This window comes from uncultured Kriegella sp. (assembly GCF_963975415.1).
In the GTDB taxonomy this organism is placed as follows: Bacteria; Bacteroidota; Bacteroidia; order Flavobacteriales; family Flavobacteriaceae; genus Kriegella.
In genome coordinates, this window is sequence record NZ_CAXBGN010000006.1 from 1 (window position 1) to 230,686 (window position 230,686).

154 protein-coding genes, 2 tRNA genes, 2 pseudogenes and 1 riboswitch are annotated in these 230,686 nt (G+C 40.7%); of the genes and pseudogenes, 92 read left to right on the plus strand and 66 right to left on the minus strand.

Annotated elements, in window-relative coordinates:
* Nucleotides 1-287 precede the first annotated feature (287 nt).
* The 5 genes from AACZ88_RS14135 to AACZ88_RS14155 are packed head-to-tail and all read left to right on the plus strand — an operon-like array spanning nt 288 to nt 5,516.
* Nucleotides 288-1,670, plus strand: a complete 1,383-nt coding sequence (locus tag AACZ88_RS14135; protein WP_339711512.1) for a hypothetical protein — start codon at nt 288-290, stop codon at nt 1,668-1,670.
* Nucleotides 1,671-3,119: an NADH:flavin oxidoreductase gene (locus AACZ88_RS14140; RefSeq protein ID WP_339711514.1), complete on the plus strand. Its 1,449-nt coding sequence runs from the start codon at nt 1,671-1,673 to the stop codon at nt 3,117-3,119.
* Complete coding sequence (locus AACZ88_RS14145; protein WP_339711516.1) at nt 3,116-3,886, plus strand: 3-ketoacyl-ACP reductase; 771 nt, start codon at nt 3,116-3,118, stop codon at nt 3,884-3,886. The genes AACZ88_RS14140 and AACZ88_RS14145 overlap by 4 nt, the downstream gene beginning before the upstream one ends.
* A gap of 9 nt (nt 3,887-3,895) precedes the next feature.
* Nucleotides 3,896-4,117 carry a hypothetical protein gene (locus AACZ88_RS14150; RefSeq protein WP_339711518.1) on the plus strand — a complete coding sequence of 74 codons (222 nt, stop codon included), beginning with the start codon at nt 3,896-3,898 and terminating at the stop codon, nt 4,115-4,117.
* Entirely contained in the window at nt 4,107-5,516 is a 1,410-nt protein-coding gene (locus AACZ88_RS14155) for a hypothetical protein (protein WP_339711520.1), read from the plus strand. Before AACZ88_RS14150 ends, AACZ88_RS14155 begins: the two co-directional genes overlap by 11 nt.
* Nucleotides 5,517-5,639: 123 nt before the next feature.
* Here AACZ88_RS14155 and AACZ88_RS14160 read toward each other — a convergent pair whose 3' ends face one another.
* The 10 genes from AACZ88_RS14160 to AACZ88_RS14205 form a co-directional block, all read right to left on the minus strand.
* On the minus strand, nt 5,640-7,148 hold the full coding sequence (locus tag AACZ88_RS14160; protein WP_339711522.1) for a RagB/SusD family nutrient uptake outer membrane protein: 1,509 nt from the start codon (nt 7,146-7,148) through the stop codon (nt 5,640-5,642).
* Between the two features lie 19 nt (nt 7,149-7,167).
* Complete coding sequence (locus tag AACZ88_RS14165) at nt 7,168-10,329, minus strand: TonB-dependent receptor (protein WP_339711523.1); 3,162 nt, start codon at nt 10,327-10,329, stop codon at nt 7,168-7,170.
* Between the two features lie 377 nt (nt 10,330-10,706).
* On the minus strand, nt 10,707-13,859 hold the full coding sequence (locus AACZ88_RS14170; RefSeq protein ID WP_339711525.1) for a PVC-type heme-binding CxxCH protein: 3,153 nt from the start codon (nt 13,857-13,859) through the stop codon (nt 10,707-10,709).
* A 41-nt stretch (nt 13,860-13,900) separates the two neighbouring features.
* Nucleotides 13,901-14,872 carry a Gfo/Idh/MocA family oxidoreductase gene (locus AACZ88_RS14175; RefSeq protein ID WP_339711527.1) on the minus strand — a complete coding sequence of 324 codons (972 nt, stop codon included), beginning with the start codon at nt 14,870-14,872 and terminating at the stop codon, nt 13,901-13,903.
* Nucleotides 14,869-15,888, minus strand: a complete 1,020-nt coding sequence (locus AACZ88_RS14180) for an NAD(P)-dependent oxidoreductase (protein WP_339711529.1) — start codon at nt 15,886-15,888, stop codon at nt 14,869-14,871. Before AACZ88_RS14180 ends, AACZ88_RS14175 begins: the two co-directional genes overlap by 4 nt.
* Before the next feature lie 24 nt (nt 15,889-15,912).
* Nucleotides 15,913-16,152: a DUF1059 domain-containing protein gene (locus tag AACZ88_RS14185; protein ID WP_339711530.1), complete on the minus strand. Its 240-nt coding sequence runs from the start codon at nt 16,150-16,152 to the stop codon at nt 15,913-15,915.
* 54 nt (nt 16,153-16,206) lie between these two features.
* Complete coding sequence (locus tag AACZ88_RS14190) at nt 16,207-17,319, minus strand: alcohol dehydrogenase catalytic domain-containing protein (protein ID WP_339711532.1); 1,113 nt, start codon at nt 17,317-17,319, stop codon at nt 16,207-16,209.
* A 64-nt stretch (nt 17,320-17,383) separates the two neighbouring features.
* Complete coding sequence (locus AACZ88_RS14195; RefSeq protein WP_339711533.1) at nt 17,384-18,538, minus strand: Gfo/Idh/MocA family oxidoreductase; 1,155 nt, start codon at nt 18,536-18,538, stop codon at nt 17,384-17,386.
* A gap of 63 nt (nt 18,539-18,601) precedes the next feature.
* Nucleotides 18,602-19,651 carry a TIM barrel protein gene (locus AACZ88_RS14200; protein WP_339711534.1) on the minus strand — a complete coding sequence of 350 codons (1,050 nt, stop codon included), beginning with the start codon at nt 19,649-19,651 and terminating at the stop codon, nt 18,602-18,604.
* A 26-nt stretch (nt 19,652-19,677) separates the two neighbouring features.
* Entirely contained in the window at nt 19,678-20,736 is a 1,059-nt protein-coding gene (locus AACZ88_RS14205) for a ThuA domain-containing protein (protein WP_339711536.1), read from the minus strand.
* Nucleotides 20,737-21,163: 427 nt separating this feature from the next.
* On the opposite strand from AACZ88_RS14205, the gene AACZ88_RS14210 reads away from it, so the two are divergent.
* From AACZ88_RS14210 to AACZ88_RS14240, 7 genes are all read left to right on the plus strand, one after another.
* On the plus strand, nt 21,164-22,048 hold the full coding sequence (locus AACZ88_RS14210; protein ID WP_339711538.1) for an AraC family transcriptional regulator: 885 nt from the start codon (nt 21,164-21,166) through the stop codon (nt 22,046-22,048).
* A gap of 261 nt (nt 22,049-22,309) precedes the next feature.
* Entirely contained in the window at nt 22,310-23,578 is a 1,269-nt protein-coding gene (locus AACZ88_RS14215; protein WP_339711540.1) for an MFS transporter, read from the plus strand.
* A 20-nt stretch (nt 23,579-23,598) separates the two neighbouring features.
* Nucleotides 23,599-24,441, plus strand: a complete 843-nt coding sequence (locus AACZ88_RS14220; RefSeq protein WP_339711542.1) for a sugar phosphate isomerase/epimerase — start codon at nt 23,599-23,601, stop codon at nt 24,439-24,441.
* Between the two features lie 129 nt (nt 24,442-24,570).
* Nucleotides 24,571-25,692, plus strand: coding sequence for a hypothetical protein (locus tag AACZ88_RS14225; protein WP_339711543.1), 1,122 nt, complete (start codon nt 24,571-24,573; stop codon nt 25,690-25,692).
* A gap of 239 nt (nt 25,693-25,931) precedes the next feature.
* Nucleotides 25,932-28,934, plus strand: a complete 3,003-nt coding sequence (locus tag AACZ88_RS14230; protein ID WP_339711545.1) for a TonB-dependent receptor — start codon at nt 25,932-25,934, stop codon at nt 28,932-28,934.
* A 10-nt stretch (nt 28,935-28,944) separates the two neighbouring features.
* Nucleotides 28,945-30,420 carry a RagB/SusD family nutrient uptake outer membrane protein gene (locus AACZ88_RS14235; protein ID WP_339711546.1) on the plus strand — a complete coding sequence of 492 codons (1,476 nt, stop codon included), beginning with the start codon at nt 28,945-28,947 and terminating at the stop codon, nt 30,418-30,420.
* Between the two features lie 129 nt (nt 30,421-30,549).
* Nucleotides 30,550-32,145 (plus strand): sulfatase, encoded by a 1,596-nt coding sequence (locus AACZ88_RS14240; RefSeq protein WP_339711548.1) that lies wholly within the window; start codon nt 30,550-30,552, stop codon nt 32,143-32,145.
* A 43-nt stretch (nt 32,146-32,188) separates the two neighbouring features.
* On the opposite strand, the gene AACZ88_RS14245 is transcribed toward AACZ88_RS14240, so the two are convergent.
* Nucleotides 32,189-32,734: a sigma-70 family RNA polymerase sigma factor gene (locus AACZ88_RS14245; RefSeq protein WP_339711550.1), complete on the minus strand. Its 546-nt coding sequence runs from the start codon at nt 32,732-32,734 to the stop codon at nt 32,189-32,191.
* A 183-nt stretch (nt 32,735-32,917) separates the two neighbouring features.
* Here AACZ88_RS14245 and AACZ88_RS14250 point away from each other — a divergent pair, with 183 nt between their 5' ends.
* From AACZ88_RS14250 to AACZ88_RS14275, 6 genes are all read left to right on the plus strand, one after another.
* Entirely contained in the window at nt 32,918-34,057 is a 1,140-nt protein-coding gene (locus AACZ88_RS14250) for a FecR domain-containing protein (RefSeq protein WP_339711552.1), read from the plus strand.
* Nucleotides 34,058-34,216: 159 nt separating this feature from the next.
* A complete protein-coding gene (locus AACZ88_RS14255; RefSeq protein ID WP_339711554.1) occupies nt 34,217-37,831 on the plus strand; it encodes a SusC/RagA family TonB-linked outer membrane protein in 3,615 nt (1,204 codons plus the stop codon).
* A gap of 10 nt (nt 37,832-37,841) precedes the next feature.
* On the plus strand, nt 37,842-39,530 hold the full coding sequence (locus AACZ88_RS14260; RefSeq protein ID WP_339711556.1) for a SusD/RagB family nutrient-binding outer membrane lipoprotein: 1,689 nt from the start codon (nt 37,842-37,844) through the stop codon (nt 39,528-39,530).
* Nucleotides 39,531-39,869: 339 nt separating this feature from the next.
* A complete protein-coding gene (locus AACZ88_RS14265) occupies nt 39,870-41,318 on the plus strand; it encodes a sulfatase-like hydrolase/transferase (protein ID WP_339711558.1) in 1,449 nt (482 codons plus the stop codon).
* 102 nt (nt 41,319-41,420) lie between these two features.
* Nucleotides 41,421-42,962 (plus strand): sulfatase-like hydrolase/transferase, encoded by a 1,542-nt coding sequence (locus AACZ88_RS14270; RefSeq protein ID WP_339711560.1) that lies wholly within the window; start codon nt 41,421-41,423, stop codon nt 42,960-42,962.
* 9 nt (nt 42,963-42,971) lie between these two features.
* Nucleotides 42,972-44,426, plus strand: a complete 1,455-nt coding sequence (locus tag AACZ88_RS14275) for a sulfatase-like hydrolase/transferase (protein ID WP_339711561.1) — start codon at nt 42,972-42,974, stop codon at nt 44,424-44,426.
* A 34-nt stretch (nt 44,427-44,460) separates the two neighbouring features.
* Here the strand turns inward: AACZ88_RS14275 and AACZ88_RS14280 are convergent, their stop codons facing one another.
* The 4 genes from AACZ88_RS14280 to AACZ88_RS14295 all read right to left on the minus strand — a co-directional run bounded on the left by AACZ88_RS14280 (nt 44,461) and on the right by AACZ88_RS14295 (nt 52,871).
* The gene (locus AACZ88_RS14280; protein WP_339711563.1) at nt 44,461-45,306 is read right to left on the minus strand and encodes a DMT family transporter; all 846 of its coding nucleotides are present in this window, start codon (nt 45,304-45,306) and stop codon (nt 44,461-44,463) included.
* 111 nt (nt 45,307-45,417) lie between these two features.
* Entirely contained in the window at nt 45,418-46,884 is a 1,467-nt protein-coding gene (locus AACZ88_RS14285; protein ID WP_339711564.1) for a glutamate synthase subunit beta, read from the minus strand.
* Nucleotides 46,885-46,892: 8 nt separating this feature from the next.
* Nucleotides 46,893-51,401, minus strand: a complete 4,509-nt coding sequence (gene gltB, locus AACZ88_RS14290) for a glutamate synthase large subunit (protein ID WP_339711566.1) — start codon at nt 51,399-51,401, stop codon at nt 46,893-46,895.
* A 327-nt stretch (nt 51,402-51,728) separates the two neighbouring features.
* A complete protein-coding gene (locus AACZ88_RS14295; protein ID WP_339711567.1) occupies nt 51,729-52,871 on the minus strand; it encodes an acyl-CoA dehydrogenase in 1,143 nt (380 codons plus the stop codon).
* 272 nt (nt 52,872-53,143) lie between these two features.
* Here AACZ88_RS14295 and AACZ88_RS14300 point away from each other — a divergent pair, with 272 nt between their 5' ends.
* From AACZ88_RS14300 to AACZ88_RS14325, 6 genes are all read left to right on the plus strand, one after another.
* Complete coding sequence (locus AACZ88_RS14300; RefSeq protein ID WP_339711568.1) at nt 53,144-54,376, plus strand: Glu/Leu/Phe/Val dehydrogenase dimerization domain-containing protein; 1,233 nt, start codon at nt 53,144-53,146, stop codon at nt 54,374-54,376.
* 16 nt (nt 54,377-54,392) lie between these two features.
* On the plus strand, nt 54,393-55,769 hold the full coding sequence (gene nhaD / locus AACZ88_RS14305; RefSeq protein ID WP_339711570.1) for a sodium:proton antiporter NhaD: 1,377 nt from the start codon (nt 54,393-54,395) through the stop codon (nt 55,767-55,769).
* A 50-nt stretch (nt 55,770-55,819) separates the two neighbouring features.
* A complete protein-coding gene (locus AACZ88_RS14310) occupies nt 55,820-56,500 on the plus strand; it encodes a MotA/TolQ/ExbB proton channel family protein (protein WP_339711571.1) in 681 nt (226 codons plus the stop codon).
* Nucleotides 56,501-56,504: 4 nt separating this feature from the next.
* A complete protein-coding gene (locus AACZ88_RS14315) occupies nt 56,505-56,891 on the plus strand; it encodes a biopolymer transporter ExbD (RefSeq protein WP_339711573.1) in 387 nt (128 codons plus the stop codon).
* Nucleotides 56,892-57,034: 143 nt separating this feature from the next.
* A complete protein-coding gene (locus AACZ88_RS14320) occupies nt 57,035-57,976 on the plus strand; it encodes an energy transducer TonB (RefSeq protein WP_339711574.1) in 942 nt (313 codons plus the stop codon).
* Nucleotides 57,973-59,184 carry a folylpolyglutamate synthase/dihydrofolate synthase family protein gene (locus AACZ88_RS14325; RefSeq protein ID WP_339711576.1) on the plus strand — a complete coding sequence of 404 codons (1,212 nt, stop codon included), beginning with the start codon at nt 57,973-57,975 and terminating at the stop codon, nt 59,182-59,184. Before AACZ88_RS14320 ends, AACZ88_RS14325 begins: the two co-directional genes overlap by 4 nt.
* On the opposite strand, the gene AACZ88_RS14330 is transcribed toward AACZ88_RS14325, so the two are convergent.
* From AACZ88_RS14330 to cobA, 13 genes are all read right to left on the minus strand, one after another.
* Nucleotides 59,162-60,622, minus strand: a complete 1,461-nt coding sequence (locus AACZ88_RS14330; protein WP_339711577.1) for a rubredoxin — start codon at nt 60,620-60,622, stop codon at nt 59,162-59,164. The two genes, AACZ88_RS14325 and AACZ88_RS14330, sit on opposite strands and share 23 nt — an antisense overlap.
* Nucleotides 60,623-60,632: 10 nt before the next feature.
* Nucleotides 60,633-64,166, minus strand: a complete 3,534-nt coding sequence (locus AACZ88_RS14335) for a molybdopterin-dependent oxidoreductase (protein WP_339711579.1) — start codon at nt 64,164-64,166, stop codon at nt 60,633-60,635.
* A gap of 408 nt (nt 64,167-64,574) precedes the next feature.
* A complete protein-coding gene (locus AACZ88_RS14340; protein ID WP_339711580.1) occupies nt 64,575-65,114 on the minus strand; it encodes a cupin domain-containing protein in 540 nt (179 codons plus the stop codon).
* Between the two features lie 83 nt (nt 65,115-65,197).
* The gene (locus AACZ88_RS14345) at nt 65,198-65,782 is read right to left on the minus strand and encodes an AraC family transcriptional regulator (protein WP_339711582.1); all 585 of its coding nucleotides are present in this window, start codon (nt 65,780-65,782) and stop codon (nt 65,198-65,200) included.
* 59 nt (nt 65,783-65,841) lie between these two features.
* A complete protein-coding gene (locus AACZ88_RS14350; RefSeq protein ID WP_339711583.1) occupies nt 65,842-66,000 on the minus strand; it encodes a hypothetical protein in 159 nt (52 codons plus the stop codon).
* Nucleotides 66,001-66,222: 222 nt separating this feature from the next.
* Complete coding sequence (locus tag AACZ88_RS14355; protein WP_339711585.1) at nt 66,223-66,618, minus strand: DoxX family protein; 396 nt, start codon at nt 66,616-66,618, stop codon at nt 66,223-66,225.
* Nucleotides 66,619-66,677: 59 nt separating this feature from the next.
* Nucleotides 66,678-67,412 (minus strand): SDR family oxidoreductase, encoded by a 735-nt coding sequence (locus AACZ88_RS14360; RefSeq protein WP_339711586.1) that lies wholly within the window; start codon nt 67,410-67,412, stop codon nt 66,678-66,680.
* Between the two features lie 475 nt (nt 67,413-67,887).
* A complete protein-coding gene (locus AACZ88_RS14365; RefSeq protein WP_339711588.1) occupies nt 67,888-68,490 on the minus strand; it encodes a TetR/AcrR family transcriptional regulator in 603 nt (200 codons plus the stop codon).
* A gap of 290 nt (nt 68,491-68,780) precedes the next feature.
* A complete protein-coding gene (locus AACZ88_RS14370; protein WP_339711590.1) occupies nt 68,781-69,452 on the minus strand; it encodes a response regulator transcription factor in 672 nt (223 codons plus the stop codon).
* 211 nt (nt 69,453-69,663) lie between these two features.
* Nucleotides 69,664-70,947, minus strand: a complete 1,284-nt coding sequence (locus AACZ88_RS14375) for an alginate export family protein (RefSeq protein ID WP_339711591.1) — start codon at nt 70,945-70,947, stop codon at nt 69,664-69,666.
* A gap of 188 nt (nt 70,948-71,135) precedes the next feature.
* Nucleotides 71,136-72,554 (minus strand): MFS transporter, encoded by a 1,419-nt coding sequence (locus AACZ88_RS14380; protein WP_339711592.1) that lies wholly within the window; start codon nt 72,552-72,554, stop codon nt 71,136-71,138.
* Between the two features lie 391 nt (nt 72,555-72,945).
* A complete protein-coding gene (locus AACZ88_RS14385; RefSeq protein WP_339711593.1) occupies nt 72,946-73,308 on the minus strand; it encodes a group 1 truncated hemoglobin in 363 nt (120 codons plus the stop codon).
* 262 nt (nt 73,309-73,570) lie between these two features.
* Nucleotides 73,571-74,344, minus strand: coding sequence for a uroporphyrinogen-III C-methyltransferase (cobA, locus tag AACZ88_RS14390; RefSeq protein ID WP_339711595.1), 774 nt, complete (start codon nt 74,342-74,344; stop codon nt 73,571-73,573).
* Between the two features lie 126 nt (nt 74,345-74,470).
* Between cobA and nirB the strand changes: the two genes are divergently transcribed.
* The 5 genes from nirB to AACZ88_RS14415 are packed head-to-tail and all read left to right on the plus strand — an operon-like array spanning nt 74,471 to nt 80,313.
* The gene (gene nirB, locus AACZ88_RS14395) at nt 74,471-76,987 is read left to right on the plus strand and encodes a nitrite reductase large subunit NirB (RefSeq protein WP_339711597.1); all 2,517 of its coding nucleotides are present in this window, start codon (nt 74,471-74,473) and stop codon (nt 76,985-76,987) included.
* 56 nt (nt 76,988-77,043) lie between these two features.
* On the plus strand, nt 77,044-77,421 hold the full coding sequence (nirD, locus tag AACZ88_RS14400; protein ID WP_339711599.1) for a nitrite reductase small subunit NirD: 378 nt from the start codon (nt 77,044-77,046) through the stop codon (nt 77,419-77,421).
* Between the two features lie 24 nt (nt 77,422-77,445).
* Nucleotides 77,446-78,036: a DUF4202 domain-containing protein gene (locus tag AACZ88_RS14405; protein WP_339711601.1), complete on the plus strand. Its 591-nt coding sequence runs from the start codon at nt 77,446-77,448 to the stop codon at nt 78,034-78,036.
* A gap of 31 nt (nt 78,037-78,067) precedes the next feature.
* A complete protein-coding gene (locus tag AACZ88_RS14410) occupies nt 78,068-79,933 on the plus strand; it encodes an ATP-binding protein (protein ID WP_339711603.1) in 1,866 nt (621 codons plus the stop codon).
* A gap of 8 nt (nt 79,934-79,941) precedes the next feature.
* Entirely contained in the window at nt 79,942-80,313 is a 372-nt protein-coding gene (locus AACZ88_RS14415; protein ID WP_339711604.1) for a hypothetical protein, read from the plus strand.
* 59 nt (nt 80,314-80,372) lie between these two features.
* On the opposite strand, the gene AACZ88_RS14420 is transcribed toward AACZ88_RS14415, so the two are convergent.
* Nucleotides 80,373-82,667 carry an FdhF/YdeP family oxidoreductase gene (locus AACZ88_RS14420; protein ID WP_339711605.1) on the minus strand — a complete coding sequence of 765 codons (2,295 nt, stop codon included), beginning with the start codon at nt 82,665-82,667 and terminating at the stop codon, nt 80,373-80,375.
* Between the two features lie 107 nt (nt 82,668-82,774).
* Nucleotides 82,775-83,791, minus strand: coding sequence for a LacI family DNA-binding transcriptional regulator (locus AACZ88_RS14425; RefSeq protein WP_339711607.1), 1,017 nt, complete (start codon nt 83,789-83,791; stop codon nt 82,775-82,777).
* 226 nt (nt 83,792-84,017) lie between these two features.
* Between AACZ88_RS14425 and kduI the strand changes: the two genes are divergently transcribed.
* Genes kduI through AACZ88_RS14440 form a run of 3 tightly spaced genes read left to right on the plus strand, consistent with a single transcriptional unit; the run spans nt 84,018 to nt 86,842 of the window.
* The gene (gene kduI, locus AACZ88_RS14430; protein WP_339711609.1) at nt 84,018-84,857 is read left to right on the plus strand and encodes a 5-dehydro-4-deoxy-D-glucuronate isomerase; all 840 of its coding nucleotides are present in this window, start codon (nt 84,018-84,020) and stop codon (nt 84,855-84,857) included.
* A gap of 3 nt (nt 84,858-84,860) precedes the next feature.
* Nucleotides 84,861-85,655, plus strand: coding sequence for a gluconate 5-dehydrogenase (locus AACZ88_RS14435; protein WP_339711611.1), 795 nt, complete (start codon nt 84,861-84,863; stop codon nt 85,653-85,655).
* 2 nt (nt 85,656-85,657) lie between these two features.
* Nucleotides 85,658-86,842 (plus strand): DUF4861 domain-containing protein, encoded by a 1,185-nt coding sequence (locus AACZ88_RS14440; RefSeq protein WP_339711613.1) that lies wholly within the window; start codon nt 85,658-85,660, stop codon nt 86,840-86,842.
* 171 nt (nt 86,843-87,013) lie between these two features.
* Here the strand turns inward: AACZ88_RS14440 and AACZ88_RS14445 are convergent, their stop codons facing one another.
* From AACZ88_RS14445 to AACZ88_RS14455, 3 genes are read right to left on the minus strand one after another with little or no spacing between them, the layout of a single operon-like run.
* Entirely contained in the window at nt 87,014-88,435 is a 1,422-nt protein-coding gene (locus AACZ88_RS14445) for a GH1 family beta-glucosidase (protein WP_339711615.1), read from the minus strand.
* Between the two features lie 8 nt (nt 88,436-88,443).
* Entirely contained in the window at nt 88,444-89,448 is a 1,005-nt protein-coding gene (locus AACZ88_RS14450; RefSeq protein WP_339711616.1) for a glycosyltransferase family protein, read from the minus strand.
* Nucleotides 89,449-90,321 (minus strand): UDP-2,3-diacylglucosamine diphosphatase, encoded by an 873-nt coding sequence (locus tag AACZ88_RS14455; protein WP_339711617.1) that lies wholly within the window; start codon nt 90,319-90,321, stop codon nt 89,449-89,451.
* 621 nt (nt 90,322-90,942) lie between these two features.
* Here AACZ88_RS14455 and AACZ88_RS14460 point away from each other — a divergent pair.
* The 27 genes from AACZ88_RS14460 to AACZ88_RS14590 all read left to right on the plus strand — a co-directional run bounded on the left by AACZ88_RS14460 (nt 90,943) and on the right by AACZ88_RS14590 (nt 132,669).
* Nucleotides 90,943-98,469 (plus strand): PKD domain-containing protein, encoded by a 7,527-nt coding sequence (locus AACZ88_RS14460; protein ID WP_339711619.1) that lies wholly within the window; start codon nt 90,943-90,945, stop codon nt 98,467-98,469.
* Nucleotides 98,469-99,470 (plus strand): PorP/SprF family type IX secretion system membrane protein, encoded by a 1,002-nt coding sequence (locus AACZ88_RS14465; RefSeq protein WP_339711620.1) that lies wholly within the window; start codon nt 98,469-98,471, stop codon nt 99,468-99,470. Before AACZ88_RS14460 ends, AACZ88_RS14465 begins: the two co-directional genes overlap by 1 nt.
* A 263-nt stretch (nt 99,471-99,733) precedes the next feature.
* Nucleotides 99,734-100,720, plus strand: coding sequence for a hypothetical protein (locus AACZ88_RS14470; protein ID WP_339711621.1), 987 nt, complete (start codon nt 99,734-99,736; stop codon nt 100,718-100,720).
* A 165-nt stretch (nt 100,721-100,885) separates the two neighbouring features.
* The gene (locus AACZ88_RS14475; protein WP_339711623.1) at nt 100,886-101,350 is read left to right on the plus strand and encodes a hypothetical protein; all 465 of its coding nucleotides are present in this window, start codon (nt 100,886-100,888) and stop codon (nt 101,348-101,350) included.
* Nucleotides 101,351-101,530: 180 nt separating this feature from the next.
* Entirely contained in the window at nt 101,531-102,115 is a 585-nt protein-coding gene (locus AACZ88_RS14480) for a GrpB family protein (protein WP_339711625.1), read from the plus strand.
* Nucleotides 102,116-102,283: 168 nt separating this feature from the next.
* On the plus strand, nt 102,284-102,427 hold the full coding sequence (locus AACZ88_RS14485; protein WP_339711627.1) for a hypothetical protein: 144 nt from the start codon (nt 102,284-102,286) through the stop codon (nt 102,425-102,427).
* Between the two features lie 235 nt (nt 102,428-102,662).
* A complete protein-coding gene (locus AACZ88_RS14490) occupies nt 102,663-103,199 on the plus strand; it encodes a dihydrofolate reductase family protein (protein ID WP_339711628.1) in 537 nt (178 codons plus the stop codon).
* Between the two features lie 223 nt (nt 103,200-103,422).
* Nucleotides 103,423-104,343 carry an NAD(P)-dependent alcohol dehydrogenase gene (locus AACZ88_RS14495; RefSeq protein WP_339711629.1) on the plus strand — a complete coding sequence of 307 codons (921 nt, stop codon included), beginning with the start codon at nt 103,423-103,425 and terminating at the stop codon, nt 104,341-104,343.
* 104 nt (nt 104,344-104,447) lie between these two features.
* A complete protein-coding gene (locus AACZ88_RS14500; RefSeq protein ID WP_339711630.1) occupies nt 104,448-104,933 on the plus strand; it encodes a phage tail protein in 486 nt (161 codons plus the stop codon).
* Between the two features lie 101 nt (nt 104,934-105,034).
* A complete protein-coding gene (locus AACZ88_RS14505; protein WP_339711632.1) occupies nt 105,035-105,814 on the plus strand; it encodes a HipA family kinase in 780 nt (259 codons plus the stop codon).
* Complete coding sequence (locus tag AACZ88_RS14510) at nt 105,804-106,187, plus strand: DUF3037 domain-containing protein (protein ID WP_339711634.1); 384 nt, start codon at nt 105,804-105,806, stop codon at nt 106,185-106,187. The genes AACZ88_RS14505 and AACZ88_RS14510 overlap by 11 nt, the downstream gene beginning before the upstream one ends.
* Nucleotides 106,188-106,299: 112 nt before the next feature.
* Nucleotides 106,300-106,626: a multidrug efflux SMR transporter gene (locus tag AACZ88_RS14515; RefSeq protein ID WP_339711636.1), complete on the plus strand. Its 327-nt coding sequence runs from the start codon at nt 106,300-106,302 to the stop codon at nt 106,624-106,626.
* Between the two features lie 84 nt (nt 106,627-106,710).
* Complete coding sequence (locus AACZ88_RS14520; RefSeq protein WP_339711638.1) at nt 106,711-110,874, plus strand: two-component regulator propeller domain-containing protein; 4,164 nt, start codon at nt 106,711-106,713, stop codon at nt 110,872-110,874.
* A 333-nt stretch (nt 110,875-111,207) separates the two neighbouring features.
* Nucleotides 111,208-112,545, plus strand: a complete 1,338-nt coding sequence (locus tag AACZ88_RS14525; RefSeq protein WP_339711639.1) for an acetylxylan esterase — start codon at nt 111,208-111,210, stop codon at nt 112,543-112,545.
* Nucleotides 112,546-112,576: 31 nt separating this feature from the next.
* Nucleotides 112,577-114,388, plus strand: coding sequence for an alpha-L-fucosidase (locus AACZ88_RS14530; protein ID WP_339711641.1), 1,812 nt, complete (start codon nt 112,577-112,579; stop codon nt 114,386-114,388).
* 186 nt (nt 114,389-114,574) lie between these two features.
* Complete coding sequence (locus tag AACZ88_RS14535; RefSeq protein ID WP_339711642.1) at nt 114,575-116,110, plus strand: hypothetical protein; 1,536 nt, start codon at nt 114,575-114,577, stop codon at nt 116,108-116,110.
* A 118-nt stretch (nt 116,111-116,228) separates the two neighbouring features.
* On the plus strand, nt 116,229-117,728 hold the full coding sequence (locus AACZ88_RS14540; protein WP_339711644.1) for an alpha-L-fucosidase: 1,500 nt from the start codon (nt 116,229-116,231) through the stop codon (nt 117,726-117,728).
* 27 nt (nt 117,729-117,755) lie between these two features.
* Nucleotides 117,756-119,351, plus strand: coding sequence for an arylsulfatase (locus AACZ88_RS14545; RefSeq protein WP_339711646.1), 1,596 nt, complete (start codon nt 117,756-117,758; stop codon nt 119,349-119,351).
* Nucleotides 119,352-119,554: 203 nt separating this feature from the next.
* Entirely contained in the window at nt 119,555-120,958 is a 1,404-nt protein-coding gene (locus AACZ88_RS14550) for a sulfatase-like hydrolase/transferase (protein WP_339711647.1), read from the plus strand.
* Between the two features lie 137 nt (nt 120,959-121,095).
* The gene (locus tag AACZ88_RS14555) at nt 121,096-121,344 is read left to right on the plus strand and encodes a hypothetical protein (RefSeq protein ID WP_339711649.1); all 249 of its coding nucleotides are present in this window, start codon (nt 121,096-121,098) and stop codon (nt 121,342-121,344) included.
* A gap of 240 nt (nt 121,345-121,584) precedes the next feature.
* Nucleotides 121,585-124,728 carry a TonB-dependent receptor gene (locus AACZ88_RS14560; protein ID WP_339711650.1) on the plus strand — a complete coding sequence of 1,048 codons (3,144 nt, stop codon included), beginning with the start codon at nt 121,585-121,587 and terminating at the stop codon, nt 124,726-124,728.
* A 17-nt stretch (nt 124,729-124,745) separates the two neighbouring features.
* On the plus strand, nt 124,746-126,251 hold the full coding sequence (locus AACZ88_RS14565; protein WP_339711652.1) for a RagB/SusD family nutrient uptake outer membrane protein: 1,506 nt from the start codon (nt 124,746-124,748) through the stop codon (nt 126,249-126,251).
* A gap of 104 nt (nt 126,252-126,355) precedes the next feature.
* A complete protein-coding gene (locus tag AACZ88_RS14570) occupies nt 126,356-128,197 on the plus strand; it encodes an arylsulfatase (protein WP_339711654.1) in 1,842 nt (613 codons plus the stop codon).
* Nucleotides 128,198-128,470: 273 nt separating this feature from the next.
* Nucleotides 128,471-129,796: an L-fuconate dehydratase gene (locus AACZ88_RS14575; RefSeq protein WP_339711656.1), complete on the plus strand. Its 1,326-nt coding sequence runs from the start codon at nt 128,471-128,473 to the stop codon at nt 129,794-129,796.
* A gap of 7 nt (nt 129,797-129,803) precedes the next feature.
* The gene (locus tag AACZ88_RS14580; RefSeq protein ID WP_339711658.1) at nt 129,804-130,577 is read left to right on the plus strand and encodes an SDR family oxidoreductase; all 774 of its coding nucleotides are present in this window, start codon (nt 129,804-129,806) and stop codon (nt 130,575-130,577) included.
* Between the two features lie 10 nt (nt 130,578-130,587).
* The gene (locus tag AACZ88_RS14585) at nt 130,588-131,445 is read left to right on the plus strand and encodes a fumarylacetoacetate hydrolase family protein (RefSeq protein WP_339711660.1); all 858 of its coding nucleotides are present in this window, start codon (nt 130,588-130,590) and stop codon (nt 131,443-131,445) included.
* Between the two features lie 78 nt (nt 131,446-131,523).
* On the plus strand, nt 131,524-132,669 hold the full coding sequence (locus AACZ88_RS14590) for an alpha-hydroxy acid oxidase (RefSeq protein WP_339711662.1): 1,146 nt from the start codon (nt 131,524-131,526) through the stop codon (nt 132,667-132,669).
* Nucleotides 132,670-132,752: 83 nt separating this feature from the next.
* On the opposite strand, the gene AACZ88_RS14595 is transcribed toward AACZ88_RS14590, so the two are convergent.
* Complete coding sequence (locus tag AACZ88_RS14595; RefSeq protein ID WP_339711664.1) at nt 132,753-145,073, minus strand: T9SS type B sorting domain-containing protein; 12,321 nt, start codon at nt 145,071-145,073, stop codon at nt 132,753-132,755.
* Between the two features lie 793 nt (nt 145,074-145,866).
* On the minus strand, nt 145,867-148,116 hold the full coding sequence (locus AACZ88_RS14600; RefSeq protein WP_339711665.1) for a hypothetical protein: 2,250 nt from the start codon (nt 148,114-148,116) through the stop codon (nt 145,867-145,869).
* Between the two features lie 421 nt (nt 148,117-148,537).
* On the opposite strand from AACZ88_RS14600, the gene AACZ88_RS14605 reads away from it, so the two are divergent.
* Entirely contained in the window at nt 148,538-148,915 is a 378-nt protein-coding gene (locus AACZ88_RS14605) for a PH domain-containing protein (protein WP_339711667.1), read from the plus strand.
* Nucleotides 148,916-149,093: 178 nt separating this feature from the next.
* Here AACZ88_RS14605 and AACZ88_RS14610 read toward each other — a convergent pair.
* The 6 genes from AACZ88_RS14610 to AACZ88_RS14635 all read right to left on the minus strand — a co-directional run bounded on the left by AACZ88_RS14610 (nt 149,094) and on the right by AACZ88_RS14635 (nt 160,326).
* Nucleotides 149,094-149,168: transfer RNA gene (locus tag AACZ88_RS14610), tRNA-Val, on the minus strand.
* 124 nt (nt 149,169-149,292) lie between these two features.
* Entirely contained in the window at nt 149,293-150,276 is a 984-nt protein-coding gene (locus AACZ88_RS14615) for a carbohydrate kinase family protein (RefSeq protein ID WP_339711668.1), read from the minus strand.
* A 369-nt stretch (nt 150,277-150,645) separates the two neighbouring features.
* The gene (locus AACZ88_RS14620; protein WP_339711670.1) at nt 150,646-152,016 is read right to left on the minus strand and encodes a c-type cytochrome domain-containing protein; all 1,371 of its coding nucleotides are present in this window, start codon (nt 152,014-152,016) and stop codon (nt 150,646-150,648) included.
* Nucleotides 152,017-152,258: 242 nt separating this feature from the next.
* Nucleotides 152,259-153,722, minus strand: a complete 1,464-nt coding sequence (locus AACZ88_RS14625) for a DUF1501 domain-containing protein (protein WP_339711672.1) — start codon at nt 153,720-153,722, stop codon at nt 152,259-152,261.
* Between the two features lie 102 nt (nt 153,723-153,824).
* Nucleotides 153,825-157,034, minus strand: a complete 3,210-nt coding sequence (locus tag AACZ88_RS14630) for a DUF1553 domain-containing protein (RefSeq protein WP_339711673.1) — start codon at nt 157,032-157,034, stop codon at nt 153,825-153,827.
* A gap of 73 nt (nt 157,035-157,107) precedes the next feature.
* A complete protein-coding gene (locus AACZ88_RS14635) occupies nt 157,108-160,326 on the minus strand; it encodes a DUF1553 domain-containing protein (protein ID WP_339711675.1) in 3,219 nt (1,072 codons plus the stop codon).
* A gap of 207 nt (nt 160,327-160,533) precedes the next feature.
* Here AACZ88_RS14635 and AACZ88_RS14640 point away from each other — a divergent pair.
* The 3 genes from AACZ88_RS14640 to AACZ88_RS14650 all read left to right on the plus strand — a co-directional run bounded on the left by AACZ88_RS14640 (nt 160,534) and on the right by AACZ88_RS14650 (nt 166,253).
* Nucleotides 160,534-160,608, plus strand: a tRNA-Val gene (locus AACZ88_RS14640).
* Between the two features lie 234 nt (nt 160,609-160,842).
* Nucleotides 160,843-164,538 carry an efflux RND transporter permease subunit gene (locus AACZ88_RS14645; protein ID WP_339711676.1) on the plus strand — a complete coding sequence of 1,232 codons (3,696 nt, stop codon included), beginning with the start codon at nt 160,843-160,845 and terminating at the stop codon, nt 164,536-164,538.
* Nucleotides 164,539-164,540: 2 nt separating this feature from the next.
* On the plus strand, nt 164,541-166,253 hold the full coding sequence (locus AACZ88_RS14650; protein WP_339711677.1) for an efflux RND transporter periplasmic adaptor subunit: 1,713 nt from the start codon (nt 164,541-164,543) through the stop codon (nt 166,251-166,253).
* Here the strand turns inward: AACZ88_RS14650 and murF are convergent, their stop codons facing one another.
* Together murF and gldJ are read right to left on the minus strand one after the other, a co-directional pair.
* Entirely contained in the window at nt 166,254-167,531 is a 1,278-nt protein-coding gene (gene murF / locus AACZ88_RS14655; protein ID WP_339711679.1) for a UDP-N-acetylmuramoyl-tripeptide--D-alanyl-D-alanine ligase, read from the minus strand.
* Nucleotides 167,532-167,815: 284 nt separating this feature from the next.
* Complete coding sequence (gene gldJ / locus AACZ88_RS14660; protein WP_339711681.1) at nt 167,816-169,489, minus strand: gliding motility lipoprotein GldJ; 1,674 nt, start codon at nt 169,487-169,489, stop codon at nt 167,816-167,818.
* Nucleotides 169,490-169,928: 439 nt separating this feature from the next.
* Between gldJ and porV the strand changes: the two genes are divergently transcribed.
* The 6 genes from porV to AACZ88_RS14690 all read left to right on the plus strand — a co-directional run bounded on the left by porV (nt 169,929) and on the right by AACZ88_RS14690 (nt 176,586).
* Entirely contained in the window at nt 169,929-171,077 is a 1,149-nt protein-coding gene (porV, locus tag AACZ88_RS14665) for a type IX secretion system outer membrane channel protein PorV (protein ID WP_339711683.1), read from the plus strand.
* Nucleotides 171,078-171,265: 188 nt separating this feature from the next.
* The gene (gene cdd, locus AACZ88_RS14670; protein WP_339711685.1) at nt 171,266-171,751 is read left to right on the plus strand and encodes a cytidine deaminase; all 486 of its coding nucleotides are present in this window, start codon (nt 171,266-171,268) and stop codon (nt 171,749-171,751) included.
* A gap of 197 nt (nt 171,752-171,948) precedes the next feature.
* Nucleotides 171,949-172,947 carry a pyruvate dehydrogenase (acetyl-transferring) E1 component subunit alpha gene (pdhA, locus tag AACZ88_RS14675; RefSeq protein WP_339711687.1) on the plus strand — a complete coding sequence of 333 codons (999 nt, stop codon included), beginning with the start codon at nt 171,949-171,951 and terminating at the stop codon, nt 172,945-172,947.
* A gap of 4 nt (nt 172,948-172,951) precedes the next feature.
* On the plus strand, nt 172,952-174,610 hold the full coding sequence (locus tag AACZ88_RS14680; protein WP_339711689.1) for a pyruvate dehydrogenase complex dihydrolipoamide acetyltransferase: 1,659 nt from the start codon (nt 172,952-172,954) through the stop codon (nt 174,608-174,610).
* A gap of 226 nt (nt 174,611-174,836) precedes the next feature.
* Complete coding sequence (locus AACZ88_RS14685) at nt 174,837-175,904, plus strand: M28 family peptidase (RefSeq protein ID WP_339711691.1); 1,068 nt, start codon at nt 174,837-174,839, stop codon at nt 175,902-175,904.
* A 1-nt stretch (nt 175,905) separates the two neighbouring features.
* Entirely contained in the window at nt 175,906-176,586 is a 681-nt protein-coding gene (locus AACZ88_RS14690) for an SDR family oxidoreductase (RefSeq protein ID WP_339711692.1), read from the plus strand.
* Between the two features lie 32 nt (nt 176,587-176,618).
* On the opposite strand, the gene AACZ88_RS14695 is transcribed toward AACZ88_RS14690, so the two are convergent.
* Together AACZ88_RS14695 and AACZ88_RS14700 are read right to left on the minus strand one after the other, a co-directional pair.
* Nucleotides 176,619-177,656: an AI-2E family transporter gene (locus AACZ88_RS14695; protein ID WP_339711694.1), complete on the minus strand. Its 1,038-nt coding sequence runs from the start codon at nt 177,654-177,656 to the stop codon at nt 176,619-176,621.
* A 190-nt stretch (nt 177,657-177,846) separates the two neighbouring features.
* Nucleotides 177,847-178,218 carry a VOC family protein gene (locus AACZ88_RS14700; protein WP_339711696.1) on the minus strand — a complete coding sequence of 124 codons (372 nt, stop codon included), beginning with the start codon at nt 178,216-178,218 and terminating at the stop codon, nt 177,847-177,849.
* A gap of 144 nt (nt 178,219-178,362) precedes the next feature.
* Here AACZ88_RS14700 and AACZ88_RS14705 point away from each other — a divergent pair, with 144 nt between their 5' ends.
* From AACZ88_RS14705 to AACZ88_RS14715, 3 genes are all read left to right on the plus strand, one after another.
* A complete protein-coding gene (locus tag AACZ88_RS14705) occupies nt 178,363-178,965 on the plus strand; it encodes a SprT-like domain-containing protein (RefSeq protein WP_339711698.1) in 603 nt (200 codons plus the stop codon).
* Between the two features lie 80 nt (nt 178,966-179,045).
* Complete coding sequence (locus tag AACZ88_RS14710; protein ID WP_339711700.1) at nt 179,046-180,128, plus strand: mannose-1-phosphate guanylyltransferase; 1,083 nt, start codon at nt 179,046-179,048, stop codon at nt 180,126-180,128.
* 2 nt (nt 180,129-180,130) lie between these two features.
* Nucleotides 180,131-181,621, plus strand: a complete 1,491-nt coding sequence (locus AACZ88_RS14715) for a DUF389 domain-containing protein (RefSeq protein WP_339711702.1) — start codon at nt 180,131-180,133, stop codon at nt 181,619-181,621.
* 18 nt (nt 181,622-181,639) lie between these two features.
* Here AACZ88_RS14715 and AACZ88_RS14720 read toward each other — a convergent pair whose 3' ends face one another.
* Both AACZ88_RS14720 and AACZ88_RS14725 read right to left on the minus strand, forming a co-directional pair.
* Entirely contained in the window at nt 181,640-182,407 is a 768-nt protein-coding gene (locus tag AACZ88_RS14720; RefSeq protein WP_339711704.1) for an ATP-binding cassette domain-containing protein, read from the minus strand.
* Nucleotides 182,407-183,144, minus strand: coding sequence for an ABC transporter permease (locus AACZ88_RS14725; protein WP_339711706.1), 738 nt, complete (start codon nt 183,142-183,144; stop codon nt 182,407-182,409). The genes AACZ88_RS14720 and AACZ88_RS14725 overlap by 1 nt, the downstream gene beginning before the upstream one ends.
* A 230-nt stretch (nt 183,145-183,374) precedes the next feature.
* On the opposite strand from AACZ88_RS14725, the gene pafA reads away from it, so the two are divergent.
* From pafA to AACZ88_RS14740, 3 genes are read left to right on the plus strand one after another with little or no spacing between them, the layout of a single operon-like run.
* On the plus strand, nt 183,375-185,075 hold the full coding sequence (gene pafA, locus AACZ88_RS14730) for an alkaline phosphatase PafA (protein WP_339711708.1): 1,701 nt from the start codon (nt 183,375-183,377) through the stop codon (nt 185,073-185,075).
* A gap of 11 nt (nt 185,076-185,086) precedes the next feature.
* Nucleotides 185,087-185,875 carry a glutamate racemase gene (gene murI / locus AACZ88_RS14735; protein ID WP_339711710.1) on the plus strand — a complete coding sequence of 263 codons (789 nt, stop codon included), beginning with the start codon at nt 185,087-185,089 and terminating at the stop codon, nt 185,873-185,875.
* A 58-nt stretch (nt 185,876-185,933) separates the two neighbouring features.
* Nucleotides 185,934-186,110, plus strand: coding sequence for a hypothetical protein (locus tag AACZ88_RS14740; protein ID WP_339711712.1), 177 nt, complete (start codon nt 185,934-185,936; stop codon nt 186,108-186,110).
* A gap of 46 nt (nt 186,111-186,156) precedes the next feature.
* Here AACZ88_RS14740 and AACZ88_RS14745 read toward each other — a convergent pair whose 3' ends face one another.
* The 3 genes from AACZ88_RS14745 to AACZ88_RS14755 all read right to left on the minus strand — a co-directional run bounded on the left by AACZ88_RS14745 (nt 186,157) and on the right by AACZ88_RS14755 (nt 190,025).
* Nucleotides 186,157-188,844 carry a hypothetical protein gene (locus tag AACZ88_RS14745; RefSeq protein ID WP_339711714.1) on the minus strand — a complete coding sequence of 896 codons (2,688 nt, stop codon included), beginning with the start codon at nt 188,842-188,844 and terminating at the stop codon, nt 186,157-186,159.
* Between the two features lie 294 nt (nt 188,845-189,138).
* On the minus strand, nt 189,139-189,621 hold the full coding sequence (locus tag AACZ88_RS14750) for a dihydrofolate reductase (RefSeq protein WP_339712018.1): 483 nt from the start codon (nt 189,619-189,621) through the stop codon (nt 189,139-189,141).
* 14 nt (nt 189,622-189,635) lie between these two features.
* On the minus strand, nt 189,636-190,025 hold the full coding sequence (locus AACZ88_RS14755) for a 2TM domain-containing protein (protein WP_339711716.1): 390 nt from the start codon (nt 190,023-190,025) through the stop codon (nt 189,636-189,638).
* 64 nt (nt 190,026-190,089) lie between these two features.
* Here AACZ88_RS14755 and AACZ88_RS14760 point away from each other — a divergent pair, with 64 nt between their 5' ends.
* The gene (locus tag AACZ88_RS14760; protein WP_339711718.1) at nt 190,090-191,178 is read left to right on the plus strand and encodes an aminotransferase class V-fold PLP-dependent enzyme; all 1,089 of its coding nucleotides are present in this window, start codon (nt 190,090-190,092) and stop codon (nt 191,176-191,178) included.
* Between the two features lie 151 nt (nt 191,179-191,329).
* On the plus strand, nt 191,330-191,629 hold the full coding sequence (locus AACZ88_RS14765) for an isoamylase early set domain-containing protein (protein ID WP_339711719.1): 300 nt from the start codon (nt 191,330-191,332) through the stop codon (nt 191,627-191,629).
* A 119-nt stretch (nt 191,630-191,748) separates the two neighbouring features.
* Here the strand turns inward: AACZ88_RS14765 and AACZ88_RS14770 are convergent.
* The 3 genes and pseudogenes from AACZ88_RS14770 to egtB form a co-directional block, all read right to left on the minus strand.
* Nucleotides 191,749-191,826 (minus strand): annotated as a pseudogene (locus AACZ88_RS14770) (hypothetical protein); the annotation flags it as partial.
* A gap of 137 nt (nt 191,827-191,963) precedes the next feature.
* The gene (locus AACZ88_RS14775; RefSeq protein WP_339711721.1) at nt 191,964-192,941 is read right to left on the minus strand and encodes an L-histidine N(alpha)-methyltransferase; all 978 of its coding nucleotides are present in this window, start codon (nt 192,939-192,941) and stop codon (nt 191,964-191,966) included.
* Between the two features lie 16 nt (nt 192,942-192,957).
* Nucleotides 192,958-194,118 carry an ergothioneine biosynthesis protein EgtB gene (egtB, locus tag AACZ88_RS14780; protein WP_339711723.1) on the minus strand — a complete coding sequence of 387 codons (1,161 nt, stop codon included), beginning with the start codon at nt 194,116-194,118 and terminating at the stop codon, nt 192,958-192,960.
* Between the two features lie 155 nt (nt 194,119-194,273).
* Between egtB and AACZ88_RS14785 the strand changes: the two genes are divergently transcribed.
* Both AACZ88_RS14785 and AACZ88_RS14790 read left to right on the plus strand, forming a co-directional pair.
* Nucleotides 194,274-194,873 carry a DUF1080 domain-containing protein gene (locus AACZ88_RS14785; RefSeq protein ID WP_339711725.1) on the plus strand — a complete coding sequence of 200 codons (600 nt, stop codon included), beginning with the start codon at nt 194,274-194,276 and terminating at the stop codon, nt 194,871-194,873.
* 73 nt (nt 194,874-194,946) lie between these two features.
* Complete coding sequence (locus tag AACZ88_RS14790) at nt 194,947-196,044, plus strand: PmoA family protein (protein WP_339711726.1); 1,098 nt, start codon at nt 194,947-194,949, stop codon at nt 196,042-196,044.
* A gap of 934 nt (nt 196,045-196,978) precedes the next feature.
* On the opposite strand, the gene AACZ88_RS14795 is transcribed toward AACZ88_RS14790, so the two are convergent.
* The 10 genes and pseudogenes from AACZ88_RS14795 to AACZ88_RS14840 all read right to left on the minus strand — a co-directional run bounded on the left by AACZ88_RS14795 (nt 196,979) and on the right by AACZ88_RS14840 (nt 205,759).
* Nucleotides 196,979-197,803: a thymidylate synthase gene (locus AACZ88_RS14795; protein WP_339711727.1), complete on the minus strand. Its 825-nt coding sequence runs from the start codon at nt 197,801-197,803 to the stop codon at nt 196,979-196,981.
* Entirely contained in the window at nt 197,800-198,333 is a 534-nt protein-coding gene (locus tag AACZ88_RS14800; RefSeq protein ID WP_339711728.1) for a GNAT family N-acetyltransferase, read from the minus strand. Before AACZ88_RS14800 ends, AACZ88_RS14795 begins: the two co-directional genes overlap by 4 nt.
* Nucleotides 198,334-198,428: 95 nt before the next feature.
* Nucleotides 198,429-199,433, minus strand: coding sequence for an alpha/beta hydrolase (locus AACZ88_RS14805; protein WP_339711730.1), 1,005 nt, complete (start codon nt 199,431-199,433; stop codon nt 198,429-198,431).
* A gap of 132 nt (nt 199,434-199,565) precedes the next feature.
* A complete protein-coding gene (locus AACZ88_RS14810) occupies nt 199,566-200,114 on the minus strand; it encodes a hypothetical protein (RefSeq protein WP_339711731.1) in 549 nt (182 codons plus the stop codon).
* A 198-nt stretch (nt 200,115-200,312) separates the two neighbouring features.
* Nucleotides 200,313-200,786, minus strand: a complete 474-nt coding sequence (locus AACZ88_RS14815; RefSeq protein WP_339711732.1) for a GNAT family N-acetyltransferase — start codon at nt 200,784-200,786, stop codon at nt 200,313-200,315.
* A gap of 427 nt (nt 200,787-201,213) precedes the next feature.
* Nucleotides 201,214-201,528 (minus strand): annotated as a pseudogene (locus AACZ88_RS14820) (four helix bundle protein); the annotation flags it as partial.
* A gap of 90 nt (nt 201,529-201,618) precedes the next feature.
* The gene (locus AACZ88_RS14825) at nt 201,619-203,073 is read right to left on the minus strand and encodes a nucleoside transporter C-terminal domain-containing protein (RefSeq protein ID WP_339711733.1); all 1,455 of its coding nucleotides are present in this window, start codon (nt 203,071-203,073) and stop codon (nt 201,619-201,621) included.
* A gap of 166 nt (nt 203,074-203,239) precedes the next feature.
* Nucleotides 203,240-203,875 carry a bifunctional nuclease family protein gene (locus tag AACZ88_RS14830; protein ID WP_339711734.1) on the minus strand — a complete coding sequence of 212 codons (636 nt, stop codon included), beginning with the start codon at nt 203,873-203,875 and terminating at the stop codon, nt 203,240-203,242.
* Between the two features lie 86 nt (nt 203,876-203,961).
* A complete protein-coding gene (locus tag AACZ88_RS14835; protein ID WP_339711735.1) occupies nt 203,962-204,930 on the minus strand; it encodes an electron transfer flavoprotein subunit alpha/FixB family protein in 969 nt (322 codons plus the stop codon).
* A gap of 82 nt (nt 204,931-205,012) precedes the next feature.
* Complete coding sequence (locus AACZ88_RS14840; RefSeq protein WP_339711736.1) at nt 205,013-205,759, minus strand: electron transfer flavoprotein subunit beta/FixA family protein; 747 nt, start codon at nt 205,757-205,759, stop codon at nt 205,013-205,015.
* A 181-nt stretch (nt 205,760-205,940) separates the two neighbouring features.
* Between AACZ88_RS14840 and AACZ88_RS14845 the strand changes: the two genes are divergently transcribed.
* From AACZ88_RS14845 to AACZ88_RS14865, 5 genes are all read left to right on the plus strand, one after another.
* Nucleotides 205,941-206,918 carry a pyruvate dehydrogenase complex E1 component subunit beta gene (locus AACZ88_RS14845; protein ID WP_339711737.1) on the plus strand — a complete coding sequence of 326 codons (978 nt, stop codon included), beginning with the start codon at nt 205,941-205,943 and terminating at the stop codon, nt 206,916-206,918.
* Between the two features lie 104 nt (nt 206,919-207,022).
* On the plus strand, nt 207,023-209,524 hold the full coding sequence (locus tag AACZ88_RS14850) for a DUF5686 family protein (protein ID WP_339711738.1): 2,502 nt from the start codon (nt 207,023-207,025) through the stop codon (nt 209,522-209,524).
* 84 nt (nt 209,525-209,608) lie between these two features.
* Nucleotides 209,609-210,136, plus strand: coding sequence for an inorganic diphosphatase (locus AACZ88_RS14855; protein WP_339711740.1), 528 nt, complete (start codon nt 209,609-209,611; stop codon nt 210,134-210,136).
* A 115-nt stretch (nt 210,137-210,251) separates the two neighbouring features.
* Nucleotides 210,252-212,627, plus strand: coding sequence for a sodium-translocating pyrophosphatase (locus AACZ88_RS14860; protein ID WP_339711742.1), 2,376 nt, complete (start codon nt 210,252-210,254; stop codon nt 212,625-212,627).
* A 100-nt stretch (nt 212,628-212,727) separates the two neighbouring features.
* Nucleotides 212,728-213,993 carry an MgtC/SapB family protein gene (locus AACZ88_RS14865; protein WP_339711744.1) on the plus strand — a complete coding sequence of 422 codons (1,266 nt, stop codon included), beginning with the start codon at nt 212,728-212,730 and terminating at the stop codon, nt 213,991-213,993.
* Nucleotides 213,994-214,026: 33 nt separating this feature from the next.
* Here AACZ88_RS14865 and AACZ88_RS14870 read toward each other — a convergent pair whose 3' ends face one another.
* Nucleotides 214,027-214,743 (minus strand): energy transducer TonB, encoded by a 717-nt coding sequence (locus tag AACZ88_RS14870; RefSeq protein ID WP_339711746.1) that lies wholly within the window; start codon nt 214,741-214,743, stop codon nt 214,027-214,029.
* A 240-nt stretch (nt 214,744-214,983) separates the two neighbouring features.
* On the opposite strand from AACZ88_RS14870, the gene AACZ88_RS14875 reads away from it, so the two are divergent.
* A complete protein-coding gene (locus AACZ88_RS14875) occupies nt 214,984-215,988 on the plus strand; it encodes a phosphatase domain-containing protein (RefSeq protein ID WP_339711747.1) in 1,005 nt (334 codons plus the stop codon).
* Between the two features lie 37 nt (nt 215,989-216,025).
* Here AACZ88_RS14875 and AACZ88_RS14880 read toward each other — a convergent pair whose 3' ends face one another.
* Nucleotides 216,026-216,640: a deoxynucleoside kinase gene (locus tag AACZ88_RS14880; protein ID WP_089888536.1), complete on the minus strand. Its 615-nt coding sequence runs from the start codon at nt 216,638-216,640 to the stop codon at nt 216,026-216,028.
* Nucleotides 216,641-216,917: 277 nt separating this feature from the next.
* Here AACZ88_RS14880 and AACZ88_RS14885 point away from each other — a divergent pair, with 277 nt between their 5' ends.
* From AACZ88_RS14885 to AACZ88_RS14910, 6 genes are all read left to right on the plus strand, one after another.
* Complete coding sequence (locus AACZ88_RS14885) at nt 216,918-217,775, plus strand: GLPGLI family protein (protein WP_339711755.1); 858 nt, start codon at nt 216,918-216,920, stop codon at nt 217,773-217,775.
* 51 nt (nt 217,776-217,826) lie between these two features.
* Nucleotides 217,827-220,505, plus strand: a complete 2,679-nt coding sequence (locus AACZ88_RS14890) for a carboxypeptidase-like regulatory domain-containing protein (protein ID WP_339711757.1) — start codon at nt 217,827-217,829, stop codon at nt 220,503-220,505.
* Between the two features lie 301 nt (nt 220,506-220,806).
* Complete coding sequence (gene metK, locus AACZ88_RS14895; RefSeq protein WP_339711759.1) at nt 220,807-222,063, plus strand: methionine adenosyltransferase; 1,257 nt, start codon at nt 220,807-220,809, stop codon at nt 222,061-222,063.
* Nucleotides 222,064-222,196: 133 nt separating this feature from the next.
* Nucleotides 222,197-222,342, plus strand: a riboswitch (SAM riboswitch).
* 192 nt (nt 222,343-222,534) lie between these two features.
* Nucleotides 222,535-223,809, plus strand: coding sequence for an O-acetylhomoserine aminocarboxypropyltransferase/cysteine synthase family protein (locus tag AACZ88_RS14900; RefSeq protein ID WP_339711760.1), 1,275 nt, complete (start codon nt 222,535-222,537; stop codon nt 223,807-223,809).
* 51 nt (nt 223,810-223,860) lie between these two features.
* Nucleotides 223,861-227,247 (plus strand): bifunctional aspartate kinase/homoserine dehydrogenase I, encoded by a 3,387-nt coding sequence (gene thrA, locus AACZ88_RS14905; RefSeq protein WP_339711762.1) that lies wholly within the window; start codon nt 223,861-223,863, stop codon nt 227,245-227,247.
* 133 nt (nt 227,248-227,380) lie between these two features.
* The gene (locus tag AACZ88_RS14910; RefSeq protein WP_339711763.1) at nt 227,381-228,547 is read left to right on the plus strand and encodes an aminotransferase class I/II-fold pyridoxal phosphate-dependent enzyme; all 1,167 of its coding nucleotides are present in this window, start codon (nt 227,381-227,383) and stop codon (nt 228,545-228,547) included.
* Between the two features lie 107 nt (nt 228,548-228,654).
* On the opposite strand, the gene AACZ88_RS14915 is transcribed toward AACZ88_RS14910, so the two are convergent.
* Nucleotides 228,655-229,296 (minus strand): outer membrane beta-barrel protein, encoded by a 642-nt coding sequence (locus tag AACZ88_RS14915; protein WP_339711765.1) that lies wholly within the window; start codon nt 229,294-229,296, stop codon nt 228,655-228,657.
* Between the two features lie 202 nt (nt 229,297-229,498).
* On the opposite strand from AACZ88_RS14915, the gene AACZ88_RS14920 reads away from it, so the two are divergent.
* Entirely contained in the window at nt 229,499-230,530 is a 1,032-nt protein-coding gene (locus AACZ88_RS14920; protein WP_339711767.1) for a metallophosphoesterase, read from the plus strand.
* The last annotated feature ends 156 nt before the right edge of the window (nt 230,531-230,686 follow it).

Genomic DNA, 230,686 nt, shown 5'->3' on the forward strand with positions numbered 1-230,686 from the left:
CCGCCGCCTTCCTCGAAGGGCCCTTCACATACGTGGAGGGCCCTTTTTTTATGCCGTCTCCCCAAAGGATGAAGTGAATCGCACTCGACTCAAATTAGCGCGAACTACTTTGCATAGTCATGGCCAGATTGGCCAAAAGTACTCCTCGAAAGCAAAAAAAATCTACTTTTTATTTCATTCGAAAAAAAATAACGACTTCTATTCGTATATTTAAAAAATCGATGAGTTACTTGCGAATAACGCAACGTAATTTTATAATAATTGAATACTTACAACCCTTGTAATTTATGCACATAGACACAGCACTCAAACCTGAAGATTTGTTAAATAAGATTAATGGATTTTGGTCGTTTTCGGGAGAAAAAATAAAGAACATGACCAACCACTTAAAAGGAACTTCCGGTTCGCCTGTAGTAACTGTAAATGGTAAATATGAACCACGTAGTTGGACCGATTGGACACAGGGGTTTCAATACGGCTCTGAATTATTGCAATTTGAGGCCACCCAAGACTCCTATTATTTAGATTTGGGTATTGAGAACATCAAAAATAAAATGACTCCGCATGTCAGTCATTTTGGGGTACATGACCACGGGTTTAATAACTTAAGTACCTATGGGGCGTTACTGAGATTGTACAATAAGGGGATGATTTCGAGGAATGATTGGACCAAGGAATACTGCGTTCTAGCCCTTAAATTATCGGCTTCGGTACAAGCGCAGCGTTGGACCAAAATACAGGGAGGTGGATTTATATATTCTTTCAACGGTCCTCACTCCTTATTTGTAGACACCATTCGTACAATTAGAATTTTAGTTGCAGGTCACCAACTAAGGCACTACTCCTCAGGGGAAAATGACAATAAGATCAACTTGCTAAAAAGAGCGTATGAGCATGCTCTTGCCACAGCCAAATATTCGGTTTATTATGGGGAAGGCAGAGATACATACGATATGTGGGGTCGTACTGCCCACGAGGCCGTTTTTAATACCAATGATGGCAACTTTCGATGTCCCTCTACACAACAGGGTTATAGCGGCTATTCTACATGGACGCGGGGTTTGAGCTGGGCCATGTTGGGTTTTGCCGAACAATTGGAATTTTTGCAAAATCAGGATGCCTTACCTGAACTGGCTGAACTTGGCGGAAAGGATTATATAGAAGAAACTTTTTTGAAAGCAGCACGGGCAACCTGCGATTTTTATATTGCCAATAGTGCCTTAGATGGAATACCCTATTGGGATACGGGTGCCCCCGGACTTTTTAATTTACCGGATTGGCGAAAGGAGAAGTCGGATCCATTTAATGACTATGAACCGATAGACAGCTCTGCTGCCGCCATTGGTGCCCAAGGCCTTCTACGTCTAGGGAATTACCTAAGACTTAAAAATTCTAAGGATGCCGATACCTATTGGTCCGCTGGCTTGACTATTGCCAATACCCTTTTCGACGAACCTTACCTCAGTTCAAAAGCTGGGCATCAAGGACTTATCTTACATAGTATTTATCATCGTCCTAACGGTTGGGACCATATACCTGAGGGGAGTAAGATTCCTAATGGGGAAGCCTGTATGTGGGGAGATTATCACGCACGGGAGTTGGCATTTTACTTAAAAACTATTTGCACAGGGACAGATTATTATACATTTTTTAAAAATATCATACTTTAAATGGCCAAATCAAAACCTAGATTTACTAGAGTGGCCCAATTGAAATCTCCTCAAGATTTTGTTGACCACCTTTCGACCATTGGAACTACATTACCTTTTCATGAATATTTGAATCAACCTGCAGAATCTGTATTGGGGCGGTCTTTCACTTTAAAATCTGGCCAAGAAATTGGCAATCGATTTTGTATTCTTCCTATGGAAGGATGGGATGGTACTGTCGAAGGGCTTCCTACGCAACATACGAAGAGAAGATGGTATAATTTTGCAATCAGTGGTGCCAAATTATTGTGGGGCTGCGAAGCGGTGGCTGTACATCCTGAAGGTCGGGCGAATCCGAATCAACTTATGATTAATAGCGGGAACCTTGATGCCTTTAAGGAGTTATATAATGACGTGGTTTCTGCCCATGAAGAGAAATTTGGAACATCCGATGATTTGTTTGTGGGGCTGCAATTGACCCATTCAGGCAGATTTGCAATACCCGATATTGACAGAACGAGAAAACCCAAAATACTTTATCGGCATTCGGTTCTTGATGAGAAATTTAATCTTCCTAAAGATTATCCGGTATTAACGGACGAGGAAATAGATGATTTGGTGGAAGATTTTGTAAAGGCTGCAGGTCTTGCCAAAGAGGCTGGGTTTCAATTTGTCGATGTTAAACATTGCCATGGATATCTAGGACATGAATTTTTAAGTGCAAAAAATCGGGAAGGCAAGTATGGCGGTTCTTTAAAAAACAGGATGCGTTTTTTAACTTCTATAGTTGAAGGTATTAAAGCCACCAGCAACATTCCGGTTGCGGTGCGACTGAGTGCATTCGATTTTGTCCCTTACAAGAAGAATGAAAACAATATTGGTGTTCCTGAGCGCACCGAGGGAAATTATGAAGAAGCTTTTGGCGGTGATACCACGGGAACGGGTATTGATCTTACCGAGGTTTTCGAACTTCTGACTTGTTTTGAACAATTGGGTATTGAAATGGTATGTATTACGGCTGGAAGTCCATATTACGTGCCTCATATTCAGCGACCAGCCATATTTCCTCCATCTGACGGATATCTTCCTCCCGAAGACCCCTTGATTGGTGTGGCAAGACAAATACACATGACCCATAAAATAAAAAAGAGGTTTCCGAATCTTGTTATCGTAGGATCGGCCTATTCTTATTTGCAAGAATGGCTGCCAAATGTAGCCGAAGCCGTAATCGAGAAAGATATGGCTGATTTTGTTGGTTTAGGAAGAATGGTGCTTAGTTATCCCGAAATGCCTGAAGATATATTGAAAGGAAAGACATTGGTAAGAGGTAAAATATGTCGCACTTTTTCAGATTGTACGACCGCTCCCAGAATAGGTATGATTTCTGGCTGTTTTCCTCTGGATTCCTATTATAAAAAGATGCCCGAAGGAGCCCTTTTAAAAGAGTACAAAAAAGGAATCGAGCTATGACCAAAAATGTTTTAATTACCGGTGGTTCGCGCGGAATTGGTCTGGGAATAGCAAAGGAATTAGCTAGAATGGGCCATAATTTGGCAATTAATGGTATGAGATCACCGGAAAGGGTAGACGATGTGATTCAGGACCTAAAAAGACTCGGTGCTGAAGTTGTTTACTGTCAAGGTGACGTATCGTCGGCCGAAGATCGTAAAATGATTCTAGAGACCGTTTTGAATGTGTATGGTAGATTGGATGTATTGGTAAATAATGCCGGGGTGGGTCCTGCGACGAGAGTCGACCTTCTTGAGACGACCGAACAAAGCTATAACCGGGTTATGGGTATCAACCTCCAAGGCCCTTTCTTTCTGACTCAAACGGTTGCCAATCATATTGTGGAAAATAAATTGGTAAATGGGGAAGTTGAGGCGTGTATTATAAATATATCATCTATGAGCGCTACGCATGCATCGATAAACCGGGGGGAATATTGTCTTTCTAAAGCTGGAATGAGTATGATGACCAAGTTGTTTGCAACTAGGTTGGGAGAATATCAAATTCCTGTTTATGAAGTACGTCCAGGAATCATTGAAACGGATATGACTTCGGGAGTACTTGAGAAATACCAGAAATTAGTAGATGAGGGACTTACCGTTGAACCTCGTCTCGGACGTCCTGAAGATGTAGGTAGGGCAGTCTCTGCATTGATTAAAGGTGATTTTCCTTATGCTACAGGCCAAATTGTTATGGTCGATGGCGGTCTGACCATTCCAAGATTATAAAATAGAATTATGAAAATAAAACGAACCACTTTGTTATGGGTATTGGATTGTCTCGCCTTGCTCACTTTTATCGCAACATTTACCCCTTTGGTAATTCCTGAAAATGAGACAGCTCCGTTTTTTATGGGACTGCCTTATACCATGTGGATGGGTTTATTGGTCAGCATCATTTTTGTTGTATTGGCCTATTTTGTTTCAATCGTTAATAAAGAGGGAAAAAATGCTGATTAAATTTATTATCGCCAGTATAGTTTACCTGGGAATACTCATTTTTTTGGTCAGACGAACACGTTTAAAGGAAAAGACTACATCAAATTATTTGCTTGGAGGGGGTAATATTGGCTTTGTCATCGGTTTGTTTACAACTGCGGCTACCTTGTTTAGTGCCTTTACAGTAGTGGGTATGCCTGACTTTTTCAGAACACATGGTGTTGGAGCTTGGATTTTTCTTGCGGTTTCCGATACCATGATGGTCTATGCGCTGCTACGGGTGGGCGAAATATTAAGAAGAAAGGCACGAAAACTTGATTTTAAAGGAATGTCTGGCCTTATGACCATGACCTACAAAACGAAATTAGCGGGTTATGTAGCCTTTGGCGGCGCTGTCGTTTTTTTGATTCCATATATTGCCGTTCAGATAAGCGGAATTTCGATTTTTCTTAATGCCGCTTTTCCCGATGCTATTCCGGTGTGGGCATGGAGTTTAATTATTGTCGGAATAATGATTATTTATAGTGAAACGGGCGGTCTTAGGGCGATTATGTACAACGATACATTACAAGGTATTCTTCTTTTTGTGACGATATGGATTATAGGCTGGAATTGCATCGACCACTTCGGAAGTATTCCCGCTATGTTTGAAAAAGTGGCGTCGGTCAAAGAGGAATTATTGTCCACCCCTGGTCCGAACGGTCTTTTTACTGCCCAATTTTTTATTATTTCGGCCATTGCAATTATCTCGTTGCCATTTACGCAACCCCAGATTTCAACTCGAGTAGTAATTATGAAAAGCAGTAAGGCCCTGCGCAAAATGGCAATCGGCCTAGGGGTTGTTGCCATATTAGTGATTCTACCTACTATGTTCATGGGCATGTACGGGGCAGTGCTTTACCCTGATGCGACAACACAGGAATTTATTGGTCAGGTTTTGTTGTACGATCAGGCCTCTGGCGTTGCTGCCTTGGGTTTGATCGGTTTGATTGCAGCTGCTATTTCTACCTCAGATTCGCAAATATTCGCTTTGGGCTCTGAATTAAGATCTTTGCTCAACGTAGATGATAAAAAGGCCATTTCTATTACCCGCACTTTTATTATGGTCTTTGGTTTGCTCGCCTTAATCTTTTCTATTGTGAGCACAGAGCATTTGGTGCTTTTGGCACGAACTAGTTTTACGGGAACGGCGATGATGGGTCCCATGATTTTGGTAGGAATTCTTAGCGGAAAGAAATTGTCTAAATTGATGCCGCTGGCAACACTTTTTGTGCTGGTTGTTTTTATCCTCTCTAAATTGGGGATTGTTCCAGGTAAAATTTGGATCTTACAAACAGAAATTGTGCTATTCTCGGTTTTGGCGCTAGCCGTAGTTTTTGAAATACTAGTGATTCGTTCAACAAAGGCAATGAACAGTTAAATCTCTTTTTCTTTACCCATATCTACATAAAAAAATACCCCCCGATTATTTTCGGAGGGTATTATCACTATAAACTAACTCAACTCAAAATAATATATTTCTAAGCTATCTTTAATAGTACGCCTAGTATCCCGTATTTTGTACTAGATTGGGATTGTTTTGCATTTCAGCTGTTGGAATAGGAAATAGTAGTTCTCTTTCCGTTAGTGCTTTGTTGGGAAGGTAAGAGTAGTTGTGACCAACAAAATCTTCTAATAGGTTGGTCTCTGGGTTGTAGGCTTTTCGCCATCGTGCCATATCAAACCAGGTTTTGTTTTCAAAGCTCAACTCATGAATTCTTTCAATACGTACCGCATCTCTAAAGGTATCTTGTGTCAATCCGGATAAATCGGCGAGCTCGGCACGTTGCCTTATTTGGTTTACCGCAGCATAGGCTTCAGTTGTTGGTGCGCTATTGGCTTCGTTTAAAGCCTCTGCATACATTAACAGTACATCGGCATACCTGTAGATGGGCCAATTTAAATCTGATTGGGCACTTTCTTCGTGGGCCGCTACATCAAAAAGCTTAAAGATGTAAGGTGCCCCTAAATTGATACTGTCATTTCTGTCGGCCTCTAATGAATAACTGGTAAAATAAAATTCTTTTTCGTCGGCTCTTTTATCGCCTTCTTCGTATGAATCTGCAAACTCATGTGTCGAAAAAATACCTCCGGTTTGAGCGGAATAGGCTGAAATACCGAGGTTGTAAGGTAAAATGCCCGGTTGCCAATTGCCTGATTGGATATTGGCTGCAAATTGCGTCATAAAAATAAATTCACCGGTGTTTTTAGTGGCGGGATCGTGCAGTTCATAGTAGGTGTCGAATAATCTAAACGCTCCAGAATCGATAACCTCTTTGGCTTTGGCTGCTGCAAGAGAATAATTTTCCGTCTTTTGTAAGGGATAACCTGCCATAGTCAAATAAACATCGGCCAATAGTGTTTTCACTGCTCCCATAGAAACTCTACCAGCTGGGTCGTTCCATGGCAAAGTAGAGTTCTCCGCCTCGATAAGGTCGCTGACAATTAAGTCATAAACTGCTTCCGCAGGAGCTTGTTCGGGGTACAGTTGCTCTGAGGTCAGGTCTACCGAACTTGTGATAATGGGTATGTTTCCGAACATACGTACCAAACCGAAATAATAATATGCCCTAAAGAATCTGGCTTCAGCCAAATAATTTTGCTTTTCGGTCTCATCCATGTTTATTTCCGGTATTTTTTCAATTGCCAAATTGGCCCTTGAGATACCCGTATAGTATTCATTCCAAAAACTATTGCCATATCCATTGTCGGAATTGTTGATCAAATCTTTTACCAAGTAAATATTGGTAGCTTGACCCAAGGCCGTATTGGCGAGACCTGTGGCAAATTCTAGCATCATCCAAGTGCCACCTCCAAATCCACTGTTGGTAATTGGAACCAAAGGTTCATATATTCCGTTGACCGCACTTTCAGCATGTTCGGCCTTGGTGAAGTAGGTGTCGGTCGTAAAGTTAGACTCGTCTTCTTCGTTTAAAAAGTCACTGCATGAGGTTATGGTAGAAACTGCCGTAATAACCGCTATACTTCTTATAAAGTTTTTATAGATTTTCATTCTTTTATCTTTTATATAATTATAGTCCAATATTTAATCCTAGCATAAAGGTGCGAGGTCTCGGATAATCGTAAAGGGAAAATCCTTGGTCAAAAGTTCCGCCGCCATTTGAACTCTCTGGATCGTAGCCTGGAAATTTAGTTACCACAAAAAAGTTCTGTACCGAAGTATATACTCTTAATCGATTAAGGTGCAGACGCTTGACCAATTCTGGTTCGAACACGTAGGATAGCATTAGGTTCCTTCCCCTTAAAAAGGAAGCATCCTTTAATTTTCCCGAATCGTTATTGGTGTCGTAACCTGCGGCAATTGGTCTTATTTGAGCGATATCGGTATCTTGGTTGTCGGGTGTCCAAGCATTTAAAACGGTCTTAAAGCTGTTGGCAATGGTTTGCCTATCTTCGGCCGAATGCTCGTCACGATACATAATGCTGTTGCCATATTGAAACTGTAGATCGACCAAAAGCTCCAGGTTTCCATATCGAAGGGTGTTGGAGAAGGTTCCGAAACCATCGGGAATACCTTTTCCGATAATGGCGCGGTCGTCGCTATTGATAGCTCCATCATCGTTCAGGTCGCGATACTTGATATCACCGGGCAATCTGTCATAAATGGCTGCCTGATCAGCTTCATCAGTGTTCCATGTGCCCTCGTCGATATACCCAAAGAAGGTACCGACAGGTTCGCCAACGCGAATCAGTGTCGATCCCAAGAATATATCGGAACCTCCCGATAGGGCTACAACTTCGTTTTTATTTATTGAGATATTAAAATTACTGCTCCATCCGAAAAGTTCGTTGTCTATATTGATGGTGTTCAAATTAATTTCTATACCCTTGTTTTCCATACTGCCCACATTTCTAAATACGTTGCTGAAACCACTTGTAGAGGGTACGGGAGCATTTAAAAGCATATCTGTCGTCAATTTCCGATACACATCGAGCTCTAGCGCAATACGATTATTGAATAAGCCCAATTCAAGTCCGGCATCGACCTGTTCGGTCTTTTCCCATTTTAGGTCGGGATTGGCCATTCGCCCCGGAATAGTATATGCCGCGCGATCGCCATTAAAAATTACGGTTCCGTTTGACAGGCCTGCCAATGCGCGGTATGCGGGTATTTCAGAGTTGCCCGTGGCTCCGTAGCTAGCTCTGACTTTTAGATTAGAAATCGTTTCGTTTTGCGAAAGGAAATCTTCATTGGATACGCGCCATGCAAGTGCTGCCGATGGAAAGAAAGCAAATTGGTTTTCTGGACCGAATTTCGACGATCCATCCGCTCTACCCGTCAGAGTCAAGAGATATTTATTTTTATAACTATAGTTGACGCGCCCAAAATATGAGTTGAGGCCATAAGCAATTTTACTCGAGGTTGGCGTCTGGGGGTTTGAGCCAGCACCTAAGTTGTTAAAACCATAGAAGTCATCGGCAAAACCACGAGTCGATGCCCTGGATCCAAATTCATCGATATGTTGCCAAGAAAGTCCTAACATGGCAGTTAACGAGTTATCGGCATCAAACTCTTTATTGTAGGTCAGGTAATTTTCAAATTGCCATGAATTATAACGGCTATTGTCTACATAGGCAGCACCATCGGGCCTGGCTATATACCTTAAATCACGACCACCGTAATAATCGTTTCGCTGGTTGATGATGTTGGTACCGACGGTTGTTCTTAATTGGAGGTTGTCGTTAAATGAAATGTTACTGTAAAAATTTCCTAAAACCGTTTGTGTTTTTAAAAAATACCTGCGATCGTTGGCAACGGCAACCGGACTCCCTCCACCTTCCATACCTGGATAGTCGATATTCGACCCCCAACTGCCATCTTCATAACGTACAGGTATTATTGGGAGCGCTTCAAATACCTGGCGCATTGTGGTAATACCTCCGCCACCAAGTTGGTCAACTTGCTTTTCATTTTGATCGTTGTAGCTAAGACTACCTCCCACTTTAAGCCAATCGGTAACTTCGGTGTCTAAGGTAAATCTCCCTGAATAGCGCTTTAACCACGATTCTACGATCAAGCCTTCTTCGTCACGGAAGCCCATAAACAAACCGAAATTCGACTGTTGGTTTCCACCGGTAAAAGAAAGTTGGTGGTTTTGCGTAAATGATGCCCTAATGGCTTCGTCTTGCCAGTCAGTGTCATATAAGGGATTACCGTCCGAATCAAAAAGTCTGGGGTCGGTTCGCTTAGTGGTAGGGTCGGTGTAGGCACCACCTGCCCAACCCGCGGGGTCGTATTTTTCCGCATTGGCATAAGCTATCTCCTCTACCAGGAGAAATTCTTCTGAATTTAAGAGATTTAGCTTTTTAGGTAAAGTTCCCAAGCTAAAATCGACGTCATAATTTAAACGGGTACCGCCCGAGGTGGTTCCTTTTTTGGTTGACACCAGTATGACACCGTTAGCACCTCTTGCCCCATAAATGGCAGTTGCTGATGCATCCTTTAATACTTCGATCGATTCGATATCGTTGGGGTTCATATAATCAATGGGTGTACTGCCGTTAGGTAGGCTAGTGGCATTTAGAATAACACCGTCAATAACGTAAAGCGGGGTGTTGGCAATACTTACCGAAGTATTACCACGAATTCGTACCACGGTTCTTCCGCCGGGTCGACCCGAACCGGATGTTACGTTTACACCCGATACTTTTCCTGCCATCGCTTGATTCAGCGATGCTGCGGGCCTTTCGGCCAGTTCTTCTGCCTTAACAGATCCAACGGCTCCTGTTAAGTCACTTTTTTTCTGTGTACCATAACCGATTAAGACTACTTCGTCAAGAGCAGCGGCACTTTCCTCAAGAGTAACGATGACACTGTTTTGACCACCCACCGGAACTTCCTTGGTCGTATACCCGATATAGGAGATTTCGAGAACGGCGTTTTGACTACTGACTTCCAAGGAGAAATTGCCATCAAAATCAGTAGTGATTCCATTTGTGGTTCCCTTTTCAACAATACTAGCCCCTGCTAGTGGTTGTCCGTTTTGATCATTGACCGTTCCGGTAATTACATGGTCTTGCTTGTCGGGCAAGAGGTATCTTATATCGTTGCCCTCGTTTATATACCTGTCGACTGACGAATTTGCGCCAAAGGAAGTCTGAAGGAATACAATTTGAAGACCTAATAAGAAATAGCGTTTTTTAATCTTAAAAGATAATAACATTGAGTTCATAATTTTAATATTTGAGTTACGTGTAGAGCTTTGTAAGATACATTTCAAATGTAGCCTTATGCCCACAGCAAGTACACCTATAATTTATCAAATCATGAGTTTTTTTTGTCATATATAGCTTATTTCATAGAATTGATAGGTATAATTCGAGAACTACTTAAAATGGGTGATTTTTTCGACTATTTAGATAGTAGTCAAATCAGAGTGGGAAAGTTGTTAGGGAATGGGACTCTCTAGTGACTTTAATACAATGAGGAGAAAAAGAAAGGGTCCGGACTTTCTAAGTCCGAACCCTTTTTATTTTTGTGATTGATCTTTAATAATGCTAAACCAATAAGGTATTATTGTGTTAGGTTCTCATTGACAGAGCATCATTGTTACTTACCCATCGGATGTTCTAATAATAGCTCTTCAGGAGAATAGAAACCGCTCTTGTCCTTAATCTGCTCACGAACTTCTTTTACTTTTTCCGGAGAAATCGGACCGGCTTTATTTCCAAAAGTATTTCTTACATAAGTTAGTACCGCGGCGGTTTCTTCGACATTGAGTAGTTTGCCAAACGGAGTCATGGGCACTTGCCCGGGATATTTTTTTCCATTCACCACTATTGGTCCCATAAGGCCATTGGTAGTTAGTTTAATAAGTCTTTCTTCACTTCCGGTGACCCATTCCGAACCTGCAAGTGGAGGGAAACCTGAAGCTTCGAGACCTTTTCCATCTGGTTGATGGCATGTGACGCAATACCCATCTCTTTCATACACCTCTTGCCCTGCAACCAAAAGCTCTAAGTCTTTTCCTTTTAAATCGCTTTCTATTACTTCTTTTGGCTTTTCGCCAACATTATGATCATTCAAATGGGCAATGGCCGCTTCGTAAGGTTTTTCCATCCATTTATCCAAACCTTTTTTTCCCGCTTCTGTCACAATAGGAATACCGATATCTTTACCCAACCAAGAGGCGGCGACTAACGCTTCCAAGCGTACTCTGGGGTTGTCATCTTTAGCCGCTTGCATAAGCAATTCTGCCTGATCGGGAATTTGGTTTCCGGCGAAGCGAAGTACACCGACAGCCGCCGTACGGGCCCTGAAATCTTTTGCGGTTAGCACTTGTTTGAGTAAATCTTCATCAATTTCATTTAATCCCCAAGATACCCATAAGGCCTCTAGGAGATTGTGCTCATACCCAGGGTCATTTTTATCTAGATCTTTAACCCAAGTTTTAAGTTTTGATAGTACTTCGGAAGCATCTCGTGCCCGTAGTTCCCTTTTTGTACGGTATCTCGTTCGGTATTCAGGAAGTTTTAAATTGTCTAATAATTCGTCGATACTTGCATCAACGATTTTCGCGGGTTCCACCAACGGTTTGGAGGGATAGGTGATGCGATATACCCTGCCATGTACATGATCACGAAGCGGGTCACGTGCATTGTGCTGCATGTGCCCAATGAGTACATTGCTCCAATCAATAAGATACAAAGAACCGTCAGGGGCAAACTCCATGTCTACTGGTCTAAAGTTTTTGTCGCTTGAAAAAACAAGGTCTTGACGATGTTTGCTAAGATATCCGGCGGAGTTGGGGTCATCTACCATGGTATGCTCTTTTGTTCCCAAGAACCCGATGGTATTGTTGATTAATAAATCTCCTTGAATATTATCGGGAAAATGTCGGCTCGACACAAATTCAAGTCCTGAAGTAGGCCTTACACGATGTTTGGCTTCAATTAAATTTTCAGGACGAGGGGAGGCCTGTCCATAGCGAGGTTTAATAGTGCCTGGCATCATCCATGTCATATCAGGCCCCGATGTATGTGCGAAAAAGTTTTGGCCCCAATCATCAAAAGCGATTCCCCAAGGGTTCGGAATGGACAGTTGTGCAGTACGTTCTAAGTGATGCTTTTGCGGACTGTAGCGGTAAAATCCACCATTAGTGCCCCGTACAGGGCCATAAGCTGTCTCGACGTTGGTGTGTAAAAAGACCCCTTCGCCCATATAAATAGCCCCGGAAGGGTCAGCAGTAAATGCACTGATCGCATGATGCGTATCATGGTCGTCAAAGCCACTTAGTATGACCTCTTTTTCATCGGCTTTATCGTCACCATCGGTATCTTTTAAAAGAACAAGGTTGGTGCCTTGAGAGACATAGACGCCTTCTGGTGCAAATTCAAAACCAATGGTCAAATGAAGTCCGTCTGCAAAAATAGTCTGCTTGTCCGCTTTATTATCGCCATCGGTATCTTCAAGAATAAGTAGTTTGTCGTTAGGTTTGCTATCGCCCGGTTTATAATGGGGGTAGCTGGGCATCACACCTACCCATAATCTACCCTTGTTGTCGAACGAAACTTGTACGGGGTTCGCCAAATCTGGGAATTCTTCTTCAGAAGCAAAGAGTTCAATTTTATAGCCTGGAGCCACTTTGATTTCATCTAAGGCTTCTTGGCCATATAGATATTCCGGTGTGCCATTTTTATTACTTGGCTTATAGTTCGTTTTTACGGGAGGCAGCTTTCTGGTTTTTGCATCTGCGGCCACCAGATCCATTTTTTGCCCCTGTAATGCTTCCCAAATGGCTGAATCCCTAATTTCGGTCATCTGACGAATTTTTTCGATTTCATAAGGGTAATTGTCAGGACCAAAAGGGTCATAACGCCTTCCGTAGGCATGAACCCCGTTTGGTATTTTGAAATCGTTATGCCAAAACCAGTTTTTCTCATTTACTGCGTCAAGTACCAATTGACGATTTTTTTCAGCATGTGCATCCTCTTCACCAAAAACTTTGTCAGCCAGTAATTTCGCAAATTTCTGATAACCTTGATCGGTCAATTGAAAGCCGTCTTGGGTCAAATCGGTATTCTCTGTTTCGAACCATTCTTTAGTGGGCTCAAAGGCATCGACGATAAGTACACCTTCTTCGGCGGCAACTTCTTTCATGGCTTCGGTGTAGAGGGCGAGATTTTTGTTTTCCTCTATTCCGTTGGGTAAATCCATTTTCTCCGAAAGATCTTCGAAAGCGATAGGAGAGACGAGTGCCAGCTGTGGCGCTGTAGAATCATTGTACTTTTGGCTCAACGTATGTTTAATGAACGCACGTAATTCTCCCTTGTAGTCATCTAGTCCCTCTGGACCTTCGAAAGATTCGGAATATCCAAAAAATGCGATAATAATATCGGCTTTAAGCTCGCTCAGCCATTCATCTTCGGTAGGGAAATGCCCGACACTCCCCGATTTATTTGAAAGTTCATTCTGATGGAATTTTTCTGCACCTGGAAACGCCCAGGGCGATTTTCTCGAAGAATGGGGTCTAAACCCTGGGGTATTGCCACCGTCACCCATATTTCGTATGTATAACGAATCATCGGGGTAACGAAGCTGCATTTCAGTTTCAAAATGCCCAAAGTTTATCATTCGTGATGCCAAATTATTGCCAATCAGAACGATATGTGAGTTGTTGCCTATTTTTAAGGTATTGTCTTCCTCCTTACTACAGCTGTAGATTCCGAGCCCTAGGAAAAGTACTAGGAAGATCTTTCCCACACTAATTTTTTTAATGCTATTCATAATTTAATTGTATATAATTAACTGAAATTCACGTGAATTCCTTCTTTTACAGATTTTTCGCAAGCTTCGATAATACGTTGACATGTTATGGCATCTTCAATGCTGGATAAGGGTTCTTCATCTTGACGAAGCACATTGTTTATAAAATGGGTTGCCGTATTCTTAATCGATTCAGGATAACACTGATAGGTTTGCGAATGCGCCCCATTGCGATCATTAATGACCCAATCACGATAACTATAGCGCGTACTGCCTTTGGTGCCAATAACCTTAATGATACAGGTCCAAGGGTCGCCCGCGTGATCATCATTGGCGAAACTGGCACAAAGATGACTTAAAGTTCCGTTCTGCATTTGTATGTTTGCCATGGCTACATTCTCTTGGGGTGCCAGAGTAGGGTCTACCGTATGCTTTAGGCAAGAAATGGTTTTAGGTTGGCCTGCTAAATAGAGCATGGTGTAACTATGGTGCGTCAATATCTGGCTAATCACTCCGGGATAACGTGCCCGAATGTCGTCGGCGTGATGAATATTATACATCATGTAGAATTGTACAACATCACCAATTTTACCACTTTCTATCATAGATTTTGCCCGTTTGATACCTGTTTCATAGATGTAGTTGTGTACGGGCATGCACTTGACATTTGCCTTAGTGATGGCTTCTTGCATCTTTTCCAGTTCAGCGATATTCGAAGCCGCCGGTTTTTCGACTAGAATATGTTTCCCGGCTTTGGCGACCTGTATGGTATAGTCGCAATGTGTTTCCATATTCGTTAATATAAAAACAGCATCTATTTCTGCATCACTGAGCAAATCGTCAACTGTGGTGTACGTTTTACAACCGAACTTTTCAGCTTTTTTTACCCCTTTTTCAAAGGTTCTGTTCCAAAGGCCAACCAGTTTTGCCCCGGGCAGTCCATTAATGGCTTCGGCATGCAAATCGGCAATATCACCTGCACCTATAAATCCTATTCCTATGGTTTTCATGAGGCAGGGGTTGAATATTTCAATGTGTCTTTTTCCGCCATTCCTTTAAACTCAAGTAATGAATTTTTTATTCCTTCGGATATTTCGGTCAAAGGCAAATCTTTGAAAGTGTTTGCTATTTTTTCGTGATTCAGGTCACATACAAAAAGGTTCGGCGGGGCACCCTCGGCCACAGATAAAGATACGTAGTCACCCAATCCCAAAGCAGTTGCCTGTTCTTTAATGATTTCTAAAAATGACGTAATAGGAATCGTTTCTCCTTGTATATTAAATGCACCAAAGCCTTCGTAGTCTTGTAACGTGCATGCCGCAAATTGGGCGCCCACATCTTCAACAAAATGATAATTTTCACGACCCTGATAAGGCATTTCAAATGGAATTAATTCTCCAGCTGCAGCGCCCAATACAATGGCTTTTAAGGCATTGGTCGGAGCAGAAGTTTTTCCTTTATCGCGTCCTTTGCCATAAGTAGTGTTCAATCTTAGACAAACGGTAGGTACTTTGGTATTGTCATAAAATAGACGGGCCAGGTGTTCACCGGCCAATTTCCAAATGCCATAATGATTGGGTGGTGCCAAAGGCACGTTTTCCGGAATACTGTCTTCGGAATACATCGAACGCATACCGTAGACCGCAGCTGAACTTGCAAATACAAATCGCTGGAGGTTCGATAATTTTTCCGCGGCGTCGAAAAGGGCCATAGTGCCTCCGGTGTTTATTTCCATTCCACCGATGTGATCGCGTGAACAATCAGGGCTTTGATACGCGCCTAAATGAATAATATGGGTAGGATTCACCTCTAATAAAACCCTTTCTATTTCTTTGTAATTAGATACGTCTAGGGTAACAAATTCTAGACGTGTGTCTAGTGCTTCCCCGAGCCATAATTTTAGAGGGTCGACATTATTCGACCTTGTGGCGATTACTATTTTCTCTACCTCTTTCGATTGCAAAAGTTTGTAGATGGTTACCGAGCCGATACAGCCTGTGCCACCGGTAATAAATATTTTGTGCATATTTTTTTGTTTCTAAAGTATTCCTTATTCGTTTTCGGCAAGTTCTTCAAATGCCTGTTTTCTATTTTCAAACCAAGCACTCATACTTACTGGTGATTTCATGAGTTCTTGCATCTCATGAATGGCCTTTAGATGTGGTTCGTCTCCTTTTTGGAACATTTCCATACCATGTTTTTTGCTCATTTCAGCAATTTCTTCAAAAGTGTTTGCATGAAATTGCATATCGCATGCACCTCCCAATTGTTTACAGGTCATTGTTTTCATAAGCTACATTTTTAAAACTTCATGCCCACTGGGACGGCGTGTGCACTGAACGGTTCAATTCATTTTCACGACTGCCTTCATATTATTGGCTTTAATGGAATCTTCAAAAGCCTGATTGATATCTTTAAAGTCGTAATAATCTGTGTAATGTTCAGAAGGAAAAATACCGGTAACCATAAGTTTTTGGGCCGCCATATAATCAGCTCTGCAAGACCCCATTGAACCCCTCATATTTAAAGACGTTCTTGTAAGATGGGTTGCGTTTATCTGCACGTCGGTACCGTATGTAGCGATTACGCAAATGTCACCTTCAGGTTTGACGACACCGATCGCTTCAGTGAGTACAGGTGGAACACCTGAGCATTCTATGAGTAAATCTACTTTTCCGTTCGAACCGAATGGAATACCATTGTCATCACTAATTCCGTTTTGCAATTGTGTGCTCAATGAGTTTTCGGGTGAAACCTCTATCGTAATGAAACCTCTTTCCTTTGCTCTTTTTAAACGAATATTCCGATCATGGGCAATACCGGTGACGGCAACTCTTGCCCCAGCCGCTCGGGCAACTTCTGCAGACATCATTCCTATGATGCCACAGCCGGTCACAACTACATCTTGACCGGGCTTGATGTCACATTTATTATAAAGAGCGTTAGTGATGATCGATAAAGGTTCGACCAATGCGCCTTGGGCCGGCGTAAGGCCGTCCATCAACGGAACCACGCGATCTGACTCTAATACTACGTGTTGACCGAAACCACCGTTTCTGTGAAAACCGATGATTTGCTTTTTCGGACACAAATTCCATTTAGATACGCTGCAGGCAGGGCAATCTTCCTCTCTACACCCTAGCATCGCCAAAGGTGTGAAAATATCCCCTACTTTAAGGTCGCCATGGTCACCTGGGCCTAACTCCAATACTTCGGCACTGAATTCGTGCCCGATTACACGAGGACGTTGTACCCAATCAAAATTGGCTTTTCCTATGGTCGCGCTATTATCGGAACCACAGATGCCTGTATATAGGGTTTTTGCTAAAATTTCTCCCTCTTTTAATGCCGGTATTTCCATTTCGACCACAGCCGAGTTGCTGAGTACGGATGTGGCTTTATTGGGATAAATTTTTTCGTTTGTATGAAGGCAAAAGCCCTTTATCGATTCACTCATTATGTTGTCTTCTGTTAAATTAAATTGTTGTTTTTTATGGTCAATACGACCAATGAAAACAAATTTACCAATTTACTCCCGTATCTTTCCAACTTTTGTCCTTGGCCGAATTTAAAACAGCCTCGCAAACTTTCTGGGTTTCTTGTGCCTCCTTAAAGGTAGGGGAACAAGGTTTGCCTTCTTCCAACGCCTTAAGGAAGTCAGCTATTTGATGGACAAAACTATGTTCGTATCCTATGGAAAGACCTGGTACCCACCATTTGTCCATATAAGGATGGTCGCCGTCAGTAACATGAATGGATCGCCATCCTCTTTCTTGTGATTCGTCCCTATGGTCGAAATATTCTAAACGGGCAAGGTCATGCAAGTTCCATTTAATAGAAGCATGCTCGCCATTTATTTCAAAGGTATATAAAGCTTTGTGTCCTCTGGCATAACGGGTAGATTCGAAAAGACCGAGGGAGCCATTATCAAAATGACAATGAAACATACAGGCATCGTCAATAGTCACTTCTTGTTTTTCTCCGGTACCCGTATGAACTCGTTCTTTGATAAAGGTTTCGGTCATAGCCGAAACATCTTTTATTCCGCCATTTAACCACATTGCGGTATCTATACAGTGAGCCAGCAAATCACCGGTTACGCCAGAACCTGCTGCGTCATTGTCTAATCGCCATAGTCCTTCGCCTCCTTGGGGAAGCTCAGGGCTGATAGTCCAATCTTGCAAGAAATTAGCACGATAATGGAATATTTTTCCCAATTTACCGGAATCAATAAGTTGCTTGGCAAGGGTTACCGATGGTAACCTTCTATAATTAAAATAAACGGTATTTGGTACACCGGCTTTTTCGATAGCATCAACCATAGGTTGTGCTTCGGCAACCGTGCGAGCCAAAGGTTTTTCGCATAACACCATCTTTCCGGCTTCCGCTGCGGCAATAGCAATTTCTGCATGCATATTGTTCGGGGTACAGATGTCTACGGCATCAATGTCATCGCGGGCAATCAACTTCTTCCAGTCGGTTTCTACCGATTCATAACCCCATTGGTCTGCAAACGCCTGTGTGCGTTCTTGGTTACGACCGCAAATTGCTTTTAATACGGGTTGATATTCCAGTTCAGGAAAAAAATTGCCGACTCTACTATAGGCGTTGGAATGGGTTCTTCCCATAAATCCATATCCTACCATTCCTATTCGTAATTCTTTCTTACTTGACATGTATACTTGATTTTTATTATAAGTTGAAGTTAAATGAGGGCCGATCTAGAGATCGGTATTGTCTTAAGGTGCCTCGTACCATCCGTGTTGTTGTCGAACTTTTATCATAGCACCCAAAATATCGTTCCATGTTTTTGGCTGCATCATAACATCATTCGGGAACATACATCCGTCCCAGCAGATATGTCTTATTTTTTTGGTAATATTTCCGTTTTCATCACGTAACCAATGACCTGCATCTACGGCAATATCTAATTTTCCGTTAGGATCGGAGGCTTGACAATGTCTTCCTGTTTTATCATGTGATCCAGAGCCGAATACGGTACCGTCATTCTGTGCTACATGAAAATCGATTGTCCAAGGGCGAAGGGCGGCTGTAACCGTTTTTAAACCTTCGGTCAAAGTGGCACGGTCGTTCCAATCAAAGTCTTTGGGCAGTATTCTTTCATCTTCTTTGTTGTACCCCAATAGATATAATAAGGTATGTGCCATATCTGCTTGGAATCCGATGTTGGGACGATCCACTGCTTCAAGCGTATTTACCATTGTTTTCCAGCCGTGCATTCCACCCCAGCAAATCTCGCCTTCGGCAGCAAGTGACTCGCCATAATCGGCTGCCACATCACAAGCCTCCCTAAAGGTTTGTGCTATCAATTTTGTATTGGCCGTCGGGTCTGCCGCCCAGCTTGAAGGGTCGACCGATGAATCTATGCGTATGACTCCATTGGGTCGTATGCCAAGATCACGCAGCTTCTTGCCTATTACGCAGGCTTTGCGTACTTGGGTTACAAATTGATTGCGTTCATCTCGAGAGCCCATAGCTGATCCTCCTCCGGTACCGGCCCAAACCGGGGCTACCAAACTTCCAATTTCCAAGTTCTTGGCCCTGGCCTTGTCTACCAATTGTTTGATGCCGTCATCATTGGAGTCGATATCTAAATGAGGGTCTGCAGCAAAAAGATCGAATCCGTCGAACTTGACTCCGTCAACTTCGGCATTCGCAGTCATTTCAATCATGGTGTCGATGGAAATTGGTGGTTCTGAATCTGGTCCTTTCCCTACCACACCGGGCCACGAAGCGTTGTGGAGTTTAGGATAGTTGTTTTCTGGCATAACTGTTGTTTTTAATCGTTTCTTAATTATTTTCTGGGCATTATTACAGAATTCCAATCCGCCAAGTCAGACGGTTTGACATTTTTCTGAAAGCCCTTAAAGTTAAAAGTAGTTGGTTTATATTCTCCAACAAAATCAATACTATTATTGGGTTTAATTTCATTTTCCATTTTAAGTCCCCAGAAGCAGGCATTAATAAGCATCCTTCTAAAGCCTTCACTGAGAATATCTTCGGAAGCACCGTGTGTAGTTGTAAATGCACGTCCAGGTTTGCCTGATGCTATTTGGTAGGTGCGAACCCATGCAACTGGAAGCTCTTCTTTGGTATCGTCTGCCGGTGAATCGGGGGTCATTCCGTTCAAGACCCTGCCACGGGCCAATATTTTTAAATCTTTTCCTTGGGGGTAAGCGTTGTAACCTCCGCATTGGGCCCAAGCATTTTCTACCCCGCGCATAATCGGATGCAATTTATTTGTGTCTTCCGTGATTAATTTAGAAGCCTGCTGATGGTTTTTGCCGTAATGCCCTACCCAGGTTTCACCTAAAACCACCTCTCCGAAACCTCCATGCCAAGCTTCTTTTTCGCCCTCATATTTATAATCGTAATGGCCCCAATTGGGGTTATCGGAATTTTTAAAAGCATGCGTAGACGTTCTGAGGCCGATCACCGGGCGCCCTTTACGCAGGTAATCGTCTATAAACTGCATTTGTTTGTTTTCGAAATTCGCGAACCGTGTAAAGATTACCATGAGGTCGGCTGTTTCAAGCGCATCAAGGCCTTTAAGGTTCGAACTGCCCGGGAATATGTTGCCTTGGTCATCTAAAGCCCAGACAACGGTACAGGTGAAGCCGTATCTCTTGGCAAGGATTTTTGCTAACGCAGGAAGTGTTTCTTCTCCTCTGTATTCGTGGTCTGTTGCAATAAAAACAATGTTTCTGTTTTTTCCTGGTCCTTTTTTTCCTTTGTAGGTTACACGATACTTGTCAATATTCGCTTCGCTCTGTATCGGCAGGCTTTTTTCAAGGGCTATATTGAAATTTTCCGATAGGCTGTCTTGTGAAATACTAGCTGTGTGCACAGCCATATTCTTTTTCATGTGATCCCCGCAAGAACAAAGAAGTACTATCACAAAAAAATACCACATGATAATTTTTGCGTTTTTGGTATAAAAAGAATAGCGATAAAATAATGATTTTGACATAATAATACAAAGCTATAACACTTGTTGGTCAATTAATTTTGCAAGTAAATTTACTAGTGTTATAAGAAATCAAAGTTCGCATAAAGGTTAAAATACCAGAGACCTTCCTAAAATCATTCTGTGTGTCAATATCTAAATTTATTATCATATTTTATGCACTATTGACAAAAATTGTTAGGATATAATTTGACAATTAAAATTTAGCTGTACAAAGCTAAAATACTATCGGTTTTGATATTTCCTGTATCTTACTAAAAGATGACACTTTTTTGTCTTATATTTGGTTAAATTTCGATTTTAGAGAAAATTTATGAGTACCCCAAATATAGAAAAAACACTTACTTCTAAAGAGACTTTTGTCTTTAAAGATCTTGTGGGGCCGTACTTTAACCCCAATTGGCATTTTCATCCTGAGTTCCAAATTTCGTTTATAGTCAAAGGAAAGGGAACCCGGTTTGTCGGTGATCATGTGCATAGTTTCGAAGAAGGGGATCTTGTTTTTACTGGCCCCAATCTACCTCATTTATGGCGTAGTGATGATGCTTATTTTGAAAAGGATAGCAAACTGACAACAAGAGGGTTGGTCATTTATTTTGATCATGAGCTTTTAAGTGAATCGTTGTTGGATCGAGAGGAGTTTTATAACTTGAACAAACTTGTCGAGAACGCTTCAAGAGGTATGGAGTTTTATGGTGAAACTAGAGATGAAATCAATGGATTGTTTTTGCAAATTGCCGATGAAAAAGGATTTCGGCGTATAATTAAATTGCTTGAAATATTGGATATTTTGGCCAGTAGTGAAGATTATAATTTACTATCGAGTCCTGGTTATGTGAACGTGTTTAAAGGCGATGACGCAGAAAAAATGCGCATGGTCTATGAATACGTAATGACTAATTTCAAGACCAAAATCTCCTTGGAAGAGGCTGCCCTGATGTTGAACATGACCACAACTTCATTCTGTCGCTATTTTAAACCAAGGGCGAATAAAACCTTCACGCGTTTTGTAAACGAAATAAGAATTGGTCATGCCCGTAAACTGTTGCTCGAAGATAACTTCAACATCTCGCAAATCAGTTATGAATGTGGCTTCAATGCCCTGTCTAATTTTAATAGGCAATTTAAGGCGATTACCGATATGAGTCCCCATGAGTATCGCAAGTTGTTTTTAAATATTAAGACCAGTATCTCCTGATAAGACAAAAAAGTGTCACCTTTTAACAAAATATAGGAATCTTGAAGTTTCCTTTTGCTTTAGATTTGTTTGATTTCGAAAGTTGTAAGACTAAACTGTTGTTATTTTTAAAATAAAGGCTTGTAAATCAGTAATTTGACAAGTGTATTCGTAAAAAATTATGAATATCATAAAAAAAAATGGTAAACTTACAGGTTCATAAAGCATTGACCAATTCTTGATAATAAAAACAATAATCTAAATTTTAAAACTATTTAACCAATGGAATCTACAGGTAATCGAGCAGGCTTAAACGCCAATAGACTTTTTTATGGTAGCTGTTTTGCGTTGATCACTACCGCCTTTTCTTTTAGTATAAGGGCCGGAATATTGCCTCAACTAGGAGAAGAGCTAAGTTTAACGGCAGAACAGTTGGGCTTTATTAACTCAATGTGGTTTTTAGGATTTCCATTGTCGATGGTCGTTGGAGGTTTAATTTATCATAAGGTAGGTGGTAAAGCGATTATGCAGTTTGCTTTTTTTGCCCATGCCCTTGGTATAATTCTTACTATATATTCGGGTAGTTATACAGGCCTGTTGATTTCGACTTTGCTGATAGGTTTGGGCAACGGGTGTACAGAGGCTGCCTGTAATCCGATGATTGCCGATGCCTACCAAGGCAATAGAATGAGTAAGATGATGAACCGCTTTCATATGTGGTTCCCAGGAGGTATAATGCTCGGAAGTCTTATTTCTGAATTTATGACATCTTCATCTATAAGTTGGGAAACCCAAATATGGATAATTATGATTCCAACATTGATTTATGCCTATTTGTTTTTTGGCCAGCCTTGGCCTAAAGCCAAAGTAGACGAGGCAGCAACACTTTCGGGCAATTTTAAGGCCATGATTTCGCCTTTGTTCCTTTTTATGGTTATATGTATGTCTTTAACGGCAATTTCAGAGTTCGGTCCGCAGCAATGGGTAGGCCTCATTCTTGCGAAGAGTGGAGCCAAACCTATGATTATTTTGGCTTTGACTACGGGGCTTATGGCCGTTGCCCGGTATTTTGGTGGTGATGTAGTAAAGAAGTTCGATCAGACGGGGGTTCTTTTGGGCTCGGCAGTTTTAGCCACTATAGGTATATTTCTTTTTAGCACTCAAACGGGAACAATGGCCTATGTAGCGGCAATATTTTTTGCATTGGGAATCGCTTATTTTTGGCCGAACATGTTGGGATTCATTGCCGATAAAATTCCAAAAAGTGGTGCATTAGGTTTGTCGGTTCTTGGTGCAGTCGGAATGTTTTCCTCTTCTATTTTTCAACCCATAATTGGAGGCTGGATCGATGCTGATAAAGCTGAAGCTGCCGCACAAGGACTTACAGGAGATGAACTTGAATTGGTGGCTGGTCAAGATACTTTGGGCACAATGGTCTCGTTTCCGGCAATTTTAATTGTTTTGTTCGCCATACTTTGGTTTTGGGTCAAAAATAGAAAAAGTACCGACCCCGCTGAAGCTAGTAGTGACCAACCAGTTACAGATCTCTAGATAATCCATAAAATTTAAGCATGAAAATTGGAATGAATATGTTGCTCTGGACAAACCATGTCACAGAGCAACATTTTAGTATTGTCGATACCTTAAAAAAAACAGGGTATGACGGCGTTGAATTATTTTTAGGAGAAGGTGATGAAAAGCACTATTCAAAATTAGGAAACCATTTTTCCAGTATTGATATGGGAGTCACGGCAGTAGGTGCCTTATCACCTGATCAGAATATTGCGAGTCCTGACAAGAAAGTTAGGGCGGCAGGTTTAGAACAATTGAAATGGACTATCGATATGGCAGCCGCCGCTAATGTAGAGGTGATATGTGGGCCTTTTCATTCCACTTTTGCCTATTTTACCCGTCAACCACCCACAATTGAGGAAAAACAGTGGAGTAATGAAATGCTTTGGCATGCAGCAGAATATGCAAAGCAAGCCAACATTATACTTACCCCTGAGGCAGTTAATAGATTTGAGTGTTACCTTTATAACACCATGGCCGATTTAGGCGCCATGGTAGAAGCGGTCAATCACCCCAACTTGGGGGCTATGTTCGACACGCACCATGCGAATATTGAAGAGAAAAGTCAGTCTTCGGCGATAAAGACTATTGCACCTCATTTAAAACATGTGCATATTAGTGAGAATGATCGTGGAACACCGGGTAGTGGTCAGATAAATTTCAATGATGCTTTTTCAGCTCTGAAAGAAATAAACTATGACGGCTGGTTGACCATTGAGGCCTTTAGTACCATTATTCCAGAGTTTGCGAATGCCATTAACGTATGGCGTGACTATTCGCCCTCAGAGGAAATTTATACCGAGGGTTTGAAGTTGATTAAGAACGGAATGGGTATTGATTAGCGCATTCCATTAAAAGAGCTCATGGCAATGTCGATTGGTTAAATTGGGCATTCATGAATTTTTCTTGAGAGTAATTAAGTACAGATGAAACTATGATATCTGTTTTGTTAAATAAAAAAATATCCCCAGATGAAAAATCTACTACCTTTTATTATTTGTTTTTTGATGTTCGCCTGTAAAGAACAAAAAGAAACCAAAGCTGAAGAAACCACAAAAGTTGAGGCGACCGAAACACCCAAGCAATGGTTGACTTTCGAAGGTTCGGATGAAAATGGAAAGCATGTTGTTTTGATTTCGGGGGATGAAGAATATCGTTCGGAGGAGTCTATGCCGCAATTGGCTAAAATTTTGTCGGCCCACCACGGTTTCAACTGTACGGTATTGTTTGCCCAAGATCCTGAGCATCCTGGAATAATAGATGCCAATTATGTCAATAATATTCCTGGGTTGGAAGCCCTAGACAATGCTGACCTGATGATTATTTCTACTCGTTTTAGAGCTTTGCCAGACGACCAAATGAAACATATCGATGATTATTTAAAATTGGGTAAACCCGTTATCGGATTGCGAACAGCTACGCATGCCTTTAATTTTAAGAAGGAGGATGTTTCTGCTTATAAACATTACGGAAACTCTTATAAAGGTGATATGACCGGATGGACTGATGGTTTTGGCCGAGTCGTTCTGGGTGAGCATTGGATCAACCATCATGGCCGTCACAAACATCAAAGTACCAAAGGGATGGTAGCCGAGGCCGGAAAGCGTAACGGACTTGCCAACGGCATTGAAGATGGCGATGTATGGGCCTCCGCCGATGTATATGGTGTTCGCTTACCTTTGCCTGGAGATGCCGAACCCATTATTTATGGTAAAGTGATGGATAGGGCCGGGGAGTTCGATGAGAACGATATGTTCTATGGAATGAGACCTACCGACGATAAAGAGGCCGATACGAACAAGAAAGGTGTGAAATTCAACGATCCGATAATGCCTGTAGCTTGGACAAGAACCTATCAAATACCTGGAGGGGAAAAAGGAAAGGCATTTACCTCTACTGCTTTTTCCGCTGTAGATTTCACAATAGAAGGTACGCGAAGACTGATTGTAAATGCGGTGTATTGGACCCTTGACTTGCCTGTACCCTCAAAAACTAACGTAAACTTGGTGGGTTCCTATAACCCAACCGCTTTCGAGTTTAGAAGTGACGAATATTGGGATCAAAAACAATTGAAGGTGGAGAGTTTTCAGTGAGAATATTTCTTTTTTTCCTGAAGGCATTTCAATGATATTGTTTAAAGTTTATAGATTTAGGTGAGTGCAATACTGCTAAATGAGTGTTTACTTAAGTAAGAGTAAATGACAGATACATACTTTATTCGTTTTTGAAAACCTTAATTGGGCGCTCTTCTTTTAAATAGCTACAATATCTTTTTGATAGATGTTGAGAATGTCGATATTCTATAGTATAACCAGTTAAAAATCAATCAAGGATGAACGAAAAAAGAATCTATTTCTACTTTATGGTAATGCTACTATGTACGCAAGTAGCTATGGCTCAAAACCAAATTACTGGTGTGGTATCCGACGAAAGTGGATTGCCGTTACCAGGGGCGAATATTGTGGAAAAGGGAACTACAAATGGTGTAACAGCCGATTTTGATGGCAATTACGCTATTGTTGTAGCTGGTTCTTCTGCAGTTCTACAAGTGTCATACGTTGGATATATAACGAAGGAAGTAGCTGTTGGTTCGCAATCATCGATTGCTATCACCCTTTCTGAAGATGCCGCCCAGTTAGACGAAGTCGTAGTAGTGGCCTATGGTACGGTAAAAAAATCGGATTTGACCGGAGCAGTTGCCTCAATTAAAACAGATGAAATCAATGCCACACCATCGGTACGTTTAGATGATGCTTTAAGGGGAAAGGTTTCAGGGGTACAAATAACACCTACATCTTCCCAGCCGGGTGCAGCCGCGTCGATACGTATTCGGGGTACGAACTCTATTTCAGGAAATAGTTCGCCCCTCTTTGTTATCGATGGGTTGATCGGAGCAGGAAATTCGTCCGACATTAATGTACTCGATATTGAGTCGGTCGAGGTTTTAAAAGATGCTTCGGCCACCGCCCTATATGGATCAAGGGGCTCTGCCGGAGTTGTACTTATCACCACAAAAAGGGGTAAAGCCGGGCAGTCAAAATTTACATATGACGCTTTTACGACTTTTCAATCACCGTCACGTTTTTTGGATGTTCTTAATGGTGCAGAATTTGCCGATTGGCAAAACGAAGTTCAGGGTACGGAAGCTTATCCTAACCCAGCATCTTTTGGTGAGGGAACTAATTGGCAAGAAGAGGTGTATCGAAATGGTGCGCCAATGACAAGTCACACCCTGTCGGCTTCCGGCGGAAATGAAAAAGCACAATATTTTGTTTCAGGAAACTATTTTAATCAAGATGGTATTTTTAGAGGTGGTAATCTAGAAAGGTATCAACTTAGAATGAACGGCGATTATCGACTGAATAAAATACTTAAAGTAGGCAATTCGGTAACGATTTCGAGAAGTACGCAGGTGCCAAGAAGCAGTAACATCATCAATATTGCGGGCTGGTTTCCAACATTGCCGGTATTCGATGAAAATGGGGAATATACTATTCAAACAGCCAGTGCCGAACTCAATGCGGAGAACCCGGTCGGAAATGCCGCTAAAAACATTAACTTAGACACTAGAACAAGAATATTGGGTACGCTCTATGCCGAATTGGAGCCAGTTAAACACTTGAAATACAAATTCAATTTCGGCACCGACCTTTCTCTCGACAAAAGTGAAGATTATGCGCCATCTACACTATTCAGTCAAAGAAATGATGGAGGTACTGCAACCATTGGGAATTCTGAATACTTAAGTGTTCTGGTTGAACAAACCCTGAGCTATAATACCTCTTTCGGTGACCATGATGTAGACGGCCTTTTAGGATATACCAGACAACGGATTTTTAATTCAGGAAGTTCCGTGCAGACGAGAGGGTTTACTACCGACTTTTTTGAGTACAATAACATTGATGCGGGATCAGATAGGTCGAACGCCAGTTCATTTGCAAATGAATTCGGAGTGGAGTCTTTTCTGTTCCGTTTAAATTACGGTTATAAAGGCAAGTATAGGGTAACCTTAAACGGTAGGGTCGATGGGTCTTCAAACTTTGCTAAAGATAGCAAATGGGGTACTTTTCCCTCTGTGGCAATTGCGTGGAATGCTGGAAGGGAAGAATTTGTTGAAAATTTAAAGATTTTCGATGATTTGAAATTTAGGGCAAGTTATGGTAGATTGGGCAATCCTGCCTCAGGTGGTACTTCATTAGCCCGATTAGGAGCAGGGTTTACCTACCTTTTTGGAAATAGTGGGGATATTACCAACGGCATTGGATTGAATAGATTGGGTAATGACCAATTAAAGTTCGAAACCACTGATCAATTAGATTTGGGTATTGATACTTCCTTTTTTAATAATCGCTTACAGGTTACTTTAGATTATTATCATAAAGAAACGAACGACCTTTTTACTGACCAAGAAATTTTATGGTTGGCCGGGGTTCCCGATGCGATCATTCCAACGAATTTTGGTACTATTGAGAACTCAGGGTTTGAACTTTTTATAAATTCCATTAATGTCGACAAAGGCGACTTTAGGTGGGACACTAGTTTTAATATATCAACGAATAAGAATAGGGTGGTGTCCATTCCCGATGAAGATGGTGAGCTTTTGATAAATCGTTTTGGAGGGGTCTTGAATCAACCGTCCGCGGTTATAAAAGAGGGAGAGCCTCTTGGTGCATTTTATGGGTATATTCGAAATGGAATTTGGAATAGCCAAGCGGAAATCGATGCCGCTGGAGTAGAAGGTAGGGGTGTATTTCCAGGCGGAAAACGCTTTGAAGATATTAGCGGACCAGATGGTGTGCCAGATGGTATAATAGATGCCGATGATCAAACCATCATCGGGAACCCACACCCTAAGTTGTTCGGCGGCATGAATAATACGTTTACCTATAAGGGACTAGAATTCGCTATGTATTGGTCTTTTGTTTTAGGCAATGATATTTTTAATGAGACAGACTCTAGAATAAATACGGCTTTTGACAATAACGTGAGCGGTATGTTCGCCAATAGGTGGACACCAGAGAACACTGATACCGACGTGCCTTCGGTGAGAGGTGTTTTTAGAACAGAAGTGGTGCCCGAAACTGGAATCGTCGAAGATGGTTCGTTTTTACGTTTGCGTAATATAAGTTTGGGTTACAATATTCCTACGCAGTACGTGCCGGTATTTCAAAATGCCAAGGTATATGTAAGTGGCACTAATTTATTATTGTTCGATAATTATAGTGGTTACGATCCTGAAATTAATAGAGGAAACGAAAACGCCCGAAGAGGATACGATCAGGCCCAAGATCCTGCGGTCCGTTCGTTTACCCTTGGTTTAAGTTTGACCTTTTAAAAATAAAGCGATGAAAAAAATAATAGTTATAATTCTGGTAATTTTTGCGGGGCTTACATCTTGTGATGACATCATTACTGAAAAGCCAGTAGATTTTTTGGTTCCTGGAAGTTTCCCCGCTAACGAACAAGATGCGGTGGCAGCAACAACAGCTGCCTATACCCGTTTGCATAGTAGCATTATATCGTTTTACTACGGTTTTACCCCGAGTGATATTGCCTTTCAAGGGCAGCACAATATGCGGCCGGTGTCGTGGTTTTTAGATCTTAACCCTAATAACGGTGATGCGACGGCTATGTGGCAACAGAATTTTCAGGGTATCGCCTTGGCCAATACCGTGATACAATTTGTACCTGATGTTGAGATGAACGATAAAGCGTTGCAACAACGATTGATTGCGGAAGCTAAGTTTTTAAGGGCATTCTATTATTTTGAACTGGTAAGGGTATATGGTGATGTTCCTATAATTAACGAGGTTGTTATCAATACAGAAGATTTGATCGGAATTACGCGAAACACAGTCGAAGAAGTGTACACACTTATCGAACAGGATCTGACCGAGGCATTGGCTGTATTGCCCAATGATTATGTCGGTGAAGACCTCGGCAGGGCGACAAAATGGTCGGCTACAGCTTTGTTGGCAAAAGTCCATTTGACTCAAGGGGAATGGGAAGCAGCAGCAACTAGGGCGCACCAAGTGATTGCCTCGGGTATGTTCGGGTTAGTGGCCGACTATAACAGCTTGTGGAGCCAAAATGCGGAATATGTGCCCATGCCCGACAAGAATGGTAACTTGGTAAACGAAATAGTCTTTGATATACAATTCGAACAAAATGAACGCAACGACTTCAAACAGAGTTGGACGGCCTCTCGAGATACTGAAATTGTGGGTGCTACGAATGCTGTTGGTGGTGGATGGGAAAATATGCTTCCGACGACCGATTATTTGGCCATGTTTGAAGCGGGGGATCTGAGAAAGGATATTAGCTATGTTACAGAGTTAAATGGGAACATTTTAGAATCACCGAGAACACCGGGTGCAGGGCCTATCTCAGGAAAATATCTTAATGCCGACGGTGATCCTCCTAAGAGTAACAATGGAAGTCAGAATACCTATGTAATTAGGTATTCAGATGTTCTATTGATGCGTGCAGAGGCTGAAAATGAATTGAATGGCCCTGCTGCCGCTTATCAATTTATAAATTTGGTCAGAGATCGTGCAGGGCTATCACCCTTAGCTGGGCTTAATCAAGAATCCTTTAGACAGGCCATTCGAAAAGAGCGCGCAACGGAGCTTGGTTTTGAAGGGCATCGGAAATTTGATTTATTGCGATGGGGTATTTTTGTTGAAACCATACGCAATGTAAATGATTCCCATATGGAAACACCTGCGGCGAACATCCAGGAGCATCATGTTTTGTTGCCGGTACCTGCTCGAGAACGTGAAATTTCAGAGGGAAGTTTGACGCAGAACCCGGGTTATTAAACGGTGCAAATACGAGGCGTATGCCAAATAAGCTTAAAGGGAAATAGTGAAAAAGACAACCCAATAAGCGTTGAATACAATTTCAAATGGTTGATTGACCACAATGTGAAGGGTTTAAAGAGAATGAATATGAATTATTTAAGGGATGCAATTTTAGTACTGTGTACGCTTACTTTATTTGGATGCCGGAATAACAATTCCGCGGCGAAGGAAGCGGAAAAGAAACCGAATATTGTCTTTATATTGGTCGATGATTTGGGGCTTAAAGACCTTAGCGTTACGGGCAGTACGTTCTATGAGACTCCGAATGTAGATCAGATTGCCAAAGAGGGCATGGTCTTTACACAAGGGTATGCGGCAAGTAGGGTCTGTAGTCCTTCGAGAGCCAGTCTTATGACTGGCAAGTTCACGGCACGCCATGGTATTACCGATTGGATCGGTGCGGCTTCAGGTACGGCATGGCGCAAACATAATCGACATGATAAATTGCTTCCTGCCGAGTATGTGCATAGTCTGCCAGCCAACGATATTAGTTTGGCCGAGGCCATGAAAGCGGCAGGCTACAAAACTTTTTTCTCTGGAAAATGGCATTTAGGAGCTGAAGGCTCCTACCCTGAAAATCATGGTTTTGAAATTAATAAAGGAGGTTGGGACAAGGGTAGTCCTATGGGCGGTTATTTTTCTCCTTGGGACAATCCTAAATTACCCAATAAAGAGAACGGGGAAAACCTGACCATGCGCCTGGCCAACGAAACCGCTGATTTTATCAAACAGCATAAAGATTCTACTTTTTTTGCTTTTCTTTCCTTCTATGCGGTACACGGACCGATACAGACGACCGAACAAAAATGGCAAAAGTACAGAGACAAGGCTGAAGATCAGGGTATAGCCGATACTGGCTATAAAATGGAACGCGTATTGCCCATTCGTCAGGTGCAAGACAATCCTATTTATGCAGGGCTGGTCGAAAGTATGGATGATGCCGTAGGTGTGGTGCTAAAGGCGTTAAAGAGTTCAGGGCTGGAAGAAAATACTATTGTGGTTTTTACTTCCGATAACGGAGGCGTGGCCTCAGGTGATGCATTCTCTACTTCAAACCTTCCGTTACGGGGCGGTAAGGGGTATCAATGGGAAGGGGGCATTCGAGAACCTTATTTTATAAAAGTACCATGGTTGAAGAACGGGGGGGCACAAAGTGATTTTCCGGTTATTGGTACCGATTTCTATCCGACACTTCTTGATCTTGCAGGCGTCGCTATGTTGCCAGAACAACATATAGACGGTGTCAGTCTTAAACCTATCTTGGAAGGAAAGCAAATGGATATTGACAGACCTTTGTTTTGGCATTATCCACATTATGGAAACCAAGGGGGAAACCCTTCTTCGGTTATTCGTGAAAAGGACTGGAAACTTATCCATTATTGGGAAGATGATAGCGAAGAACTCTATAACTTGGCTTCAGATGGTAGCGAGCAATCAAACGTGATTGATGCACATCCTGAAATTGCAAAGAACCTAAGTAAAAAGCTATTGGATTGGCTTCAGGAGGTCGGAGCCAATATGCCGACAGAAGACCCGGATTTTGATGCGAAACTCGCAGAAGAAAGGCATAGCAAAATCATTAAAGAGAAATGGCCCGCTTTGGAAGCGGAACGGCTCAATTTTTTATCTGAGGATTTCAGGCCGAATGAAGATTGGTGGGGGAGTAAGGTGACCAAAGATTGAATTAGATTAAAACGAGATATCAGTGCGATTTAACTTTAAGATCTTAATTTGCAAAAACAAGAATCGACCAAATAAGAATGTGCAAAAGATTCTCGGCGGTTTCAGTTCTGAGAAAGGCGTAGGCCCGCTTCATTTGGGTTTTAACAGTGTTGATAGATATGCCTTGATTCTCGGCTATTTCGGCATAACTCTGTCCGTTAAGAATAGCTGAAATGAATATTTCCCTTCTACTTTCGGGTAATTCATTTAGTAACGCTAGAACTTTACTATTAGAATGGGGTAGGGCAAAAACTTTAGGCTCTTCGTAATCGGTAATGTTTAAATTTTGTAATAACAATTTTTCTTTTTTCTCCTTCTCTAAGGAAAGCAAGCTTAAATTCTTTACGGCACGAATTGCATACGCTTTAAAAGAAGTTGTGATCGATACCGATGTTCTTCGTTGCCAATAGGAGATAAAAAAATCTTGTACCACATCTTTTGCCGCATCTTTATCCTTCGTAATTCCGAAGGAAATCAAACACAGTAAGGGATAATGCTCTTTAAAGAGCTGTCCCATTTCATCAGTGTGGTCTTTTTTGTTTGGTAACATGGTGATTCTCCCAATATTGAACTAACTATTTTAGAATGGGTAATTGTGCTCTGGTTCAATTTAAGGCTTCAATTATAATAATTTAATTTCATTTAATGGGAAAATTTATCGAATTCTTAAAAAAGTTAATCTTTTTGTCACCCTATTTTGTTTTTTTGGTAACATATAAGAAACAACCTTAAAATGTCGGGCCTAGATAAGTTAAAATCCGTTTTGAAAAGTATTCAAGATGCTCCAGAATTGGAAAATGATGCGCTTGAAGGTCTGACGGAAAGTGAACGCGAAATGGTCGATACCCTTTATCGTGAAAATTTACTTTCGGAAGCATTGGATTTTTTGGAAGATATGGATACCGAAGAAGAATGGAATCAACTTTTGCAGAAAATGACGGTATCTAAAAAACGAAGATTCCCCTTTTTGAAACCACTTCTAAAGTATGCCGCCATTTTTGTTGGCTTACTGGCCATTGGGTACATTGCCTATCAAAGTCAAAATATTAAACCCGAAATTCCCATTTCGGAAACTGCCATCAAATTAAGAATGGGAGGCGATGAGGTTAAAGTTATCGAAGAGGGAGAGCGTCAACAAATAATTTCTACTTCCGGAAAAGTGCTAGGTGTGCAGAATGGCAATAAAATAAGTTATAGGTCAGATTCGGAAATGAACGAACTGGTATATAACGAATTGGAAATTCCTTTTGGGAAAATTTTTGATGTTGAGTTGTCCGACGGCACGTTGGTTCATCTTAATTCAGGAACCAAGATGAGATACCCCGTCAAATTTATGAACAATGGGAAAAGGGAAGTTTTTATCGAAGGGGAAGCATATTTTAAGGTGACGAAAGATAAGGCCCACCCTTTTGTCGTGCATGCCGAAGAAGTGGCGGTTGAAGTACTGGGTACCGAGTTTAATATATCTTCCTATAAAGAAGATGCCGAGATTAAAACTGTCTTGGTCGAGGGTTCGGTAAGCATGTCGAACTCATTGATACCATCAGATAATATAGTGCTTGTTCCTGGTAAAAAGGGAGCTTGGAATAAAGCGTCGTACGCCACCACTTCCGAAGATGTAGATGTTACGCAGTATACAGGATGGATTAAGGGAGAGCTGGTTTTTAAGAACACCTCGTTTTCGGCAATGGCAAAAAAACTAGAGCGTAGTTACAATGTTACCATTAAGAATAATAATAGCCTACTAGGTGATAAAATACTGAACGCTCATTTTCATGTAAACATTGAGAGTATAGAAGATGTTATGAGGTCGATTGGAGAAATTTATGCTTTTGAGTATACCATAAAAGAGGGAAACATCACAATAGATTAAATATTATCATGAACTCAAATAATTCGATTGCCTATGCTTTGACCTTTATAAAGAAGTAAAGAAAGTTCAAAAAAAACCGGAAAATGCTTGAGACCATTTCCCGATTTAAGAATAATCAATTAAACGACCTTTTCAAAATCATTTAATCAAACCAAAATTATGAAAAAAATATTTATGGGGGTGTTGCTAGATCGGCATTTCCCTAAATTAGACTTGAAAATGAAACTGACCACCTTTCTGCTTATAGTTTCGTTATTCGAAATTCAGGCAAACTCCTACGCCCAGGGTACGAAATTGACTTTGGATCTGGAAAATGCCAGTATTGCTCAGATTTTTAATGAAATAGAGACCATTTCCGAATTTCGTTTTTTATACGAAAGTTCTCAGATAGACCTAGATAGAAAAGTAAGCCTTCACATTAAGGAAAGGAAAATTACAGAAGTATTGGCTTTGCTTTTTGATCGTACGAACATTACCTATAAAACCCGCAATCGGCAAGTCATACTTACCAAAAAAAACCTTCCACGAGTAGCGCCCGTTAAGAAGGGTAAGGCGGTTATAGATGAAGATGAAAGTGACGTGCAAAGTCAAATTTCTGGGGTGGTATCAGATGCAGATGGAGCTCCGTTGCCCGGAGCCAATATTTTGGAGAAGGGTACGACCAACGGTACCCAAACCGATTTTGATGGAAAATTTGTTTTGGACATTACTGATGAAAATGCAGTTTTAGTGATTTCCTATATTGGTTTCGCGACCAAAGAAGTCAGTGTAAATGGGCAGTCGAATATTGCTGTAAGTTTGGCCGAAGATGCTGCAGGTTTGGATGAGGTCGTTATCACTGCACTAGGAATATCAAGGGAGAAAAAATCATTGGGGTATTCCATATCTGAAGTTGATGGTGAGGCTGTTAATCTTACGCCCCAAGAAAATGTTCTTAATTCACTTGCGGGAAAAGTTACCGGGGTAAGTATTTCCCAAATGGACGGATTGGCTGGTTCCTCGGTAAATATGGTCATAAGGGGGGCGACTTCTTTAAGTAGTGACAATCAACCTTTATTCGTAGTTGATGGTATTCCCATTGTCAACAGTCTCAATAATTTTTATGAAGGAGCAGATATGGGCAACGCCATATCTGATTTGGATCCCAGCAATATAGCAAATGTGTCCGTTTTAAAAGGTCCTAGTGCTGCGGCTTTATACGGGTCAAGAGCAGGGAACGGCGTCGTGTTGATCACTACCCGCACCGGGGGGGGTGTAAAAAAAGGAATAGGTGTGAGTATAAGTTCGGCGGTCACCTTTGATCATCCATATAGATATATAGATTACCAAACTCAATTTGGTCCAGGTAAGGCTGGTGTTCACATGTTCGAAGAAGAAGAAAATGAGAGTTGGGGTTCTAGATTGGATACTGGAGAAGAATGGGTGCAATGGAATACCAACGGTTCTAAAGCTCCCTTAACTTCGTATGACAACAGACTTACCGATTTTTTTCAAACAGGCATTACATACACGAATAATGTATCGGTAGGAGGTAATTATGATAAGGGAGATTTCAGGTTGTCGGTGGGGAAAATGGACAATACTGGTATTGTGCCGAATACAGATTTTGGCAGGCAATCGTTCAATCTAAATGGTTCTTACAAGGTTGCACCAAACTTAAGGGTTCAAGGAAACATAGGAATATCTGAAACAGGCTCAGACAACAGACCTGTGGTCGATGGAGGGCGTAATACCGTGGTAAGAAGTGTATATGAAATGTCGGCCCACGTAAATATCAATGATCTGAAGGATTATTGGTTGCCGGGATTGGAGAACGTCGAACAATTGAAATATAAAACCAAACAAAATAATCCTTGGTTTCTAGTCAACGAAAACACGATTTCTTTTAAGCGGGATAGAACAGTGGCCAAGTTTCAGTTTGATTGGGATATTATTAAAGACTTAACCTTGACCGGTAGGTACTCTAGAGATAGTTATACCGAGGGGAGGCAATCAAAAAAAGCCTTTAGTACGTATGGGCAGTTAGAAGGTGGTTATAATGTAGAATCGGTATACAGAAAAGAAGCCAATTTTGACCTTATTCTGGCGTATAACAAAAAAATTAACGAGTCTTGGGATGTTAATTCCCTTATTGGTGTGAGTGATTTAAATATCAATGGAAACTCGTTGGGTACCGTTGCCGATGCATTGGTTGTTCCAGATTTGTATACCATTTCCAATGCGGTTCCTGGTACCGTTCGCTACAATAGTGAATACAACGAAAAGAGAATCAAGGGAGTTTATGGTATGGTTTCGGTAGGCTATAAGAATATGATGTTCTTAGACGTCACCGGCAGAAACGACTGGTCGAGTACTTTGCCGGCTGAAAATAATTCTTATTTCTATCCGTCGGCTTCGGTAAGCTTTTTGGTGTCAAATATGATGAGCATGCCTTCTTGGATGCCTTATGCAAAGCTTAGGGCTGGTTGGGCAGAGGTGGGTAATGATTTGGCGCCCTATCAGTTGGAGCAGTATTTTTCAACAACGGGAGATTGGGGTGATGCAAAGCGCATGTATCAAGATGGAATACTTCGAAATAGCCGATTGAAACCTGAAATAGCTACATCGAAAGAAGTAGGTTTCGATATCAAACTATTTGATTATAGACTGGGGTTGGAAGCAACATATTATGAAGTAGAGAATAGGAACCAAGTGCTGAATATTTCTGTTCCAGTCGAATCCGGAGCAACCAATAAATTGATCAATGCCGGATTGATTGCTAGTAATGGTTGGGAGATCGGATTAAACTCTACCCCCATTATAGCCGGTGATTTTAGAATGGACCTAGGTATAAATGTTTCTAGAAATAGAACCAAGATAGTTGAACTGGCCGATGGTATGGAATTCTTCAATTTTGGGCAAGAGGGCGATGCTATTGTGAGAACCTATGTTGGGGAAACCATAGGGGATATTTATGCGAGGCCCGTACTAACTGTAAAAGATGAAAGTTCACCCTATTTCGGATATCCTATAATTTCCAATGGAGGCTTACTACAGAAAGATAATGACCCTGCAAATCTGAAGAAGATAGGTAATTTTAATAATGATTTTACAATGGGAATTCAACCGAGATTCGCCTATAAATCATTGTCATTATCCGCCAATATTGATTGGAGGCAGGGAGGGGAATTCTTTTCAGGGTCCATGCGATTTTTTAGAAACAATGGTCAACTAGAGAATACGTTTTCGGGAACGCCTTATGATCAAAGCCAAGATATTGTAGAACAGATTAAAGAAGATCCCGATAAGTACTTCGGGTATTGGGTAGGGGGAAGAACTGCGGAGCTCGGCGGATTTGATTGGGGAGATCCCTCGCTTGATAGGGAGCAAGATGCCAGTTTTCATCCTGGGGTTAGAGAAGTGATTGTCGATGGCGAGAAAGTTTTTGTGGAAAACTTGGGAGGCGCTGAGACTATTTGGAAAACTCCATTCGATGCCAATAAGAATTCGGCAAGAGAGTTTGCTGAACATAATATATACAGTGCCACTTATGTGAAAGTAAGGGAACTGGCGCTAACTTATGATATTCCCAAGAGGTTGATTCAGACCGCGGGATTACAAAGAGTTTCAGTATCGGTAATAGCAAAAAATCTTTTTGAATGGACAGAAGCGGGAATAAATTTTGATCCAGAACGGGCTTTTAAAGGTGGCAGTAATTGGGTGCAGGGGATAGAGTATTACAACACCCTACCTTGGGTTGCGTCCTATGGATTTAAATTAAATGTTGATTTTTAAATAAAAAAAGATGAAAAAATTATATAGAATTATATTCGTGTGGTCCTCCTGTTTCTTTATGATGTCGTCATGTGATCATATTGAAGATATAAATGTCAGCCCGAACAATGCGGAGGAAGTATCTTCAAATTATATTTTGACCTATGTGCTTACCGAAACGTCCAAGGCTTACTATAACCTTGGTAAAGAAGGGGGTAACATTTTTTCGGCTATGCAGTATGGCCAAAGAGGAGATGACTTTAATGCTTTAAGGGTGAATAGCTATGATTGGAGCCCTGAGCCTTGGAGCAATTATTATGAAATATTGAGGAATAATGAAATCATTTATAGAAAATCGGTTGAAGATGAACATGATTTTTTCCAGGGAATAGCGTTGGTGATGAGGTCTTTTACTTTTGGCATTATAACCGATTTGTATGGCGATTGTCCATATTCAGAAAGTTTGGGGGCTATCGATGAGGTCTATTTTCCGAAGTATGATGAGCAAAAATTTATTTATAAAGGTATTCTGGAAGATTTACGAAAGGCTAATGAACTATTGAAGAATGTTGATGCTGCAGTGCATCCGATTTCTCCATCTGCAGACGTAATCTATCAGGGCGATCCCGGCAAATGGCGAAAATTCGCGAATTCATTACGGCTTAGATATAGCATGAGGCTTGATAATAAACGCGCTGAAATGAATGCTATAGGAATCGATGTCACAGAAGAATTTAAAGATGCCAGTACCTTTGTGTTTGAGAGCGGTGGTGATTCCGCTATCATGGAATTCTTGGGAGTGGCTGATTACAACTCTGCCCCGGGCGGAGCTTTGAACTCGGCAAGTCAGGGATTGGGGAACAAGCCTTGCGCCACTATTGTCGATAAACTGGTCGCCTTAGAAGACCCACGATTAGACCGATGGGTACTTCCCGTGCTTCGGCAGTGGGATGATTCGGTAACCGAAGATACCCCTGCGAACGTAGTTAATATATATGGGGAACCGCAAGACGTTACACTTGTTCCGCCAATAGCTGGCAATGAACAACCAATAGATTATTCGCTTTATGTCGGTTTGCCTCCAGGGTTGGCCGGTAGTGATGCGCTTATTTATAATAGGGGTGGCGATACAAACCCATTTGAAGATGAGAGGAGTCCTTATATATCGATTTTTCATGATAGGTACAGGGAAGATGCCAATGAATACGTAAATGTTAAGCTGATGACGTTTGGTGAAGTTGAATTTATTTTGGCGGAAGCTGCGTTAAAAGGTGATTTTGGTGTTGTGGGTAGTGCTGAAGAACATTTTCAGAACGGTATTCAAGCGTCTTGGGATGATTATGGGGTAGAATTAGCGACTGAAAACAATGATTTTGCAACCTATTATGCCAATCCAGAAGTGAATTTAAGCAGTGCCGTTGATAAGCTAGAGCGAATAATGTCTCAAAAATGGATATCCCACTGGTTGAGTATAGAATCATGGTTCGACTGGAGAAGAACAGGGTATCCCGATTTACAAACGGGCCCCGTAACGCTATATGGAGACGAACTTCCGATTCGATTTATGTACCCTTCACCGAATTTGGATCCAAAGTATTTAGACAATTATTCGGCGGCTGTCAATAGACTAGAGAAGACACCATATGTTCCTACGGGTCAGAGTGGTGATCACTCCTATTCAAAAATGTGGTTGCTTCAGGGTTCTGAGAATCCTTGGTAAGCGATTAGACCTCGGTTTATAGTTAAGAGAGTTAGTAGTTAGTTTAGTTTAGTTTTTTATTGCTAATGGGAACAAGTTCATAGTCTTGTTCCCATTTTTTATTGGAATAAAGCTTCTGGTTTTTCAATATTTTATCTAGGTTTTTAGAATACTAAGAATTGACGAACGAAGTAGTCGGGTATATTTTAGTCTCAAGCTAGACCTAAAATCCAGAATGGTGAGTAATACTCGAATATTTTGGTAAATTGCAATTGAATCGGGGTTTCTTGTTTTTGGCTGTGGAAATTATTCGAAACCCCTGTTTCTAAGATTAGAATAATAACCGAAGTAATTGCGGATATGGAGGCATTTCGAAGACTATTTTTTGTGGCGGTTTTACTAGGAATTTTTATAGTTGGCTGCGCCGAAAAATCTAAAAGAGCGGAAAATCATGTCACCAATCAAGAAACACCGAACATTATTTTATTAATGGCCGATGATCAAGGCTGGGGCGACACTGGCTACAACGGACACCCTCATCTCAAAACCCCGAATTTAGATGCGATGGCCGCCAACGGAGCGGTTTTCGAACGTTTCTATTCGGCGTCGGCAGTATGTTCTCCTACTAGAGGTAGTGTGATGACTGGAAGACACCCCCTTCGTTATGGTATATGCACAGCTAATTGCGGCCATATAAAACCCCAAGAAATTACACTGGGTGAGATGGTCAAAGAATTAGGGTACACCACGGGCCACTTTGGTAAATGGCACTTAGGTACGCTTACGCGCGATACAGTGGAGGCAAATCGGGGAGGTCGTCCTAAATTTGATGGTGATTATGCACCGCCCTGGGATCATGGTTTTGATACTAGCTTTGTAACCGAATCGAAGGTGCCCACCTGGAACCCTATGATAACACCCCCGCGATCATCCGGTGATGTGAATGGTACATTGGAAGAAGGCAAGCCCTTTAATACGGCGTATTGGATCGGGCCTGGCCAAATGGAAACAGATAATTTAGAGGGAGATGACTCTCGCGTGATTATGGATCGGGCCATCCCTTTTATCGAGACGGCAGTGAAAAGCAAAACGCCATTTTTGAGTATCATTTGGTTTCATACGCCACATCTCCCTGTCTTGGCAGGAGACGATGATCGAAAGTCGTATGCCGATCTTTCCGAAGACCAACAGCATTATTATGGGGTTATTTCGGCCATGGATGAACAGGTTGGGCGTTTACGCAATAAATTGAAGGCCTTGGGGGTGGCCGAGAATACAGTGTTGTTTTATACTAGCGATAACGGACCTGAAGGAAAATCGACGATTGGCAGAACCCAAGGAGTCACTAAGGGCTTGACTGGTAGAAAAAGAAGTCTTCACGAAGGAGGAATCCGGGTTCCGGGTATTATGGAATGGGAAGGTAAGATACAGCCAGGTACAAATGTGGCAACACCTTGTTTTACGTCAGATTATTTTCCTACTATAGCGAATATACTAGGTGTCGATTTGAAGAAAAACGAGCGTCCGTACGATGGTGTAGACATGCTTCCCATTGTACAGGGAAAGGTAAAACAAAGGTCTTCCCCTTTAGCTTTTGAGTTTCAAAAGCAGGCGGCACTGATGGATAATGAATATAAGATTTATAGTAATGACAACGGGCAACACTTCGAGCTTTACAATATCTTGAATGATCCTGGGGAACAAAATAACTTGGGCGATGATGAACCTGAAAGACTAAGCGAAATGGTTTCCGTATGGCGTAAATGGAAAACCTCTCAAGAGAACAGCGCTCAGGAAAATGATTATTAACAAAGAGACAATCAAATAAGCGATTTCATTCGCCGACACTTGTTCTAAATTGGCGATTTTTTAAAAATTATTCAGACACCTTTAATTACAAAAAGAAACTTTATGAGAATAACACATTTATTTCCCATGCTTTTGATACTGCTCGTTTCATCTTGTAAGACCTCCGGTCCAGAGAAAGATGGTGAAGTAGCGGAAAAACCGAATTTTGTTTTTTTGTTCGCCGATGACCAGACTTTTGAAAGTATAAGGGCACTTGGTTTTGATGAGGTTCATACCCCGAATTTAGACCGATTGGTAAACGGTGGAACTACATTTACCCATGCCTACAATATGGGAGGGTGGAATGGAGCTATCTGTGTAGCATCACGTGCCATGATAATTTCCGGTTCCTATATTTGGAATGCCCAGGAGAAAAGTGAAAAATGGGCTAAAGGAGATACAATGGCCTTAAATCAAACATGGAGCAGATTGTTGGAGAAGCAGGGTTATGATACCTATATGACGGGAAAATGGCATGTGAGGGCTCCGGCCGATACTATTTTTAACGAGGCACAGCATATCCGTCCGGGAATGCCTAGGGACCATGCAAATAAATTGGGTGCTGGCATAAAAAAGTGGAAAGAAGAATCTAGTGATATGAAAGATTGGAACGATTACATGCCTGTCGGTTATGGTCGGCCAACCGGCCCGGATGATACAGAATGGTCGCCTACCGATACGTTGCAGGGTGGTTTTTGGGAAGGTGGAACCCATTGGAGTGAAGTAGTACGCAACGATGCGCTATCCTTTATAGAAACAGCCAAGCAAAAAGAGGATCCGTTCTTTATGTATTTGGCCTTTAACGCCACCCATGACCCGAGACAGGCTCCGCAAAGGTTTTTAGATATGTATCCTTTGGAAGACATCAAAGTTCCTGAAAACTTCCTTCCCGAGTACCCTTATAAAGATGATATGGGAAATCCTCCCGGTTTAAGGGATGAAGCTTTGGCACCTTTTCCGAGAACCGAATATGCCGTGAAGGTCCATCGTCAAGAGTATTATGCGCTTTTGAGTCATATGGATGAGCAAATAGGAAAAATACTCGACGCTTTGGAAGCGAGTGGCAAAATAGACAATACCTATATCTTTTTTGGTGCTGATCACGGACTTTCCGTAGGTCATCACGGACTGATAGGCAAACAAAGTATGTTCGACCATAGCGTACGTATACCTATGATGGTGGTCGGCCCGGGAATACCAAAGGGTAAACTTTTAGATCAAGATGTCTATTTACAGGATATTATGGCAACTACTTTAGAGTTGGCAGAAGTTGACAAACCCGATTATGTGCAGTTCAATAGCTTTATGGATATTATCAAAGGTGACCGAAAAGAAAGTCATTACGATGGTATATATGGAGCTTATATCAATGTGCAACGAATGATTCGTAAAGATGGGTTTAAGCTTTTGGTCTATCCGAAAATAGAGAAAGTGCTGTTGTTCGATATGGAAAATGATCCTAATGAAATGAACGATTTGGCCGCTAATCCTGAGTACGCTGAAAAGGTCGAAACCTTATTTGCCGATCTTTTGGAGCTGCAGAAAACAATGGACGATGAATTGTCTTTGCACGAGATTTATGAGAAAGTAAAAAACAAGTCTTAATCAATTTTTATGTATAGAATATTTTTGTTCTTTTTCGCCGTGTTTTTTATGGGCTGCAACGAAACTGTTAAGACTAAAGTGGTTAATGACAGCCAGCCCAATATCTTATTTATTCTTGTCGACGATTTGGGTAAGGAGTGGATAAGTGCTTATGGTGCGGAAGATATTGTTACCCCCAATATCGATAAACTTGCCAAATCGGGTATGCGGTTCAACAATGTATATTCAATGCCTCAATGTACACCTTCTAGGGTAACGCTATTGACTGGCCAGTATCCATTTAGGCATGGTTGGGTAAATCACTGGGATGTTCCGCGTTGGGGTGGTGGCGCCCATTTTGATGAAACAGTGAATCCTTCCTTGGTTCAAGAAATGAGAAGGGCCGGCTATAAAACTTGTATTACAGGCAAATGGCAGATCGATGATTTTCGTGTTGAACCCGATGCATTGACCAAGGCCGGTTTTGATGAATTTTGTATGTGGACAGGCTATGAGGCCGGGGTAGCAGCCAGTGCCGAGCGGTATTGGAATCCTTATATTTTTACAAAAGAGGGCAGTAAAACCTATGCGAATGCTTTTGGCCCCGATATTTTCCGTGATTTTATTATTCGGTTTATGAAGGAGAATAAAGAAGAACCCATGTTCATATATTATCCCATGGCTCTGACCCATACTCCTTTAGTGAATACACCAGATGAGTCGGCTAGCGATAATTTAGGCAAGCATAAGGCCATGGTGCGGTATACCGATAAAATTGTTGGCGAGTTGGTAGAGGCGCTAAAACAAAACCAGTTGTTAGATAATACCATGGTGGTTTTTACTACGGATAACGGTAGCACAAAATCAATTACCGGGGGCTATAATGGACGGAAGATCGCTGGTGCGAAAGCCAGCACTGTGGAAGCCGGAATTTGTGAGCCTTTTATCGTAAGTTGGCCTGCAAAGGTAAAAGCGAATCAAGTATCTGATGCACTTATAGACTTTACCGATATGCTTCCGACTTTTATTGATATTGCGGGGGCGGCATCGCCGAATAAATGGACACAGCACAATGCATCACAAATAATTGATGGGAAGTCTTTTAAAAATGTGCTGCTCGATAGTACCGACTCTGTCCGTGAGTGGATTTTGGGAATGGGTGGTGGCAACAATGCACGTCTTACGGAAAATGGTGTTGAGAACCAATACAATTTTAGAGATCGGGTACTGCGAAACAAGAAATATAAATTATACATCGGTTCCGATCGACAGCCCGAAAAATTCTTCGATTTAATAGTTGATCCCTATGAAGAACACAATATCATTGATAGCTTGAATACAAAAGCGCGCACAACCAATTTTGAACGTTTAAAGAAAGTCTTTGAGTCATTTCCCCTAAAAGATAATGATCCAAAGTATCAGGCAAACCCAGATCAAGAATGGGATGTTGAAATAACGGCTGAAAGTGAGCGTTGGAAAATATAATCGGGAGGCCGTTTTACTTTTAGATGGGATGGTGCTATTTGTTTCGATGTGATTTGTAAATCACATTTGATACCAATCCAAGAATAATTAAAATAATCCCTAAGAGACTCCATTTTGTATATACCTCGCCCAACCACATAAAACCAATAAGTCCGGTAAAAAGTACTTCGAGGTATTTGAATGGCGCTACGAGATTGTTGGCAGCTATTTGAAAGGCCTTGGTCATATAAAGTTGTCCGATAAAGCCAAAAATACCGAGACCTATGAAGAGGAGCCAATCGGTTCCAATTGGATTTTTCCAATACGGTATTGCGAGTAATCCGCCGAATACGGTCGCAGTAAACATAAAATAATTAATAATTACTACAGGGTGGTCACTGTTTCCTATTTTACTAATTGTAATGTAGACCAGACCGCTCAACAAAGCTGCTCCCAGAATAAGTAAAAGACCGATAGTACTGACATTGGTGTCTAACCCTTTTAGTACTAAGACGCCGGCAAAAGAGATTAGAAAAAATAACCATTGGGGGGCTCTTATTCTTTCTTTTAGCAAGAGGATGGCAAAAATAGCTGAAAATATAGGAGCTAGATAGCGCAACGAAACGGCAGTACCTGCCGAAAGGTATTTCAAAGACATAAAAAAAAGAGTCATTGAGCTGGTGCCGATTAATGCTCGAAGCACCAATAGTTTTCTTTTGTTACCGAGTATGGGGATTTGTAACCGGTGTAATATACCCATCGTCAATAAAAGCGAACCAAATCCGCGAAAAAATACAATTTCATAAACATTGTATTGTGCCAGCTGCTTTACCGAAATATTCATTAAGGTAAATGCCAAGGCGCTTACAATCATGTATTTCAGAACTTTTCTGATGATCATTGGCTGAGATTAAGGTAAGGTGTCCGAATAGTCTAGAAGGACAAAAAAAATCCAACCCAATTTTCATGGGTTGGATTATATTATTTTCCAAATATGAAAAAGTTATCGACGTTAGACCCTTGGCAAATCACCCTCGCCCTTAAGCGGTAATTCAGAGGCTCCCATTAAATATTTGTCTACATGATGGGCTGCTTGACGGCCTTCTGAAATGGCCCAAACAATTAATGATTGCCCTCTTCTTTGGTCACCTGCGGCAAATACACCCGGAACGTTTGTCATATAGTTTTCTATAGATGCCTTGATATTGGTTCTTGGATCCTTTTCAAGCCCCAATTGGTCAGCAATGGTCATTTCAGATCCCGTGAACCCTAAAGCTAAAAGGGCCAATTCACATTCCCATTCTTTTTCCGTACCATCGATTTCCTTCAGCATCATAGGTTTGCCGGGCTCTTTTATCCACTCTACTTCCGATGTAATCAACCCTTTTAAATTTCCATTTTCATCTCCAACAAATTCTTTTGTCGAAATACTGAAAAAGCGTTCGGCACCTTCCTTGTGTGAAGAGCTGGTTCGCAGGCGCATGGGCCAAAAGGGCCAAGGTTGGCCTTCTGGGCGCTCGGTGGTAGGTTTTCCTAAAATCTCGAAATTGGAAACAGATTTAGCACCATGCCGGAAGGATGTTCCTATACAATCTGATCCCGTATCTCCACCACCGATTACAATTACGTTTTTATCAGTGGCCTTGATTTCTTCTCCAAGGTCTTTTATACCGTCAACACGTCTGTTGTTCTGTGCAAGAAAATCCATGGCTTGAACTACACCTTTTAAGTCAGCTCCTTTAATAGGAAGATTCCTTCGTACGGTGGCACCACCACTCAAAACAACGGCGTCAAAGTCTGATGTAAGCTGCTCACCGGTGATATCTTTTCCAACATGAACACCACATTTGAATTTGATGCCTTCCTCTTCCAATACCGCCAATCTACGATCGATGATATGCTTTTCCATCTTGAAATCGGGGATACCATATCGTAGCAAGCCACCTGGTTTTTCATCTCGCTCAAAAACGGTTACCCAATGCCCCGCACGATTTAGCTGCTGTGCGGCCGCAAGACCGGCCGGACCGGAACCGACGACGGCTATCTTTTTTTCGGTTCTTTCAGCGGGAGGGTTTGGTGTAATCCATCCATTTTTAAAGGCCGTTTCAACAATATTCTTTTCAATGTTTTCAATGGTAACCGGGTCTTCGTTTATGCCCAAAACACAGGCTTCTTCACAAGGTGCAGGGCATAATCGCCCAGTGAACTCTGGAAAGTTGTTGGTCGCATGCAAAATTTTTGCGGCTTTATCCCATTTGCCCTTGTAAACGGCGTCATTAAAATCAGGAATTAAATTGCCAAGTGGGCAACCACTATGACAAAACGGGATGCCACAATCCATACAACGGGCCCCTTGGTCTTTTAACGCTGTTTCTTTCATCGGAAGGGTGAATTCCTTGTAATTTTTTACCCTTTCCTCTACTGGAGCGTATTCTTCTACTTTTCTATCGAATTCCAAAAATCCTGTAATCTTTCCCATTTCTCGATTTATATAGTTTCCATTTTTTCTTTTTCCAAACGAATCAGTGCCTGTTTGTATTCTTCAGGGAAGACCTTGATGAACTTGGGCAGGCATTCCTCCCAATTTTCGAGTATGCGCTGTGCCAACGGACTAAGGGTGGCATTGTAGTGATTCTCGATCAGTTGTCTTAATTCGACAATGTCATTATCTTCATCTACCGGTAACAGGTTCAGACTTTCGGTATTGCATTTCCTTGTGAACGTTTTTTGCTCATCGAATACATAGGCTATTCCACCGCTCATACCGGCCCCGAAATTACGTCCTACTTCTCCCAAAATAACAGCAATACCACCAGTCATATATTCGCAACCGTGATCACCGATACCTTCAACCACTGCTTTAGCACCTGAATTACGCACGCAGAAACGCTCACCGGCCTTTCCGTTAATATAGGCTTCACCCGAGGTTGCTCCGTATAGGGTTACGTTGCCAGTGATTACATTTTCTTCCGGTTTTAAGGTCGATTTGTAGGGTACCTTGATAACTAATTTTGCACCCGAAAGTCCTTTGCCAAGGTAGTCGTTGGTATTTCCGTTGACAATCATGGTAAGTCCTTTTGTGGCAAAAGCCCCAAAGCTTTGACCGGCAGAACCCGTAAAATTAAGTTTTAAGGTGTTTTCGGGCAACCCTTCGGCTCCATAAATCTTTGAAATCTCGTTGCTCATTATGGCACCTACGGCCCGATCTGTGTTTTTAATCGGGAAATCTAAAGCGATTTTTTCCTTTCTAAACAACGCAGGATGCGCTTTTTCGATGATGTCGAATTCAATGGATCCGTGTACATCGTGTTGTTGTTTTTGAGTGTTGTAAAACTTGGTTCCGGCCGGTACATCTACTTGGTATAAAATCGGAGTAAGGTCGATACCTGCTGCTTTATAATGCTCAATAGCTTTTTTGCGATCTAGTTTTTGTACTTGACCGACCATTTCATTGACTGTTCTAAAGCCTAACTGCGCCATAATGCTTCGAAGTTCTTGGGCGACGAAATACATATAGTTGACTACGTGTTCAGGCTTACCTTCGAATTTTTTGCGCAATTCTGGGTTCTGGGTGGCAATACCAACTGGGCACGTATTCAAATGGCATACGCGCATCATGATACAGCCTGATGCAACCAATGGGGCAGTTGCAAAACCAAACTCCTCTGCACCTAAAAGACAAGCTATCGCAACATCACGACCAGTTTTTAACTGACCATCACATTCCAATACGATTCTATTTCTAAGATCGTTCAGTACCAAAGTTTGCTGTGCCTCGGCAACCCCAAGTTCCCATGGTAAACCGGCATGTTTCAACGATGTGAGTGGCGATGCTCCCGTTCCTCCGTCAAAACCAGAGATAAGTACTACATCGGCTTTGGCTTTAGAAACACCCGCTGCAACGGTACCTACGCCAACCTCAGAAACCAATTTGACATTGATACGAGCTTCGCGATTGGCTGACTTTAAGTCAAAAATTAATTGTGACAAGTCTTCAATCGAATAAATGTCGTGATGGGGTGGAGGGGAAATCAAGCCAACGTAGGGTGTTGAGTTTCTAGTTTTGGCAATTGCAGGATTTACTTTAGGTCCTGGCAATTGACCCCCTTCTCCAGGTTTTGCACCCTGGGCCATCTTTATTTGAATTTCTTTGGCACTGGTGAGGTAATTCGAAGTTACACCGAACCTACCAGAGGCAACTTGTTTAATGGCGCTATTTCGCCAATCACCACTGGCATTTTTATAAAAACGATCAGCATCTTCACCGCCTTCACCCGAATTACTTTTACCGCCGATACGGTTCATGGCGATTGCTAGATTCTCGTGAGCTTCTTTGCTAATGGACCCATATGACATGGCGCCAGTTTTAAACCGCTTTACAATTTCTGTCCACGGTTCTACTTCTTCAAGAGGAATAGGGTCATAGTTTGAAAACTCGAAGAGGCCCCTAATGGTCATTAGGTTCTTAGATTGTTCGTTCACCATTTCCGAGAACTCCTTGTAGGTATCAGGTTCATTGCTACGAACTGCTTTTTGGAGCTTTGCGATACTCAGCGGGTTGAACATGTGTTTTTCGCCTTCTCTTCTCCAGCGATACTCGCCTCCTATTTCAAGGTCGAGGTTGGCAGCTATTTCTTTTTTGGAAAAAGCTTTGGCATGCCGCTTGGCAATTTCCTTTTCAATTTCATACAATCCGATACCCTCAATTCTGGTAGGGGTATTGGGGAAGTATTTTTCTACGGCCTTTGTGTTTATACCGATGCACTCGAACAACTGCGATCCGCGGTACGAATTCAAGGTAGAAATGCCAATTTTGTTCATCACCTTTAAAATACCCTTGCCAATTGCCTTGTTGTAATTCTTTACAGCTTCATCGAAAGTGTATTCGGTTATATCATGTTCTTCTATCTGCTCACCGATAATTTCATTAACCAGATAAGGGTTGATAGCACTTGCACCAAATCCGAATAATAAACAGAAATGGTGGACTTCACGTGGCTCTGCAGATTCGATAATGATACTAAGCTTCGATCTTTTGCCTAATCTTTGAAGTCCGCTGTTTACATAAGAACAAGCAAGAAGCGCTGGTATCGGTGCCATTTCCTTGCTGACGTTTCTATCTGACAATATAATGATATTGGTGCCTTCATCTATAGACCTCGATGCTTGGTCGAGTATACGGTCTAAGGCTTCCTCTAACCCGTTATTCCCTTTGTTTATTTCATAAAGAACGGGAATGGAGACTACTTTGTAGTCAGGACTTGCATCGTAATTTTTTATTTTATCGAGATCCTCTTTTGAGATAACCGGGTTCTGTATTTTTAGTTTTCGGCAATGTAGCTCGGTAGATTCAAAAATATTGGTGTCGCTACCCAGAGTCAGGCTGATATCGGTAATCATTTCTTCCCGAATACCGTCTAGTGGTGGGTTGGTTACCTGCGCAAAAAGTTGCTTGAAGTAATTGTAGATGAGCTGCGGGCGATCCGAAAGTACCGCAATCGGTGTATCCGACCCCATTGAGCCAATAGGTTCTTTGGCAGTTTTTCCCATGGGAAGGATAATTGTGTTGATATCTTCCAAGGTGTAGCCAAAAACAGATTTTCTTCGCTCAAGGGAAGCCTCTCCTAAAAATAAAGGACAATCATTATATGGAATGTCTTTGAGATGCACCAGATTATTATCAAGCCATTCTTTGTACGGGTGACGTTGTGCAATTTCTTCCTTGATCTCCTCGTCATTGATAATGCGCCCTTCTTCCATATTCACCAAGAACATTTTTCCTGGTTCGAGTCTTCCGTGCAGATCAATATTTTCTGGAGCTAAATCTAAAACGCCGGTCTCCGATGACATAACAACGTAGCCATCTTTGGTTACGGAATATCTTGAAGGTCGTAGACCGTTTCGGTCTAAAACTGCACCAATATAGTTGCCATCTGTAAATGGTATGGAGGCAGGTCCGTCCCAAGGTTCCATTAAACAGGAGTGGTATTCATAAAAGGCTTTTTTTGCCTCTGACATTTCGGGGTTTTTCTCCCAGGCCTCGGGTACAAGTATCATCATGACTTCGGGTAATGAGCGCCCGGTCATCAACAACAGCTCCACTACCATGTCCATTGTGGCAGAATCCGATTTTCCTGGTAGAATTATAGGGAGGATATTCTTTATTTCATCACCGAACCAATCGCTCTTTAAAAGCTCTTCCCGAGAACGCATGCGCGATACATTGCCCCGTAAGGTATTTATTTCTCCGTTATGGCACATGTATCTAAAGGGTTGTGCCAAATCCCATGTTGGAAATGTGTTGGTGGAAAAGCGTTGATGTACTAAGGCCAAACGTGTAACCACGCGGGGGTCCATCAAATCTTTATAGTAAAGGCTGATATCTTTTGGCATCAAAAGCCCCTTGAATATGATAATCTTTGTTGAAAGACTGGGGAAATAGAAATATTTGCTTTCAGAAAGTTTCGAGGCGATAACCGTATGCTCCGATACTTTTCTTGCGATGAACAGCTTTAGGTTGAATTGTGTACTATCTTGTTCGGCGTTCTCTTTTCCGACGAAAACCTGTCTTACGTAGGGTTCGGTCTCCATGGCGACTCTTCCAGGGATAGATTTGTTCACCGGTACATCTCGCCAACCTAAAAGTTGAAGCCCTTGTTTTTTGATATTCTCTTCCAACACCTCACAGCAGTAGTTGCGTTGGTTTTCTTTTTGTGGTAAAAAGACATTCGCAACGGCATATTCACCAGGTTCCGGTAATTTGAAATCACAAACGTCATTAAAAAAGGCATGCGGAATATCCACTAAAATTCCGGCGCCATCACCTGTTTTTCCATCTGAGCTTACAGCACCTCGATGCTCGAGCTTGTCTAATATTTCGAGTGCCTTGTGAATAATATCGTTAGACTTTTTTCCTTTAAGGCTACAGATGAACCCTGCACCACAATTATCATGTTCAAATTCCGGGAGATATAATCCTTGTTTTTCCAGCTTCATAAATTAGGGTATTTCCTCAAAAATAGCATTCTTTCTGAATTATTTACCTTGATTCGGGTTAAATGAAATAAAAAATTCAACGAATGGAATTCAATGTTAAATAATATTCAAAAATGGATTTTTGAGGGTGTTAATTTGTCATAATGACAAAAGTAAGGTAAATCAATGTTCTATAAAATGTTTTTAGGGGGTAGGAGGTTAAAAATAACATATTTCATAACTTTGCACCCCTTATTTTTTATAATTTCTTTTGTTTTTTATCCAAAATCGAGGTTATACCCCTATTTATCTTTGGGTTGTTTTGTCCGTTGGATCGAACTAACTGTGTCAATCCCTTAGAATACTTCTCGAAATTACGATTTTTTGAATTTCAGAAGTACCCTCGTATATCTGGGTTATTTTGGCGTCGCGCATCAACCGTTCAACATGGTAGTCTTTTACAAAACCGTTACCGCCATGAACCTGAACCGCTTCTATGGTTGTGTCCATGGCAACTTGAGAGGCGTAAAGTTTAGCCATGGCTCCTGAAAGGTCGTAATTGTTCCCATTATCTTTATCCCATGCGGCTTTGTAGACAAGATGACGTGCTGCTTCTATTTGGGTGTGCATATCTGCCAATTTAAAGGCTACGGCCTGGTGGTTGGCTATTTCGGTTCCGAACGCTTTTCTTTGCTTGGCGTATTTTTTTGCCAGTTCGTAGGCGCCAGCGGCAATACCCAAAGCTTGGGCAGCTATTCCGATACGGCCACCAGCAAGTGTCTTCATGGCAAACTTGAATCCGAAACCGTCATCACCGATCCTATTTTTCTTAGGTACTTTGACGTCGTTAAAGTTAAGGGAGTGTGTGTCGCTACCACGTATCCCCAACTTATTTTCTTTAGGGCCTACTTCAAAACCTTCCATGCCTTTTTCGATGATCAGGGCATTGATGCCCTTGTGTCCTTTCTCCCTGTCGGTTTGTGCAATGACCAGGTATACCGATGCTGTGGCGCCATTGGTAATCCAGTTTTTAGTGCCGTTCAATATATAGTGGTCGCCCATATCAATAGCCGTGGTCTTTTGAGAGGTCGCATCGCTACCTGCTTCAGGCTCCGATAGGCAAAAAGCTCCGATGATCTCCCCAGAGGCCAAGCGGGTCAAATATTTTTTTTTCTGTTCTTCGTTTCCGTAGGCTTCCAGTCCCCAACAGACCAAAGAGTTGTTTACCGAAACGATTACCGAGGCGGAAGCGTCGATTTTTGAGAGTTCCTCCATTGTAACGACGTACGATAGGGTGTCTAGACCACTACCTCCATAATCGGGGTGTACCATCATGCCTAGGAAACCCAATTCGCCCATTTTTTTGACTTGTTCGGTAGGGAATTTTTGTGCATCGTCTCTTTCTATTACACCGGGTAGTAGTTCGTTTTGGGCAAAATCCTTCGCCGCCTGTTGTATCATCAATTGCTCTTCTGATAAGGTGAAGTCCATAACTTGGTATATTTGCGTCTATACAAATATAAGGGTATGTCTGAAAAATTGACCGCCTTTTTGGGCATAGTTTTTACGATAATTTGACATGACCAATAGAAATGCTTTCAAACCGAATCTATATTTTTATATTTGCTCAGATTCAATCTTTCAGATCGATTTAAATTCAAAATTATGAGGCAACATTAACTGTAAAACGGGCGCATTGAATAAAGATGTTTAAGGCAAGTAGGCAATAATGGTGTTTTTACAATTTTAATAGCAATTATCAAATGAAAGAGTTACTGAGTGCCTATGAGAATAAACCGCCTGAAATCGTTTTTAATTGGAGAGATCCCGAAACGGAAGCAGAAGGTTGGACGGTCATAAATTCCTTGAGGGGAGGGGCCGCGGGCGGAGGTACACGAATGCGCGAAGGTTTAGATATGAATGAAGTGCTGTCGTTGGCAAAGACTATGGAGGTAAAATTTACGGTTTCAGGGCCGCCAATTGGCGGGGCTAAATCGGGCATTAATTTTAATCCTAGCGACCCGAGAAAAGAAGGGGTGCTTGAACGATGGTACCATGCGGTGTCTCCTTTGTTGAAAAGCTATTATGGTACGGGGGGCGATTTAAATGTCGATGAGATTCATGAAGTTATCCCTATAACCGAAGATGCTGGAGTGTGGCATCCTCAAGAAGGTGTTTTTAACGGGCATTTTAGGCCGACAGAGGCTGATAAAATAAATAGGATTGGTCAACTTCGACTAGGGGTGATAAAACCATTGGAACGACATAGGTACTCTCCCGACGTTTCGCGAAAATATACCGTCGCCGATATGATCACAGGTTTTGGAGTAGCGGAAGCCGTGAGACATTATTACGATATTTTCGGGGGAGATGTCTTTGGAAAAAGGGTGGTTGTGCAAGGTTTTGGTAACGTTGGCGGTGCGGCCTCATTTTATTTGTCCCAAATGGGCGCAAAAATCGTAGGTATATTGGATAGGGTCGGTGGAGTTATTAATGAAGATGGTTTTTCTTTTGAGGAGATACGTTCTTTTTTCTTGAATAAATCGGGAAACAATCTTATGGCCCCCGCAGATCAAATGATTCCCTTTGAAGAAATTAATGAACGGATATGGACACTGCCTGCGGAGATATTTGTACCATGTGCAGCTTCTCGATTAGTTACTAGAGAGCAGATCGGAAAAATGATAGATACCGAACTTGAAATGATTTCTTGCGGAGCCAATGTTCCTTTCGCCGATAAGGAAATTTTCTTTGGCCCCATAATGGAGTATACGGATCAGAGAACCAGCCTTATTCCCGATTTTATATCTAATTGTGGAATGGCAAGGGTTTTTTCCTACTTTATGGAGAAAAGGGTCGGCATGGATGAAGAGTTGATATTTAAAGATAATTCAGAGACTATTAGAAAGGCAATTTTGAATATCTTTAAACAAAATCAATCAAAAATAAATTTGAGTAAAACAGGATTTGAAATAGCGTTAAAACAATTAATTTAAATTAATAGAATTGAATATGGAGACCATAATCATTATTGTGTTTGTAGTAGGTTATTTGGCCATAACCATGGAGCATAACCTTAAAATTGATAAACTTATTCCGGCCTTGGCCATGATGGCCATTTTATGGGCTATCATCGCTTTGGCACATTTGCCGGTTTTTGAGGTGAATACCGATTTAAAAGAGTTGGAACCTTCACATATTGATGAAATGTTGCTCCATCATTTGGGTAAAACAGCAGAAATACTGGTCTTTTTATTGGGGGCCATGACCATTGTGGAAATCATCGATTATTTTGATGGTTTTGCAACGATCAAGGGCTATATAAAAACCAAAAGCAAGCGTAAATTGCTTTGGCTGTTTTCCATTTTGGCTTTTATACTTTCTGCCATCATCGATAACCTTACGGCAACTATCGTATTGGTTACGATACTCCAAAAAGTGATTATCGATAGAAATACGCGATTGTGGTTTGCGGGTATGGTTATTATTGCTGCAAATGCCGGCGGGGCATGGTCTCCGATAGGTGATGTAACGACAACCATGCTGTGGATCGGAAATAAAGTATCTGCCGCTCAATTGATAGAGCATGTCTTGGTACCTTCAATTGTTTGCATGGTGGTTCCTGTATTGTTTGCTAGCAGGTACAAGGCCTTTAAGGGTAATATCGAAGCTTCGGTAGAAGACATAAACGATGGTCCCAAATCAAAATTCGGTTCGACGATGTTGTACTTGGGCTTGGGAGCGATTGTATTTGTTCCATTTTTTAAAACAATAACACATTTGCCTCCTTATGTTGGTATGATGCTGTCGTTGGCCGTAGTAGCCACTTTTGCTGAAATTTATAGCAGTTCTAAGTTTACCATTTCAGACCCTGTAGACGTAGCTGGAGAGAGTGATTCGGTTGGTCACCATAGTCCGGTACATCACTCCCTGTCAAAAATCGAGATGCCGAGTATATTGTTTTTCCTAGGTATTTTGCTGGCCGTAGCGGCCTTGGAGTCATTGGGTATGCTCTTTCATTTTGCCGAGAGTTTAGATAAAACGATGCCGATGTTGGGTACCGAATCCATAGGGGAACATGTTTCCGATTTGGTAGTCTTATTTTTGGGCGTTGGTTCGGCCGTTATTGATAACGTACCCTTGGTGGCAGCAAGTATGGGAATGTTCTCGGTGCCTATCGATGACCCTGTTTGGCATTTTATAGCGTATTCCGCTGGTACGGGAGGTAGTATGTTGATTATTGGCTCTGCGGCGGGTGTTGTTGCTATGGGTATGGAGAAAATCGATTTCTTCTGGTATTTGAAGAAAATAGCCTGGTTGGCGTTCGTAGGATTTATTTCAGGAGCGGTAACTTTTATTTTAATTCGAAATTTAATTCTCAACGCATAATTTAATCGACAAAATGCCGTTATAATGGCAAATTAATAACCCAGAATACTATGCTATTGATTCAAGACCCTGCTGTGGGGGAAGTTGTATCGGAAGAAAAGACCCTTTCGGTAATTGATCTTATTATTAATGGGGGTACAGGAAGTGTTCTTATTATCTCTGTACTTTTTATAATGTTATTCGTTGCCCTCTATATATACTTTGAGCGCATTTTTGCCATCAAGGCGGCTTCAAAGATTGATAGTAATTTTATGAATCAGATTCGCGATCATGTGACCAATGGCAAATTAGAGGCCGCAAAACTTCTTTGTGCCCAAACAGATTCCCCTGTGGCAAGATTGACTGAAAAAGGGGTTTCTCGAATAGGAAAGCCTTTAGACGATATTAATACGGCAATCGAAAACGCAGGAACGCTAGAGGTGTATAAATTGGAAAAAAATGTCAGTGTCTTGGCTACGGTGGCGGGTGCCGCACCAATGATTGGTTTTTTAGGAACCGTTATTGGTATGATTTTGGCATTCCATGAGATGGCCAGCAGTGGAGGTCAAGCCGAAATGGGGTCTTTGGCCTCGGGAATTTATACAGCGATGACAACTACCGTTGCAGGGCTTATAGTCGGTATTATTGCGTACATAGGATACAATCACTTGGTGAACAGAACCGATAAAGTGGTACATAAAATGGAGGCGAATGCTGTAGAGTTTCTTGATTTGTTGAACGAACCGTTATAGGTATATGAAACTGAAAGGAAGAAATAAGGTAAGTCCAGACTTTAGCATGTCTTCAATGACAGATATTGTATTTCTGCTCTTGATTTTCTTTATGCTTACAGCCAACTCTCCCAATGCATTGGACCTTTTGTTGCCAAAGGCTAAGGGGAAATCGACTAATACTCAAAATGTTTCTGTAAGTATCGACAAGAATTTACAGTATTTTGTGAATAATGAAAGAATTAACGGTGAATATATTGAAATTGAATTAAAGAAGGCACTAGAGGGGCAAGAAAAGCCTACCATTATTTTAAGAACCGAAGAAAGTGTAGCCATTAAAGAGGCGGTTCACGTTATGGATATTGCCAATAGAAACAATTATAAGGTTATCTTGGCAGTGCGCCCCAATTGAAACTGGTGCGTTTGAGAATCATAAAGACACGTAGGGTGTAATTCTTCCAAGAAATAACAACCGTTGCTAAGTTGTCGAGATTTAGTAGTTGTTTGATTTGATCAACGATATTATTCAACGATATTTTAAATTCAATTGAGGTAATGTCATTCTTAGATACGAGACACAAGAAAAAATCCTTTACACTTACCACGGCGCTGTTAAGTGCCTTGCTGCTTTTGCTTTTTTATATAGGTTTGACCTATATGGACCCACCGGATGAGAACGGAATTTCTGTGAATTTTGGCACAATGGATTTTGGCAGCGGTAACAAACAACCTAAAGAAAAAATACGATCAGAACCCTTGGAGACGCCCCCCGTCGAACCCAGTAAACAAGAAGAGGTCGTAGAGGAAGTTGAGGAAATGGCCGAAGATGTTCCAGAAGAAACTGTAGCGGAAGAAGCGCCTGCTGAAAAGATACTGACACAAGAGAACGAAGAATCTATCAAAATTAAAAAAGCTGAAGAGGCGAAGCGAAAGGCTGAAGCAGCGGAGAAAGCAGCTAAGAAAAGGGCCGAAGACGCCGAGAAAAAAGCAAAGGCTGAGGCAGCTAAAATAGCACAACAGAAAAAGGATGCCGCGGAGAAGGCCCGTAAAGAACAAGAAGCCAAAAAGAAAAAATTGGATGCGTTGATGGGAGGTCTGAATAAATCTGATGGTACGGCCACAGGTTCAGAGGGTGACGACAATAGAACGGGGGACAAGGGCCAACCTGACGGTGACCCCTATGCTACCAGTTATTACGGTAGCCCTGGATCTGGTAGTGGAACTGGTGGTTACGGTCTTAATGGTAGATCCCTGGTTAGTAAAGGCCAAGTAAAGCAAGATTGTAACCAAGAGGGTAGGGTAGTCGTAAAGATTGTGGTCGATAGAAATGGTAACGTAATTAGTGCTACTCCTGGAGTAAAGGGTACGACCAATAACGATCCGTGTCTATTAGATCCCGCCAAAAAAACGGCTTTTAAGCACAAATGGAATTTAGATTCCAATGCGCCAAGTCAACAAGTCGGGTTTGTAGTTGTCAATTTTAAATTGGGAGAGTGACCTACAAACAAACCGTAGATTGGATGTTCGCTCAACTTCCGATGTACCAGCGAAGTGGAAAGATGGCCTTTACAGGAAAGCTGGATAACATCTTGGCATTTTCGGCCCATTTAAATCATCCTGAGAAAAAATTCAAGAGTATACATGTTGCCGGAACCAATGGAAAAGGTTCTAGCAGTCATATGCTTGCCTCCATACTACAAGAGGCCGGTTATAGGGTCGGACTCTACACCTCCCCTCATTTAAAGGATTTTAGGGAACGTATAAGAATCAATGGCAAACAAGTTTCTAAAAAATTTGTAGTTGATTTTGTCGAAATCAACCGTTCCTTCTTTGAAACATTCAATTTATCGTTTTTTGAAATGAGCGTAGGCATGGCATTTGCTTATTTTGCCGAAGAGCATGTAGATGTGGCCATTATAGAAGTAGGTTTGGGCGGTAGATTGGATTCTACCAATATTATTACCCCCGAGGTTTCTTTGATTACGAATATCGGAATGGATCATGTTGATATGTTGGGAGATACCTTGGTTAAAATAGCTGTTGAAAAAGCAGGTATTATAAAAGAAGGTGTTCCAGTGGTAATTAGCGAATCTCAACCCGAAATTACCGATACCTTTAAAATGATAGCCCAACAACGGAATAGCAGCATTGTTTTCGCTGATAAGTTTGTACAAGATGTTTATAAAACCGCCCTTCTGGGGAGCTATCAAGCAAAGAATGTAAAAGGAGTTGTGGCTACTATTCGGGAATTAAAGGGCTTTAAAATTTCTGAAAAAAATATTAAAGAGGGACTTTCAAAGGTGACTGCAAACACTGGATTAATGGGACGGTGGCAAGTACTGAAGAAGTCGCCTACTGTGGTTTGTGATACGGCACACAATAGTGAAGGACTTTCTATGGTGTTAGAGCAGGTGACCCGCCAGAAATTCGATACCCTCCACATTGTGCTTGGTTTTGTCAAGGAGAAAGACTTGAACAGTATACTGCCTTTATTTCCTCAAAAGGCAATCTATTATTTCTGCTCACCAAATGTCTCTAGAGGTTTGGATGTCGAGACGCTAAAGAATAAAGGCGCCGATTTCGGATTGAAGGGAGAAAGCTATCCTTCGGTGAAAGTAGCATACTCCGAGGCACTTCGAAATACTTCAAAAACTGATTTTATATTTATTGGAGGTAGCACTTTTACCGTTGCCGAGGTTGTTTGACTTCGCTGATCGATATTTCGGTTTTTACAAAGCTAGATTTCGGGGCTTCGCAAACCGGGCATTCATAGGTTGCCGGAAGCGCGTCGAAAAGTGTACCAATTGAGATGTTGGCCTTGGCATCTCCATATGTCGCATCGTAAACCGTAAAACAAGCTTCACATTGATGTATTTCACGCGTGGTTGCAACTACTTTTTTCTTGGTCGGTTCTATTTTCTTTTCAGTTTTGCCCAGCTGTTCGAAGTAATATTTGCTTAGCTCCATTAGTAACCCGGGCAACTCTATTTTATCGACATCTTGAGCATAGGCCTTGTATATTTGCGTATTGGGGTCGAAATTTTTAAAATGAAGTACGTTATAGGTCGGTCGCACGTCAAAATCTTTGACAATAGTAGGCAGTGTATTTTTTTCGATAATTACTGACGAAAAATGCGTTCTTTTTCCAGACTCATTGCTAATACCAAATGTGAGTCCGTAGGTGCTAATATCATTTTGATCAAAACTACGGACCAAGAAGTTTTTTAGCTCCATTGCTTCATTGTCATCAACTGGTAAATGCCAGTTCATTTCTAATTGTGAATGACGTATATTAATTCCTTTTTGACCTAGAAAACGTTCAAGTTCTGGGCGCGAACCACTTTTGATGCCTTTTATTACAAATGATTTCCAAGGCGTGATGCATATTTTTCCGATACTATTGTCTAAGCAAAATCCACATAGTTCCTTTAAAAAATCGAGGTCGTATCGATTATTTCGCCAGTAGAGGCCCAGCCAGTATTGGTCGAGGCCCATACGGTTCATGCCTTCGTAGTATGGAAATTTCAAATAAGGAATTTCCAATTCCTTTTCTATTGTTCTGTTGTTTGTGTCTAGTTTTTTGTTGAGAATAAAAAATAGTTCTTCCACGTTGGCTACATCTTCATAAATGTCTTCAATGGCCTTGGCCAGAATAGTGATGTCCCAGCTGTAGACGAGTACAGGGTAGAAGGCCGATTCTTTCCAATCAGGCAGTTTGATGTTCAAGTACCAGTAATCTTCATTTTCAGAAGCGATAAAATTGAGATTGCCATTAAATACGGGGACGAGTCGCTGTTTTGGGTCAGTAATATTTATTTTTAATTTTGGAAGAAAGTCAAAACCTTCCAGTATATAGAGATAGGTAGAGCCTTTGAGCCAGTGCGTCATGTCAAAGATATCGGCTGACACGTAAGAGGAAACAATATTTTGGTAGCTGCGCTCAGAAACAATATCGGTATTGAACTTTGATATTTTCTCTAACTGTTCTTCAGCAGCGTTCTGTAGGGGAAATAATAAATCTTGTCTTGATCCGAAGAATACTTCTTTCAGTCCGCCTGCTTCCAACATGGCAATGATATCTTTCAGCTCTCCGGGGGAGGTTACCCCTCCTTTGATCAATATGCGGTGTAAATCATCATTCATAGCCTTTTTGTTAAGAGGTAGCGGTCTGTAACTGCTGGTTGAGTATTTCCTGTATTTCTGGTTTGCAACTTCCGCAGCCGAGACCAGCTCCGGTTTCTGAACAAAGCTTGGCAAACTCTCCGCATCCATTGCGAATGGTATCGATGATATTGCCCTCACCCACTTGACTGCATGAGCAGACCAGTTTTCCTTTCATGGGTACCGAACTAGCGTTACCGCGTAAAAGTTCATTTCGCTTTTCCGAGAGTTCGATTTCTTCCTCGATAAGTCTTTTGAATTCGGCAAATTCATTCTTATCTCCCATCAATATAGCACCAAGAAGTGTATCGTCTTTTACGATACACTTTTTATAATATCGTTTACTGACATCCATAAAAATGATTTCTTCATAGCTGGTATCGTTAACCGGAGCGTTTACCATGCCTAGACTGCAGAGGTCAAGGTTTTCAAATTTTAGGATATTCATAAGAACCGAACCGTTATAGATACTTCCGAAATCACCCATAATATATTTTGCTGCGATATCGGCCTGTTGTTCGGCGGCAGAGGTTATTCCGAAAAGACCATTTTTGAACTCTGCGATTTCACCAAGTGCAAAAATATTGGGTTCACTACTTTGTAAATATTCATTGACCTGAACCCCTCTGCCTGTTTTTAGGTTGGCTTGTTTTGCAAGTTCAATGTTTGGACGTGTACCAATGGCAAAAACGATGGCATTACATTTAATGGTTCTACCTGTTTTTAAGGTAACGGTCAAGGAGTTTTTTATGCCTTTTTCTTCAAACACGGTGCTAACCTCATTGTCGAAATAGGTTTTTATGCCTCTTTCGGCTACGTCTTCGGCCAATAATCTACTGGCTATGCTATCTAATTGTCGCTCCATTAGGCGAGGAGCCCGTTGAATAATACTAATGTTGACATTCTTCCTTTTGAGTGCGGCCGCCAGCTCAAGCCCTAATAGCCCCCCTCCGACAACAACCACGTGCTGTTCTGATTCAGGAAGTCCGGTTTCTTGCAAGTATGTACGAAGTTTGTCGGCATCGCCACGTTCACGCATAGTGAAGCGTCCTGGCATTTTTATTTGCACATCACTGGGTACAAAGGCTCGGCTTCCTGTTGCCATGATCAATATATCGTAAGAGTGTTCTATATTGAGGTCATCGATAATCGTTTTGGTTTTTGCCTCGACTTTAGCTACTCCTACGCCTGCATGAAGATGTACTTTGAGTTTTTCAAGTTCTCCTTTTTTGAGTTTTTCAAGGGCTTTCCAAGAAAGCTCTTCGCTGATGTATTCGGGTAATAGCACGCGATTATAGAAGGGGTCGTCTTCTCTTGAAAATACATGCAGTTCATCAATTTCATTTTTCTCCCGATACGTTTGTATAAACCGATAAGCGGCGGCACCGGCACCGATTATCAAAATTTTCTGCTTTGGTTTTATGTATTTCTCGACAGCAACAGCGCAATACTTAAAGTCGGGTTCTTTTGAAACGGGGTCTACAAGGTCGTTGGTGATGTTATTGGCTCTTCCAAAATCATTGTTGAGTAGTTTTCCCCAGTGCATTGGCAAGAAGACCACACCCTCACGAATGTCAAAATTCACCTTGACCTTGACCTGTACTTGGCCCCTTCTACTCTTTACGACGGCAATATCGCCATTTTTGAGTTTACGAAGATAGGCATCTACTTTGTTCATTTCGAGGTACGGTTCTGGAATATGGGTCAGCAATCGTTTTACTTTTCCCGTTTTAGTTCGCGTGTGCCATTGGTCACGTACCCTGCCCGTATTCAGTATTAAGGGATATTCGTTAGTAGTCGTTTCAGAACTATTATATATTTTTTGAGGAGCATTGAAGTGTGATTTGCCGTCGTTTGTAAAAAAGCGGCCGTCGGTAAACAATCTAGGTGTTCCTTTATGGGAGGGGTGTGGTACGGGCCACTGAAAACTGCCCTCGTTTTTCAATCGCTCGTACGATAAACCGGAAATATCGATTTCCGTGCCCTTTGTCAACAGACAATGTTCGTCGTATACCTCGGATGCATTTTGATAATCAAAACCTGAATAGCCCATTTTTTGTGCGAACCGCCATAAAATTTCGGCGTCGGGCATAGCTTCTCCGGGAGCGTCAATAGCTTTGGGGAGGTAACTAATGCGACGTTCCGAATTGGTCATTGTACCTTCTTTTTCCAACCAGGCTGCAGCCGGTAAAAGTAAATCGGCAAATTTCGTGGTTTCCGAATTATGGGAAATGTCTTGAACTACCACGAAATTAGCGTTTTTCAGGGCTCTTTCTACTTTATGCACGTTAGGCATGCTTACGGCAGGGTTGGTACAGATAATCCAAACCGCTTTCATTTTTCCACTTTCGAGGGCATCGAACATCTCGGTAGCAGTATACCCTGGCTCTGATTGTATTTCTTTTCCACCCCAGAACTGGCTTACTTCTTGGCGATGCTTCGGATTGCTCAATTCTCGGTGTGCCGCTAAGAGGTTCGCCATGCCGCCTACCTCCCGGCCTCCCATGGCATTAGGTTGCCCGGTAAGGGAGAAGGGGCCTGCGCCGGGCTTTCCTATTTGTCCAGTAAGTAATGAAAGGTTCATCAGGGCCACATTCTTGGAAACTCCAATGACACTTTGATTGAGCCCCATCGTCCACATACTGATAAAAGCCTTGGCATTGCCGATATACTGGGCCGCTTTGCGAATATCCTCTACATCGATTCCGCAAAGATCGGCAGCTTTCCGCAGTGAGAGCTGAAAAGCACTTTCTTTGCATGCTTCGAAATTTACCGTATGCTTTTTAATAAAGCTTTTGTCTATTTTTTTCTTCTCGATCAACCAGCGTGCAATGGCATTGAATAAAATCACATCGGTGCCCGGTAATATCTGTAAATGTAAATCGGCCGATGCGCAGGTCTGTGTTTTTCGTGGGTCTACCACAATAATTTTTACGTTCGGGTTTTCTTCTTTGTGTTTTTCAATTCTTCTAAAAAGTATCGGGTGGCACCATGCAGGATTAGCTCCCGCAATCAAAAAGCAATCGGAAAGTTCTATGTCATCATATGAGATGGGTACCGAATCTTCTCCCACCAATTTTTTATACCCTACAACCGCAGAACTCATACAGAGCCTAGAGTTGGTATCAATATTATTAGTGCCTATAAAGCCTTTCGTTAGCTTATTTACTAAATAATACTCTTCAGTGAGACATTGTCCGGAAACGTAAAAACCGACACTGTCGGGCCCGTGTTTTTCTATGATACTCTTAAAGACAGAAACAGCTCTATCAAATGCCGTATCCCAGCTAATGCGTTCCATCGGATGGTTTCTGCTCCACCGCATTTCGGGGTAAAGAATTCGATCGCTTATATCTTGGGCTACGTAGTTTAGGTTTTTTCCTTTCGAACAAAGCATTCCTTTATTTACTGGATAATCAGGGTCGCCTTCAACACTAATATTTCCTTTGGCATCTTGGTCTACCAAGATGCCACAGCCGACACCACAGTAGGAGCAGATGGTCTTATGTACGTTTTTTTTTAGCATGAGGTTCTATATTCAAGAGTCTACCAACGATTCGATATACAAAAATACGTAATTAAGTATAAATACGTAGTTTTTAATCGGTAATTGTGAGGGTAGAATATTATTAATATGACAATTTTGGGGTTTGAGAAAATGGCTGTTGCTAAACTAGAAGGTGGGTAATACCGCCTAAATTCAGGGCACTAAAGTAAGAACCGATCAGACGGTCTGAGGACTGCAAGAACTTTTGAAAAATAAAACATTTTCTGTTTTTTAGAAGAAAGTGGGCGACTATCAAGTGTCTGCCGAGCTCGAAATTTGAGATTTTTACGGAAACTTGTCAGCAAAAAAACCGCTCTACTGAACGGTCAAATTATTAATTTTTATGAGTTGATGTATCGATTAGATACCCTTGAGCGATTTTTTGATTTACACAAACCTTATACCATGTCTTCCACATATTTCCGCCACTTTTTCAAAATTTGGTGGCCCTGGGGGTAAATCGCTTAATTCGGCGAACATATATTCGATGCCTGCTGGAAATGCACTGGTTATCATTTTTGCTTTCTCCGTTCCAACTACTTTCCATGAGTGAGCGATGTTTTTAGGTGCAAATGCTATATCTCCTTCTTCGAGAACGATTGTTTGAGAGCCTATTAAAATTTCAACTTGCCCCTTGATTACCCGAAATATTTCATCTTCTTTGGTATGGATATGCGGCGGGATTCCCACACCGGGTTCAACATCGTCTACCCATTCTACTATCTGGTTGCCTGTATCGCTCCCAACCAGCTTATGTGTTTGAATATCTCCGATAACATTGTAGACCTTTCCTTCACTATTTTCTACGATTTTGGGGTTTGCTTGTGTGGTTTCATTGGAAATTGCTTGGTTGGCGCAAGAAACTGTAGGAATAATTGTCAGGCCTATCCCAAGGCTGGTAGTTTTGATGAATGTTTTTCTGTCCATAATATAACTTTTAGGCAAGTTACTATCTGAATGGCTATCCATTTATGTGAAAACCACGGTAAAAACATTGATTTTCAGAACTATTAACTCTTTCTAATAGCTGAAGGAGTATTTCCTGTATGGCTTTTGATGAAGTAATTGAAATAATCGGGAGAGGAAAAACCAAGCTCAAAACTGATTTCCTTGATGGCTTTGCCAGAAAACTTTAATGCATGTCTAGACCGCATGAGCAGTTGTTCGGTTATAATGTCTTTGGCACTTACGTGAAGTGTTTCCTTAACACATTCATTGAGATATTTCGATGAAATATTTAAAAGCTGGGAATAATCGTTTACTTGATGCAATTCCGATAAGTTTTTGTCGACCAACTTTTTAAATTTGTAAACGATATTCGATTTATTGCTGTTCGATGTGATGATTGATTTTACGTTACACTGTCCGTCACAATACACGAAAAATGTATTTAAAAGGGAAAGTATGGCATCATGTCTATTATTGAGCGAAGATGCAATGAGCTCGTCTAACATTTCAAGGATAGATTGCGTTCTTTTTGCAATACCAGGACTTAAATTTATCTTAGGAATCTGGCCAGAATTAAAAAGCCGTACTTCATTGATGTGCAACTTGCTTAAAATGGGTTCATTTAAAATTTCTTTGGATAGATACATAATGTACCCTGAGCTGAAACTGGTGTCTTTACTGAAAATCTTCCATTCATTTTTAGGGTCTAGAAAAAAATCGCATTGGAAACATTCTTATAGGTAATTCTATCTATTTCTATACCTTTTATCTCATCTTGGATCCAACAGACCGTATAAAAACTCCCTTTGGGTTTGGCCGTATTTTTTTTGACGATTCTAGATATGTTTACTGGGTCGGTTTTCATTTTACACGAATTCCAGAATATATGAAGCGTTGCAAGAATAAACTAGTATGCTCCATATTTCTTTGGATTCTTTACCATAATCTTAAAGATATAGATTCGTTCTGAAACCGCCATAAAGAGTTTTCGGAAAATGATCGAGAATATAAAAAAACCGATGCGAGAATATTTAAGATAATAGAATAATTTACATTTCAAGATACCTATAAAATAGGTGCAAACCCTTTATTTTTTCAATAAATGGTCGACCGCAAACCTATTGTTGGTGCTGTTTTGTATGAGGTAGGCGAAAAGAGCTAGATGTACGAATTGAGGTGTGAGTGCACTCCAATTTTCAATTAAAGTGGTGCCAAAAATGAGTATAATCATTAAGGTCGATGCCACAATAGCTGATATTCTGGTGAACAGCCCCGCGATAAGTAATATGCCCAAGACAAACTCTGTAATAGGCAAAACATAGCTGAAGGGCAATACAAGCATTTCGGGAAGCATTGCTTTTTCGAATGATTTGAGCATCCAATCACTAAATAGCTGCAGTTTGGGAAGACGGACCAATCCGTGGCCGAACATGCTTACCCCGACTCCCGTTCTTAATATTAGATAAGTAATTTGTGTATTCATAGATAGTTTTATTTGAAAATTTAATGAGACAATTTTTTCTACGGTCCGATTATAACAATTTAAATCAAAGCACCATTTGCACCAATCACTTGACCGGAAACCCATTTAGAATCATTGCTTGCTAAAAATATAACAACTTTTGCTATGTCTTCCGGTTTTGCAAGTCGATTAAAGGCATTCATCGCTTTTAATCTATCAATAAATTCTTGAGATTTGCCATTCAAGAACATTTCAGTTTCGGTCGCCCCAGGGGCAATAGCATTTACTGAAATTCCCCTGCCAATTTCTTTCGAAAACACCCGGGTCATTTGCTCAACGGCTGCCTTAGATGCTGAATAAAGAGCGTAATTGGGAAACATTAATTTAACGGTACTTGATGATAGATTAACTATATTTCCATTGTCGGCCAGTTTACTATGTGCTTCCTGTAGTGTGTTGAAAACACCCCTAACATTGATTTCAAACTGCCGTGTGAAATCTTCTTGAGAATTGTCCTTTAACAACTTGGTGACAAGTATGCCAGCATTGTTGATTAGAACATCTATTTTTCCATAGCGTTCTATGGTGCTATCGAACAAGTGAGTGACTTCCTCCCTTTTGCTTACATCAGCCTTAATAGCGTAGGCAGTTCCTCCATTATTAATAATAGTGTCAATAGTGGCTTTTGCTTCAATTTTACTTTTTGAATAGTTTACAATTACTTTAGCGCCATTTTTAGCTAATTGAATGGCAATTTCTTTTCCAATGCCTTTTGATGAGCCTGTTACTATTACTGCTTTATCTTGTAAAGTCATATCGTCTTTTATTTAGTGGATTAGTTAATTTTTTTAATCGGTTAATCGATAGAAATGTTAATACCAAGGCCATTGGTAAAAGATTTATTTTAGGTTCTGGTCTACTGAAGAACTATACGTTCTACACTCAATCGTTCTTCAAATAAATTGATTAATCCGACATTTTTAAATGGTGTTTCGACACTTTTATTGGAGAAGTTCATAAAAGATGCTGTTTTGTATCCCGCAATTTTTAACTGTTTTTACGTTGACTGCGGCCGCACCAATAATGCTGACCGTTATATCGTCTTCCTGCCGTAGATACAATGGTTACTGCGGCATTGTTGTAAACCATAAAGGCAATAGCTCACTTCTGTTTTCAAGTGCTTCTCCTATGTCGATTTTGTGATAAAATCCCATCTTTTGTTTTTTGAAATTGTCATACTAAACAGGGCATTGTTAAACATACTATATGGTATGTTTTTGGATTAAAAAATTATGTTCTGATTTGATTTAAATATAAAGAAAGGCCAGATATGTATTCATCAAGAATGAAATCATTATCATATAATTTACGAATTCCACGAATACCTTCAAAAGCACTTATAAGGTAAATGGCCACCGCTTTGCTGGAAATATTTTTGGCAATCGTATTTTCGACTTTTCCCCTATCTATCAGATATATCAATGCTGACTTCCACTCTTCAATTATTCTTTTCAATGCTATTTGATAGGCCACTTCATAATCGGATATTTCATTTATCAAATTATTCATAGGGCAGCCGTGTTTTTTTTCATATACTGAAAATGATTTCAAACGGTCTATAAAAGTTGCTTCAAGTATGGCCAAGGCATCGCCTGAATTATATAAAGGCGCCATCATTCCTTCATACAATCTTTGTTGCAATTTTAAACTAATTACGGCAATACCTAGTTCTTTTTTATTCTTGTAATGATGATAGAATGCACCTTTTGTGAGCTTGGTAGTTTTCATTATTTTATCAACACTTGTCGTTTTAAAACCATTTTCGTAGAATAGTTTAAATGACTCGTTGAGAATCAACTGCTTGGTAAGTTCAGACTTTAGTTTCTGTTCCATGCAACAAAGGTATTAAAAAACATACTATGTAGTATGTTTTTTGGTGTAGTTCCTGCTATTAAATTAGTAAGCCGTAGTATAAACTGGAAATACATGGGGTATTATTTGAATAGGGAGTTTACTTTTTCTACCATTCAGTAAGTGTACGTTTTTTTCACTAGTTGCTAGAATTGCCCAGTTTATTACATTCTTCTTGGAATAGAAGGTATATCAAAGAAACATTCGTGACTAAGTCTCGCTCGTTTAATGGTTTTTAAAGACCAATAGCGAATATGTAAGGTATTTTTTAACTAGACCAGTCCCGATGCTTGGGCTTTTTTAGAAAGATCCATTAAATTTTTGACTTCCATTTTACGCATTAGATTAAATCGGTGTGTTTCAATGGTGCGTTTACTTTTTTGTAGCTTTTCGGAAATCTGTTTGTTCGTTAGTCCTGAGAGAACCAATTGCAATATTTGCAGTTCTTTACTGGTCAGGTCAAAAGGAGTTTCTGTATTCTTGTCTTCGGGAACCTTCTCTACCTGTACTTTCTTCGAGTGCAATAAGTTGTTGACCAAAACATTTGATATGTCACCACTAAAATATTTACCACCTTGGCGCACGGTATGTATGGCCTTTAGAAATTCTGTTTTTCCGGTATCCTTTAATAAATAGCCACTAGCGCCGGCACTTACCGATTTTAAAATGTACTCTTCCGAATCGTGCATCGAAAGAATAATACATTTGGTGGCAGGCGACTTTGTCTTTAACTCGGTAACGGCATCGATGCCGTTCATTACGGGCATTCGAATATCTATAATAAGCAAATCGGGATTTTTATCCAAAACCATGGAGATGGCCTCTTCGCCGTTGGATACTTCACCAACAACTTTTAAATCTCCTTCTTCTTCGAGCAGGGCTCGAATACCATCACGGACTAGCGAGTGGTCATCAGCTAATACGATACTTGTTACGTTGCTCAAAATAATTATTTCTTAGTTGGCAAATATATAAAAAACTACGTATTCGTACGGTGCAGTCTGATAATGTCCCATTTTAATTGTTCTACGGGTCAATCGTGTATGCGTTACTTTAGGTTTTCCTTTTCATTGGTTCTTTAGGAATGAAAAAAAGCTACCACAACCAAAAAAAATGATGGTCATGATAGCTCTCACGAAGCAATCGTTTTTGAAATTACTTCTTTGAAGTGTTTAAAAATTTTGGTTTGATGACCAGCATGGCCCATGCCCAATTTTGCGAACTTGCGGCAGCATCTTCCGATACGCCTTTCAGGAGATTCATTCCGTCATTTGCAAATAACTGGGAGTAACCAATCTTGAGGGCATAGCCATTAAAAGCTTGTGAAAATACGAGGTCTAATTCGGTGCCCAATGATTTGCTTCCATCTGATAATTCTTGTTCAGCACTGAAATTCAATACATTAACCAAGATACTTGACTTTTCGCCCAATTTGAAATTAGCATTTATATGTACATCGAATAGGCCCACGGAATTGGCATGATTACCTACATAGAAATAATCCATAAGACCATTGAATTTATGATTGGTGCCATATAATGGAAAAAAGGCTTCCGTTTTACTGGCAGTGTCCGCTTTGTTTCCACTGATCAATTCTGTTCCGATGCCCAGACCTATTTTGTCAGATAATTTGTAACTAAAGTCAAGGCCTAGGAGATGGGCACTGCCAACATCGACATTATTTTGCCGTTCCCCGGTTTGTAAGTATGCGTTCAGGGCTATTCCGAAATTATCTTTTTTGTAGTCCCAATGGGTGCCGAATGTTTGTAGGTTGCTTGTTCCATCCCCAAGGATGCCGTTGGTCTGAAAATTCTGAAAGCCATTGTTAAGTAACAATAAACTTCCTGAAAGACCAGCCCATGTTTGTTTCAGGTAGAGATATTGCATGGTTTTATACGAGAAAAAACCAGTAGTTGCATAAGTTGTTCCTTCCGATTGAAACCCTGCAGGATTATTGAAATCTTGATTAAATGCCAAGCCTAGATCTGCCTGAAATTTTGTATTCTTATATTTCAAAAGTAAGGCATCATGATTCCGCGCTTGTTGCGTCCAGTCTACACCCCCGAAAATACGTTGATCGTCGTAAACCAATTGTTGCCTACCAATTTTGGTCGAAAAGTTGCTGCCAAGATTGATATTGGCCCAAGCTTGAAAAATTGCAAATGAATTATTGCTGTCCTCGGGCTTTAATTGCCTGTTCTCACCCCAGACCATAACGTCTTGCAGGCTTACATAAAAAGAATAGGTATCTGCAGCATATCCTGCATTGAGTCTTAATCTGGTTGAAAGGGCGTAGCCGGCATCGGTACTGTCGGCAATTAGAGATCCGAAGCCATGACGGTATTCGGTTCGAGGGCGAAATTCGCCGTCTAAGGTGAATTGGGCCGAGGCAAATTGAATTGTCGCGAACAGCAGGGGTACGAGGGTTTTTATTTTCATAGGTTTGTTTTAAAGTGATGTCAACACTTGCAAGTGCCGCCTGGTTTTATTTATTTTAAGCTTATGTTAAAAAAGGGGCACCGTATTTTATGCCCCTTTTTTTATTATAAAACTCATTTATTTTTTAGATGTTCTTGATTAAAGCAATGCCCCGGAGGAAGCATCTTTTTGGTTTCAAGGGCCCAAGATTATTTATCTCCTCCACTTAAGACAAGATCACCTTTGATTTCTTCGAGTGCGGTTTTCTCATCCGCTGTGGCAAACTTAATGGCCAAGGAAAGTAATGCGGCCCCTACGATAAATCCACCGATGACGAAGTAGCCACTTGATACTGCGGTTGCTGCCGCGGTTGTTTGAGCTGCCTTAACAGCCTCTTCGCCTAAGGTGCTATTTGCGGCAATAGCCGCACTTTCGGCAACCGCCGATTTCGATTTCAACAACATTGCGGCCAAAAATGCGCCAACGTTACCGCCAGCACCTACAATTCCCGAAATTGAGCCAATGGCTTTACGGTTGATAAAAGGAACAACCGAGAAAGTTGCCCCTTCGGCCATCTGAACACTAAGGCTAAAGGCGATTAAAAAAATCATACCGACTACCAAACTTGTGGTTGTCGAAAATATGGAAAGTATTATGCCCTCGGTAGCAAGAATTAGGGCTAAGAAAAGTACCCGCCCGCGGAGTCCCCGAAGTTTTCCAAACATATCGCCGAAATATCCGCCTAGGGTTCTGGCAAAAAGATTCATTAAAGCAAAAGATAATACGAGATTTCCGGCCGTTGAACGATCTAGGCCGAAGCGGTTTTGCAAATAATCGTCCATGGTGCCATATACTGTAAGTTCTATTCCGAAACAGGCGGCATAAACCAAGAATAAAATCCACACCCTGTAATCTTTTAGGGTACTTGCAAAGGAAACCTCATCCTTTTTCAGTTGGGGCATTTTTCCCGCTTCTTTTAATTCTTTAAAATTTCCTTCGGGAGTATCTTGTGTAAAGAAATAATATACGACACCCATGGTAAAACAAATAATTCCGGCAATAACCATGGAGTAGCGCCATGCAATTTCATCGGCAACCCCAAAACTAACTACGGCTGCGGCAATCAATGGCATACCCAGTCTATTTGCACCTCCACCTAAGTTGCCCCAACCGGCAGATGTGGCATTGGCCGTGCCCACTATATTCGGAGCAAACATAATCGAAGTATGAAATTGCGTAATCACAAATGAGGCCCCAATAAAACCTATGAATAATCTACATATCAAGAATTGAAGCGGTGTCTGTACGAAGCCCAGGAGAATAACCGGAATGGCGCCGATTACTAATAAATAGGTATAGCATAATCGAGGGCCGTACTTATCACATAGCTTACCGATAAGTAAACGGGCGAAAACAGTTCCTGAAACGGCTAGAATAACAGAATTCCACTTTTGTGTAGGTGTAAGCCCTAGATCTTTGACTACGTCGGGCATAAAGGGAACGATTCCAAACCATGCGAAAAAGCACACGAAAAACGCAATGGAGGTTATCCAAAAAGTGCGCATGGGCATACTTTTAAAGTTCAAGAGCTCTAATTTTGTTGCTTTGGTGGCGATTGCTTTTTTCATAACTACGTAAATTTAATGGGTTATCGAAATAATTTGCAAGACAAAAATACGTATAACTAAGTATATGTACGTATTTTATTGTTTTAATTTTGATGATTTTATACTCTTTTTGCTGGACTTGTAAAAAGTGTTGGAATAAATTGGGATATTGAAAAAAAGGGAAGGTTGAAATTATGATATTATAGAAATGCAGTAATGCAGGTACGTATTTTTTATAGATAATGAGGCGGATAAGGACTGAAAATGTCACTTAATAGGGAGGCCAATACGTAAATTATTCGGCGATAAATCTATAGTGGGGGCAGGAGCCTTAATTGGGGGCTCAAAGGATGGTGCGCCAAGTTGGTTATTGCATTTGAAATGTCAATCTAAAGGCTATGGGGAACTTCATTTAGTCTGCCGACAACTCTTTATTAGTGTTATTGGCGATCATTAACACCTCGTCTATTAAATCTTTAGGAACGTTTAATTCCCGAAGTGTATCAATTAAATATCCAGTAACAAGATTAAAATGATTTTCAGTCAGCTTTAAAAGTTTGAAGGCATATTTTTTGTTCTTGATTTTTTTTTCTGGAACTCCGAATACATGTGACACAAAGGCTTTTTGTTTTTTACGTTGGGTTTCTATATTCGAATCTGCGAACAAATGTTCCATGCTGTTGTCGGTTATTACCTTTCTGTAAAAGATTTTGGCAGCTGCGTTGACAATATCGGTGCCCCCAATTCTCTCGAATAAGTCGTTAGTTTCGCTCATGTTCCTATTTTTAAATTTTCAGTTTCTCGTGTAGGCAGAAGCCCTCGGTAAGGAGTATAAATTTAAATATAATAGGGTACTACTACGTAATCAAAGGGCTTTAAAGGTTCTTTTTGGATGCATTTTTACGTAGCTGATTAAAATGAGGAAAAAAATCCCGCGTATTGAGAATATTGGATAGGTTTTATTTAGTCATTCATAAATAATTACAGGGACAATGGTCTTATTTAGGGTGAATTCAGGCGCGTTATGTAAGTAAAGCCTACATATGGGAGTGCAGAACACGTTGAACTTCTTCTGCAAAAAAGGAGGGATGGTTGGCTACAACATCCCCAATAACAATAATTCCGGGGCTATTTAGGTCTATTTTTTTATTCATTGATGAGGTGGTACCCAGTGTGGCCGTATGACAGATTTCATTTTCCATTGTCCCATTTTGAATTAAGGCTACGGGGGTCAATTTGTTTCGGTGTCTTTTGACCATATTAACTATCTGGTCAAATTTACGTATGCCCATTAAAATTATGATAGTGGCCGATGATTGGGCGGCCAATTCCAGATCTTTTGAAAAAGAGCCGTCTCGTTTAGTTGCGGTAAGTACCCAAAAACTACTGCTGATCCCTCTTTGGGTAACGGGTATGCCTTGGCTACCGGGAACGGCAATGGCACTGGAAACACCTGGAACGACGGTTATAGGGATTCCGAAAGACTCAACATGTTCAATTTCCTCGGAAGCTCTTCCGAATACAAAAGGGTCTCCGCCTTTTAATCGCACTACATGCCCGTATCTGTAAGCGTTTTCAATAATTAGGGCATTGATGTCCTCTTGATTGAATTCGTGTCTTCCGCAACGTTTTCCTACGTATATCTGAGGTGCATCTCCTCCAATTTGATTTAGTAGTTCTTTACTAATTAGGGCGTCATATAGTATAACGTCTGCTTCCTGAAGTGCTTTGAATCCTCTTAAGGTTATAAGATCTCCACTTCCGGGCCCTGCCCCTACCAAGGTTACTTTTGCAATTTGTTTTGATTTCATTTTTTCAATGCTTAAGGTGGACTTTTGCTAAATCCTCAACAAAACTACGTATTTATTTTGATAAAAACACAAGATGTATACGTAAAAATACTTAGTTTTGTATGGTAATTATAAAACACACTACGTATGAAAACTGTTGTTGTTGTTGGAAATGGAATGGTAGGTTATAAGTTTTGCGAAAAATTTGTGGCCCAAGCGGACAAAGAATTGTTTCAGCTGATTGTTTTTGGGGAAGAGCCTCGGGTAGCCTATGACCGGGTACACTTGAGCGAATTTTTTGAGAACAATGATGCCGAACGATTGGCTATGGCTCCTCGGGAGTGGTATGAAGAAAACAATATTTCCTTGTTCACGAATGAGCGGGTCACCGACATCCACAGAAATTCAAAGACGATAACTACACTTAGTGAAAAAACATTCAGTTATGATTATCTCGTATTGGCGACCGGATCTTCGGCGTTTGTACCGCAAATTAATGGGGTTGATAAAGACGGAGTGTTTGTTTATAGAACTATCGAAGACCTTGAGCACACTTTGGCCTACGCCGATAAAATCAAGAAAAGAGTTCAGAAGCCTAAAGCTGCAATCTTAGGTGGAGGATTATTAGGGCTTGAAGCGGCAAAAGCCGTAATGGATATGGGCATGGAGCCACATGTTGTGGAGTTCGCGCCTAAATTGATGCCAAGACAGCTAGATACACGAAGCAGTAAAGTCTTGCAAGTGAAATTGGAGTCTATGGGTATTAATATTCATCTCAGTAAGGCGACAAATCAAATCTTGGGCAATGGTCACATCATAGGAATGGAGTTTAACGAAGATGATATCCTTAATGTTGATATGCTCATTATTTCGGCAGGTATTCGACCAAGGGATGAACTCGGGAAAAGCTGTGGATTAAAAATGGGAACCCGAGGAGGCATCGTGGTCAATAATAAGATGCAGACTTCCGATCCAGATATCTATGCTATTGGTGAAATTGCATTGTATAATAAAATGATATATGGTTTGGTGGCACCGGGATATGAAATGGCCGGCGTGGCGGTTGACCAGATTCTAGGAGATGAGGCCACCTTAATGGCCGAGGAGATAGATATGTCTACTAAACTGAAATTGATCGGGGTTGACGTTGCCAGTTTTGGAACACCTTTTATGCCTGCAGAAAAAGGACATTCCATCATATTTGAAAACAAAACCGAAAGTTTATATAAAAGGATAAATGTTACCCACGATGGTAAGAAATTGTTGGGAGGGATATTGGTTGGTGATGCATCTGATTACAACATGTTACTGCAGATGTATCTAAATGAGATGCCCTTGCCAAAAAACCCTGAAAATCTTATTCTAGGAAGTAGGGGAGGTGAAGCAGTTTCTTTTGGCAGTGCTATGGATTTGCCCGATACTGCTGTTATTTGTTCTTGTGAAGCGGTTACGAAGGGCCAGTTGTGCTGTTCGGTAAAAGATGATGGTAACGAGTCGGTTAAGGCCATTGCCAAAGCGACTAAGGCCACAACAGGTTGTGGCGGCTGTAAGCCTATGGTCGAAGACTTGGTAAAAGAAACCTTAAAGTCGTTGGGGAAAGTAGTTAAAGAATCGATTTGTGAACATTTTGCCTATTCAAGACAAGAACTTTATGATATCGTCAAGCTTAGAAATATTGTAGATTATGATGATCTTCTCGATGAAGTGGGTACAGGGCACGGTTGTGAGATCTGTAAACCTGCGGTCGCCGCAATCTTTGCAAGTATTTATAATGAAACCGCAAACCGGCAAGAAACAATACAGGATACCAACGACAGGTATTTGGCCAATATTCAAAGAAACGGCACCTATTCGGTAGTGCCACGGGTCGCTGCGGGAGAGATTACACCGAAACAGCTTTTGGCTATGGGGAGAATAGCCCAAAAATATGATCTATATACCAAGATTACAGGGGGTCAGCGTATTGATATGTTTGGCGCCAAATTACATGAGCTCCCCTTGATTTGGGAAGAATTGATCAACGAAGGTTTTGAGACTGGTCAAGCCTATGGAAAGTCGCTTCGAACAGTCAAAAGTTGTGTTGGTTCTACTTGGTGTCGTTATGGTATGGACGAAAGTGTCACTTTCGCTATTGATATTGAAAATAGGTATAAGGGAATCCGTTCTCCGCATAAAATAAAGGGTGGTGTTTCTGGCTGTATTCGAGAATGTGCCGAAGCAAGAAGTAAAGATTTCGGTTTTATTGCCGTTGAAGGGGGGTGGAACGTTTATATCTGTGGTAATGGAGGGGCCAACCCCAAACATGCTCAGTTGTTGGTCGAAAAAGTTGATAAGGCCACAGCTACAAAATACGTAGACCGATTTTTGATGTATTACATACAAACAGCGCCACCGCTGACCAGAACGGCCGCATGGCTAGAAAAATTAGATGGAGGAATCGATTATGTGAGAGATGTGGTCGTCAATGATTGTCTCGGTATTGCCGAGCAATTGGATGCCGATATGCAGCATTTGGTCGATACCTATGTATGTGAATGGAAAGAGGCGGTCGAAAACCCTGAGATACGATCGCGATATACCCATTTCGTAAATACGGAAGAGGAAGATGAGAGTATCGAATTTGTGTCACTTCGAGACCAGAAAATGCCCAAGGCATGGGCTTAGTCGAACAAAGACAGGTATAAGTAACTTGCTATATCAACTTTAAAAAGTAAAAAACTATGGAATTAGGTTTAAATATACAACAAGCAATAAAACCGGAAGATATCAAGGTATGGTTCAAGGCCGCAGAGATTTTTAAATTCCCAAAAAATGGAGGGGCCTGCATAAAATATAAGGATAAACAAATCGCTGTTTTTAACTTTACAAGGGAAGGTACCTGGTACGCCTGTCAAAATCTTTGTCCACATAAAATGGAAATGGTGTTGTCACGTGGTATGATCGGGGAAGATCATGGTGAACCCAAAATAGCGTGTCCCTTACATAAGAACACATGGTCTCTTAAAACTGGGGAGCACCTTAACGGTAATTTGAGCACGCTTAAAACTTATCCAGTAAAATTAGACAATGGTTTTGTGTATATCGGGTTTTCTGAATAGCTTTGGAAGAAACCCAGAGATATTATGGCATCATCGGAAAAATTACAAAAAGCCTTTACGCTTTTTGATGAAGCAAATAAGCAAGATCCCAATGTGGAGGAGTGGCAGGGCAATGAATACGCCAAAGAGCTATTGTATGCCATGCGGATGACCGATAAGCTAAACGAATTTGCACCTGATGCTTCCGAGGCATTGCAGCTTACCGCTCGCTGTCAACATATTTGTCGGTGGGAAATTCCTCGTGAATCATATGAGATGAACCGTACCGGGTATTTGAAATGGCGACAGGATCTTAAAAAATTTCATGCTAAGAAGGCTAGCGAAATTCTTCAAAAGGTAGGTTATGAACAAGATATCATTGCACAAGTCTCATTTTTACTAGAGAAAAAACAGCTAAAGAAAAATGAGGAGACCCAGACTTTGGAAGATGTTATCTGCCTGGTGTTTCTTGAATATTACTTCGATAGTTTCGCACAAAAATATACAGAGGTCAAATTGATAGATATTCTTCAGAAAACATGGCGTAAAATGTCTGAAGAAGGGCATTCGGCAGCCCATCGATTGCCCTTGTCTCAGTCTACTCAGGCCTTGGTTGCCAAGGCCCTTCAAGGCTAATCGATTATCTTTACAGTCACAATCTGGTACAATGAGCAAAAACAAGTATACCCTGCCATTAGATGCGGCTACTTTTAAAAGGGTCAGAAAATGGTATTTGCTTGCGCTGGCAGCCATCGCCTTAACCATAATCTTCGCACAGATACTCATTCAAAGGCATTTGAATCTGCAATTAGACGATTCGCGTGTTATCAATGTTGCAGGAATGCAGCGGGCCTATAGCCAGAAATTAGTCAAAGAAGTTTTATTGCTTAAGGCTGGTGGTAATTCAGAGGAACAACAACATATTATATCGGAAATACATGAAGATTTATTGGCTTGGAAAAAGGCACATCGTGCCCTGCAGTTTGGCGATGAGGTAGCGGGCCTTCCAAAAGAGGGGAATGATGAAATTTTGGATCTCTTTCATAAAATAGGCCCACATCAACTGGCCATAGCAGATAATATAACTTGGCTGTTACAACACTCGAAAGATAGTAGTTCAGGAGTCGAAAAGATCCGTGAGACAAAGGTGGCTTCGATTCTTGGGAACGAAAGAATTTTCTTGAATATGATGGACGGTATCGTTAATGAATATGACGAGCGAAGTAAAAATCAACTCCAGAACCTTAAGAAGAAAGAGTATTTTTTGCTAGCTTTTTCCCTAACGATCTTGTTGTTGGAAATCGGTTTTATCTTCAGGCCCCTTTCCATTCAAATTAGAAAAACTATCAAGAATTTGATGGATAGCCAAAAAAACTCGGATGAAAACTCTCAAAAAATAGAAAAGTTATATCAAGAGAAGGAGAAGTCACTTCAAAAATTACAAGAACTCAATTTTGTAATCGACAATGCAGCATTGTTTGCTAGTGCCAAAAATGACGGTCAAGTCGTATTCATCAGTAGGAAATTTTTGGAACTTTTGGGTTGCGATGAACAAGACTTAACGCGACCTTTATCTGAAATATTGACCAGTGATGAGGGCCAACAGCAATACTTGAAAGAGATTTTTAAAAGCAATCGAAAGAACATTCGAGCCGAAGAAATAAAGATCAAGACGGAAGAAGGTCATGAACTATGGTTAGATATGTCTATTATACCGATGCACCAAACAAGCTTGGAGCAAAGTATTTTAATCTTGTGTTCCGATATAACCGAGCGTAAGCACAATCAATTAAAAATTGAACAGCTTACCAAACAGAACTATGATGAAATCATGCGTCAAAAACAATTGCAAGCCAGTCAAATTGTCGAAGGGCAAGAAGAAGAGCGTAAGCGTATTGCCAAAGATATTCATGATGGTATCGGCCAAATGTTGACGGCTTTGAAGTTTAATATCGAATCGATAAATCTTAAGAATAAGGATAAAACTGCAGAGAAAATCGCATACTTAAAAGAGCTTGCCTCTGATTTGATAAAGGGAGTGCGAACAGCGACCTTTAATCTCACCCCGCCAGAGCTTAGTGATCATGGAATAGTTCCTGCGCTGCATAAAATGACGATGGAGCTTTCGAAATTGACGGGAAAGAATATTTTGTTCGAGAATAAAACACGTCGAAATTTACGGTTTGATTCGTTGGCCGAGACCAATATTTATAGGGTGGTGCAAGAAGCCATAAACAATGCCATAAAATATGCCGATGCCAATTATATTCTTTTGACCTTAAATCACAGTGATGGTATTTTAAGTGTGGTTATAGACGATGATGGAAAAGGGTTTGATCCAGAAGCCTTGGAAAAGCGCCCTAAGAATAGTAGTGAGGGAGGGATGGGCCTCTTCTTTATGAAAGAAAGAATTGGTTATATTAATGGACGCTTGTTTATAAATTCAATACTTGGGAGTGGAACTCGCGTCACTATTAATTATAGAACTGAAAACGAAAATGAGAAAGTGGGCCAAGGAATTTTGCCCCAATAAAACTTTTGATGATGAAGATTAGAATAAAAGGAAACGCTGTTAGATATAGGTTGACTAAGACAGACGTAAAGATTTTTTGCGAAACGGGTCATTTTGAGGAGAAAACGCAGTTCAGGAATAAGACCTTTATTTATGAATTAAAGGCAAAAGCCGGGTTGGATCATCTTGATGCCAACTTTAACGGAGATACAATAACGTTATATCTTCCTGAAAAAGAAAGGGAAAGATGGGGCAGCAGTGACCAAGTCGGGTTTCAGTATACGATACCTTCGGATTCGGGCGCAGAACTTTCGTTGCTTTTGGAAAAAGATTTTACCTGCTTGGATGAAACTATTGAAGATCAGTCCGATAATTATCCTAACCCTTTAGCGAACAAATAACCCTGGCCCTGCTTGGTGAAACTTTGTCGAAGTACAATCGGTTCATACACTTTTTACCGTCATATTTTTTTGATTTTTACGATTACCGACTTGCTGATGGGGGTATGGCTCTTGTCAGCAAAGTGGTTGTAGGGTATCAGTACGTTGGTTTCAGGATAATAGGCCGCCAAATTCCCAACGGGAATGGTGTAGGGAACAATCTTGAATTTTTTTGCAGTCCTTTGCTTGTTGTCGTAAAGACTGGTCATGTCTACGACCTCCAATTCTTTCAAGCCTAATTTTTTTATATCCTCAGGATTCATGAAAACTACCCTTCTTTCATTATAAACGCCTCGGTAGCGATCATCTAAACCATAAATCGTGGTATTGAACTGATCATGAGATCGAATTGTCATTAAAACAAACTCATCGTCTTTCACATGAAGCTCTGGAAGATGGTTTATCGTTAACTGGGCTTTACCATCTGGTAGCATGCTGAAGTCAAGATTTCTTACATTGTTGGGCAAATAATATCCAGAATTCTTAAGACGTTCCTCGGTGCTATCAAAACCTTTGGCGACCTTATCGATCTTATCACGTATCAGTGAATAATCATCACCCATGCCGATCCAATCTACTGGGTGCTCTCCTTTAAAATAGGCATTTGCCAAATTAGCAATGATTTCGGGTTCGCTCATTATGGTATGCGATGCAGGTTTAAGTAATCCTCTTGATTTTTTAACCTTTCCCATACTGTTCTCGACGGTAATATAACGCAATTTACCTTCTTTCTCATCTTTTTCCGAGCGACCAAAAGTGGGCAAAATCAGTGCGGTTTCACCAGTTACAAGATGGCTTCTGTTTAATTTTGTGCTCACCTGAACCGTTAGACTGCAACGCCTTAGTGCTTCTGCCGTATATTCGGTATCTGACGCCGCCATTAAAAAATTTCCACCAAGGGCCATAAATATTTTAGCCTTTCTGTCATACATGGCCTGCATGGCTTTTACCACATCAAAACCTGTTTTTTCAGGAGCCTTGAACCCTAAATGTTCCGCAATTCGCTGATTCAATCCCTTGTCGACAAAGTGCATGATGCCCACACTCCGATCACCTTGTACATTGCTATGTCCTCGAACAGGGCAGGTGCCCGCGCCAGGCTTCCCGAGTGCCCCTTTGAGTAAAATTAGGTTAATATATTCCCTGATATTGGCTACACCATTTTTATGTTGAGTCAATCCCATCGCCCAGCAAACGATTATTTTTGATTTTTTGGATAACAGGCTAACAGTTTGGTTGATTAATGCCTCATCTACGCCACATTTGGTCAATAAATCGGTTTCTTCATAAGCTGCCAAATCGGTCATTAATTTGCTATAACCTTGTGTGTATTTTTCAATGAAAGCATGATCGAAGACCTGCCCCGAATTTTGATCTAAAAGCGCTAGTTTCTTGGTAATAAGTTTTATCAGCGGAATGTCTTGATTGATTCTAACCGGTAAATGTATGTCGGCAATCTCTTCCCCGGCGCCAAGCATGCCCTTAATGGTCTGCGGATTTTTGAAGCGTACAAGTCCTGATTCTTCTAAAGGGTTTATGCTAATCACACGCCCCCCATTCTCTTTGCATTTTTCAAGTGCCGAAAGCATTCTTGGGTGATTTGTACCCGGGTTTTGTCCAGCCACAATAATAACTTCCGCTTCATAAAGATCTTCTAGTTTTACAGATCCTTTACCTATTCCCAAAGTTTCTGAGAGGGCTACCCCACTTGACTCATGGCACATGTTCGAGCAGTCGGGCATGTTGTTGGTTCCGAAGGCGCGTGCGAACATGCCATATAAAAAAGCCGCTTCATTACTAGACCGCCCAGAGGTGTAGAATATGGCTTCATCGGGGTTCGAAAGTTTGTGAAGTTCACCGGCCATAAGTTCAAAAGCTTCGGTCCAAGAAATAGACTCATAATGTATATTTCCTGGGCGAAGTACCAAAGGCTCGGTAATTCTGCCGAACTTGTTGAGTTCATAGTCGGTTAAACGGGCGAGGTCTTCTACGGAATTGTTTTTAAAAAAGGTGGCTCCAATATGTGAATTGGTGGCCTCATCGGCCAAGGCTTTTGCACCGTTTTCGCAATACTCTCCCAATTTTGATGGGCGTTCAGGATCACCCCAAGCACAGCTGGGGCAGTCGAACCCATCATTTTGATTCATGCGGGAAAGAGCCCGAAACGATTTGACGACGCCCATTTCCATAAAACCATGTTGAAGCGTTTTTGCGACCGCCAATTTGCCGGCGGCGTAGTTCATTGGTTTACCTAACTTAATATCACTGAATTTTTCTGGTAAACCTGCAGGAACATCGCGTTTTGGGTAATTCATAATTTTTATTTCACACTTTTTATTATACTGAATTAAGGTAGCCAAATTAGAAGTGATACCCAAAGGTCAAAAGTTCTACCCACGACTTTCAAAATATCGTGATGAACTTATCTTTGGCTTGAACCACGCTCTATAAGTTTTGGGTTTAGGATCACCGTTTCGTTGGCTATTAGGGTGTTGCCACTGGCAATGTTTTCGAGCAAAAGGCTACAGGCTGCCTTTCCGATTTCTTCTCCTGATTGATCGATGGTCGTTAATGAAGGTTCGGTAAGAGCCGAGAAAGGCTCGTTGCTAAAGCCGACAATAGCGATGTCTTTTGGAACTCTTTTGTCGATGGTTTTGAAATAATCAAAGGCACCAACAGCTGCGGTGTCGTTGGCACAGAACAAGCCATCAAGATCACTGTGCGCTTCTAATATCTTTTTTGCCATCTCTAAACCATCTTTTTTCATCAATTTGGAGGTGAGTACATAACTTTCATCATAGGGGATGTGATAGTTTTTTAGGGCCATCTTATAGCCTTCAAGTCGATTTCTGTAAATCTGAAGACTTTTAGGACCTGAGAAATGGCCTATTTTTTTACATCCTTTTTGAATTAGGTGTTCGGTCGCACGATAGGCTCCCAGTTGATCATCTATTAAGACTTTGCCCATATCCGGAAATCCTTCCAAATGTCTGTCGAAGAACACTACGGGAATTCTGTTATTTAGGCAGTTGGCCAAGTGCATTCCTTTTTTGGTACCCATGGAAACTGAAATGAGAATACCATCGACCCTATTGGCGATTAGATTTTCAATGATCAGCTCTTCTTTTTCAAGCTCTTCCAATGACTGGCAGATAATAACGTTAAACCCCAATTTATAGGCGGTCTCTTCGATACCTGCAATGGTCGATGAAAAAAAATGTCTTGAAATCCGTGGTACGACTACACCTATGGTATTGCTTCTTTTTCGGCGTAGATTGGAAGCTAACATATTACGTTGGTAGCCCATTTCTTTAGCTTTGTCCAAAACTTTACGTTTTGTCTTTGAAGTAACCCGGTCACTATCGTTCAGGGCTCTTGAGACCGTTGAGCTATTAATATTTAGGGCCTTGGCAATTTCATGAATGGTCACATTTTTCATAACTGATTTTTTGCAATTGGGGGGAAATCAACGGAAGTTTTTAACGGTTGATTCCATTGCCTAATTTTTGTAAATTTAAAGATTTTGAGGATAATTAATACAATCGATTGTATTAATTGTGTACATTTGAAAATTCATCATTTTTGAATTGATGAGGGCTCATACGGGTTTGAGTCGACGAATTACGATTATATCTTATTATTAATTTCATTAACATACACAAGCAATGACAACTATTTACGAAACAAGATACGCTTCCAGTCCTGAAGCCGTAAAACAATACGATACGGCTCAGTTACGGGGTGAATTTTTAATCGACAATCTTATGCAAGAAGGAAAGGTAGTTCTTACCTATTCCCATTATGATCGGTATATCGCTGGATCAGTGGTGCCTAAGCAACCCTTAACCCTAGAAAGTATTGATCCACTAAAATCGGAGTATTTTTTAGAACGTCGCGAATTGGGTATAATCAATGTGGGAGATAACGGTTCTGTTATGGTCGATGGCACTTCATATACCTTAGGCCACAAAGATGCGCTATACATCGGAATGGGTGCAAAAGAAGTAGTTTTTACAAGTGATTCGGAAGCCAAACCTGCCAAGTTTTATTTGAATTCTGCCCCGGCCCATACCACTTATCCTACCAAAAAAGTTAGTTTGGAAGATGCCAATAAACTTGAATTGGGTTCTCTGGAAACTGCCAACCACCGTACCGTAAACCAAATGATTATTGGTGGTGTTGTTACCACCTGTCAATTGCAAATGGGAATGACAACTCTGAAAACGGGTAGTGTCTGGAATACCATGCCGGCACATGTACATGACCGTCGTATGGAGGTTTATTTCTATATGGATGTGCCTGAAGAACAAGCGGTATGCCATTTTATGGGGCAGCCAAATGAAACTAGACATATCTGGATGCATAACCACCAAGCTGTGATTTCACCGCCATGGTCGATACACTGTGGATCCGGAACTTCAAATTACACGTTTATCTGGGGAATGGCGGGAGAAAATCTCGATTATACAGATATGGATGTTGCTAAAATAACCGAATTAAGATAGATTATGGATAATTCATTATTTGATTTGACAGACAAAATCGCTTTAGTGACAGGTAGCACGCACGGTCTCGGTATGGCGATGGCAAAAGGATTGGGTAACGCTGGTGCGACCCTGATTGTTAACGGCAATTCGTCACAACAAAAAATAGACGATGCCGTAAAATATTATGAGTCAGAGGGTATTAAGGCTTTTGGCTATAAATTCAATGTTGCCGATGAGGCTGAGGTAATCGAAGCCGTACAAAAGATTCAAAGCGAAGTGGGTGCCATCGATATTTTAATCAATAATGCCGGCATTATCAAGAGAACGCCTCTTGAGGAAATGGAAGTGGCCGACTTTAAGCAGGTCATTGATATTGATTTGGTCAGTCCTTTTATAGTTTCAAAGCATGTGGTAAAAAGTATGATTGCCAGAAAAAAAGGCAAGATTATCAATATCTGTTCGATGATGAGCGAATTGGGCCGTAATACGGTAGGAGCTTATGCTGCGGCAAAGGGCGGTTTGAAAATGTTGACCCAGAATATGGCAACCGAATGGGCCAAACACAATATTCAAGTGAACGGAATAGGCCCGGGTTATTTTGCTACTTCCCAAACAGCACCGATACGGGTCGACGGACATCCGTTTAACGATTTTATTGTCAATCGAACTCCGGCTGCAAAGTGGGGTGATCCAGATGATTTAGGTGGTGCTGCGGTATTTCTTGCTTCTAAGGCGAGTAATTTTGTCAATGGTCATATATTATATGTAGATGGGGGTATTTTGGCAACCATCGGTAAACCTTCAAATGAAAATTAATTATGCGTGTGAACCCGGTTTTTCTTTCTTTAATTGTTCTTTCGTTATGTTTTGGATGTGCCGAGAAATCGGAAAAAAGCAAACAAATTCTTGTTAAGAACACTTTGAATATTGACCGTTCTGCTGAGACGGTGTCATTAGACTTGAACAGTTTAGATTTAATGGGCGAGACGGTAAATCTCGATGCTTTAGGCATTGTAGACGCCGAAACTCAAAAATCGCTGGTTGTGCAAGTTGTTGATTCCGATAGCGATGGAACTTTAGATGCACTGCTTTTTCAACCGGAGGTAAAAGCGCTATCCGAAAAAACCTTTAAAGTTGTACAGCGCGATTCGATGTCCTTAGAGATTGAAGATCGTTGTTATTCTAGATTTGTGCCGGAAAGAACGGATGACTATGCTTGGGAAAACGACCGCGTAGCATTTAGAACTTATGGCCCAACGGCCCAGAAAATGGTAGAAGATGGGGTTAAGGGGGGTACTCTGTCAAGTGGTATCGATGCTTGGCTCAAAAGAGTTGATTATCCTATTATCAATAAATGGTACAAAAAAGAATTGGAAACTGATGGTTCTTACCACAAAGATACGGGTGAGGGACTTGATAACTTTCATGTAGGACCTAGCCGAGGGGTAGGAGGTACGGCCGTTAAGGTTGATACCACCTATTACACTTCTAGAAACTATGTTTCTTGGAAGACCCTTTACAATGGACCTATTCGTACAAGTTTTATACTGAACTACGCTACATGGGATGCTGCAGGAAATCAAATTTCGGAAGAAAAGCATATTTCATTGGATTATGGAAGCAACCTTTCAAGGTTCGAAATAAAAGTCAATGGTATCGATACGCTTTCTGCGGGCTTGACCCTGCACGAGAACGATGGGGAAGTCGCTATTAATGAAGAAAAAAGTTGGCTGAGTTATTGGGAACCGCATGAAGATTCAGAATTGGGGACAGGAATTGTAGTTCCAAAAGGAACTATGATTGGTCACGAACATTATGTGACCGATAAAGCAGATGAGAGCAACCTTTTCGCCCATTTAAAAGTTGCTGATCAAAAGGTGGTATACTACGCAGGTTTCTCATGGAAAAAAAGCGGACAGTTCGAAACCAAAAAAGCTTGGGAAGATTATTTAGGCGATTTCGCAGAGAAAATTAATAGTCCGTTAGAGGTTGTTGTAAAATAGTGGGGTATAGCTTTCTAAGCGAAAGTATTTTGAGGTTGCGTTATCCGAATGGTTCAATTTAAAAGTTAATCAATTGCTTAAACTTTAATTACATTCAAAAAATGCTGTCATGTTATTTTTGAATGACCTTTAGAAAAGAAGACGTTTTTTAGATGAAGCATTTGAATTGGTTTAGTCAAAACCGGTGGAGACATCGGTTTTTTCTTTTTTCTCGTTTGAAGCTTGGTCGAACAACGGCCTTAAGAATTCACTATACCATTTACCTGATGATTTCACAATCCTTTTTTGATTCTTAAAATCGACATACACCAATCCGAATCTAGGGCGGTAACCTTCTGCCCATTCAAAATTATCGGTGAAGGTCCATGCAAAATAGCCTGAAATTTTAAACCCTTCGTTCTTGGCCCTATGCACTTCTTTTAAATAATGTTGAAGATAAGCTAAGCGTTGTGGGTCGTGTACTTTACCTTCGACGATTGAATCTTGAAAAGCGCTACCATTTTCCGTTATGATAATTTTTTTAACATTTTTGTAGGTGTTGAACTTTGCGATCATGGCATAAATGCTAGGGGGATATACTTCCCAATCCATCAAAGTAGTTTGTACGTTTCGGTTGGTGGCCTTTACGATTTTCGCCCGTAGATAAGGAGTAGTATAGCTATGCCTTACGACTTCTCGAGTGTAGTTTTGAATTCCTATAAAATCAAAATCGAAAACAAGGTCTTTTGCATCTTCCGGCCTTTGAAATTTTTCTATGCGTTGTAAAATTTTGATGTCTTTTGGATAACCTAAACCCAAAGATGGTTCGATAAAAAGGCGGTTGAGTAAAGCATCTGCTTTTCGTGCCGCATGTATATCCTTCTTCGTCTTTGTACGAGGTGTTATTTGAGAACAAGAGAAAGTGGTGCCAATGATTGCGTCGGTCACTTCCACACGCAATATTCTGCCTCCGGCACTTTGACATAGGGCGGCATGATGTACTGCAGGGAGAAAATTTTTTAACCCTTTGCGGCCCGGGGCATGAACACCCAAAAAATGGCCAGCTCCGGTGAACACCATGGGTTCGTTCAGCACCATCCAATGCTTTACGCGATCGCCGAAATGTCTTGCACAAAGACGGACATAGCCCTCGAACCAGCCGATTATATCCCTATTGGTCCAACCTCCTTTATCCTCCAAATTCTGTGGCAGGTCCCAATGATAGATGGTGATCCATGGGGTAATGCCGCATTTAAGGCAATAGTCGATGACCCTATTATAAAAATCAATACCGGCTTGACTCGATGCACCATCCCCTTGAGGCATTAGTCGAGACCATGATAATGAAAATCTAAAGTTGGGAATGTTCATTGCCTTCATCAATTCAATATCAGATTCATAGCGATGGTAAAAGTCACATGCTATCTCTCCATGCTGCTCTCGAAAGATGCTTCCTTTTTGGGAAACGAAACGATCCCATATCGATTCTCCTTTGTCATGAATGGTGTGCCCCCCTTCAATTTGATAGGCGGCAGTCGATACTCCCCAAATAAAATCATTTTCGAAGTCGTTGGTATGCAATTCAAAATGTGGGGGAATTGTTTCGTTGGTCATAAACTCTGTTAGTAGGTTTGGCCAATGACCACTTCTTGAAGCAAGCGATCAATTATACTTTCAGTAATATTAGGATAGTATACATCGATTTTTTTGTTGCTTTCGACCCAATTTTTTACCTTGTCTAGGTGCTTGGTTTTTAGTGATTTTATTACGGGCACTCCCATTTCGTTCAAGGCAGCGGCATTACATTGTTGTTCATATTGACTTTTCATTGGTATGACCATAAGTTTTTTTCCCATGTGCAGCGCCTCAGCGGGTGTCTCAAAGCCTGCGCCACACAGTACTCCTTTGCTTGCTGCCATGCTCTTGATAAAAGATTCATTGTTGATTCTGCGAATGGCTATATTGCGCCAGAAAAAATCATTTTCGGTGTGTTTCGAAAAAACTTCCCATTCAACATTTTTTATTTTGGAAAGAAAGTTCAGAATTTTTTCATCACTATACGAGGGTAAATAGACGGTATAATGACTGCCGATTGTACGCGTAATGTTTCGAATGTCTTGACGTATGATGGGAGTGAAAATATTTTCATCATAATTTTTAAAGTGCAAACCATATTGTTTTGTCGTGGGGGCATATTTGCGGAGAATAAATTTCCCCAAGCGATCATTTTTTTTTGGTTCCGGTGCTTTGGGCGATAACACGGCGGCCTGATGACTAAGACTGATACATTCTTTGTTTTTCTGTTTACAGGCCCAAGCCGAAACAGGTTCAAAATCGTTTATAACCAAATCATAATCGGAAACAGGAATACTTTTGATTTCCTTTTGAAGTCTGAGAGAATTTGTTTTTGCATACGTTCGCCACATGTCGACACCACCCTTCTTACCAAAAATAAAACTCCAACCATTTAGTTGATATTTGACGGGATAGGGAATTTTGATATCCGCCTGCGTTCCACTTACGAGAATATCGAGGTCTACCTTATTTTTATGTAATACAGGAATCACATCACGTGCTCTACTCAGGTGACCATTACCAGTTCCTTGTATGGCGTAAAGTACTTTCATTTATACGGCTTTTTTTTCACTTGTAGGCTTGGAAATTGTATTGAATTCTTTGATTAGGCGTTCAAAAAGTTCGTTTTTTTCAAGTATTTCGACAGAATCCTTAGTTTCCTGATCTTGGGCTTTAGCTATAATATCTTGTTCATATTGATATAGCGACCATCGCCCTTTATGATATTCCAAAGCAGTTAAGTTTTCAACCCAATCTCCTGAATTAAGATATACTACGGCTCCCTTTTCGGTTACGATACTTTTTATCTCTGGTTGGTGTATATGTCCACATACCACATAATCGAACTCTTTTTCAATGGCAATGTCTGCCGCTATCCGCTCAAAATCACTAATGAATTTAATAGCCGATTTCACTCCGTTCTTAATTCGTTTTGACATCGAAACAGGACCTTTACCCATTTTTTTACTGATAAAGTTGACCGCTCGATTCAAAAGAATTAGAAAATCATAGCCCATGGCACCAAGCTTGGCAATCCACTTTGAATGCTGCATGGTTACATCGAAAACATCACCATGAAACATCCAGGCCTTTTTACCGTCCAGGGGCAATACAATTTTATTTGAAATGCTCAATGACCCCATCTGAAAGCCGACGAATTTTCGTAACAGTTCGTCATGGTTACCAGTTATGTAATGCACTTCGGTTCCTTTGGCCACCCAATCCATCAATAACTTGATTATTTTCATGTGTGATTTTGGCCAGTATCGTTTGCTAAACTGCCAAATATCTATAATGTCGCCATTCAGCACGACCTGTTTTGGTTTTATCGACTTTAAATAATTCAATAATTCTTTCGCATGGCAACCATAAGTGCCTAAATGCACATCGGAAATAACGACAAGGTCAACGGGTCTTTTTTTCATTTGTATGGCTGGGTATTGGTTCTCTTAAGTTTTAAGGGCAAATAAGTCGTGCCCATATAGGCTATAGGCAAGTTGAATGATAAGGACGAAAAGGAAACCGAAACAATTTTCATGTACTGAATATCAGCATATTCAAAGGTTATAAATAAAATGCATTGTTTCGGTAAAGCCGATTTTAAGGTATGGTTAAGCAATGTTTATTAAAAAACTTTTTATAGGTAATGGATAACCATAGGTTAATATGAAACTTTATATAAGGGCAATTACTCTTCCCCTTTTTTCTGATGTTTCTTAGTGCAAGTTGACTATGGATTAAGGTGCAGGTATTTTTCTGGAGGCGATACTTTTTAAAGTATTTAACGGAATCGAAAACGACATTAAAACGGCTTTTAGAACCGAGGGTTTGGTTCTGAAATGTTTCACAGTGCAAATAACCCCAAACAAATAACAATTGCCGCTATTGACCACGTTAAAATGTAGTTTCACATCAAATCAAAAAGGATGTTAAGAATATTGGAAAAGCCTGCAATATATTGAACTTCTAGGTCGTTATAAGTTCTTTCCTACAAATGGTAAAAGTAGTGCTAGTTCACTACGATTTTAAAACAAGGACCAAATATCATGATAACATCAACCAAAAACCTAGTGCTATTATTCTTGTTGTTTAGTTTCCATAGTTGGTATGGTACGGCGCAAATCACCACTAACCTGCAGAATTCGAATTTCGATACCTGTGGTGCAGACTTGCCACAATCTGAACTCAATCTTGGAAATCTAACATTGACCGAGTCTTTGGCAACAGATTTTTCAATAGGCACTTTTACATTTTATATTCAAGCACCGACAAACTTTGAGATTAATGCCACGGCAATTTCTGAAACAGGTACCGATATTACGGCTGCAACTGTAACACAAGATGCTGGTAATCCCTCGCGACTCGAAATAACCCTAACTGCAAACGCCCAAGGCTCATTAGATGTAGTTACCATAGAAAATGTTCGGATACTTCTTGTTCCAGGTGAAACTACGACCGATGGAAGTTTGAAATATGTTCTAGATGGAAACGCCAATAATAGCAATGCATTGACCGATAATCAGGTGCTCGCCAATATATCTTTTAATCCACTTGTAGGAGGCACCGGTGTCGATCAACAAGTATGTGCGATTTCCGATGTTCAAAATATCAGTGTAGTTGGTTCCAATATTACGCAAAGTAGAACCTTTGAATGGGAAGAAAATCTGAGTGGTACATGGACATCGATTGCAAATTCCAATTCAGAGATATTGGTAGTAGATAGAGCTACTTTCCCTAATGGGGTAAGTAGCTATAGACGGTTAACAACATTTAACCTACATGGGGAATCATGTACCCAAATTAGTTCGCCGGCCACCGTTACCGTAAATGAAATATACCCAGGAAGTATTACCGAAGGTACCGGGCAAAATGTCTGTGCCACCGAAACGCCCCAGCAATTAAGTGCCTCTGGAGATGTGGCTGTTGCACCAACGGGAACAACTTCTTATCAATGGTACAAAAACGACGCAGGAACATGGGACCTCATTGCCGGAGCGACCGATAATTTTTATCAACCTACGCCTTTGACAGAGTCGACATCTTTTAAAAGAAGATTTACCAATGTTATCAATGGTTTCAGTTGTTTTGAGGAAACTCCTGCGGTCACCATTATTGTTAATTCAACGGTATTAGGGGGGACGGCTACAAATCAGAATATTTGCGAGTTGGGCGAATTACAATTATTAAGCGTAAATAGCGGAGAGAACAATGGTACCTATCAATGGCAAAAAAATAATCTTGGCACTTGGGAAAATATTAGCGGAGCCACTCAAAATACCTATAATGCCAGTGGCAATCTTAGTCCCGGAATTGAAGAATTCAGAAGGGTAACGACTGTTTCAGGAGCCAGTTGCGAGGGAATCAGTACTGTAGCCACTATAACATTCACTAATTTTGCCGTTGGAAGTATTTCAGGAACGGAAACAATTTGTGCAAATGAAGTGCCCAATGCCTTAACATCTGATGTCAACGCTACGGGAACAGGTACAATTTCATATCAATGGGAAGAATTTGATGGGGTTTCATGGGCCACAATTTCAGGTGCTACTAACGCAGATTACCAACCCGCTGCCTTACCGCAATCAACTACATTTCGAAGACAAGACAACATACTTTTAAACGGCTATACCTGTTCAGAATATACCAATGAAATTGAAATCACGGTTCTCGATCAAATTAGTGGAGGTGATGCTAGCGCCAATCAAACGATTTGTGAAGGGGAAGTTCCTGCCTCAATTACCATTACGAACGGAACAGCCGCAGGGCCGAACATCAGCTATCAATGGCAGTCAAAAACGACAGGTAACTTCACCAATATTAGTGGGGAGACCGATGCCGCCTTTAACTTTGCCAGTGCCCCCGGTGTTACTACCGTATACAGACGGCAAACTGTAGTATCTGACAACGCCAAGGTCTGTTTTGAAAACTCTACGGAAAGTACTGTTTTTGTAAACACACTTACTACCGGTGTCATTGGGAACGACCAAGACATTTGTTCGGGAGGAACACCGGGCACTATTATAAACTTAGGAAATACAATTGCTGCTGGCAACTTGACCTATGCATGGGAAGCTTCTACCGATAATGGTGGTAGCTGGACTCCCATAGCAGCGGCCACGGGCGCCACATATACGCCTGGCACGCTCCCATCTTCTACAGTATTTAGAAGATTGGACACAAGTACCTTAAATGGGAAAGTTTGTTCCGATTATACGAATGAAGTTACAATAACCGTTGCTGGAGCAATTGCTGGCGGAGAAGGGTCTGCCGATCAGGTGGTGTGTGAAGAAGAAATTCCTGCCACTATTAGTGTTGTCAATGGAACGCCTGCCGGTGTCGGCATAAATTTCCAATGGGTATCATCAACAGATGATGCGAATTATACTGAAATAGCAGGCGAAACCGGAGAAACCTTAAGTTTTTCAACAGGCCTGACTACCTCGACCTATTTCAAAAGAAACGTAAGCTTTACAAACAATGGCACTACTTGCGAAGCTACGAGTCTTCCTACATTGGTAACCTTGCTTACGTTGACAGAGGGTACAATTTCACAGACCCAAACCGTTTGTGGTTCCAATAATGTGGCTGCTTTAACGAGTTCGCTCGATGCAACTTCTAACGGAACAATCAGCTATAGCTGGGAGAGCTCCCCCGATGGTAGCACCTGGTCTGATATAGCCGGAGCTGATCAAGCTACTTATGCTCCTAGCAATTCGAGTGATCTAGAAACCTATTATAGGAGAAAGGCCACAACCACGTTGCTAAGCGCCACTTGTGAAGCTACTACAGAACCTGTTATTGTTTATGTGAACAAATTTGATGATGCCGTCAATCATAGAATAACTTTCGTTTCAGGAGCAACGGGAAGTACTGTCGTATGTAATGATGGTAATCCTCAGCCTTTCGATACCAATTTCCAGTTAATTGCATCAGGAACAGTAACCTACCAATGGCAGGTTTCCTATGACAATATTACATTTTCCGATATCCCCGGAGCTAATGCGGTATCTTATGACCCGCCTCAAGTGACCCAAGATAGCTACTACCAAAGAATTACCACATCTACCTTAAATGGGGTTTCCTGTAGTGTAACAAGTAATGTTCTTGAGCTTATCAACGGTGGTAATGCTACCCCCGGAAGTATTGGTACTACGAATGCAAACGGTACAAACGGTACGAATGAAGAGGTAATTTGTGAAGGTGACGACCCAAGCTTAATAGAAGAATTAACTGCTGCGACCGGCCAGACCTTGACCTATGAATGGTATGCCAACAACGTTTTGATAGCCGGAGCAAACGCAACAAGTTATGATCCCCCGGCCGGACTAACACAAACAACGACATACCATAGAACGACCTACAGTACCGATATATCGGGTGTGACGTGTATCGTCGAAAGTAACCCTGTTGTTGTTTTGGTACCAAATGCAGATACCCTAGGTAGTAATATAACCATCTGCTCCAATACGATTCCACCGACACTTGGTGATACGAATACGATCCAAGGAGTTCCTTATCTCGATTTTAAGTGGTATGATTCGAATGATGGGGTGTCCTTTTCGGAAATTATCGGTGCAACGGGACCCACCTATTCTCCCGGTGTAGCTTTTACTTCCAATAAATTTTATCGTAGGGGATATATCGCAACGGTAGATGCGAGTGTTTGTGGTCCTGAAAAATTAAGCAATACCATTGAAATTATTATTAATGATGTCAGTGGAGGTTCGATTACGGGCGATCAGCAGATATGTTTTGGAGACGACCCCGCAACTTTGGGCAACAATGTCAATGGAACCGCATCAGGCGTTTTAAGGTACCAATGGTATTCCTCGGAAGATAATGCGAACTGGAGTACTATTGATGGCGCTGTGAATAGTTCTTATGATCCCGAGGCCGGAAGTTTTCCGACAACTTATTTTAAAAGAACCACCTTTTCCAACCTGAACAACCTGGCTTGTTCTGAAGATAGTAATACCGTTGTGGTTGAGGTGACCGCCGAATTGGTCCCCGGAACTTTGAGTAGTAACCAGACCATTTGCGAAGGTGTGGTACCCGCGGCGTTGACCGTATCAGGCGGCAGTACCTTTGTAGATCAGAGCTATGCTTGGTATGCTTCGCCTGATGGGCTTATTTGGACCGACCTCAATATTTCTACGGCATCTTATACGCCACCGATTCCTACGGAAACAACTTTCTACAAAAGAACAATCAGTAGAACATCTTTTGGCAGCCTGACCTGTGTGGTAGAATCAAATGTGGTTCAAGTGGCACTTAATGCGGTATATGCTGGTAAAATAACCGATAACCAGTCGGTCTGTGAAGGTAGCCAGCCCCTTGCCATTATAGAATTGGAATCCGCAACTGGCGCAGGAGTATTGACCTATCAATGGTGGTCTTCCCCAGACAATCAAACCTATACCATGGTTCCGGGTGCGACACAACCGAACTACACACCACCAACGACCCTCACTACTTCAACGTATTTCAAAAGAGTAGTGACTAGTACCCTTTCAGGAGTTCCTTGTACAGACGAAACATCGCCTAAATTGGTGACGGTCATACCTTATCCTATAATTGATAACGATGCTATAATTGATAATGATATTACAAATGTCAGTTGCTTTGGAGGAAACGATGGTAGTATCGTAATACCAAACGGAAGGATCACGGGTGGAAATACTGCTCAAACACAAATCAATACGGTTTCTCTTTTTGGGGTTCCGGAACTCAACAATACCTATAGTTTAATCATCAACAGTATTGTTTACGAGCATCAAGTTACTTTGAATGGCGTAAATCAACCGCAGAACAATGATGAGGTCGCTGTTGCCCTTGCGCAAGAAATAAACTCGGCGACCGGTGCTGACCTTAGTGAAGTAATTGCAACGACCAATGCGAACGAAATTATTTTGACCGCAAAAGTTACGGGAATTCCATTTACGGCCTACGTAAGTACAGGGAGTGCTACCAATGCTAGCGCATCCAATGTCATAACCCAACCGAACGGGGTTGCCAATACCTATGAGTGGACAAAAGTCGGTGATACCGGTTTTAGTGCTTCTACATTGAGTATTTCCGATTTGACGGCAGGCGTTTATTTGTTGACCGTTTATAATGAATTCTGCGGTATAACATCGTCTCCGTTCTTGGTTTCGCAGCCTGAAGAACTTGTTCTTACGATAGGGGATACTTGTAACACGGCTATTACAGCCTCGAGTACAGGTGGCATAGCTCCGTTTACCTATACACTTACGAGACCGAATGGCACTACTTTGGTACAAACTTCAAACAATCCGAATGTTACCTATACCGATTTAACAGGTGGCGCTACCTATACCGTAAGTGTAAAAGGGGCTACCTGTAGTCTGGAAGAATCGGAATCTGTAACCTTGCCTTTAGGCTTACAATTCGATGAAGCTTCCGTAGTGGTCGAAAATGCGACCTGCTTTGGTCAAAATGATGGTACGATTAGTTTGAATATTGGGTCGACGACCGTAACAGGTGGTTTCCCTCCATATAGCTTTAGCTGGACAGGACCGAACAATGCGACCTATTCATCGGAGAATATAACGAATCTTGTTCCAGGCGTGTATGTACTTTTGGTTACCGATCAAATTGGTTGTAGCACCACTTATACGGCAAATGTGGCTTCTAAAGCATTGCTTGAGATCAGTAATGTGCAGACGACCAACGAACAGTTACAATGTGCTGGTGATACCAATGCTGAAATCAGTATTCAAATCAGTTCGGATCCTAGTAGCCAATTGCAAATCACATGGTTTAAAAACGGTACAAGCTATACAACGAATAATACCAATCTTACAAATTTGGGGGCAGGTTCTTATGAAGTTGTGATCAAAGATACCAATAGCGACCCCATTGCACCTTGTACGGTTCGTCAAACGTTTGTAGTAAGTGCTCCCGAAGTATTTGTTGCCCAAGAAGTACAAGCGGAAACTCCCGGTTGTATCGATGTCAACACGGGAAGAACGTTCACTTTTTCCGTTCAGGGAGGTACACCACCGTATCAATATACCGTAGATAATGAAATTCCTGTTCTCTTTACGAGCGCTGAAACTACAATAAGTGCACTGTCGAATGATAGTCATGTCATCGACGTAACCGATACAAACCAGTGTGTGGTGCAAACGTTTGTCATGGAACGTTATGATGCGCTTGCCTACACAGGCGTACAATCGCATACCATCGCAGCCTGTGAGACTAATTTTGCATTTGTTCTCGATACAAATCTTGTTGTGGGCGGAACTCCCTTTGTAGACGCCAATAATGAGGCCTACTATATTTATGACTGGACGGGCCCTAACAATTTTGTGGCTCAAGATATTACTGCTTTCGATGCAGTAGCCGGTACTTATTCGTTGACCATTACCGACAGTAAAAACTGTGCTTCGGAATTAATCGAATTCACTTTCGACACAACCTACGAACCTATTGTGGTAGATAAAACAATCGACCTCGTAAGTTGTGGTTCTACAAATGATGGTGCAATTGCTATAGTTGTAAGTGGTGGACTTCGACCTTACACTATTGTTTGGGAAAAAGAGGAAGCAGGTACGACAAGTAACCCCACACCGGTATTCACACCTATGGGACAGAATATTACACAGCTCGACAATTTGGAAGAAGGTCGTTATCGACTTACGGTCACTAGTACGATAAACGGTTGTACAGAGGCCGACCCTGCGTATTATTACAGAGAGATCATCACCTTGAACAAAACGGAATCGTTGAGTTTGGTCGATGGCCCGTATTTAGATGATGCGTTGTGCTTAGGGAACCCTGGCAGTATTTCAGTGTCCGTTTTTAATAGCCAAGGCGGTGATTTAAGCTTTTACTATGACAATGCGTTGATGCCTTCGGTAAAAACGGGTACGGACACCTATTCGATACAAATTGCGAATCCGTTGGCCGATGCCTCGCTCAATGTTGTCAATGATGAAGGATGCGGATTTACCATGCCGATAAGTTCGGGTGTAACCGACCCTGAATTTGACTATAGCTCTGACGAGTTCGAGGTCACTGGCCTGCTGATGGCCAAAGAAGATATTCGGTTTAATATCACAAATGAACTTGGTGCAGGCCATGCATCGTGGGATTTTGGCGATGGAAGCCCCGTTGTAAATGTTGATCCAAATGCCGATGGTACGATGGTTGTCCATAATTATGCGTATCCCGGCCTGTTTCCTGTGACGCTTACCTTGTTCAACGAACAAGGTTGTAGTAAAACGGTAACGCAAGAAGTACAGATAGGCAATGGTTACGATGTGATGTTCCCTAACGTTTTCTCCGCTAATGCCGATGGTATCAATGATTATTTCCAAGGTGAACTTACAGGAATAGCTTCCTTTACCTTTCAAGTCTTCGATATGTGGGGAGCTTTGGTCTACGAGGTAGCCTACGATTTCGACGATATGCCCGTTAATTGGGGTTGGGATGGTACCTACAGTTCAGGAAAACTGTATAAAAACAAATCGTTCCGATACCTGTTTGTCGGAACCACTAAAGAAAATAACCAAATAACCAAATCTGGCGAAGCCGCAATATTACGATAATGATAAAACCAAAACTGATAACCACCCTTTTGTTCGTTCTTATTTCGCTAGGGTCATATGCCCAAGAAAAGTTTGTGCATAACCTCAGTAAGAACCCGGCATCGTTAAACCCCAGTTTTCATGCCTTTAAAGACAAGACCAGAATTGGGGTGTTGGCCGAATTCGCAAGCCAGAATCAAGGAGAGCAATCGCAACATAAATACGCCTTTGGATCTACGGCTTTTGAAGAGTATAATTTTCAATTGGGGTTGGATCTGTTCAATAACAATTTGAACAATTCGGGTTTTAATTATACTTCGGCGGCCTTAAGTTATATGTATAAATTGGAATTGTCGAACGACTGGATTATCTACCCCGGTATTACTGCCGGATATAGCAATTATAAATACGATTTCAACAACCTGACGTTTCAAGACCAGATCAATATATTCACGGGGCAGATCAGCGCAAATACCATTGACCCCATAACGGCCTCGGAAAATATCGGATACCTTGATATGGGTGCTTCTGTCATGGCCCATAACGACATGAATATGGTTTTCGGGTTGGCATTTAAACATCTGAACCAACCTAAGATATCATCACGACAGAGTGAGAATAATGTAAATCTGAACATGTTGATTTCAGGGCAGTTCGGTTATGAAATGGACATCAATAAATACGGACAGACCAAATTGCCCGAATACTCGTATTTATACCTTTTTAATGCCGTATCGGTGCAAGGCCCGAATACCCGACTTGACTTTTATCAAGATGTGACTTTGGGTAATTTTAGTATAGGGGTCAACGAGCACTTGAATTTTATGGAAAGTGCCACGTTCTCTGAAATTGGCTTTGCCACAAGTATTATTTTGGAAACTTTTGAATTGGGGCTAAACTATAGATTGCCTTTTGGGGCCCAAGCCAAGCAATTAATCCCAAACTCGTTGGAACTCTTTTTGGTTTTTGATATTTCGAGTTTTAAAGAACGTAGACGCAAAAACTATAGTCGATTTTATTAGTCGCCGGTTCCCGTATCTAAATAAGAACAGCCTATTATTCACGCTTTATTCAATTTTAAAAGCCTTTTGTAGCAATTACAATGAGGTAGACTGATTACGCCCTAAATTTCTTCTTAACGTCTCTTTAAAGTGTAAAAATTCAAATTTTACACCATTAGGTTTTGTTATCTTAGTGAGTTAATGGGATATAGTCACTAGTAACTATATTCATTGTTTTGTGCATAATTAAACCGCAATCTCAGTAAGTTTAATAACTAAGTATTATGATAATACAAGACATAAAGAAAAAGGAATATCTAATTCTTGAAAAGTCAGGAATTAAAATAGAGGGATATAAAGATAATTCAATTCTACATTTTGAATTAGATCAACCGGAACAGATATTTGGCTTTCGTAAAGAGTTTGATACCACTATTAATCAGATTCCAAATAATATTAGCATTATATTATTTGAAAATGAAACGGCTGAGGAATATAACTTCACAAACATATTTAGACTATCTGCTATTGAAAAAATAGATGATATATTAAGAGTTTCTGTTTCATCTTGGGGAGACGATTTATTACATATAGATTACAAAGATTACGTTTATTATAGAACGATGATTTTAGAAGCACAAACACTTTCATCGCCTCCAATAATTGAATATCTTGAGGAAAAAGGGGTTGAAGACTGCTCCTCCTTATCAATGGTTTTCAAATTTAAAAATGAAAAGGAATCTATTAAAAGTATTTTAGAGGAAGAATTAAAACCATTACTAGAAAATCTTGAAAAAATTGTGGATTTACAGATTAATGATTTTAAGTGGAATCTAGATTACGAGAAAAATGAAAAACTATTTTCGCAAGATCTGTTACAGCCCCTTTTTTCGAAAATGGGTTTTGACAAAGTAATATATAATCATGGAACCAAGGAATTTGGCAAAGACTTTATTTTGTCAAGAATTAATGAATTCGGGATCGAGGATTTCTATGGAGTACAAGTTAAAGCTGGAGGGGTAAGTGGAAAAGTTAATTCGCAGATTGATGAACTTATTGGCCAATGTGATGACACATTTAAAATTCCATGGAAAGACATAAAAAGAAATGAATATCCTATTTCAAAACTAATTATTGCTATAAGTGGTAATTTCTCAGAAAATGCAAAAGAGAAGATAAAGTATAAAATCAATGATGTAATTAAGTCTAATATTATATTCTTAGATAAGGATTTAATAATTTCTCTAAACAGAAAACATTTGAAGAAATAACTATGCACAACATTTTGTATAAGTAATGGCAGGCAAAGTGTTAATTATCAAGGTTTGTAGCCCGCTCAAACTGCGTTGCGGTTTGAGCGGAAACTACCACGCACTCTGCCACTACTCATACAATTTACCGTTGTAAAACATTTGAAAATGAGACATATAATCTTGATGATTACATTTGTTTTGGGGATACAAACAACAAATGCTCAAGCCTTATCTGAATCTGACAGCTTGAAAATTACGGCAAAAATTGACGATTGGAATAAATCTTGGGAAATTAAAGATGCTGGGTTGGCAGCCAAATGGTATTCTGAAAATGCTGATTTTACAAATGCATTTGGATTTAATCGAATTGGAAAATCGGAAATTCAAGAATACCTAACTGAAGTGTTCGGGTTTGATTTTGTAATGGCAGGAAAAACGGAACAAACCACATTAAAACTTAAAAAAATAGGTGATAATGCTATTTTAGTAATTACTACAGTCGAACGAAAAGGTCAGAAATCATCAGATGACAAAGACTTGGGAACTAGAAAAACTTCACATTATCGAATATTTGAAAAAACTAATGATTGGTTTATTACAGCACATCTAATATCTGACGCAAGAAGTATTACAACTGAAAAACACTAAAAACGTTTTCACTAACATATATAATCATTACTATTGCAGGCTCTCCGAGAGGTTGGTGAGTATTTGCGAAGATTGCCAAATTGTTGATTTTGGTTTGTGTATCATCCGAAAAATCAACGGCTATTTGCACACTACGTTTTATATGCACCACCGTGACCGGGCTTTTAAAATTTAGATATAATGAAAAAGAGTTTGAACGAACTGACCAAAGAAGATTGGAACGAACTTTTTCCGATTGAATTGGAAGATCACAATCCGATGTGGAAAGAAAGCTATGAAAAAGAGAAAGATCGAATAGTTGAAAAAGTAGGAAAAGAAATAATCTTACGAATCGAACACTTTGGAAGTTCATCGATTCCGGGCATAAAATCAAAACCATACATCGATTTAATGCTTGAAATACCGGCGGAATTATTATTCGACGAAAATCTCATCGCAAAATTTACAGCATTGGGCTATACTTATTTTAAGGTACCTGCGAGGGAAAATATCGATGCGTATATGTCATTTGGGAAAGGATACCGCCCAGACGGAAAAAAAGAGCAGATTTTTCATATTCATATGTGCCCGAGAGAAAATGTCATGTGGAAACAAATTGAGTTTCGAGACTATTTAAACACCAATAATGAAAGAGCCAAACAGTACGAAGATTTGAAAATAGCACTGGCATGTAAATTTAAAAACGACCGAGGTTCCTACGTCTTAGGAAAAACCGATTTTATAAAAGAAACGCTTAAGATGATTAGCGAAAAAGCGAAAACCTAATACATGTGACCGTTCGACAAGCGGGTCTCTAAATAAATATAAAGTTATGTAAATCAATATTTTATTCCCCAATCAGAAGTGGGAAACCCGGTTTTTTGTACCTTAAAACTTTGGTGTAAATTACAAAGTCCTGGTAAACAGCGGTAAATAGAACAAAAAGATAAAATTATGGATATTGATAAGGAAATCACGGCGATTATGACTTCTGTAGTATTGGTGGTACTTCTGATCATTCTATACAGCGTGTTTACTGCATATAAAGCTAAAAAGGAAGCTGTGGCTCATAAAAGTTCGAAGAATATAGGAGAATAAATTAATCCACCGTTAAGAATAATAACCGGTGCACAGCTCTGGTCGACGGAATAATGAATCAATATAAACCGCTATACAGCGGTTTTTTTATTTTCCGCTTAGAAGGGAAAATTAATTTTACTACCACTTTTAAGAAAGACTGCAGAACACCGACAGTTTTTTTACTAACTTGTATATTGGGCACAAATAACTAAATCGGATTGAACTTTACCGTTGACACTTATTAAATTATAGAATGAAAAAAAATATCGTATTTATTGGGAAAAGCATAGATGGTTTTATAGCCGGAAAAAATGGAGAACTCGATTGGTTAAATGCTATTCCAAACCCCGAAAAAAATGATATGGGGTTCTTTGCATTAATGGATGAAATTGATGCTATAGTCATGGGAAGAACAACTTTCGATACCGTTTGTAACTTTAAAGGGGAATGGCCCTATAAAAAACATGTTTTTGTGTTGAGCAATTCATTAAAGAGCATTCCCGAAAAATTGAGGGAAAAAGTTACACTACTAAACGGAAATGAAAAAGAAATTCTTTCCAACATCCATACAAAGGGGTACAATATGTTATATATCGATGGCGGAAGAACAGTACAGAATTTCTTAAAGCAAGATTTGATCGACGAACTTCGAATTTCTACCCTCCCCATACTCCTTGGTGACGGAATTTCTTTGTTTGATATTTTACCGAAACCACTGGAGTTTGATCATGTAAAAACAGAAGTGTTTCTTGACCAAATAGTTCAAAGCCATTACAAGCGAAAGAAATAATAGTCGCTGAAGCCAACCTTAATCGATCACCAGCTACTAACATGGCAGCCACAATCTTATATAACAGTCATTTGATAATAATATGTAACGATGAATTTCTTTGACGAAAATCCCTATTTTTAATCCAACAACCGGGCCAGGCACCTTGAAGCTTGTGTACGTCGGGCAAATTACAGTAGATAGCCTTGGCCGAGACGGTTTTGTCATATAAGAAAAAAATAAAATGAAAGCAGCAGTTTACGATACGTACGGCCCACCAAATGTTCTTAAGTTAACGGAGGTAGAAAAGCCAAAGCCCAAAGACAATGAGATTCTAGTGAAAATACATGCGGCGACCGTTACTTCCGGAGATGTGAGACTTCGCAGTTCTGATTTCCCTCCTTTATTTTGGCTTCCGGCAAGACTCATTTTTGGATTATTTAGACCTAAAAAGAAAATTTTGGGCCATGAGCTGGCCGGGGTGGTTGAGGGAAAAGGGAAGAACGTTACAAAATTTAATATTGGGGATAGTGTATTTGGTACGACGACAATGCTAAAAACGGGTTCCTATGCCGAATACATCTGCGTACCTCAAGATTGGAAACATGGCGTTATTGATTTAAAACCTGCAAACCTAAATTTCCAAGAAGCTGCTGCCTTACCTATAGGAGGAATGACTGCGCTCTATTTATTGGAAAAAGCAAAGATGACCAGTGGACAGAAAGTATTAATTTATGGTGCATCGGGAAGTGTTGGTAGTTATGCCGCTCAATTTGCAAAACAGCAGGGGGCGGCTGTTATGGCCGTATGCAGTAAACCAAATTTTGATATGGTCAGATCTCTAGGGGCCGATGATTTGACCGACTATAAAACTGAAGACTATTCTTTGCTTAAAGATAAATTCGATATTGTTTTTGATGCCGTTGGCAAAACAACCAAATCGAAAGCGAAAAAAGTGATGAATAAAGAAGGTGTCTTTATTTCGGTTAAAATGCTTACTAAAGAAAAAAGTGAGCACTTGAAAAAAATAGCGGCGTTAGCCGAAGAAAAAAAACTAAGACCCTTTATCGACAAATGTTTTCCGCTAGAAGAAATTGTAAATGCACATGAATATGTAGATACGGGACATAAAAGAGGAAATGTAGTAATTGCAATAGCAAGGTAAAATGAAAAACACCGGCAGGCATAAGCAATATGTAAATGACCGTTTTTAGCAGTCTCACTTATGAACACACCTTTTAAAATCCAATTACCCTTATACATGATGGTATGCGTAAAATAGACCCTCTTGTCCCGTTTTATTTTGACTTGGCTATTTCTGGTCAAGAATCAAGTCCACCAGTTGTATTTAAAGAAGTTTCCGGTATAAGCATGGAGATGAACACAGAAGATATTGTCAAAGGGGGTCAAAACAGGTTTCAGGACAGCGTACCAACCTCGGCGAAATTCTCTAATTTGATATTAAAGAGAGGGTTGATGCCCCAAAATTCGGGGATTGCCATGTGGTGTTCAGAATCGTTCTCGGCCCGGTTAGACGCTGCCATAAAAACAAATTCGATTACAGTAAGGTTATTAAACGGAAACGGCAATCCATTAAAATCGTGGCTTTTTGTAAACTCGTGGCCAATAAAATGGGCTGTTTCAGAATTTGATTCGATGAATAATGAAATGGTAATAGACCACATAGAATTTTCATACAGCTACTTCAATAGACTGAATGCCGCCGGTGACTTGCCGAATAATTTTAATCTTTAAAATACTAGTTAGGTTTCAATTGCTTTAACATCCCGAGATGAAAGCCATTTATGGGTTCCAAATTGTCCATACGAGCTGTATCTTTTACTATCTTCGAAACCATGAATAAAATTGATATTCGTACCGTTGATGTCATTCAATATATCAAACCTTTACGTGAGGGAGGTTCGCTACCCGCTATCGTCAAAGCCGATGATGAATTTCTTTATGTGCTAAAATTTCGGGGTGCCGGTCAAGGAAAAAGAGCATTGATTGCTGAACTTCTCGGGGGCGAACTTGCACGGGCCATTGGTCTGAAGGTGCCCGAAATCGTCTTTATGAATCTTGATGATTCTTTTAGTAAGACCGAACCTGATGAAGAAATTCAAGACTTGTTAAAGTTTAGTGTCGGCCTTAACTTGGGGCTTCATTTTTTATCGGGCGCCATTGTTTACGATCCCCTGGTCTCGATAGCTGATGCTATGACTGCTTCAAAGGTGGTGGTATTGGATAGTATGATTAGCAATATTGACCGAACCGCAAAAAATACCAATTTATTAAATTGGCATAAAGAATTATGGCTTATCGATCATGGGTCAAGCTTTTATTTTCATCATAACTGGGAAACATGGAGAACACACCTAAATCGAACATTTCCTGCAATAAAAGATCATGTGCTTTTAGATCGTGCCGCACATTTGACCGAAGCCGCACTTGAGATTCGGCAGTTGCTCGATGGTGATGGCATAGCGGAGATTGTTTTGAAAATTCCCGATGACTGGTTATTTGATGCGTCACTGGCAATGACAGTTGATGAAATGCGGGCAGCTTATATTGAATTTATTGGGACGCGACTTTCTAAAATTGATGTACTTGTTAAAGAAGCGGAAGATGCAAGATAGATGTACCTATGAATTTGCGATTATTAGAATAGTCCCGAAAGTAGAACGGGAAGAGTTTTTTAATGTAGGCGCTATACTTTTTTCTAAACGGAAAAAGTTTCTGGGTATGAAATTTGAGATTAATCAATCGCGTCTAGATGCTTTTTCAAAGGAACTTGACATCAATACGCTCAATACCTACTTACAAGCGTGGAAAATGGTTTGTGAGGGAGAGCGTCAAGGGGGAGCCATCGGAAAAATGGATTTAGCCTCTAGATTCCGCTGGCTGACCGCCTCTCGAAGTACCATTATTCAGAGTTCGAATACACACCCAGGGCTATGTCTGGATCCCGAAAAGGAATTGGCAGACCTTTTTCAGAAGTATGTATTATGATTTCGAGCTGCCACGTAATAGATATGGATGCTTTGAAGCTGTAAAAATCAAAAAATTGAATAAAGACTAGCCATTTCTTATTAATCTTTGTAAAAGAAAACGAGCAAAAACTATGAGTTGGATAATTTTAATTGTTGCAGGGCTGTTCGAGGTCGCATTTGCTTCCTGTTTGGGCAAAGCAAAGGAAGCAACAGGTAACGATGTGTACTGGTGGTATGGCGGGTTTTTAATCTGCCTGGCCTTGAGCATGTTGCTGCTGATAAAGGCCACCCAGGAATTGCCCATCGGTACGGCCTATGCCGTTTGGACGGGTATTGGGGCGGTCGGCACCGTTTTAATGGGCATCTTTGTGTTTAAAGACCCCGCAAGTTTCTGGAGAATTTTCTTTATTGCAACCCTCATCGGATCGATTGTCGGCTTAAAGACGGTCTCTCACTAAAGTTTAAACGAATGTACCGCGTGTTTTATTCAAGTTGATTGGTGTTTACGATTGAAGAATGAAGTTCAAATTTGATGGTGACGTATGAGAAAACCTAACAGAAGAAATACGTTATTGGTTTTTTTCGAGATAGCATTTTTGGTGCTTATCGTTTCGCCACATGGCTATGCTCAAAAGTTTGAAAGATTTTCCAATAAAGAAGGGTTTAACCAGAATACCATATATACCATTGAACAAGACCAATATGGCTATTTGTGGTATGGTACGCCCAATGGCCTGATACGATATGATGGCTATGAATTTAAAAGCTATACCACACAGTCGAATACCGACGGAAATATTCTTAGCAATTTTATTACATACTTGTACAATGATGCGAATGGCATATTGTGGATTGGTACCAATCTGGGTCTAAATGTATATGTTCCCTCCCTGGAGAAATTCTATACGGTTCCGCTGTCGAATAAGTTGCATATTGGCACTATTGATTCAGGGCCGAATGGTCAAATTTGGTTCTCGGGAAAGAACGAACTATATGTTTGTGAACTGAAGAACGTAGAAAGTGGAATTTTTAATATTTCCGGTAATCTCTTCAAATCGCTATCCGATAGGGGAAGCATAAATGATTTTAACTTTAAAGATGACCGGTCAGTTTTGTTGGCAACCTCCAAAGGACTGAGCCAATTAACGTTGCATTCAACAAGCACGAATGGCTTTCCTGATATTAAAACCTCTTTTGTTTTTGAAGATTTTGAAAATAAGATTGTTACTGAGATTTTAAATAAAAAAGGCATTTTTTGGATAAGAACCGGAGATGGATTGTATAAGACAACTTTTGAAGAAGACAAGGTACACGTAATCGACACATTTAAGCATTTGGGAAGCCCTGAATCGCTCGATTCTGAGTTTGTGATCAAGACACTTTTTGAAGATAATTCTGGTGCTATATGGGTCGGTACAAAAAACGACGGACTCTTTAAGTACGAGCAAGAAGGTGATTATTTCAAACACTTTACTTACGACCCGGAAAATAGTGCTGGTTTAAGCAGCCAACATATCAATGCCATTTATCAAGATGACTTTGATGTTTTATGGATCGGTACGGCTCAAGCAGGGATAAATAAATTAGACCTGACCCAAAAGAGGTTTGTCAGCTATTCCCATAACCCTTATGAGAAAGGTTCATTGTTCGATAATTTACTTATGGCAATTCTTGAAGACAGCGAAGGTAGATTGTGGATGTCGGGTTATAATAAAGCTTTGTTTAGAAGCACTACCGCGGTCAACGATGCTACGGTAGATAAACTTGAGTTTGAAAATTTAGATGATAAGTTGTCCTTGGCTAATAATGATGTTGTTCGGTCCATCTATGAAGATAAAAGAGGCTATATATGGATTGGAACCGATTTAAAGATAGTTGTTTTTAATCCGTCGACTCACCAATTCAAAGAGGTCGCCCTAGAAATGAATGATGACCGGCCTGGAATTGAAAAGGTGCGAAAAGTTTACCAAATTGATGAAAATAACGTGCTTTTGGCAGGAACTCAAATTGCTGTAATAGCCGATCCTTGGCCTGCAATAAACGAAAACAGCAAACCACATTTAAAGGTAAAGTCTAGCTTAGATTTAAAGTCTGAAAATGTTCAGGCACTACTTGAAGTTAATAGAGGTTCTTTTTGGTTCGGGACCAACAAAGGCTTGCTACACGGAAATTTTGATGGAAGAACAATTACAATAGATCAAAAAATTTCTGAGGAAGCCACTAATGGAATAAAGTTGACATATCGCAATGTTTTTTCACTTCTTCAAGATGAAGCTGGTGCTATTTGGGTGGGTACTTTTGGCGGTGGGCTTAATAAAATGTCGTTGGATGCTCAAGGTGTTCCCGTAAAAATGGAGTACTTCAGAAAAAACGACTTTTTACCCGACGATGCAATATATGGTATTTTACAAGAAGCGGAAGATTATCTTTGGATGAGTACCGACATGGGGCTGATCCGATTTTATCTTCCTGATAATACCATTGACGTATTTGATGTTCGCGACGGTCTTCCGCAGAATAATTTTCGGCAAGGTGCTTTTTTTAAGGGGAAATCGGGATATTTCTATTTTGGAGGATTGAATGGCCTGACTGTTTTCAAGCCGGAAGAAATTATATTGAATACCCAACCACCCGAGATTTTGATTACTGACCTTTTGGTCAATAATAAATCGGTAACCATTGGCGAAGAATTAAATAATGATGTGGTGCTCGAGAAGTCTATCTCGGAGACCGAAAGTATCGCGATAAGTCAGAAGCAACAAATAATAGCTTTTAATTTAGCGGTAGAACATACTTCGACACCATCGAAAAACAGGTTGGCATACAAGCTTGAAGGTTTTAACGATACCTGGGTAGAAGAAAACACGGGTAAAACAACGGTCACGTACACCAATCTTTCCGCGGGAAGCTATGTTTTTAAGGTAAAAGCAGCCAATGGTGATGGCATCTGGAATACAAAGGCGAAAGTTTTGCATGTAGAAATATTGCCGCCATGGTATCAAACTTGGTGGAGTTATCTTTTGTTTACATTTCTGGTAGTTGGTGCCGGTATAGGCGTAGTCGTTTATTTTTCGCAACACGAAAAATTAAAACAGCGCCTTAAATATGAGAAGTTGGATAAAGAAAGACAAGATACGATCAATCAGGGCAAGTTCCGTTATTTTACAAACCTGTCGCATGAATTTAGAACGCCTTTGACCTTGATAGCCGGACCCTTGGAGTATATGATTTCCCATAATTCAGACGCCGGAAACAATAAATATTTAGAAATAATACGAAAGAATACGAAAAGGCTGCTGAGTTTGGTAGATCAATTAATTACATTTCGTCAAGCCGAACAAGGGCATCTCAATTTACAATTGAACAAAGATACCTTGGGTGGTTTTATATACCCTACAACTGAAGGGTTCGAGAATTATGCTGTTGAAAAAGATATTAACTTCTACTATAAAGTGAGTACGCCCGATGAAGAAATTGTTATCGACGTAGAAAAAACGGAACGTATTATTTTCAATTTACTTTCCAATTCTTTTAAGAATACTCCCCCAAAAGGTAGCATCAGTGTTGAATCGAAAATCACTTTCGACTCCGGTCAAAAGATGATCCATGTCGATGTTATAGATAACGGCAAGGGTATTCCAAAAAAAGATTTGGAAAATATTTTCGAACGCTTTTATCAATTGGGAAATAAATCGGGAAGTGTTAGTGGCGGTGGAATTGGCCTGTCTTTCTGCAAATCATTGGTTACATTATTGGGCGGTGAAATTTCGGTAGCTAGTGAACCTGGTATAGAAACACGTTTCTCCGTGGCAATACCTTCAAAACCGATTGCCGAACACGGGATCGACGGCATTAGTCGTTCTGAAAAATCCTTTATAAAAGATTGGATTCCCTTAGCGCCCGATATCATACAGGAGAATTTGACGGCCCCTGTAAATAGAGTGACCAAAGAATATACTATTTTGATAGTTGAAAACGAGGTAGATGTTCAGACATTTCTAATAAGTACATTATCTCAAAAGTATAATATTATCATAGCAAATAATGGCGTAGAAGGACTGGAAAAAATTAAACAAAAAGAGCCCGATTTGGTCATTAGTGATGTGATGATGCCTGAGATGGATGGCTTCGAGCTTTGTGAACGCATAAAATCAGATTCCGAATTGAGCCATATCTCCGTCTTGTTATTAACTGCCTTGGGAGATAAGGAAGATGTAATTAAAGGACTTGAATTTGGCGCTGACGAATACATTAGCAAACCTTTTTCCTTGAGGCATCTAGAGCTCCGCATTGAACGGTTGATTCAAAATAAAAAGAAATTGCGTCACTATTTTTCAAAAAATAGTGGACTCCCCAAAGAGGGTCTTGAAATATCGACCAAGGATAAAGAATTTTTGAAAAAGACGATAGAAGCCATTGAAAAAAATATTTCAGACTCTAATTTCGGTGTTGAAGAATTAGCTTTCGAAATAGGCTTGAGCACTTCCCATTTTTATAGACGTTTAAAACAGCTCACGGGGCAAGTTCCCAACGTGTACTTAAGAAACTTCAGGTTGCAAAGAGCAGCCAAACTTTTAAGCAGCAACGAAGGCTTTAATGTTGCTGAGGTGATGTATCAAATAGGTATCGAATCAAATTCATACTTCTCTACTTCCTTTAAAAAATTACACGGTGTCTCCCCTTCGGAGTTTAACAAGAAAAATTAAAGTTTCTTTCTTCGTAGTAAAGTAGCCGACCGGTTTGCTTTTTAACTTGAGATGTGACTACTTTCAGAATATAGCGTATTTCAAATTATCGCTTTTTTAGTTAGGTTTTGTTGATGGTGTGGTGGTATGTCAACGGCTTAAATTACCAAAGAATAAGATTGGTCGAAATAAGCAAAAGTATGGTTGAAAAGAGAAGGTCTACTCCTGTTTCTGTGGTTAGATTTGGCTGAATAATGAATGCGGACCAAAATTCGATTAAGACTTTTGTCAACAAAAACGGTTATTTCTAGAACTCATCAAGTGAATTATATGCCAGTCCTACATAAAAAAATAATGTCGAAGTGTCCAGTTTTTTGGTTGCTTATTTTGGCTATTTACTCTACTGCTGACGGTCAAGTGAGTGTTGCGAGTCATTCCTTATCGAATTTTCAGAAAAAAAGCGGCCCTTCGTGGGTTAAAAGCAAACTTATCAAAAGTGAGGTCTTCAGTGCCCCTGATTTTGAATTCACCGATACTTTTGATGGTCATAGAAAATTTGCGAATATCAAAGGGTTATTTTTCAAGGGGCCCCCCTTCAAAGGAAAACAGACTAAAGTGTTTTGTTGGTACGGTGTCCCTAAAGGACTATCAAAAGGAGTTAAAAGGCCTGCTGTCATTTTAGTTCATGGTGGTGGTGGCACGGCTTTTCCCGAATGGGTAAAAGAGTGGACCGATAGAGGATATATTGCTATTTCAGTGGCTTTGGAAGGCCAGATTCCCGGGGAAAGAGTTATGAATAGTAAAGACGAAAAATTCTGGCCGACTTTTGAATATTCAGGGCCAAGAAGAATAGGTTTTTTCGAAGATGTTGTTTCCGAAAAATTACAGGATCAATGGTTCTACCACGCTGTTGCAGATGTTATGCTGTGCGTTAGTCTGTTAAAGAGCTTTCCGGAAGTAGATACTGCCAAAATAGGCATCACTGGTATTTCTTGGGGAGGTATACTTGCCAATGTAATCACAGGGATCGACAATCGCTTTGCTTTTGCCATACCGGTATACGGCTGTGGATTTTTACAGGAAACACCACACTACAGTGAAATGCTCGGAAAGCTGACCAAAACACAACAGGCATTTTATTTAGATAATTGGGAACCTTCCCTCTATGTGCCATTGCAAAAACAGCCCACACTTTTTGTAAATGGTACAAACGATTTTCATTTTACAATGAACAGCTTTACCAGAACATTCGAAGCATCCCCCAACGAAAAATATTTGTGTGTCGAACATCGTATGAAACACGGGCATCAAGTGGGATGGGCTCCCAAAACAATATATGCTTTTGCCGATTACGTAACGAACCGGGGTGAGGCACCCAGGTTGCCGAAGTTTAAGTCGTTAAATAAAAAAAATGAACTGCTATACAGGTCTCAGGGAAAAGTGGAGCAGGCGTTTCTTTATTATACTACCGATACGGCAGATTGGGGAAGAGATAGTTATGAATGGAAACAGGTTACCGCCCGGTTATCCGATTCTGGCAAAACGATTTCAGCAAGTCTGCCTCCAAAGGCGGTAGCTTACTTTATAAACACAATTGATTCAAGGGAGAGCATTTATAGTTCACCGATGCGATTCGTCAAGAGCGATAATCCTGCTGTACTTGAAGGTTCAAAAAAACACCGACTTGACTAAGTGGTGATACATTTATAATCTAAAACGGACAATGAATTTAAAAAATAGGAAAAAATACCTCGTAGTGCTATTGGTAGCATTGATATTGCAAAGTGGTTTCTTGTTGGCACAAGTGAAGAAAAAAGAAAAAGGAATGGACGAGATGTGGGGCGAACAAAAAAGCCTTGGCGCTGATGCACCAACCTCGAGAACCGCCTTATTTGATGAAGGTAATTATGCTATGTTTATTCATTGGGGACTATACTCCAAAATCGCCAATAAATGGAAAGACAGTACGTATTATGGAATTAGCGAATGGATTATGAATCCGAGAAGGGCAAACATTCCTGTCGAAGAATATAAAGCCGAAGCAAAAAACTTCAATCCCGAGAATTTTAATGCTCTTGCCATCGCCCAACTGGCTAAAGATGCTGGCATGAAATATATCGTTATTACAAGCAAACACCACGATGGTTTTGCCATGTATGATTCCAAAAGCAATGACTTTAATATCGTAAAGGCTACGCCTTTCGCCAGAGACCCTATGAAAGAATTGGCAAAGGCATGCAAAGAACTGGGCTTAGGCTTCGGTTTTTACTACTCGCACAATCAAGATTGGACATTTCCGGGAGGAAACGGGGGGGCGAAAGTCAATAAAAAAGGGAAAGAAGTGGGGTTCGATTACTACTTCGAAAACAAATGCCTTCCGCAGGTAAAGGAAATTGTGACGGAATACGGCGATATCGCAATGGTGTGGTTCGATACACCGGGGGATATGGAAAAAAAATACGTTGAAGAATTGGTGCAAGTAGTTCGAAAACACCAACCCAATGCTATGATTTCAGGGCGGGCAGGTCACGGATTGGGAGATTATAAGTCTTTGGGCGACATGAACATTCCCATTAAGAATATAGCCGGACTTTGGGAGACCGTCGATGTGACCAATGACTCTTGGGGCTATGCCTGGTATGACGAAAATTGGAAAAGTCCCAAACGAATTTTGAAGAGTGTGATTTCGACAGTGGCCAGAGGGGGTACCTATATGTTAAATGTCGGCCCGGCACCCGACGGTACGATTCCTATTGTAGCCCAACAATCTTTAAGGGCTTCGGGGGATTGGATAGAGCGATATCCGCAAGTGGTTTATAAGGCGAGCGCTTCACCCTGGGGCCATGCCTTGCCTTGGGGTGATGTTACGGTGTCATCCGATGGTAAATTAAATCTTTGTGTCTATCAATGGCCCCTGGATGGTAAATTGTGGCTTCCGGGCTTAAAGAACAAAATTAAATCAGCAAAGCTGCTTGACGATGGAAAAGCTTTGCAATTGGATACCAGTAAAAATGGAGATTGGGTAAGTTTGGAACTTCCAATAAAACGTCCTGAAAAAACCGTATCGGTAATAGAATTGGATATCGTTGGGCAAGCAGATGTTATGATTTCCAATAGTATTGATCCAGTATTTCCTACGATACTTCCAGTAGATTTCGCCACGGCAAAAAGTGCTGAGATAGCAGAAAAAAAATGGATGGAAAAATTTGGGGAATGGAAACATATTGAACAGGCCCAAGATTGGGAAAGTGAGGGCAAGGTGACTTGGGAAATAGAAGTAATGGAACCCGGCTATTACCAAACGGAACTCAATTATGCCGGAGAAGGTCGTTTGGTTTGGAATATTACTTCAGATGAAGAAGCGGTTGTTCAGAATCAACAGAATTCATCTGCTGTTTATAATTACTATGAAATGGGACTCTTGAAATTTGAAAAGCCTGGAAAACATACAATTACCGTTTCCTTGGTAGACGGAAATAGGAAGGGCGCCAGTCTCAAAGAAATACGATTAACGCCTGAAGAGAGTATGGAGTAAGCCGTTATTGAAATATATGGGTAAAAGTTTGTAGGTTTGAGAGCTAAATATAGCAGAAGAGACAAGAAGGTACTTTAGTGTATACCCGTTTTATGATAAGCAGTTAAAACGGGAGTGCATTCTAAAGCGGAGTTCAATTTCGTAGAAGAAGTGATCATTCAGCCTGCTTAAATAACACGACTAGCAATGATGAAAAACACCTCGATTATAGTAGTATTTATTTCCCTTTTATTCAATATTACGATTGCTTTTTCCCAAGAATTAAAGCCATCCAATTTATTTTGCGATAATATGGTTTTGCAACGTGGGATGCCCGTTCCCGTATGGGGAAAAGCAAAGCCGAATGAGAAAATAACGGTAAAATTTGCGGATCAAAGCACCACGACAAAAAGTGGAAAAGATGGTAAGTGGATGGTTAAATTAGCGCCATTGCAAGCGTCGAAAACCCCTAGGGAAATGATTATTTCCGGAAATACCGAAATAGTCTTGTCCAATGTGGTCGTTGGTGAGGTATGGATATGTTCGGGACAATCGAACATGCAATTTTCGGCTGCCAATGTTCCCGAATTGGAAGCGTTGTTGCCCATTGCCAAAAACATAAGAAGTTTTGAAGTGAAGCGAACGGTTTCCTTTAAAGAAGAAGACAATGTCATCGGAAAATGGGCCGCTATTCCCCCAAGTAGCGCTGTTGCATTTGGTTTTGCCTATTTTCTTGAGAAAGCCGAAGAAATTCCCGTGGGAATAATACATGCTTCTTGGGGCAGTTCGTCACTTGAAGCTTGGATGCCGCGCGACATGGCCGAAGAATTTCCTTATTTTAAGGATATTATGGATGCTTTTGATGCCGATACGTCGACCCATGATAGCATAAACGCTTCGCTTACTTCTCCCGAAGGTTGGACTAATAAAGAGGATATATTCATGCGCCGACAACCCAATATTCTTTATAATGCGATGATCAAGCCTTTGGTTCCATACGCTTGTAGCGGGTTGGTTTGGTATCAAGGGGAACGCAATACACGGTATATCTCGGGCGTGCCTGAGGTCACCGAAGCCAATTGGTATCATAGGGTCATAGGAATTACGGAATATGGCGATGTGCTAAAATCATGGGTGAGGCGTTATCGAAAAGAATGGAATAACGACAAAATGCATTTCGCCGTTGTCATGCTTCCAGGCTACGGAAAAGGAACTGAAAATAGTCCGGATATCGACCCCAAAAGCCCTACAGCCTTGTCTTGGTCTTGGATGCGGGAGTCGCAATTAAAAGTATTGGATTTGCCCCATACCAGTGTGGCTAACACTATTGATCTTGGTGATGAAACTAATATTCACCCCAAGGATAAGCTTCCGATTGGCGAGAGACTTGCGCTTCTCGCGCAAAAATATGTGCTCAAAAAAGATATTGTTGCCGAAGGGCCTGTTCTAGATGAGGTCAAAACTCATAAGAATACGCTGGTAGTTCATTTTAAAAATGCCAAAGGTTTAAAAACTTTAGATGGAAATGCACCTTCCGGATTCTGGGTTTCCGATGAATCGTTGCAATGGAAAGTTGCCATAGCGAATATAGAAGGTGAAACGGTTATTCTTTCCAGTAATGAAATAAAGCAACCCCGTTACGTGCGTTACGCGTTTGCCGGGAAACCGGATGTGAATTTGGTCAATGGTGTGAATTTGCCGGCATATCCTTTTCGAACGGATGGAGAAATTCCAACTGAATAAGGAGTTTCATTTTTGTAGAGCATCCAACCTGCTTAAAGCCATTGCTGTTATAAAATTATAATGATTAGGATAGTTTGTGATGGGAAAAAGAATCTTGGTTCAATCAAAAAATCATAGTATGGGCAATTTTATCAAGTGTCTTTCAAAGTGCTGCGGGTTTATAATGTGGTTATCAGTGATAACCTTGCAGTCCCAAGGTCAAGATAGTCCTGACCCCTATGCCGAAACTGGACATAATGGTGTTCAAAATGTTGTTGAACCCATAGTGGTAAATAGCAAAGAGGTGAATGTACTTTCAGGTGGTCTTGCGGAGAAAAGTACAAATCTAAAAACTACGGTTCTAAATTTTATGTTCCAATGGATAGAATCCGAGGCTCCTAGTCCATATATAATGAAATGGAGTGTACAATCATCTAAGGCTGAAAGTTTTGAAGTCGTGGCTAGAATCTTTGGGGAAGATGTAAAGGGGATATTAACCAGTAATGGAAAAAGTCATGACTTTACAAGTAATGAAAAAGAGTGGTCTGAATTAAAACTTGGCACTATTGCATTAAAAAAAGGGGTGAACAATTTGCAGTTAAAAATTGAGTCGAACCAAAAGTTCAAACTATCCGCATTGAAGTTAATAGAACCTACTTATGGAGCTCAAATAGATGAAGAAGCACTAAGGTTAAGGCAAAAAGCAGACTGGTTCAAAGACGCCGGTTACGGCTTGATGTTTCAGTGGACCAACCGTGCAACACCGGAAAAAGGAGATGATGTTAAACCATGGGAAGAAAAAGTCAACGATTTTGATGTCGAAAAATTTGTCGATTTAGTTGAAAAATCGGGGGCGGCATATGTCATTTGGTCCATTACTTGGGGGCAACAGTATATTTCTGCGCCTATTCAATCCTTGAACAAAATAATAAAAGACCGAACCACAAAACGCGATTTACTCGGCGAAATGGCTGATCGGCTTTATGAAAAAGGAATTAAACTGATTTTCTATTACCACTACGGTTATGATTGCTATCATTCCAAAGATTCCACTTGGTTGAAGGCTGCAGGGGGATATAAGGCCGATAAAACGGAATTGTACCGAAACATAAATACTATTTTGACCGAGGTCGGTAATCGCTACGGGAAAAAGCTGAACGGATGGTTTTTTGATGGAGCGCAGCGTTATTATGACACACATTTCGATGGTACGGTTGGAGGCATTGCGTCGGCCAATTTTAAAGAAATAAGTCAAGCAGCCAAAACAGGCAATCCACAGCGCTTGATTACCTATAATTCATGGATTTTGCCTAGGGTTACTGAATATCAAGATTATTATGCAGGAGAAGGGCTAAAACAATTTACAGGATTGAAGGATGGTGTCTTTCCTGAAGGAAATTTCAAGGGACTGCAGGCGCATACCTGTTTCCCCCTTGAAAAGAGATGGGGGCATATTGATAAAAATACCAAAATTAGTGCACCAAAATATTCGGTTGAAGAACTTGCCGGAAGAATCAGACATGCACGAGAAAATCGGTATCCACTTTCCATAAATCTTGAAATGTACGAAGACGGTTCTGTATCACCTGCATCGCTTAAGCTATTGCAGAAAGTTCGTAAGATGATACCTGAGGAATAACTATTGAAAAAATTAATTTTAAAAAAGATGATGCATTTGTCAAAACATTTTATTGGAGCTTTATTATTGTTGTTTTCAATTGCCACGTCGGCCCAAAGCGTTAAAAAACCTAATATCATCATCATATACACCGATGACCAGGGTTATGGTGATGTAAGCGCTCTTAACCCTGATGCGAAATTCAAAACACCCAATATGGACAAATTGGCCAACGAGGGAATAATTTTTACCGATGGCCATAGTAGCGATGCCGTGTGTACCCCATCTAGGTATTCTTTGTTAACAGGGCGTTATAGTTGGCGTACATCGTTAAAAAAAGGAGTTTTAGGCGCCGATGGACCTTGTTTGATCGAGAAGGATAGGATGACCATTGCCTCTTTATTGCAAAAAAATGGCTATAACACGGCCATGGTAGGAAAATGGCATCTTCAAATGCAGTTTGAAGGAAGTTTGGGTAAAGACCGTGATTGGTCAAAGCCATTTAGCGATGGACCTATTGACAAGGGCTTTGATTATTTTTTCGGCATTCCCGCCTCTATGAATTATGGTATTCTAACCTATTTGGAAAATGATAGGGTTTTGGACCCACCGGTTTTATGGACTAAAAAGAAAGATGACAACAACCCTCGTACGTTCAGCGACACTATTACCCCAAAGGGTTATAGAATGACGCCTCCCTATGAGAATCAACCTAAGAAAGGTTCAAACGGGTGGGTCGAAGTAGCAGCATCGTTTAATGATGAACTGGTGTTGCAGACATTTGCCAAGAAGGCCGTGGAATATATAGCCGATGCCGCAAGTGAAGCCAAAGAAGGGAAGCCCTTTTTTTTATACTTGCCCTTGACAAGTCCACACTTACCACATTGCACGCATCCCGATTTTCAAGGGCGTAGCGACTGTGGTAACTATGGTGATTTTATGGAAGAAACCGACTTTAGGGTAGGGCAGGTACTTGATGCTTTAAAAGCCAATGGTATCGATGACAATACATTGGTCATTTTTTCTTCGGATAATGGTGCAGAAACCAACTATGTTTATCAACGAGAAGAGTATGGACATTATAGTAGCCTGAATTTTAAGGGCGGTAAGCGAGACATATACGAAGGAGGGCACCGCGTACCATTTTTGATGCGTTGGCCCAATATGATCGAAGCAGGGAGAAAAGCAAATGTGCCAGTTTGCCAGACTGACTATTTTGCCACTATAGCCGATATCATTGGAGTAAAGTTTCCTGATAATGCAGGTGAGGATAGTTATAGTCTCTTGCCAATACTGAAAGGGGAAAGTTATGATGAAGCGGTTAGGGGGCCGGTTATCCATCATTCCGTATCGGGCCATTTTGCTATTCGCGATGGAAAATGGAAATTGAATATGTTACGCGGTTCGGGAGGTTCTTTAAAACCTAGAATTATTGAACCTTTAAAAGGTGAGGCAATCTTTGAACTTTATAATATTGAAGAAGATCCAGGGGAAACGACGAACTTATATTTTGAATATCCCAATGAAGTGAGAAAGCTTACCCAAAAAATAACTAGAATTATTAGTGAGGGGAGAACAACACCCGGTGCACCCCAAGAGTACGTCAAAAAGAATTGGGTGATGCCCGAATGGTTCAAATCGTAGTTAAAATACTTCTAAAGATTATCAATTGCCCAATTTCTTCAATTTTGGGTGAAACAAGCAAAAAAAAGATCGAACAGAGAAATACCGTTTTAGGCTTGGTCTGTAGGTTTGTCCAATAACTGTGTTAGTAGTTGGTCATGGCCCGCACATCGGTCGATGTCAATTTGGCTATCCGAACTGATACTTTAAAATAAAAGTATAAAATGAAGATAGGAACAAAAATCTTGTTCTTTAGCATCTTGGTGATAATCCTATCCTGTGGGGGTAGAGAAAGGACCAAAAAAGAGGTGACGACTAATCAAGAACCCCGACCTAATATTATATTCATTTTTGCTGATGATTGGGGCTATGCGGATTTAGGAATTCACGGCAGTACCTTTTGTAAAACGCCCAACCTTGATAAGATGGCCGCTGAAGGCATCGATTTTCAAAACTTTTCGGTTGTCAATCCCGTTTGTTCGCCGAGTAGGGTAGCGGTAATGACCGGTCAATTTCCGGCCCGTCAAAGTGTGCACGGTCACTTTGCTTCCGTCGAATCACATATAAAGAGAGATATGCCCGACTGGTTGAATCCCCAAGCACCTTTACTTCCAAAGATGTTAAAAGATGCAGGGTATACCACCGCACATTTTGGCAAATGGCATCTTTCCAATACCCATGTTGAAGATGCTCCTTCCCCTTTGGAATACGGATATGACGAGTATGGAGCTTTTAATTTACCAAGCAGACTACATCAAATGCATGCCGATTCTACCTTATACAAGACGATTGATTTTGTAAAAAGAAATAAGGAGAAACCGTTTTTTGTCAATGCATGGATCCATGCAACACATACACCTCATTATCCGAAGGAAGAATATATGGAAAAATTTGCCCATTTAGACGAGCAAGAGCAAGTGTATGCAGCCGTGGTCGCCGAATATGATGCCCGTATCGGAGAATTGTTCGCAGCCTTAAAAAATTTGGGTATTGATAACAATACGTTGGTGGTTTTCTCTTCCGATAACGGACCTGAAATAACGGGAAAAAATAGAAAAACTGATGATAATTCAACCGGCCCTGGGTTGGGAACGTTCTATTCCGTGGGTGAAACTGGGGGGCTCAAAGGGCGAAAGCGCTCGCTATTTGCTGGCGGTGTTCGTATCCCTTTTCTGGTTCGCTGGCCCGGTAAAGTGGCTGCGGGAACCGTCGATAATATGACGGAGTTGGCCACCGTAGATTTGCTGCCGACATTTTTGGAATTGGCAAGGGCGACTGCTTCGGAGAATTATCAACCTGACGGAGTTAGTATAGTGCCCGCTATTTTGGGAAAAGCCTTTAAACGAGCAAAACCCATTTTTTGGGATTGGCGTTTTTCAAATAATCGTCCAGATTTTTGGCCAAGTGCAGCCGTGCAAGAAGATAATTGGAAGCTGTTGACCAACAAAACATTAGGAAGAACTGAACTTTATAATATCAATTCAGATTGGGAGGAACAGAAAGATTTGTCCACCGAAAACCCAGAAAAACTTCAAGAACTATTGGGTAAACTCAAAAATTTTGAAGCAGCGTTGCCTGAAAATCCTCCAGAAGACTGCTTTTCGGAAGAGCGGAAAAGTCTAAAATAAACAATCGGGAGTAAAGAGCGATTGTTCCCTGTTTGTTCGAACAAACGTATTTTTTGTAAAAAAAAAGCCTATTAGATACGTAGTGGGTAGAGAGTACACAGGCCCTTTTCTGAGGTCACATATATTAAACCATGGAAATGAAACTTCATTTGCTGAACAGGTCTTGTGTTGACGATGGGTCGCTTATGGTTGCCCCTAACTACTATGCCAATTTTTTGAGGGTATGGAATTCAGACCCTGAATTTGAATTGGTGGTAATTCTTAAAGATTCGGAAACTCGGTTTATTGACGATAGTATTAAAAAATTCAGAGCAGATGAAGTTGAATTTATTGGCCAGAATGTTCCGCATGTGTGGCTGAACGATGAACAATGTGTCAAATTTTAACAGGCAATTTTAAAGTCTATGCTTAGAGTCTCATCATCTTATATGGAAAAGCACGCTTATAAGAGCGAACAAGAATTTGACAGTATGAATGAACAAGTAGCGAGGTGAATTTTTTTGTGGCCATCGTCTTGGTCAATTTAGGGTCAACGAACCAAGAAAGAACAGCTATGGCTGAAGTACGAATACGAATGGCAGTGCGAGAACTCAATTTTAATTTAACCAAATAAAAACTGAAAGAAAATGAAAAAACGGAAAACTAGAATTTATTCCTTTGAGGTTGCCTCGAAGGAACTTTTAAAGGGCTACCTGTGGGCATTCCTTTTACCTATATTTATTCCGCAAGTCTATGCCGGGACGATTCCCCTTCCCTTGGGGCATGATTTTGAGGTTGTGCAACAGCAAATTACAGGTACCGTTTTAGATAATTCAGGTGTGCCATTGGCAGGGGTAAATGTGCTAATTGAAGGGACAACTACAGGTACACAAACTGACTTTGATGGAAAATATGCCATTGCCGCCAGTACTGGTGATGTACTGGTTTTTTCATATATAGGAATGAAAACACAGTCGGTATCGGTTGGCCAGTCGAACAGTATCAATATAACCTTGGAAGAAGATGCGGCAAGTTTAGATGAGGTGGTCGTAATTGGGTATGGTACGCAAAAGAAAAGCGATCTGACCGGCGCAGTTGGTTCTGTTTCGGCTGACGAGTTGCAAGAGCGGCCTGCGGCTTCCCTTACCCAATCGCTATCTGGGAAGATGCCGGGTGTTAGTGTATCCATAAATTCAGGTAGACCAGGAGGGAAATCGAATATCAGAATTCGGGGAAATTCGTCCGTCAGTCTATCGAATGACCCTTTGTATGTGGTCGATGGGGTTATTTTAGTATCGACCGGTCTAGCGAACAATAGTACTCCCATCGATTATATCAATCCCAACGATATTGCATCAATCGAGGTGCTTAAAGATGCCTCGGCCACTGCAATTTATGGATCTAGGGGAGCTAATGGGGTTATTTTAGTCACAACCAAGAGAGGAAACCATACCGGGGGAAGAATAAGCTATGATAGCTATTATAGCTTAGGAAACCTTTCGAAAAAAGTGGGTGTATTGAACTCCGAACAATTTTTGATGATAGAGGAGGTCGCCTATCAGAATGCCGAAAAATATGATGCAGTGGGCTTCGCCAATGGCAAGTATACCGATCCTGCCTTAAAGAGAAATGACCCGAGATTATTCGATGCCAATGGAAACCCGATTTATGATACCGACTGGCAAGATGAAGTGACCCGAGCGGCTTTCACTCAAAACCATCAACTATCATTTACCGGAGGCAATGAGAAAGGTAGTTATGGAGCTTTTTTGGGCTACATGAACGAAGAAGGTATAATGAAAGATTCTTGGTTAAAACGCTATTCCGGACGATTTGTCTTCGACTCAAATATAAGGGATTGGCTAAAGGTAGGGGGTAGCCTTAGCTATAACAATCAAAAAGAAAGGGTGATTCATGCTTCTTGGGTGGGAAGGAATATGATAGAGAATATCCCCATTATTCCCGTCAAATATCCTGATGGAAGTTGGGCCAGCAATGCCGATTACCCTGGTATGGAAGGAGGCCCTAACCCGGTGCGGGTGGCCGAAGAGTATAAACGTTATTTACGAACCAATACCATTCTAGGTAACATTTTTGCCAATGTCACCTTGGCCAAAGGTCTTGATTTAAGAACTTCCATTGGTGTTAATAACGTGGAGCAAAAAACCGATGAATATGCTGGGCGTGAGCTTAGTTTTATTGGTACGAATACGAACGGATATGCTACAAGGGCATCAAATGAATATACTTCATGGCAATTTGAGAATTATTTGACCTATACCAAGGATATTGCGGAAATACATTCGATTACCGGACTCTTGGGTATTTCATGGCAACATATTGACAATACGGGTTTTAGCGCAGGTTCAGAAAACTTTTCCGATGATTTCTTCGGCTTCGATAACCTCGGTGCCGGGTCTGTGGTCAGAACCCCAAGCTCCAATGCCTTTGCTTACGGTCTGAATTCGTATTTCGGCAGGATCAATTATGGATTAATGAATAAATACCTCTTAACGGTTACCGGGCGTGTCGATGGGTCATCGAAATTTGGTGATACGAACAGGTACGCGTTCTTTCCTTCGGCTGCTTTGGCTTGGAAGGTTTCCGAAGAAAATTTCTTAAAAGATTCTTCTTTTATCTCCAACCTCAAATTACGAACGAGTTATGGCGTGACCGGGAACTCTGAAATACCGGCATACGGAGCTTTATCTGGCCTCGGTAATTATGCATATGTCGTAAATGATGTTATTGTAAACGGTATTGGTATTGACCGATTGGCCAACCCTAACTTAAAATGGGAAAAAACAAAGCAAGTCGATATGGGTGTCGAAATTGGTTTGTTCAATGGAAGGATTTCTTTAGAGGCGGATGTTTATCGCAAATTGACAGATGACATGCTTTTGAATTCACCGGTACCGACCAGTAGTGGTTATGCTTCGGTATTCCGAAATATCGGAAGCATGGAAAATAAGGGACTTGAATTCTCCTTAAACACCAAGAATATACTCAATACCGATTTTTCTTGGGAAACCGATTTTAACATTGCCATGAACAAGAATGAGGTAGTAGCACTTTCGGGAGGAAGTGATATTTTTTCGAGCCGAACGATAATCCGTGAAGGAGAACCGGTCGGTTCGTTTTTCGGTTTGGTCAATCTGGGAACATGGGGGTCTGATGAGGCTGATGAGGCAGCAACGTATTTTAGGTTGCCCGGAGATGTTAAAATAGAGGATCGCAATAATGATGGGGTAATCAATCAGGCCGATAGAACGATTATTGGTAAGGGAATACCTGATGGCTATGGTAGTTTGATAAATACGTTCCGCTATAAAAATTTTGAATTATTGGTCGATTTACAGTTTCAATACGGTAACGACATCATGTACATTACAACACGTCCGCAAGAAAATCGTCAGGGTATAGCGAACAGCTTGTCCACCGTTTTGAATGGATGGACGCGGGAAAACCAAGATACGCCAATAGCACAGTGGCGACCTGTATCTGCAGGATATGATAATCTAGATACTTCGCACATGATTCAAGATGGTTCTTTTATTAGGGGCAGAAATCTTTTATTAAGCTATAATTTCTCGTCAGACATAGCCGAAAAATTAAGGTTGAGCAGATTGAAGATTTACACTTCGGCGCAAAACTTCTTCATAAGTACGAAATATCAGGGGTACGACCCCGAAGTTCAGACTAGTGATACGACTTTTGGCCAAGGAGAGGTAAATTTTGACCAATATCCAAAACCCAGAGTATTTATGATCGGGTTGAATGCTACGTTTTAATTCAAAAAATGACAAACATGAAAAATACGATAAAAACTAGAATCCAAGTATTGTTAATGGGGTCTTTGCTCTTCTTAGGAATCGGGTGTTCCGATTTTCTCGAAGAAACCGATCCTTCCAATATAACTGCTGACAGTTACTTTAAGACTGCAGAACATGCCGAAACCGCAATTTATTCTATTTATTCAGACCTTAGGTCTGTACGTGGGGGTGCCTATGGGGGCAGCCCGTGGTTGATGTTGGAATTTGCAACCGGACTTGCCGATAGCGATTTAGGTCAAGCCGATAATAGCAATATCATTCGAAATTTAACAAATACCTCTGATAATGCTTATGGTAAGAGCTACTGGGATAGCAGTTATCAAGGGATCGCCAATGCAAATTTGGCCATTGCGAATATTCCGGATATTGCCATGGATGAAGACCAGAAAGGCAAGTTGTTGGGCGAAGCGAAATTTTTAAGGGCCTACTACTATTATAACTTGGTTAGAATTTTTGGGATGGTTCCATTGATTACAGACCCTATAGATTTAAGTTCCGAAAACTTGTATGCTTCCCAAGAAACAGTGGAGAACATTTATACGCAAATCGTCGAAGATTTAACCGGCGCCGAGACCTCTGGCCTGCCTTTTAATGATACCTCGGGTAGAGTGACCTTGGGTGCGGTCAAATCGTTATTGTCAAGTGTGTATCTTACCATGGCCGGGAATCCGTTGCAAATGGGAGCTGAATATTATCAAAAAGCTGCGGAAAAAGCTAAAGAAGTAATCGATTCGGAAGCGTATAGCCTGTTTCCCGAGTATGCCGACCTACATGATCCTGCTAAAAACAATATCGGTGAGAATATTTTTATGGTTCAGTACGAGGCTTTTGTCGATCCATCTGATTGGCAGCCGTTGATTATTCCGTATAACATGAATATCTCCGCTTATTCGGCTCAGACAGGAGCTATTTATGCCAATCAAGAATTCGTTAATTCTTATGATGAAGGTGATAAAAGAGCTGAGGAAAAAGAGTTTTATTATACAACCTATACCTCAAAGTTCGACAGGGACGAAACTATTGTTCTAGGCGGACATTTTCTATACAAGCATTTCGATATAACGGCGAACCTTGAAACGGCTAGTAGTGATTTGAACTGGGACTTGATTCGATATGCAGAAGTACTATTGATTTATGCAGAGGCGGCGAACGAAGTGTCAGGCCCGACTACCGAAACGTATGCCGCCGTAAATGGGATCAGGGGCAGAGCTGAACTTCCAGAATTATCAGGCTTAAGCAAAGAACAATTTCGGGAAGCCGTTTGGAAGGAGAAATGGCATGAGCTAAGTTATGAGAATGTAACATGGTTTGATATGGTACGCCTCAGGAAGGCATTTAATGTCTCAACTGGTAGTTTTGAAAATTTTGTGGGTCATGAATTTGTTTACGGTCCTCAACTGACCGAACGGGAACTACTCTTCCCAATTCCTACGGATGAATTGCGGAACAATGAGAATCTCGTTCAAAATGCAGGATACTAATATGGCTTTTTACATGCTTTCTGTGACTTATAAAGATAATTTTCATCAAATGCTTGATTGCCAATAGAAAGAATAATAGATTACGTTAAAATAAAAAACTAAAAATGATGCAGATATTATTTAGAAGAAAATCGCCCTTTTCCAGGGCATATAGTCGAAGCCTTGCAGCTAAATGCCTTTCAGTTTTGATGATTGTAATCGGAGCCTTATCGACCGTTGTTCAAGCCCAAACTCCATCCAAGAAAAAACCGAATGTTATTGTTGTGATTACCGATGACCAAGGTATGGGGGATCTAGGATGCTATGGAAACCCGTACATAAAAACTCCGAATATCGATAACTTCTATAAAGATGCAGTACGGCTGACCAATTATCACGTGTCTACGACCTGTGCGCCGAGTAGGGGAGCTATTATGACCGGGAGGCATACCAATCGTTTAAATGTATTTCATACTATTGCGGGTCGCTCCCTACTTTTTGAAGATGAGGTGATTCTTCCTCAAATTTTTGCTCAAAACGGTTATACCAACGGTATGTTCGGTAAATGGCATTTAGGGGATAATTATCCCTACCGTCCTGAAGATCGAGGTTTTCATGAAGTAGTACGTCATGGGGGAGGTGGCATTACCCAAGGTCCGGATTATTGGGGCAATGATTATTTTGATGACACCTATTGGCATAATGGGGAAACAGAAAAATATGAAGGGTACTGTACGGATGTTTTCTTTTCGGAAGCCATGGATTTCATAGAAACGAATAAAGACAATCCTTTTTTCTGTTACATCGCTACCAACGCTCCGCATGGTCCTTTAAACGTACCGGAAAAGTATTTGAATATGTACAAAGGCGTAAAAGGTTTGGAGGAAAGGTTCCAACGGTTTTATGGAATGATAACTAATATCGACGATAATTTTAAGTTATTGGAAGAAAAGTTGGCGGAATTGGATATTGCCGACAATACCATTCTAATCTTTACGACCGACAATGGAACAGCAGGGGGGAATAGAATTTATGATGCCGGTTTGAGGGGCGCTAAAGGGAGTGAATACGAGGGTGGTCATCGCGTACCGTTTTTAATTCGGTGGCCCGACGGCGAACTTACGGGGGGTAAGGATATCGATAAATTGGTTGCACATTATGATCTGTTGCCGACTTTTGTAGATGTTTTAGACTTGGATTTTAATCCAGTAAAACCATTGGATGGTAAAAGTCTGAAACCTTTGCTTTATGATACTTCCGAGGCGTGGCCCAATAGAACATTATATATGGATACGCAGCGCTTGCAAAATTTGGTGAAATACAGAAAGTATTCCGTAATGGATGACAATTGGCGTCTGGTAAACGGGTCGGAACTCTATGACATGAACAAAGACCGTAGTCAGACCACAAATGTCTATGACCAGCATCCGGAAGTAGTTGAAAAGTTGGCACTGGGTTATGAAAAATGGTGGCAATCGATAAAGGATGAAGGTGTAAACGAACGCTATGCTTATATTAAGGTTGGCACGCCACAAGAAAACCCCAGTCGTATATCGGCCCATGATATGTTGACCGGGAAATTTACGCATATGTGGCACCAATATGGCGCGGCTAGCGCTGTTCAAGCTACAGGAAGCTGGAAAATTGAGTTTGTGGAAGATGGATCGTACAAGATAAGTCTATGCCGATTTCCCCGTGAAAGTGGCCTGGGTATAAATGAGACTTTTCCTGCCCAAGAAAAAAGAGTGGAATTAGACCGCTTTATGCCGGCTAGTGTAAAATCTGATTTTGAGAGTGCGTATATCTTTGTGGCCGATTTGGAAAAATCCCAAAAAATCGAAAAAGGACAAAAAGAAGTGTCGTTTACTGCTGATATTTCAGCGGGAAAATACAACATGGAGGCCCAATTGATTGACAAAGATAAAAGGGTGCACCCAGCTTATTATGTTTATATAGAAAAGTTGTAGTCTTTTGTTTTGATCAATAAAATTTCCAAATACCCCTTGGGCCAAAAAAAGTTCACTACCTAAAATGTTTGGTTCCAGGGGTATTGGAATTTTGTTGGAATATTACCGATGAATCGTACTTGTTACTCATCTTATCGCTTTTAATTTTGATGAATTATCAATTATAAATCGCTTAAAAAAGTAGGTACGGCAAAAATAGTATTGATTTAGGTGTTTTATTAGGTAGTTTTGAAAAAATGGAGTTCTTAATTTTGTATTATTAAAATAGAAGTTATGTCAAATAAAATAACAATAACGGATGTTATCATCAAAGACGTTCGTTTTCCTACCAGTAAATCGCTTGATGGTTCCGATGCCATGAATCCCGATCCCGATTATTCTGCGGCCTACGTAATTCTTAAGACCGATGCTGAAAATGGAGTGGAAGGTCACGGCCTCACTTTTACCATTGGTAGGGGCAACGAGTTATGCGCTGCCGCTATTAATTCTTTAGCGCCTTTGGTTATAGGTAAGACCTTGAAAAGTTTTACGGATAACATGGGTGATTTTTGGAAAATGATTACGGGTGATAGTCAGTTGCGTTGGTTGGGCCCTGAAAAGGGTGTTATTCATTTGGCAACAGGGGCAGTGGTTAATGCAGTTTGGGACTTGTATGCTAAAGTGGAGGGTAAACCGTTGTGGCAGTTATTGGCTGATATGACCCCCGAAGCGTTGGTGCGTTGTGTCGATTTTACCTACATTACCGATGCTATAACTCCCGAGGAAGCCTTGAAAATGTTAAAGGAAAAAGCCGGCTCAAAGCAAGAGCGAATTAATAAATTGAAGCAAGACGGATATCCTGCGTATACGACTTCAGCAGGTTGGCTGGGTTATTCCGATGATAAAATGCGAAGACTTTGTCAAGAGGCGAAAGCGGCTGGCTTTGACCATATGAAGATTAAAGTAGGTTCAGACTTGCAAGATGATATGCGTCGAGCGGCTATTATTCGCGAAGAAATAGGTCCAGACTTACGCTTGATGATGGATGCCAATCAAAAATGGGATGTAGACGAAGCCATTGAAAATATGGCCGAACTCAAAAAATTTGACCCCTACTGGATCGAGGAACCAACGAGTCCTGATGATGTTTTGGGCCATGCCAAAATAGCGAAGGCTGTTGCCCCAATTAAAGTGGCCACTGGCGAGCATTGTCAAAATAGAGTCGTGTTCAAGCAATTGATGCAGGCCGATGCCATTGGTATTTGTCAAATTGATAGTTGTAGGGTCGGGGGCGTGAATGAGATATTGGCCATTCTGTTGATGGCTGCGAAATTTAAGATTCCGGTTTGTCCACATGCCGGTGGTGTCGGACTTTGTGAATACGTACAGCACTTATCGATGATCGATTATATAGCGATTAGTGGTTCTTTAGAGAATCGAATTATAGAATATGTAGATCATTTGCACGAACATTTTTTTGACCCCGTGGTGATAAAAAACGGCGCATATATGCCACCAAGCATGGCAGGTTACAGTATTACCATGAAACCGGAATCGATAGAGGAATACAGTTTTCCTAACGGTAGTTTTTGGAAAGAAGAATTGGCGTTAAATAAATAAACAGCAAATGAAATTCAACTTAAATAATAAATCGGCCGTAGTTACCGGAGGAGGTAGCGGCATAGGAAAGGCTATTTGTATTGCGTTGGCCGAACATGGGGCTACGGTTCACATTCTTGAACTAAAGGCGATCAATGCTAAAGATACTATTGATGCTATCGTGACCAATGGTGGGAAAGCACAGGCTTATGATTGCAATGTAGCCAATGAAGATGAGGTCAAAAAGGCAGTTGAATCTATTTCGGCCAATAAAGCTATTGATATTTTGGTCAATAATGCGGGAATTGCGCATATTGGTAATTTAGAGCAGACCGAAGTTGCAGATTTGGATCGATTATACGAAGTGAATGTGAAAGGAGTGTACAATTGTATGCGAGCTTGCATCGCTTCAATGAAAGAGAAAGGAGGGGTTATAATCAATATGGCCTCTATTGCCTCATCGGTTGGAATAAATGATCGGTTCGCTTATTCAATGACTAAGGGAGCGGTATTGACAATGACCTATTCTGTGGCCAAAGATTATTTGGATTACGGAATACGGTGCAACAGCATTTCACCAGGGAGGGTACATACCCCGTTTGTCGATGGGTTTATAAGTAAAAATTATCCGGGACAAGAAAAGGAGATGTTGGAAAAACTGTCGAAAACCCAACCTATTGGTCGTATGGGCAAGCCTGAGGAAATTGCAAATCTTGCACTTTATCTCGCTTCTGACGAAGCATCTTTTGTTACGGGAACCGATTTTCCTATTGATGGCGGATTTATTAAACTAAACGGATAAAACAATTACGATGAAACTAATACGATTTGGAAGTATAGGAGAAGAAAAACCAGGAGTACAACTTGAAGATGGTACACGGTTGGATGTTTCTGAATTTATAACAGATTACAACGAAGAATTTTTTGGAACCGACGGAATTGAAAGGTTAAGTGCTTGGTTGGAAAAGAACGAGAGAAATTGTCCGGTAGTTTCTGGAGACGTTCGACTAGGTTCGCCTTTGACTCGTCCTTCAAAAATTGTATGTGTCGGCCTAAACTATGCCCAACATGCAGCAGAAAGTGGGATGGCCATACCAAAAGAACCCGTTTTGTTTTTCAAGGCGACCTCGGCGATAGTAGGCCCGAATGACGATTTGATTATTCCGAAAGGAAGTGAAAAAACTGACTGGGAAGTAGAACTTGCCATAGTTATTGGTAAAAAAGCATCCTATGTTACCGAAGCTGATGCTTATGATCATATTGCAGGTTATGTCTTGCATAATGATTATAGTGAGCGAGCTTTTCAAATTGAAAAGGAAGGTCAGTGGTGTAAGGGTAAGGGTTGTGATACTTTCGCCCCGATAGGCCCGTTTATTGCCACTGCCGACGAAATTAATGACCCCAATGCTTTAGACCTCTGGTTAAAATTGAACGGAGAGACCGTACAGCATAGTTCGACTTCCGATTTCATTTTTAATGTTCAAGAAGTTGTAAGTTACATTAGTCAGTTTATGACCCTGTTGCCGGGTGATATTATTTCTACCGGAACACCTTTTGGAGTGGGGTTAGGGTTTAATCCGCCAAAATACTTGAAAGCAGGTGATGTCGTAGAATTGGGTATCGAAGGCTTGGGATCCTCACGACAAGAAGCTAAGGCATACAAAGCATAGAGATATATATTTTAAAGTTGAGGGAAGGGTGATTATTGTACTTATCAGTATGCGGAGTGCAATCAAAAATAAAGTATAATGAACTTGAAGATTAACGATAAATACCCGTCTGTTACCGATTTACGTCAAAAAGCACAAAGAAAAATTCCAAAATTCGCTTTTGAGTATTTAGATGGGGGTTGTAACGAAGATGTAAATTTACATAAGAATACAGCCGAAATACGGGATGTAGAGCTCTTACCCTATTACTTGAGCAAACATACCGGCTCAAACATGAAAACGGAATTGTTCGGGCATACGTACGATGCACCCTTTGGTATTGCCCCAGTCGGCCTGCAGGGGCTAATGTGGCCCAACGCACCGGAAATATTGGCAAAAGCGGCTTTTGATCACAATGTTCCTTTTGTGCTCAGTACGGTAACTACCAGTAGTATCGAGCGAATTGCAGAAATAACCGAGGGCCAGGCTTGGTTTCAATTGTACCACCCGACCGAGAATAGATTACGTGACGATATTATCAACCGGGCGGCATCGGCAGAATGCCCAGTGTTGGTTATTCTTTGTGATGTGCCCACCTTTGGCTTTAGGCCTAGGGATATTAGGAACGGTTTGGCCATGCCCCCAAAAATGTCGGTCAAGAATATAGTACAGATTTTAGGGAAACCGGAATGGGCCCTAAAAACGCTTATTCATGGACAACCAAATTTTGCGACATTGAAACCTTATATGCCGAAAAATTTAGATTTACGGCAATTGGGGAAATTCATGGACGATACCTTTTCAGGGCGTTTAAATGAGGAAAAAATTAAGCCGATACGTGATATGTGGAAGGGCAAGTTGGTACTCAAAGGAGTTGCCAACGAAGCGGATGCGGAAAAGGCGGTTAAACTTGGGTTGGACGGTATTATCGTATCAAACCATGGAGGTCGCCAATTGGACGCAGGAGAATCAACCATAAAACCCCTAAGTAGAATAGCCCAAACATATGGAGATAAAATGACTGTAATGATGGACAGTGGTTTACGTTCTGGTCCTGATGTAGCGAGAACTTTGGCCAGCGGGGCCAAATTCACTTTTATGGGAAGGTCGTTTATGTACGGTGTTGCGGCTCTAGGTGAAAAGGGCGGAGACCACACAATTTCACTCCTAAAAAGAGAATTGCAACAGGTTATGGAGCAGATTTGTTGTGAAGAAGTAAAAGATTTCCCCAACCATCTGATATAAAAAGACAGTTAATCTATCGAAAAAGGCCCTCTTAATTAGGGCCTTTTTTCAATTAATTATGGGGTGTTGTTTTGGGTTAAGTTTTATCTGTAAAGCGTAAAGTGCCCTATAAATTCACGGGTATCGTTTTCTCCGTTTAATTTTATGATATACCAGTAATCTCCTGTCGGGAGCGTGTGCTCCTGATAGAATCCGTCCCATCCATTCGGACTGTCGATCAATCGAAAGACTTGACGGCCATATCGATCAAATACATTGATCCATATATCTGGAAATTGAGTTATATTTCTTGGTATCCAAAGATCATTTTTTCCATCACCATCAGGCGTAAAGAAATTCGGAATATCGATATCTATAAATTCAATGAAGATGGTTGCTATGGCCTCACATCCATTTTCATCAACGACCCTAACCGTGTAAGTGTCCGTTCTTCTAATATAAAAAGTATTGGAGTCACCGTTATCGTAATCATCAAAATAGAAGGTATACCGTTCTTTTCCGCCAGTTGCGATAGCTGTAATCTCATTGAGGTTACGTTGTTCAAGGGTCAAGACCAAAGGCTCAAACCCTTCCACTTCAAAATCGACCGTATTGATACATCCATTGGCATGGGCGATAGTAATAAAGTGGGTACCTGCCGCCAAATTGGTAAAATTGGCCTCTAGTACAAAATCATTAGGATCCGAAGAGTCTAATGCATACATGAGATCAGGAGTAACGGTTTCATCTTCTAAAATGAGATTGATACTGTTGTTTGGCGTATCACCTGTACATTCGTAAATGACCTCTGCCATGGCATTGAGGTTGGCTCCGCCTTCTACAGTAATGGTTTCATTCGTTGTACACCCATTGGCATCCTTAACAAATACAATATATGTACCCCCGGCCAAATTTTCGATATTTAGTCTGCCTTCGACAAAATCGGCATCTTGGTTAGAATTTAATGCGGTGCTGTATGGGGCCGTACCACCGGTAACATTTATAGTTATAGATCCATCTCGGTCTCCTGCACAGATTTCAGGAGTTGAACTGGTCTCCATTTCCAATAAATCAGGTTCGCTAACCGTAAATTCAATCAGTTCGAAACAACCATTGCTATCTTGTACAATTACACTGTAGTCACCAAGGGAAAGATCTTCGAAACTATTGTCATCATCAAATTGATTTAAATTTGGTGAAATGGCATATTGGTACAAGCCGGTACCACCGGTTACATCGATAACAATGCTTCCATTCTCTTCGCCGTGACATTGAATGTCTGTAATCGTTGTTTCAATCGAGAGTGGATCAGGTTGGGTAATGTTTATTACTTCGGAAGTCACCTGACAATCTTCACTTATCACGCTTACATAGTAATTGCCTTGTGCTAAATTATCGAAAAGACCAGAGTTTTGATACGGACGTATCTCAATACTCAACCCGGTATCGGCATATAGTCCGTAGCGATAATTACCTAAACCTCCATCAGCGTCGGCATTGATTAAGGCTGAACTTTCGCCATTGCAATTGATAAAGGCCGCTGTTGTATCAAGGGTGACGGTTAAATCTTCAATTGGTTCGATTCTAACCGTATTGGATAGCATAGAAATACAATTAAAGCTATCGCTAACATAATACTCGTAGGTGCCGGCACCTACATTTTGAAATACATGGGTTCCGGCCCCATTGGCATTATTCATTGGGTTCGGGGTGGAGCCATTAATGCTCCAGGTATATGGTCCGGTACCTCCTTGGGCCGTTAACTCTAATGTAGCACCATTTTGACAACTCATCGCCTGTAGGGTAATCAATTGAGAATGTACCGTTATCGGATCTACAATTTCTGTTGTTGGAGATATAAAAGTACACCCCATATCATCAAAAACTTCGACCCTATAAAATCCTGCACCCAAATTGTTGAAGGTATTGGTAACCTGACTCGCGGAACTTTCGAGTAGCGTGCTGCCTGCATTATCGGTGTATCTGTGTAATAGATAACGATAATTACTACTTACATTTCTAGCGTTCAGGGCAATAGATAATGAGGCATCGGTATCTCCCTGACATACCAAATCTGTTGCTGTCACTGTTCCAGAAATGGGGTCGGGTGTCAAAAGTTCGAAAGCATTGGAGAAGGTCTGCATACACCCTAAAGCATCGGTGACACTAACGGTATACATACCAGCGGTTAAGCTTTGGAACAAATTCGAATTTACTTGTGTGGCATTGTGCGCAGTACTCGAAGTAGTATTTGTTACTACAATGTCATACGGTGCCACTCCGCCTAAGGGTTTTATAGCTGCGCTACCTTGATCATTGCTACAACCCACATCGGTTAGATCAATGGTGTCTAGGGTGATTGCCGCTGGAGGGGTACTTATACTGAACGACCTTACTTGAGTACAATCAGGAAAGGCAGCTTGCACGACCTCGGCCAAATAATTTCCAGCAGGAATATTGATGGGTGCCGTTGGACCTAGGTTGACAGAAGTGCCTGATATTATTTCGGCACCATCATCGGAGCGATCCGCAGGTGTTCCATTGGTTTCGAAAATACGCCATGTGAAACCTCCGGAATAAGTGGCATCCGATATGCTGAGGGTAATACTGCCGTTATCACCAAAGCATACGGCATCAGAGAGTTTGTTTACGGCCACATCGAAGGTATTCGGTTCGGCTACGGAGTGTGATAAATTGACTTCGCAACCTGTGTTTTTGTTCTTTATAACAAAGGTATAGTTGCCTGGTTGTAAGTCAAGAAATTCATTGGATGGTTGGAAACTGCCGGAAGGCAATTTCTTAAATTCATAATTTGACGGATTAGCGCTGTAATTGGTTACGGTACTCGCAATGTCTATTGAGATATCCTCGCCGGCATTACTACAGGAAATTGGATCATCAATAGTTAAGGTGGGTGTGCCCAATTCATCATAAGGCGGTACGATTACCATTCTTTCACCCAGACAGCCATTGTCGTCAAAAACGCGAACAACGACATCGCCACCAGAGGTGTCGGTAAAGGTATAACTATTTTGAGAGCCATTCTGTAGAACGGAACCGCTGCCATTATCTATGAATTCATAGCGGATGTAAGTGCCCGAACCTTCGGCAATACTGCTGAGGTCAATGGTGATTTCGGCATTGTTCATAACATCACCGCTACTGCAGCCGAAGGGTGTTACGGTAGGCAGATCAAAAGTAATCTCGTTGGGCTGATCTACATTTATACCATTCAATATTGTAGTACACCCGTTAGGCCCCGAGGCTGTTACCTGGTACGTTCCCATAGGAAGGTTTTCATAGGTGTTGGTGGCGGTATTGAAGTTTCCATGGTTAGGACTTAGGCTAAAACTTAATGGATTATTACCATTGTTTACTTGGGTAAGCGCAATTGCTCCATCACTACCGCCAAAACAAGTAACATCGGTCACATTTGGAGTAAAATCGGGTAAAACCGCAGCGGGTACTTCAATACTAAAGTTACGACTACATTCGGGCGAAGTCGTGCCTGCATCGTATATAGTAATGTTGTAGGTATCGGCTGCTGTTACCAAAACCGTTAATGGGTTCGAAGTCATTGCTTCTCTTGCCACGACTGTGCCAGAGGTATTGGTTATTTGATATTCGTAATTCGCAGAGCCAGAGGATACTTCCATGGTCAGTTGAGCTTCATGACCAGCCCCACAACCCAAACTTCTTGTAAGTGAAGCCGTAGCTTGTAAACTAGGATGTACGGTTATCGCTTCAGAATCGGTGCAACCGTTACCGTCTTTTACAAAAACCGTGTAAGGTCCGGGTGCGACATTAGTGAAAACACCACCGTTATTGATATAAGTGGTTCCGCCATCCAACGAATAGACCATGGAGGGCGACACGGGTGCTGCTGAAATATTTACTGTGGCCGCTGAACTACAATTGTCGATAGTTATTCCTGAAATGACAGGATTGGCCGTTAAGCTCATATCAATGTCCAATAGGGGAGATATACAACCAAACTGATCACTGATTTCTACAAAATATTTTCCCGAAGGAGAATTCGAAGGAATTTCCAAAGGGTTGTCCGAGGTAGCTGTAATAGTAGTAAATGGCGCTGGTCCGGTTACCGTAAAAGTATAAGTGCCACCGCCGCCGGTCAAATTGTCAACTGAAATTAGCCCAGGATTCTCACAGCTAATATCTTGTAAAGAGTTCAAGCTGGCCGTAATCGGCGCCAATCCTTCTAGAAGCAAGTTTTCGCTGGCACTGAAACATTGTGGCGTTCCTCCAGTATTGACCTGTTGTACTACTATATAATATTCGTTCGGTGCCAAATTTTCAATTTTAATTGAACTTGCATAGTCGATATCACCTCCACTTGAAGTAATCGTGTTTCCATCAATATCGTACAGGGTCCAGTTCATTTTTAGCTCCGTAGAACCGTCGGTATCCGTGATGTTGTAGGTAATCTCGCCATTGTTAGCGCCACTGCAGGAGGGTTCGTAAGTAGCGGTTATTTCCATGGGGTTCGTAACCACATCATTTACGTTTACGCTGCTTTGTCTGACACAACCTGGGGCAGGTGAGGAAGAATCGCGAACATAAAAAGCGTATGTTCTACCTGGAATCAAACCGGTAAATGTATGTGTAACACCTGCGGCAAAAGGGCCAACCCAACCATTGGCTGGAGTAATTGGGTCAAAATTGGCGGGGTCATCCGTATAGGTATATAAATAAGGACTAGTTCCATTTTGACCACGTACCGTTACTTGCAATTCATTACAATTAACTACTATGGGAAGAATGGTGATATCCAGATCATCTAAAGGGTAAGGTATAATGAATGGGTCCAAATCTGTTTGACAAACCGTGTTGTTTGAACCATCTATTGTTCTCATGGATGGATAAACGGTATCTCCTGACAAATATCCTTTTAATTGATCGGAAGTACCCGGGACACTATTGTCTCCAATCCATGTAGTACCTCCATCGGCACTGAACTCTATGGTTCCTAAAGTTGTTGGGTAAGCACTGAAACCGAATCCGAAATCATTGATGTCTCCGGTACAATTGGCAGGTGTTATGCCTGTAACTGTTGCAGTCAACTCCTCAGGTTCGTTTATGGTAATTCCTGTTACAGAATCGGAACATCCGGTTGCATCGGTTATTATGATGTCATAATCGCCTGGTGCGAGGTTATAATAGGTTCTTGTAGTACCAATAACCCCTGTTTGTAAGGCATCTGAGGTGCCATTATCTATATCTCTGATTTCATAGGTGTATGGAGAAAGCCCCGAAGTAATATTCACGTCAATACTACCTTGGCCGCCAAAACAGATGGCATCGGTAGGAAGCGCTGTAAAAGCAAGTGCAGGAGTGTTTCTTACGGTAACTGTTTCCAAATATTGGCAATAAGGTGTTGTCGCGTTATTATCCCGTACATATACATCAAAATCACCCGCGGTCGCATTGGTTACGGTAATGCTATTCGAAGCATCAAAATCACTGTCTTGAACCGCACTGCCCGTTGGTAGAAAGGCGTAGAAGTAGTTCCCATCACCTCCTGTGGCTGATGCCGTAATACTGCCATCTGCACAGGAACTGACATCGACTACATCAATTTGAGCCAATAAAATCGGTGATATGGATATTGATTTTATAGAAGAAATACAGCCATAAGAGTCGGTCACCTCGATATCGTAAGAACCATTGGAAAGTCCGTTAAAGGTATACGAAGTCACGGTTGATGGGGTAGGGGTCATCCATGCCCCGCCATCAATTCTAAAGCTATATCCCCCATTACCATTAGTTACCGCAGCGGTGAGGCTAGCATTGTTCTGCCCGTCATAACAGGCCGTAGCACTCAAATCAAAATCAATATCCGCTGGAGGAGCTATGGTTACGGCAGTTGTAGAAACTACTTCACAATTGTTTTGGTCTCGAACCCTAACTACGTAACTGCCATCCGGTACATTGGGAAATTGATTGTTAGTTTGATAGGAAGCGATAACTATCCCTGCCGTATCTTCTAATTGATAGGTGTATGCAGGGTTGCCGCCGGTGGCGGAGGCCTCTAAGGTTCCGCCTGTGTTGAAACAAGTGTAATCTGCAATTTGATTCAATTGTGGGATTATTGGCGTAGGGTTTGTTATAGTTGCTGAAAAATCTGTAATACATGAATTATCGGCAACCTTACGAACGTCTACCGTATAAGATCCATCGGCCAAGGTGGCGCTTGTGGTCACGGGGGAGGTCATTGAGGCCGTCCAGTTGAGACCGCCGTCGGTCGAATATTCAAATCCCGTGGTCGAGTCAAAATTAGCCACTTCAAAACGGATGGCTCCGTCGGAACTGCCATTGCAACTTGGGTCTATGGTGTTGAGTAATGCGGCCTCAAAAGCTTGGCCTGTTTGAACTACTACAGTTATATCCGTGGTTTTTTCGCATACTTCGGGTTGCTGTGAAGCTTGAATGTCATCGATAATCAAATCGTTTCCAAAATCACTATCCAAATTACTGCGCAAAACAATGTCTACGGTCGTATTTGCTCCTGGATTCAAAATGACTTGTCGGTTGTGCCAATCATCTGCATCACCATTTTTAGGTATTTCAGGCGTAGGTATGCTGTGAAGTACTGTGCCGGATGCATCTAGAAGTTCCACTAATATTTCCGGATTGTTACCATTGGCCGAAGTTTGCATCAGGTTATACGCCCATAAAGAAAGTGTGATGTCTTGGTTGGGAAGAACTTCTAATCCTCGGCGTGCCCAAAGAATTCCTTTTTCACCCGCCAGTGTACTGACGTCAACTGCCAAGAAACGTCCCTCGGTTAAACCTGTGTGGTCATTGGGGCTTCTCCATGCGGTAACAGGATTAGTGACAAAATTGGTTACCGTGTATTCTCCATTTACCAAAATACCGGCAGGACCAAGATTGCAATCCGTTGTACTGCCGTTTTGGGGTTCGTAACAATAACCAGGACCAATTTCCCCAATTTGGGTGGTGGGTCCGGATCCAAAATCTTCAAAGAACAATGTACTTTGGCCTGGTGCAATGTTGCTTGAATAACCTACAGTTACCGTTTGTGTGCCTGTCGCCACGGAAGTAAAGGTGTTGCTGTCGGCAGGTGCGTTCAACGAACTGTTCAAGCTATAGGTATAGGTGAAATCTGTTGTGTTGGATGGTGTTATGGTGATAGTGCCCAATCCGTCACAGTCATAGGTCACAACCTCCGTAAAAGAAGGGTCGGTCACGGCGTTTGGAACCGTAATATCCATATTATAGGTGCAATCCAAGGCATCCTTTAGAACCAATTGATAAGAACCCGGTAACAATCTTACCGCATCAGTTGCGCTGAAGGAGCTTCCTCCGTCAAAGCTAAATTCATAAGGTGCTTGACCACCATTCGGGTTAAGTATTTTCACCAAAGCTCCACTCGTATTACATGAGGCATGTTCAACTATTGAAGGAGATGCCGTTAAACGGAAAGGTTGGTCAATTTCATGGGTAATAGTTTCCGTACAGGTGTTGCTGCCACTTCCACTAGAGTCTTTAACGGTAATTTCGTAATGGCCCGCCGCTAGATTTAAGAAATTGGTTGAGTTTTGATAGGTGGTTCCACCATCTAAACTGTATTGGTAAGGTGCAGTTCCCCCAGTAACCGATACGGTCAAAGTAGACGTTGCCGAGTCGGCACACGTAATCTGTGAATGTGAGGCACTGACCGAAAGGCTGCCGAGGTCTTCTATTCGAACGGTATTGGAAATTTTATGACAATCATTGCCGTCCATTACAATAAATGTGTAATCACCGTTTTCGTTTGGAAAATAAGTACTGGGGTTGCCTCTGTGGCCGAAGAGAAAACTGGAAGCCGTTTGAATAGCTGATGCCGGAATATCGGAAGGGTCGCTGTATAAAGGTACTCCATCTTTGCTCCAAATCGCCATTTCGTAATTAGGGTCGGGCAAACCACCATTAGGTGTTAGGGTTATAACACCTGATGTACAGGTGATATTATTGGTTACCGAAGCACTTAGCGTTAGTTCGGCAATGCGGTCTACCGTAATCTGTTTGGTATCTAGACAGCCATCATCTGTTCTGGTAGTGACAATGTAGTTGCCAGGATTAACGCCTGAAAAGGTATGGGTGTTATCTGCAGTTGTAGTTTGATTGCTCACCAAGCTACCTTGACCACTATTGCTACCATCATCCAAACGAAGTTCATAGTTGTAGTTGGGCAACACATTCAGCGCTTGTATCGCTATGGTTCCGAGTTGGTTGCAATCAGCCGGGGTAGTACTCAGCTGCACTTCAAAATCACGTTCTAAAATACCAATATCTTCTGTTTCAAATACACAACCACCTGTTAATGGCGTATTATCGGAAGGATTCAATTGAGTAACCTGAACTTTGTAAGTACCGCTATTGGCAATGTCAAAATTTGGCCCGTTGTTAGCCGAGAATGGAACAACGATATTATTATTGTTAACGTCTACCAATTGGAAGCCATATCCCGAACCCACGTTGGTGACCCTGATATTCCCTGGTGTGTTGCATAGGATATCCGAGGAAGTGAACGTTGGGTCAAGATTGTTTTTAAATACGTTGAAATAGAAGCGACTCGAACAGCCATTTTGATATGCAATTACGACACGATACTCACCGCTATCCGTTATTGTAAAGTTGTCTTGATCGTCAACTGTACTCCAAGTACAGTTGCTGCTTTTGTTGGCACAATCGTCTCCGTTTGCGGAACAACTACCTTCATCAAGCTTTTGCCATGTGATACTTTGTGCATCGGTGATTCCCAATTGGATCGTGGCCTCATCATTAGCACCACATAAGAATATTTTGGGGAGTATATCCCTATCATTCGTGCACTCGACGATTTCACCTTGCAAGTCGTTATCAGGATTATTATCTGAATTTACCTGATTAAAGTAATCTTCAATAGGATTGGTCTGGGTTGCGCCAAAACGCTCCACGCTAATACGCTCTACCATATCGGGGCAGGCACCGTTCGAAGATTTTTCTACGATATATTGCCCGATAACCGTAACTACCAAGGTACTTGGATTGTTGTCGGGGTCGCCATCGCTCAAAACGGTGTCACCGCTGTCTACTTGACCATTTCCGTTTGTGTCTGCTACCCAGTTATAGGTAGCGAAGCCTTCGCCTGCGGCGAGAATAACACTATCACCACATAGGAGAACATTTCTGGCTTGATTGCAATTTGATAGATCATTGAAAATCGAGTTACTCGCTACTTCAGGAGCACTAGCGCAAGCCGATATTGGGTTGTTGCCATTTTCATCGGTAAAGGTCGACGTGTTTATGGTACCCTGATAGGTCGAATAGGCCCTGTTTTCCAATTGGGAGGAACAGGCGGCTATAAAATCAGAGCAATTAGCGGCAATTGTTACCTTTATTCTGATGGTGTACTCTGGGCGGCCCACTTCCACTAAATCATCCGGCACCGAAAAATCTATGGTGTTTGTTGCTATATCATGATTATAGGTAGTGTTCAAAGCATCCGATACATCTACATTGTCCAATGTGACATTATCAGGTAATATATTCTTGATGGTGTAGTTTCGGGCGTCGTCGTCTCCCGTATTTTGAAAGCGTAAGACATATTGTATGGTTTGCCCTAAACTTACGTCTTGACCGTTGATATCAATACCGCCCAAATTTTCAGTGGTATTGCCGAGTAATATTTCTGGGGCGAATACTTGGTTATAAGATGCTGCCAATACCATTCCTGTGTTAGGGTCGACTGCGGGAACACCGGCACCATATTCGCCACCATCACCGCCATCGGCATCGTTGTCTTTATAATATTCATTGGCATCGGTACAGCCGTCGCCATCGCTGTCTAGGTCTAGTTGATCGGGAAAGCCATCGTTATCTGTGTCACAGCCCGCTGTTAATAAAATGCCGCTCATATTAGTAGGCCCGGTAATTTCTTGGTTTATTGAAATGGTATTGTTGCCTGACGGACTCCAAGTAATAGTATTGGCCACATTGTCCAGAACCATGGGTTCCAACGGTCCATTGGAAGTACGTGCACCAAAAAGCTCGAATTCTCCGAGTTCATCTATCACCACTCTAAGTAACGGACTCCCATGGGAGCCGGTCAGCGAATAAATCTGTGCGTTCCCATTTTCGCCATACCCAAATCCATCTGAGAAAGTTGCAAAATTTCCTGGCACGTCTTGAAACTGTATTTCTCCTGCGACGTCGACACCATTTACTTCAAGGTTAAAAGAGTTGTCCAAACTAAAAATGTCCAATACCAAATAGTTGTCTATACTGGTCAAAGTACTATTGAAGGTATTTCCCCCAGAAATATTGAATACCAAATTGTTGCATTCATCTTCATCTAAAATGCCATCATTGTCATCGTCTAGATCTGTTATGTCGTTTACACCGTCATTGTCAAAGTCATTATGAATCGTTATTCGGGCAGAGGGACTATCTTCGGTAATATTAGTGTCGACCTGATCTTGAGTGTGGGTAGCAGTATTGGTCAAGCTAAGCAACGGAAGGGTGCTTATCTCATCGGCTTTGACTTCAAGTTCTAAAACAGCGCTTTCGCCGCCATTAAGGGTGCCAATGTTCCAAGTATTTCCGCTCCAATTTCCGGTAATGGTAAATGCGGATTCCAATGTGAGTCCGGTAGGGATATTATCGGTAACCTGGAGATTCGTCAAAGGTCCGACGCCTAAATTTCTTACCTTGATAGTAAAAGTAGCATTTTCGCCTTCCATGATTTCAGACTTATCTACTGTTTTATTTACAACAATATCTGGATCACAATAATATGCAGAAATAGGCTGTGAATCGTAAGTACATGGCCCTTTGGTTCCTCTTACATAATAATCGCCGGCAGTAGATGGGGTGTAGCTTGGGCCGTTGGCTCCGGGGATTAGCACTCCATCGCCAAACCATTGGTAGGCGTCAAAATTACCGGTAGCCTCAAAGATTGAAGATCCCACAAAGCAACCGCTGCCACCTCTAATTTCTAAGTTAACCTCAGGAACGGTATCGAAACCGGAGAAATATCCTGCAACACCCCTAGCCCCGTTATATCCAAAGAAACCTACGGCAATGGGCCCTGTAGATTGCACACTTACATTACCATTGAGGTTGGGGATAAAAAAAGTCTTCCAATCGGTCGAACCGGCCACTGGAACGGCTGGCGGCAATGCGACGGTACCATTACCATCAGTAACCACGATATTTGCATCTGGTGTATTGGTTGCGGCCGTTATAGTTACACCACCACTGACCAATGTGCCTGCCATATTTCTGATGTCGGGAATATTGTCCATCACGTCTGGTAACAAACAGTTAACCGGAGCTACAAAGTTAAGTCCCTGGGTATATACTTGACTGGCGCCGGCCATACATTGATAGGCGTATACATCTTTTGAGGTCTGTACGAACATATTTGCCCCGACCGTGTTGGAGGAATAATAATTACTGGGTACTTCAAAATATTCACCATTGTTTATTGTTGCTATTGGAGAAGCGGAACCGTTAACGAAAATTTGCGTATTGTCGGCTATGGCAATTAATAATGGAAATTCTGTAGTGCCGTTGGTTGAACCGTTGCCCCTTACAAATACATATTCTTTTCCTAATCTGTTTTCGGGTACTGGTTGATCGATACCTGCATCGCGGTTGCTATTATTTTCTTGTCGGCCAAAGTTCATAGAACCGTTGCTTATGACAATATTCTTATCGGAAACTATAGATGCGCCTATCCAACCGTCTCTATGTGCGGCAGTGGGAGAGTTGCCGACATAGGTTTCATAAACAAATGATTCATTGGCATTAAGCGTAATTTGGTGCGTATTTGAGGTAATGCCTGCAACATTGTTTCCAACCCTGAACTCACAATCAGGATCATAGCCAAAAAGATTTACCGTAGTATTGTCTTCGGTCGCCATGATGCCCAAGGTATTTGATTTTGAGGAGTGGGAACCTAAGTTTGGCACCCCGCCCCATTTAAAGCGGGTACCCATGGCAACCCTACCTTTTGATGTAAGTGATGCTGCCTGTGAGGCCGAATAACCTCGGTAGTTTACATAAAAACGATTTCCACTCGGCGATTCAAATCGAAGTCCGCTATTGGTTAAGACGACCCCGGTGTTTGCGTTGTTGACTAGCGTAATATTGTTGTCACCATTGCCTAGAGTGTTGTATACCGCTGGACTCACGTTGGAAATGGAAAATGTTGCAATAGGTGTATTGTTGGTTCCGCGATAGACATTTACAGTAAAAGTAGTAGGCTCCGGCGTAGAAAGATAAACCGCCTGTTGTTGAATAGCCTGATTATTTTGACCTTGCTTCAAAGGAGGTAAGTAATGCAGATTACTTAACTGTGCTTTTACTGAGAAACTGAATCCAATGGCAAGAAGAAAAAAAAGTAATTTTTGGTTCATTTGGATGGCTTTTAAAAAGAAAATTTTTTAACCCAACATCAAAAAAAGTATAACAGCAAACGGTGTACAACAATTTGTTGTAAAACCATCGGAACTGTTTGTAATATTGGTGATAATGTATTTTTGGAAAATTAACCGTGGTCTTCTGGCTTGAAGAAAGCTTTCTGTTAATTTGAATATTTCATAAAGCAGTCGGCATAGAATTTTTAAAAAAAACTGTAATTGGGCCAACTAAAAGATCTGCACAGAGCTTAAAATGTAAAGCTTCCCATTTCTTGTGAAGCTTCTTTTTATAAAGAAATCAACTTGAATTTGATCTGGTAGCTTTCTGCAGCAATATGCTTAAAACCCACTGTGATTTAGTGATGGGATCTGAAATAATTACCCCTTAGTAGATTACTTTGGTATCGTTGCCAAAAAAAATAGCCGTTGAGTAACAATCTTGGTTAGGGTATTCTTGGTTTTGGAGATTTGGGTAGTCTTTATATTACTGCTTAATTGGAAATTGCGAATCGGACAGGCCTAATATACATTGTACTTTTCTGATGATTCAGCATTGTTTATTGGGCATCGTAAAAAATAAAAAATGGGCATATATCTTCTTTGAACAACCTTAGGTTGTAATTCGAGATTCTTTCGTTCTTTTACAGTACGATTTGTTTAAATTTCATTCAATATCAATGTGTTGAATAGAAACGGGAGATTTGTGAATAGGCAAACGGCCGTCATGCTGCTTATGAATGCTCTTTTTTCTGGAATCTATCCGGGGTCAACAATAATATTTCCTATAGCATTAAGGTTTAATCAATATTTTCTCACCATCCGAAGTTTCAATTTTTAATCTCTCTCCCTGAAATATTTCCTTTTTTCCATTGTTTCTGATGACCGTTACGGCTTTTCCTTCCCAAGGATTTAGGAGGTTGAGTGTCTTTCCTTTTTCACTGAAAACCTCAATCGATTGCACTTTTCCGTTTTTTAATTCACTGGATACAAGAAATGCGCCAACAATTCTGAGTTTATGAAAACGGGCATCTTTACTTTTTGGCCAGACAGGAAAAACACGTAATACACCGCCGTGCCCCATACATAACATTTCGTTAATGGTATTAGGTACCGTGCTGAGGTTCTCTATTCCATGTGGATTATTTAACTGAAAACCATTAGCGTAGGTGTTTTTGGAATATTTATTCAGTTGTGTCAATATAGTATCGGGGTTATAACCAATTCGTACTGCCGCGGGGAAAAAACTATTTGACCCATTAAAATCGATCCAGCGTTGCATCACATCAATTGTATTATGGGCTACCTGAAGTAATTCTGGGTCACTGTCCAAACCAATTTGGCCACCCGGATAAATATGTTGAATACCGAGTGTATTGTCTCCCCACCAATCGGTACCTTTCTCGCTATAGCGGAATACTTTTTTACCTTCACGCTCTTGAAAGGTGTAATTAGACAAATTATCTATAATATGCTGCCACTTTTGTATGCGGTCTGAATCTACATTCAATTCTTTGCTCATGTCAATGGAGGTTTGCATCACTAAGCGAACAAGACCTAAGGAGAGAATCGGATTCACGGTACCTATTGTGCCTTCATGAATGGCATCGTTATAAATGACATAACGACCATCTTCAAAAGACAGGTAGTTTTCCCAAAAGGTAGCCACCCCTTTCACGAATGGATAATATGATGTGGAAACTTCAATATCATAGGTAGAATAAAAGAGCATAGCCATGTTGGTAACAGCATAAGCTGAATTACTTTTCTGGCCATAAAACAGACCTTCGTCTTGAACATCCCCGTTAGTTATCCAGTTGCTGCGAAATTTCTCCATCATTTCGTTTCTGCGGGTGGTTTCAATACCCAATGGCCCAGCACCTACAGGTAAAATGATTCCGCCTTCGATTCCGCAAACCTTTTTTGAATAGTAGTTCCCGCGGTCTATTTGTGCCAACATAGTGTGATTCGATGGAATGGCCTGTTCAATATGATTTGATGAAAATAAGCCATAATATGGGGCGAAATGATTATAATTCAAGTGATAATCACCATTCCAATCTGGGCGCTCTTTGGTAATACATGTGCCGAAAATGGATGGGGGGAAATCTTTATCGCGACTAAAACTTGCCATGCTATAATTTGACAGGTAATACTGCTTTTCAATGATTGAGTCGTTGATGTCAACATAAGATTTTGACCAAAAATCTTTCCACCACGATTTATGGCCGACCTCGATATTTTTAATTTCACTTTCACCTAAATCAGTAACCCGAGTTTTAACATCCTGTAGACAATTCTTGCTTTTAAAATTACTTGAAAAGGCAACTGCGATTATTATTTTCTCATTTTTTGAGAGCGTAAATTTATTTGAATCATTTCCCAAAATGTTTAATGCGCACACCGCTTTGGTTGGAATATCTACATCATTCACAAATGCTCGTGAAATATAATGCACACCGTTATCTGTTTTACTCTTTTCAGTGTTATCTTCAAATATCAAATCAAAAGGTGGTCTGTCAACAAATTCCTCTTTCCCGGGTAATTCAAGGTTTACTGTACCTTCCATCGTTCCATCCCCCGTCATTTGAATTTCCACCAGCATTAAATCTTCAACGGCGGAAACAAAAGTCTTAAACTGAACGTGCTGTTTGTTTTTAGAAAAATCGGCATATGTTTCTGCAGAATACAGGTCCTGCTCGATTCTATAAGAGGCACCCTTTAATGCGGGAATATCGATTTCAATTTTTCCAAGTACCGCGGGAAACGACTCGTTTAATGATGATTTAAGTCGCCAGAAATCATTCCGTGCCAAATAGTAAACCTGTTTTTCAGGGTTACCAGAGATGGCTACGCCTGTATAGCCGTTCCCTAACATTGGTGCATCTATAGAATGGGATACAGGAATTTTGGTCGGGGGTGCTGTGAATACAGCTCTATGTTTGCCAATAAGTACCTTTAGTGGAGTTCTTTCTACAACAGTTTTACAAGAACAAATTAATGTCAATGTCACTAAGATAATTACAATATTCAGTTTGCTCATTTATACCTTTTGACGAAATAGGGGCAAAGCTTACACCTACTATCCATTATAGCGGTAATATAAGAATAATCTATTTTTTATAGCAGATTGAACAGGTCTATTCGGTGACTATGGATATGTTATGTTCTTATGGAGGCAAAGTTCTAGAAGAAACTGGTTGTTTTTTAGAAGTATATTCAACTGGTCCTGTATTTTAACACTTTTCAAGCCACAGCGGCATTGCTACAATAATTTTAATTTGCCGTATCGTTTAATGCGTTGCTATTTTCACCTTAATTGAACTTTTGATTTCTCTCAGAGAAGCACTGGGGGCTTGAAAAATGGTTTAAAGCAAGTATATTTTGTGAAGAGTTTATTGTGTTTTATAAATTTTAGTACCTTCTTGAAGATTCTATTTAACAATTTGAAAAGCACAATTATAATGGGACTATTAAATAAAATATTAGGGAACGCGAGTGAGGTTTCATCTGAAAAACTCAATCAAAAATACGCCAGGTTACTAATCAATGATGAGCAAATCGAACTCGGATTTACATTGTTTAGAGATGTATTTATGTTCACTAATAAAAGGTTGATTTTAGTGGATATTCAAGGCATAACGGGAAGCAAAATTGAATATAAATCTTTGCCCTATAAGAACATTTCTCGCTTCTCGCTAGAAACGTCCGGGACATTCGATTTGGACGCAGAGCTCAAGATTTGGATTTCCAGTGAGGATACTCCTAGTGTTAGTAAGAAATTCAATAAAAGCATCGATGTATATGAAGTTCAGAAATATTTGGCAAATAAGGTAATGTAAGATATTACTTGGAAAGCTTAGATAAAGCATGAATTCAAATTTGCTTACCAAAGGAATATAGATCGGTAATAGTCTATTTTTAGTTGATTGACATCTTTAAAATCAAGCGTAATGTAAGATTCAGCCCTTAAAAAGAAAAAAGGCTCCCGATTTCTCGGAAGCCTTGTCTTTATTACCGTGGGCCCTACTGGATTCGAACCAGTGACCCCCTGCTTGTAAGGCAGGTGCTCTGAACCAACTGAGCTAAGAGCCCTAAAAAGGTGTGCAAATATAATATAGATTTTTAGATGCCCAAAAGAAAAATCGGAAAAATAAAAGTTTATTTTAATAACCTCAAAATTTGAAGTAATGATGAGCAGGTTATTTTAAACAGTGCATCAAATGCTTCCGTAGTTATCAAGTATCATCTGGTCTGTTTCCGCCTTTGATTTAAAAACTTCAAAATCACGTCCTTGAGTTCGTTGTGCGCCGAGAGCATTTGCATATTTAGTTGCCTTGATATAATCGGTTTTGTTTACCAAGAGACCATATCCGAGCCCTCCCGCAAAAGAATCACCACACCCAGTGGTGTCGACAACATTGGCGACACGAATTGATTTGACTATTTCATGATGTACATTTTCACCTTTTTTAAAAAATACTGCCCCGCCATTGGCATCTAAGGTGACAATTAGTGATTTTACTCCCGTTTTAAGGGCATGGGCTGCCAAAGCTGGCAGGTGCTCTGTACTTTCGTCATTAACATGCACCAGTTTTTCTGGCAAATATTCCTTATCGAACCAGCAGCACTTAGATTCTTCAAGGTTCATTTTTAATACATCGATATGGGGTAGCCATTGGTCGCGGTCGATCCAAAACTTTATCAATCGGTCCCCTGTCATAGTTACTGTGTTCGTGGGACCGTGACCATCGAAGATGATAGTGCCTTCACTATTCTCTTTGATATATTTTAAAGTTTCTAAAGGTACTTCATAATCAGTTATGGGCACACAGACAAAAACATCACAATGCAGAAGGTCTTTGATGTCGGCCGGGATAATCGGATTCATAAAACCTGTTTGTTTCTCCAAGCGATTGTTTTGGTCAATAAATTTGAGGCTAATAACGTCTCCTTGGTCTAAATCGCTAGTGATATATTCCACATTGATGTTGTCATATTCCGACAACAGCAGTTTTACGGCGGCTTCGTCTTTTTTGCGAACATGTGATACCAAAAAAACGGTTCCATCCGAACCTAGCAACTTGGCCAAACCAATTGCGGTATGGGTAGCACACCCATATTTTTCAATAACTTCACCATGATGGGTCGTAATATGGTCTCTAGGGATGGGACCTAATACCGCTACATTGTATTTTGACATACGCAAAGATTCTTTTATGAATAAATAAAACTTTTCCCTAATCTTTTTCGAATGCTCAGAAAAATATGGGCAAGTATATAAATATAAGTAAAAATGTTTACTTGGGATCTGCCCTAAAACATTGTAAATACAAAAGGTTGCAGATTTTGTATTGGAATATTTATGGATGGATTAAGTGAAAGTTACGGCGAATTTTTTATGGCATGGATAATCTAGTTTTGTCACCTAGGTACATAAGCGAGACGGCAAAAATGGAATAATCGATGGGATGGATAGTTTTTGCCCACTATCGAAACTGCAACAAAAGTTAAGCTCGATAAACAACCTTATATCGATATAATAGTTGGCTGTATTCTTTTTAGAAATAAATCAAACTTTCCCACCGATTATCTCTAAGTCGGACTTTTCTTCCTGCAATTTTTTGGCATCCTCAGGGGAAACACCTGTGCGCCATAGGTATACCCGTTTAAGACCTTCCATTTTTTCAAGATCGACCAAGCACGAATCGGTTACCTTGGTGCCGTATAAATTCAATGTTTCTATATGACCAAGCTTTGAAAGCATGGCGACACCTTTGTCTGTGATGTCCGTTTTTTCTAATTGAAGCCTCGTTAGGTTTTCAAAATTACCTACAATGGAAAGCCATTCATCTTCCACATTACTATCGGCAAGTGAAAGCCAGGTAATATGGTCTTTGACTTTTTCTAACTCCAAAAGTTGTTCTTTGGTCAAATCGTTTTTCGAATATTTAACATCTAGAAGCGGATTTTTTCCTCCTAATGTTCTTACTGAAAACCCAACCTTGCGCAAATTCTCTATTTGCGTACTATCCAAGGGGGCTAATTGAACCGTTTCATACCAGGGCTTGGGTTCGGTGTCGAGTCCATAGAGGCGTAAAATTGTCGGTTTGATCGTGTTCGGTATTTCCAAGTCGCTCAACTTCTTGTCAAAAGGTGAACCTTGGGCGATCCACCATTCCATAACTTTTATTTCGTCATAAGTCATGGGTTCACCTTTAGGGGGCATGTACTTTGTGTTTTTTTGTGGTAAGGTCACTCGCCTGAACAACTCACTTTCGGTCGGTTGGCTAGCTTCCACTACCGGTCCGTTTTCTCCTCCTTCCTGAAGGAGTTCGGGGGTGGCAAGATTGAGTCCTCCACGTTGCACCTCGTCACTATGACAACTAATACATTTTGTTTCTAAAATCGGATGGATCATGTCGGCGTATACCGCTACTGAATCGGGAGAGCTCAGTTGGGGAAGTTTCTCTTCCTTTTGAACGACTCCGAGCATATTTTGAATGGGTGCTGGCGCATATTCGACCAAATAATTTTCACCATGGGTCAAATTTCCGCCTTTATGCCCTTCGATCATTAGCATTAATAGCAAAACGATATTAATTCCATTGTGTACGAGCTTCGAGAAATTCTCAGCTTTGTACTTTATCCGCCATCCTATAAAAGACACGATGACCAAAGCGATGCCCAACCATCGATGCACAAATAAATTATCGGCTTGGTACGATCCACTTTCTCCTAAAAACCAGCCGCACAGGGCTGCCACAAAAGCACTAACACCACCTAAAAGCCATGCAAAAGCAATCAAACGACTTTTTCTTTTTTTCTTTTTTATGGCTTGATACCATTCCAGAAGTATGGCCAAAAGTAAAAAGCCAATGGGTAAATGCACAAATAGGGGATGGAAACGACCCAAAAAAGTAGAGAATTCCAATGCGATCATAGTAATGGTTTTGTGGTGGAAATTATAAGGTTGTTAGAAAAAATTTGGAAGACCATGGCCTTCTGGTGATATGTTGTATTGGGTAAAAGCCTAAATGAAATCTATTTTTGCCTATCCTCCTCCGTTGTGTATGGGAATCGCTTCCTGCAAAGATAGTTGCTATTCTAAGGCTAAAATCTAAAAAGCCTGTAAGCGATTCCAATCTGTAAAGGCTATATTCATTCCTGTGGTTTGTCATTTTTTTATGCTAAAATTTCATTAACAACCTCACCGTGAACATCGGTAAGCCGATATCTTCTTCCTTGAAATTTAAAGGTCAAACGTTCATGATCAACACCGAGTAAATGCATCAATGTGGCTTGAAAATCGTGCACGTGCACCGGTCTTTGTACAACATTGTAACCAAAATCATCAGTGGCACCTAAGGTAAACCCTTTTTTGATTCCGGCACCAGCCATAAAAATAGTAAAACATTTTGGGTGATGATCTCTTCCAAAATTATCAGGAGTCAATTTCCCCTGTGAATAATTAGTGCGACCAAACTCTCCACCCCAAATGACCAAAGTATCCTCAAGCATTCCTCGCTGTTTTAAGTCGGTTATCAATGCTGCGGTAGCCTGGTCGGTATCTTTGCATTGCACCTTTATGGCATTGGGCAGATTGCCGTGTTGATCCCAGCCTTGGTGATATAATTGGATGAATTTTACATCACGTTCGGCCAATCTTCTGGCTAAAATACAATTGGCGGCAAATGTACCTGGCTTTTTACTGTCTTCCCCATACATGTCATAAATGTAATCGGGTTCGTCTTTGGTATCCATAATTTCGGGAACCGAGGTCTGCATTCTAAAGGCCATTTCATACTGGGCCATACGGGCCAAAATTTCGGGATCGCCAACATCTTGATGGTTTATTTGTTCTAGTTTTTGAAGATGATCCAATTGTTCGCGCCTACTTTTTTCATCAATTCCTGGTGGATTGTTCAAATACAATACCGGATCTTTTCCTGCTCTAAATTGAACACCTTGGTGTTGAGAGGGGAGAAACCCATTGCCCCATAATCGAGAATACAGCGGTTGACCGTATTTATCCTTGGTAACCAAAACTACGAATTCGGGAAGGTTTTTATTATCGGTTCCCAAACCATAGCTTACCCACGAGCCAATTGAAGGTCTACCGGGAAGTTGTGACCCTGTCTGCAGAAAAGTAATTGCAGGGTCGTGGTTTATAGCCTCGGTATACATAGACTTGACAAAACAAAGTTCATCGACAATTTTCGAAGTGTGTGGCATAAGGTCTGACATCCAAGCCCCGCTATCGCCATGTTGTTTGAAATCGAAAATTGTACCTGCAATGGGCAGTGTGGCCTGACCTGATGACATGCCGGTGAGCCGTTGTTCGCCTTGAACGCTTTTGGGCAAATCTTGCCCCTGCATTTTATTCAACAAAGGTTTGTAGTCGAAAAGATCTAACTGAGAGGGCGCTCCACTCTGAAAGAGATAAATAACACGCTTCACTTTTGGCGGAAAATGAGGTTGCCCCAAAATACCACCACTATTGGTGTGATTGTGAAGTAAGGGCGTCTCTTTGCCGAATAGGCTCATTGGGTCGATCATCGAGGCCATTGATAAGGCTCCCATGCCCAACGAAGTCTTGGTCAAAAAATCGCGACGTGAATAGTTCTTATTTTCGTTGTGGGTACACATGGTTTAAGGTTCAAGTTTAAAATCAGTTCAAGTTCATCACAGGTAAGTTTTCAGGTTCAAATGGTATATGCTATTTGAACGAGGTCCTCAGTTTTATTTTATCTATCGCTTCATATAAGTTTCGTCATGGTTTAAAATGGTATTGGCGACCATAGTCAAGGCGGCTGTTTTTGGCGTTTGCAATACCTGATTTATTTCTTTTTTTCCTACCGTTAGTAGCCGCTTGATTTCTTTTGGATTAGTCTCGAAACGGTCAGATTGCGTCTGATATAATTCCTTTAACACCAATGCCTCTTCCTCTTTCGGAAAACGGCTTACCGCCAATCGAAATCCATACGCGATTTGATCTTCCAGTGTGTTGCCCCCTTCTGTTTGCATGCGTTCTGCCAGTATTTTTGATGCTTCAACAAATTGAGTGTCGTTCATCAGTACCAAGGCTTGAAGGGGCGTATTGGTATTTTCTCGTTTTACGGTACATACCTCGCGTGAAGGGGCATCAAAGGCTGTCATCGCAGGGTGGGGTGAGGTTCTTCGTATAAAGGTATATAAGCCCCTTCTGTATAAGCTATCACCTTCAGACTCTTTATAGTTTAATAAAATATGGGAAAAACTGTTCTTCTCGATCCATAGGCCTTCTGGTTGATAGGGTTTTACGCTTTTGCCCCCAACATGGTTTACTAGTAGTCCACTAGCGGCAAGGGCATTGTCTCGAATCATTTCGGCAGGCAAACGGTAACTGTTGCTTCGAGCCAAATAGATATTGGTGGGGTCTTTTTCACGCATTTTATCAGTAACCTGTGATGATTGTCGATAGGTGTGGGACATGACCATTGTCTTGAGCAAATGCTTTACATTCCAATCATTTTCAATGAACGATATGGCCAACCAATCCAACAACTGCGGATGGGTGGGTAATGCTCCTTGAACGCCAAAATCTTGGGGAGTATTTACTAACCCCTTTCCAAAAAGCATCTGCCAATAGCGGTTAACGGTGACCCTTGCCGTTAAGGGATTTTCTTTGGAAAAGAACCATTTTGCAAGTCCCAATCGGTTCTTGGGATAGTCTTCTGAAAAAGCAGGAAGTACTTGAGGTGTATTGGCTTCCACCTTGTAGATAGGTTGCTCATAATCACCACGGTCATAGGCATAGGCTTGTCTTTTTTCGGGCATTTCTTCCATTACCATTATCTCCATCACAGGCATCATAAGTTGCAGCCATTCCTTTCTGAGGTTTTGCAAATCTTTTTCAATCTCGGTTACCTGAGGCGATTGTTCGATCCAATATTCGGCCAGGAGTTCCTTTTTTGAAGTATTCGAAACATCTTCATCGTTTTGTGCGATGCGGGTAATTTCTATTGGAGTGAGGGCTCTGGAGTACATTCGAATGTCATCAAGCGCACCTTTAAATATACCGTCTTCCCCTGTAAAAGCCCGATAACTTTTAGCAACTTTTACAGGTCTGGTTTCTATTTTATGAACTGCGGATTGCAGTGTTTTTATCGATTTATATAAATGATCGTAGGGTACGGTAGTCTCTATCTCTTGTCCATCGATAAAAAGTTGTAACCCTTTAGCCTTACCGGATCCGTCATACGAAAAGGCTACATGTCGCCAAGCGTTGGTTTTAATCGAATCTTTAGATCGTACTTGAATGTAGTTGTGGGGCAGGGAGTGAATCAAACGGGCATTTAAATAATTTAAGCTATCAAGATAAAAATCCCAACCGCTCCAAAAATTGTTCTTCAATCCTGATGTACCTAGCAATTGTTGGGTTCTGCCTTTTTCACGTTTCTTAGTATTCATCCAAAGAGCAGCGGAAAAAGAATCTGTATATTCAAAATTGGGAATATTTTTGAGAGAAACATCATCGTATTCCCCCGTGAATACAAAAGCATTCCCCTTTTTACCTTTAACTATTTTGGGAGCTTTGCCGGAAGTAGCATTCGGATTGCCATCGGCTAAATAAGAACCTCCTTTTTTGCTTATCTTGTCTAATGGATAGTAACCTAAAAGTCCTTTTTCCTTGAAATTTTGAGGTAGTTGATTGATATAACTATCTAAATCGAGCAGCTCTTTTTTGGTCAGTTGTAGTTGTTTTTCTTTTTTATGAATGGCGTCTTGAACGGTTTCCAACTTACGTTCGGTTTGGGCATTGGGAAGCGCAAGTAATGGTCCATAATTTCCATCATCACCTGTCATTCCCAATTCTTTTACATTGTTGAAAAATGCGGTCATTTGAAAATAATCCTTCTGCGAAATAGGGTCGAATTTATGATCGTGGCATCTGGCACAAGCTACTGTGAGTCCCATTAAAGCGGTGCCAACGGTTTCGGCCCGGTCCCAAACATAGTTGAGTCGAAATTCTTCTTCTATGGCACCACCTTCTGCGGTCATGGGGTGGTTTCTATTAAATGCCGTGGCCAATTTTTGTTCTTTGGTCGGGTCGGGGAAAAGGTCTCCTGCCAATTGCCAAGTCACAAATTGATCATATGGCATATTGTCTTTGAAAGCATTGATAACCCAATCGCGCCATGGCCACATCAAGCGCCAACCATCGGCATGTAGGCCGTGCGAGTCGGCATATCGTGAGAGGTCCATCCAATCAAGGGCCAATCTTTCGGCATTCGCATCGGTCGCAAGCAGTTCGTCAACTACTTTTTCGTAGGCATTGGGGCGTTCATCTTTTAAAAAAGCATCTATTTGCCCGATTGTAGGGGGTAAACCTGTAAGGTCAATGGTCACCCTACGCAATAACCGTTCTTTATTGGTTTCGACGGATGGCTCAAAACCCTGTTGTTTCAGTATACTTTGTATAAAGAAATCAATTGCATTGTTCCCTTGCCATGAGTTGTTTGCCTTTTTTGGAACCTCTGGTTTCTCGGGCACAGTGAAAGCCCAGTGATCTTTCCATTTTGCTCCTTGTTCGATCCATTTGATGATGGTCGCCTTTTCTTTTGCAGTGAGGGAAAGATTAGATTCCGGTGGAGGCATCATTACTTCAGGGTCGTCGCTCAGCACTCTGATAATACTTTCGCTTTTTTCGGGACGCCCCGAAACGAAGGCATGGTTTCCATTACTTAGTTTTGCGAATGCCTCATGTTCAAGGTCTAATCGGAGCTCCGCTTTTCGGGTGTTTTCGTCAGGACCGTGACAGGCATAACAGCGATCGGAAAGAATCGGCTTTACATGAAAATTAAAATCGATGGTTTCGGGAAGGGCATTATAGGCTACTTCAACTTCTTTTGGTAGGTCAAAAGAACATGATAGCGTTAACCAGATCAGACATAATATGGCGATTTTTTTTAATTTCATTTTATACATCGGGTCCAAGCCCTTAAAATTACATTTTTTAATTTATAAATTTTACAATGGTTATGGTGTGCCATTATCGTTTCATATAGGTTTCATCATGGTTCAAAATGGTGTTGGCTACCATCGTCAAAGCGGCAGTTTTATTATTTAATAGGGATGGGTTCATAGACTTTTTACCAACGGTCAAAAGTTTTTCGATTTCATCGGGATTCACTTTAAAACGATTGGCTTGGGTTTTATAAAGGTTCGTTAAAATTGAAAGTTCTTCTTTTTTGGGAAATCGGCTTAGGGCTAGCCGGAATCCGTAGCCGATTTGACTCTCTAAAGAATCCCCTCCTTCCTGTTGCATGCGTTGCGCCAATATTTTCGAAGCTTCGACGAATTGCGTATCGTTCATGAGTACTAAGGCCTGCAAAGGGGTGTTCGTATTTTCACGTTTTACTGTACATACCTCTCTAGAAGGGGCATCGAAAGCCGACATGGCAGGGTGTGGTGAAGTTCGGCGGATGAATGTGTACAGTCCCCTGCGATAAAGGCTGTCGCCCTCAGATTCGATATACCGTAATAATTGATGTGAGAAATTACTTTTTTCGATCCAAAGATTTCCTGGTTGATACGGTCGCACACTTTTTCCGCCTACATCACGAACAAGAAGCCCGCTAGCGGCAAGCGCATTGTCACGAATCATCTCTGCCGGCAGACGGTATGTATTACTTCTGGCCAAATAACGGTTTATAGGGTCATTTTCATAGGTTTTTTGGTCGATTTGTGATGATTGTCGGTAGGTGTTCGATAACACCATAGTTTTTAGCAGGGCTTTTACGTTCCAATCATTCTCCATAAAAGACAAGGCCAGCCAATCTAATAGTTGCGGGTGACTGGGCAAAGCTCCTTGTACGCCAAAGTCCTCGGGGGTGCTGACCAATCCCCTGCCAAATAGCATTTGCCAATACCGATTTACGGTGACTCGGGCGGTAAGCGGGTTGTCGGGAGAGCATAACCATTGTGCCAACCCCAATCTATTCTTGGGATATTCGTCGGGAAAACTTGGCAATGCTTCCGGTGTGTTGGGTTTTACCTCGTAAATCGGTTGCTCGTATTCTCCACGATCATAGGCGAATGTGGTTCTTTTTTCGGGCATTTCTTCCATAACCATGATTTCCATAACCGGCATCATCTGCGACAACCATGCATTTCGCAGATCTTTGAGCTCTTTTTCAATGTTTTTGACTTTTTCGGATTGATTTATCCAAAATTCCCGATCAGGTTTTTTGATTTTAGTAACGGGCGACGCATCCTCGGCTTCTGCAATACCCTGTATTTCTAATGGCGCCAGATTTCTTGAGTAAATTCGGATATCATCTATCTTTCCTTGAAAAATTCCGTTTTCCCCAGTAGAAAAACTATAGTTTCTAGCTACTTTTATAGATCTTGTGTATAAAGTATGTTCTTTGTCTTTGATTGATTTTATGCTTTTATACAGTCGGTTATAAGGGATTTTTGTGGGTTGTTCTTTACCGTCAATAAAAAGTTTTAGTCCTTTTGCCTTTCCCGAACCATCGTAAGTAAATGCAACATGTCGCCACGTGTTCAGATTGATCGAATCTTCTGCTATTACATGTATGTAGTTGTGCGGGAGGGAGCTGACCAGTCGCGCATTTAAATGGTTTAGGCTGTCGAGATAAAAATCCCAGCCCCGCCAAAGGCTGTTTTTTCCGCCCACTGTACCCAGCAATGTTTGGGTTTTTCCGGCTTTCCTTTTCTTGGTATTTAGCCATAGTGTAGCAGAAAATTTATCCGTCCATTCAAAATTTGGGGTGTTGTCGATATATATTTCGTCGTACTCCCCAGTGAATTCCAATGCATTTCCCTTTTTTCCGGGAACTATGCTAGGGGCAGCTTTTGAAGTCACTTTTTTATTTCCGTCTATGACATACCGCTTATCGGTATTGGTTTTTTTTGAAACATTGTCGAACGGGTAGTGGCTTATGAGTCCTGTTTTGTAATAGTCATTGGGCAGTTCTTTTATATAAGTTTTCAAGTTGGCGAGTTCTTTTTTGGTAAGCTGTAACTGTCGCTCTTTAAGATGAATTTCGCTTTTTAAACTGTCTAATACCTGATCTGTCGCTTCATCGGTTAAGGCTAACATTGGTCCTGAATTGACATCGTTGCCAGTAACGCCCAATTCCTTTATATTATCAAAGAAAGCAGTCATTTGAAAGTAATCTTTTTGGGAAATAGGGTCGAATTTATGATCATGACATCGAGCACATGCGACCGTAAGCCCCATAAAAGCGGTGCCTACGGTTTCTGCCCTATCCCAAACAGAATTTAATCGGTTTTCTTCATCAATGGCACCTCCTTCGCTCGTACTGGGATGGTTGCGGTTAAAGGCAGTGGCCAATTTTTGTTCTTTTGTAGCTTCTGGTAAAAGGTCTCCGGCCAATTGCCACGTGATGAATTGATCATAAGGCATATTGCGCTTAAAAGCACTGATTGCCCAATCACGCCAAGGCCACATCATTCTAGCCCCATCGGCATGTTTTCCGTGGGAATCGGCATAACGCGAAAGGTCCATCCAGTCTAGGGCAAGGCGTTCAGCGTTGGCATCGGTTTTTAATAACTTGTCTACCACATTTTCATAAGCATCCCGACTTTCATCTTTTAAAAAAGCATCGAGTTCAGAAATGGTTGGCGGTAGTCCAGTGAGGTCCATGGTAACCCGACGTAACAATCTTTCTTTATCGGCTTCGGGAGACGGTTTGAAACCCTGCTGTTTTAAGATATGCTGAACAAAAAGGTCAATCTCGTTAATGCTTTTCCACGTGCTGTCCGATGGTCTTGGGATGTCTGGTTTTTCGGGTTTGACAAAAGCCCAATGCGCTTTCCATTGAGCGCCTTGTTCAACCCACTTGATAATTGTGGCTTTTTCCTTCGGAGTCAGCAAAAGATTTGACTCAGGCGGAGGCATGATTACCGCTGGATCATCACTAAGTATTCTTGTGATGCTCTCACTTTTGGCAAGATTTCCTGAAACAAAGGCGTGGTTGCCATTACTAAGTATGGCAAACGCTTCTTCTTCGAGGTCTAATCGTAATTCGGCTTTTCTGCTGTTTTTATCCGGACCATGACAAGCAAAACAACGATCGGAAAGAATAGGTTTCACATGAAAGTTAAAGTCGATGGTTTCGGGGAGTGCGTCGTATGCCACTTCCACATCTTTCGGAAGACTTAGCGAACATGAAGTGGCCGAAAAAACCAAAAAAATCAATAAAATTCGAAGACTGGGCATTTAGGTGTTTATATAGGTCACCTAAAATACATATTTTATTTAAATGTTATATTTTTAAGGAAATGTATATGGCTTTAGTGATAAGTAAGCTAATTTTTTTAGAATTTGTTAATCGTCTCTGAGGCCGTTTTTTGCTTGGTTTTCATCTTCGAGACTATTTAAATTTTTGGAGACCAAAAAATAGTTTTACATTTGCGCCCAGTTTTAGGGATATTAGCTCAGTTGGTTTAGAGCGCTGCCTTGACAGGGCAGAGGTCACTGGTTCGAATCCAGTATATCCCACATTTTCTACTTCATATTTAGTATCCCTCAATTTTCAGGTTGTAAAGTCGCGGTTTATATTCCTTTTTTATCTTTAGCTCCAGTAGATGAACGGATAAAACATGAAATCCATCTATTTTTTGGCTTTTTCATTGCAATTGCACCTACAAGGCCCACAATCATTTGTTACTTTTGAACGTTGATAAATGCGGTGGTTTCTGATTTGTTTTTCAGTAATTCGTATAATCTTTGAACATGCTCAATAAAGGCATTAAATTTTTAATTGAAAACAAACTCGTAGCTTTCATTTTGCTGGGATTGTTTTTGATTTGGGGTACGGTACATTCACCGTTTAATTTTGGTTTCGACTTTTTACCCAAGGATTCGGTGACCGTTGATGCCATTCCTGATATAGGGGAAAACCAACAAATCGTCTATACGCGATGGGACGGACAATCTCCTCAAGATATTGAAGATCAGATTACCTATCCGTTAACTTCCAACCTGTTGGGCGTTCCCGGTGTCAAAACGGTTCGAAGTTCTTCAATGTTCGGTTTTTCAAGTATCTATGTGATTTTTGAGGAAGGTGTCGATTTCTATTGGGCTCGAAGCCGAATTTTAGAAAAAATAAATGCATTGCCATCAAACGTACTGCCCGATGGGGTCAAGCCGACACTAGGTTCGGATGCAACGGCTTTGGGCCAAATTTTTTGGTACACCATAGAGGGTAGGGACGAAAGCGGGAAAGTGACCGGTGGTTGGGATCTTCACGAAATTCGTAGTGTTCAAGATTTTTACATAAAAAATGCACTCGCTTCCGCAAGTGGGGTCTCGGAAGTAGCTTCGATAGGGGGGTATGTTCAAGAATATCAGATAGATGTAGACCCAGAACTGATGCGGCAATATGCCGTAACACTTTCAGAAGTCATTAAGGCTGTTAAGGAGAATAATAAAGATGCAGGGGCGAAGACCTTAGAGATTAATCAAGCGGAATATTTTGTTCGTGGATTGGGTTATGTCAAGAGTATAGAAGATCTTGAAAACGCACAGGTTCGAACCACGAATTTTACGCCTATTCGTATTAAGGATGTTGCCCGTGTTACCATGGGGCCTGCCGAAAGAAGGGGTATTCTTGATAAAGGTGGGGCCGAGGTGGTCGGTGGGGTGGTAGTATCCCGATTTGGGGCCAACCCTATGCAAACTATTGATAAGGTCAAGCAAAGAATAAGGGAACTTGCACCGGGGTTGCCATCAAAGGTGTTGAAAGATGGTAGAACCTCGCAATTGACAATTGTACCTTTCTATGACCGAACAATACTGATTGAACAAACTTTGAATACCCTTGCCGATGCGCTGACATTCGAAGTGTTGATTACGATTTTGGTGGTCATCGTTTTGTTATTTAACCTTCGTGTTTCTATCTTAATTTCAAGCTTGATGCCCATTGCTGTTTTAATGGTTTTTATAGCCATGAAGATAGGCGGGATAGATGCAAACATTGTTGCACTATCGGGTATAGCCATTGCTATAGGCACTATGGTCGATATGGGTATTATTTTATCCGAAAATATTGTCAGGCACCTCGATTTAAGGAAGCATACCGAAACTGTAGATCAAGTTGTTTATAAGGCGACCACTGAAGTTTCGGGGGCTATTCTTACGGCAGGATTGACCACTATCATTAGTTTTATTCCTGTTTTTACGCTCACTGGGGCCGAAGGTAAATTGTTTACGCCTTTGGCATTTACAAAAACGGCTGCGTTGACAGCTTCAATGATTATTGCACTGTTTTTGATTCCTCCAATTGCCGCACAGTTGTTTCGTGAAAAACGCTCGAACAATCGATTGGCCATTGGTTTCAATATTTTTATAATTGTTTTAGGAGCAGGAGGTATTTTTTTCGGCAACTATTTAAGTGGTATACTGATCGTTTTTGGAGTAATTGGCCTGCTGGGAAAACTTCAAAAAATTACGGAAGGTCAAGTTCAGCTATTCCGACTGATTTGGAGTGTATTGGTCATCGTAATTTTATTAGGATACTATTGGCGTCCATTGGGCTACGGTAACAATATCGTGGTGAACTTGTTGTTTGTCTCCGTGCTATGTGCAATTGTAATTGGTGGCATATTATTATTTAAAAAGTATTATGAATATATTCTGATTTGGGCCTTGGAGTTTAAGTTATGGTTTCTGAGTATTCCTGCTGTATTATTGTTGTTGGGGTTCTTGATAATGACAAATACGGGAAAAGAGTTTATGCCCTCCTTAGACGAAGGGGCATATCTTTTGATGCCCACCTCTATGCCCCATGCAGGAATAAGTGAGAACAAACGGGTTTTAAAGCAGTTGGACATGGCAGTCGATCAGCTTCCTGAAATACAAACTGTTGTAGGAAAAGCGGGTCGGGCAGAATCTTCTTTGGATCCAGCTCCTTTATTCATGTACGAAAATATTATCTTTTATAAACCAGAATTTATTCTGGATGAAAATGGAAATCCCATTGCGTTTCGAACAAATGCTGACGGACTCTTTGAAACTAAAAGTGGTGCATTTGTTGCTTCCGGAAGCGGATATGATGTTGAAGATTTGATTGAAGAACGGGGTGGGGAGTTTTATAGAAATTGGAGACCCGAAATTAAGAACAAAGCAGATATTTGGGATGCCATAGTAGCTGTAACTAAACTACCTGGGGTAACCTCTGCCCCTAAATTACAGCCCATAGAAACCCGCTTGGTCATGTTGCAGACTGGAATGCGAGCTCCTATGGGAATAAAAGTAAAAGGGCAAGACTTAAAGGAAATTGAAGCGTTCGGGTTGCAACTCGAATCCATTTTAAAAGAAGTTCCTGGAATAAAGAAAGAAACTGTGTTTGCTGATCGAATAGTGGGGAAGCCTTATCTTCTTATCGATATCGATCGCAACAAAATTGCCAGACACGGAGTTTCTATAACCGAGGTACAAGAAATAATAGAGGTAGCTGTTGGCGGCAAAGTGCTTTCCCAAACCATTGAAGGAAGGGAGCGTTACGGCATTCGAGTGCGCTATCCGAGGGAACTTCGGGGGACTCCCGAAGATTTGGAAAATATTTACCTGCCCCTGTCGAATGGAACATCGGTTCCACTTTCCGCATTGGTTTCCTTTCGCTATGAGCAGGGGCCACAGGTTATTAAAAGTGAAGACAGTTTCTTGGTGGGCTATGTGGTCTTCGACAAGCAAAGCGACTTTGCAGAAGTCGATGTTGTGGAAGCCGCCAAAGCGAAAATTCAAAAGAGCATTGATGGTAATCGAATTAGAGTTCCTCAGGGTGTTAGCTATCAATTCGCAGGTACCTATGAGAATCAATTACACGCTGAACAAACACTGTCTTTTGTAGTACCTTTGGTTTTATTAGCTATATTTTTGATACTGTACCTACAGTTTCGGTCAGTATCCATTTCGTTAATGGTTTTTACAGGTGTAGCTGTAGCTTTTGCCGGAGGTTTTATTCTACTCTGGTTGTACGGACAATCTTGGTTTATGAATTTTGGTGTTGCCGGAATGAACTTTAGGGAACTTTTCAATATGGGCACCGTAAATTTAAGTGTTGCCGTCTGGGTCGGTTTTATAGCGCTTTTTGGCATAGCTACAGACGATGGTGTGGTTATGGCGACATATTTAAAACAGACTTTCGAAAAAAATGCACCAACGAATGAAAAGGCGATACGTGCAGCTGTATTGGAAGCAGGAAAAAAACGTATTCGCCCTTGTTTAATGACAACAACAACGACCATTTTAGCCCTATTGCCGATCTTAACAGCAACCGGTAGGGGAAGCGATATTATGATTCCTATGGCTATTCCCGGTTTCGGTGGTATGTTGGTAGCACTTATTTCATTGTTTATTGTGCCGGTTCTCTTTAGCTGGCGCAAAGAATGGACCTTAGCATCTGAGGGTAAGCATAAAATTAAATGACCATGATAAAAAAATATGGTACATATTTAGCGGTTTTGGCAATTGGCCTAGTGTTGGGATATTTTATTTTTGGCAATTCCGGCAGTAAAGCTGAGCAATATACGCATGAGGTTACTGATGAAAATAGAGCAATGTGGACTTGCTCGATGCACCCTCAAATTATGCTCCCTGAAAAAGGGGATTGTCCCCTTTGTGGTATGGATTTGATTTCCTCCGAAACTGGGTCAGGGTCGGCCCTGATGACGAACCAGTTCAAAATGTCGGAGAAGGCTTTGGCACTTTCCAATATTGAAACAATCACTGTGGGAATGGGTGAATCACAGAACAACAAGCTCACACTTTCGGGGAAAATTACCGCCAATGAAAAGACCAACGGCATTCAAACTACGGTTTTTGATGGTCGTATCGAGAAATTAAACGTCAACTATGTCGGCCAATACGTGAAGAAGGGGCAACAATTGGGGTATATCTATTCGCCCGATCTTTACCTGGCGCAAGACAAGCTACTGACTTCAGCATCATATAAAGATTCTCATCAGAAATTATATGATGCCGCCCGTAATACACTAGGGCTTTGGAAAATGACAGATGAACAGATTGATGAGGTGCTTCGCACCAAAAAACCAATGATGAAATTTCCTATTTATGCTGATGTTTCAGGAACGGTTACCGAAGTTTTTGCGACTGAAGGTAAATGGTATAAAGTAGGTGATCCTTTATATAAGGTGTCTAATCTCTATACGGTATGGGCCGTTTTTGACGTCTACGAAAACCAGCTTTCGGCACTAAAGCAGGGTCAGGATATCACAATAGTATCCAACGCCTTTGGTGATGAGTTGCAGGCAAAAATTTCTTTTATAGAACCTGTTTTGAATGATGAGTTAAGAACGGTTTCGGTTAGGGTTACTTTGAACAATAAAAATCAAGTGCTGAAGCCCGGAATGTTTGTTCAAGGGCAAGTAGAGGTAACTGGGGGTGAACAGGTCTTGACAGTGCCTAAATCTGCTGTTTTGTGGACGGGAAAGCGATCATTGGTGTATACCAAACCTAATCCAGACCTCCCCATTTTTGAAATGGCCGAGGTTACCTTGGGGAGCTCCATGGGTAATTCTTATGTTATTTTGAGCGGATTGTCAAATGGGGATGAGGTTGTGACTAATGGAACATTTACGGTAGATGCGGCCGCCCAGTTGCAAGGTAAAAAATCAATGATGAGTAGTAAAATGACGATGGATTCAGAAGAGGTTATGATGGATGGCCATTCAGATGTTATGCATTTTAAAGGTGACTTTAAAAATAAATTTACCAAGGCCATACATGCCTATATTGCTTTGAAAGACGCTTTGGTGGCAACTGATGCCAATAAGTCTGTCGAAAAAGCCAAAGTATTATTGTTGCAATTGAATGAAATAGATGAAACGATGCTGGAGGAAACAGTACAAATACCACTCGAAAAAATCAAGAAGAATGCTCGGCATATTTCAGAGACTACCGAAGTCAAACTACAGCGCCAACGCTTTAAGCCGCTATCGGAGGATATGGTGGCGATTGCCTCTAACTTCAACGGTCTTGATCAGCCAATATACGTTCAGTTTTGTCCTATGGCAGACGACAATAAAGGAGGTAGTTGGCTAAGTTTTCAAGATCACGTGAGAAACCCTTATTTCGGGGATATGATGTTGACCTGCGGAAGTGTCACAAAAACCATCCAATAATTAGATAAGGTTCAAAAGCCGCTCAAGGGCCATTCCTCGTGATCCTTTGATGAGAATATGACTTTCTTGCGGAAGTGACTCACTTTCAAAATAAGAAGATAGCGAATCAAAAGAATCAAATTTTTGATGTGCTGTTTTTACTTCGAAGAAATTTTTTCCTATAAAAAATACCTTGTCGATATTCATTTTAGCGACCAAGTCGGCAATATATTGATGCTCTTGGGCTGCTGATGCGCCGAGTTCGAACATATCGCCTAAAAATGCAATTTTAGGATTATATCCCATCGTATCGAAATTCTTCAATGCCGCTTCCATGCTTGTAGGATTTGCATTGTAGGCATCTAGAATAATTTTGTGGCCGTTCTTTTCAATTATTTGAGATCGATTGTTTTCTGGTGTATAAGAACCAATGGCGGATTTAATATCGGATAATGGCACATTGAAATATTTTCCGATCAATACTGCTGCCGCGCTATTTGTAAAATTATAGCGTCCTACTAATTGGGAAGTTATGATACTACCTTCGGTTTTAAGTTTTACAAAAGGATCGGCCCCCAAAAACTCAATTTTATGAAACGTTTGGTTCTCGGTACTAAACCCATATTTTTTGACATATCCGCTTAATTTGTCCATTTGAACAGAGTCATCGGCGTTCATAAAAATAGATTTGTCATTTCTGATTAAATAGTCATAGAGCTCACTTTTTGCTTTAATTACTCCTTCGCGACTTCCAAACCCTTCAAGATGGGCTTTGCCGAAATTGGTGATATATCCGAAATCGGGTTGTGCTATATTACAGAGAAAAGCAATTTCCTTCAAGTGATTGGCACCCATTTCAATAATGGCTATTTGGGTATCTTTCGTTAGGGTTAGCAAAGTTAACGGTACACCAATATGATTATTTAAATTACCCTTTGTGGCCGTGGTATTATACTTTTTTGAGAGTACCACGTTGATTAATTCTTTTGTGGTGGTTTTGCCATTGCTGCCGGTCAAAGCGATTATTTTGGCATCACAATAATTTCTATGGTAACTAGCCAGTTCTTGAAGTGTTTGCAGTACATCTTCTACAACTATAAACCTGTTTGAGGTGGCATATTCTTTCTCGTCAAGTACAACATATGCGGCTCCTTTATCAAGAGCTTGGGCGCCATATTTATTTCCATTAAAATTATCTCCTTTTAAAGCGAAGAAAATACAATTGGCACCAATCGTTCTAGTGTCGGTAGAAATATGTGGAGATTTTAAAAAGAGCGAGTGTAATTCTGGTATGGTCATCTATAGGAGTCGTAGAAGGAAAAAAATAAACATTTTAAGTTTGATGGCGACCAATAGGTCACTGTTTGTTTAAAGAATAAAAATAGTTGTTTTTTGAATACTTTTAGGATTATTAAATACAATGTGGTGTTTAAAAGTTGTTCTATGGAAGTGTTCTTGGGCTAATGATTTGTCTTTTAGTAATTTTAATAGGAATTATAAAATAGCTTTGCTGGCGACCAAGTGAAATAGAAACAAAAAAAGACCTTGTTTTACCAAGGTCTTCTTTTTAAGGTTATAGAAAATTATTTCGCTTTTTTACCTCTAGGGGTCTTGTTTTTTGTTTTAGACTTAGAGCCTACTCTTGACATGGCACATCTGAATCCGATGTCATCTGTGGCCATATATTGTGGTAAATATCTCCTTTGTGCCGGATCTAACCAATAGGCTCGATCTCTCCAAGAGCCACCTTTGTAAACTCGAACTTCATCATTGATCAATGTGGTTCTATTATTGGATGTGTCATACTGACGACTAAGATTTCCATCAGAATCCCGTTCAACCTTATGTTTTGGAGAGTTATACATCTTTTTAGAATCGTCTTGTTCTTCGTCTTCATCGCTAAATCGATCAAAGAAACGTGATGAACCTGGGTCTCCATCTCGGTAACCTCTATTGTCACTTGATGAGAAATTGGTTCTTAAATAAGTTTCTTGTTCGTCAACCGGAACCATTTTGATCTCTCCAGGTAGATTGACGGCCACTATTTTTCCGTTTGGTAAGGTGTCGTAGACAATAGAATCTCTGAGTATGTTTACCTTTCCGTCTTTACCGATAGCAGATTTCATATAAATATTTCCTCTATAGTAGTTGAAGTCACTTACTTCATCATCTACTATGGGTCTGTAAACATCGGCTACCCACTCAGAAACGTTACCTGCCATATCATACAATCCTAAATCATTCGGCTTGTAAGACATTACTTGAGCAGTGATATCGGCTCCATCATCAGACCATCCGGCGATTCCGCCGTAGTCTCCTTTTCCTTGTTTAAAGTTGGCCAATTGATCACCGCGACCGACACGTTGTCCGTTTCTGGTATACTCGCCATCCCACGGATATTTCTTTCTTCCTCTATAATTGTTGTATTCTCGGCTACCTTGATTGGCTTGTGCTGCATATTCCCATTCGGTTTCTGTCGGCAAGCGATACTCGGGCATAATTACACCACTGCTTCTTTTTGCATAGGTATTGGTGCTATCTTTTTGCATTTTACCTTGAAGCGAATCGATTTGTCCGTTGTAAACTGATTCTGGTCGGTTAAGGTAGGCTTCGGTACTGAATGTTCCTTGAACTTCCCCTGTTGCAGCTTGGTATTTGGCATCTTCGGAAAGATAACCTTCCCTTTCCAACATTACTTCGTTCACGCGATCCGTTCTCCATTCTGCAAATTGTGTAGCTTGAACCCAGTTAACACCCACAACAGGGTATTCTGCATATGCTGGATGTCGTAAATAATTGTTGGTCATTGTTTCATTGAAGCCCAAGCGGTTTCTCCATACTAAAGTATCGGGAAGTGCTCCGGTATAAATGTTCGTGTATTTCGGATTCTCGGGAGGGTAAACACTCTTCAAATAATCAAGATACTCTAAATACATCACATTGGTGACCTCGGTCTCGTCCATGTAAAAAGACTGAACGTGTTGCGAAGTCGGGGTGTTGTTCCAGTCGTGCATTACATCGTCTTGAACCTGACCTTTGGTAAATGTGCCTCCTTCAACAAATACTAGACCTGGAGCCGTTTCTTGCTCTTTGAAATCGGTGTTGTACTGGAAACCACCTTCCTTGGCATTTATTTTCCATCCGGTAGCCCTGGATACGTTTTTGGAAGATGAGGATGATTTTTTGCAGCTTGTAACTGAAAAACCTCCCGCTACTACTGCACAAGAAAGTACAATTTTTATAAACTGTTTTTTCATAATAAGGTCTTGAATTCAAATAAATAAACTACGACAAGGTAGTCTTGAATTTGTATTTTGATTAATTTTAGCATCGGTTTCGGCATATAAAACGGTGATTTTCACATAATATTTTATTCCGAAAAAAAAATCTTAAATCGGTTTGAACATCCATTGAAAATCACAACGGCGTTTCTAATCTTCATAACGGATCAAAACGCAATATAGTATGAACAATCGGTTTTCTTTTCCACATCAACGATCAAATATGACCGTTAAGGAATAAAAAAGTAATTTTGAACCGTATAATCGATATTTTTGACCCAATTTGTATTACGTTCAGTACAGATTCGAAAAATAATGTATTCTTTATATAAGATAATCGGTAAATGCTCGTTTACATGAGTAGTTCAAAATCAAAGAACTTTGTAATAGGGAACCAAAACTTTGACACTAAAAAATGAAGAAATTAGCAGTATTTTTACTTTTGACCACAGTATTCAAACTTGCTGCCCAAGAAGAACAAAGGGTAATAACTACAGCAGTTCCCTTTTTGACCATTGCTGCCGACGCTAGATCTGCCGGGATGGCCGATATGGGAGTTGCTACATCGGTTGATGCTTTTTCGCAGCAATGGAATTCCGCAAAGTTTGCTTTTGCCGAGCGAAAAATGGGCATCGGAGTGAGTTATACACCCTATTTGGAAAGTGTTATTGCTGACATCGGGCTATTAAGTGCGAACTATTATAATAAAATTAATGACCAGAGTGCTTTTGCCCTTAGTTTACGCTATTTTACTTTGGGAGAAATAGAGTTAAGACAAACGCTTGATGATGGGGGAACTATAGTAAAGCCTAATGAATTGTCCTTTGATGGATCTTATTCATTAAAATTGAGTCCTACATTTTCAATGGGTGTAGGGGCCAGGTATATCAGGTCGAATCTGAAATTACCCCAAGAGGGATCTATTGATTCGAAAGCAGCCAGTACTTTGGCAGTAGACGTTTCAGGGTATTATAGATCAAGGGAGATTGCTTATAACAGTTTTGATGGTCGTTGGAGAGCAGGATTCAATCTTTCCAATTTAGGGGGGAAGATTGCGTATGATGAAAATGGGCAGGAAAATTTCATACCTACCAATTTAAAGTTTGGTGTAGGCTTTGATTTTATACTGGATCAAGATAATGTTCTTGGGCTTACCTCGGAATTCAATAAACTATTAGTGCCAACCCCTCAAGATTTTAATGGTGACGGACAACTCGATAGTGCAGATAATGATGAATATCAGGATATCGGTTTTTTTAGTGGAGTCTTTAAATCTTTTGGTGATGCCCCTGATGGTTTTGGGGAAGAACTTAAAGAATTTACATGGGCCCTGGGTGCTGAATATGTCTATCAAGATGCCTTTATGCTGAGAACGGGGTATTTCAACGAGAGCGAGGAAAAAGGCTATCGAAAGTTTTTTACCTTGGGTGCCGGATTTAAGTTCAAGTCTGCCCAAGTTGATTTGGCCTATTTGTTTTCGGCCTCAAAAGTGCGCAACCCCGTGGAAAACACTTTACGGTTTTCACTTACTTTTAATTTAGGGGATGAGTTTTATAATGATTGAGTAAATTTATCACGATACTACTTTTGAAGCCTGCTACAGCAGGCTTTTTTTTGTTATAGAATTTAAGCATTGGTGTTCCTAAGGAAATGCAGTACTTTTATAGGCTGGCATATTTTTTTTGAAATGTGGAATATGCTCGACAAAAGTATATATGGTTTATATGATAAGCGGGCATTAACTTTTGCTAAATGAGAAAACAAAAAATAACTATTGAATTAAGCATATTCGAGACTATCGAAGATTTGCCTTCGGCCCATCAAGAACTGATGCGAAAAGCTGTAGAAGCAAGAAAAAATGCCTATGCGCCATACTCAAACTTCGAAGTAGGGGCGGCAGTACTGCTGGAAAATGGGGAAGTAGTCATTGGCAACAATCAGGAGAACGCCTCGTACCCATCCGGTTTATGTGCAGAACGCGTTGCAGTTTTTCAGGCAGGTGCTAAATATCCGGGAATTTCGATTAGTTCCATCGCTATTTCCGCCACATCGAAGAATTATCTGGTCGATAAGCCCGCAGCTCCTTGCGGTAACTGCCGTCAGGCTATTTCCGAATACGAGGTGAAACAAAGAAGTGCCATTAAACTATTTTTGATGGGAGAAACTGGTGAAGTAATTGTCTGTAATTCATTGGCAGACATCCTTCCACTTGCCTTTGATAGTTCATTTTTAGAATGAACTGTTATAAGAATCACCCAATTATTTGTTTTTTTACTTGGATGAAGGACTTGCTCTGTATTTGTTTTTCCATCAAGCTTTTGACTTTATTGTTTTATCGATTCATTTATATGTGTATTTTTGTTTCCTGATTTTCGTTATCTTGATGCTGTTAAAGTTGATGCGAAACGTAGAAATTCTAAATTAAACACCGATTAATGGAAAAAATAACCAAAGAGACCTACCTGAAGTGGTATGAAGACATGTTGTTTTGGAGGAAGTTTGAAGATAAGCTTGCTGCAGTTTATATTCAGCAAAAAGTACGCGGATTTCTCCATTTATATAATGGGCAAGAAGCTGTTTTGGCGGGTGCTCTGCATGCCATGGACCTTACCAAGGATAAAATGATTACTGCGTATCGGAACCACGTTCAGCCCATAGGAATGGGTGTTGATCCTAAAAGAGTGATGGCAGAACTTTATGGAAAAGTAACCGGAACATCTCAAGGAATGGGTGGTTCGATGCATATTTTTTCAAAGGAACACCGGTTTTATGGTGGGCACGGTATTGTCGGTGGACAAATACCTTTGGGTGCTGGTATTGCTTTTGCAGACAAGTACTTCAAACGAAATGCAGTAACCTTGTGCTATATGGGCGATGGAGCGGTAAGACAAGGTTCTTTTCATGAAGCCCTAAACCTAGCAATGCTTTGGCAGTTACCGGTGGTGTTCATTTGCGAGAATAATGGATATGCCATGGGAACTTCGGTGGCCAGAACTTCACATTCTACTGAAATTTGGAAATTAGGTCTAGGTTATGAAATGCCCTGTGGCCCCGTTGATGGTATGGATCCCGTAACGGTAGCCCAAGAAATGAGCAAAGCTATCGAAAGAGCGAGAAGTGGTGGTGGGCCAACTTTCTTAGAGATGAAAACTTATCGCTATCGAGGTCATTCGATGTCAGACGCACAGCATTATCGAACGAAGGAGGAAGTCGAAGAGTACAAAAAAATAGACCCCATATCACAAGTGCTTACGGTGATAAAAGAAAATAATTATGCGACCGAGGAGGAAATCAAGGAAATTGACAAACAGGTCAAGGCTAAGGTTTCCGAATGCGAGAAATTCGCAGAAGAGTCTGATTATCCTCCGGTAAATCAATTATATGATATGGTCTATGAGCAGGAAGATTATCCATTTGTACAACATAAACAATAGGTAGATGGCAGAAGTAATAAACATGCCCAGATTGAGCGATACCATGGAAGAGGGTACCGTTGCAAAATGGCTTAAGAAAGTTGGAGATAAGATTGAAGAAGGAGATATTTTAGCTGAAATCGAGACTGACAAGGCAACCATGGAATTCGAATCTTTTCATGAGGGTACTTTGTTACATATTGGTATCGAAGAAGGTGATGGTGCACCTGTTGATTCACTTTTGGCTATTATCGGTGAAGAAGGCGAAGATATTTCAAGTTTGCTCAATGGATCGAGTGAACCCTCGGATGACGGTTCTGAAAGCTCAGAAGAAAATGCCGAACACGAAGAGACTGCGGAAGTTGAGGCTAATGATGCTCAGGCTCCGGCTACAGAAATCCCTGAAGGTGTTGAGGTTGTTAAGATGCCTCGGTTAAGTGATACCATGGAAGAGGGCACCGTGGCCACTTGGCTGAAGAAAGTGGGGGATGAAGTAGAGGAAGGAGACATTTTGGCGGAGATTGAAACTGATAAAGCTACCATGGAATTTGAATCCTTTTATTCCGGTACTTTATTGTACGTAGGTATTCAAGAAGGTGAGTCTGCACCGGTTGATGAAGTGTTGGCGATCATTGGTCCGAAAGAGACTGATGTTGATGCGGTATTGAATGCGGGAAAGGCTGCCCCTAAAAAGGCTCCTTCCCAAGAAAAAACTTCAGCGGCTTCCGACGAAAAAATAGAAAAGTCTACATCTGATTCGGATACAAAATCAGTAAATGACGGACAGCGCATTTTTGTCTCCCCATTGGCTAAAAAAATGGCCGAGGATAAGGGTATCGATTTAAGCAATGTTCAAGGTACCGGTGATAATGGAAGGATAACCAAAAGAGACATAGAAAACTTTAAACCCGCACAACAGCCTGCCAAAGCGGAAAGCTCTACCGTAAAAGCGGCTTCAGATAGTAAGGTTGCTACGTCGCCGGTAAATCTGCCTGTTGGCGAAGAAGGTTACGAAGATGTGAAAAATTCGCAGATGCGTAAGACGATTGCGAAGCGATTGAGCGAATCTAAATTCACCGCGCCCCATTATTATTTGACTATTGAGGTTGATATGGATAATGCATGGGCATCACGACTACAAATTAACGATCTACCGGATACTAAGGTATCATTTAATGATATGGTGGTCAAAGCATGTGCTATGGCCTTGAAAAAGCATCCGCAAGTGAACACCACGTGGAAAGGTGATTCAATGCGTTATAACCATCACGTGCATATGGGTGTCGCTGTTGCAGTCGATGATGGTCTGGTTGTTCCGGTATTGAAGTTCTCCGATCAAATGAGTCTCACACAAATAGGATCGGCGGTTAAAGATATGGCGGGTAGGGCCCGAAATAAAAAATTGACACCGGCAGAAATGGATGGAAGTACCTTTACGGTTTCCAATTTAGGAATGTTCGGGATAAGAGAGTTTACTTCGATTATCAATCAGCCAAACTCGGCTATTTTGTCGGTGGGCGCAATTGTTGAAAAACCCGTGGTGAAAAAAGGTGAAATCGTCGTAGGTAAAACCATGACGGTAACATTGGCCTGCGATCACAGAACCGTTGATGGCGCTACTGGGTCTCAGTTCCTTTTGACACTTCGGTCCTTTTTGGAAAACCCGGTTACTATGTTGGCCTAGGTTTTCTTGGATAAGATATAATGAATTGAACATCCGTCGTGGGCGGATGTTTTTTTATTTTTAGGGTTATCCTGGTCATCTTAACGATAAGATACTGCCTTTAAGCCTAATCATTTTTTGTTTTAGCTGCATACCCGTATCTTTCCCGATTGGTGGTAGTAAATGTAGTCATATAGGAGAGCGTACGTTGTGTCATCCCCTGGTTAAATCGGCATAAATTTTTTAAATGAAAACGTATTTCACAGTATTGTTGTTGGGATTTTTAATTGGTTGTGGTAGTTCTAAGGTTGAGCAAGAAGTCGTGTTGAACGAAACTGCACGTGCAAGTTCAAGTACGACTACAAGTATTGGAACTGAATCTGATAAGAGTGAATTAACTCATGCGAATGACGTTCCAATTCGAAGTTTTAACATCGCACAAGAGCACTTTTCCAATAACGAAAAAGTAGCGGAAATAATGAATTTCCTGGCATCCGACGAATTGCAAGGGCGTGAGACCGGTAGCGAAGGAATCGCTAAGGCTGCAGATTTTATCGAGACGAGCTTTAAAGAAAATGGTATAGCACCTTATTTTTCTTCTTATCGTGATACCTTGGTCAATTTTGATCAACCCGCTTTTAATATCGTTGGATTTGTCGAAGGGAAAGACCCACTGCTTAAAAAGCAGTTCATTATCATTGGTGCACATTATGATCATATCGGAACTTTGACCGAAGAGAATGGTGATAGCATAGCCAACGGAGCGAACGATAACGCTTCAGGAACCACGACCGTATTAGAGCTTGCACGATATTTTGGGGCTATGCGTGATAACAGGCGTAGTATAATTTTTGCACTCTTTAGTGCCGAGGAAAAAGGGCTTATAGGGTCAAAACACTTGGCGCAAAAGTTAAAAGGGGAAAATTTAAACCTTTATGCCATGTTGAATTTTGAGATGGTCGGTGTACCCTTGTCGGGGAGAAATTACGACATGTACGTGACCGGTTATCGAAATTCTAATTTGGCTGAAATATGCAACCGATATGCAAAAGAAAAGTTGGTGGGTTTTCTTCCGTCTGCAGCCGATATGAATCTTTTTCAACGGTCTGATAACTATCCGTTCTTTTCTGAATTTAACGTGCCGGCCCAAACTTTTTGTACCTTCGACTTTACTAATTTTAATCATTATCACAAAGTAGGTGATGAGAATGCCCTTATGAATTTTGACCACATGGCATCCATAATAAACAAAAGTATTCCAGTGGTAAAAGGCATTGCGAATTCACCTATCAAAGAGATTATTTGGCATCGTTAATATGGCAAACGTAATAATAACGGGTACGAGTAGGGGCATCGGTTTTGAATTGGCAAAACTTTTCGCTGAGGAAGGACATCAGGTTTTGGCACTTTCTAGAAACAATGCGCCTATTGCAGCTTTGAAGCATAAGAATATAGTTTCCTTTTCATTTGATCTCTTCAAGGCCAATGATGTGGATAAGCTAAGGACGTTTTTATGTGATCAATGGAAAACCGTAGATATTTTGATTAATAATGCCGGAAGATTGGTTAACAAGCCTTTTTTAGAAACTACTTCAAAAGAGTTCGAAGAGGTTTATAAGGTAAATGTTTTTGGGGTGGCCGAAATGACGAAAACCGTTATTCCCAAGATGCCAAAGAATGGTCATGTTGTCACCATAAGTTCGATGGGTGGGGTGCAAGGCAGTGTTAAATTCCCAGGGCTTTCCGCTTATAGTAGTAGCAAAGGTGCTGCCATAACATTGACAGAGCTTTGGGCCGAGGAGTTTAAGGAAACTGGGCCATTTTTTAATGTACTGGCCTTGGGTGCCGTGCAGACTGAAATGTTGCAAGAAGCCTTTCCTGGTTATCAAGCCCCAACAACAGCGCTCGAAATGGCAGCCTATATCAAAGAATTCGCTTTAACTGGGCATAAATTGTATAACGGAAAACTATTACAGGTAAGCAATAGTACGCCTTGAAGGTAGCTTTTTACTACTTTTTAGCTACAATTTTATTTAGCCCCTTTGCCAGAAATTAAGCGTGCTATAAGCTGTGTCTGTGGAAATTGCTCTAGTATTATCTTAAGAAAAACGGTCAATGGTATCGCCATGATTAAACCTGGTATTCCCCAAATAAAGCCCCATAACATTAGCATAACCAAAACGGTTATTATGTTTATGGAAAATGATTTGCCCATTAAAATAGGCTCGAGAATACTACCAAAGAGTATCTGTACCCCGGTTATTATCAGAATAAAAAATAGCAGATGACCTGTTGTGTCTAACTCTACAAAGGCAAATATACTCGTCATGATGACCGATATAAAAGAGCCAATCATTTGTACAAAATTGATTACAAAGGCAAAAAGACCCCAAAAGATGGGGAAACTGACGCCGAAAAAGTAACAGGCCAAGCCAATACCGATGCCCGTACCCAAGCTTACCAGAAATTTTACCTTAATAAAAGTGATAAGGTCTTTTTCAATCTTCATAAATGTTTTGACCGAAGCATGTTTTTGCTTTAGAATGGTAGAATTTAATAACTTCTGAACATTAATTGATTCTGCCAACCATAGAATAACAAAAAAGGCGGTCATTAAAATCATGGTGAGAAAATTACCAATAAAACCTAAGGTCGAACCAAAATTCTGCATAACATAATCCCTGTCGATAAAATGGTTTAACACAGGTTCGTCTTCCGCATATGGAATACCAAATACCGTTTCCAAAGAGATAAGTAGAGTCTCAAGCTTTGTTTCGGCTTTTTCCAAGAATACCTCGTCGGTCGCCCGTATTTCACGACTTGAAAGCTGTACCAGTTCTCCTCCAATTTTTAGGGCTCCTATTATGATAAGTATGACAATAAAAATACTCAAGCCTTGCGATAGCCTTTTTTTACGTAACCAACGCATTAGGGGTAAAAACAGCAGGGCGATAAACATTGAGAATACCAAAGGAACAAGAATAAAAGAAAGTATCTTCAATAAGTAAAATACGAGTGGAATTACTATTATTAGTAATAACCTATTGGTGGTTCTTAAATTGTTCATTGAATGTAATAACATTGATATAAAGACTTGCAAAGGTAAATGAAAGAAGTACACTGCTGAGCTCAAATCAAAGAAATGTGGGAAGATTTGTCAATACAACTAAAAAAATGCGATTTTGGTTTTTGATGAATAAATTAAGGTGAGAATAGTCGCTAACTATCTGATGTTGATTGGAGTATTGGATAGAAAACTATACATGCTGGTCAATTAGAATCGTATTTCCATCTGGGTCGGTGATTACTGCACTTGCCGGTCCGGAAGTGTCTTCCTTTGCTTCGTTATCTAATTTCAGTCCTTTGCTTTTAAGCATCTTTTGAATTTCTCTAACATCGTCAAAGTCTTTAAGTTTATTTGCATTTTCATCCCATCCGGGGTTAAATGTTATTATATTATTTTCAAACATGCCTTGAAATAATCCGATAAGGGCATTACCGTTTTTCATAATCAGGTAGTTTTTTTCTAAATCCCCTGCAAAAACTGAAAAACCGAGATTTTCATAGAATGACTTTGAAACTTTAATGTTCTTTACAGATAAACTTATTGAAAATGCGCCTAATTTCATGATGCTTATTTTTATGAATGATGTCTGAAGACCGTAAATTCTACAAACCGGTTGAATCTCCCCTTTGACTATTCCAAGTTAAAAAAAAATTATGGATGCCGACAGTTTGTTTTTTCCATTTAATAAAAACTTATTTTTGCCCAAGTGAATAAGATATTGATTAAATATTTACCTGAAAGAGCCGTTGAGCCTTGTTTTGGACTTATTGAGGAAACAGGGGTTCATTTAAAAATTGTGAACGAACGTGTAACAAGACATGGCGATTATAGAAGGTTGCCCGGCGGGGGACATCAGATAACAATTAATGCGACGCTCAATAAATATCGATTCTTGATTACCCTGATTCACGAAATTGCCCACTTGGTGACCTTCGAGAAATATGGTCGTAGAATAAAACCACATGGGAAAGAGTGGAAACATACTTTTCAACATTTGATGGTTCCCTATATACGCCCAGAAATTTTTCCGACCCAACTATTACCACTATTGGCACAACATTTTAAAAATCCAAAAGCAAGTAGTAGTACTGATGCGAGATTGTCAATTGCTTTACAACAGTTTGATGTACAACATACTGATAAAACCTACGTTTTTCAGATACCCATTGGTAGTATTTTTCGTATTTACAATGGAAAACTATTCAAGAAAGGCAACAAACGGGTAAAACGGTACGAATGTGTTGAAGTGACTACGGGGCGGTTATATTTGTTTCAGCCCAATGCAGAAGTTGAACTGATCAAGGGGTGATTTGTGAATATCCTGCAAGGTTGAATAGAAATAATACCTGAGATACCGAATAACTGATTAATTTTGATTAAAAAGAAGATATGAAGAATAAAAACTACTATGCAGTATTAATGGCCGGTGGAGTTGGCTCGCGATTTTGGCCTATAAGCACATCATCATATCCCAAACAGTTTCACGATATGTTGGGTACGGGTGATACGCTTATTCAGAAGACCTTTAAACGGTTGAATAAATTCGTTCCTACGGAAAATATTTTGATATTGACCAATGAACGTTATAACGACCTGGTATTGGAACAACTGCCATTGGTTACGCAAGAACAAGTGGTTTTGGAGCCGGCCATGCGAAATACCGCCCCCTGTATTTTATATGCAGCGCTCAAAATTCAAAAAATGAATAGCGATGCGGTAATGATTGTGGCGCCAAGTGATCATTGGATAGAAGATGAAGATGCCTTTGCCAGAGATGTCACGGCCTGTTTTGAGAAGTGCGAAAAGGAAGAGGTGTTATGTACGTTGGGGATAAAGCCCACGTTTCCGAATACCGGATTCGGTTATATTGAATTTGAAAAGGATGGTAGTTCAGACCTTAAAAAGGTACATCAGTTTCGTGAGAAACCAGATTACGAAACCGCAAAAGAGTTTTTGGCGCAAGGAAATTTCTTGTGGAATGCCGGTATTTTTATGTGGAGCGTGAAAACAATCGTAAACGCTTTTGAGAATTATCAACCAAAACAATATCAACTCTTCGAATCGGGCACGTCATGTTATAATACAAATAAAGAACGGGAATTTATCAGAGAGAATTACCCTAAGGCCGAGAACATTTCGATCGACTATGCTATTTTAGAGAATTCGAAATCAATTTTCGTGCTTCCCGCTACCTTTGATTGGAACGATTTGGGTACCTGGGGTTCACTTTACGATAAGTTGGATAAAGATTCAAATGAGAATGCCATTGTGAATAGTAAAGTTGTTTCCCAAGATGCTTCGGGCAATATGATTCGCTCTCCCAAAGATAAAATTGTTGTTGTCGATGGTTTAAAGGATTATATTATCGTTGATAAAGAAGAAGTTCTATTGATTTATCCAAAATCCAAAGAACAAGATATCAAACAGGTTTTAGGGAAGGTAAAAGATGCTTTTGGTGATAAATATGCATAAGTATGAGTGAAAAGTCAGAACAAGACAATGGCGTTACCCCGGAAGAAGAACCTATTGAAAGTAGGGAAGAGGTAAAAAAAGATTTTAAGGGACTTCTAGAGAGTACCAAAGTCTTTCTTCATGATCTTTTGGATATTCGTCCGAATACGGATCAAGAAGCGACCAAGGAGGCTATTATTGCCGATATTCCATTTAAGGGACATACGTCGTGGATTTTGATTTGTTCGATTTTCATAGCCTCCATTGGATTAAATGCGAATTCAACTGCGGTAGTAATCGGAGCCATGTTGATTTCTCCTTTAATGGGGCCTATCTTGGGTGTAGGCATGTCATTGGCAATAAATGATATCGATACCCTGCGACGTTCGCTAAAGAACTTTGCCGTTATGGTTATTTTAAGTGTTTTAACGGCCTATCTTTTTTTTGCGGTTTTTCCCTTGCAAGACGAGTCGTCAGAACTATTAGCGCGAACGGCACCTGATATTCGCGATGTATTGATTGCCTTTTTTGGTGGTTTGGCACTGGTCATCGCCCGTGCCAAAAGAGGTACTATTGCGTCGGTTATCTTTGGTGTGGCCATTGCAACCGCTTTGATGCCGCCCTTGTGTACCGTTGGTTTTGGAATCGCCATCGGCAATTTTGAATATGCTATGGGTGCCATGTATTTGTTTACTATAAATACCATTTTTATTGCGCTGGCTACTTTTTTGATCATTAAGTTTTTACGATTCCCTATGGTGCGGTACGCCAACTCGCAAAAAAGGAGGAGAACGGCTAGAATCGCATCTATTGTAGCCGTTTTGGTGATGATTCCGGCAGGGTACACTTTTTACAACGTTTTTCAGGAATCACTTTTTAGAAAGCAGGCCAATGATTTCATTACCGAGAAAATAATGCCCTATCAATTTTCTAAAGGAGGGAGGTTTTTAATAGACTTTTCGAATATTGAGTACAACGATGGCGAAGATGCGTCTATAGAGTTGGTATTTATGGGGAATGAAACGATTCCAGAGAATATCATTGATACGTGGAATTCACAAAAAAATGAATTTTCTAAATTGACCGATTGCAGTTTAAGAATAATTCAAGGAGCGAACAGTGCCGATGTCGATCAATTCAAATATGTGAACGAATTATATGAATCGCAAAAAAGCGAATTGTTGGGGAAAGATGATAGGATAAAATTGCTTGAATCGGAGTTAACGCGATTGAAAAAATTGACGGTGAACCAGATTCCATTTGTCGAAATAAGTGCCGAAGCAAGGGCTAATTATGAAAATTTATTGACTTTGAGTTATTCCCAAACCATTACCACTGACTTTAATACGCTGGATACTATTCCTGTTTTTGAAGTGAAATGGAAACCTGAGGTGACGCAGGATCAGAAGCAAAAAGATGTTGGTAAACTGGCCGAATGGTTGAAATTGCGCTTAAAAGATAACGAAATTCAACTGAAAGAAGTGACTGTGGCTGCGGTTGATGATACTGAATAGCCGTTAAGGCCATTGCTTTTAATTCCGCTCTTCAATATACATTTGTCGTACTTTTTTAAATAGGTCGGATGAGTATACGAAATCGGTAACCGCTTTGTTTTCGGTTTTAAATATTTCTTTGTTGGTGCCTTCCCATTCTTTTAGACCATCCTTTAAAAAAATAATTTTCTTTCCGATTTCCATGACCGAATTCATGTCATGTGTATTGATAACTGTAGTAATCTCATATTCTTCGGTAATCTCTTGAATGAGGTTATCGATCAAGATGGCCGTTTTGGGGTCGAGTCCGGAATTTGGTTCGTCGCAGAACAAGTACTTGGGGTGCATAACGATTGCCCGGGCTATGGCCACCCTTTTTTGCATACCCCCTGAAATTTCCGAGGGAAACTTTTGATGTGCGTCGATGAGATTTACCCTTTTTAGTACAAAATCTACGCGATCTTGCATTTCCGATTTTGATTGCTTGGTAAACATTTCCAAAGGAAACATCACATTGCCGGAAACGGTCATCGAATCGAATAAGGCGCTGCCTTGAAATACCATGCCCATTTCCTGGCGCAATTCCCGTTGTTGGTCAGCAGAAAGTTCGGTGTACACCTTGCCGTTATAGCTAATATTGCCCGATTCGGGTATGAACAGGCCTAGTAGGCATTTTATAAAAACTGTTTTTCCTGAACCGCTCTGACCAATGATGAGATTGGTCTTTCCTTGGTCGAAAGTAGTCGTTATGCCCTTGAGTACATGGGCTTCGCCAAAAGATTTGTGTATGTCGTTGACCTCTATCATTAGCCCAATAAAAGTTGCGTGAGAATATAGTTTAAAATAATGATGACCACACTTGTCCAAACAAAAGATGTGGTACTAGCTTTGCCTACTTCAAGTGCGCCGCCTTGCATGTAAAATCCGTGAAATGAAGGAATGGTGGCAAGTACGAAGGCGAATACCAAGACTTTTATAAAGGAATAGGTTACATGAAAAGGAATAAATTCGAGTTGAACGCCCTCGACAAAATCGGCACTTGTTAAGAATCCTCCAAAAACCCCCGCCATCCATCCACCAAAAATACCTACGAACATGGCTATGGCAATAATGAAAGGATATAACATTAACGCAACAATTTTAGGAAAAACCAAGTAATTAAGGGCGTTCACACCCATAACTTCGAGAGCGTCTATTTGTTCTGTTACTCTCATGGTTCCGATACTTGATGTAATATACGAACCAACCTTTCCGGCCATAATAATGGAGCAAAAAGTGGGAGCAAACTCTAAAATTATCGATTGTCTGGTGGTAAAGCCGATCAGGTTTTTTGGTATGATCGGGTTGGTAAGGTTTAGAGCGGTCTGAATGGCAACAACTCCACCGATAAAGAAAGAAATGAAAATTATTATACCCATCGAGCCATAAATGAGCTCATCTATTTCCTTTAAAATCAGTGATTTCATTATGCTCCACTTCGTGGGCTTTCTAAAGACTTCCTTGATCATAAGGGCATAACTGCCAATCGATGCGAGATAGTTCATAAATTGCTAATAGGCTTATTGACGTAAAAATAACAATAAAGAATGAACTCGACTTGTGTTTTAATAGTTTAAGGTGAAAATTATGCTTTGCTTTTCACAGATATCGTAGTTGGGGGCGCCACTGCGGAAGCAATTGTGAAAATGTTTAAAAACTAGAAAATTCGATCAACTTATCATTGACCTTTTAAGGTGTATTTTATTTACTTTTATGACTTTAAAAATATATAATTATGACCTTTAAAAATTCTTTGGTATTGATTCTTCTAATGTCACTGGCAAGTGTTCCTGTTGAAAGTTATGGACAGCGAAAATCAAAAAATAAAAAAGTAGTTGAACAGGTAACTAACGGTGTACAGAAAGTTAATTTAAAAACTACCCCGAAATTGGTGGTGGGTATCGTAGTTGACCAAATGCGATACGACTACATTACCCGTTTTTGGGATGATTACGCTGAAGATGGAGGCTTTAAGCGTATGGTAAATGATGGATTCAATTGTAAAAACAACCATTTTAACTATGCCCCAACCGTTACCGGGCCCGGACATGCTTCGGTGTATACCGGAACTACACCGAGTACCCATGGTATTATTGGAAACAATTGGTATGAAAAAGAATCGGGTACCAGTGTGTATTGTGCTGGCGATGATAGCTATACTTCAGTTGGTTCGACCTCTGATGATGGTAAAATGTCACCCCATCGTTTATTGACTTCTACAATAACCGATCAATTACGGTTAAGTACCCAAATGAGGGGAAAGACAATTGCTATGTCGATTAAAGACCGAGGTGCAGTGCTTCCTGGTGGCCATACAGCCAATGCGGCTTATTGGTTTCGCGGGAATGATGATGGCAACTGGATAACCAGTAGCTACTATATGAAGTCATTGCCAAAATGGGTTCAAGATTTTAACAACTCTAATATCAAGGAAAGCTATAAAAAACCATGGACCACTTATAAAGATATTAATGAGTATTTGGAAAGTGGTTCTGATAATAATGCCTATGAAGGACTCTTTGATGGAGAGACTGCCCCCATATTTCCACATGATCTACCCAAACTGTGGGACGATAATGGCAAATATAGTATACTTAAATCTACACCTTACGGCAATAGTATTCTCGCTGATTTTGCTATAGCGGCTCTTGACGGTGAAAATTTAGGGCAAGACATGAATACCGATTTCTTGGCGGTTAGTTTTTCTAGTACCGATTATATTGGGCATAAGTTTGGTGTAAATTCAAAGGAAGTTCAAGATACCTATGTTCGTTTGGATCAAGATTTGAAAAGGTTGATTGATGCGTTGGACCAGAAAGTGGGCGCAGGCCAATATACCGTATTTTTATCAGCGGATCATGGCGCTGGTCATGTACCTTCTTTTCTTATGGACCAGCGCTTGCCTGCAAGTTACGCGACATCAGAAGATATGGATGTTAAGTTCGACGAGTTTGTTAAATTTACATATGGTACTTCAGATTTGATAAAAAATAGGTCGAGCAATCAAATTTTTCTTGATTATAAGGTCATCAAGAATCTTGATTTAGAACCTCGTGAAGTGCAAGAAACGTTGGCTGCCGAACTTTTAGGGTATCAAGATATTGAAAGCGTGTTTACCGGTTATCAAATGTGGCAAAACGAATATACCCGTGGGGTACCATACCTTTTACAAAATGGATACAACCAAAAACGTTCCGGTGACGTGCTCATAGTTCCAAAACCTGCAACAACCTCTTCAAAAACCGGGTCAAGTCATGGTTCACCGCAAATTTACGATACACACGTTCCTTTGTTATTTTATGGGATGGGAATTAAGAAAGGAAGTACCTTAAAACGAACGGAAATACCCGATATAGCCGTTACCATAGCAGCTTCTTTGGGCATTGCTTTCCCGACTGGCGCTACAGGAAAGCCTATTGTTGAGGTCTTGGAGTAAACTCTAAAAAAATGAACAAACGCCCTATTGGTATTTTCGATTCTGGAGTAGGAGGTACGTCTATCTGGAAAGAAATTCAAAAATTGATGCCGTATGAAAGCACTATTTATCTTGCCGATAGTAAGAATGCTCCCTATGGAGAAAAGTCAGAAGAGCGTATTGTTGAACTAAGTGTAAAGAACACTGAGTTTTTGATTGAAAAAGGATGTAAGCTGATTGTGGTTGCCTGTAATACGGCAACCACAAATGCTATTGCCTTGCTGCGCGAAAGGTATGAGGTTTCCTTTATCGGGATAGAACCGGCCATTAAACCAGCTGCCTTGTTTTCAAAATCGAAGACCGTTGGTATTCTGGCGACCAAGGGCACTTTGTCGAGTAGTTTATTTAGCAGTACTTCGGTCAACCATGCCCATGGAATACGCATTTTAGAGCAGGAGGGTACTGGTCTGGTACCGCTGATCGAACAAGGACAAATTGAAACAAAAGAAACTGAAGTCTTGTTAAAAAAGTACCTTCGACCTATGGTAAAAGAAGGTATCGATTATTTGGTTCTGGGCTGTACGCACTATCCATATTTGATTCCTGTTTTAAAGAAATTGCTCCCTGAGCATGTGAAGATAATCGATTCGGGGGCGGCGGTTGCCAAGCAGACCAAGGCGGTGCTTGAACGGGATGGACTTCTAAAAAATACCGATAAAAATGGACGCTACCAGTTCTTTACCAATTCCGATGTTGACATATTAAGGTGTTTTTTAAGTGATGTACCCGTGCCTGTGGAGACTGCTTATTGGAGTTTTTAAGAAAAGCAACAAAATAAGAGTACTAATGTCAGGTCTATAATCCATATTAATCTTTTATATGGGAAATAATTTGACGAATGGTAATGTCGTCATGGGCATTCAAGCAATATCCGAAAATTTTTGCAACGGTTTTTTACCTAAGTCGAACGGGAGGTGGAGAATTAATTCTGCCAAGCATTCCTGTGGCTCTGTTCGGGAATTGGTCGATTCTAAGAATTTCTTGGTCAATCGCTAACATGACGCCCATTTACTATAAGTTTTTATTCTTTTTAAATCAATACTCAGGGATTCTCTTTTTCAACGTGGTACATCATTTCCTGATATCCTATACGGCCATCCTCGGAAATTGCCGTTACAATAATCGCGTATTCACCAGTGACATCACCATTGTAAAAGCGTGCTGAAGCCTTTCCGTTTTCACTAGTACGTAAGCTGGGAATCCAATGTATCACAGATCTTAGATCGGGTTCTTGACTATCGGGAAGAACCGGCCTGTTGTATTTCGGGGCATAGAATTCTTTTTCTGGAGCGAATACGTCAACTGTGGCATGTAGTCTTCCGGGCGGCGCCTTGGCCCTGCCATGAATACCCACGCCACCTTTGGTGTATATCGAAATAATATGCCCAAGACTAGGCGCTTCCAAGGGGTCGGTCTCAGGAAATACCGTCAAATATTGTTTTTTAAAAAACTTGGCATATTTGATGAGTTCAACATCTTCGATAATTCCGGGCGGCATATTGGGTACAAATTCATATTGCTCCTTTGTGAGTAATTGCCCATCTACGACCAATAATGTAGGTTCGCCACGGCCACCTTTAATATGTGCCAACATGAATCCATCGGAAAACCGTTCAATTTCTACTTGATCCCCATAATTGAATAAAAGGATGCTGTAAAGTCCGTACGACCAATTCTTTTCTTGCTTTCGTAAGGTTTCTCCCCTAATAATCACGTCAGGCTGACCGAATTCATTATAGGCCTTTTTTCGTTCAGGAGTCAATAGGTAATCGGTTACTACAACTTCTTCCAACAGGGTGACTCCCTGAAGCGAATCAAATATCGCTTTTGTTTCATCACGTTTTGCTTTGGCCGCTATCACTGCGCTCTCAACCTTGTTCGGTTTTCTCAAGAAAGGTTTTACTTCATAATTCACTTGAGGCGTTCTTATTGAGTCTATCGACAGGCGATAATTGGTTTTCTTGCCTTCAGCACTGCTAGCGCTGAGTAAAATCTTCATTTTTTGTTCGTAATTATCTTCCAATAAAAAACTGAATTTCCCCAAGCTATCCGTCTGCTGGTTGTAAAAGGATGTTTTCTCGCCAAAAGTCACCATTGTTATATTAATGTCTTTCAAGCTTTTTTCTTTGCTGGAAGCCTTGTGTATGTTGCCCTTGACAGTAAGGCCCGGATGTGGCCAGAAAAAAGTTCTGCCTTGCCGTTTTACGGGATATTTATAGTTTCTCCACCCTTGGGTCAGCAAGAGGGCATCCAAGTCGTTGAACTTATTATGATTCTCTTTGCTAAAATAGGTAGCGGGTTCTTCAATTTTGCCTTTCAGCTCTGAATTCAGTAGAAAGTAAGAGCGTATGTTTCCCGCAGTACCTGGGGCCCAATGGTCTTTTTTAATCACGATAATAGACAAATCGGTATTCTTTGGTTGGGGTATGGTACTGCTTCCTGAAACTTGAATGTTCAATTTGGCTTCTTCCCTTCTGCCGTAAAGAGTTTTATTTGTTTCTAAGGCCAGATTTAACCTATCCTTTTCCGATTCATTAAAGTATAATCTTTCCGCCACGGCATTTTTATTGCTGTCCATTAAGGTGAAAGCGATAATCCCTTCCGGTAAATCGACGGAGGGCAATTCGGAAATCAAATATCCTGCCCGTAACGGACCTTCTATCAAATAATAATCCGTTCCCCTGCAACTGGCTTTTACATAAACCCGATCTTTAAGGTCGTTAGAAGCTACATTGATTCGTATTTTATCTCCAGCTTTGACTACGGAAAGAATACTGCCTTTGGAAACTGCTTCGGGCAAGGGAATCATAAATGAGGAATCTTTGTTTTTTCCTAAGAAAATTTTTGCCTGATAGTTCTCGGTGCTATCCGCTTTCAAAGAAAAGCTTCCCATACCTAAATGATTGCTCGTGAAATCGGTAATCTTGTTTCCTTTGGTGTTGAAAACCTCACCATATATTTCTCTACCATTACCATCGAGGCCAATGGCCTTAAATCCAACCTTATTGCGAAAGCCATGAACAAACCGCCCGCTTTCGGGAAAGAATTGCACGTTTGGTAACGAATCATTGAGAACAACGGTTTCAGTATGTCGGCCACTGCGGCCGTTGTCAAGTGTAAGATTCATCCAGTCGGCCTTATTGGGAACTTCATACACCAACTGGTAAAGTTCCTGTCCCTGTCTTTTGATCGTTACGGTATCTTGGCCTTTGCCCCAGTCGAGATAGAGTTGAACTTGCTTCTCGGTTTGGTAACCCATCCTTTGTGGCCAAAGCTGTCCGCTAAGCAGAAAACGCCCCTTATTGTTTTCAGTTATAGTGAAGGCTTCGAAAGGATTTTTGTTTATTTCAAGCGATGTATCGTGCAGGTTTATATAGGACTCGAACATAAAATGTTCCCCAAAATTCAGATTCCATTGGGTATACGCCCTTATTTGGTAGCGGCCTGAGACATAGTCATCTTGAATTTCAAAATGACCACTGCCTATGCCTTGGTTCAATTTCACCAAATTGTGCGCCAGAATTTTTTGGTTAGGACCAATAAAATCAACATACAACACTCCGCTAAGTTCACTGGGTATATGGTTTTCCGAACCGGTCACAATCGCTTTGAACCAAATCGTTTGGTCAGTGGCATAGTTTTGTGAATCGAGTTGAAGGTAGATTTTTTCGGCTACCGACGTGTCAATAGCACCATGGTGTAGCTGAGAAAACCCCAATGTAGTTGACAATGCATAAATTATTGGCAAACAGCGAGAAGCCAATCGGGAAAAAAGGGTGATATATTCATGAAGTATTCTCAAGGAACAAATATAGTACTGTATAAAATTCAGCCGAATCTTATTGGGTATGGCTCGAAAAACCCCTCACCACCTTCGCATGTCAATTGGCTTTTTTTACCATACATCTTAAAAAAAGTATCGAACTGGTGGTAGACTAAATTACTAAAAAAAAGGATGATTTTAAAGCGGTAAGTATAGGGAAGCTTTATAGCAAAGCTTTGCAATTTTACATAGAAGTAGCGGTTACCTTTTGATATAAGTCAAATACGTGAAATCAAATTTGTGCCGTTCGTCTTTGGGGTGATATTCTTCATTTACCAATTTCCATTCACCCTCATTAATTTCAGGAAAAAAAGTATCTGCTTTTTCAAATGTAGCATGTACCCTTGTCAATTCAATCTTATTGGCGAATTCCGCTCCTTGAGTGTAAATCTCTCCTCCTCCGATAATAAAAGAAACGGTTTCATTTTTCACCATGTCGATAGCTTCCTTTAGCGAATAAACAATAATACATTCATCATGGGAAACGTGATACTTTTTGTCGCGTGTGATTATAATATGAGTTCGATTCGGTAGCGGTTTGGGAAAACTTTCAAACGTTTTGCGGCCCATAATGATTTTATGACCCGAGGTAATTTGTTTAAATCGTTTAAAATCGTCGGGCAGGTGCCAAAGCAAATCGTTGTTGGCACCCAATGCATTGTTTTCTCCAGCAGCGGCAATCATCGTTATGGTATTCTTCAAGGCTCTTTTTTTTTATTTATTTGAGAAAGCGGAAAATCGGTCTCTATCTCTTTTTGTAATTCTGCGATTCGTTGTTTCTGCTTACGCACCAATTTTTCGCGTTGTTCCCGTTCCCATTCCTTGCCCATGAATTTTTGAGTAAAAAAAACATTGAAAGCATGTATGACGAAAAGAAAAGCCCATAGCGTTATGGCCCAGATAAACCAATCGTAATTGTCCCAGTATTTTAAAATCTTGTTGATTAAGATCAAAAAAACACTTCCAATCAAAAAGATAACGAAATGGGTATATAACCTTTTCTTCTGCTTGATCCGGTTATGGGCATTTTCCAAGAGCTCATGCTGTTCTAGATTGACCTGAATCTTATTTTTATTTTTGGAGAACATGCTAATGATTACCTTTAGTTTTAAAACAAAGATAAGGCAATTGCCGATTGTCAATTTAATTTCTATGAAAAAGACTCGCGTACAATTTCCGATTTTAGAAAAATACATTTATGCCAATACAGCTTCTGCAGGCCTGTTGAGTGCCGATTTGTCATTATGGCGACAGCAACACGATCAGGCTTATTTGACAGGGGGCAGTACCATGAAGACGAAGGCCATGCAGACTGAGATTCCTGAAATTCGAAAAACGGTGGGTAATTTTTTTAGGTGTAAAACCGAAAATGTTGCTTTAGTGCCGAATTTTTCAATGGGCCTTAATATTTTGCTAGAGGGTTTGGGTCAAGATGATAAGGTATTATTGCTGCAAAATGACTATCCTTCGGTCAACTGGCCCTTTGAATACCGAGGTTTTGATGTTTCTTATGCGAAGGTTGATGAACATCTTGAAGACCATATTTACGAGCAGGTAAAAACGAAAAGCATTTCGGTACTTGCACTGAGCTTGGTGCAATGGGTTAATGGTATTCAAATTGATTTAGATTTTTTAAAGGCGTTGAAAAGTGAATTTCCCCAATTGACGATTATTGCTGATGGTACCCAGTTTGTGGGTACTTCCGATTTTAGTTTTGAAGATTCTGCCATAGATGTTTTGGGCGCCAGTTCGTATAAATGGTTATTGGGTGGGTATGGCAACGGGTTTATGTTGTTCAAAAATACTGTAAAGGAGCATTTTTCGGTTAAAGGCATGGGATTCAATTCAGCGGATACCAATGCTTCAGGTAAAGATGACATCCGATTTGCAAAACACTTTGAACCTGGGCATTTGGATACATTGAATTTTGGTAGTTTGGGGTTTTCCCTAAATTATCTAGATAGTTTGGGGAAGAATGATATTGATCTGTACCTGAATAAGTTATCTAAAAAAGCAAAGCAGGAATTTGCGAATTTGAGACTTTTGGAGGAAAGCGTAGTGAATCGGAAAGCGCATAGCACGATATTTAATATCAAAGGAGACGATAAAGTGTTTGAACTTTTATCCAAGAACCAAGTTATTTGTTCACAACGTGGAAGCGGAATTCGGTTGAGTTTTCATTTTTATAATACAGAAAATGACATAGAAGAAATTGTAAGAATCTTGAAAACAGCGATATAGAAATTGCTTACTCGGAAATACAGAGCGATATTTTTAATGAACTTGACTAAATGTTACTCTAATATTATGAAAATGACAAAAATGACATTAATCATTGGAAATGAGTGATTTAATATATTAGTTTTGTCCTATATTTTAAAAAGAAACTATCATGGCAATCGCAAAACAATATCTGAAAACAAAACCTGTTTGTAAAGTAACTTTTACCGTTCCTGCGGAAGAAGCAAAAAAAGTGGCTGTAGTCGGCGACTTCAACAATTGGAAAGCTACCAAGACTAGCGCTTTAAAAAAATTGAAAAACGGTACATTTAAAGGTACCTTGGAATTACCTAAAGAAGGTTCTTTCGAGTTCAAATATATCATTGACGGAACCTACGTAAACGAAGAGTCTGCTGATCGTTATCAGTGGAACGAATTTGCTGGTTCTGAAAACGCCGTTTTGGATCTTTAATGAGATACGAACAAAATTAAAGGCTACGGAATATTTTTCCGAAGTATTCCGTGCCTTTTTATTTCCTTATTTCGCCCCCTTTTTAAAAGGCAATCCTTCCTTGAATAGGTTTGGCAAGTTCACTTACTTGGGGTAGTACCGAGCAGTGTCGGTGTTTTCTTTCCGTCGACTTCGAGGGTATACTGCGATGCACGACCTTTCCATGGGCAAGTCGTGGGTGTTTCGCTAGGTTTGAAATATTATTCAAGAATACTGTTTTCTGGGAAATGTTGATTGTTTCCTATAATGAAGGCAGCCTCGCTTACCGCTACTACTGTATCGTTTCAAATGGCTTTTATGCTAGAGTTTTTTTAAAAACGTAGTTTTTGTACTGATTTTCAGGATCGGCAAATTGTGTTTCGATTTGCAACCCTGACTTTTCCGCTAGTTTGGCAACGGTAGCATCATCATATTTTTGAGATATTTCGGTATGTATGGTCTCCCAAGGGGCAAAATCGATTTTTACATTTAATTTTTTGATTTCGACCGACTGCTTCTTTTTTGAAACAAGATAACTTTTGGCAGTGCCTGTTTCGGGGTTGTATACTTCCCAATGTAAAAATTGATCCAAATCGAAATTTCCACCAAGTTCAGTATTTACCCGTGTCAAAATGTTTTTATTGAACGCAGCGGTAATTCCTGCTTTATCGTTATACGCATCTAGGATGGTCTGGGGATTCTTTTTTTGGTCAAACCCTACAAATAAAAGGTCTTCATCATGCATGAATTCTTGAAGGTGCGTCAAAAATTCAATGGCCTGTGGATGTAGGAGGTTGCCAATATTCGAACCTAAGAATAGAATTACCTTTTTGGAACCATTGGTGATGTTTATTTTTTCCAGTGTTTCGAAATAAGTACCCTGTTGCGTTTCCAAATCAATTTCTGGAAGTTCTTTACGAACTGATTTTTCAAGAAGATCTAAAACATTCTGACTTATATCGATGGGCTGGTATTTGAAAGGTATATTGCGGTCGGCAAGGTATTTGAGAATTACTTTTGTCTTTTTACCATCACCAGCGCCCATCTCAATAAGGTTGAACGCCTTTTTTCCTGAGGAAAATAACTGGGCAATTTTTTCCTTGTGCGTTTCGAGAATTTCATATTCACGGTCGGTAAGGTAATATTCGGGCATGTTCATGATATCTTGAAACAGCTTGTCCCCCTTCTTGTCATAAAAATATTTCGAGGATAAATGTTTGGGAAAATCAGTTAAGCCCCGGTATACTTCTTCTTCAAAAGGAGTTTCAAAAATAGTATCTATTGTTTGTTGCATATGGCGTAAGTCGTAGTTATTTGGCTAACCTTAATCCGGTAAATTGCCATCTTAGATTTGTTTGAAAGAAATTGCGATAGGTGAACCTTGTATGTCGCTCTGGTGTGGCGACCGAACCACCTCGAAGTACTTTTTGGTTGACCATAAATTTACCGTTGTATTCTCCTAGGGCACCATCAGCTTTTTTGTAGTTGGGATAAGGCAGATAGGCACTTTCGGTCCATTCCCAGCGTTGTCCCCAAGGAAAATGTAGTTGGGCCGTTTCCCACTCGAATTCCGTGGGCAGCCGACACCCTTTCCATTGGGCAAAAGCAAAGGCTTCATAATAGGAAATATGGGTTACAGGGGTATTCATCGGTACCTCTTGCAATCCTTTTAAGGTGTAATGGTGCCATTTATTGTCAATTTTATGCCAATATAATGGAGCTGAAATATGGTTTTGGTTTAGCCAGTCCCAACCTTCGGCATGCCATAAGTCAAATTTTGTATACCCTGAGGCATTGATAAACTCAATATATTCTTCATTGGTAACCAATTTATTTGAAATCAGATACGGTTGTAGGTATACTTTATGTCTGCCTAATTCATTATCATAGCAAAAGTCATTGGCATTGTGTCCGATTTCATAAATACCTTCCGCTATGGGTATCCATTGCTGTTGCTGAATTTCGTTCTGATGTGTTTCAACAGTAGCCGAATAGGCCGGTAGCAAAGGGTTGTTCCCTAAAATATATTTGATATCGGTCAAGAGCAATTCTTGGTGTTGCTTTTCATGGTGAATGCCTATTTCCAGCAATCCCAAGAGTATTTCATTTTGATTTTGTTCAAAAAATGATGCTATGGCCGTTGTCACATGGTTTCGATATTCATACACTTTTTCCACCGAAGGTCGAGAAAGGTTGCCCCGATCCGAACGTACGACACGTTTGCCTACCGTTTCGTAGTAGCTATTAAAAACGAAGGAGAAATCTTCATTGAAAATAGTATAGTTTTTGGCATAAGGTTTTAGAATGAATTCCTCAAAAAACCAGGTGGTGTGGCCTAGATGCCATTTGGGCGGGGAAACGTCTACGATGGGTTGTACCACATAATCTTCGATTTCGAGCGGTTCACAAATTTTTTCGGTGTGTTTTCGGGTTTCTAGAAAGAAATCAACGAGAGAATCGATAACGATCATAAAGACGATTTTGCACTAAAGATAAAGAATATGAAAATAGGGTATGGTGCTCGATACAGTTTTGGATCAATCCATTTGTAATTAAAATGGGAGTAGCATAAGATGTTGCAATAATTTTTATATTTTCATGCTCTTAGAAAAACAACACTTAAAAAATGAATTTAAAAAGCAGCATTGCCATACTTTTTCTGGTATGGTCACTTCAGAATGTTACGGCACAAGAACCGAAACTGAAAAAAGCATTTAACGGTAAAAACCTGAAAGGATGGGTGGCTCCTGAGAATAACACCTGGTGGAGCGTTCAAGACGGACTTTTAGTCGCAAAAAGCGGACCGGAGCAAAAGGGATCTATTTTATGGACTAAAAAAGTATATGGCGATTTCGTGATAGCGGCAGACTTTTTATTTGGTGAAGGCACGATTGACTCCGGTATATTTATTCGTACTGAAAAGCAACAAATTCAAATAGGAATTTCAGGGTCTTTAAAAAGAGACATGACCGGATCGCCCTATATTCCTGGAAAGGGATATCCTGTCGAGGCGAAAGATGTCGCCAAGCTACTAAAACTAAAGGATTGGAATACCATGAAGGTCAAAGCGGTCGGTAACATATATACCGTTTGGCTTAACGGGCAAGAGGTAATGCAATATGAGTCGGAAGATGCCCTTAAAGAAGGTCCGATAGGTTTGCAGTTACATCCTGGCAAGGATATGACCATAAGTTTCCGTAATATCGGGATAGGAGCCATTAAATAGGTTTGTTTATATTTTTTATCCAGACGTAGTTAAGCTCTGGTTCAATTATTAATTGTTCATATATCAATTTACTATGTGTAGTACTATTTTTTCAAAATTAAAGGGTGCCGGTATTAGTTTAATGGCCGTAGCCATGGTTATGGGTTCCTGTAAAGACGGAGCTAAAAAAGAAGCATCGACTATGAGTGAAGCCGAACCTGCCAGTAAAAGAATACAACTCGTTTCGAACGAAGCCGACAGAAGTGTAGATGTGATGATCGACGGAAAGCATTTTACCTCGTATATCTATCCTAAGAACATCAAAAAACCGGTATTGTATCCATTAATAACACCTCAAGGCACAAAGATCACAAGAAAATTTCCTTTGGAACCATCTGTAGGAGAGCGTGTTGACCACCCCCACCATGTGGGTGTCTGGTTTAACTATGGTGATGTTAACGGATTGGATTTTTGGAACAATTCAGATTCCATTAAAGTAGCCGATCGCGATGGCTATGGCACCATCATGCATAAGTCTATCGACAATATCACCGAAGGCGATGATGAGGCTAGTTTAGACGTTACTATGGACTGGGTTGCACCTGATGGCAAGGTACTGCTCAAAGAAAACACCACTTTTGTCTTTAAAGGGGAAGGGGATGTGTATTCTATTGATCGGATTACCAAGCTAACTGCTCAAGACGAGAAAGTTTTATTTAAGGATAATAAGGAAGGTATGCTCGGCATACGAACTACTCGAGAGCTGGAACACCCTTCCGATAAGCCCGGGGTGTTTACAGATGCCAACGGAATTGCCACCAAGGTCGAGAAGCTCGATAACGATGGGGTTAACGGGAATTACCTGAATGCCGAAGGTATCGAAGGTGAGGATACGTGGGCCAAGCGATCGAATTGGGTGAATCTTAGGTCGAAAATTGGAGATGAACATATCTCACTTGTGATTTTGGATAACAAATCGAATGTCGGTTATCCGACCTACTGGCACTCCCGTGGTTACGGACTTTTCGCTGCCAATCCGTTGGGACAGGCAGTTTTTAGTGATGGCAAAGAGGAGTTGAACTTTGAATTGGACAAAGGGGAAAGCACTACTTTCAAGCACCGAATTATCGTGGCTAGCAAGAATTTGGATAAAGCCGATTTGGATGGACGATTCGAAGCGTTCTCTGAATAGTCTTTTGCCATAAAATGCAATAACCACTGGGGATAAAATCTAAGAACCTCGGGAAATCTATCGATTTCCCGAGGTTCTTTGTTTTGGTACGTGAATTAAAACGGTAGGGTTTGAAAATTTAACTCCCCGTCCGCTTGAGTGCGGACACCCCTCTTTGAAAAAAGAGAGGCGCACATAGATGTGCTATTTTACTAAGAATTTGAATCCGGGGTGGGTTTACCGCAGGTAAAGTCGGAGGGTTGGAATCCCGGATTTTCACATGAAGGTAGTCGGACAAGTCTAGGTCTTCAACTCCCCGTCCGCTTGGGCGGACACCCCTCTTTGAAAAAGAGGGGAGCACATAGATTTGCTATTTTACTGAGAATTTGAATCCGGAGCAGCTCCTCCCTTTTTCAAAGGGAGGTGGGTTTACCGCAGGTAAAGCCGGAGGGTTCGGGTCCCAGATTTTTACATGATGGTAGTCGGACAAGTCTAGGTGTTTAACTCCCCGTCCGCTTGGGCGGACACCCCTCTTTGAAAAAGTGGGGAGCACATAGATGTGCTATTTGGCTAAGAATTTAAATCTGGGATAACTCCTCCCTTTTTGAAAGGGAGGTGGGTTTACCGCAGGTAAAGTCGGAGGGTTGGAATCCCGGATTTTCACATGAAGGTAGTCGGACAAGTCTAGGTCTTTAACTCCCCGTCCGCTTGGGTGCGGACACCCCTCTTTGAAAAAGAGGGGAGCACATAGATGTACTATTTTACTAAGAGTTTAAATCCTGGATAGCTCCTCCCTTTTTGAAAGGGAGGTGGGTTTACCGCAGGTAAAGTCGGAGGGTTAGCTTAGAATTATCTATCTAGAATTGCTAAACAAACTCCCCTTTCTCCCGCTGAACTGCGTTACGCGGGATTCATTCCCCTCTTTGAAAAAGAGGGGAGATAGGAGTTTACATTTTTACACTGCTACAATGCCTTTGATATGGGGGTGGGGATTATAATCCATCAAAGTAAAATCACCGAACGTAAAATCGAAAATGTCTTTTACTTCAGGATTCAATATCATTTTAGGCAACGGCCGCGGTTCACGGCTTAATTGCAATTCCACCTGTTCCATATGGTTGTTGTAGATATGGGCATCGCCAAACGTATGTATAAATTCGCCCGACTCGTATCCGCAAACCTGTGCCATCATCATCGTAAAGAGGGCATAGGAAGCAATATTAAACGGCACACCTAAAAAGATGTCGGCACTGCGTTGATACAATTGACAAGACAATTTGCCGTCGGCCACATAAAACTGGAAAAAAGCATGGCAAGGCGGAAGTGCCGCTTTGCCATTGGCAACATTCTCGGCGAACGATTTTGAGGTATCGGGCAACACACTAGGGTTCCAGGCCGATACCAACATACGCCGACTGTTCGGGTTGGTTTTTAAGGCATGCACCACTTCTTTGATCTGGTCGATCTCATCACCGTTCCAGTTGCGCCATTGGTGCCCATAAACGGGACCCAAATCGCCGTTTTCATCGGCCCATTCGTTCCAGATGCGTACACCGTTTTCCTGTAAATACCCAATATTGGTATCTCCCTTTAAAAACCACAGCAGTTCATAGACGATGGACTTTAAGTGCAGTTTTTTGGTGGTCACCATGGGGAAGCCCTCGCTCAGGTCAAAACGCATTTGATGGCCAAAAACGCTTAGGGTACCTGTGCCGGTACGGTCTCCTTTTTGGTTGCCGTTTTCTAGAACATGTTTGAGTAAGTCGTGGTATTGTTTCATTTTACGATGCTTTCTTTTTCAATTTTATATAAAAGTAATTCTTTATTATCATTTGGAATTTTTGTTGTTCCAATTAATTTTAGGCCAAGTTTTTCCAAAAGCTTTTGAGACCCTATATTGGTCTTTGTGGTGATGGCACTAATGGTTTTAAGTCCAAATTCGGTGAATGCCATGTTCTTTATTTCAGTAGCGGCTTCAAAAGCAAATCCTTTTCCTTCATATTGCGGTAAAAGGCCAAAACCGATATCAATGCCATCGACTCCGTCTCTGTTATAAAGTCCACAGGTGCCAATTTTAATACCATCAGCCTTTGTAATCAACGTATAACTTGAAAACCCGAGCTCTTGTAATTGTGGCAGCATTTTTAGCTGAATATATTTTTGGGCCGCTTCTATGGAATTGATTTTTCTATCTCCTACGTTTTCGATAAACTTGGGTGTATTTAGCAATTGATAAATTAATGCGGCATCTTCTTCAGAAGTCGCTTTGATGAGTAATCTTTTGGTTTCGAATGTTCTGTTTTGACTCATTTGCCTTCATCCGCAATAGTAATGCTTGTTGTATTGTACTCGTCAACCTGGTTAAATCACTTAAGCCAATGGCAGCTAAATATGGCAAGCAAAAGTTATTGTTCTTTTAAAAATTCAATTAATGGGTTTATAAAACTATCAAACTTTTCAATATGCGGTAAATGGCCCACGTTTTCTAATTCCACTAACTGGGCATTCGGAATTTCTTTTTGAGTTCGTTTGCCCAATTCATCATATAGTCCCATTGTTTTTCTCACCTTATCGGAAACCAAAGGTTTTCCGAGTGCAGTTCTATCCCTAGTGCCAATAATTAAAAGTGTGGGAGCAGCGATATTTTTAAATTCGTAGACAACGGGCTGGGTGAAAATCATATCATACGTGAGTGCGGCATTCCAAGCAATTCTTTCGTAGTCTGAATTTAATGTCCAACCCGCCAATAAGTTCACCCACTGATCGTATTCAGGTTTCCATTTGTTGTCGTAATAATTGACCAATTGATATTTTTTAATGCCGTCATAATTTTTTTTAAGCTCGTTGTTGTACCACCACTGTACAGGTTTATAAGGTACTTTTAGTTTCCAGTCCTCAAGGCCAATAGGATTTTCCAATATCAATTTTTCAGCTGTATCGGGATACATTAAGGTAAAACGCGTAGCCAGCATACCGCCCATAGAATGGCCCAGAATGGCCGTTTTCTTGATGTTTAAAGTGTCAAGAAGTGCTTTTGTATTTTCTGCAAGTTGTTGAAAGGTGTAATGGAAATGCGCTGGTTTTGAAGATTTTCCAAATCCGATTTGGTCGGGTACAATTACGCGAAACCCTTCTTTGCTCAACGCTTCGATCGTCGTTTTCCAATAGGCGCCATTAAAATTTTTACCGTGAAAAAGTACGATGTTTTTTCCATTGTAATTTTCGGGTTTAACATCCATATAGGCCATTTTTAAATCTTGCTCCTGTATTGTTAAGGCTACAGTAGAAACGGCATACGGATATTCATAGTTTGACAATTCGAGGTCAAGCCATTGTAGGCGCTCCGTTTGTGCGGTACTAAATTGAAAGGCCACTAAAAGTGTTAGTATTGTGAATAGGTTCTTTTTCATTAAATCAAGTTTTTATGCTATTAACGGTTTAGCTTGTAGCCAATTTTTTTGTTTTTATCTTTTTATTTTAAAAGCCTTTCGAACAGTTGTACATTTTTGTGTGCTAGCTTGCCCTATGGTTTGTTCAAGGCTCTATATAATTCTTATTCCCAAAAATTGGTCAGAAAGTATCAAAACTGAACTTGCTACCATAATTATAATAGTTGTCCAAAGTTGAAATTTTCCAGTGAGCTTATATTTTGTCGATACTTTATAAACCATAAAAAATAAAATTCCGCTCACAAGAATCGGCAAAGTGAATGTTCCAATTTCCAAGAACGCACTGATACGACCTTCATCGTTTGGATTGATAAAATTCATTATTCCCGCAAAAATTCGCATATAAAATGCTGTGAATAAGAACAGATAAACAGGTTTGTTCCAATGACTTTGTTTAAGAAAGACAAATGCAATTAGTCCTTGAAAGATTGTTATAATCGGCCCTGATGCTGAAATCATGATTTTATGTATATCTGTCGGGCCTTCTCCGCTTACAGAAGATGTTCCATTCAATCTCATTATGGTATCATAGCCCAATGATTCGCTTGTTAGCCAATGGGCAAATTCGTGAATTATCCATGTGAGAATCACAATGATTATTCCTGTGAGTATGTATTTTATCGTTATTTTTTGTTCGATCACTCGTTAATATAGTTGTTTTTTAGCTTGTGCCCAACGTGTTTGTGTATGTAACGTAGTGTGAAAAATAACACTAACTTTTCGGATTAACAGAGAGCCGAATTTTTATATTTTGGTTTAAAGTTTCTCTTTTAAAAGCCAAATTAAAAATTTGGCGACCCACATAAATATAGCCAAACCTTTCGGCTAAGCATTTATTAGCTATGTTTTATACACCGTGTCGGCAGTAGTTTTACTTTTCAATTTCATATGTAAGGTTGGATAAGGTTTTCCAGAGGAATCCAATTCAGAGCGATCTACTACTTGAAAACCACAATGTTTGTAAAATCCAACTGCTTGTTCATTCTGTTCATTAACGTCAACCTTGGTAACATTTAAATTGTCAATTGAGTAGTCTAATAATGTTTTGCCAATTTTTTTTCCTCGATGTTCAGGGTCAATAAATAGCATTTCTAAACTCTGTTCTGCAGCACCAAGGAAACCAACAATTTTATTCTCATTGTTCCTTACACACCTTAATTCAACAGCATCCAAATACGTGTTTAAAATCAAAGGTTTGAAATACTCAATGTCTTCTTCTTTCAAAAAGTGATGGGTTGCTCTAACTGAAGATTCCCAAACGCTTACTACTTCTTGATATTCAGTTTTATTGATTGTATCTATTTTTTGTTTCATTTTCTTAATTACTGCCAACAATTGTATATAATCATTGATCAATATCTATAATATGTCAAAATAGGCTAGAAGCCAACTGCTTTTTAGTACTGTAAAATTACGAGATTCAGGTAGTTATAGGTGCTGTGGTCGAAAGGGAGTTTTCAGAATTTATTAACGAAGTGTTTTAGGGTGAAAAGGGTAAAGGGTGAAGGGTGGAAGGGTAAAGGGTAAAGGGTGAAGGGTAAAAGGTGAAGGGTAAAGGGTGAAAGGTGAAGGGTAAAGGTGAAGGGGAAAGGGTGAAAGGTAAAGGGTAAAGGGTGAAGGGTGAAAGGTGAAGGGTGAAAGGTGAAAGGTAAAGGGGAGAGGGTTAAGGTAAAGGGTAAAGGGTGAAGGGTGAAAGGTGAAAGGTGAAGGGGGGAAAGGTAAATGGGTAAAAGTAGAAAGGTTAAGGTTTGGAGTTGTATTTTATTAAGGCGGCGATTCTTTTTTGAAGTAATTGTATATCACGTATTATCATTGATCCGGTTTTGGCATCAATAAAATCTAAATCGGAACATAGTATTAAATGCGATTCCAATTCATAGGCCGACCCTAGGCTAATCTGTAAAAAACGAACAAAGTCTTTTTGGGAATATTTCGCCGAGCCCTCGGCTATATTCGCGGGAATAGAAACGGCGCACCTGTTTATCTGTGATGTGAGTCCGTATTTTTCTTCATCCGGTAATAATTTTGTAATCAAATAGACATCCTTTACCAACTTCCGGGCTTCTTTTCAAACCTCAAGTTCTCTAAAGTTCCTCATATTTGGCCCATTTAGTCAACCCATTACCTAGGGCCCTTCACCTTTGTTTTACCCCAAAATCATTCCCGCAATCGTAGCCGAAAGCAAAGAGGCGATAGATCCGCCCAAAACGGCGCGCATACCAAATTCAGAAAGGGTCTTGCGTTGGCCGGGGGCCAGGGAGCCGATACCACCGATCTGTATGCCGATAGAAGCAAAGTTGGCAAAGCCGCAAAGCATATAGGTGGCCATGATCACCGATTTATTATAGGTAAAATGGGTGGTACTGAGCACGTTCTTTAATTCGGTCAATTGAATATAGCCGATAAATTCACTGGCCGCCAATTTGATGCCTAAGAGCTGGCCCATCAATAATATATCTTCTTTGGCCACCCCGATCAACCACATCAACGGAGCGAAAATAGTTCCTAATATCGCCTCTAACGATAATTGTTCGTACATAGAGTTTTTGGCAATCCACCCGTTGAGAGAGGTCCAATCACCGACCCAACCGAAAATGCCGTTCAGCATGGCAATAAACGCCACAAATACCAAGAGCATGGCACCGACGTTTACAGCCAATTTGAGTCCCTCGGTAGTACCGTTGGCAATGGCATCCAATATATTGGCGCCAATTTTTTCGGTAGATACCTTTACATTGGTATCGATTGCTTCCGTTTGCGGATATAGAATTTTCGAGACAACGATCGCCCCGGGTGCCGCCATGACCGAAGCGGCCAATAAATGTTTGGCAAAAGTCAATCGAAGGGCAGGGTCATCACCCCCTAAAAATCCGATATAGGCCGCCAATACCGCCCCGGCGACGGTAGCCATACCCCCGATCATGACCAATAAGATTTCCGATTTGTTCATTTTTTCGAGATAAGCCTTGATCAATAAAGGGGCTTCGGTCTGACCCAAAAATATGTTACCGGCAATACTGAGGCTTTCCGCGCCCGAGATGCCCAATGATTTGGTTAACAACCATGCGAGTCCGCGTACTACTTTTTGAATGACCCCTAGATAGAACAATACCGAGGTCAACGCGGAGAAAAATATAATGGTCGGCAACACCTGAAAGGCGAAAATAAAGCCGAAGGTATCCATGTCGACGACAAGGCCCTCGAACAGAAATTTACTTCCTGCCCGGGTATAATCCAACACACTGACGAAAACCTTTCCGATACTTTCAAAAATGAGTTTTACAAAGGGAACTTTTAAGACACCGATGGCAATCAACAATTGCAATGTCAACCCGATTCCGACGGTTTTCCAATTAATGGCTTTTCTGTTCGAACTAAAGAGAAACGAGATTAAAATAAGCACCCCCATGCCCAGAATGCCACGCCATAGGCTATCAATGGAGAAACCTTGGTTCGCTATAATTTCAGAGGAGCCCATGTCGTTGATAATCGTTGTCGCATTGATGGTAGTGCTTAGCGTATCTTGAAGGCTAGTGGTTTGTGCTATGGAAGGAGATGCTATAAAAAGGGGAAACAGAAAAAACCAGGGAAGGGATTTCATAAAAGACGATTGGTTGAGTGGGCCCTTTGAACGAGGCCTTAAAATCTATTTTTTTTGATCTGTTTGTGTCAAAATTGTACTGGGGCTAAAATAGCTCGAAATCCAAAAAAAAATTAAAACTCATTATTTATGCCAAGGAATGTTTTTTATTACAAGGCACGGCAAGCTAGTTGCGTTTTGATATTTCGTCCCTAAGTTTGGCTGCCTTTTCGTAATCTTCATTGGCGACCGCTTTTTCCAATTCTTTATGCAGTTCTTCGAGATTAAGTTCTTTATAGGCACCTGAGGGGTCGTTATCGATTTCAACGGTTTCGCCTTCTTGTAGAATTTCATCTACCATGATGCTGTCATCGCTTTCTTCCTTTTCCTTGTCTTTCTCCTTGGAGGAAAACTTCAGAAAAATACCTGCTTTGTCCAATATAGTTTTGTACGTAAAAATCGGTGCATTGAAACGGAGGGCCAAAGCAATGGCGTCACTGGTTCTGGCATCGATTATCTCCTCGATTTTATCGCGTTCACATATAATACTCGAATAGAAGACACCGTCGACCAGTTTATGAATAATCACTTGCTTTACAACAATATCGAAACGATCTGCGAAATTTTTAAAAAGGTCATGGGTCAGCGGCCGTGGCGGCTTGATTTCCTTTTCCAAGGCAATGGCAATGGATTGGGCTTCGAAGGCACCAATAACGATAGGAAGCTTTCGATCGCCTTCCACTTCATTCAAAATAAGGGCGTAGGCACCATTCTGTGTCTGACTGTACGATATCCCTTTAATTTTTAATCTGACTAGACTCATATCTCGCTATAAACCAAAAAAGGCTGTTCAAAAAAAGGGATGACCAATTATTTGAACAGCCCTTTAAGGGCGTAAATTAACAAAAATTAAGCGTTTTGGGCTTTAAATTCCTTTAATTTTTCAGTGAGTTTAGGTACAATTTCGAAGGCATCTCCTACAATTCCGTAGTCCGCAGCCTTGAAAAACGGTGCTTCAGGATCGCTATTGACGACTACTTTTACCTTTGAGGCGCTTACTCCGGCCAAATGCTGAATGGCTCCCGATATGCCAATTGCGATATACAAATTACTGGCAACAGGTTTCCCTGTTTGCCCTACGTGTTCCCCGTGCGGTCTCCAACCCATATCGGAGACAGGCTTGGAACATGCCGTGGCCGCACCCAGCACATCGGCCAATTCTTCGATCATACCCCAATTTTCAGGACCCTTTAAACCACGACCACCGGAAACAACGATATCGGCATCGGCTATGGTCACCTTGCCAGCAACTTTGTCGACTTCTACCGATTTAACGGCAAAACTTTCATCATTGATACTAGGGGTGAAATCTTCAACGGTAAGAGCCACTTTGTCTTCTACCAAACCGAAAGCATTATTCGATAGGCCGATAACTTTATTTTCTGTGTTGACTTGGGTAAATGTGAAACTTTTATTACTAAAAGCCGTTCGTTTTACTACAAACGGACTAATACTTTCCGGGGCCGCAACCACATTGGGTACATAACCCGCCTTTAATTTAGCCGTCAAAATAGGCGCCAAAAATTTGGAGTTTGCACTCGAACTGACAATGATTACCGTTGCCCCTTCTTTTTCCGCTGCTTGCGCGAGGGCATCGGCATAGGCCAAAGCAGTAAAGGTGTTCAAGTTTTCATTTGTGACGTTGAGTACTTTTGAAATACCATAATTGCCCAAATCATCATTTTCTGAGGTATTGAACGATATGGCCGTAGCGGAAGAACCCATCGCCTTGGCAACCGCACTCGCATAAGATGCTACCTCTAGGGCATTCTTCTTGAACTTTCCGTTTTCTGATTCTGTATATACTAAAACTGACATAGGTTTATAAAATTTTGATTAGCAAGTGTTCTTTCCTGAAAATTGCTCGGCAAGCAGCACTTGTAATTGTATTTATATAGAATTAAATGACTTTTGCTTCATTGTGAAGCAAGTCTATCAGCTCGTCAATGTTATCCGCATCAACAAGTTTAACCGTGCCTTTTGGGGCAGGCTTTTCAAATTTGGTGTCTTCTGTTGCTTTTGTAGCTTCCGTCGGTTCCACAACATTCAAGGCCTTTTTTCGGGCCATCATAATACCGCGCATGTTCGGAATACGTAAATCGCTTTCTTCGACCAATCCCTTTTGTCCCGCGATGACAAGGGGCAGGGTAGTGGCTATTTTTTCCTTTCCGCCATCTATTTCACGAATAGCGGTGGCGTTCGTGCCATCGATTTCTAAATTTGTACAGGTGTTTACGAAATTCATGCCAAGCAAGGTGGCCAAAATACCAGGAACCATGCCGCCATTGTAATCGATGGACTCACGACCTGCGATTACAAGGTCGTAATCGCCATTTTTGACCACATCGGCCAATTGTTGGGCTACAAAAAAGCCGTCGGTAGGCACTGCATTTATCCGTATGGCTTCATCGGCCCCGATAGCTAAAGCCTTACGCATGGTAGGCTCTACCGTGGCTTCGCCGACAGTCGCTACGTGAACGGTAGCACTTTGTTTTTCTTTGAACCACATGGCGCGTGTCAACCCGAATTCGTCATTGGGATTGATTACGAATTGCACACCGTTTGCATCAAATTTTGTATCACCATCGGTGAAATTTATTTTTGAAGTAGTGTCCGGAACGTTACTTATGCACACTAATATTTTCATAGTATATATTTAAGACTTAAAATGAATGCAGCTAAGATAGTCAAACTTTTTAAAAAATACTATGCATGCATAATAAATTATATGGATTTTTTTAATTCCTTCACTCGGTGTTTTGATAGATATTTTGCTATTTTTGCTAGCATTCTGAGAATTAATGTTTGACAAGGACAACCAAATATAAATGAAGACACTACAGTTTAGACAAGCCATAGCGGAAGCGATGTCGGAAGAAATGAGAAATGACGAGAGCATCTATTTAATGGGTGAGGAAGTTGCCGAATATAATGGTGCTTATAAGGCCTCTAAGGGGATGTTGGACGAGTTTGGCCCCGATCGGGTAATTGATACACCTATTGCCGAACTTGGTTTTGCCGGTATTGGCGTAGGTTCTACGATGGGCGGCAATAGACCCATTATCGAGTTTATGACATTCAACTTTGCCTTGGTAGGTATCGATCAGATTATCAACAATGCCGCCAAAATTCGACAAATGTCGGGAGGGCAGTTTCCCTGTCCGATAGTTTTTAGGGGGCCAACGGGCTCTGCGGGCCAATTGGCTGCGACACATTCCCAAGCTTTCGAGAGTTGGTACGCCAACTGTCCGGGTTTAAAAGTCGTAGTGCCATCGAATCCGGCAGATGCAAAAGGATTGTTGAAAGCGGCGATTCGTGATAATGATCCGGTCATTTTTATGGAATCGGAACAGATGTACGGAGATAAAGGAGAAGTTCCAGAAGGGGATTATACCATTCCTTTAGGGGTCGCGGATATTCGTAGGGAAGGTACAGATGTTACCATCGTTTCTTTTGGAAAAATTATTAAGGAAGCCGATAAGGCTGCCGATGAATTGGCCAAAGACAATATTAGCTGTGAAATAATTGATTTGAGAACGGTAAAACCTCTGGATTATGAGATGGTTTTAAAATCGGTCAAAAAGACAAATCGATTGGTGATTTTGGAAGAAGCTTGGCCTTTTGGCAATGTAGCTACGGAGATTACCTATCATGTTCAGTCAAATGCCTTTGATTATCTGGATGCGCCCATTATTAAAATAAATACTGCAGACACGCCCGCGCCTTATTCCCCAGTGTTATTGGAAGAATGGTTGCCTAGTTATACCGATGTAGTCGAAGCTGTTAAAAAAGTAATGTATAAATAAGGTAGGCAAATTTGTAAACCAAAATATGCTTCGCCGACCAAATGTTGGCGAAGCTTTTTTTATTGGAACAGTATTTGAATAACAGAACAGACAACCTATTTTTGATGAAGAAACTGATTCTTCCATTTATACTTTTAATTGCTGCAGTTGCCTTGGGCCAAACAAAAGTGGGTGGTATCGTTTTAGACGAAAACGGGCAGCCTGTGGCCTTTGCCAACGTTCTTTTTAAGAATTCTTCCGAAGGAACCATCACAAATGACAATGGCCGGTTTTATATGGAGTCTGACAATGCGCATGACGTATTGTTGATTTCTTTTATAGGATATGAGAGTCAAGAAGTCGACCTTACTGCCAAGGTGACCTATGACATGAAAATTAGTCTGAAAGAATCGACGGAGCAGTTAGATGAGGTGGTGCTGATATCAGGAAAACAATCGAAAAAGAACAACCCTGCGGTCGATATCTTGCGAAAGATTTGGGCGAAAAAACGGGAAAATGGGGTTCGGAAATTCAAACAATACGCCTTTGACAAGTACGAAAAGATAGAGTTCGACCTGAATACTATCGATAGTGCTTTAATGAAGCGAAAGATATTTAAGGGACTTGAATTTGTTTTTCAAGATTTAGATACCTCTCGGATAACAGGTAAAACCTATCTCCCCATCTTTCTTAACGAGACTTTTTCGAAAGTTCATGGTGATAACCTTATCAATGAGGAAAAAGAAGAGGTTATCGGAAACAAAAATTCCGGTTTTGACAACAATCAGGCAATTATCGCCTTCGTCGCAGATTTGTACCAAGATTATGATATTTATGATAATTACCTAAAGTTTTTTGATAAGAGTTTTACGAGTCCGTTATCACGAACGGGGGTAGATACTTACAACTACGCGTTGAGGGATAGTGCCTTTATCGAAGACAAATGGTGCTATAATATTGTGTATTATCCGCGACGTAAAAACGAACTGACATTTAAAGGTGATTTTTGGGTCAACGACTCAACCTTTGCCATAAAAAATATCAATCTACAGGTCACCAAGAGTGCTAATATCAACTGGGTTAAGGAAATCTATATCGAACAAGATTTCGATGTGGTCAACGATTCCATTTTTCTCTTAAAAAGGGATTATATGCTTAGTGATTTTAGTTTTCAGAAAAAAGAAGAGTCCCGGGGTGTTTATGGGAAACGAACAACCGTATATGACAGTTACACTTTTGACGAAGAGAAACCAAAAGAGTTCTATAAAGCGATTGGCAACCCGTATGACCCCAATTTAGTGGTGAAAGATGATGCTTTTTGGCAAAAGAATAGATTGGAAGACCTTAATAGTGATGAGAAGGGCATTTATCAGCTTTTAGACACACTCAAGACGGTTCCCAAGTTTAAATCGTATTATAATATCGTAAGCATATTGGGTTCGGGTTATGTAGAAATAGATAAATGGAATATGGATATCGGATCCGTATACGACGTTTTTGGGTACAATCAGGCAGAAGGTCCGCGTGTACGGGCCGGCCTAAGAACATATTATGGAGAAAATGATCCTTGGCGCTTAGAAGGGTATATGGCTTACGGTTTTACCGATCATAAGGTCAAGCACGGTATTTCTGGTAAGTTTTTGTTGGATCGCAAAAGCCGCTTGATCATTTCTGGCGGTAACCGTAGTGATATTGAACAACTGGGTGTAAGTCTCACGGCGACCAACGATGTGTTGGGGCGTAGTATTGCTTCGTCATCATTGGTGACAGTGGGGGCAAACAATAGGTTGACGAAAATTAACCTGAGTACCTTCGGTATTGAAATGGAGCCATGGACCAATGTGCGCATTGGGGTGGGCAGTACTTTTCGTACTCTGAGTTCGGCTTTGCCCGATGATTTTAGCCTAGATTATGTCGACCCTACGTCAGGAACGGGAATATCTTCTGAAATAAGACAGTTCGATTTTAATGCCCTGATGATTTATACGCCTGGTCGAAAAACCATCGGTTACGGTGTCGAGCGCAGGGGCATGAACGATAATTACAGTACCTTGCTTTTAAATTATACCCGTGGTATCGATGGTGTTTGGGGTAGTGATTTCAATTATAACAAAATTCAATTTTCGTATAGTCAGCCGTGGCAAGTGGGCGGCTTCGGTCGGCTGTTCAGTACGGTTGAAATGGGCAAAACTTTTGGCAAAGTGCCTTTGGGGCTTTTAAATGTCATACCCGGTAACCAAACATTTTTCTCGAATTATGGTACTTTTCCCAACCTTGACTTTTATGAATTTGTGACCGACACTTATGTGTCGCTGCATTTGCAACACAATTTTAACGGAAGACTTTTTTCCAGAATTCCCTTGGTGCGAAAACTAAATTTGAGAGAGATTATTGGTTTGCGAGGGGTTTGGGGGCAACTGTCCGACGAGAATATTGCCTTAAGTGCACCGGCAAGTCTAAATACGCCATTGCAGGCGCCTGATGAAAAGATGTATTATGAGTATTCGGTAGGAATCGGTAACATATTTAAAATCTTGCGCATTGACTTTAATTTTAGAGGAAACTATTTAGATAGCCCCAATGCACGACCTTTTAGTGTTACCGGTACTTTTGGGTTTGATTTTTAGATAGTATAAAAAAGATAGTAGGAACATAAGTAGCATAGATATTAACATAGAAAACATTAACCTTAATTATTAAATAGAAGAAGTATGAGTGTAAAAGAACAAATAACATTCGACGTATTGATCGAAATCCCTAAAGGAAGTAGAAACAAGTACGAATACGATTTTACATTGAATAAAATACGATTTGATCGCATGCTCTTTTCATCTATGATGTATCCCGGGGATTATGGTTTTGTTCCTGAAACTTTGGCATTGGACCATGATCCATTAGATGTATTGGTGATGGGTACCGAGCCTACTTATCCTATGGTCGTTATGGAGGTGAAACCAATAGGGGTATTCCATATGACCGATGAAAAGGGACCGGATGAGAAAATAATATGTGTTCCGGTATCGGATCCAATTTGGAGCAATAATAATGATATAAGCGACTTGAATCCGCATAGATTAAAAGAGATAGAGCATTTCTTTCAAGTGTATAAGGATTTAGAGAAGAAAAAGGTCGATGTTGGTGGATGGGGCAACGCCGAAGAAGCCATACAAATTTATCACGAGTGTGTGAAGCGCTATGAAAATAGCGATCATAAAAAAAAGCGAACTTTTACGATATAAGTAAATCAAATTCCAATTAAGAGCCTCTTTTGTCAAAAAAAAGAGGCTCTTTTTTTATTCTGCTCAATTTTACTACATTAGGGCTCGTTAAAAAAACCTAAAAACGACGTATCATATGGAATTAGTAATTCAATTATTACCAGCCTTTGGGCTAGTGGCACTCTTGTTTGTTTTTGTAAAGAATAAATGGGTCTCTAAACAAGATGTAGGAGATGCCAAAATGGCTCGAATTGCCAAAAATATAGCCGATGGCGCTATGTCTTTTTTAAAGGCCGAATACAAAATTCTTTCGATTTTTGTAATTGCTGTCGCTATTCTCTTGTTTTTTAAGGGGAGTTCCGAGGTTGGTTCAAATGGTATGGTGGCCTTATCATTTGTAGTAGGTGCTATCTGTTCGGCTTTAGCCGGATTCATAGGTATGCGTGTTGCTACTAAAGCTAACGTACGTACTACGCAGGCAGCTAAAACAAGTTTAGGAAAGGCGTTGGAAGTGGCTTTTGCCGGCGGTGCGGTGATGGGTCTAGGTGTTGTTGGTCTAGGTGTTTTAGGGCTTAGTGGACTTTTTATTATCTATCAGGGTATATGGCCGGGCGCCGATAACTTGGGTTTGGTATTGAATGTGCTTTCTGGTTTCTCACTGGGAGCTTCCTCTATAGCGCTTTTTGCACGTGTTGGGGGTGGTATTTATACAAAAGCCGCCGATGTCGGAGCTGATTTAGTAGGTAAGGTCGAAGCTGGAATTCCTGAGGATCACCCGTTGAACCCTGCGACTATTGCAGATAATGTTGGTGATAATGTAGGGGATGTTGCCGGTATGGGGGCTGACCTTTTTGAATCATATGTAGGGTCGATTATAGGTACCATGGTCTTGGGTGCGTTTATTATAACACCTGATTTTGCTGGTCTTGGAGCCGTATATCTTCCACTTGTGCTGGCAGCCGTCGGTATTTTAATGTCTATAGTAGGTACCTTTTTTGTAAGGGTTAAAGATGGTGGAAACCCGCAAACAGCTTTGAATATCGGTGAATTTGGTTCTGCCGGTTTAATGGTGGTGGCTTCATATTTTATAATTACTGCATTGATACCAGAATCCGTTGAAGGTTTGCCAATGGGGGCAATGGGTATATTTTATGCAACTTTGGCCGGTTTGATTGCTGGTTTGGGTGTAGGTAAAATTACGGAATATTATACCGGTACGGGTACTAAACCAGTAAACTCAATTGTAAAGCAATCTGAGACGGGAGCCGCAACAAATATTATTGCAGGTTTGGGTGTTGGTATGATGTCTACGATGATTCCTATTTTATTGATTGCCGCTGCAATTCTAATTTCGCACTATTGTGCAGGTTTGTATGGTATTGCGATTGCTGCGGTTGGTATGTTGGCCAATACAGGTATTCAATTGGCTGTTGATGCATACGGACCAATTTCTGATAATGCCGGAGGTATCGCTGAAATGGCCGAATTAGACCCTGAAGTTCGTGAGCGTACCGATAAATTGGATGCCGTAGGTAATACAACTGCCGCCATTGGTAAAGGTTTTGCTATTGCTTCTGCCGCGTTGACCGCTTTGGCTTTATTCTCGGCTTTTATGAAAGTTGCGAATGTTACGGCTATCGATGTTTCTCAACCTAAAATCATGGCAGGTCTTTTAGTAGGTGGAATGCTTCCTTTTGTATTCTCTGCTTTGTCGATGAATGCTGTGGGTCGTGCAGCAATGGCGATGATCGAAGAGGTTCGACGTCAGTTTAGGGATATTCCTCAATTGAAAGCAGCGTTAGAGGTAATGAGATCGGTTGATTCAGACATGTCAAAAGCCACACCGGAACAACGTGCAATTTTTGATGAGGCAGATGGACTGGCCGAGTATGATAAATGTGTAGCGATCTCGACAAAAGCTTCTATTAAAGAAATGGTGCTTCCTGGTCTCTTGGCCATAGCGGTACCTGTTGCCGTTGGTTTTATTGGCGGTGCTGAAATGTTGGGAGGTCTTTTGGCCGGAGTTACAACCTGTGGAGTTTTAATGGCCATCTTTCAATCTAATGCCGGTGGTGCTTGGGATAATGCCAAAAAAATGATCGAATCTGATGGCCGTAAAGGTTCCGATGCCCATAAAGCGGCTGTAGTTGGTGATACTGTAGGTGATCCCTTTAAAGATACTTCGGGGCCTTCTTTGAACATTCTTTTAAAATTAATGTCGGTTGTTGCCTTGGTCATAGCGCCAAGTGTCGCTTTGAATGTTGATGGTATGGGGGTTAATGAAAATACAAACGAAATTCAAATTGAAATGAATGTCGATAATCCCGATTTGGCCGAGGCGACTATAGCCTATTCGACTGTGGTGAATGGCCAGAAGGTAATTGATGAAAAGACCTTTAAAGGAACGCAAGCGGAGGTAAAAGACCAATTAATCGCCTTTGAGAATGCTACAATCAAAACGAATGGTGAAAATAATAAGGTTACCATAGAAAGGATAGACATCAAAAAATAGCGGATAAAGCCAATTTTTATATTTTTTGAGTCAAAAAAAGGAATTAACCCTGGCGGAACTGCCGGGGTTTTTTTATTGATTTATAGTATATTGGAACTAAATGGACTATAAAGATATTACAACGTTGGGCATAGCCTTCGGGTTGGGGCTCTTAGTAGGACTTCAGCGAGAACATGCCGATAATAAAATGGCCGGTGTAAGAACGTTTACATTGATTGCCGTTTTGGGTGTAATCGCTGGGTTTCTATCCCGTGATCTGGGCAACCCTTTTATTATACCCGTATTTGGCTTGGCCCTCACCGCCCTACTAGTAACTGCCAATGTTATCAAATTAAAAAAGCTAACGGATCCCGATGTCGGTCAGACTACCGAAGTAGCCGTGCTATTGATGTTTGCCATTAGTGCCTATTTGGTTCTTGGAAGTCAAATCATTGGAATTATCGTTGGTGGAGCAATGGCCGTACTTTTATATGTAAAAGAGCATCTGCATAGTTTTATAGATAAATTAAAGGATAAAGATCTGACGGCCATAATGACGTTTGTGGGTATTTCTTTAATTGTACTGCCTATCTTGCCAAATAAGACTTTCGGCCCTTTAGATGTTTTGAATCTACATAACATTTGGCTTATGGTGGTCTTAATAGTGGGTATTAGTGTAATCGGATATTTTATTTACAAATTTGTTGGCAAAAAAACAGGAATCATCTCCAATGGTATATTGGGAGGGTTGATTAGTAGTACCGCAACCACCGTTAGTTACGCACGAAAAACCAAAAATACGAAGGCCCTTGATAAAATGGCGGCGTTTATCATTACGACGGCTTCGGCCATTGCTTTGGTTCGAGTGCTTATTGAGGTAGGCATTGTTATACCAGAGAAATTACCTCAGATTATTCTTCCTTTGGCCGTCCAATTCCTTTTGATGGGAAGTATTTGTATCGGTTTATTTTATTTGATAAATAGAGAGAGCACTGATGAGACCATGCCTGAACCTGAAAATCCGGCTCAATTCAAAAGTGCCCTGGTTTTTGGTCTTTTATACGGACTAATACTGTTGGCAGTGGCCTTTACTGAAAAAGAATTTGGGAAAGATGCCTTATATGCGGTCGCCATCGTTAGTGGGCTGACCGATGTAGACGCTATTACACTTTCGCTCTCGCAACTAATGAAAAATGGCGGACTCAATACTGACACGGGGTGGAAACTTATTTTACTGGCTTCGTTGGCCAATTTGTTATTTAAGGGAATAATGGCCGCAGTCTTGGGTACGAGACAATTGGCAAAATGGATTTTCATTTCTTTCGGAATTTCTATTATCGCGGGTTTGTTGATCATGTGGTTATGGCCCGAATCATGGCATTTTTGATTCGAACCACCACTGAAAGGTAACTGTCTTCGATTATTGTAATTTGAAATTAATGGGCATGCTGAACGGAACCCGTACGGGGATACCCCGTTGTTTACCAGGAGTCATTTGGGGTAGTTTTCCGATGATACGCCCAGCTTCGGTTTCGAGGCTTTTATCCGGTCCGCGCATACGTATATTGCCGATGCTTCCATCTTTTTGAATGTCGAACATGACGCTGACCCTTCCTTGAATTCCCATTTCTTGTGCCATTTCAGGATAACGAAAATTTTTACTGATATGCTTGTTCATCATTTCTTGAAAACAAGCACGCATAGCTTCCTGACCCTTGTTCTTTTCCTTTTCGCATCCTGGAAAAACAGGAACATCTTCAATAACCAAAAAAGATACTTCTAGAAGTTCTTCGTCTTCTTCAACCACCACATCGAGTACTTCGATTGCTTCTTCTTGGTCGGTTTCGGTAGATTCGATTATCGTTTCTTCAACTTCTGTGTCGTCTTCTACCACATCGATGATAACCGGTGTAGGAATAGGTGGTGGAGGTGGCGGGGTTTTTATTTGTACGGTAATGGGAACTTCCTCGGTTAATTCATCGGCTACATTCAATGAAATGTCGTAACCGTGCATATTGTTATAGGTTTTCCACTCCAATGCCACATAGGTGAGCAGCATAACGAGACATAACCCGATTACGAAATAAAGTCCACTTTTGTTGTTCAAGTCCTTTGTTGGGTTCTTTTTTGGTTCCATTTTATTAAAATTTAAAGTTCATAAAAGATAATTGCGCCGTTGGTTGCTGTTTTGCTGTGATAAATGTATGATGTAGTTGTACCCAGTAAAAGGAGCAATGAGGGAACTGGCGTTTTGATCGAGTGAAATTCACGCAAAAAGACGAACAGGGAAAGGCCGTCAAATGGAATGCTGTTTTAAGAAGGGAAAGTTGGTGGCAGTTGGTGTCAAGTCTAATGTCTTATTTCTATATTTGATGTAATGGTATTTTTCAACAAAAAAGATAAGCTACAGATCATTGCTTTTCAGTGTTATGGCACTGATACACATATATACGCCCGTGGTAGGGCCCTTGAAGATGAACAGATTGGCCTGGCGGAAAAAGGAATTCTCAAGCTAATCATCAATACGTGGAAACGGTTTGGAACCGATGAGGTTCGCAATACCGGTCTGACGCTAAGATTGCCCGATGGTAGAACGGTAGTAGGAATGACCGACAATGACGGGTATTATCTTTTGGACGAGCCTTCTGAAAATCTGAGGGCACTAACCAATGAAGAAGGGTGGTTGCCCTATGAGATTTCGTATAATGATACTTCTTTAAAACGGGAAATATTGCATCAGAATCGTTTTCCGGGGGAAGTTTTGATTCCCTCGAAGAAAGCTGAATATGGGGTAATTAGTGACATAGATGATACTATCATACATACTGGGGTTGCTTCTTTTTTGAAATGGCGGGCCGTATTCAATACTTTTTTTAAGAATGCCGGTAGTCGTTCCCCATTAAAGGGTGCTGCGAACTTCTATCATCTTCTGCATCGGGGCAAGACAGGGAAAGGGGTTAACCCTATATTTTATGTGAGTCACAGTCCGTGGAATTTATATCGGTACTTGGAATTCTTTTTAAAGGAGAATAATTTTCCCAAAGGACCGATTTTATTGAGAAGTTTTTCAACCATCTTCCAACGGAAAACAGCATCGGAGAAACCTCAAAAGCAAAAGGAAATCATCAATATCTTAAAAACATACCCAGAGCTGTCTTTTATACTGATCGGTGATAGTGGGGAGCATGATGCCGATATCTATATTGAAATAGCACAAGCCCACCCAGATAGAATATTGGCTATTTACTTGAGGAGCGTTACACATCAAAAGAAAATGACAAGAATCAGGGGTTTGTTCGAAGCATACAAAACAACTCCGGTCTTATTGGTCGAAAATAGCGAGCAGGCTATCGAACACGCCCGTGAAAATGGTTTTATCTAGAATTCGCAAAGTTCTGAAAGGGGTAGGTCTCCCTGTTCTAAAATAAACCGTTGATTTCCGCGTCGATTTTATTGATGACAATACCAAGGTCTTCAGGATTGTCGACAAAATTTAAGTTGTCAACATTTACGATCAACAGATTTCCTTTTTCGTAACCATGAACCCACGCCTCGTAGCGTTCATTCAAACGGCTCAGGTAGTCGATGGAAATAGAGTTTTCATATTCCCTCCCCCTTTTATGGATCTGATTGACTAAATTGGGGATACTGCTTCTCAAGTAAATTAGAAGGTCGGGTGGTTGTACCAAACTCTCCATAAGTTCAAAAAGACTCGAATAGTTCGTAAAATCACGATTGGTCATCAATCCCATTGCATGTAGGTTCGGGGCAAAAATAAAGGCATCTTCGTATATGGTACGATCTTGAATAATGCTTTTACCGCTCTCCCTGATTTTTAAGATTTGCCGGAACCTGTGATTAAGAAAATGGATCTGTAGGTTAAAGCTCCATCGCTCCATTTGATTGTAAAAATCGTCTAGGTACGGATTGTCGACAACCTCTTCAAAATGCGCTTCCCAATTATAATGTTTGGCCAAAAGTCTTGTCAAAGTAGTCTTACCGGCACCAATATTTCCAGCAACAGCAATATGCATAGGGTATTCAGATTTATGATTAGTGTTTTTTCAATTTAGTTTATGGGGAGTACAAGATACAAGATAACTATAGGAAGTAAAAACCTTTACCAGAATAACAAGAAAAAAAATGGAAGCAAGATATTTTGAATTTTTTCAACGGGCTATTAAACCTATTGCTTTTAAAACAGTCCAACCGCATAGTTATGAATTCATAACATGAAACAAGTCTTCATAATGTGAGATCATAAATGGAATGAAGAGTTCATAAAAAGCCTAATAAAATAAAAATCAAAAGATGAAAAATAGAATATTCACGCTCCTTCTTTTACTTTTTTCCGTGCATGTAGGTCTTTCACAAGATTTTCAAGGAAATGCGACTTACGAAAGTAAGACCCAAGTAGATATGGATTTTGGCAATAGGCAAATGCCGGAAGACCGAAAGAAAGAAATCATGGAGCGTATGAAAAAGGCGAATGAGCGAACTTATGAGCTGGCGTTCAATGCGACGGAATCGATATATGAGGAGGTGGAAAAGCTGGATCAGCCCGGCAATGATAGAGGTGGTCGAGGAGGTCGTTTTGGTGCCATGGGAAGTGCCGGCGGCGATTTGTATAAAAATATTAAGGAGGAAAAATACCTGGTCAAAAATGAACTTTTCGGAAAAATATTCTTAATAGAAGATAGTCTTGAAAAATTAGATTGGAAGATGGAAAGTGATACCAAACAGATTGGTAACTATACTGCATTTAAGGCTACTGCGGTCAAAACCGTAAAGCGCCCCAATATGCGAGCCATTTTCAGAAGGCGGGGTAATGACAACAAGGAAGAGGAAAATAGGGAAGAGGAGTTCATCGAGAAAGAGGTTTCTATCGTTGCATGGTACACACCGGAAATTCCTATAAATCAGGGTCCTTCGGGTTATTGGGGCCTACCGGGCCTTATCTTGGCCGTAAGCGATGATGTGACCACTATTGTTTGTTCAAAAATTACCATGAATCCAAAAGAAAAAATTGAAATTAAAGCACCGAGTAAAGGCAAGAAGGTCACCCAGGCTGAATATGACGAAATCTCACGCGAGAAGATGAAAGAAATGCGTGAAAATTTTCGTAATGGCCGTGGAGGTCCTGGAGGGCGGGGCGGTGGTAGATCTTAGCGTTGACTTTCCAATAGTACATAACCATTATTTACTTCAAAATATATTTGGATGAAAATCACTTTGCCTTTTATCATCTTTTTAGCCTTAAGTTTTGTTGGTTCGGCACAAGAAATTTCCCTATCGGGCGTCGTTAAGGACAGTGCAGGAACGGGTGTTGACATGGCAAATGTAATTGCTATCAATACAGCGACAAAAGGCCTGGAATCTTATGGTATTACGAATCATGCCGGGCAATACAAATTAAAGCTGAAAACGGCGAATCAGTATACGGTCAAAGTAAGCTATTTAGGGTTGAAAACGGAATCTTTTACATTTACCGCAGGTGAGGTCGATGCCATTAAAGATATTGTAATGCAAGAACAGGCTGCCCAACTAGACGAGGTAGAAGTGACTTATGAAATGCCCGTATCGGTAAAAGGAGATACGATTGTCTACAATACGGATTCGTTTGTTTCGGGCACCGAAAAAAAGTTAAAGGATGTACTTGAAAATTTACCCGGAATCGAGGTCAATGACGACGGTCAGATTGAAGTAGAAGGAAAGACCGTAACCAAAGTCATGGTCGAAGGAAAAGACTTTTTTGATGGAGATTCAAAGTTGGCCGTAGAAAACATTCCTGCCAATGCCCTGAGCAAAGTTGAGGTATTAAAGAACTATAACGAGGTGTCGCAATTGAAAGGACTCACAAATGACGATGATAATGTGGCCCTGAATATTCGATTGAAAGAGGGGAAGAAGAAGTTTTGGTTCGGTGAGCTCACGGCCGGCTATGGCCCCGATAACAGGTACTTGGCGCATCCGAAGTTATTTTATTACAGCCCTGATTATAGTATAAATATTATAACGGATTTGAATAATTTGGGCGAAGTACCCTTTACTCGAAACGATTATCGCAATTTTACTGGAGGATTTAGAAATATAAATTCTAGGGGCGGTAGTTCCATCGGGATAGGTTCTGATGGGTTGGGGCTTTCTACGGCCCAGAATAATAGGGCAAACGATATTGATACCAAGTTTGCGGCAGTAAACTTTAGTTATGCTCCTACCAAGACGTTGGATTTGAGTGGGTTCGGAATTTATTCCTACACCGGAACCATGATGAAATCGCAAAGAAGCACGACCTATATTGCCAGTGACGATATTGAGAATGCAACGACAAATACCGATCAAACGGTACACTTAGGGTTGGCGAAATTAAGTGCCAGGTACAAGCCAAATGCCGATCTTCAGTTAGATTATGACGCACTATTAAAACAATCTGACGATAACGAGGTTGTAGATGTACTTTCTATATCGGATATCACCGATGAAATTTCCGAAGTCAAAAAGCAAAAACCTTTATCGGTAAACCAAAATATCAACCTCTACTATACCTTGAATGACAAGAATATTTTTGCAGTGGAAGCCCAACATCTTTACCAAGACGAAGATCCTTTCTATGAAGCGGTAAGAGATGAGTTTGCCTTTACCAGTATTTTTCCTGTCGATGAGAATCAAAATGTATACAATATCAACCAAGTCAAGAATGTGGTAACCAATAAGGTCGATGCCAAAGTTGATTACTACTATGTTTTGGGTACCAAAAGTAATTTGAACTTTACCTTGGGAACGACCCAAAACCATCAGAATTTTAACTCGGCCATTTATCAAATTTTGGATGGGGGCAATACGTTGGACATGACTGGCTCTGACTACGAAAATGATGTGACTTTTAATGTTTCAGATCTATATTTGGGTTTTCATTATAAAGTCATATCTGGAATTTTCACTTTTAACCCAGGACTTACCTTACACCAATTCAATGTCAAGAACGAGCAATTGGGTAATGTCGTAGAAGATAATCTTACTTCATTGCTACCTGATGTATATATCAATGCCCAACTGAAAAAATCCGAAAATCTAAGGTTTAACTATCGGGTGACCCGCTCATTTACCGACGTTAACAAATTTGCGCAAGGGTATGTGCTCAATAATTACAATTCGGCTTACCGGGGCAATAGAGATCTTGAAAGTGCCCTAAATCATAACCTCTCGCTAAATTTCTTCAGTTTTAACATGTTCAATTTTACAAACATCTTTGGGAATGTTACCTATACGAAAAGAATCGATGCCCTAAAAAGTAGTGCCAATATTGTGGGCATTAATCGAATCGGATCGACCATAAATTCCAATTTTGAAGATGAATCGCTGTCAGCGAATGGCCGTTATGAACGTACTTTTGGCAAAATTAAAGGTTCGGTCAGGGGAAGTGTATCATGGTCTACTACCAATAACTTGATAGATAATCTGCAGCGTACCTCGAATTCCTTTACACAGAACTATACCGGGGCACTGTCTACTAATTTTAAGAATGCACCGAATCTTGAATTGGGATATCGATATAACGTTAATAATTATGATAATGGCGGACGTGAAACAACCTTTTATACAAGCAGGCCCTACGCGCGTTTTGATACGGCCTTCCTAAAGAATTTTATTTTTACGCTAGACTATGATTATTATAACTATACCGATAAAGACAATACGATTGGCAATAGGTATAGCTTTTTAGAGTCTAATCTAACCTATCAACAACAAAATAGTCGATGGGAGTTCGGTATTAAAGGGACTAACCTGTTTAATACCGGTATACTGAATCAAGATAGTACCAATGAACTCTATTTCTCTACACAATCCTATTTCGTACAGCCCAGATATGTGTTGTTTTCAATTAAGTATGATATATAGCGAGTTAAGACCTTTATAGGCAGTTGTATTAAAACTGATTTTCAATACTGTTTGACAAATTACAATCGGATAACTTTCAGAACAAAACATTTTTTATACTTTTGTAGCTCATAATCATGAGGAGGGATTTGACTGATTGCAACCTCAAATATTCTGAATAAATGGTGTAATTGTGCCAAGGGACGATTTCAAAGTTTATTCAGTTTAAAAAATGCTAAAGCAGTTGATATTTTTATATCATACTTCCTTTAGCCTACAGCAATTTTTTTTCAAATCTCCTTTTTAAAAAAAAAGTAATAACATGTCGTATTTGTTTACTTCGGAATCTGTTAGTGAAGGTCATCCCGATAAAGTTGCCGATCAGATCAGTGATGCCTTATTGGATCATTTTTTAGCTTTCGACCCAGAAAGTAAAGTCGCTTGTGAAACGTTGGTTACGACGGGTCAGGTTGTTTTGGCCGGTGAGGTAAAAAGCAATACTTACCTAGATGTACAGACTATTGCCCGTGAGATAATCAACAAAATCGGGTACACCAAAGGAGAGTATCAATTCAGTGGCGATTCCTGTGGGGTCATTTCACTAATCCATGAACAATCTCAAGACATCAACCAAGGGGTTGATAGAGGGTCAAAAGAAGAACAAGGGGCTGGTGACCAAGGAATGATGTTCGGTTATGCGACCAAAGAGACAGAGAATTATATGCCTTTGGCGCTTGATATCTCACACAAAATATTACAGGTCTTGGCCGATTTAAGACGCGAGGGAAAGGAAATAAACTATTTGCGACCTGACGCGAAATCACAAGTTACCATTGAATATTCAGATAATAACGTGCCCCAACGTATCGATACCATTGTTATTTCTACCCAGCATGATGCCTTTGATCAAGATGATGATACGATGTTGGCAAAAATAAAGGAAGATATTATTTCAATTTTGATACCAAAGGTCAAGGCACAATTACCGAAAGAAATTCAGGCCTTGTTCGATGAGCAGATCAACTATCATATCAACCCTACCGGAAAGTTTGTTATTGGGGGTCCGCATGGTGATACGGGTCTTACCGGAAGAAAGATAATTGTTGATACCTATGGTGGGAAAGGTGCCCATGGTGGTGGTGCATTTAGTGGAAAAGATCCAAGCAAAGTTGACAGAAGTGCCGCATACGCTGCTCGACATGTGGCGAAGAACTTAGTCGCTGCCGGGGTTGCCGATGAATTGTTGGTACAGGTGAGTTATGCTATAGGGGTAGTAGAGCCTACTTCTATTTTTGTAGATACTTATGGTCGGGCGAATGTTGATTTAACCGATGGGGAAATCGCAGCAAAGGTTTCCGAGCTATTCGATATGAGACCGTTCGCCATTGAAAAAAGATTAAAATTAAGAGAACCCATATATCTTGAATCTGCTGCCTATGGTCATATGGGTAAACAGCATAGAATGGTGACTAAAGTGTTCGAGTCGCCATATAATGGGAGAATAGAAAAAGAGGTAGAGCTATTTACCTGGGAAAAACTAGATATGGTCGATAAAGTTAAGGCCGCTTTTAAATTGTAAGCTTTCCAACGGTTCTTTTGAAGCTAAATCGGACTGTTTTTCCATACGGGCGGAAAATTAATTTGAAAATAAGTATTGCATTTTAATTTTCCGCCATTATATTTGTCAATCCAAAGTTCAAACATATATTGAATGGTTATCAAGAAAGGTGGAGGGAATAGACCCTTTGAAACCTTAGCAACCCTTTACAACCTTTGCGTAAAGAAGGTGCTAAATTCTATCTTGACGTTGAATGCACAATTCAACACCTTTAACCTTAAAGGCAAGAATAGATAACGAAAAACAAATTACATTAGTAATTTCTCTTTCTTTTTAACTTTTTGATTTTACCTGATTGCGGTCGGCGCAGGGTTTGGCTTTTTAATTTTTTTTGAGGACTTTCATGCCTCAGAATTAATTATATTTCCGTGAGATCGGGAGTTTTTAAAAAACCAGTATCCCTTTAATAAGGATGCATAAAACTAAAGAATTATGAGTGACCAAAAATTTTCAACGAATGCTTTGCATGCAGGGCATGATACTACCAAAACAAGTGGAACAAGAGCAGTACCGATTTATCAAACCTCTTCGTATGTATTTGATAATACGGATCATGCGGCTAATCTGTTCTCGTTGGCGGAATTGGGATTTATTTACACACGATTGAACAATCCTACCAATGAAATTTTACAAAATAGATTAGCGGCCATAGAAGGGGGTGTCGGGGCCGTAGTTTTTGCTTCGGGAGCTTCCGCTATTTCCTCAAGTTTAATGACCCTCTTAAAAGCAGGTGATCATATCGTGGCTTCGAGCAGTTTATACGGTGGGACCTTTAATTTATTGAATGTAACCCTGCCAAGGTTGGGTATTACGACCACGTTTGTCGACGCTGCCGATCCAGAGAATTTTGGAAAAGCCGTACAAGACAATACTCGGGCAATCTTTGTTGAATCGCTAGGCAATCCGAAATTGGACGTGTTGGATTTAAAAGCAATATCAAAACAGGCCCAAGCAGCTCAAGTACCATTTATTGTTGATAATACAGTTGCTTCGCCAGCGCTGTTGAATCCTATTGAATACGGGGCAAACCTGGTGGTTCATTCACTTACAAAATATATCGGTGGTCAAGGAACTTCATTAGGTGGGGCCGTAATCGACGCAGGAACTTTTGATTGGACCAATGGGAAATTCCCTGAATTCACAGAGCCTTCCGCAGGGTATCACGGCTTGGTCTATAGCGAAGCTTTGGGTGCTGCCGCCTTCACTTTTAAATTGATTTTGGAAGGGTTGCGTGATTTCGGTGGAGCTTTAAGTCCGTTTAACGCTTTCCAAATTATTCAAGGTTTGGAAACCTTATCGGTTCGTATAAAGCAACACAGTGCAAATGCTTTGGAACTGGCTACTTGGCTGGAAGGTAGGGAAGAAGTTGAATGGGTCAACTACCCAGGCTTAAAGAGTAGCGCCTACTATAATCTGGCACATGAATATTTACCAAAAGGACAAAGTGGATTGGTGACATTTGGTATAAAAGGCGGATTCGAAGCTGCAAAAAAACTTACTGATGCTACCAAAATATTCTCGTTGTTGGCCAATATTGGAGATACCAAATCTTTGATAATTCATCCGGCAAGTACAACGCACCAACAATTAACGGCCGAACAGCAAGATGCTGCCGGTGTTGGTCAAGATTTGATTCGTTTGTCCGTGGGCTTGGAAGATATTGATGATCTTAAAGCAGACTTGGAACAGGCTTTCGCAACACTATAAAATGAAACAGACCTTTCGGGCCAAAATATCCGAAAGGTCTAATTGATGACTATGTTACATCACCTCAAACTCAAGAATTACACCACGCTTAGCGGGGTCTCTCAGCCTATTGATCTTTCTTATCAACTATTTGGTAAAGAATTGCATTCGGCGCCCATTGTTTTGGTCAACCATGCATTGACCGGTAACTCCAATGTTACTGGAGTCGATGGCTGGTGGTCTGCCATTATTGGTGAGGGCAAATGTATCGATACCAATAAATATACGATACTTGCCTTCAATGTACCGGGAAACGGACACGATGGTTTTGTTATCGAGAATTATAAAGATTTTGTGTCTGGTGATATGGCACAAATATTTTTATGGGGACTTCAAGAGCTTAAAATAAAAAAATTGTTTGCCATAATCGGAGGGTCATTAGGCGGCGGTATCGCTTGGGAAATGGCCGCTTTGAATCCGAAAATAACAGAACATCTTGTTCCCGTGGCATCAGATTGGAAATCGACCGATTGGCTTATTGCCAATTGCCAGATTCAAGAGCAATTTTTGATCAATTCAAAGCATCCGGTGCACGATGCACGTATGCACGCCATGCTTTGCTATCGCACCCCTGAATCGTTTAAAGAACGGTTCAAAAGAAGCACCAACAAAGAACTTCAGGTGTTCAACGTTGAAAGTTGGTTGATGCATCACGGTGATAAATTAAAAGATAGGTTTCAATTGTCGGCCTATAAGTTGATGAATCAATTGTTGAAGACCATCGATATTACCAGAAATGGAGAGCAGGCGTTTATCGACTTGCAAAATAGTAATACCAATATTCATATTATTGGGGTCGATTCCGATTTGTTTTTTACGGCTAAGGAAAACAAAGATACTTTTAAGCAATTGGCTCAAGCGAATAGCAATGTGACCTATGGGGAAGTGCAATCTCTTCACGGCCACGATGCTTTTCTGATAGAGTTCGATCAGATGCAGAAGCTGCTGAACGGTATTTTTAACCAAAACGGAAAATCAAAAAAGATAAAGGTTCTAAAGTTTGGTGGAAAATCTTTAAGCAACGGTGAAGGTTTGGGCAGGGTGCTCGAAATTATTGCCGACAAAGTCAAAAATGAAGAAAAGATTGCCGTAGTCTTATCTGCACGGGGAAAAGGTACGGATCAATTGGAGATCATGCTGGAAAAGGCGGCTAACGGGGAAGATTATAAAGCAGATTTTGAAGCTTTTGAGAAATACCAGAATCATTCATTTAAAAATGTCAATCTTTCAGATGAATTCAGGGGGTTGGTAAAACTCTTTGAAGGCGTTTCGCTGTTGGGTGATTATAGTCCGAAAATTAAAGATGAGGTATTGGCCTATGGTGAATTGATCTCGGCCAAATTGATTACCAAATTACTGATTGGAAAAGAGGTTAAAGCCGAGTTGTTCGATGCCCGACAGTTCATTAAAACAGATGATACCTTTGGTGATGCCAAACTATTGGAACCAGTTTCCAAAGAGAAGGTACTCAAGCGATTTTCTGAATTAGGTGATGATCAAGTGGCGGTGATCACTGGGTTTATCGCGTCGACCTTAAAAGGTGAAACCACGACTTTAGGGAGAAACGGAAGTAATTATTCCGCAGCTTTGATCGCTAATTTTTTAGATGCAGAAGAGTTGCAGAATTATACGCACGTTGATGGCATTTTTACGGCAAACCCAGATTATGTTTCCGAGGCAAAGCGTATTGCGAACCTATCGTATGCCGAGGCTAACGAACTGGCAAATTTCGGGGCAACCATATTACATGCCAAAACCATAATTCCACTGATCGAGAAGAACATTCCGTTGCGAATTCTCAATACCTATAACGACGATAACGAAGGCACTTTAATCAGTGCGAAGTCAAGCAAGGAAGGTATCAAATCGCTCTCGGTTATTGAAGATGTAGCACTGATAAACCTAGAAGGTAGGGGGCTTTTGGGTAAAGTGGGTATTGATGCCCGTATATTTAAGACCCTAGAAGCTAATAATATTAGCGTAAGTATCATTGCCCAAGGTTCTTCGGAAAGGGGAATCGGTCTTGTGGTTAAGCAAGATCGTGCGCAGCGTGCCAAAAGAGCTTTGGAAGAAGAATTTACAGGTGATTTTAAATCCAAAGACATAAATATGATTACCGTGGCAGACGGGGTTTCGGTAATTTCTATTGTAGGCCAAGATTTAAGTACATTTCATAAGCCCTACAATGCCTTGATTAAAAACCAGATCGTTCCTTTGCTATTTAACAACACGGTTTCGGGCAAAAATGTGAGTCTGGTGGTCAAAAAATCTGATTTGCACAAAGCGTTGAACGTCATGCACGGACAAATTTTTGGCATCAGTAAAAAAGTGAACATCGCTGTTTTTGGCCATGGAAATGTCGGAGGTACGCTAATAGACCAAATTTTGAAATCTTCCAAGACCATTGAAAAAAGAAAACAGGTCGATTTGAATGTTTTTGCGGTAGCCAATTCTAAAAAAATATTGTTCAATAGAAATGGAATTCCCAAGACTTGGAAATCTGCCATCAAGGATAAGGGGCAACCATACGAGTTGAAAGACGTCTTTGACTATGCAAGAAAGAACCATCTCGAGAATTTAATAGTAGTAGATAATACAGCGAGTTCTGATTTTGTAGCCAACTATTTTGAGTTTGTAGAAAACGGTTTTGATTTGGTATCATCGAATAAAATAGCCAATACTTTGGGCTTTGATTATTATCAGTTGCTACGGGAAGAATTGGTAAAGAATCAAAAGCAATATTTATATGAGACCAATGTGGGTGCCGGTTTACCGCTAATAGATACGATTAAGCTATTGCATTTGTCAGGTGAGAACATCACGAGGATCAAAGGTGTTTTTTCGGGCTCTTTAAGTTATATTTTCAATACTTTTTCAGAGGTAGATGCACCATTTTCCTCGATTTTAAAAGATGCCATGCAAAAGGGGTTTACCGAACCAGATCCACGGGAAGACCTTTCCGGAAACGATGTGGGACGTAAATTGTTGATTTTGGCCAGAGAGCTTGATTTGCACAACGAGTTTTCAGATATCAATATCGAGAACTTGATTCCGGGTGCGCTACAGAAAGGAGATGTTGATTTCTTTTTAAAGAACCTTGATGTGCTTGACGATAAGTTCAATGAAATTAAAAAGAATCAAAAACCGAATCAGGTACTACGCTATGTGGGCGATTTACATGGTAATTTACAAAAGGAAAAGGGAATTTTAGATGTCAAATTAGTCTCTGTACCCAAAGAAAGTGCCTTGGGGCAAGTAAAGGGGTCCGATTCGATTATCGAAATATATACGGAGTCGTATGGCGAAAACCCATTGGTCATTCAAGGTGCCGGTGCGGGTGCGGCCGTTACCGCAAGGGGCGTTTTTGGCGATATATTACGAATCGCCGAGAAAGGCTAGCTTCGGCTAAGCTGCCCAAGGAAATTTAAGAAAAGGAAATAGGCTTCGCATAATAATTATGCAGATTGAGTAGGTCTGAAATCGAAGTTAGGTATAGGAGACCTGAACGTAGTAGAACACAAGAAACAGATACATGAACAACAAGAAATTCGAAACCAACGCCATACGTACGCAATTGGAACGCTCTCAATTTTTAGAGCATTCCGCGCCGATGTACTTGACATCCAGCTTTGTTTTTGATGATGCCGAAGATATGCGTGCTTCCTTTGCTGAAGAGAAGGAGCGTAATATTTATTCAAGGTACGCAAACCCGAATACTTCAGAATTTATTGAAAAAGTATGCCAGATGGAAGGTGCCGAAAATGGTTTTGCATTTGCATCAGGTATGGCAGCCGTTTTTTCGACCTTTGCGGCATTGCTCGATAGCGGTGACCATGTCATCTCTGCAAGAAGCATTTTTGGGTCTACACACGGATTGTTCGATAGTGTTTTTCCAAAATGGAATATCGATCATTCTTATTTTAAAGTTGATGAAGTCGACACTATTGAAAGTCTGATCAAACCAAATACCAAAATTCTATATGCTGAATCTCCCACGAACCCAGGTGTTGATATTCTTGATTTGGAAGTTTTGGGTAGAATTGCCAAAAAAAACGATTTGATTTTTATAATCGATAACTGTTTTGCATCACCCTATCTGCAACAACCCATCAAGTTTGGTGCAGATTTAGTCATTCATTCAGGTACCAAACTTATGGACGGACAGGGTAGGGTGTTGGCCGGAATCACTGTAGGTACTGCCGCGCTTATTGATAAAATTTATCGTTTTTCGCGTATTACTGGTCCGTCGTTATCACCCTTCAATGCCTGGGTGCTGTCAAAAAGTTTAGAGACTTTGGCTGTTCGCGTCGATCGTCATTGCGAAAATGCCTTGAAATTGGCCAAATTCTTGGAAGCCCATGAGGGCGTAAACTGGGTGAAATACCCATTTTTGAAATCGCATCCGCAACATGAAATTGCTAAAAAGCAAATGAAAGCAGGTGGCTGTGTCGTGGCTTTTGAGGTCAAAGGTGGCCTAGAGGCCGGGCGAAAATTCTTCGATGCCATTGAAATGTTGTCGCTTTCCGCAAATTTAGGTGATTCGCGAAGTATTGTTACCCATCCGGCATCAACGACCCATAGTAAATTATCGGTCGAAGAACGCAATCAATCGGGCATTTCTGACGGTATGGTACGGGTTTCGGTAGGCTTGGAGCATATCGATGATATCATTGCAGATGTTGAGCAGGCATTACAGTAAAATAGGAGTTTCTGAATAACCAATATCGAAGGTCAACGAGATAAAGCCGTTAGCGTTTTTCACAAGTCTTGTTAGACTGTTATACTGTCCGAAAAACAAAGATGTCTTCATATTTTTCTCAATATAACGATGCCAAAGTTGAGCGATCTTAGCATAAAATATGGGTCGTCGTAGTACGAGTCTTTGAACAGTTTAGAAATGCTGTTGCTGTAATTCAACCCCAGCTCCAAAGCTGTATTTTGACTTAAATTGTATACAACCCCGACGCCTAGTTTAAACCCGGCAACGAATGAATTGCTCTTTGCCTCATAGTCAAGATTGGTTAAAGGGAATAAATTGTTTAGTCCCGCCTCCCCGAACACCCTGATTTTATGAGGCGTAAAATAATATTTCAGGGTAATTGGCACTTCAATGAAACGAAAGTCAACTTTTTCTGGACTTGGGAAAACGGCAAAATCACAAACATCGCAAAAATAGGTGCCCGTAAAATCCTTATTGGAGTAATTCACGGCAGCATTCATGGCCCAATTACTTTTTAATAGATACGATATGTTTAATCCAAACCTATAATTGAGTCTGTCATAATCGGCTAAAAATCCTGTGTACTGGCTAAAAGCCATTCTTTCCGAACTCACATTTTTTTCCAGGCCGGCAGATAGTCCGATCCTTAATTCTCCCGGTATTTCTTGCGCCTTAATAGCAATACAGAACAGCATTGTTAAAACCGTTGTTGAAATTCTAAGGCGCATTTTTGAAATGTTTGACAATTTGTTCCCGTATTTAAAATTCCAAATTAAGAAATTTAGGCATGTAAATTACGTGCTAAAAAAAATAGTCGTGGTTCTCTAGGTACGACTGCTACTTAAATAAGGAGGATGTCGAATCAATTAAGTTATATTTGTATGCATCCAGTTTTTAGTGCAAAAAAAACTATAATCAATTCAACACCTTATGATACGAAGATCATTCTTTCAAAAAACTACTGCAGCCTTATTAGGGTTGGGACTTACGGGAAAGGTTTTTGCCCAGAAAAAGAATGGAAAGCGTAAGATGAAATCGGAAATATGCGCTACTGTTGAAGAGCATAAATTGTCTTTTTATGCAGAGGCGGTTAAAGAACCGATTACCATTTTTCATATTACGGATACACACCTTTTTAAAGACGACCAAAGGGGTGTTCCCTTTCAGGAATTTAGCGGTCGAATGGCCAAGGCGTATAATGAAACAACGCATTTTCAAACCGGGGAAAAGACCAACCCCGAAGAAACATTTGTCGAAACTTTAAAATTGGCCAAAGAGGCCGATGCAGATTTGATTACTTTGGTGGGAGATCTTTTTAGTTTTCCTTCTGAAATTGCCATCGAATGGGTGTTGGAAAGATTAAAGGAAACGGGCATTCCGTATATTTATATAGCAGGAAACCACGATTGGCATTATGAAGGAATGGCGGGGACGCTTGAAGAACTTCGGGATACATGGACCCAAAAACGACTATTGCCGTTATATCAAGGAAAGCATCCGTTGATGGCAGCTACCGATGTAAAAGGGGTTCGATTTATAGCTATCGATAATTCTACTTACCAAATTAACGAAGACCAACTTACTTTTTTTAAAGAACAGGTAGCCAGTGGTATGCCATTGGTGCTTTTAGTGCATATTCCAATGTACGCCCCAGGAAAACGCATCTCATTTGGTTGTGGAAATCCAAATTGGAACGAAGCGAGTGACACTAACTTTGAAATTGAGCGAAGACCGAAATGGCCCGTGTCAGGACATACGAAAACGACATTCGATTTTCACAAAGAAGTATTTTCTGCTTCAAACTTACTCGGGGTTTTTGCGGGGCATACACATCGTTTTTCTATGGAATTGATTAAGGGAACACCTCAAATAGTGACAGACGACAATGCGAGTGGTGGGTATTTGGATGTGCAATTTCTGCCCTTGGAAAATAAAGACAAAGAATTGATTGCTGAATCTTAAGGGGAAGTTCGGCTATAAGTGAAATTTACATTTTTTCACCTCAATCAATTGGATTTTTGGTCCTCTAAATCAGGGTAAAATCTTTTGGGAGACTTCGAAAATATCGTCATGTATCGCCTTAAACTCCTTTATATCATCACCAAATCAAGAACATTG

Bases quoted from the DNA above. Each gene is read 5' to 3' on its own strand.
- AACZ88_RS14490 (WP_339711628.1), top strand. From the start codon at position 102,663: ATGAAAAAAAATATCGTATTTATTGGGAAAAGCATAGATGGTTTTATA.
- AACZ88_RS14580 (WP_339711658.1), top strand. From the start codon at position 129,804: ATGAAATTCAACTTAAATAATAAATCGGCCGTAGTTACCGGAGGAGGT.
- AACZ88_RS14200 (WP_339711534.1), bottom strand. From the start codon at position 19,651: ATGCCAGAAAACAACTATCCTAAACTCCACAACGCTTCGTGGCCCGGT.
- AACZ88_RS14510 (WP_339711634.1), top strand. From the start codon at position 105,804: ATGCAAGATAGATGTACCTATGAATTTGCGATTATTAGAATAGTCCCG.
- AACZ88_RS14360 (WP_339711586.1), bottom strand. From the start codon at position 67,412: ATGACTTTACAAGATAAAGCAGTAATAGTAACAGGCTCATCAAAAGGC.
- AACZ88_RS14165 (WP_339711523.1), bottom strand. From the start codon at position 10,329: ATGAACTCAATGTTATTATCTTTTAAGATTAAAAAACGCTATTTCTTA.
- nhaD (WP_339711570.1), top strand. From the start codon at position 54,393: ATGGAGACCATAATCATTATTGTGTTTGTAGTAGGTTATTTGGCCATA.
- AACZ88_RS14560 (WP_339711650.1), top strand. From the start codon at position 121,585: ATGAAAAAACGGAAAACTAGAATTTATTCCTTTGAGGTTGCCTCGAAG.
- AACZ88_RS14190 (WP_339711532.1), bottom strand. From the start codon at position 17,319: ATGAGTGAATCGATAAAGGGCTTTTGCCTTCATACAAACGAAAAAATT.
- AACZ88_RS14815 (WP_339711732.1), bottom strand. From the start codon at position 200,786: ATGAAACAAAAAATAGATACAATCAATAAAACTGAATATCAAGAAGTA.
- AACZ88_RS14760 (WP_339711718.1), top strand. From the start codon at position 190,090: ATGAAAAAGACTCGCGTACAATTTCCGATTTTAGAAAAATACATTTAT.
- pafA (WP_339711708.1), top strand. From the start codon at position 183,375: ATGACCTTTAAAAATTCTTTGGTATTGATTCTTCTAATGTCACTGGCA.
- AACZ88_RS14700 (WP_339711696.1), bottom strand. From the start codon at position 178,218: ATGAAATTAGGCGCATTTTCAATAAGTTTATCTGTAAAGAACATTAAA.
- AACZ88_RS14740 (WP_339711712.1), top strand. From the start codon at position 185,934: ATGGGAAATAATTTGACGAATGGTAATGTCGTCATGGGCATTCAAGCA.
- AACZ88_RS14720 (WP_339711704.1), bottom strand. From the start codon at position 182,407: ATGATAGAGGTCAACGACATACACAAATCTTTTGGCGAAGCCCATGTA.
- AACZ88_RS14475 (WP_339711623.1), top strand. From the start codon at position 100,886: ATGATTACATTTGTTTTGGGGATACAAACAACAAATGCTCAAGCCTTA.
- AACZ88_RS14205 (WP_339711536.1), bottom strand. From the start codon at position 20,736: ATGGCTGTGCACACAGCTAGTATTTCACAAGACAGCCTATCGGAAAAT.
- AACZ88_RS14845 (WP_339711737.1), top strand. From the start codon at position 205,941: ATGAAGACACTACAGTTTAGACAAGCCATAGCGGAAGCGATGTCGGAA.
- AACZ88_RS14595 (WP_339711664.1), bottom strand. From the start codon at position 145,073: ATGAACCAAAAATTACTTTTTTTTCTTCTTGCCATTGGATTCAGTTTC.
- AACZ88_RS14500 (WP_339711630.1), top strand. From the start codon at position 104,448: ATGCGTAAAATAGACCCTCTTGTCCCGTTTTATTTTGACTTGGCTATT.
- AACZ88_RS14870 (WP_339711746.1), bottom strand. From the start codon at position 214,743: ATGGAACCAAAAAAGAACCCAACAAAGGACTTGAACAACAAAAGTGGA.
- AACZ88_RS14685 (WP_339711691.1), top strand. From the start codon at position 174,837: ATGAAAACGTATTTCACAGTATTGTTGTTGGGATTTTTAATTGGTTGT.
- AACZ88_RS14215 (WP_339711540.1), top strand. From the start codon at position 22,310: ATGGAATCTACAGGTAATCGAGCAGGCTTAAACGCCAATAGACTTTTT.
- AACZ88_RS14625 (WP_339711672.1), bottom strand. From the start codon at position 153,722: ATGTGTACCCACAACGAAAATAAGAACTATTCACGTCGCGATTTTTTG.
- AACZ88_RS14585 (WP_339711660.1), top strand. From the start codon at position 130,588: ATGAAACTAATACGATTTGGAAGTATAGGAGAAGAAAAACCAGGAGTA.
- AACZ88_RS14405 (WP_339711601.1), top strand. From the start codon at position 77,446: ATGGCATCATCGGAAAAATTACAAAAAGCCTTTACGCTTTTTGATGAA.
- AACZ88_RS14380 (WP_339711592.1), bottom strand. From the start codon at position 72,554: ATGAAAAAAGCAATCGCCACCAAAGCAACAAAATTAGAGCTCTTGAAC.
- AACZ88_RS14535 (WP_339711642.1), top strand. From the start codon at position 114,575: ATGATGAAAAACACCTCGATTATAGTAGTATTTATTTCCCTTTTATTC.
- AACZ88_RS14465 (WP_339711620.1), top strand. From the start codon at position 98,469: ATGATAAAACCAAAACTGATAACCACCCTTTTGTTCGTTCTTATTTCG.
- AACZ88_RS14750 (WP_339712018.1), bottom strand. From the start codon at position 189,621: ATGATTGCCGCTGCTGGAGAAAACAATGCATTGGGTGCCAACAACGAT.
- AACZ88_RS14525 (WP_339711639.1), top strand. From the start codon at position 111,208: ATGTCGAAGTGTCCAGTTTTTTGGTTGCTTATTTTGGCTATTTACTCT.
- kduI (WP_339711609.1), top strand. From the start codon at position 84,018: ATGACAACTATTTACGAAACAAGATACGCTTCCAGTCCTGAAGCCGTA.
- AACZ88_RS14495 (WP_339711629.1), top strand. From the start codon at position 103,423: ATGAAAGCAGCAGTTTACGATACGTACGGCCCACCAAATGTTCTTAAG.
- AACZ88_RS14565 (WP_339711652.1), top strand. From the start codon at position 124,746: ATGAAAAATACGATAAAAACTAGAATCCAAGTATTGTTAATGGGGTCT.
- AACZ88_RS14765 (WP_339711719.1), top strand. From the start codon at position 191,330: ATGGCAATCGCAAAACAATATCTGAAAACAAAACCTGTTTGTAAAGTA.
- murI (WP_339711710.1), top strand. From the start codon at position 185,087: ATGAACAAACGCCCTATTGGTATTTTCGATTCTGGAGTAGGAGGTACG.
- AACZ88_RS14775 (WP_339711721.1), bottom strand. From the start codon at position 192,941: ATGCAACAAACAATAGATACTATTTTTGAAACTCCTTTTGAAGAAGAA.
- gltB (WP_339711566.1), bottom strand. From the start codon at position 51,401: ATGAAGCTGGAAAAACAAGGATTATATCTCCCGGAATTTGAACATGAT.
- AACZ88_RS14145 (WP_339711516.1), top strand. From the start codon at position 3,116: ATGACCAAAAATGTTTTAATTACCGGTGGTTCGCGCGGAATTGGTCTG.
- AACZ88_RS14135 (WP_339711512.1), top strand. From the start codon at position 288: ATGCACATAGACACAGCACTCAAACCTGAAGATTTGTTAAATAAGATT.
- AACZ88_RS14575 (WP_339711656.1), top strand. From the start codon at position 128,471: ATGTCAAATAAAATAACAATAACGGATGTTATCATCAAAGACGTTCGT.
- AACZ88_RS14310 (WP_339711571.1), top strand. From the start codon at position 55,820: ATGCTATTGATTCAAGACCCTGCTGTGGGGGAAGTTGTATCGGAAGAA.
- AACZ88_RS14540 (WP_339711644.1), top strand. From the start codon at position 116,229: ATGGGCAATTTTATCAAGTGTCTTTCAAAGTGCTGCGGGTTTATAATG.
- AACZ88_RS14800 (WP_339711728.1), bottom strand. From the start codon at position 198,333: ATGAGTCAAAACAGAACATTCGAAACCAAAAGATTACTCATCAAAGCG.
- AACZ88_RS14270 (WP_339711560.1), top strand. From the start codon at position 41,421: ATGAGAATAACACATTTATTTCCCATGCTTTTGATACTGCTCGTTTCA.
- AACZ88_RS14480 (WP_339711625.1), top strand. From the start codon at position 101,531: ATGAAAAAGAGTTTGAACGAACTGACCAAAGAAGATTGGAACGAACTT.
- AACZ88_RS14410 (WP_339711603.1), top strand. From the start codon at position 78,068: ATGAGCAAAAACAAGTATACCCTGCCATTAGATGCGGCTACTTTTAAA.
- AACZ88_RS14365 (WP_339711588.1), bottom strand. From the start codon at position 68,490: ATGGAACAGAAACTAAAGTCTGAACTTACCAAGCAGTTGATTCTCAAC.
- AACZ88_RS14415 (WP_339711604.1), top strand. From the start codon at position 79,942: ATGATGAAGATTAGAATAAAAGGAAACGCTGTTAGATATAGGTTGACT.
- AACZ88_RS14440 (WP_339711613.1), top strand. From the start codon at position 85,658: ATGCGTGTGAACCCGGTTTTTCTTTCTTTAATTGTTCTTTCGTTATGT.
- nirD (WP_339711599.1), top strand. From the start codon at position 77,044: ATGGAATTAGGTTTAAATATACAACAAGCAATAAAACCGGAAGATATC.
- AACZ88_RS14715 (WP_339711702.1), top strand. From the start codon at position 180,131: ATGAGTGAAAAGTCAGAACAAGACAATGGCGTTACCCCGGAAGAAGAA.
- AACZ88_RS14615 (WP_339711668.1), bottom strand. From the start codon at position 150,276: ATGTCAAAATACAATGTAGCGGTATTAGGTCCCATCCCTAGAGACCAT.
- AACZ88_RS14250 (WP_339711552.1), top strand. From the start codon at position 32,918: ATGTCGGGCCTAGATAAGTTAAAATCCGTTTTGAAAAGTATTCAAGAT.
- AACZ88_RS14520 (WP_339711638.1), top strand. From the start codon at position 106,711: ATGAGAAAACCTAACAGAAGAAATACGTTATTGGTTTTTTTCGAGATA.
- AACZ88_RS14710 (WP_339711700.1), top strand. From the start codon at position 179,046: ATGAAGAATAAAAACTACTATGCAGTATTAATGGCCGGTGGAGTTGGC.
- AACZ88_RS14150 (WP_339711518.1), top strand. From the start codon at position 3,896: ATGAAAATAAAACGAACCACTTTGTTATGGGTATTGGATTGTCTCGCC.
- AACZ88_RS14695 (WP_339711694.1), bottom strand. From the start codon at position 177,656: ATGAACAATTTAAGAACCACCAATAGGTTATTACTAATAATAGTAATT.
- AACZ88_RS14835 (WP_339711735.1), bottom strand. From the start codon at position 204,930: ATGTCAGTTTTAGTATATACAGAATCAGAAAACGGAAAGTTCAAGAAG.
- AACZ88_RS14140 (WP_339711514.1), top strand. From the start codon at position 1,671: ATGGCCAAATCAAAACCTAGATTTACTAGAGTGGCCCAATTGAAATCT.
- AACZ88_RS14515 (WP_339711636.1), top strand. From the start codon at position 106,300: ATGAGTTGGATAATTTTAATTGTTGCAGGGCTGTTCGAGGTCGCATTT.
- AACZ88_RS14550 (WP_339711647.1), top strand. From the start codon at position 119,555: ATGAAGATAGGAACAAAAATCTTGTTCTTTAGCATCTTGGTGATAATC.
- AACZ88_RS14530 (WP_339711641.1), top strand. From the start codon at position 112,577: ATGAATTTAAAAAATAGGAAAAAATACCTCGTAGTGCTATTGGTAGCA.
- AACZ88_RS14850 (WP_339711738.1), top strand. From the start codon at position 207,023: ATGAAGAAACTGATTCTTCCATTTATACTTTTAATTGCTGCAGTTGCC.
- AACZ88_RS14785 (WP_339711725.1), top strand. From the start codon at position 194,274: ATGAATTTAAAAAGCAGCATTGCCATACTTTTTCTGGTATGGTCACTT.
- pdhA (WP_339711687.1), top strand. From the start codon at position 171,949: ATGGAAAAAATAACCAAAGAGACCTACCTGAAGTGGTATGAAGACATG.
- AACZ88_RS14605 (WP_339711667.1), top strand. From the start codon at position 148,538: ATGGGACTATTAAATAAAATATTAGGGAACGCGAGTGAGGTTTCATCT.
- cdd (WP_339711685.1), top strand. From the start codon at position 171,266: ATGAGAAAACAAAAAATAACTATTGAATTAAGCATATTCGAGACTATC.
- AACZ88_RS14865 (WP_339711744.1), top strand. From the start codon at position 212,728: ATGGACTATAAAGATATTACAACGTTGGGCATAGCCTTCGGGTTGGGG.
- AACZ88_RS14385 (WP_339711593.1), bottom strand. From the start codon at position 73,308: ATGAGCGAAACTAACGACTTATTCGAGAGAATTGGGGGCACCGATATT.
- AACZ88_RS14485 (WP_339711627.1), top strand. From the start codon at position 102,284: ATGGATATTGATAAGGAAATCACGGCGATTATGACTTCTGTAGTATTG.
- nirB (WP_339711597.1), top strand. From the start codon at position 74,471: ATGAAAACTGTTGTTGTTGTTGGAAATGGAATGGTAGGTTATAAGTTT.
- AACZ88_RS14680 (WP_339711689.1), top strand. From the start codon at position 172,952: ATGGCAGAAGTAATAAACATGCCCAGATTGAGCGATACCATGGAAGAG.
- AACZ88_RS14590 (WP_339711662.1), top strand. From the start codon at position 131,524: ATGAACTTGAAGATTAACGATAAATACCCGTCTGTTACCGATTTACGT.
- AACZ88_RS14235 (WP_339711546.1), top strand. From the start codon at position 28,945: ATGAAAAAAATAATAGTTATAATTCTGGTAATTTTTGCGGGGCTTACA.
- AACZ88_RS14470 (WP_339711621.1), top strand. From the start codon at position 99,734: ATGATAATACAAGACATAAAGAAAAAGGAATATCTAATTCTTGAAAAG.
- AACZ88_RS14570 (WP_339711654.1), top strand. From the start codon at position 126,356: ATGATGCAGATATTATTTAGAAGAAAATCGCCCTTTTCCAGGGCATAT.
- AACZ88_RS14285 (WP_339711564.1), bottom strand. From the start codon at position 46,884: ATGGGAAAGATTACAGGATTTTTGGAATTCGATAGAAAAGTAGAAGAA.
- porV (WP_339711683.1), top strand. From the start codon at position 169,929: ATGAAGAAATTAGCAGTATTTTTACTTTTGACCACAGTATTCAAACTT.
- AACZ88_RS14795 (WP_339711727.1), bottom strand. From the start codon at position 197,803: ATGAAACAATACCACGACTTACTCAAACATGTTCTAGAAAACGGCAAC.
- AACZ88_RS14455 (WP_339711617.1), bottom strand. From the start codon at position 90,321: ATGAAAAAAAGACCCGTTGACCTTGTCGTTATTTCCGATGTGCATTTA.
- AACZ88_RS14910 (WP_339711763.1), top strand. From the start codon at position 227,381: ATGAACAACAAGAAATTCGAAACCAACGCCATACGTACGCAATTGGAA.
- thrA (WP_339711762.1), top strand. From the start codon at position 223,861: ATGTTACATCACCTCAAACTCAAGAATTACACCACGCTTAGCGGGGTC.
- AACZ88_RS14180 (WP_339711529.1), bottom strand. From the start codon at position 15,888: ATGCACAAAATATTTATTACCGGTGGCACAGGCTGTATCGGCTCGGTA.
- AACZ88_RS14635 (WP_339711675.1), bottom strand. From the start codon at position 160,326: ATGCCCAGTCTTCGAATTTTATTGATTTTTTTGGTTTTTTCGGCCACT.
- AACZ88_RS14350 (WP_339711583.1), bottom strand. From the start codon at position 66,000: ATGAAAACCGACCCAGTAAACATATCTAGAATCGTCAAAAAAAATACG.
- AACZ88_RS14505 (WP_339711632.1), top strand. From the start codon at position 105,035: ATGAATAAAATTGATATTCGTACCGTTGATGTCATTCAATATATCAAA.
- AACZ88_RS14840 (WP_339711736.1), bottom strand. From the start codon at position 205,759: ATGAAAATATTAGTGTGCATAAGTAACGTTCCGGACACTACTTCAAAA.
- AACZ88_RS14320 (WP_339711574.1), top strand. From the start codon at position 57,035: ATGTCATTCTTAGATACGAGACACAAGAAAAAATCCTTTACACTTACC.
- AACZ88_RS14915 (WP_339711765.1), bottom strand. From the start codon at position 229,296: ATGCGCCTTAGAATTTCAACAACGGTTTTAACAATGCTGTTCTGTATT.
- AACZ88_RS14195 (WP_339711533.1), bottom strand. From the start codon at position 18,538: ATGTCAAGTAAGAAAGAATTACGAATAGGAATGGTAGGATATGGATTT.
- AACZ88_RS14375 (WP_339711591.1), bottom strand. From the start codon at position 70,947: ATGAAAATAAAAACCCTCGTACCCCTGCTGTTCGCGACAATTCAATTT.
- AACZ88_RS14920 (WP_339711767.1), top strand. From the start codon at position 229,499: ATGATACGAAGATCATTCTTTCAAAAAACTACTGCAGCCTTATTAGGG.
- AACZ88_RS14260 (WP_339711556.1), top strand. From the start codon at position 37,842: ATGAAAAAATTATATAGAATTATATTCGTGTGGTCCTCCTGTTTCTTT.
- cobA (WP_339711595.1), bottom strand. From the start codon at position 74,344: ATGAAATCAAAACAAATTGCAAAAGTAACCTTGGTAGGGGCAGGGCCC.
- AACZ88_RS14725 (WP_339711706.1), bottom strand. From the start codon at position 183,144: ATGAACTATCTCGCATCGATTGGCAGTTATGCCCTTATGATCAAGGAA.
- AACZ88_RS14830 (WP_339711734.1), bottom strand. From the start codon at position 203,875: ATGAGTCTAGTCAGATTAAAAATTAAAGGGATATCGTACAGTCAGACA.
- AACZ88_RS14185 (WP_339711530.1), bottom strand. From the start codon at position 16,152: ATGAAAACAATGACCTGTAAACAATTGGGAGGTGCATGCGATATGCAA.
- AACZ88_RS14210 (WP_339711538.1), top strand. From the start codon at position 21,164: ATGAGTACCCCAAATATAGAAAAAACACTTACTTCTAAAGAGACTTTT.
- AACZ88_RS14900 (WP_339711760.1), top strand. From the start codon at position 222,535: ATGAGTGACCAAAAATTTTCAACGAATGCTTTGCATGCAGGGCATGAT.
- AACZ88_RS14875 (WP_339711747.1), top strand. From the start codon at position 214,984: ATGGTATTTTTCAACAAAAAAGATAAGCTACAGATCATTGCTTTTCAG.
- AACZ88_RS14755 (WP_339711716.1), bottom strand. From the start codon at position 190,025: ATGTTCTCCAAAAATAAAAATAAGATTCAGGTCAATCTAGAACAGCAT.
- AACZ88_RS14330 (WP_339711577.1), bottom strand. From the start codon at position 60,622: ATGAATGATGATTTACACCGCATATTGATCAAAGGAGGGGTAACCTCC.
- AACZ88_RS14335 (WP_339711579.1), bottom strand. From the start codon at position 64,166: ATGCTAAAAAAAAACGTACATAAGACCATCTGCTCCTACTGTGGTGTC.
- AACZ88_RS14885 (WP_339711755.1), top strand. From the start codon at position 216,918: ATGAAAAATAGAATATTCACGCTCCTTCTTTTACTTTTTTCCGTGCAT.
- AACZ88_RS14295 (WP_339711567.1), bottom strand. From the start codon at position 52,871: ATGGACTTCACCTTATCAGAAGAGCAATTGATGATACAACAGGCGGCG.
- AACZ88_RS14245 (WP_339711550.1), bottom strand. From the start codon at position 32,734: ATGTTACCAAACAAAAAAGACCACACTGATGAAATGGGACAGCTCTTT.
- AACZ88_RS14860 (WP_339711742.1), top strand. From the start codon at position 210,252: ATGGAATTAGTAATTCAATTATTACCAGCCTTTGGGCTAGTGGCACTC.
- AACZ88_RS14445 (WP_339711615.1), bottom strand. From the start codon at position 88,435: ATGACCAACGAAACAATTCCCCCACATTTTGAATTGCATACCAACGAC.
- AACZ88_RS14620 (WP_339711670.1), bottom strand. From the start codon at position 152,016: ATGATCGCATTGGAATTCTCTACTTTTTTGGGTCGTTTCCATCCCCTA.
- AACZ88_RS14435 (WP_339711611.1), top strand. From the start codon at position 84,861: ATGGATAATTCATTATTTGATTTGACAGACAAAATCGCTTTAGTGACA.
- AACZ88_RS14460 (WP_339711619.1), top strand. From the start codon at position 90,943: ATGATAACATCAACCAAAAACCTAGTGCTATTATTCTTGTTGTTTAGT.
- egtB (WP_339711723.1), bottom strand. From the start codon at position 194,118: ATGATCGTTATCGATTCTCTCGTTGATTTCTTTCTAGAAACCCGAAAA.
- AACZ88_RS14825 (WP_339711733.1), bottom strand. From the start codon at position 203,073: ATGAAATCCCTTCCCTGGTTTTTTCTGTTTCCCCTTTTTATAGCATCT.
- AACZ88_RS14890 (WP_339711757.1), top strand. From the start codon at position 217,827: ATGAAAATCACTTTGCCTTTTATCATCTTTTTAGCCTTAAGTTTTGTT.
- AACZ88_RS14650 (WP_339711677.1), top strand. From the start codon at position 164,541: ATGATAAAAAAATATGGTACATATTTAGCGGTTTTGGCAATTGGCCTA.
- AACZ88_RS14280 (WP_339711563.1), bottom strand. From the start codon at position 45,306: ATGATCATCAGAAAAGTTCTGAAATACATGATTGTAAGCGCCTTGGCA.
- AACZ88_RS14805 (WP_339711730.1), bottom strand. From the start codon at position 199,433: ATGAAAAAGAACCTATTCACAATACTAACACTTTTAGTGGCCTTTCAA.
- AACZ88_RS14240 (WP_339711548.1), top strand. From the start codon at position 30,550: ATGAATTATTTAAGGGATGCAATTTTAGTACTGTGTACGCTTACTTTA.
- AACZ88_RS14355 (WP_339711585.1), bottom strand. From the start codon at position 66,618: ATGAATACACAAATTACTTATCTAATATTAAGAACGGGAGTCGGGGTA.
- AACZ88_RS14645 (WP_339711676.1), top strand. From the start codon at position 160,843: ATGCTCAATAAAGGCATTAAATTTTTAATTGAAAACAAACTCGTAGCT.
- AACZ88_RS14230 (WP_339711545.1), top strand. From the start codon at position 25,932: ATGAACGAAAAAAGAATCTATTTCTACTTTATGGTAATGCTACTATGT.
- AACZ88_RS14600 (WP_339711665.1), bottom strand. From the start codon at position 148,116: ATGAGCAAACTGAATATTGTAATTATCTTAGTGACATTGACATTAATT.
- AACZ88_RS14220 (WP_339711542.1), top strand. From the start codon at position 23,599: ATGAAAATTGGAATGAATATGTTGCTCTGGACAAACCATGTCACAGAG.
- AACZ88_RS14160 (WP_339711522.1), bottom strand. From the start codon at position 7,148: ATGAAAATCTATAAAAACTTTATAAGAAGTATAGCGGTTATTACGGCA.
- AACZ88_RS14790 (WP_339711726.1), top strand. From the start codon at position 194,947: ATGTGTAGTACTATTTTTTCAAAATTAAAGGGTGCCGGTATTAGTTTA.
- AACZ88_RS14420 (WP_339711605.1), bottom strand. From the start codon at position 82,667: ATGAATTACCCAAAACGCGATGTTCCTGCAGGTTTACCAGAAAAATTC.
- AACZ88_RS14690 (WP_339711692.1), top strand. From the start codon at position 175,906: ATGGCAAACGTAATAATAACGGGTACGAGTAGGGGCATCGGTTTTGAA.
- AACZ88_RS14450 (WP_339711616.1), bottom strand. From the start codon at position 89,448: ATGAAAGTACTTTACGCCATACAAGGAACTGGTAATGGTCACCTGAGT.
- AACZ88_RS14630 (WP_339711673.1), bottom strand. From the start codon at position 157,034: ATGAAATTAAAAAAAATCGCCATATTATGTCTGATCTGGTTAACGCTA.
- AACZ88_RS14545 (WP_339711646.1), top strand. From the start codon at position 117,756: ATGATGCATTTGTCAAAACATTTTATTGGAGCTTTATTATTGTTGTTT.
- AACZ88_RS14555 (WP_339711649.1), top strand. From the start codon at position 121,096: ATGAAACTTCATTTGCTGAACAGGTCTTGTGTTGACGATGGGTCGCTT.
- AACZ88_RS14225 (WP_339711543.1), top strand. From the start codon at position 24,571: ATGAAAAATCTACTACCTTTTATTATTTGTTTTTTGATGTTCGCCTGT.
- AACZ88_RS14425 (WP_339711607.1), bottom strand. From the start codon at position 83,791: ATGAAAAATGTGACCATTCATGAAATTGCCAAGGCCCTAAATATTAAT.
- AACZ88_RS14345 (WP_339711582.1), bottom strand. From the start codon at position 65,782: ATGTATCTATCCAAAGAAATTTTAAATGAACCCATTTTAAGCAAGTTG.
- AACZ88_RS14155 (WP_339711520.1), top strand. From the start codon at position 4,107: ATGCTGATTAAATTTATTATCGCCAGTATAGTTTACCTGGGAATACTC.
- AACZ88_RS14265 (WP_339711558.1), top strand. From the start codon at position 39,870: ATGGAGGCATTTCGAAGACTATTTTTTGTGGCGGTTTTACTAGGAATT.
- AACZ88_RS14275 (WP_339711561.1), top strand. From the start codon at position 42,972: ATGTATAGAATATTTTTGTTCTTTTTCGCCGTGTTTTTTATGGGCTGC.
- AACZ88_RS14315 (WP_339711573.1), top strand. From the start codon at position 56,505: ATGAAACTGAAAGGAAGAAATAAGGTAAGTCCAGACTTTAGCATGTCT.
- AACZ88_RS14855 (WP_339711740.1), top strand. From the start codon at position 209,609: ATGAGTGTAAAAGAACAAATAACATTCGACGTATTGATCGAAATCCCT.
- AACZ88_RS14255 (WP_339711554.1), top strand. From the start codon at position 34,217: ATGAAAAAAATATTTATGGGGGTGTTGCTAGATCGGCATTTCCCTAAA.
- AACZ88_RS14300 (WP_339711568.1), top strand. From the start codon at position 53,144: ATGAAAGAGTTACTGAGTGCCTATGAGAATAAACCGCCTGAAATCGTT.
- metK (WP_339711759.1), top strand. From the start codon at position 220,807: ATGTCGTATTTGTTTACTTCGGAATCTGTTAGTGAAGGTCATCCCGAT.
- AACZ88_RS14175 (WP_339711527.1), bottom strand. From the start codon at position 14,872: ATGAAAACCATAGGAATAGGATTTATAGGTGCAGGTGATATTGCCGAT.
- AACZ88_RS14340 (WP_339711580.1), bottom strand. From the start codon at position 65,114: ATGGACAGAAAAACATTCATCAAAACTACCAGCCTTGGGATAGGCCTG.
- murF (WP_339711679.1), bottom strand. From the start codon at position 167,531: ATGACCATACCAGAATTACACTCGCTCTTTTTAAAATCTCCACATATT.
- AACZ88_RS14880 (WP_089888536.1), bottom strand. From the start codon at position 216,640: ATGCATATTGCTGTTGCTGGAAATATTGGTGCCGGTAAGACTACTTTG.
- gldJ (WP_339711681.1), bottom strand. From the start codon at position 169,489: ATGAAAAAACAGTTTATAAAAATTGTACTTTCTTGTGCAGTAGTAGCG.